Annotated in this window: 193 protein-coding genes and 1 tRNA gene (2 of these 194 only partly in view); 94 read left to right on the top strand and 100 right to left on the bottom strand. The window is 67.6% G+C overall.

Annotated features, from left to right (window positions below; genetic code table 11):
- The 3 genes in view from H6717_39305 to H6717_39295 are tightly spaced (at most 2 nt apart) and all read right to left on the bottom strand, a layout consistent with a single transcriptional unit that may run on beyond the window.
- Positions 1–739, bottom strand: partial view of a glycosyltransferase family 2 protein gene (locus tag H6717_39305; GenBank protein ID MCB9583152.1) — the 5' portion only. 362 nt of this gene lie to the left of the window's left edge; only the first 739 of its 1,101 coding nucleotides appear in the window; the start codon lies at positions 737–739; the stop codon falls past the left edge of the window.
- Positions 736–1,842 carry a glycosyltransferase gene (locus H6717_39300; protein MCB9583151.1) on the bottom strand — a complete coding sequence of 369 codons (1,107 nt, stop codon included), beginning with the start codon at positions 1,840–1,842 and terminating at the stop codon, positions 736–738. The genes H6717_39305 and H6717_39300 overlap by 4 nt, the downstream gene beginning before the upstream one ends.
- 2 nt (positions 1,843–1,844) lie before the next feature.
- A complete protein-coding gene (locus H6717_39295; protein MCB9583150.1) occupies positions 1,845–2,567 on the bottom strand; it encodes a sugar transferase in 723 nt (240 codons plus the stop codon).
- 55 nt (positions 2,568–2,622) lie between these two features.
- Between H6717_39295 and H6717_39290 the strand changes: the two genes are divergently transcribed.
- Positions 2,623–3,051 (top strand): ATP-binding protein, encoded by a 429-nt coding sequence (locus H6717_39290; protein MCB9583149.1) that lies wholly within the window; start codon positions 2,623–2,625, stop codon positions 3,049–3,051.
- Here H6717_39290 and H6717_39285 read toward each other — a convergent pair.
- From H6717_39285 to H6717_39275, 3 genes are all read right to left on the bottom strand, one after another.
- Positions 2,975–4,351: a glycosyltransferase gene (locus tag H6717_39285; protein MCB9583148.1), complete on the bottom strand. Its 1,377-nt coding sequence runs from the start codon at positions 4,349–4,351 to the stop codon at positions 2,975–2,977. The two genes, H6717_39290 and H6717_39285, sit on opposite strands and share 77 nt — an antisense overlap.
- Positions 4,352–4,354: 3 nt before the next feature.
- On the bottom strand, positions 4,355–6,502 hold the full coding sequence (locus tag H6717_39280; GenBank protein MCB9583147.1) for a heparinase II/III family protein: 2,148 nt from the start codon (positions 6,500–6,502) through the stop codon (positions 4,355–4,357).
- A gap of 68 nt (positions 6,503–6,570) precedes the next feature.
- Positions 6,571–7,971, bottom strand: coding sequence for an O-antigen ligase family protein (locus tag H6717_39275; GenBank protein ID MCB9583146.1), 1,401 nt, complete (start codon positions 7,969–7,971; stop codon positions 6,571–6,573).
- 39 nt (positions 7,972–8,010) lie between these two features.
- Here H6717_39275 and H6717_39270 point away from each other — a divergent pair, with 39 nt between their 5' ends.
- Both H6717_39270 and H6717_39265 read left to right on the top strand, forming a co-directional pair.
- The gene (locus H6717_39270; protein MCB9583145.1) at positions 8,011–8,607 is read left to right on the top strand and encodes a polysaccharide biosynthesis/export family protein; all 597 of its coding nucleotides are present in this window, start codon (positions 8,011–8,013) and stop codon (positions 8,605–8,607) included.
- 12 nt (positions 8,608–8,619) lie between these two features.
- Positions 8,620–10,056 (top strand): oligosaccharide flippase family protein, encoded by a 1,437-nt coding sequence (locus H6717_39265; protein MCB9583144.1) that lies wholly within the window; start codon positions 8,620–8,622, stop codon positions 10,054–10,056.
- 4 nt (positions 10,057–10,060) lie between these two features.
- On the opposite strand, the gene H6717_39260 is transcribed toward H6717_39265, so the two are convergent.
- Positions 10,061–10,930 carry an SUMF1/EgtB/PvdO family nonheme iron enzyme gene (locus H6717_39260; GenBank protein MCB9583143.1) on the bottom strand — a complete coding sequence of 290 codons (870 nt, stop codon included), beginning with the start codon at positions 10,928–10,930 and terminating at the stop codon, positions 10,061–10,063.
- Between the two features lie 177 nt (positions 10,931–11,107).
- Between H6717_39260 and H6717_39255 the strand changes: the two genes are divergently transcribed.
- Genes H6717_39255 through H6717_39210 form a run of 10 tightly spaced genes read left to right on the top strand, consistent with a single transcriptional unit; the run spans position 11,108 to position 21,795 of the window.
- Complete coding sequence (locus H6717_39255; GenBank protein ID MCB9583142.1) at positions 11,108–11,854, top strand: serine/threonine-protein phosphatase; 747 nt, start codon at positions 11,108–11,110, stop codon at positions 11,852–11,854.
- Positions 11,855–11,856: 2 nt separating this feature from the next.
- Positions 11,857–12,987, top strand: coding sequence for a glycosyltransferase (locus H6717_39250; GenBank protein ID MCB9583141.1), 1,131 nt, complete (start codon positions 11,857–11,859; stop codon positions 12,985–12,987).
- Positions 12,987–13,598 carry a polysaccharide deacetylase family protein gene (locus H6717_39245; protein ID MCB9583140.1) on the top strand — a complete coding sequence of 204 codons (612 nt, stop codon included), beginning with the start codon at positions 12,987–12,989 and terminating at the stop codon, positions 13,596–13,598. The genes H6717_39250 and H6717_39245 overlap by 1 nt, the downstream gene beginning before the upstream one ends.
- A complete protein-coding gene (locus H6717_39240) occupies positions 13,561–15,024 on the top strand; it encodes a DUF4091 domain-containing protein (protein ID MCB9583139.1) in 1,464 nt (487 codons plus the stop codon). Before H6717_39245 ends, H6717_39240 begins: the two co-directional genes overlap by 38 nt.
- Positions 15,014–15,955: a hypothetical protein gene (locus H6717_39235; GenBank protein MCB9583138.1), complete on the top strand. Its 942-nt coding sequence runs from the start codon at positions 15,014–15,016 to the stop codon at positions 15,953–15,955. Before H6717_39240 ends, H6717_39235 begins: the two co-directional genes overlap by 11 nt.
- Positions 15,952–17,379 carry a hypothetical protein gene (locus tag H6717_39230; protein MCB9583137.1) on the top strand — a complete coding sequence of 476 codons (1,428 nt, stop codon included), beginning with the start codon at positions 15,952–15,954 and terminating at the stop codon, positions 17,377–17,379. The genes H6717_39235 and H6717_39230 overlap by 4 nt, the downstream gene beginning before the upstream one ends.
- Positions 17,372–18,058, top strand: a complete 687-nt coding sequence (locus H6717_39225) for a CpsD/CapB family tyrosine-protein kinase (protein MCB9583136.1) — start codon at positions 17,372–17,374, stop codon at positions 18,056–18,058. Before H6717_39230 ends, H6717_39225 begins: the two co-directional genes overlap by 8 nt.
- A gap of 9 nt (positions 18,059–18,067) precedes the next feature.
- Positions 18,068–19,132, top strand: coding sequence for a hypothetical protein (locus H6717_39220; GenBank protein MCB9583135.1), 1,065 nt, complete (start codon positions 18,068–18,070; stop codon positions 19,130–19,132).
- On the top strand, positions 19,132–20,496 hold the full coding sequence (locus H6717_39215; GenBank protein MCB9583134.1) for a phenylacetate--CoA ligase family protein: 1,365 nt from the start codon (positions 19,132–19,134) through the stop codon (positions 20,494–20,496). Before H6717_39220 ends, H6717_39215 begins: the two co-directional genes overlap by 1 nt.
- Before the next feature lie 3 nt (positions 20,497–20,499).
- The gene (locus H6717_39210; GenBank protein MCB9583133.1) at positions 20,500–21,795 is read left to right on the top strand and encodes a hypothetical protein; all 1,296 of its coding nucleotides are present in this window, start codon (positions 20,500–20,502) and stop codon (positions 21,793–21,795) included.
- Here the strand turns inward: H6717_39210 and H6717_39205 are convergent.
- The gene (locus tag H6717_39205; GenBank protein ID MCB9583132.1) at positions 21,758–22,741 is read right to left on the bottom strand and encodes a polysaccharide deacetylase family protein; all 984 of its coding nucleotides are present in this window, start codon (positions 22,739–22,741) and stop codon (positions 21,758–21,760) included. The two genes, H6717_39210 and H6717_39205, sit on opposite strands and share 38 nt — an antisense overlap.
- An 86-nt stretch (positions 22,742–22,827) precedes the next feature.
- On the opposite strand from H6717_39205, the gene H6717_39200 reads away from it, so the two are divergent.
- From H6717_39200 to H6717_39190, 3 genes are all read left to right on the top strand, one after another.
- The gene (locus H6717_39200) at positions 22,828–23,139 is read left to right on the top strand and encodes an STAS domain-containing protein (protein ID MCB9583131.1); all 312 of its coding nucleotides are present in this window, start codon (positions 22,828–22,830) and stop codon (positions 23,137–23,139) included.
- 90 nt (positions 23,140–23,229) lie between these two features.
- Entirely contained in the window at positions 23,230–24,531 is a 1,302-nt protein-coding gene (locus H6717_39195) for a nucleotide sugar dehydrogenase (GenBank protein ID MCB9583130.1), read from the top strand.
- A 198-nt stretch (positions 24,532–24,729) separates the two neighbouring features.
- Positions 24,730–25,899: a hypothetical protein gene (locus tag H6717_39190; protein ID MCB9583129.1), complete on the top strand. Its 1,170-nt coding sequence runs from the start codon at positions 24,730–24,732 to the stop codon at positions 25,897–25,899.
- On the opposite strand, the gene H6717_39185 is transcribed toward H6717_39190, so the two are convergent.
- From H6717_39185 to H6717_39170, 4 genes are all read right to left on the bottom strand, one after another.
- Positions 25,883–26,500 (bottom strand): MarC family protein, encoded by a 618-nt coding sequence (locus H6717_39185; protein MCB9583128.1) that lies wholly within the window; start codon positions 26,498–26,500, stop codon positions 25,883–25,885. The genes H6717_39190 and H6717_39185 overlap by 17 nt on opposite strands.
- Positions 26,501–26,522: 22 nt before the next feature.
- Entirely contained in the window at positions 26,523–27,821 is a 1,299-nt protein-coding gene (locus H6717_39180; protein ID MCB9583127.1) for a hypothetical protein, read from the bottom strand.
- Between the two features lie 91 nt (positions 27,822–27,912).
- A complete protein-coding gene (locus H6717_39175) occupies positions 27,913–28,992 on the bottom strand; it encodes a GNAT family N-acetyltransferase (GenBank protein ID MCB9583126.1) in 1,080 nt (359 codons plus the stop codon).
- A gap of 1 nt (position 28,993) precedes the next feature.
- Positions 28,994–30,823: a GNAT family N-acetyltransferase gene (locus tag H6717_39170; GenBank protein MCB9583125.1), complete on the bottom strand. Its 1,830-nt coding sequence runs from the start codon at positions 30,821–30,823 to the stop codon at positions 28,994–28,996.
- Positions 30,824–30,976: 153 nt separating this feature from the next.
- On the opposite strand from H6717_39170, the gene H6717_39165 reads away from it, so the two are divergent.
- The 6 genes from H6717_39165 (at position 30,977) to H6717_39140 (ending at position 37,299) form a co-directional block, all read left to right on the top strand.
- The gene (locus H6717_39165; GenBank protein MCB9583124.1) at positions 30,977–32,779 is read left to right on the top strand and encodes an ATP-binding protein; all 1,803 of its coding nucleotides are present in this window, start codon (positions 30,977–30,979) and stop codon (positions 32,777–32,779) included.
- A gap of 64 nt (positions 32,780–32,843) precedes the next feature.
- Entirely contained in the window at positions 32,844–33,806 is a 963-nt protein-coding gene (locus H6717_39160; GenBank protein MCB9583123.1) for a hypothetical protein, read from the top strand.
- Positions 33,803–34,135: a c-type cytochrome gene (locus H6717_39155; GenBank protein MCB9583122.1), complete on the top strand. Its 333-nt coding sequence runs from the start codon at positions 33,803–33,805 to the stop codon at positions 34,133–34,135. Before H6717_39160 ends, H6717_39155 begins: the two co-directional genes overlap by 4 nt.
- A gap of 31 nt (positions 34,136–34,166) precedes the next feature.
- A complete protein-coding gene (locus H6717_39150) occupies positions 34,167–35,513 on the top strand; it encodes an NAD(P)/FAD-dependent oxidoreductase (GenBank protein ID MCB9583121.1) in 1,347 nt (448 codons plus the stop codon).
- A 57-nt stretch (positions 35,514–35,570) separates the two neighbouring features.
- The gene (locus tag H6717_39145; protein ID MCB9583120.1) at positions 35,571–36,494 is read left to right on the top strand and encodes an SDR family oxidoreductase; all 924 of its coding nucleotides are present in this window, start codon (positions 35,571–35,573) and stop codon (positions 36,492–36,494) included.
- 61 nt (positions 36,495–36,555) lie between these two features.
- On the top strand, positions 36,556–37,299 hold the full coding sequence (locus H6717_39140) for a hypothetical protein (protein MCB9583119.1): 744 nt from the start codon (positions 36,556–36,558) through the stop codon (positions 37,297–37,299).
- Positions 37,300–37,303: 4 nt separating this feature from the next.
- Here the strand turns inward: H6717_39140 and H6717_39135 are convergent, their stop codons facing one another.
- Genes H6717_39135 through H6717_39125 form a run of 3 tightly spaced genes read right to left on the bottom strand, consistent with a single transcriptional unit; the run spans position 37,304 to position 40,415 of the window.
- Entirely contained in the window at positions 37,304–38,995 is a 1,692-nt protein-coding gene (locus tag H6717_39135) for a hypothetical protein (GenBank protein ID MCB9583118.1), read from the bottom strand.
- Positions 38,980–39,678 carry a FadR family transcriptional regulator gene (locus tag H6717_39130; GenBank protein MCB9583117.1) on the bottom strand — a complete coding sequence of 233 codons (699 nt, stop codon included), beginning with the start codon at positions 39,676–39,678 and terminating at the stop codon, positions 38,980–38,982. Before H6717_39130 ends, H6717_39135 begins: the two co-directional genes overlap by 16 nt.
- 50 nt (positions 39,679–39,728) lie before the next feature.
- Positions 39,729–40,415 (bottom strand): hypothetical protein, encoded by a 687-nt coding sequence (locus tag H6717_39125; GenBank protein ID MCB9583116.1) that lies wholly within the window; start codon positions 40,413–40,415, stop codon positions 39,729–39,731.
- Between the two features lie 238 nt (positions 40,416–40,653).
- On the opposite strand from H6717_39125, the gene H6717_39120 reads away from it, so the two are divergent.
- Entirely contained in the window at positions 40,654–40,950 is a 297-nt protein-coding gene (locus H6717_39120; protein MCB9583115.1) for a hypothetical protein, read from the top strand.
- 43 nt (positions 40,951–40,993) lie between these two features.
- Here the strand turns inward: H6717_39120 and H6717_39115 are convergent, their stop codons facing one another.
- Together H6717_39115 and H6717_39110 are read right to left on the bottom strand one after the other, a co-directional pair.
- Entirely contained in the window at positions 40,994–42,061 is a 1,068-nt protein-coding gene (locus H6717_39115) for an amidohydrolase family protein (GenBank protein ID MCB9583114.1), read from the bottom strand.
- A 136-nt stretch (positions 42,062–42,197) separates the two neighbouring features.
- Positions 42,198–43,655: a LamG domain-containing protein gene (locus tag H6717_39110; protein MCB9583113.1), complete on the bottom strand. Its 1,458-nt coding sequence runs from the start codon at positions 43,653–43,655 to the stop codon at positions 42,198–42,200.
- Positions 43,656–44,032: 377 nt separating this feature from the next.
- Between H6717_39110 and H6717_39105 the strand changes: the two genes are divergently transcribed.
- The 3 genes from H6717_39105 (at position 44,033) to H6717_39095 (ending at position 46,588) form a co-directional block, all read left to right on the top strand.
- Positions 44,033–44,710 carry a hypothetical protein gene (locus H6717_39105; protein ID MCB9583112.1) on the top strand — a complete coding sequence of 226 codons (678 nt, stop codon included), beginning with the start codon at positions 44,033–44,035 and terminating at the stop codon, positions 44,708–44,710.
- 197 nt (positions 44,711–44,907) lie between these two features.
- A complete protein-coding gene (locus tag H6717_39100; protein ID MCB9583111.1) occupies positions 44,908–45,993 on the top strand; it encodes a hypothetical protein in 1,086 nt (361 codons plus the stop codon).
- 313 nt (positions 45,994–46,306) lie between these two features.
- On the top strand, positions 46,307–46,588 hold the full coding sequence (locus H6717_39095; protein ID MCB9583110.1) for a hypothetical protein: 282 nt from the start codon (positions 46,307–46,309) through the stop codon (positions 46,586–46,588).
- Between the two features lies 1 nt (position 46,589).
- Here the strand turns inward: H6717_39095 and H6717_39090 are convergent, their stop codons facing one another.
- Positions 46,590–47,270: a hypothetical protein gene (locus H6717_39090; protein ID MCB9583109.1), complete on the bottom strand. Its 681-nt coding sequence runs from the start codon at positions 47,268–47,270 to the stop codon at positions 46,590–46,592.
- Positions 47,271–47,381: 111 nt separating this feature from the next.
- Here H6717_39090 and H6717_39085 point away from each other — a divergent pair, with 111 nt between their 5' ends.
- Complete coding sequence (locus H6717_39085) at positions 47,382–48,218, top strand: hypothetical protein (GenBank protein MCB9583108.1); 837 nt, start codon at positions 47,382–47,384, stop codon at positions 48,216–48,218.
- Between the two features lies 1 nt (position 48,219).
- On the opposite strand, the gene H6717_39080 is transcribed toward H6717_39085, so the two are convergent.
- Together H6717_39080 and H6717_39075 are read right to left on the bottom strand one after the other, a co-directional pair.
- Positions 48,220–49,434, bottom strand: coding sequence for a VWA domain-containing protein (locus tag H6717_39080; GenBank protein MCB9583107.1), 1,215 nt, complete (start codon positions 49,432–49,434; stop codon positions 48,220–48,222).
- Between the two features lie 32 nt (positions 49,435–49,466).
- Positions 49,467–50,186, bottom strand: coding sequence for a hypothetical protein (locus H6717_39075; GenBank protein MCB9583106.1), 720 nt, complete (start codon positions 50,184–50,186; stop codon positions 49,467–49,469).
- A gap of 251 nt (positions 50,187–50,437) precedes the next feature.
- Here H6717_39075 and H6717_39070 point away from each other — a divergent pair, with 251 nt between their 5' ends.
- Positions 50,438–51,586, top strand: coding sequence for an endonuclease/exonuclease/phosphatase family protein (locus H6717_39070; protein MCB9583105.1), 1,149 nt, complete (start codon positions 50,438–50,440; stop codon positions 51,584–51,586).
- Positions 51,587–51,640: 54 nt separating this feature from the next.
- Entirely contained in the window at positions 51,641–52,078 is a 438-nt protein-coding gene (locus tag H6717_39065) for a hypothetical protein (protein ID MCB9583104.1), read from the top strand.
- 84 nt (positions 52,079–52,162) lie between these two features.
- On the opposite strand, the gene H6717_39060 is transcribed toward H6717_39065, so the two are convergent.
- Positions 52,163–53,407: a mandelate racemase/muconate lactonizing enzyme family protein gene (locus H6717_39060; protein ID MCB9583103.1), complete on the bottom strand. Its 1,245-nt coding sequence runs from the start codon at positions 53,405–53,407 to the stop codon at positions 52,163–52,165.
- Positions 53,408–53,509: 102 nt separating this feature from the next.
- Here H6717_39060 and H6717_39055 point away from each other — a divergent pair, with 102 nt between their 5' ends.
- Complete coding sequence (locus H6717_39055; GenBank protein MCB9583102.1) at positions 53,510–55,042, top strand: protein kinase; 1,533 nt, start codon at positions 53,510–53,512, stop codon at positions 55,040–55,042.
- Between the two features lie 30 nt (positions 55,043–55,072).
- Here the strand turns inward: H6717_39055 and H6717_39050 are convergent, their stop codons facing one another.
- Both H6717_39050 and H6717_39045 read right to left on the bottom strand, forming a co-directional pair.
- Positions 55,073–55,666 (bottom strand): hypothetical protein, encoded by a 594-nt coding sequence (locus tag H6717_39050; GenBank protein ID MCB9583101.1) that lies wholly within the window; start codon positions 55,664–55,666, stop codon positions 55,073–55,075.
- The gene (locus H6717_39045) at positions 55,645–56,454 is read right to left on the bottom strand and encodes a hypothetical protein (protein MCB9583100.1); all 810 of its coding nucleotides are present in this window, start codon (positions 56,452–56,454) and stop codon (positions 55,645–55,647) included. The genes H6717_39050 and H6717_39045 overlap by 22 nt, the downstream gene beginning before the upstream one ends.
- Positions 56,455–56,569: 115 nt before the next feature.
- On the opposite strand from H6717_39045, the gene H6717_39040 reads away from it, so the two are divergent.
- Positions 56,570–57,124 carry a hypothetical protein gene (locus tag H6717_39040; GenBank protein ID MCB9583099.1) on the top strand — a complete coding sequence of 185 codons (555 nt, stop codon included), beginning with the start codon at positions 56,570–56,572 and terminating at the stop codon, positions 57,122–57,124.
- On the opposite strand, the gene H6717_39035 is transcribed toward H6717_39040, so the two are convergent.
- Complete coding sequence (locus tag H6717_39035) at positions 57,105–57,749, bottom strand: NAD(P)-binding domain-containing protein (protein MCB9583098.1); 645 nt, start codon at positions 57,747–57,749, stop codon at positions 57,105–57,107. The genes H6717_39040 and H6717_39035 overlap by 20 nt on opposite strands.
- Before the next feature lie 100 nt (positions 57,750–57,849).
- Between H6717_39035 and H6717_39030 the strand changes: the two genes are divergently transcribed.
- The 3 genes from H6717_39030 to H6717_39020 are packed head-to-tail and all read left to right on the top strand — an operon-like array spanning position 57,850 to position 61,303.
- Positions 57,850–58,749, top strand: a complete 900-nt coding sequence (locus H6717_39030; GenBank protein MCB9583097.1) for a mechanosensitive ion channel — start codon at positions 57,850–57,852, stop codon at positions 58,747–58,749.
- A gap of 39 nt (positions 58,750–58,788) precedes the next feature.
- Complete coding sequence (locus H6717_39025) at positions 58,789–60,297, top strand: hypothetical protein (GenBank protein ID MCB9583096.1); 1,509 nt, start codon at positions 58,789–58,791, stop codon at positions 60,295–60,297.
- A gap of 1 nt (position 60,298) precedes the next feature.
- Positions 60,299–61,303: an acetylxylan esterase gene (locus H6717_39020; GenBank protein ID MCB9583095.1), complete on the top strand. Its 1,005-nt coding sequence runs from the start codon at positions 60,299–60,301 to the stop codon at positions 61,301–61,303.
- On the opposite strand, the gene H6717_39015 is transcribed toward H6717_39020, so the two are convergent.
- From H6717_39015 to H6717_39000, 4 genes are read right to left on the bottom strand one after another with little or no spacing between them, the layout of a single operon-like run.
- Positions 61,293–61,754, bottom strand: coding sequence for a hypothetical protein (locus tag H6717_39015; protein MCB9583094.1), 462 nt, complete (start codon positions 61,752–61,754; stop codon positions 61,293–61,295). The two genes, H6717_39020 and H6717_39015, sit on opposite strands and share 11 nt — an antisense overlap.
- Positions 61,751–63,508 (bottom strand): hypothetical protein, encoded by a 1,758-nt coding sequence (locus H6717_39010; GenBank protein ID MCB9583093.1) that lies wholly within the window; start codon positions 63,506–63,508, stop codon positions 61,751–61,753. Before H6717_39010 ends, H6717_39015 begins: the two co-directional genes overlap by 4 nt.
- Positions 63,509–63,555: 47 nt before the next feature.
- Positions 63,556–64,563: an inorganic phosphate transporter gene (locus H6717_39005; protein ID MCB9583092.1), complete on the bottom strand. Its 1,008-nt coding sequence runs from the start codon at positions 64,561–64,563 to the stop codon at positions 63,556–63,558.
- The gene (locus H6717_39000; GenBank protein ID MCB9583091.1) at positions 64,563–65,180 is read right to left on the bottom strand and encodes a DUF47 domain-containing protein; all 618 of its coding nucleotides are present in this window, start codon (positions 65,178–65,180) and stop codon (positions 64,563–64,565) included. The genes H6717_39005 and H6717_39000 overlap by 1 nt, the downstream gene beginning before the upstream one ends.
- A gap of 87 nt (positions 65,181–65,267) precedes the next feature.
- Here H6717_39000 and H6717_38995 point away from each other — a divergent pair, with 87 nt between their 5' ends.
- Together H6717_38995 and H6717_38990 are read left to right on the top strand one after the other, a co-directional pair.
- Entirely contained in the window at positions 65,268–66,017 is a 750-nt protein-coding gene (locus tag H6717_38995; protein ID MCB9583090.1) for a hypothetical protein, read from the top strand.
- A complete protein-coding gene (locus tag H6717_38990; GenBank protein MCB9583089.1) occupies positions 66,014–67,033 on the top strand; it encodes a 2-dehydropantoate 2-reductase in 1,020 nt (339 codons plus the stop codon). Before H6717_38995 ends, H6717_38990 begins: the two co-directional genes overlap by 4 nt.
- On the opposite strand, the gene H6717_38985 is transcribed toward H6717_38990, so the two are convergent.
- Positions 67,027–68,925, bottom strand: a complete 1,899-nt coding sequence (locus H6717_38985; protein MCB9583088.1) for an ABC-F family ATP-binding cassette domain-containing protein — start codon at positions 68,923–68,925, stop codon at positions 67,027–67,029. The two genes, H6717_38990 and H6717_38985, sit on opposite strands and share 7 nt — an antisense overlap.
- Positions 68,926–69,004: 79 nt before the next feature.
- Here H6717_38985 and H6717_38980 point away from each other — a divergent pair, with 79 nt between their 5' ends.
- Both H6717_38980 and H6717_38975 read left to right on the top strand, forming a co-directional pair.
- Entirely contained in the window at positions 69,005–70,279 is a 1,275-nt protein-coding gene (locus H6717_38980; GenBank protein ID MCB9583087.1) for an NAD(P)-binding protein, read from the top strand.
- 1 nt (position 70,280) lies between these two features.
- A complete protein-coding gene (locus H6717_38975) occupies positions 70,281–70,793 on the top strand; it encodes a hypothetical protein (protein MCB9583086.1) in 513 nt (170 codons plus the stop codon).
- Here the strand turns inward: H6717_38975 and H6717_38970 are convergent.
- The 5 genes from H6717_38970 to H6717_38950 all read right to left on the bottom strand — a co-directional run bounded on the left by H6717_38970 (position 70,790) and on the right by H6717_38950 (position 75,892).
- Entirely contained in the window at positions 70,790–71,017 is a 228-nt protein-coding gene (locus H6717_38970) for a hypothetical protein (protein MCB9583085.1), read from the bottom strand. The genes H6717_38975 and H6717_38970 overlap by 4 nt on opposite strands.
- A gap of 23 nt (positions 71,018–71,040) precedes the next feature.
- Complete coding sequence (locus H6717_38965) at positions 71,041–72,219, bottom strand: FIST C-terminal domain-containing protein (protein MCB9583084.1); 1,179 nt, start codon at positions 72,217–72,219, stop codon at positions 71,041–71,043.
- A gap of 70 nt (positions 72,220–72,289) precedes the next feature.
- Entirely contained in the window at positions 72,290–73,168 is an 879-nt protein-coding gene (locus tag H6717_38960; protein MCB9583083.1) for a hypothetical protein, read from the bottom strand.
- Between the two features lie 89 nt (positions 73,169–73,257).
- On the bottom strand, positions 73,258–74,517 hold the full coding sequence (locus tag H6717_38955) for a hypothetical protein (protein MCB9583082.1): 1,260 nt from the start codon (positions 74,515–74,517) through the stop codon (positions 73,258–73,260).
- Between the two features lie 133 nt (positions 74,518–74,650).
- Positions 74,651–75,892 (bottom strand): hypothetical protein, encoded by a 1,242-nt coding sequence (locus H6717_38950; GenBank protein MCB9583081.1) that lies wholly within the window; start codon positions 75,890–75,892, stop codon positions 74,651–74,653.
- 115 nt (positions 75,893–76,007) lie between these two features.
- Here H6717_38950 and H6717_38945 point away from each other — a divergent pair, with 115 nt between their 5' ends.
- The 4 genes from H6717_38945 (at position 76,008) to H6717_38930 (ending at position 79,067) form a co-directional block, all read left to right on the top strand.
- Positions 76,008–76,826 carry a hypothetical protein gene (locus H6717_38945; protein MCB9583080.1) on the top strand — a complete coding sequence of 273 codons (819 nt, stop codon included), beginning with the start codon at positions 76,008–76,010 and terminating at the stop codon, positions 76,824–76,826.
- An 80-nt stretch (positions 76,827–76,906) separates the two neighbouring features.
- Positions 76,907–77,596 (top strand): YceI family protein, encoded by a 690-nt coding sequence (locus H6717_38940; GenBank protein MCB9583079.1) that lies wholly within the window; start codon positions 76,907–76,909, stop codon positions 77,594–77,596.
- Positions 77,597–77,600: 4 nt separating this feature from the next.
- Positions 77,601–78,452 (top strand): hypothetical protein, encoded by an 852-nt coding sequence (locus H6717_38935; GenBank protein MCB9583078.1) that lies wholly within the window; start codon positions 77,601–77,603, stop codon positions 78,450–78,452.
- A gap of 6 nt (positions 78,453–78,458) precedes the next feature.
- Entirely contained in the window at positions 78,459–79,067 is a 609-nt protein-coding gene (locus H6717_38930; protein MCB9583077.1) for a hypothetical protein, read from the top strand.
- Positions 79,068–79,077: 10 nt separating this feature from the next.
- Here the strand turns inward: H6717_38930 and H6717_38925 are convergent, their stop codons facing one another.
- Both H6717_38925 and H6717_38920 read right to left on the bottom strand, forming a co-directional pair.
- A complete protein-coding gene (locus H6717_38925; GenBank protein ID MCB9583076.1) occupies positions 79,078–81,315 on the bottom strand; it encodes a protein kinase in 2,238 nt (745 codons plus the stop codon).
- A gap of 86 nt (positions 81,316–81,401) precedes the next feature.
- On the bottom strand, positions 81,402–82,808 hold the full coding sequence (locus tag H6717_38920; protein MCB9583075.1) for a TIGR02266 family protein: 1,407 nt from the start codon (positions 82,806–82,808) through the stop codon (positions 81,402–81,404).
- 129 nt (positions 82,809–82,937) lie between these two features.
- Between H6717_38920 and H6717_38915 the strand changes: the two genes are divergently transcribed.
- Positions 82,938–83,273 carry a PilZ domain-containing protein gene (locus H6717_38915; GenBank protein ID MCB9583074.1) on the top strand — a complete coding sequence of 112 codons (336 nt, stop codon included), beginning with the start codon at positions 82,938–82,940 and terminating at the stop codon, positions 83,271–83,273.
- On the opposite strand, the gene H6717_38910 is transcribed toward H6717_38915, so the two are convergent.
- Together H6717_38910 and gloB are read right to left on the bottom strand one after the other, a co-directional pair.
- A complete protein-coding gene (locus H6717_38910) occupies positions 83,264–84,274 on the bottom strand; it encodes an esterase (GenBank protein ID MCB9583073.1) in 1,011 nt (336 codons plus the stop codon). The two genes, H6717_38915 and H6717_38910, sit on opposite strands and share 10 nt — an antisense overlap.
- Positions 84,274–85,044 carry a hydroxyacylglutathione hydrolase gene (gloB, locus tag H6717_38905; protein ID MCB9583072.1) on the bottom strand — a complete coding sequence of 257 codons (771 nt, stop codon included), beginning with the start codon at positions 85,042–85,044 and terminating at the stop codon, positions 84,274–84,276. Before gloB ends, H6717_38910 begins: the two co-directional genes overlap by 1 nt.
- A 133-nt stretch (positions 85,045–85,177) precedes the next feature.
- On the opposite strand from gloB, the gene H6717_38900 reads away from it, so the two are divergent.
- Both H6717_38900 and H6717_38895 read left to right on the top strand, forming a co-directional pair.
- Positions 85,178–85,251 (top strand) — tRNA-Arg (locus tag H6717_38900).
- 485 nt (positions 85,252–85,736) lie between these two features.
- Positions 85,737–86,075 (top strand): hypothetical protein, encoded by a 339-nt coding sequence (locus H6717_38895; GenBank protein ID MCB9583071.1) that lies wholly within the window; start codon positions 85,737–85,739, stop codon positions 86,073–86,075.
- 378 nt (positions 86,076–86,453) lie between these two features.
- On the opposite strand, the gene H6717_38890 is transcribed toward H6717_38895, so the two are convergent.
- The 5 genes from H6717_38890 to H6717_38870 form a co-directional block, all read right to left on the bottom strand.
- Positions 86,454–86,669, bottom strand: coding sequence for an HTH domain-containing protein (locus tag H6717_38890; protein ID MCB9583070.1), 216 nt, complete (start codon positions 86,667–86,669; stop codon positions 86,454–86,456).
- Positions 86,670–86,991: 322 nt separating this feature from the next.
- Positions 86,992–87,627, bottom strand: a complete 636-nt coding sequence (locus H6717_38885) for a hypothetical protein (GenBank protein MCB9583069.1) — start codon at positions 87,625–87,627, stop codon at positions 86,992–86,994.
- Between the two features lie 87 nt (positions 87,628–87,714).
- Complete coding sequence (locus tag H6717_38880) at positions 87,715–89,067, bottom strand: hypothetical protein (protein MCB9583068.1); 1,353 nt, start codon at positions 89,065–89,067, stop codon at positions 87,715–87,717.
- A 4-nt stretch (positions 89,068–89,071) separates the two neighbouring features.
- Entirely contained in the window at positions 89,072–91,087 is a 2,016-nt protein-coding gene (locus tag H6717_38875) for a thioredoxin domain-containing protein (GenBank protein ID MCB9583067.1), read from the bottom strand.
- A gap of 14 nt (positions 91,088–91,101) precedes the next feature.
- Positions 91,102–93,042 (bottom strand): thioredoxin domain-containing protein, encoded by a 1,941-nt coding sequence (locus tag H6717_38870; GenBank protein ID MCB9583066.1) that lies wholly within the window; start codon positions 93,040–93,042, stop codon positions 91,102–91,104.
- Positions 93,043–93,753: 711 nt separating this feature from the next.
- Between H6717_38870 and H6717_38865 the strand changes: the two genes are divergently transcribed.
- The 3 genes from H6717_38865 to H6717_38855 all read left to right on the top strand — a co-directional run bounded on the left by H6717_38865 (position 93,754) and on the right by H6717_38855 (position 99,521).
- Positions 93,754–96,549, top strand: coding sequence for a serine/threonine protein kinase (locus tag H6717_38865; protein MCB9583065.1), 2,796 nt, complete (start codon positions 93,754–93,756; stop codon positions 96,547–96,549).
- Between the two features lie 98 nt (positions 96,550–96,647).
- The gene (locus H6717_38860) at positions 96,648–98,087 is read left to right on the top strand and encodes an MATE family efflux transporter (protein MCB9583064.1); all 1,440 of its coding nucleotides are present in this window, start codon (positions 96,648–96,650) and stop codon (positions 98,085–98,087) included.
- Positions 98,088–98,414: 327 nt separating this feature from the next.
- Positions 98,415–99,521 (top strand): hypothetical protein, encoded by a 1,107-nt coding sequence (locus tag H6717_38855; protein ID MCB9583063.1) that lies wholly within the window; start codon positions 98,415–98,417, stop codon positions 99,519–99,521.
- 4 nt (positions 99,522–99,525) lie between these two features.
- Here the strand turns inward: H6717_38855 and H6717_38850 are convergent, their stop codons facing one another.
- From H6717_38850 to H6717_38830, 5 genes are all read right to left on the bottom strand, one after another.
- Complete coding sequence (locus tag H6717_38850; protein MCB9583062.1) at positions 99,526–101,208, bottom strand: TRAP transporter large permease; 1,683 nt, start codon at positions 101,206–101,208, stop codon at positions 99,526–99,528.
- On the bottom strand, positions 101,208–102,632 hold the full coding sequence (locus tag H6717_38845; protein MCB9583061.1) for a TRAP transporter small permease subunit: 1,425 nt from the start codon (positions 102,630–102,632) through the stop codon (positions 101,208–101,210). The genes H6717_38850 and H6717_38845 overlap by 1 nt, the downstream gene beginning before the upstream one ends.
- A 129-nt stretch (positions 102,633–102,761) precedes the next feature.
- On the bottom strand, positions 102,762–103,745 hold the full coding sequence (gene dctP / locus H6717_38840; protein ID MCB9583060.1) for a TRAP transporter substrate-binding protein DctP: 984 nt from the start codon (positions 103,743–103,745) through the stop codon (positions 102,762–102,764).
- Between the two features lie 130 nt (positions 103,746–103,875).
- Positions 103,876–104,808 (bottom strand): hypothetical protein, encoded by a 933-nt coding sequence (locus H6717_38835; GenBank protein MCB9583059.1) that lies wholly within the window; start codon positions 104,806–104,808, stop codon positions 103,876–103,878.
- Positions 104,809–104,841: 33 nt separating this feature from the next.
- A complete protein-coding gene (locus tag H6717_38830) occupies positions 104,842–106,131 on the bottom strand; it encodes a HEAT repeat domain-containing protein (GenBank protein ID MCB9583058.1) in 1,290 nt (429 codons plus the stop codon).
- Between the two features lie 49 nt (positions 106,132–106,180).
- On the opposite strand from H6717_38830, the gene H6717_38825 reads away from it, so the two are divergent.
- The 4 genes from H6717_38825 (at position 106,181) to H6717_38810 (ending at position 114,163) form a co-directional block, all read left to right on the top strand.
- Positions 106,181–107,098 (top strand): hypothetical protein, encoded by a 918-nt coding sequence (locus H6717_38825; GenBank protein MCB9583057.1) that lies wholly within the window; start codon positions 106,181–106,183, stop codon positions 107,096–107,098.
- A gap of 88 nt (positions 107,099–107,186) precedes the next feature.
- The gene (locus tag H6717_38820) at positions 107,187–110,987 is read left to right on the top strand and encodes a protein kinase (GenBank protein ID MCB9583056.1); all 3,801 of its coding nucleotides are present in this window, start codon (positions 107,187–107,189) and stop codon (positions 110,985–110,987) included.
- Between the two features lie 3 nt (positions 110,988–110,990).
- Positions 110,991–111,962 (top strand): hypothetical protein, encoded by a 972-nt coding sequence (locus H6717_38815; GenBank protein MCB9583055.1) that lies wholly within the window; start codon positions 110,991–110,993, stop codon positions 111,960–111,962.
- A complete protein-coding gene (locus H6717_38810) occupies positions 111,959–114,163 on the top strand; it encodes an NAD(P)-binding protein (GenBank protein ID MCB9583054.1) in 2,205 nt (734 codons plus the stop codon). The genes H6717_38815 and H6717_38810 overlap by 4 nt, the downstream gene beginning before the upstream one ends.
- Positions 114,164–114,203: 40 nt before the next feature.
- Here the strand turns inward: H6717_38810 and H6717_38805 are convergent, their stop codons facing one another.
- The 6 genes from H6717_38805 to H6717_38780 all read right to left on the bottom strand — a co-directional run bounded on the left by H6717_38805 (position 114,204) and on the right by H6717_38780 (position 121,104).
- On the bottom strand, positions 114,204–115,871 hold the full coding sequence (locus H6717_38805) for a CTP synthase (protein ID MCB9583053.1): 1,668 nt from the start codon (positions 115,869–115,871) through the stop codon (positions 114,204–114,206).
- A 126-nt stretch (positions 115,872–115,997) separates the two neighbouring features.
- Positions 115,998–117,305 (bottom strand): M48 family metalloprotease, encoded by a 1,308-nt coding sequence (locus H6717_38800; protein ID MCB9583052.1) that lies wholly within the window; start codon positions 117,303–117,305, stop codon positions 115,998–116,000.
- On the bottom strand, positions 117,302–118,321 hold the full coding sequence (locus H6717_38795; protein MCB9583051.1) for a hypothetical protein: 1,020 nt from the start codon (positions 118,319–118,321) through the stop codon (positions 117,302–117,304). The genes H6717_38800 and H6717_38795 overlap by 4 nt, the downstream gene beginning before the upstream one ends.
- A gap of 47 nt (positions 118,322–118,368) precedes the next feature.
- On the bottom strand, positions 118,369–118,920 hold the full coding sequence (locus H6717_38790) for a hypothetical protein (GenBank protein MCB9583050.1): 552 nt from the start codon (positions 118,918–118,920) through the stop codon (positions 118,369–118,371).
- Positions 118,921–119,023: 103 nt separating this feature from the next.
- Positions 119,024–119,557 (bottom strand): hypothetical protein, encoded by a 534-nt coding sequence (locus H6717_38785; protein MCB9583049.1) that lies wholly within the window; start codon positions 119,555–119,557, stop codon positions 119,024–119,026.
- A gap of 62 nt (positions 119,558–119,619) precedes the next feature.
- Positions 119,620–121,104, bottom strand: a complete 1,485-nt coding sequence (locus H6717_38780) for an ABC transporter substrate-binding protein (protein ID MCB9583048.1) — start codon at positions 121,102–121,104, stop codon at positions 119,620–119,622.
- 91 nt (positions 121,105–121,195) lie between these two features.
- Here H6717_38780 and dacB point away from each other — a divergent pair, with 91 nt between their 5' ends.
- Positions 121,196–122,611 carry a D-alanyl-D-alanine carboxypeptidase/D-alanyl-D-alanine-endopeptidase gene (dacB, locus tag H6717_38775; protein ID MCB9583047.1) on the top strand — a complete coding sequence of 472 codons (1,416 nt, stop codon included), beginning with the start codon at positions 121,196–121,198 and terminating at the stop codon, positions 122,609–122,611.
- Position 122,612: 1 nt separating this feature from the next.
- On the opposite strand, the gene H6717_38770 is transcribed toward dacB, so the two are convergent.
- The 13 genes from H6717_38770 to H6717_38710 form a co-directional block, all read right to left on the bottom strand.
- A complete protein-coding gene (locus H6717_38770) occupies positions 122,613–123,269 on the bottom strand; it encodes a cytochrome C oxidase subunit IV family protein (GenBank protein MCB9583046.1) in 657 nt (218 codons plus the stop codon).
- Positions 123,270–123,279: 10 nt separating this feature from the next.
- Positions 123,280–124,278 carry a cytochrome c oxidase subunit 3 family protein gene (locus tag H6717_38765; GenBank protein MCB9583045.1) on the bottom strand — a complete coding sequence of 333 codons (999 nt, stop codon included), beginning with the start codon at positions 124,276–124,278 and terminating at the stop codon, positions 123,280–123,282.
- A gap of 74 nt (positions 124,279–124,352) precedes the next feature.
- Positions 124,353–126,035 carry a cytochrome c oxidase subunit I gene (gene ctaD / locus H6717_38760; GenBank protein MCB9583044.1) on the bottom strand — a complete coding sequence of 561 codons (1,683 nt, stop codon included), beginning with the start codon at positions 126,033–126,035 and terminating at the stop codon, positions 124,353–124,355.
- 10 nt (positions 126,036–126,045) lie between these two features.
- Complete coding sequence (gene coxB / locus H6717_38755; protein MCB9583043.1) at positions 126,046–126,936, bottom strand: cytochrome c oxidase subunit II; 891 nt, start codon at positions 126,934–126,936, stop codon at positions 126,046–126,048.
- A 98-nt stretch (positions 126,937–127,034) separates the two neighbouring features.
- Positions 127,035–127,907: an SCO family protein gene (locus H6717_38750; GenBank protein ID MCB9583042.1), complete on the bottom strand. Its 873-nt coding sequence runs from the start codon at positions 127,905–127,907 to the stop codon at positions 127,035–127,037.
- Complete coding sequence (locus tag H6717_38745; GenBank protein ID MCB9583041.1) at positions 127,907–128,497, bottom strand: hypothetical protein; 591 nt, start codon at positions 128,495–128,497, stop codon at positions 127,907–127,909. The genes H6717_38750 and H6717_38745 overlap by 1 nt, the downstream gene beginning before the upstream one ends.
- A 20-nt stretch (positions 128,498–128,517) precedes the next feature.
- Positions 128,518–129,792: a quinol:cytochrome C oxidoreductase gene (locus H6717_38740; GenBank protein MCB9583040.1), complete on the bottom strand. Its 1,275-nt coding sequence runs from the start codon at positions 129,790–129,792 to the stop codon at positions 128,518–128,520.
- An 11-nt stretch (positions 129,793–129,803) separates the two neighbouring features.
- Positions 129,804–131,048, bottom strand: a complete 1,245-nt coding sequence (locus H6717_38735) for a DUF3341 domain-containing protein (protein ID MCB9583039.1) — start codon at positions 131,046–131,048, stop codon at positions 129,804–129,806.
- A 14-nt stretch (positions 131,049–131,062) separates the two neighbouring features.
- Positions 131,063–132,436, bottom strand: a complete 1,374-nt coding sequence (gene nrfD / locus H6717_38730; protein MCB9583038.1) for a polysulfide reductase NrfD — start codon at positions 132,434–132,436, stop codon at positions 131,063–131,065.
- A gap of 3 nt (positions 132,437–132,439) precedes the next feature.
- On the bottom strand, positions 132,440–135,490 hold the full coding sequence (locus tag H6717_38725; GenBank protein ID MCB9583037.1) for a TAT-variant-translocated molybdopterin oxidoreductase: 3,051 nt from the start codon (positions 135,488–135,490) through the stop codon (positions 132,440–132,442).
- Positions 135,478–136,128, bottom strand: coding sequence for a cytochrome c3 family protein (locus H6717_38720; protein ID MCB9583036.1), 651 nt, complete (start codon positions 136,126–136,128; stop codon positions 135,478–135,480). The genes H6717_38725 and H6717_38720 overlap by 13 nt, the downstream gene beginning before the upstream one ends.
- A 633-nt stretch (positions 136,129–136,761) precedes the next feature.
- Positions 136,762–136,935, bottom strand: coding sequence for a CPXCG motif-containing cysteine-rich protein (locus H6717_38715; GenBank protein MCB9583035.1), 174 nt, complete (start codon positions 136,933–136,935; stop codon positions 136,762–136,764).
- A 117-nt stretch (positions 136,936–137,052) separates the two neighbouring features.
- Complete coding sequence (locus tag H6717_38710; protein ID MCB9583034.1) at positions 137,053–138,417, bottom strand: sigma-70 family RNA polymerase sigma factor; 1,365 nt, start codon at positions 138,415–138,417, stop codon at positions 137,053–137,055.
- Between the two features lie 903 nt (positions 138,418–139,320).
- Between H6717_38710 and H6717_38705 the strand changes: the two genes are divergently transcribed.
- The 4 genes from H6717_38705 to H6717_38690 all read left to right on the top strand — a co-directional run bounded on the left by H6717_38705 (position 139,321) and on the right by H6717_38690 (position 141,535).
- On the top strand, positions 139,321–140,445 hold the full coding sequence (locus H6717_38705; protein MCB9583033.1) for an ABC transporter ATP-binding protein: 1,125 nt from the start codon (positions 139,321–139,323) through the stop codon (positions 140,443–140,445).
- A gap of 67 nt (positions 140,446–140,512) precedes the next feature.
- Positions 140,513–140,737: a DUF2892 domain-containing protein gene (locus tag H6717_38700; GenBank protein MCB9583032.1), complete on the top strand. Its 225-nt coding sequence runs from the start codon at positions 140,513–140,515 to the stop codon at positions 140,735–140,737.
- Positions 140,737–141,276, top strand: coding sequence for a sigma-70 family RNA polymerase sigma factor (locus tag H6717_38695; GenBank protein ID MCB9583031.1), 540 nt, complete (start codon positions 140,737–140,739; stop codon positions 141,274–141,276). Before H6717_38700 ends, H6717_38695 begins: the two co-directional genes overlap by 1 nt.
- Positions 141,266–141,535, top strand: a complete 270-nt coding sequence (locus H6717_38690; protein ID MCB9583030.1) for a zf-HC2 domain-containing protein — start codon at positions 141,266–141,268, stop codon at positions 141,533–141,535. The genes H6717_38695 and H6717_38690 overlap by 11 nt, the downstream gene beginning before the upstream one ends.
- 56 nt (positions 141,536–141,591) lie before the next feature.
- On the opposite strand, the gene pheS is transcribed toward H6717_38690, so the two are convergent.
- From pheS to H6717_38665, 5 genes are all read right to left on the bottom strand, one after another.
- Entirely contained in the window at positions 141,592–142,668 is a 1,077-nt protein-coding gene (gene pheS, locus H6717_38685) for a phenylalanine--tRNA ligase subunit alpha (protein ID MCB9583029.1), read from the bottom strand.
- 9 nt (positions 142,669–142,677) lie between these two features.
- Positions 142,678–143,031, bottom strand: coding sequence for a 50S ribosomal protein L20 (gene rplT, locus H6717_38680; protein MCB9583028.1), 354 nt, complete (start codon positions 143,029–143,031; stop codon positions 142,678–142,680).
- An 18-nt stretch (positions 143,032–143,049) separates the two neighbouring features.
- Positions 143,050–143,247, bottom strand: coding sequence for a 50S ribosomal protein L35 (gene rpmI, locus H6717_38675; protein MCB9583027.1), 198 nt, complete (start codon positions 143,245–143,247; stop codon positions 143,050–143,052).
- 244 nt (positions 143,248–143,491) lie between these two features.
- Complete coding sequence (locus H6717_38670; protein MCB9583026.1) at positions 143,492–144,418, bottom strand: alpha/beta hydrolase; 927 nt, start codon at positions 144,416–144,418, stop codon at positions 143,492–143,494.
- A complete protein-coding gene (locus tag H6717_38665; GenBank protein ID MCB9583025.1) occupies positions 144,409–145,575 on the bottom strand; it encodes a hypothetical protein in 1,167 nt (388 codons plus the stop codon). The genes H6717_38670 and H6717_38665 overlap by 10 nt, the downstream gene beginning before the upstream one ends.
- Positions 145,576–145,664: 89 nt before the next feature.
- On the opposite strand from H6717_38665, the gene H6717_38660 reads away from it, so the two are divergent.
- A complete protein-coding gene (locus tag H6717_38660; protein MCB9583024.1) occupies positions 145,665–146,018 on the top strand; it encodes a hypothetical protein in 354 nt (117 codons plus the stop codon).
- A gap of 37 nt (positions 146,019–146,055) precedes the next feature.
- Here H6717_38660 and H6717_38655 read toward each other — a convergent pair whose 3' ends face one another.
- Together H6717_38655 and H6717_38650 are read right to left on the bottom strand one after the other, a co-directional pair.
- On the bottom strand, positions 146,056–147,450 hold the full coding sequence (locus H6717_38655) for a hypothetical protein (GenBank protein MCB9583023.1): 1,395 nt from the start codon (positions 147,448–147,450) through the stop codon (positions 146,056–146,058).
- Positions 147,450–148,253: a tetratricopeptide repeat protein gene (locus H6717_38650; GenBank protein ID MCB9583022.1), complete on the bottom strand. Its 804-nt coding sequence runs from the start codon at positions 148,251–148,253 to the stop codon at positions 147,450–147,452. The genes H6717_38655 and H6717_38650 overlap by 1 nt, the downstream gene beginning before the upstream one ends.
- A gap of 142 nt (positions 148,254–148,395) precedes the next feature.
- Here H6717_38650 and carB point away from each other — a divergent pair, with 142 nt between their 5' ends.
- Positions 148,396–151,749: a carbamoyl-phosphate synthase large subunit gene (gene carB, locus H6717_38645; GenBank protein MCB9583021.1), complete on the top strand. Its 3,354-nt coding sequence runs from the start codon at positions 148,396–148,398 to the stop codon at positions 151,747–151,749.
- 110 nt (positions 151,750–151,859) lie between these two features.
- Here carB and H6717_38640 read toward each other — a convergent pair whose 3' ends face one another.
- Together H6717_38640 and H6717_38635 are read right to left on the bottom strand one after the other, a co-directional pair.
- Positions 151,860–152,096, bottom strand: a complete 237-nt coding sequence (locus H6717_38640; protein MCB9583020.1) for a hypothetical protein — start codon at positions 152,094–152,096, stop codon at positions 151,860–151,862.
- Between the two features lie 309 nt (positions 152,097–152,405).
- A complete protein-coding gene (locus H6717_38635; GenBank protein ID MCB9583019.1) occupies positions 152,406–154,607 on the bottom strand; it encodes a Na-K-Cl cotransporter in 2,202 nt (733 codons plus the stop codon).
- 107 nt (positions 154,608–154,714) lie between these two features.
- Here H6717_38635 and H6717_38630 point away from each other — a divergent pair, with 107 nt between their 5' ends.
- From H6717_38630 to H6717_38610, 5 genes are read left to right on the top strand one after another with little or no spacing between them, the layout of a single operon-like run.
- A complete protein-coding gene (locus tag H6717_38630) occupies positions 154,715–155,197 on the top strand; it encodes a hypothetical protein (GenBank protein MCB9583018.1) in 483 nt (160 codons plus the stop codon).
- Positions 155,197–157,602: a transglycosylase SLT domain-containing protein gene (locus H6717_38625; protein MCB9583017.1), complete on the top strand. Its 2,406-nt coding sequence runs from the start codon at positions 155,197–155,199 to the stop codon at positions 157,600–157,602. The genes H6717_38630 and H6717_38625 overlap by 1 nt, the downstream gene beginning before the upstream one ends.
- A 39-nt stretch (positions 157,603–157,641) precedes the next feature.
- Positions 157,642–159,177: a serine/threonine protein kinase gene (locus H6717_38620; protein ID MCB9583016.1), complete on the top strand. Its 1,536-nt coding sequence runs from the start codon at positions 157,642–157,644 to the stop codon at positions 159,175–159,177.
- On the top strand, positions 159,177–161,813 hold the full coding sequence (locus H6717_38615; protein ID MCB9583015.1) for a VCBS repeat-containing protein: 2,637 nt from the start codon (positions 159,177–159,179) through the stop codon (positions 161,811–161,813). Before H6717_38620 ends, H6717_38615 begins: the two co-directional genes overlap by 1 nt.
- Positions 161,814–161,821: 8 nt before the next feature.
- Complete coding sequence (locus H6717_38610) at positions 161,822–163,033, top strand: PEGA domain-containing protein (GenBank protein ID MCB9583014.1); 1,212 nt, start codon at positions 161,822–161,824, stop codon at positions 163,031–163,033.
- Here H6717_38610 and H6717_38605 read toward each other — a convergent pair.
- Positions 163,030–163,746, bottom strand: a complete 717-nt coding sequence (locus H6717_38605; GenBank protein MCB9583013.1) for a hypothetical protein — start codon at positions 163,744–163,746, stop codon at positions 163,030–163,032. The two genes, H6717_38610 and H6717_38605, sit on opposite strands and share 4 nt — an antisense overlap.
- A gap of 116 nt (positions 163,747–163,862) precedes the next feature.
- Here H6717_38605 and H6717_38600 point away from each other — a divergent pair, with 116 nt between their 5' ends.
- A complete protein-coding gene (locus tag H6717_38600; GenBank protein ID MCB9583012.1) occupies positions 163,863–165,350 on the top strand; it encodes a hypothetical protein in 1,488 nt (495 codons plus the stop codon).
- 7 nt (positions 165,351–165,357) lie between these two features.
- Here the strand turns inward: H6717_38600 and H6717_38595 are convergent, their stop codons facing one another.
- The 4 genes from H6717_38595 to H6717_38580 all read right to left on the bottom strand — a co-directional run bounded on the left by H6717_38595 (position 165,358) and on the right by H6717_38580 (position 172,371).
- Positions 165,358–166,890, bottom strand: coding sequence for a DUF4178 domain-containing protein (locus H6717_38595; GenBank protein MCB9583011.1), 1,533 nt, complete (start codon positions 166,888–166,890; stop codon positions 165,358–165,360).
- Positions 166,891–166,894: 4 nt separating this feature from the next.
- Positions 166,895–168,790: a hypothetical protein gene (locus H6717_38590; protein MCB9583010.1), complete on the bottom strand. Its 1,896-nt coding sequence runs from the start codon at positions 168,788–168,790 to the stop codon at positions 166,895–166,897.
- A 177-nt stretch (positions 168,791–168,967) separates the two neighbouring features.
- Entirely contained in the window at positions 168,968–170,851 is a 1,884-nt protein-coding gene (locus H6717_38585) for a hypothetical protein (protein MCB9583009.1), read from the bottom strand.
- 71 nt (positions 170,852–170,922) lie between these two features.
- Positions 170,923–172,371 carry a protein kinase gene (locus H6717_38580; protein MCB9583008.1) on the bottom strand — a complete coding sequence of 483 codons (1,449 nt, stop codon included), beginning with the start codon at positions 172,369–172,371 and terminating at the stop codon, positions 170,923–170,925.
- Positions 172,372–172,777: 406 nt separating this feature from the next.
- On the opposite strand from H6717_38580, the gene H6717_38575 reads away from it, so the two are divergent.
- Both H6717_38575 and H6717_38570 read left to right on the top strand, forming a co-directional pair.
- Complete coding sequence (locus tag H6717_38575) at positions 172,778–173,452, top strand: OmpA family protein (protein MCB9583007.1); 675 nt, start codon at positions 172,778–172,780, stop codon at positions 173,450–173,452.
- Between the two features lie 119 nt (positions 173,453–173,571).
- On the top strand, positions 173,572–173,901 hold the full coding sequence (locus tag H6717_38570) for an AgmX/PglI C-terminal domain-containing protein (GenBank protein MCB9583006.1): 330 nt from the start codon (positions 173,572–173,574) through the stop codon (positions 173,899–173,901).
- 58 nt (positions 173,902–173,959) lie between these two features.
- On the opposite strand, the gene H6717_38565 is transcribed toward H6717_38570, so the two are convergent.
- Positions 173,960–174,376, bottom strand: a complete 417-nt coding sequence (locus tag H6717_38565) for a hypothetical protein (GenBank protein ID MCB9583005.1) — start codon at positions 174,374–174,376, stop codon at positions 173,960–173,962.
- A gap of 110 nt (positions 174,377–174,486) precedes the next feature.
- On the opposite strand from H6717_38565, the gene H6717_38560 reads away from it, so the two are divergent.
- Together H6717_38560 and H6717_38555 are read left to right on the top strand one after the other, a co-directional pair.
- Entirely contained in the window at positions 174,487–175,440 is a 954-nt protein-coding gene (locus H6717_38560; protein ID MCB9583004.1) for a hypothetical protein, read from the top strand.
- Positions 175,440–176,213, top strand: a complete 774-nt coding sequence (locus H6717_38555) for an SDR family oxidoreductase (protein MCB9583003.1) — start codon at positions 175,440–175,442, stop codon at positions 176,211–176,213. The genes H6717_38560 and H6717_38555 overlap by 1 nt, the downstream gene beginning before the upstream one ends.
- A 1-nt stretch (position 176,214) precedes the next feature.
- Here H6717_38555 and H6717_38550 read toward each other — a convergent pair whose 3' ends face one another.
- Entirely contained in the window at positions 176,215–176,802 is a 588-nt protein-coding gene (locus H6717_38550) for a TIGR00730 family Rossman fold protein (GenBank protein ID MCB9583002.1), read from the bottom strand.
- Positions 176,803–176,832: 30 nt separating this feature from the next.
- Here H6717_38550 and H6717_38545 point away from each other — a divergent pair, with 30 nt between their 5' ends.
- From H6717_38545 to H6717_38535, 3 genes are all read left to right on the top strand, one after another.
- A complete protein-coding gene (locus H6717_38545; protein MCB9583001.1) occupies positions 176,833–177,879 on the top strand; it encodes a hypothetical protein in 1,047 nt (348 codons plus the stop codon).
- Positions 177,880–177,912: 33 nt separating this feature from the next.
- Complete coding sequence (locus H6717_38540) at positions 177,913–179,166, top strand: protein kinase (protein MCB9583000.1); 1,254 nt, start codon at positions 177,913–177,915, stop codon at positions 179,164–179,166.
- A gap of 68 nt (positions 179,167–179,234) precedes the next feature.
- Positions 179,235–179,780, top strand: a complete 546-nt coding sequence (locus H6717_38535) for a DUF1232 domain-containing protein (protein ID MCB9582999.1) — start codon at positions 179,235–179,237, stop codon at positions 179,778–179,780.
- 189 nt (positions 179,781–179,969) lie between these two features.
- Here the strand turns inward: H6717_38535 and H6717_38530 are convergent, their stop codons facing one another.
- Positions 179,970–181,748 carry a protein kinase gene (locus H6717_38530; protein ID MCB9582998.1) on the bottom strand — a complete coding sequence of 593 codons (1,779 nt, stop codon included), beginning with the start codon at positions 181,746–181,748 and terminating at the stop codon, positions 179,970–179,972.
- 97 nt (positions 181,749–181,845) lie between these two features.
- The gene (locus H6717_38525) at positions 181,846–182,517 is read right to left on the bottom strand and encodes a hypothetical protein (GenBank protein MCB9582997.1); all 672 of its coding nucleotides are present in this window, start codon (positions 182,515–182,517) and stop codon (positions 181,846–181,848) included.
- A 132-nt stretch (positions 182,518–182,649) separates the two neighbouring features.
- On the opposite strand from H6717_38525, the gene H6717_38520 reads away from it, so the two are divergent.
- The 4 genes from H6717_38520 to cyoE all read left to right on the top strand — a co-directional run bounded on the left by H6717_38520 (position 182,650) and on the right by cyoE (position 186,424).
- A complete protein-coding gene (locus H6717_38520) occupies positions 182,650–183,714 on the top strand; it encodes a hypothetical protein (GenBank protein MCB9582996.1) in 1,065 nt (354 codons plus the stop codon).
- Between the two features lie 137 nt (positions 183,715–183,851).
- The gene (tatA, locus tag H6717_38515) at positions 183,852–184,190 is read left to right on the top strand and encodes a twin-arginine translocase TatA/TatE family subunit (GenBank protein MCB9582995.1); all 339 of its coding nucleotides are present in this window, start codon (positions 183,852–183,854) and stop codon (positions 184,188–184,190) included.
- Between the two features lie 3 nt (positions 184,191–184,193).
- The gene (locus H6717_38510) at positions 184,194–185,399 is read left to right on the top strand and encodes a pyridoxal phosphate-dependent aminotransferase (protein MCB9582994.1); all 1,206 of its coding nucleotides are present in this window, start codon (positions 184,194–184,196) and stop codon (positions 185,397–185,399) included.
- Positions 185,400–185,530: 131 nt separating this feature from the next.
- The gene (cyoE, locus tag H6717_38505) at positions 185,531–186,424 is read left to right on the top strand and encodes a protoheme IX farnesyltransferase (protein ID MCB9582993.1); all 894 of its coding nucleotides are present in this window, start codon (positions 185,531–185,533) and stop codon (positions 186,422–186,424) included.
- Between the two features lie 115 nt (positions 186,425–186,539).
- Here cyoE and H6717_38500 read toward each other — a convergent pair whose 3' ends face one another.
- From H6717_38500 to H6717_38485, 4 genes are all read right to left on the bottom strand, one after another.
- Positions 186,540–186,992 (bottom strand): response regulator, encoded by a 453-nt coding sequence (locus H6717_38500; GenBank protein MCB9582992.1) that lies wholly within the window; start codon positions 186,990–186,992, stop codon positions 186,540–186,542.
- A gap of 67 nt (positions 186,993–187,059) precedes the next feature.
- Positions 187,060–188,151, bottom strand: a complete 1,092-nt coding sequence (locus H6717_38495) for a hypothetical protein (GenBank protein ID MCB9582991.1) — start codon at positions 188,149–188,151, stop codon at positions 187,060–187,062.
- 37 nt (positions 188,152–188,188) lie between these two features.
- On the bottom strand, positions 188,189–189,898 hold the full coding sequence (locus tag H6717_38490; GenBank protein ID MCB9582990.1) for a hypothetical protein: 1,710 nt from the start codon (positions 189,896–189,898) through the stop codon (positions 188,189–188,191).
- Between the two features lie 137 nt (positions 189,899–190,035).
- Positions 190,036–190,881: an SDR family NAD(P)-dependent oxidoreductase gene (locus H6717_38485; GenBank protein MCB9582989.1), complete on the bottom strand. Its 846-nt coding sequence runs from the start codon at positions 190,879–190,881 to the stop codon at positions 190,036–190,038.
- 484 nt (positions 190,882–191,365) lie between these two features.
- Here H6717_38485 and H6717_38480 point away from each other — a divergent pair, with 484 nt between their 5' ends.
- From H6717_38480 to metG, 6 genes are all read left to right on the top strand, one after another.
- A complete protein-coding gene (locus H6717_38480; protein MCB9582988.1) occupies positions 191,366–192,358 on the top strand; it encodes a hypothetical protein in 993 nt (330 codons plus the stop codon).
- A gap of 95 nt (positions 192,359–192,453) precedes the next feature.
- Positions 192,454–192,939, top strand: a complete 486-nt coding sequence (locus H6717_38475) for an RNA polymerase sigma factor (GenBank protein MCB9582987.1) — start codon at positions 192,454–192,456, stop codon at positions 192,937–192,939.
- Complete coding sequence (locus H6717_38470; GenBank protein ID MCB9582986.1) at positions 192,936–193,649, top strand: hypothetical protein; 714 nt, start codon at positions 192,936–192,938, stop codon at positions 193,647–193,649. Before H6717_38475 ends, H6717_38470 begins: the two co-directional genes overlap by 4 nt.
- A gap of 43 nt (positions 193,650–193,692) precedes the next feature.
- Positions 193,693–194,616, top strand: a complete 924-nt coding sequence (locus tag H6717_38465; protein MCB9582985.1) for a hypothetical protein — start codon at positions 193,693–193,695, stop codon at positions 194,614–194,616.
- 17 nt (positions 194,617–194,633) lie between these two features.
- A complete protein-coding gene (locus tag H6717_38460; protein ID MCB9582984.1) occupies positions 194,634–196,001 on the top strand; it encodes a carboxypeptidase regulatory-like domain-containing protein in 1,368 nt (455 codons plus the stop codon).
- A gap of 44 nt (positions 196,002–196,045) precedes the next feature.
- Positions 196,046–198,076 (top strand): methionine--tRNA ligase, encoded by a 2,031-nt coding sequence (gene metG / locus H6717_38455; GenBank protein ID MCB9582983.1) that lies wholly within the window; start codon positions 196,046–196,048, stop codon positions 198,074–198,076.
- Between the two features lie 5 nt (positions 198,077–198,081).
- Here metG and H6717_38450 read toward each other — a convergent pair whose 3' ends face one another.
- The 4 genes from H6717_38450 to H6717_38435 all read right to left on the bottom strand — a co-directional run bounded on the left by H6717_38450 (position 198,082) and on the right by H6717_38435 (position 209,383).
- Positions 198,082–200,772 (bottom strand): AAA family ATPase, encoded by a 2,691-nt coding sequence (locus H6717_38450; protein ID MCB9582982.1) that lies wholly within the window; start codon positions 200,770–200,772, stop codon positions 198,082–198,084.
- A gap of 87 nt (positions 200,773–200,859) precedes the next feature.
- Complete coding sequence (locus H6717_38445) at positions 200,860–202,176, bottom strand: thymidine phosphorylase (protein MCB9582981.1); 1,317 nt, start codon at positions 202,174–202,176, stop codon at positions 200,860–200,862.
- Positions 202,177–202,229: 53 nt separating this feature from the next.
- The gene (locus H6717_38440) at positions 202,230–205,289 is read right to left on the bottom strand and encodes a hypothetical protein (GenBank protein MCB9582980.1); all 3,060 of its coding nucleotides are present in this window, start codon (positions 205,287–205,289) and stop codon (positions 202,230–202,232) included.
- A complete protein-coding gene (locus tag H6717_38435; GenBank protein MCB9582979.1) occupies positions 205,286–209,383 on the bottom strand; it encodes a hypothetical protein in 4,098 nt (1,365 codons plus the stop codon). The genes H6717_38440 and H6717_38435 overlap by 4 nt, the downstream gene beginning before the upstream one ends.
- 212 nt (positions 209,384–209,595) lie before the next feature.
- Here H6717_38435 and H6717_38430 point away from each other — a divergent pair, with 212 nt between their 5' ends.
- Positions 209,596–210,657: a transcriptional regulator gene (locus H6717_38430; GenBank protein MCB9582978.1), complete on the top strand. Its 1,062-nt coding sequence runs from the start codon at positions 209,596–209,598 to the stop codon at positions 210,655–210,657.
- Here the strand turns inward: H6717_38430 and H6717_38425 are convergent.
- Positions 210,654–211,298 (bottom strand): lytic transglycosylase domain-containing protein, encoded by a 645-nt coding sequence (locus H6717_38425; protein MCB9582977.1) that lies wholly within the window; start codon positions 211,296–211,298, stop codon positions 210,654–210,656. The two genes, H6717_38430 and H6717_38425, sit on opposite strands and share 4 nt — an antisense overlap.
- A gap of 704 nt (positions 211,299–212,002) precedes the next feature.
- On the opposite strand from H6717_38425, the gene H6717_38420 reads away from it, so the two are divergent.
- The gene (locus H6717_38420) at positions 212,003–212,332 is read left to right on the top strand and encodes a four helix bundle protein (protein ID MCB9582976.1); all 330 of its coding nucleotides are present in this window, start codon (positions 212,003–212,005) and stop codon (positions 212,330–212,332) included.
- Positions 212,333–213,095: 763 nt separating this feature from the next.
- On the top strand, positions 213,096–213,425 hold the full coding sequence (locus H6717_38415) for a four helix bundle protein (GenBank protein MCB9582975.1): 330 nt from the start codon (positions 213,096–213,098) through the stop codon (positions 213,423–213,425).
- 251 nt (positions 213,426–213,676) lie between these two features.
- On the opposite strand, the gene H6717_38410 is transcribed toward H6717_38415, so the two are convergent.
- From H6717_38410 to H6717_38395, 4 genes are all read right to left on the bottom strand, one after another.
- Positions 213,677–214,246 (bottom strand): hypothetical protein, encoded by a 570-nt coding sequence (locus tag H6717_38410; protein MCB9582974.1) that lies wholly within the window; start codon positions 214,244–214,246, stop codon positions 213,677–213,679.
- Between the two features lie 184 nt (positions 214,247–214,430).
- Positions 214,431–216,353, bottom strand: a complete 1,923-nt coding sequence (gene speA, locus H6717_38405; protein MCB9582973.1) for a biosynthetic arginine decarboxylase — start codon at positions 216,351–216,353, stop codon at positions 214,431–214,433.
- Between the two features lie 94 nt (positions 216,354–216,447).
- Entirely contained in the window at positions 216,448–217,419 is a 972-nt protein-coding gene (locus H6717_38400) for a CPBP family intramembrane metalloprotease (GenBank protein MCB9582972.1), read from the bottom strand.
- Between the two features lie 6 nt (positions 217,420–217,425).
- Positions 217,426–218,862, bottom strand: coding sequence for a glutamate--tRNA ligase (locus H6717_38395; protein MCB9582971.1), 1,437 nt, complete (start codon positions 218,860–218,862; stop codon positions 217,426–217,428).
- A 243-nt stretch (positions 218,863–219,105) separates the two neighbouring features.
- On the opposite strand from H6717_38395, the gene H6717_38390 reads away from it, so the two are divergent.
- Positions 219,106–219,444 (top strand): hypothetical protein, encoded by a 339-nt coding sequence (locus tag H6717_38390; GenBank protein ID MCB9582970.1) that lies wholly within the window; start codon positions 219,106–219,108, stop codon positions 219,442–219,444.
- Positions 219,445–219,483: 39 nt separating this feature from the next.
- On the opposite strand, the gene H6717_38385 is transcribed toward H6717_38390, so the two are convergent.
- Entirely contained in the window at positions 219,484–219,993 is a 510-nt protein-coding gene (locus H6717_38385) for a DUF2505 family protein (GenBank protein MCB9582969.1), read from the bottom strand.
- A gap of 118 nt (positions 219,994–220,111) precedes the next feature.
- On the opposite strand from H6717_38385, the gene H6717_38380 reads away from it, so the two are divergent.
- The gene (locus H6717_38380) at positions 220,112–220,855 is read left to right on the top strand and encodes a heme exporter protein CcmB (GenBank protein MCB9582968.1); all 744 of its coding nucleotides are present in this window, start codon (positions 220,112–220,114) and stop codon (positions 220,853–220,855) included.
- Positions 220,856–220,858: 3 nt separating this feature from the next.
- On the opposite strand, the gene H6717_38375 is transcribed toward H6717_38380, so the two are convergent.
- Positions 220,859–222,115 carry a (2Fe-2S)-binding protein gene (locus H6717_38375; protein ID MCB9582967.1) on the bottom strand — a complete coding sequence of 419 codons (1,257 nt, stop codon included), beginning with the start codon at positions 222,113–222,115 and terminating at the stop codon, positions 220,859–220,861.
- Positions 222,116–222,223: 108 nt separating this feature from the next.
- Between H6717_38375 and H6717_38370 the strand changes: the two genes are divergently transcribed.
- The 7 genes from H6717_38370 to H6717_38340 all read left to right on the top strand — a co-directional run.
- Positions 222,224–222,838: a hypothetical protein gene (locus H6717_38370; protein MCB9582966.1), complete on the top strand. Its 615-nt coding sequence runs from the start codon at positions 222,224–222,226 to the stop codon at positions 222,836–222,838.
- Positions 222,835–223,386 carry a nicotinate (nicotinamide) nucleotide adenylyltransferase gene (nadD, locus tag H6717_38365; GenBank protein MCB9582965.1) on the top strand — a complete coding sequence of 184 codons (552 nt, stop codon included), beginning with the start codon at positions 222,835–222,837 and terminating at the stop codon, positions 223,384–223,386. The genes H6717_38370 and nadD overlap by 4 nt, the downstream gene beginning before the upstream one ends.
- On the top strand, positions 223,383–224,243 hold the full coding sequence (locus tag H6717_38360) for a DUF2520 domain-containing protein (GenBank protein MCB9582964.1): 861 nt from the start codon (positions 223,383–223,385) through the stop codon (positions 224,241–224,243). Before nadD ends, H6717_38360 begins: the two co-directional genes overlap by 4 nt.
- A 55-nt stretch (positions 224,244–224,298) precedes the next feature.
- Complete coding sequence (locus tag H6717_38355) at positions 224,299–227,769, top strand: sigma 54-interacting transcriptional regulator (protein ID MCB9582963.1); 3,471 nt, start codon at positions 224,299–224,301, stop codon at positions 227,767–227,769.
- Positions 227,766–228,128, top strand: coding sequence for a hypothetical protein (locus tag H6717_38350; GenBank protein MCB9582962.1), 363 nt, complete (start codon positions 227,766–227,768; stop codon positions 228,126–228,128). The genes H6717_38355 and H6717_38350 overlap by 4 nt, the downstream gene beginning before the upstream one ends.
- Before the next feature lie 38 nt (positions 228,129–228,166).
- The gene (locus tag H6717_38345; protein MCB9582961.1) at positions 228,167–230,317 is read left to right on the top strand and encodes an ATP-binding protein; all 2,151 of its coding nucleotides are present in this window, start codon (positions 228,167–228,169) and stop codon (positions 230,315–230,317) included.
- Positions 230,318–230,505: 188 nt separating this feature from the next.
- A protein-coding gene (locus H6717_38340) for a DUF4388 domain-containing protein (GenBank protein MCB9582960.1) crosses the window boundary here: on the top strand, positions 230,506–230,686 show its 5' end (the start). Its footprint extends 794 nt past the window's final position; only the first 181 of its 975 coding nucleotides appear in the window; it begins with the start codon at positions 230,506–230,508; its stop codon lies beyond the right edge, outside the window.

Raw genomic sequence — 230,686 nt, 5'->3', positions numbered from 1 at the left:
CCTTGCGGGGGAACTCGCGTTCGTCGTCGGCGGCTTCGTCGTACGCGCGGGCGGTGTCCTCGAACACGATGCGCTTGCCGCCGAGGGCGATGCGAAGCGGAACGTACATGTCGTCCAGGATCACGTCCGCCGGTAGCACCGGGATCTCCGTGCGGCGCACGGCGTAGAGCGCGCCGCTCACGCCCACCATGCTGCCGAGCTTGCTCTCCGAGCTGCGGATGAAGCGCTCGTAGCGCCAGTACATGCCCGCCCCCGTGGCTCCCGCCAGCTCGAGGTTCCCGGAGACGCAGCCCACGCTGGGATCTGCCAGCTGCCGCACCAGCGCTCGCACGGCTCCGGGCGACAGAGGCTGTCGTACGTCCGTGAGCACCAATACGTCGCCCCAGGCCGCCTGCGCCAAGCGATTCACCGCGGTGGGTTTGCCCAGGCGGCGCGAGCTCTCGATCACCGTGACCAGCTCCGAGCGCCGGGCGACGCGCGCGCTGTCGTCCCGGGAGCCGTCGGAGTACACCAGCACTTGGAGCTTCTCTTTCGGGTATTCCAGCGCGTCGATGCTGGCGAGCTTGGCGGGCAGGTAGGCCGCGCCGTCGTGTACGGGAATGCACACGCTCACGGAGGGCTCGAATTCCGCCGGGGCGCTCGGCTTCGGCCACAGGCGTGCCAGGAGCGCCACCAAGAGCGGATAGCCGAGGTAGGTGTAGAGCACGAGGGCGAAGAGCAGGATGGCCAGGTACGTCATCGGGACAACGCTCCGGAGAGGGCGCCGGCTCGGGCGAGGCGGCGGCTGAGCACGCATTCGGAGCACAGGGCCAGGTAGCGCTGGGTCATGCGCTCGGCGTCGTGGCGCTCGTGGACGAGGGCACGCCCGGCTTTCGCCATGGCGCGAGCTTTTGGCGGGTCTTGTTGGAGCGCCGCGAGCCCCGTCGCGAAGCGGACGACATCCCCGGCGGGGACCAACAGCCCGGTACGGCCGTCGTGGATCAGATCGGAAACGCCGCCCACCTGCGTCGCGATCACGGGCAGCTCGCTGGCCAGCGCTTCGAGCAGCACCAGGGGCAACCCCTCGCTGTCGGAGGACAGCGCGAACACGTCGAAGGCCGCGAGCACGCGGGCCACGTCATCGCGTCGCCCGGTGAGCACGACGCGGGAACCGGCGGCGCGTTCGAGGTCCGGGCGGAGCGGTCCGTCACCCACCAGCACCAGGGTGGCGTCGAGCTCGCGCATGGCGTCGAGCAGCAGGCGCTGGTTCTTCTCCGGCGACAGACGCCCGACGCTGCCCACTACCCACGCGCGCGACGGAATGCCGAGCTCTCGACGCACGCTGTTTCGCGCTTCCGGGTCGCGGCCGAAGGGCGACACATCGATGCCATTTTCCACGACGAAGATGCGTGACGCGACGCCCTCGCCATGGCGCCGAGCGAGATCCGCGAGGGCCGGCGTGACGGCGACGAAGGCGTCCGCACGCCGCCCGGCGTGGCGCCGGAGCCAGCGCCGGCGCCCGGCGTCGGGATTCCGGCCGTGTTTGCTGTGCACCAGCGCCGCCCGGGCGAGGGAGGCGGCCGGCGCGCCGTACACCAACGCCTGTGGATTGTGAGTGTGGACCACGTCCGCGCCGTGCGCGACGCGGGCGATGCGAAGCGGCAAGGTGGGGTCGAGGCGCGCGCGCTTTGGAAGCACGTGCGTCACGACTCCGGCCCGCGCGAAGCGCTCTTCCAGGGGGCCGGGGGCGAAGGCGACTCCGACGACGCGATGACCGCGCAGGGCCTCACGTCGCGCGAGCTCGAGGGCAACCTGCTCCTGCCCGCCGAGACCGAAGGACGAGAGCACGTGGACCACGAACATGGCTAGCGCCCCAATCCCCGCAGCATGACCCAGGGCGTCTTGACGATGATGCCGAGCTCCATCGGCAGGTAGCTCGAGAGCCGCTCGAGGGACGCGACGTAGGCCACGTCGAACAAGAGCTTCATGCGCATGTCGTCGGCGAGAGCGCCCGCAGCCTGCGACAGATGCAGAGGATTCACCAGGGTGCTCTCGAAAGCCGCCACCTCACTGCTCGGCGGGGCGTGGCCGGCGTAGCCCAGATTCACCTGCGCGAAGCCGGTGATGCCCGGCTTGCAGTCGTGCAGGCGCTCCTCGAAGTAGGGAATGGCCAGGGCTAGGTTTTCGAGCAGCTCGGGTCGTTCCGGGCGTGGGCCGACCAGGCTCATTTCGCCCCGGAGCACGTGCCAGAGCTGGGGCAGCTCGTCGAGGCGGGTCTTGCGCAGGAGCTTGCCCAGGCGGGTGACGCGCGGGTCGTCTGCTTCCGCCAAGACCACGCCCGTGTCGCGCTCGGCGTCGACCCGCATGGTGCGGAACTTGAGCATGTCGAGCTCGCGGAACGTCAACCGGCCGTGCGCGTCTCGTGACCTCACCGCGATCACGCGGCGCTGTCGGTGGAACACGGGGCCGGGAGACTCGAGCACGATTGCGATGGCCACGAGAGGGAACAGCCAGGCGGAGAGCGCGAGGCCGGTGACGGCGAATCCGAGATCGATGCTGCGCTTGACGACTCTGACCGAAAGCGGAATCCTTCGTTCGTGACGAGCGAGCGTCACGTGCTGCGGATGGAAAGACAGCGTCGTCATGATTCGGCTCTCCGTACCGGGACAACTGCCGTATCGGGACTTGGTGCTGCGGGTGGTTGCCTCGAGCTGTAAGTTGTTCTGTTCCGCTCGGGAAAGAACGCAAGAAGCGAGCCACGACGACTTCACGTCTCAGGTCGTGTCCGCGGTGAGCGAGGTGTTCAACAACATCGCAATCCACGGCTACGCGGAGCGCACGTCGGGGAACGTCGAGATTGAGATCGAGATGGACGACGATGGCATCGTGCTGCGCTTGTCGGACACGGGCCAGAGCTTCGATCTGGGCGCGGTCCCCGCGCCTCGGCTGGACGAGTTGCCCGAGTCCCGCATGGGCCTCTACATCGTACGTTCGTTCATGGACGAGGTGAGCTACGTCCCGGCGAACGGTAGTGGTGCGCCCAACGTCTTGACGTTGTCCAAGCGCTACTGACGCGACCTGTGCGTGGTCGGGCTCGATTGCGGCAATTCTCGCGGGCGAGATCCATCACCTCGGCGAAGGCACGCGCTTGCCTGCGGCGGTCGAAGCGTTCCACGTCTATGGGCGCACTTTCCGTTTGCAGCGTGCCGTTTTCGTGAGCCACGAGTCGCTCGACGAGAAAGCGCGCGATGGCGCTCACGTCGTCAGGATGGATCACGTCGCCCACACGGTGCGCCTTCACGAGCTTCGCCAGCGCGCCCGTCGGGCACAACGCCAGGCACGGCTTCCGAAGCGCCATGGTCTCGAAGATCTTGGCAGGGTAGATACGCTCGGCGCCGGGTACGTCCGCCAGCAGGCACAGTGCCAGGTGGCAGCGGGCTTGCTCCATCACCGCCTCGGAGTGATCGACGTAGCCGGTGCGCACCACTCCCGGCACGCCGTCGAAGAACGGAGCCTCCGTGTCCACGATACGCCCCACGAAGCGCACCTCCAGCCGGGCGGCCAGCTCGGGATGCCGTGCATGGACCTGCCTCACTGCGGCGAGAAGGCCCGCGGCTCGGGTCAGTCGAAACACGGTGCCCACGTAGGTCACGACCAGACGATCGTCCGGTGGGGTTGGGAGCTCTTGGGGGAAGTCCGCTGGATCGTAGCCGTTCTCGATGGCGACGACGCGCTCGGGGCTCAGGAAGGAAAACCGCGCCAGGAGCCCGTCCCGGAACGCCGCCGTGGCCGTCGTGATCGCGTCTTGAGAGCGCAGCAGCAGTGATTCCAGCGCAGCGCTGGCGCTCCGGGACGCGCCCGCCATCTCGTAGATGCCGCCAGAGAGGGTCGTCCATTCGTCGCGGTAGTCCAGCACCACGGCTGCTCCGAAGTGGCGCGCTATCGGCGCCAGGGCGAACTGCGAGAATGGAGGCCCGCTCACCAGCACGACGTCGTCGTGGGCCGCGCGCAGGCGGCGCGCCAACGCGCGACTCGCGGCCGGTAGCCACAAGACCTGCGGGTCTGGAACCAGGAGCCGCTTGGCGATGCCGATGACGGCGCTCCGAGCGCTCCTTCGGCCGTCGGCCGCGGCGCTCCAGGCCCTCTGCTTGGCGGCGTAGCCCGGCTCCAGCGTGCGGGCGCGGATCACCTCGACGGCAGCTGGGATGTCGCTCGAGAGCGTTTCGTCGCGCAGTGGGACCGAGGCGTTGTCGACGCTGAGGATCGTGGGCGTCACGCCGGCGGAGGGAAGGTACTTCGCCAGCTTGAGCATGCGCTGTACCCCCGCGCCGCCGACAGGGGGGAATGCGTAGGAGACGATCACGACGCGCATGACTCACCGCCGGCAGGCGGGGATGGTCGCCCGTAAGGAGCCGGCGGGCGACGCGACGCGGCCCGCAGGATCGGGAGTGAGCCGAACGGACACGAAGCAGCTGGTCGGATCGACCTCGGGTTCCAGCCGGTAGCGACGCCCCGGCTCGAGGTCGAGGACGACAACGCTGCGCGCCGGGACGCCGAGCGCGGCGTGCCCCTTGCCCTCTGCGGAGGCGAACAGCACGGCGGTGCCGGCGGCCACGCCCCCTCGGAGCCCGGCGCTCGAAACGCGGGTTACGTTCGTCTTGGGGGCGCTGCGGGCGCCGGCGGAGAGGAACACGGTGAAGCCGCGCTCACGGCTGCCGATCGGGCTCTTTGCTTCGATGCGCCACATCGGACCCCAAGGATGATTCTGACGGTGGGGTCCTTCTCCGGACGCCGTGGGCTCTTTCGGGGCCGAGAGCATCGCGTTGGGGGGCTCGAGAAAGGCCATGTCGACCCGCGAGCCTCCCACGCTGGCGCTGGCCGCCGCGCGGCCCAGCGTAGGCCGGGTGGTCACGTGGGCGATCCAAGTGACGCCGTAGCCAGCACTGGCGAGCAGCGCGCGATCGTCGAGCACGAGCAGCCCTGGGCGAACGTACACGAACGTGCGTGTGAGACCTTCCACGGAGCGGGGGCAACCCTCGGCGGCGCACTTGGGCGCGTAGGCATCCGCGAGGTCCCCGACGGCCACGACCAGCGTTCCATCGTCGAAGAAGCGTGTGGTGCGCACGCCGCTGCCCCACACGCCTTGGTTCGGCGTGTAGTTCATGTGGTCCTCGTGGTCGTCGATCAGCAGCGTGTTGTGGTTGATGGTGGCCGAGCCTTCCGCGTCGCCGCCGTCCACCACCAGGCCATCGCTCCCGCGCCACAGCTCGAAATGACCCTGGTCCTTGTCCTGGTGATCCATGGCCAGGAACGGCCCAGCCTGAAAGGAAGTCCACACCGCGTCCGAAGAGAAGCGCGAGCGTGCGAAGGTCAGGCCCAGCCCGCGGAGGTGCAAGCTCGACGCCGCACCGACGCGAGGATCCCGCTCGGACGCGCGTGGATCCTCCACCAGCAGCCGCACCCAGGCGTGCTCGCGGGTGAGCGGCGGCAGCAGGTGCCGGACCATGTAGCGCGCTTCGGCGTCGGTGCCGGATGCCAAGAGCGCGCCGGAAAGGGCCAGCGGCGACGGGCGTGCGGGATGCTCGCCCCAGGTGCCGCCGTCGTAGACCGAGCGCCCGTCCGGCAAGAGGGCATGGCTGTGATGGCGAGCGAGGGTGCCGAGCCAGGGGAGAGCGGTTCGTAGATCGATGCCCGCGGCGGTCTGGAATGCCCGCACCACGAGGCCGATCTCCAGTCCCGTGTACTCGCCGTACTGAAAGCCCTCGGGCCAGCCGCCATCCGGCAAGCGCTCGCGAAACGCCGGCAGCACGTCGTGCTCGAGCTTCGTCCTGGCGCCTTCCAGCCAGCGATCTCCTTCCGGGGATTCTCCGCTGGCGGACAGACCCGAAAGCGCGAGCGCCGTGAGGTAGCCCCAGTAGTAGTTCGACAGGGCGTGGTCGCGCAGGTAGCCGTCACGCGCGTACCAGCCGAGCCACTGACCGAGTCGCGCGCGCGTTCGAGCGCGCAGTGCCGGCGTCATGCCGGGCGCGTCCCGCAGCCAGTCGTAGCCCAGCGCGGAGTACACGCCAAAGGTACGGATCCCGTACCCCGAGTCGTGGCGCACGACGGTCTCGCCGCCCCTTTCGTCTCCCACTGCGAAGCGGTCGTCGAGCAGCGCGTTCAAGTACGCGACGGCAGCGCGCCCGTAACGTGGGTCGCGCGTCGCGTGCCAGCACAGCGCGGTGCTGGCCAGGGCGTCGGCCCACTGAAAGCCCTGGTAGCCGGAGTCGAGATGCTCCGCCGTGGCCTCCTCGCACAGGGATGAGAGCACGCGCCAGGCAGGAGTCTTCGCCTCGGCCGCGGCGCGGAGGCGTGCGCGGGTGTCGCCGTCGAGGAGCAAGCGATAGGGGCCGCCCGGGGTGGCGCGCGCCGCGGGCAAGGGCGTCACGGCTTCTGGTGCCGTTTGCGCGTGGTCCACGCCGCAGCGCCGGCAAGAGGGCACCGCGGCGAGAGTCAACGCGAGCAACGTGACGGCGCTCCGCATGGCTCGGGTCCTTGCATTGGCCGTGCCGGCGTCGCGTGTCGTGCCCGCGGCGGACCGACATTCAAACGTCACGAGAGCACCAGGCGCGTGTACACGTAGACCACGGCGATGATCACGCCGTTGGCGGCAATCACGCCCAGGGCGTCGCGCATGCCGTAGCGCACGGCGAAGTCGGGCGCGTGGCGTCGGATGGCGGAAAACAGTGCGCCCGAAAGGCCCAGGTAGATCCAGAGCACGTAGTGATAAGCGAAGGAGAGGAAGAAGATGCCCACGCCCAGTCCGGCAAAGGTTGCGGTGATCGCCATGGCCCAGGGCCGCACGACGTCGCGGGCGTCTTCTCGGGACAGCGCGCTGTCGGGATCTTCGGACTTTCTCCAAGCGGAGATGGGGATCTTGAAGCCCATCCACACCAGGCTGGAGAACAAGAACATGCCGACGGGGCCGAGCTCCGCGAGGGTGAGCAGATAGGAGTTGTGTGCGGTCAAGTAGTGATAGCGACCGAACTGGCCGAGGCCGGCACCGAGCAGTGGAAATGAGCGCCAGATGGACAGCGCTTCGGCCCAGCAGTCCACGCGCTCCAGCATGGAAGAGTCCGCCTCGCTGCCGCTGCGGCCGCCCAGCAGCAAGAGCGGCGCGGCGAAGAGCGCGCTGAGCGCCACACCGCGCAGGCCGAAACGCCAGGCGAAGGGCACGGCCAAGACCGCCAAGAACACGATCTGACCGCCCCGCGAGCGGGACCAGACCGCGGCCAGGACCACCAACGCGAAGGTGAGCAGCAAGACCGCCTTGCGCGAGAATGAGCGGCGGCGGAGGCGTGATAGCGCGAAGGCGAGGGGCAGCCCGATGGCGCCCGCCAGCGCCAGCTCGTTGGGATCTTGCAGGATGCCGCGGAAACGGATGCGTCCACGGCCGACCGATGTCGTGCCCAGCCAACCGATGTGCTCGCACATGTACTCTGCCCCGGGCTCGGCTTCGCCCAGGTAACAGTCGTGGCTCACGGTGCAGGGGCGCCCATCGAAGCTGCCCGAGGTGGTGTCACCCACCACGCTCTCGTCGATTTGCACGCAGCCGGTGGGTTCAAGCTTCTGCTCCACGGCAACGGTGGAGACGAAGATCACCATCGCGAGCACCGTGCCCGCCACCACCTGGAGCGCGCGAAAACTCTGCACGGCGTGCGCCATGAGCAGATAGAGCGCCGCGCAAATTGCGAGCTCTCGCGCTTGAATCGGAAGCGACGATGCCTTCGTGATGCCGGACAGCAGACCCCAGCCCACGAACGCGAGCACCCAGGGCAAGAGCGGGGTGGAGCTGGGCTTCGTGTTCCCGAGCCTGAGATCGATCACGTAGCCGAAGACCGCGAGGCCGAGCAGCACGTGCAAAAGTGGCAACGTCTGCAGGGACGGCACGAGCTCTTGAGGCCGCGCGTAGATGGCGGTCAGCAGGAGCACGATGCCGGGGATGGCGAACATGACAGTGTCGACTTACCGTGGTCTTCGGAGCTCGATTCCATGAACTGGACGACGGGCTTTTTGTTGGCCACCGTGGTCGCTCTTTCGGCCTGTGCCGCCGAGCGGCCGATCGTGGACTATGCGCAGTTCGCCAAGGCGGATCCGAGGCTTCGGCCTTATCGCATCGGCGTGGCGGACAGCGTGCGGGTGACGGTGTGGAAGGATCCGAGCCTGTCCACCGAGGCTCCCGTGCGCCCGGACGGAACCCTCACCGTGCCGCTGATCGGTGACGTTGCGGCCGCGGGAAGGACCGCCGACGAGGTGCGCGAAGAGCTCACGCGACGGCTCTCCGCCTACGTGAAGGACGCCATCGTGACCGTCGCGGTGGTGGAGGTGAACAGCTATCGATTCACTGTGTCCGGCAACGTGGAGCGCCCCGGAATGTTCACGGAGCGTTCCTACGTGACGGTCAGCGAGGCCGTGGCGCTGGCGGGAGGGCCCAATCGCTTCGCCTCGCCGACCGACTTGGTGCTGATCCGACCCATCGTCGGACGTGAGCCCACGCGCATACCCATCGATCTGGAAGCGATCCTTTCCGGGGCGCATCCAGAGCAGAACCTCGTGGTGCTCAGCGGGGACACGGTGCTCGTGCCCTGACCCGGGGGAGCGGTGAGCCTCGTCAAGCAAACCGTCCGGGGCGCACTGTGGACGATCACGGCGGGCATGGGCTCGCGTGCCATCGGCCTCGTGGGCACGTTGGTGCTCACGCACTTCATTGCGCCCGCAGACTACGGTGAGGTGGCCGTGGCCGCGGTGCTGGTGCTCACGGCGAACCAGCTCTCCACCGTGGGGCTCGGTCAGTTCATCGTGTCGCGTCCGGACGCCGGGCGCGGCGCGGCGTTCCACGCCACGACCTATCACGTGTCGCTGGGCGCTCTGGCGCTCGCGCTCCTGTATCTGGCCGGCGGGCGGCTGGGCCCGGCCTTCGATGCGCCCACCATGGCGCGCTATCTGCCCGGGCTGCTGCTGGCGGCAGGGATGGATCGCGTCTCCTTCGTGCCGGAGCGGATCCTGGTGCGGGATCTGCGCTTCGGTACCGTGAGCGCGCTGCGCACCGGGGGAGATCTGGCGCACACCGCGGTGAGCGTGAGCCTCGCCGTCCTGGGCTGGGGCGCCGCGGCCATCGTAGCGGGCAACGTGGCGCGCTCGGCGGTGCGCCTGGTCGTGGCGTTGGTCGCCGTCGAACGCCGGGATTGGCTCTTGCCGTGCCGCCTCACCCTGCGACAGACACGGGAGCTCTTTTCTTTTGGCGTGCCCATCGCGGTAGCGGCGTTGAGCGCCTTCGCGGCGCGCCGTTGGGACAACCTGCTCGTGTCGCGCTTCTACGGCCCCGGGGTCACCGGCATGTACAACCTCGCCTACAACCTCGCGGACGTGCCCGCCATTCACGTGGGCGAGCAGATCGGGGACGTGCTGCTGCCCTCGTTCGCGCGCCTGCCTCAGCAGCGACGACCGCCGGCCCTGCTGCGCTCGCTCACGCTGTTGAGCCTGATCGTGTTCCCCTTGGCCGTGGGGCTCGGCGCGGTGGCGCCCACCTTGGTGGCCGTGGTGTTCGACGCGCGTTGGCAGCCCATAGCTCCCATGTTGGTGTTGCTCTCCGCCCTGAGCATCACGCGTCCCGTGGGCTGGACCATAGCCTCCTACCTGCAGGCGCGGCAGCGCCCGCGTGCCCTGATGTGGCTCGAGCTCGGCAAGCTCCTGGCGCTCCTGGGGCTGCTCGCCAGCGTCGGCCGCGTGAACACGCTGTGGGCCTGCGCCGCCGTGGGCATCGCCTACGGCGGCCACGCGGTAGCAGCGCTGTTGGTGGTGGAGCGCGTGGATGGCGTGCGCTTGCGCCGCTCCCTGGGCACGTTGATTCCAGCCCTCGGGGCCTGCGTTCCGATGGTCGTCGCCGTGTTCGTCGTGCGCGCGCTGGCCGGCGGCATCTTGGGCTTGGCGTTGGAGATCGGCGCGGGCGCGATGGGCTACGTCTCGAGCGCGCTGTGGCTGTCGCCAGCATCCAGCCGCGATCTGTGGGCGCGGCTCTCCGAAGCACTCCGAAAGTGAATCATCAGCGTGCACAGCGGAACCCGAGCGCGTTGCCCTGGTCGTAGGTGTCATACCAGTCTCGCGACGACGTCCGCTGCCACACGGGCTTGCTCTTGAAGCCGCCGCCGCGTCCCACGTAGCGAGTGCCCACGGTCGGGCCCTTGGGATCCACCGCGGGGGAGCTCTGGTAGTAGTCCGGCGCGTACCAGTCGTAGAGCATCTCCACCATGTTGCCGGCCATGTCGAGCGCACCGTAAGGGCTGGCACCCGCAGGATGGCTGGCCACCACCTGCGCCTTCTCGCCACAGCCCGACATGTTCACCTCCGTGCACGTCGGCTCCGTGTTGCCCCAGGGGTACTTGCGCCCATCCGTGCCGCGCGCGGCCTTCTCCCATTCGGCTTCCGTCGGTAGGCGTTTTCCGGCCCAGGCGCAGTACATCTTGGCTAGGTCCCAGGTCACGCAAGACGCGGGAAAGTCGCCGTTTTCGCAGTCCCACGCGCACATCGGCGCGTCGCACGCCCCGGCGGTCACGCAGGCCGCATATTGATCCTGGGTCACTTCGGTCTCGTCGATCTCGAAGGCGGCGAGGGTCACCGTGTGCATCGGCTTTTCGTCGTCGAGGCAGTCGCCGTCCACGACGGCGTTGCAGCCCATCACGAAGTCGCCGGCGGGGACGCTCACCATGTTGCCCGGGGCGGTGGAGCTCACGCACTCGAAGCCGCCGCCGTCGACGCCTGCGGCGCCGCCAGTGCCGGCCGAGCCTCCGCCGCCGATGCCGGCAGAGCCGCCGGTCGCGCCACCGGAGCCAGCCGCTTGGGCAGGGGGCGCCGCCTCCTCTCCGCATCCGACCGCGGCCAACAGCATCAACGAAACGGCGAGCCTGCGCATCATGGCGCTTCGGTCGAGCTGCAACGCACGTGCCACGCAACTTCGCTGTTCATCGGCGCGGATGGTGCAGCATATGCGCGCGCGACGCCGGCCGAACGTTCGCGACGAAGCGTCGCTCGCTGCGCATTAACGGCGCTCTGGAGCGCGCGTCACGAATTGGTTGCTCACTCTCGTCGTGGCATGGCGAATGCACCGATCCACCGCGTGAGCTGCAACTTGGACCCCCGCATCGCGCGCGCACCGTTGAACGTGAACGGGTTCCGCGTGGCCAGCGCGTTCTTGCCGTCGGCGGGCGCATCGGGGGACTTTTATGCCCTTACGGCACGGCGCCCCCGGCGACTCTCGGTGGTGATCGGGGACGCCTGCGGTCGCGGAGCGGAGGGCGCGTGCATGCTGCACGCACTGGTGCCGAAGCTGGCCCAGTTGCTGGGCTCCGTCGGGAGCCCGGCGCGAACGCTTTCGATCTTGAACGCTTGTGCCGCGCGCGTGCTACCCATCGATCGCTTCGTGACGGCCGCGGTGCTGGAGCTCGACGCGGAGCACCACTCGTTGACCATCGCCAACGCGGGACACGTTCCTGTGCTGGTGCGCAGCCTGGGGGGCACGGTCGCGTGTCTCGGTCGCGCTTCGGGTCCGCCCTTGGGCGTGGTGGCCAACGCGCTGTACCTGGACGAGACCACGCCGCTGCAGCGTGGCGACGTCGTGGTGCTGATGACCGACGGAGTGCTGGAAGCGATCGAGACGGACTTGGGTCGCATGCGGCGTTTCCGGCGGCTGCTTCAGGGAGCGCCGGAAGGTGCCGAGGGCGTGGAGCAGGGCCTGCTGGCAGCGCTCGACGCGGCGCCGCTGGAGGACGACGCTACGCTGCTCGCGATCGAGGTCACGGAAGCGTGTCAGGCCATCGCCCCATGGGTGGAAGCGAGCTGAGCATGCGCGTGCTGATCGTGACCAAGATCTTTCCGAACGCCGTGGAACCGGCGTCGTCACCGTTCAATCGGCAACAGTTCGCCGCCCTCGCGCGCCGCGCGGAGGTGGAGCTGTGGGCGACCATCCCCTGGTTCCCCGGCGCGCGGTTGCTCCGGCGTTGGTCGGCGGCGGGAAGGCTCGGCGAGGTTCCACGGCAGGAGCAAATCGACGAGCTCAGCGTGCGTCATCCGCGGGTGGTGTACTTGCCGAAGCTCGCCGCCGTGAACGGAGCGCTGTACGCCGCGTCGCTCACGCTGGACGCGCTGGCGCAGCGAGGACGCGTGGACGTGGTGCTGGGCTCTTGGGCGTATCCCGATGGCTACGCCGTCGTGCGCCTTGCCCGCCGGCTCGGCGCCCGCGCGGTGATCAAGGTGCACGGATCCGACCTCGACGTGCTGTCGCGAAGAGCCACGCTCCGCGGCCGCATTCGTCGCGCCCTCGCGGGTGCGGACCGCGTGGTTGCCGTCAGCGATGCCCTGGCCGCGAGCGCCCACGAGCTGGGTGCAGAGCAGGTGAGCGTCGTGCGCAACGGCGTCGACCACGCTCTTTTTCGTCCCACGCCACGGCCGTGCCGGCGGCGCGTCCTGTTCGTCGGCCGCGTGGAGCGGGACAAGGGCGTCCTGGATCTGATCCGTGCCGTTTCCCTCGCCGACGCCACGCTCTCGATCGTGGGCACGGGCTCGGCGGAGGCGAGAGCACGCGCGCTGGCCGCTCGGCTGGGGGCGAACGTGACCTTCGCCGGAGCGAGACCGCACACGGAGATCCCGGAGTGGCTCGCGCGCTCCGATGTGCTCGCCCTGCCGAGTCGGCACGAAGGCTGTCCCAACGTCGTGCTCGAGGCCCTGGCCTGTGGGCGTCCGGTGGTGGCCACTCGCGTGGGCGGCATTCCGGAGCTCGTCAGCTCCAAGATGCTCGGCGAGCTCGTGGCTCCGGACGCGCCGCGCTGCCTCGCGGATGCCCTCCGGTGCGTGCTCGAGCGTACTCACGATCCGTGGCAGCTGGCAGCGACCGCGAACGTTCCTTCCTGGGCACAGAGCGCCGCGCAGCTGTACGACGTGCTGGTCGAGGTCTTGGCACAGCGGGAGGCGGCCTGATGTCTCGGCTGCTCGGGCTCATCGCGCGCCATGCCATTCCCGATCGATTGTTGGTCTACCGCGGACCACGCCGCGGACGTCGCATCGCGCTCACCTTCGACGACGGTCCTACCACCCTCACTCGTCGCTACCTCGACGTGCTCGAGAAGCACGGCGCGAAGGGCACTTTCTTCGTCGTGGGCCGTCAATGCCTCGAGCATCGCGAGCTGCTGAGCGAGATGCTCGCGCGGGGGCACGAGCTCGGCAGCCACGGCTTCTCTCATCGCGCGTTTCCGTCGCTGAACGGAGAGCTCGAGGTCGAGCTCGGGCGCATGCGCGAGCTGGTGCCAAGTGCGAGCTTCGTGCGACCGCCCTTCGGCGCGCTGTCGCTGCGATCGCTGCTTCGCTGCGCGCGCATGGGGCACACCGTCGTCATGTGGTCGACGGACTCGGAGGACTGGCGGCAGCGGGACGCCGCGCAGGTGGACCGCGCCGTGGTTCCGCGGGGGGGCGACATCGTACTGCTCCACGAGGGGCAGGCGTGGACGTTAGCGGCGCTCGAACGAATCGTGTCTCGGCTTTCGGAGAACGGCTATGAGATGGTCACGGTGGGTCGGCTACTGGCTGGTTAGCGCCGGGCTCGGCTGCAGCTCGACGCCGGACATCCAGATCCTGGGTGAGTCCACCCGCCTGTCCCGAGCCGAGCCGTCGCCCCGAGTCTCGGCAGTGTTCGACGGACACGTCGTTCGTCTGGTCGCGGCGCGCGGCGAGACGCTCGGCCTCTCGGTGCGCACCACCGATGGTCGGCGGCGGAGCGTGCGCCTCGAGCTGCCGGGCGCTTCCGTGCAAGGGTTCGAGGTCAAGACGCTGTTGGTTCGCCGGGCGTCCACGAGCATGTACGGACCGTCCACGGGGGTGGGGGAGTACCCGGACCCGCTGGTACCGGTGGGCGAGGCCGTTTCCTCCACCGGGCTCGCCTACTTCGACGTGAACGTCGCTCGGGAAGCGAGCCCGGGGCGCCGTGAAGGCGCGCTGCACGTCGGAGAGCTCAGCCTGCCGGTGGTGCTCGACGTCGAGGCCGTGAGCGTGGACCTGAAGAGCAACCCGCTGGTGTGGGCCTTCTACCTGCCCAAGGAGATCGCGCGGGTGCATGGTCTGCCCGACGGAAACGGAGCCGACCTGGTGGACAAGGAGGCCGAGTACCACGAGCTCTTGCGCGAGCACGGGGTGCTGCTGGCATCCGACCTCGGCCCCGAGCGGTTTCCGGCGCGTCGACGCTTCGTTCGGCAGACGAAGTACTGGCCGGTCGCCGTGGATACTTCGTCGGATGCCGCGATTCGTCGCGACGTGCGCGCTTGGTTGGACGCTTTTCGTTCTCTGAGTGCCACGCCCTTCACCATTCCCGTGGACGAGCCCCGGTCGCTAGCCGAAAAACTCCGGGCGCGGCACATCGCCGACGTGATCGGGCAGGCCGGCGGTGGGGGACCGCGGCTCCTGCGCGGCGTGACGGACACGAACGACCCCGTGTACGGCGATTCCATCGACGTGTTCTTGTCGCCCAGGAACGTCTCCGGCGCGCGGATGTGGACCTACAACGGTCGCCCGCCTCAGGCGGGGAGCGTGATCCTGGATACGGACGGCGTGGCGCTCCGTACCTGGGGCTGGATCGCTTTCCGCTACCATGTGGAGCTCTGGTACCTGTGGGAGGCGCTCTACTACTCCGATCGCTACAACCACCGGGGGCCGACCGACGTGATGACGGACCCCGTCACGTTCTTCGACGGTGAGGACCTGGGTAACGGTGACGGCGTGCTCGTCTATCCCGGGCCGCTCCCGTCCCTCAGGCTGAAAGCGCTGCGCCGAGGGCTCACGGATCGTCTCCTGCTTACGAAGCTCGAGAGCTGCGGTGGCCCTGCACGAGCCATCGCTCGACGGCTCGTTCCGCGGGCGCTCGGGGAGGGCAGGGGGCGTCGGAGCTGGAGCACGGACGAACGCGTGTGGGAGCAGGCCCGCCGCGAAGTGTTGGCCGCGATCCGGGAGCACTGTCATGGCCGCTAGCTGGTTGGATCGCGAGCCGGGCGTCGCCGTGGCCCTCGAGCAGATGCGTCGCGTGCTCGAAGGAGGCATCAAGAGCGCGGGCGTCTCCCTGCTGCTGTCGGTCGCAGCCGGAGCGTTTGCGGTGGTGCTCGTCGTGCTCTTCGCCGCGGACTTCGCTCCCCGTTACGTGCTGCGGGTGGTCGAGATGGATCGCGATCCGGAGACGCTGGTCAATCCCAAGCGACAGCTGGGCGAATACGTACACACCGCCGTCTTCACCAGCAAGGCGCTGTTGCCCATCATCGAACGCAATGCGTTGTTCCCGTCCCTCGTGAAAACGAACCGACGCGCTGCGATCGAGGCGTTTCGAGAAGACATCGAGATCGAGGTGTACGAGAACTACTTCCTCGAGCAGCGGTCGGCACATGACGCACCGCGCTCGGCGCGGCTCGCCGTGCGCTTCCGCCACTCGAACCGTGGCGTGGCGCTGGCGGTGACGCGGGAGCTCGGCGAGCTGGTCGTGCGTCACGAGCAGAAGTCCCGGCAAGAGGTGGCAGACCGCGCGGCCCGCGACGCCGACGCCGTGCGCGATCGGGCGGAACGGAACCTGTCGCTGCGGCGTGCTCGCGTGGTCGAAAAGCAGCTCGAAGTCGAGCGGGGCGGCGATCCGCTGGCGGAGGTCGAGCTGGTCAGCTTGCTCGGGTCCTTGCCGGCTCGGGAGCGAGAGGTGGAGCGGGCGTCGCGCCGGGCGTCGCGCCTGGATCTGGCGGCTGCCCTGGAGCGTCACGGTGTCGGCGTCGGCTTCGAGGTCGTGGACGACGGCTCCATCCCACGCTCGGCGGAGCTAGGCGCTCGCAAGCGGGCACTCGTGTTCTTGGGGGCGCTCATCACCGCCCTCCCCTTCGCGGCGGCATTGGTCGGCGCGCATCGAGATCGAGGAGGTTCACCATGACGGACGGGACCGAGCTTCGAGAGCAGCTGCTGTCGGCGAGGGCGCTCGTGCGGCGTGCTTTCGCCTTCTGGCGCACCGCGCTCGTGGTGTTCCTGTTGGGGGAGATCATCGCGGTCGTCTATCTCCTGGTTCACCAACCCCAGTACCGGTCCGAAGCCGTGCTCCTGTACGGTGAGCGCGTTCACGCGCCGGACGAGGCTCCGCCTCAGCCGCGAACGCTGGCTGTCCGCATGCGCGAGCTGCTCACCAGCCGCCAGCAGCTGGCTTCCACCGTGGAGAGCTTCGACCTGTATGGGGACGTTCGCGCGAAATACGGCATGAGCGACGCCGTGGAGGAGCTCAAGCGGCACCTGGAGTTTCGTGCACCGGGAGGCGACACCTTCACGATCGCGTTCCGAGGTGATTCGCCCACTCAGGCCCGGGACGTGACCGCGCACCTCGCCGAGCGAGTCATCGAGCAGGACGCCGAGCTTCGCAAGCAGCAGGCATCGGCGACTCGCGACTTCCTGGCGGACGAGAAGAAGCGGGCCGACAAGCAGCTGAAGAGCGCGGAGCAGGATCTGGCCGCCTTCATGGCGGAGCACCCGCGGTTCGCCTTGGACGTGATGCCGCTCGCGACGGGAGCGGCGATTCGCGCCGCGATCTCCACGCCCGCCCCCGAGCCCGCGCAGCGGCGCCGCTACGTGCGCGTCCCGGCGCCCCAGAAGGAAGCGGAGCCGGCCCCGGCGGCGCCGCCGCCGGAACCCCCCCTGGCGGTGATCGAAGCGGCCCGTCAGCTCGCGCAGGACAAGGCCCTCGCGGCGGCCGCGGTGGCGGCGGCGCGCGAGGACCTGAACCAGAAACGAATGCGCTACACGGACGCGCATCCCGACGTGCGTGCGGCGCGCGAGTCGCTGGACCGCGCTCAGGGTCGTCTGGATGCGGTGCTGCGGCGCAAGCCCCCGCGCGCGCCGGCCGCGCCGGTACCCACGCCCGTCGAGGAGAAGCCGAAGAAGACGCGCTACGTCGAGGTCCCCGCCGCCGCGGCGCCCCCGCCCAGCTCCGAGCCCGCATCCGACGATCTGGTAGCCCAGGAGACGAATTGGTCGCGCTTGACGCGCTCCGTGACCGAAGCGCGCCAGCGTCTCGACCAGGTCGAGATCTCGTTGTTCCGCGCGGACATCAACGCCAGCTCCACCAGTGGCGAGCGAGCCGCCGTGGTCACGGTGGTCGATCCGGCGTTCCTGCCGCAGCGTCCGGTGCCTCCGGGGCCGCGCACCATCGTCGCCGCCTTCTTCGCCGTGTCCTTGGTCTTGGGGCTCGCCGTGGCGCTCGGCCGCGCCGTCCTGGACGACCACGTCGTGGACGCCCGGCGCGCGCGCCAGATTGCCGATGTGCTCGTCGAGGTGCCGCGGGCACCCAAGCCGAGGAGGGCCCATGCCTGACGCCGCCATCGTGGAGCTCCCGCGCAACGTCGTGCCGGAACCGGACGTGGTGCTCTACCGCGTGGATCTTCCCGACGTTCTCGACCAGCGCCTGGTGCTGCTCCGAGAGCCGACGTCGGCTCGGGCGAGGGCCTTTCGCCTGCTCCGACATCGCTTGCTCTCGAAGGGAGACCCGCGCGTCGTGCTGGTGACGAGCGCGCAGGCAGGCGAGGGAAAGACGACCTGCGCGATCAATCTCGCGCTCGCCATTGCGGAAGAAACCCCACACACCGCCCTGTACTTGGACGTCAACCTTCGCCGCCCTGCTCTCAGGGATCTGTTCGCCCTCGACGAAGTGCAAGGCATGCTGCAGGGGCTGGACCTACGGAGGTATCCCGTCGGTGCGCTGCGTCAGTCTCGCCTGAGGATTTGCGCTGCCGTGGGGGATCGGGCTCCTGACGCTCGGCTGGATCGCGGCATCTGGCCCCGCGCGATCGCGGACATCCGCGAAGCCTACGACTACGTGATCATCGACGGCCCCGCCGTGCTCGACACGGCCGACGCGAACGTGCTCGCCGCCAGCGCGGACGCGGTGCTCTTCGCGGCACGATCGGACACTTCCGAGCGCACCTCGCTACGCCAGGCGATTGACCAGCTGGCGCCCGCCCCAGTCGTCGGAATGGTGTTGCTGGACACATGAGGCGCGCCCATGTTGCTGATGGAAAAGCACCTCGAACGCTGGATCTTCGGCTACCTGCGTCAACGCCTGCAGCGCCTGCCCGCGCCGAAGCCCAGCCACGTGCTGTTCGCCCTGTGCGATCACTTCGAGCCGCTGTGGGGTGGGGCGGACCCCTCCGTGGGGCTTTGCCGAGTGAATGCCTGGCGCGAGCGGTATCCCGAGCTGGGGCGAGAGTTCCGGGACGTGGATGGGCGTCCGCCGCGGCACACGTTCTTCTTCCCCGCGGAGCAGTACTCCCCGGACTTGATGGCGCCGCTGGCGGAGCTCACCCGGCAAGGGCTGGCGGAGGTGGAGCTCCATTTGCACCATCGGGACGACGACGCGCCCCAGCTCGAACACACCATCGTCGAGGCGCTCACGCGCTATGCGTCGCACGGGCTCCTCTCGCGGGACGCCAACGGCGCCCTTCGCTATGCCTTCGTGCACGGGAACTGGTGCCTCGCCAACAGCGGGCCGTGGTGCGGGGTCGACTCGGAGCTCGACGTGCTGTGGCGGACCGGCTGCTTCGCCGACTTCACCTTCCCGTCCGCCCCCGACCCGAGTCAGCCGCCGATCGTCAACGAGATCTACTGGCCCCTCGGCGATCCGAAGCGAGCCCGCGGACACGAGCGGGGGGAGCCCGCTCGGGTGGGGCGCCGCCGCCGCGATCGCATTCTGCTGGTCGAAGGCCCGCTGGGCTTCGACCGCGGGGGGCGCTTCGGCGTGCGCATGGAGAACGGGGCGCTCTCCGAGCGGGATCCGCCCACCGAGCGACGTGCTCGGACTTGGCTGAGACAGGACGTTCACGTTCGCGGTCGTCCGGAGTGGGCCTTCGTGAAGGTCCACACCCATGGCGCGCCGGAGTCCCGAGCCCGAGCGCTCCTGGGTACCAGCGGGCGTGAGCTCCATCGAGCGCTCGCCGCGCTGGGCACCCGGCTTCACTACGTCACCGCTCGGGAGATGTACTGCATTGCCTGCGCCGCGATGGACGGTCACTCGGGTGATCCGGATCTCTACCGCGACTATCTGCTTCGCCCTCCCCCGGTGGTGTCGTGATGGACCGCTACGGTCTCGTGTTTCGCGAAGTCCTGTTTCCCGCGTGGGAGCGTGGGGTCCGACGCCGTCCGATCCTCGAGCTCGCCGAACGTCTGGCGCGGAGCCAGTGGTGGAGCGACGGCGAGCTGCGGTCCTTCCAGGGAAGCGAGCTTCGGAAGCTCCTCGAGCATGCGTTCCAGCACTCGCCTTACTACCGCAAGGTCATGCTCGCGGCCGACGTTCGTCCCCAAGACGTCAGCGGAGTCGACGCCTTGCCGTTGTTGCCGCTCCTCGACCGGCCGACGGCAGCCAGCTCCTTCCTCGAGCGCTTCTCGGACGCTCCACCGCGCGTGGAGATCCAGAAGATGACGAGCGGCAGCAGCGGCCGTCCCCTCGAGATCGCCTACGATCGAACGTCGGAGCACTGGCGGCAGGCCACCCGGCTCCGCGGCTATGCCTGGGCGGGCTACTTGCCCGGCGACAAGAGCTTGCACTTCTGGGGCAGCTTGGCGGCCTTGTTCGGCCAGCGGCCGCTCTCGCGCGTCAAGTCCGCTCTCGATCACGCGCTCAAGCGCGAGCATTTCATCGACTGTACCGATCGCTCGCCTCGGGCGTTGGAGGCCGTGGCTCGTGCCGTGGAGTCCCTGGGTCCCACGGTGATCGTCTGTTACGCGCAGGCGGGAGCCGCCCTTGCCCGCCATTGGCTCGCCTCGGGTCGTTCACGGCGAGATACCACCGTGATCTGCGGCGCGGAGCGCTTGTTCTCGGCCGATCGCGCAGCCATCGTGCAGGCCTTCGGTTCCGCCGTGTTCGAGACCTACGGCAGTCGTGAGGTGATGTTGATGGCGGCGGAGTGCGAAGCCCACGACGGCCTCCATGTATCCATGGAGAATCTGATCGTGGAGCTCGTGGTTCGGGGCGAGGGTCGACAACGCCCCGCGCGACCCGGCGAGGTCGGCGAAGTAGTGGTCACGGATCTGCACAACTTCGGTGCGCCGTTCATCCGCTATCTGACGGGTGACCTGGCGGTGAGAATGCCTCCGGGACGCTGCGGCTGCGGGCGAGGCCTCGAGCGGCTGTCGAGCATCGAAGGGCGAAAGACGGAGACACTGCACGACGGCGCTGGCCGCCCGGTGAGCGGCCTCTTCTTCAACGTCCTGTTCTCGGTGATGGCGGACCGAGTCCGACAGTTCCAGGTCGTTCAGCGCGCCGATAGGACGATCGACTTGTTCGTCGTTCCTGGTTTGATGCCCGCTGCGTCGGCCCAGGTGCGCGCGGCCTGTGAACGTTTCCTCCCGGGGATCCCGCTGCGGATTCACCAGTGTTCGAGCCTGTCTCCGGGCCCCGGGGGAAAGCTGTCGGTCGTGCGCGTGGAGGGAGCTTGAGCCGTGTCGTCGCGTTTGCTCGCTGCCGCCGTGCTGCTGTGGGCAGGGGTGGCGCATTCGGAGTCCGCGGTGCAGGGCACGGCGGACGTCGCCGTTGGCTACACCGACAACGTTCGTTCGTCGCCGAAGGAGCCGCCACCGGGAATTTCCGGGAAGGCAGGTGACTCGTTCTTGCTGCTCAGCCCCGGCGTTGGCTACGCCCAGTCGTCCGCGGGCGCGCTTCAGAGAGTCGGCTACACCCTGAGCTTCACGCTGTTCGCGCACCAGGACGAAGCAAACTCGGTTTCGCAGCGGGCCGACTACCGGGGGCTCTTCGACCTGTCTCCCAACGCGAGCCTGGTGCTCGGCGCGGCGGCGTCCCAAGCGCGGCCCTACTCGAGCACCACCTTGACGTCCGCGGGGCTGACGGAGCTCGGAGCTTGGGCTCCGGGCAGTAGCTCCATTGTCGTCGTGACGGCGGACGAGCTCTTGAGCATCGACCTGAGCCCGGAGCTCCGCGGATACCAGAGCGGCCACGCGGGGTTTGGCGCCCCGCTCTTTGGTGGTGATGGCCCGCGGACCTTCGAAGGGGGCGGCCTGCTCGGTGCCGAGCGCCTGTTTCGCGCCGACGCGATCGGTGCGGAGGCTGCTTCCAGCTACGCCGTCGCGACGCGCACGCTGCGCTCCGACGGCACGGCCGCCGGTACTCAGCGGCAGCTCATGGGCACCGGCGCCGGGATCTGGCGTCACGATTTCGGAACGGACTTCGCCTCGCGGTTGGAGCTCGGCGCGGGGAGGGTCCAGCGTCTCGAGAGTGGTCGTGGCTTTTGGTATCCGACGGGCTCGGCCCTGTTGGGTTTTGCCCGAGACGAAGCCAATGCCGAGGTTTCTTACGCGCACCGCGTGACGACCAACCTGTCCCTCGGTCAGTTCTCGATCGTGGACCAGGTCCAGGCCCGGGGCGGCGTGCCCATCGGCGCGTTCGCCCTGGAGGCCTCCGCCGGGGCAGAGCGAGGCCGTCTGATCGAGGAGGACGCCACCCGGGCCGCTCGGGTGGACCTGTGGCAGGCGGACGTCCAGCTCGCCTGGCAGGCGCTACCCGGCGTTAGCGTCGCGCTCCGCTACCAGCACATCGAGCAGCGTTCGGACGCCAGTGCTCCGCCGCTGCCCCTGAGCTTCGTCAAGAACACGATCCTGCTCCTGGCCGGCGTGCGCGTTCCTCCGGACGATCAGCTGCCGCGCCGCCCGCGAAGCCCTCGCCGCGTGGATCGCAGCGACGCCCTCAGCCCGCAAACGCCGGGTGCGCGAGCAGCGCCCTGAGCTCGGGTGCGGTGATGTCGGGGTCCAGACAAATGCGAGCTAGATCCAACGAGTGCGTCGTCTTCGGAAGCCAGTGCACTCCGGTGGAAAAGCCGAGGGTGTAGCCTGCGTCTCGCACGGCAGCGACGACGCTGGGGGAGCCGCTGATGGGGCGCCCAACGGGATACGAGACGACGCGCACGTCCGCGGAGAGCTCCCGTCGTAGATCGTCGCGCGAGCCGCGGAGCTCGTCGGCCAGCTCCTCCGCAGGAACGTTCTGCAAAATGCGATGCGTTCGCGTGTGCGAGCCGATCTGCATGCCGGCATCTCGGAGGGCGCGAACGTCGTCCCAGCTCATCACGAGCACATCTGCCCAGTGCCGTTCGTCCTGGGGGGTCCACGGCACCTCCCCGCGCTGGTACAGCTCGCGCAAGAATCGCGAGAAATCCAGAGCGGGGGTCGCCTTCACCACCGAAAGCAGCGTCCGGATCCCTCGCTCCCGTCCCTCCGTGAGGTCCAGCTCCAGGGGCTTTGGGTAGCTCATGCGGATGTGTTCGAGCGCCGTCTCGTGGAGCGCATAGGCGATGCGATCCCACCAGAACACGCGTCGCTCGGCGATGTCTCCCGTGACCACGAAAAAGGTCGCCGGGATTCCATGGCGCTCTAGCACTGGCAGAGCCTCGGTGATGCACTCCCGGTAGCCATCGTCGAAGGTCACCATGGCGGCGTGCGGCGGCACGTCGCCATCGAGGAGCTGGTCGCAAGAGATCACCTCGAAGTGCCGCGACAGCTCCGTCAGCTGCCAATCCAAGGCTTCCGGGGTGGCGTCGACCACCCCTTGGTCGAAGCGATCCAGCCCGCGACGGATGCGATGGTACGCCAGCACCGGCAGCCAACGGGCGTGGGCGAGAACGTGCTCGATGAGCCCCAGCCGATCCAGCACGCTCGCAAGGCGCCGACGCAACATGACATCCGTTGCATGTGCAAAGCACGTGCCCCTTGGGCGGCGTACGGGCTCGACGTTTGCATGAGCTTTGGCGGACCGGAGGCTCCATGAAGCACAGCGTGACCAACGAGGGAGACCACTTGAGCCTGCACGTGGCGGGGGAGCTGGACGCGCTCACATGTTCCGACTTGAGACCGACCCTGGACTCCATCGCGGAACAATCCGGCCGTAACGTCACCGTGGATCTTCAGGGATTGCGTTTGATCGACAGCTCTGGTGTCGGAGCGCTCGTTTCTCTCTACAAGCGAGTGCGAGCCAAGGGTGGGAACGTGGAGTTCGTGAACGTGGCCAATCAGCCGCTCGCGATCTTCAAGCTCCTGCGCTTGGACTTGGTGTTCGGTCTGGACGTCAGTCCCTGAGCGGCCGCGAGCGCAATTGTGGCGCGGCGCCCGCGTGCTCGCGAAGCCGTTTCGTGACCGAATCGCGCGCACAGCAAGGCAGAAATTCTCATGTCCAGCCTGCTCGACAAGATCGAATCGAAGAACGCTCACGTGGTCGTCCAAGGCATTGGCTACGTCGGTCTCCCGATGGTGGCCGAGCTGTCACGTGCGGGCTATCGCGTGACGGGGCTCGACCACGATGCACAGAAGGCACGCCTGCTGGAGGCGGGGCAGTCCTACATCCAGGACGTGCCCAGCGAGGACCTCGCGCCTCACGCCAAGGAAGGGAGGCTTCGCGGTACGACGGATCCCAAGGTGTTGCGGGAAGCCGACGCGGTGATCGTTTGCGTTCCCACTCCCCTGAACAAGACGAAGGACCCGGACATGCGGTTCATCGTCGAGGCCACGGAGGCCATCGCCGCCCACCAGCACGCCGGAATGCTGGTGGTCCTGGAGTCCACCACTTACCCGGGGACCACCACCGAGGTGATGGTCCCGAAGCTCACGGCCAATGGCTTCCGTCTGGGCAGGGACGTGTTCGTGGCGTTCTCCCCCGAGCGTGTGGACCCCGGAAACAGCGTGTACAAGACCAAGAACACGCCCAAGGTCATCGGCGGTGCGACGCCGGAGTGCAGCGCGATGGTACAGGCCCTGTACTCCAAGATCATCGACACGCTGGTTGTCGTCTCCAGCACGGAAGCGGCAGAAATGGTCAAGCTGCTCGAGAACACGTTCCGTGCCGTGAACATCGGCTTGGTCAACGAGATCGCCATCATGAGCCGCCGCCTCGGTATCGATCCCTTCGAGGTGATTCGCGCGGCGGCCAGCAAGCCCTTCGGCTACATGCCGTTCTATCCCGGGCCCGGCCTGGGCGGGCATTGCATTCCCATCGACCCCTTGTACCTGTCCTGGAAGCTCCGCGCCTTGAAGTACCAAGCGCGGTTCATCGAGCTGGCGGACAGCATCAACAGCGCGATGCCGGAGTACGTCGTGGAGCGGGTGGCTGCCGCGCTCAACGACCACGCAAAACCGCTTCGTGGCTCCAATGTTCTCGTCTACGGCATCGCCTACAAGAAGGACGTGAACGACGTCCGCGAGAGCCCGGCCTTCGACGTGATCGAGGGCCTGAAGGGGCGGGGCGCCAAGGTGTCGTACATGGATCCGCACGTACCGCAGGTCTCGGAGCACGGTCTGGTCATGACCAGCGTGGGCCCCAGCGCGAGCTTCGAGCCCTACGATGCCGTGGTCGTCGTGACGGACCACACGGGCCTTCCTCGCGAGCGGCTTCTGGCCGAAGCCAAGCTGGTAGTGGACACGCGCGATGCGCTCCACGGAGTGCCGGGGGACAGGAGTCGCGTCGTGGGCCTATGATGGCAGCGTGCGCAGCGCCGCCATCGTCTTCTTGCTCCCGGATTGTGCCGCCGCACCCGCTCGGCCAGCGGTTGCACCGCCGCGGGGGCTGCTGGCCCGTGAGGCGAGCCGGGACCCGTGGCATGCCGGCGACGGCGGCGATCGCTCTCTGGTGGACGCTGCGCGCGAAGCCGTGAACGAATGCAGGGCTTCGAATTGATGTTGACTCGGCGCGATACCCGTCGCGTTTCGATGCTCGGGCTGCTGCTCGTCGTGGGTTGCGCGGCGGCGGCACCACCAGCACGCTCTCCGCGGCCGGTGAGCACGCCCGTGGTGCAAGCCGTGCCGGAACCGGCGCTGGCCCCTCCGCCGCGGTCGGAAGCGGCGAATCGCTGCTTGCCGGACGGACCCCCGAAGCCCTTGCCGCGGGAGCCGGAGCACGACGTCGGGCTGTGCGTCGATCATCGCAAGACGGAGCGGGTCCTCCGGCCCAAGCTGGAAAAGAGGTACGACCGTCAAACCAAGGACGGCACCGTCGAGGTCAGCTTCGGTTGCGATCCGCTGACGGCGTCCATCGTGCGCATCGAGGTAGAAACGGGCTCCGGCCATGGCGGGTCGCTGCAGCTTTGGCAGCTGACGCGGAAGGACGACGAAGACCACTTCGACGTGCTCGCGGTGGCCAACGACACCTACTACGGAGCTCCCGCCAAGGTGGGGGATCAGCCGGGGATCTTCGTGGCGCGGGGGGCCATCTCCGTTCGCGATCTGGAGACGGTGCTCGCCGAGGTGCGCCCGCTGCTCACCACTCGGGTGCGAGAGCTCGAGCCCAAGGGTCTCGGTCTGGGCAAGGTCTCTTTCTCGTCGGCGGACTTCCACGCGCGTATCGCCCTCGAGGACGACTCCGGCCACGTCCTCGCGCGCTCGTACACCGGCTACCCCACCAGTAGCTCGCAGCAGCAGTACCTCGGCCTGAGGCTGGCCATGACCGAGCTCTCGCCCGTGCTGGAGCAGGTCGCGTTTCAACCGGAGCTGCCCAACGCGGAGCTTCGCTCCTGGTACGTGGTCACGGCTCGCCGGGCATGGCCCCGAGTCCAGGGGCAGTATGCGTGGTGGGTTCGTGAACGCCTGGTGGCCATGGCGGGGAAGGCGGGTGACCGCTCTCTCGTCCCGATGGTGGTGCAAGAGCTCAGGCGCGGGTTGAGGGAGATCGAAAAGGCCAAGGCGGAAGACAAGAAGTCCCTCGCCGATCGCTACCTGACGGAGCCGCTCGACGTGCTAGCGCGCATCACCGGTTGGGATCCTCGTCACCCGGAGGACGGCAGCGAACGAGCGCTGCCGGAGGCCGCCCGCGAGGCCGTGAGCGAATGCGACCTCAGCCCTTCATCGTAGACAGCCACGCTTCGATACCGCGAAAGATCATCTCGCAGGCGATGGTGCCGATTACCACCGCGGAGACGCGCCCGGTGAGCTCCGAGTAGCGCTCCACCAACTTGGAATCGCGAACGCGGACGCGATCCAAGGCGAGCTTGACCATGACCACCGTGAGCGCCGTGGCCGCCAGCGCGACGAGGATGGAGAGCACCGCGCGAGGCCACGGCAAACGGGAGCCGGCCAGCACGGCCGCGCTCACGGTGCCGGGACCGATCATGAACGGCATGGCGACCGAGCCGGCAATGTGGCCCGGGGACCCTCGGAGCGCGATCAGGGCGTCGCCGCCGGAGAGCATGAAGCGAAGCGCAATCGCCAGGAACAAGAGCCCTCCAAAGAGCTGGAACGCCGCAAAGCGCACCTGCAAGAGGTCCTGGAAAATACGATTGCCGACCAGCGCGAAGAGCACGAACACCGCGCCGCTGATGAGCGAGGCGCGGCCCATGATGCCGGCCACGGTCTTGGCATCCTGCTCTTCCAACACGCTGCCGAGATAGACGGACAGGGCGAACGGATTCAGGATCACCGTCAACAAGACGGCGGATTTGATGTCGTCTTCCACGGGTCTACCCCCATATCACGCATCAACGAAATCGCGCGACGATGCCCGGTGAACCGCTTCCCTGGAGTACGTTGCCACACGCGACCAAGCGCCCTTGGGAGTCCCAGTCGGCATCGAACAAAAATGTCCCGCCCCCCAGAGGTCGGCTCACGATTCCGCCTTTGCCGAATGCGGGATCGAGCTCGCCCTCGGGGGTGAAGCGGGCCCAGAGCGCGGTGGCGTCCTCCGCCAGACCGCGAAATCCCACGCCCACGATGCGCCCCGCGGGATCCGCGAGCAAATCGTAGAACTGATCCATGCCGTCCCGGGTGCTCAGGGCGTAGCCGTTCTTTCCGAAGGAGGTGTCCATCGAGCCATCCTTCCGCAGTCGGAACACCGCCGCCGGTCCCACGTCGGTGTTCACGCCCAAGAGCACGCGTCCCTCGGCGTCCACGCCCACCGCCCAAGCGCTGCCGACTCTGGGTCGCTCCACCACTGCCACGCCGTCGCGACCAAAGCTCGCGTCGGGTTTGCCGTTCGCGTCGAGGCGGATCACCAGACCCTGGTGCTCGGCCGTGAGATACCCAGCCGCTATCACGCCACCGTCGGGCGCCGGCACCGCGCGGGTCACGTAGGCGGTGCCCCCGGGGGAGGCCACCACGCCGATGCCGCCCTGGCCGAAGCTTGGCTCGAGGCTGCCGTCGCTTCGGAGCGCCACCGCCATGTTCTTGTCGGACGAGTGATGGCCGACGGCGATGATGGTTCCGTCCTTGCGCACCCACACACGGTTGAGCCGGTCATCGCTGCCGGCGTCGACCACCACCAGGCCGCTCCGGCCGAAGCTCGGGTCCAGCACGCCGTGGCGATCGAAGCGAGCCACCAGGCCGTTCACGCCCTTGGCGTAGAAATAGCCTACGGCCAGCAGCCGTCCCTTGGCATCCCGCGCGACGCCTTCGCCGAAGCCGCGGTACTTCCCGATGCGCAGAAAGCCGTGATCGCCGAAGCTCTCGTCCAGCGCTCCGTCCTTCGTGACTCGCGCCGCCGCCATGTCACTGCCGTCGGCGAAGCGTGCGTAGCCGACGACCACCATGGAGTCGTCGTCCAGGGCCACGATGCCCGAGAAGCGATGCTCTCCCGGGCCCCGTGCCACGCGCACCACGCCGCCCCGACCAAAGCTGTCGTCCAGGCGGCCTTCCAGACCGGGCCCTCGGGCTACGACGGCTTCTTCTTCGACGGCCGCTTCCGGCTCCGGTTCGGGCTCGGGCGCGCTCACCACCACCGGGGCCGGCGCCGGCCTCGGCTCGGGAGGCCGACCACACGACGCCACCAAAGCCGCGGCCACGAACCTCTGGTACCGCTTGGCCCGTGCTGTACTTGAATGCCGGTTCGGCGCGGAACCACGCGGTGCTCGCCCCACGCCGTCACGATAACAGCTAACGGCGTCGCGTGGCCCGCCACAGCGCGCGTGCGGCGTCCTCTACGGCGAAGCGCGCGAGATCGCGTTGGACTCGCGCCCAGCGGAGCACGACCTCGGAGTCCGCCAGACGGCGCTTGTAGTCTGCGCCACCGGCGAGCAGGTCGTAGCGCGCGTGGCCCTCCCGCGCCGCGTGCTCGATGGCCTTGACGTGGCACAGATACCCCGGTTTCACCCGCGGATCGGCGAACTGCGCGAGCCCACCTTGATAGAACAGCACGCGGCCATTGGCGACCAAGCCGTACAGGCAGCCCACGGTGGCGTCCGCCGCGCGTACCCGCAGCAGCTGGATCTCGCCGTGGCGAAGTCGCGATCGTATCAAGCGCCGATGGAAGCTCCGCACCCAGGGGTCGGCGAACGCGCCGTCCTCGCCGCGGGTCGTCCAACGCGCGGTGTGCAGCCCCACGAGCTCCTCGAAGACGTCGAGGGCCGCGGCTTCGTCCGCGGCGACCTCCGCGGTGATGGGGCCGAGGAGCTTTTCGGCGCGACGAACCTGACCGCGAGTGCTCGCGCCGAGCCAACCCAAAGATCCCGACGAGCGAACGCGGTCGAGATCCACGAATGGGGCGGGCACCTGGCGATCGACGCGCACGTGGCGACCTTCCAGACGTTCGCAAAGGCGGCTCCCGGGCATGCGCTCGGGGGCCAGGGCAGGCAAGAACAGCTCGTCGTGGTCCGGCGGCAGCTGGGCGAGCAGCTCGTTCAGAGTGATGCCCGCCTCGGCGGCGCCCAGCACCTCGTTGTGCTCCAGACACAAGTCGTCGAAGCGGGGCACGCCCGTTGCGTTCAAGAACAGCGCGCGCGTGACGATGGCTCCTCGGCGCAGCATCTTGCGTCGACCGAGGAAGCACGCGGCGGCGGGGGCGCCGTCGCGCTCGAGGAGCCACAGGCGGGGCCGCACCGCCGCCGGCAAACACGCGAGCCAACACTCCACGAAACCCCAGGTGCCGAAGAACGACGGCCGTGCCTTCTGTTCGAGGGTACGCCAGATGGCCTCGACGCGCGGCGAGGTCGCCTCGAGCAACCGAGCGCGGATCACATCATGCGCTCCCGTTGGGCTCCAGCGTCAGCCAGTCCTCGTGCCACACCAGGGCGCAGGATCGATCGCAGGGCCCGCGGGCGCCCAGGCTCTGGCCCGTACAGCGCGCATCTTCCAGGAGAAACACGCGGGCGCGGGGCGGAGTCCACTTGTCGTACTCGAAAACGCTGTCGAGGCGCTCGAGGATGCGCAGGCGCTTGCCGGCGAAGCGCGCCATTTCCGGCATGAAAGTCACGCCGTCGCGTCGCCCTTCCAGATCGAGCCCGCGCTGGATTTCCTCCAGGCTCCGCACCCGCGCGTGGGGCAGCGTGGACGCGCTCGGCGGCTCGCGGCGGGGTGCCTCGGCCGGCTCCAGCCAATCGTCGCGGTACATCATGGGGCAATGACGGCCGCAGCCTGTGGGCTCGGGGCCGGCGCCGGCGCAGGTGACGCCTTCCAGGAGCACCGTTCGCGAGACGGGGCGCATCCTGCCTTGATCGTCCCGCAGGCGGCGCACCTGCTGGGCCACGCGATACACCTGGCCGCAGGTGGGCCACTGGCTGGGACCAAAGGCCAGGCCGCGCAAGCGATCGGAAGCGTCCAACGTGCTCCGCACCCGCGCTTCGTCGAGCACTCGCACCCAACTGCCCGGAGCGAAGCGCGATGGCGCACCCAGCGGATCCCGTGGCGGCGGCGCGGGAGCGAACGCCCGCCGGATGCCGCTCTTGATTCCGAGACCCCGATCGACGCGACCGCGCACGCGTTCGGACGCTGTGTGCTCGCCGATGATGTCGTCGCGCTGACAGCCGTGGCGCAGCGGCGAGCGAAGATCGAGCTCCGCCGGCAGCCGCGGCTTGAGCTGCTCGTGGAGGGTCCAGGCGAGCAGGCCACGGGGCGAGCGCCGATACACGAGCACGCTCACTTGCTCGTGCGCGACATCGGTCCACTTCTTCTTCCAGTCGTCGGCACGGCCCACGAAGTCGAGCTGACGGAGGCCACGCTCCTCGGCGTCTTCAGCCACCTTCCACACCATCAGGTGGCCCGGGCTCACCGCCGCTTGGCTCGGGTCGTAGCCGATCTTGAGGGCGTACAGCGTGTGGTCGTCCTCCACCGAGAACAAGAGGGCGATGCGCCGACCGTTGGCGCGCAAGAACGACAGAGCGGCACGTCCCCGGCGTCCGAAAAGCCGGGTCACGGCCCCGTACAGGTGCGCGACCTCCGGATCCGTGGCGATACTGGTGCCGGCGGCGCCCTTCCAGGCCATGGCTTCCAGGGTCAGGGCCTCTTCCAGCTCGGAACGCGTGGGCGAGGTCAGACGCTCGAGCTCCACGCCGCCTGCCTTGCGGCCGCAGCGCTTGAGGTTCTGACGAAACTTGGGGCTGAGCCGCGCCTCGAAGTCGGAGAGCTCGAAGTAGGGATGGCGCGCCCCCGAGCGCAGGGCCACGCGGCAGCCCTCGGCTTCCGCGAGCGTCACCAATGTGGTGGCCAGCGCAGACTCTTTCGGGACGTTCTTGAGCACCATCACGTCCCAGCGTCCATCGCGGAGGATCGCACGCCAGATCGCCGAGAGCCCTTCGGCGCTGCCCCAGTAGTCGAAGCCGGGGGTCTGATCACTGCGCAGCCCTTCGAGCGTGCGATGGGACAACGACAGCGGCAGCGCGCCCACCAGACCGTTCTGTTCCCACGCTTGGGCCAAGAGCGCCTCGCCCTGGTGAGACAAGGGTCCGTTCAGAGCGAAGAACTCCGGAGTGAGGAATGGCGGAGCGTCGCGCGTGAGCGCACGCCAATCGCTCCATGCTGGGCTCCTACGGACACTGTCGAAGGGGACGACGCGGGCGTCGACGGAGGTCATGAGAGAGCGAGAGGCAAGGCGCATTCCGCACGGAAAACAGTGGTAACTTCGCCGAGATCCCGCACGTGCTGCGAGCGGACACCAGCGCCTCTGCACCCTTTGCGCTCTCGACGCGCTGGCATGCGTTGGGCTAGATCGTTTGCCCCCCCTGTCATGGCCAAACCGACGAAAGCTCTGGAAAAGAGCGCGCAGATCGAGCTCGAGCCGGCCGATCCGTTCGAGCTCATCCGCTGGTTGGCCCGCAGCCAGCCGGATCCGCGCAAGGCGGTGGCGGAGCTGGTGCAGAACTCGCTCGACGCGGGGGCGGAGAACATCACCCTGGAGCGCTCACGGATGGGCTCCGGCGTGGTGCTCAAGATTCGTGACGATGGGGAAGGTGTGTTGCCCAAGATGGCGCGCACGGAGGCGCTCCGTTACCTCGCCTCCAACATCGGTCACTCCCACAAGATGAGTCTGGATCCGGGGGAACGCGCGCGGCGCGTGGTGGCGGGCCAGTACGGCGTGGGCCTGCTCGGGTTCTGGTCCATCGGCCACCGCATGGAGATCCACTCTCGCGTGAGTGGCGGCAACATCGCCGTGCTGCGCATGCTCGAGGACTCTCCGGCGGCGGAGGTGGGCACCTATCCAGCGCCCAAGGGCACCTCCAAGACCTTCACCGAGGTGGTGATCAGCGAGGTGCACGCGACGGCCCGCCGGGTGCTTTCCGGCCGCCGGCTCGCGGCCTACCTGGCCACGGAGCTCCGCGGCCAATTGACCCGCAGCGGGGCCAACCTGGTGATCGAGGACCGCCTGGCGCGGGGGGACGGCCGCCACGTGCAGGTGGTTCCCCATCGCTTTACTGGAGAACGGCTGGAGCTTCCGACCGAGCTCGCGGTGCCGGGCTATCGCCCTGCCCGGGTCGAGCTGTATCTCACCCGCGGCGATGCCGGGGCCAGCATCGAGCTGTCCTGCGCGGGCACCCGGGTGGTGGACGACATCGCCACCCTCGACGTCTTGGGCTTGGATCAGTCGCCTTGGACCGGCTCCGAGCTCAGCGGCGTCATCGACTTCCCCGATTTCACCATCCCGCCCGGCACGCGTCGCGGCGTGGCGCCGAACGATGCAGCGCTCGCGTTCTTGGAGGCACTCGGCGGCATGACCCCGAAGGTGCTCGCCGAGCTCGCGCGGCTCGACACGCTGCACCGCGCCGAGCTGGACCGGCAGGTCGTCAAGGAGCTCCGCAACGCGCTGCGCGGTTTCGACGATCGCGTGCGAGATCTGTCGCTGCCGGAGATCGCCACTGACGAAGACGGCGAAGCAAGCGGCGAGACCGTGCCCCCCGGAATGCCGCTGGAGGAAGACGGCGGCGGTGACGCTTCGGAGTCCGAGCAGGAGCCGCCGGGGCCGCTCCACGCGGTGAGCGTACGACCGGCCTTTGCGCGGATCTCGCCGGGCGCCACCCGCAGCGTGCGCGCGCGCGCTCGCGACGAGGAAGGCCGGCCGATTCGACGCGCCAGCTTCGAGTGGCGCCTGCCCGACGCCGAGGACGCCGGCCTCAGCATCGAAACCCACGGTGCTCGCGCCGTGCTCACCGCCGACGAGGACGCTCCCATCGGCAAGCAGGTGGCGCTCATGGTGGTGGCCACCCTGGGCGACGAGACCGTGGCGGACATCGCTGCCGTGGAGATCGTGGAAGACAAGCACGAGGTGTACTCCAAGCTCGGTATTCCCGAACCCGTGTTGGTCAGCGCGCCGGCGGCTTCCTGGCGCAGCCGCCTCCGGGGCTTTGCCTGGGAGATCAACGAGGCGCACCCGGACTACATACGAGTGAAGGAACATGGCCGGCGCCGCTTGCGCTACCTGATCGCTCTGTTGGCCAAGGAGATCGTGATCGGCAGCTCCCGGCGGGACGACGTGGCGGAGCTGCTCGAGTCCATGGTGCAGGTCATCGCCCACGCCGAAAGCAACCTGCGCTGACCCTGCGACACTACGCCGCATTGTGCGAAGCGGCGTGTTGATCCAAACAGGGCGCCTCGCTTTCATGAGACGCTTCGCACAGTTCCTGGCCGCCATCGCCGTGGCGCTTTCGCCGGCGCTGGCTCGTGCCCAGGCCTGCTGCACCGCCACGGGAACCAGCGGATTCGGCGTGGTCGGTCGCTGTCACTTCGCGGTGCTCGCCGCTCAGCTGAGCTACGAGCGGGGACACGGGAGCTTCGACGCAAACGGTGACTATCACCCGCTATCCCACGCGGAGGTGGACGACGTGGTGCTGTCCCTGGCGGGCGGCATCCGCTTGGGAACGCCGAAGCTCCAGGTCTACGGCAGCATCCCGCTCCGGCTTCAGTACCGGGACTTGGAAGGCCTCTCCTCCGACAGCGCGGTGGGGCCGGGGGACGCTTCCCTCGCTCTCAGGGCGATGGCCTTGGAAGATCTGGTCACCGGCATCCAGTGGTCCGACGCGCGCTCGTTCCTACCCTTCGTCGAGCCCTACGTCGGCGGTCGGGCGCCGACCGGGAAGGGACCCACGGAGTCCGATCGGCCTTCGGGCGTGGACGCCACGGGGGACGGCACCTGGACCGCGTTCGCTGGCGTCTCCGTCACCAAGTTCGTGACGCTCTCGGACGCGGTGGTGCTCGACGGCTCCTACGGCTATCGCTTCGAGCACGACGTGAGCTCGCCTTCCGGCGGTTCTCGGCGCTACTCCCCCGGCAACGAGATCCGCGGGCGACTGGCCCTGGTGCACGTCGTCAATCTGTTCTGGTCCGGGAGCGTGTTCGCCAGCGCCATTGCGTCGACCAACGCGCGCCAAGACGGCAACACCATTCCCAACAGCGGCACCCGCCGAGTGCGCGTGGGCGCCAGTGTGCAGTACTACGTCGTCTACCCGTATTGGGAGGTGGGGGCGTCGGTGTCGGCGGACCCCCCGGTGAGCGGGTTGGGCAAGAACATTCCCTTCGCGGGCGCGAACGCGTCGTTGATGCTGCAGAGGAACTTCACGTGGTGAAGCGCGGCCTTTGCCTCGCGGCGCTGCTGTTCGCGGGCTGCCAAACGGTGACGTCCCCTCCGCCTTCGGATGCCGCGCTGGTGCGCGCGCGCTTGGCGGAGCCCGATGGCATGCGCGTGTTCGCGCTGCGCTGCGCTTCCTGTCACGGCGAGACCGGGAACGCGCCTGGAGCGCCGCCGGTGATGGGCCCGGGCACGCTCGCGCGCTTCGACCGTGTGGCAGATCTGCAAGCCTTTGTCGCCGAGCGCATGCCCCCGAACGATCCCGTTTCTGAAGACGACGCCCGCGCGGTGAGCCGGTATCTGGCCGCCATCGCGGGCCGGCATTGACGCCGCCCGTCGCGGTCACCATCAACCGTCGATGGACTATGACGTCGTCGTGTTGGGAGCGGGGAACGCGGGGTTCGGGGCTGCCGGCGTTGCGCGGGATGCAGGGTTGTCCGTAGCGGTGGTGGAGGAGCGCGACGTGGGCGGCACCTGTCCCCTCCGCGGCTGTGTTCCCAAGAAGGTATTGGTGGCGGCATCCGAGATTCTGGAAGCGATCGCGCGAGCCGAGCAGCACGGCATCTCCGTTTCCAGTGCGAAGCTCGATTGGTCCACGCTCATCGAGCGCAAGCGTTCGTTCGTAGAGGGTGTGCCGGAGCAGATGTCGGAATCCTTGGAGAGCCGGGGTATCGACGTCTTGCGGGGCTCGGCGCGCTTCGTGGCTAGGGACGCCGTGGAGGTCGGCGATCGGCGCGTGAGCGCAAAGGAGTTCGTGATCGCCACCGGCTCCGCGCCACGGCGTTTGAGCATCGCAGGCGCGGAGCACACCATCACCAGCGACGAGTTCTTGGAGCTGGAGGAGCAACCTGCTCGTGCGATCTTCATCGGGTCCGGCGTCATCGCACTGGAGTTCTCCCACGTGTTGGCTCGAGCCGGCTCCAGCGTCACCGTGTTGGAAGTCGCGCCCAAGGTGTTGGGCAACTTCGATCAGGAGCTGGTGGCAGATCTCCTCGCGGTGAGCGCCGAGCTCGGCATCGAGACCCACACGAGCGCCAAGATAGTGCGCATCGAAAAGCGGGATGCGGAGCTTTCCGTGGTAGCCGAGATCGACGGTCGCGAGCAGCGCTTCGCCGCAGATCTGGTGGTCAACGCCGCCGGTCGCGTGCCCAGCCTCGCATTCCTGAATCTGGAAGCTGCGGGTCTCTCCTTCGATGCTGGCCGCCCACGTCTCGAGCGCGGCATTCGCAGCGCCGACAACCCCCACGTGTGGTTCGCGGGCGACGCACTGCCGGCCACGCCGCAGCTGTCGCCGGTGGCAACCTGGGAGGGCCAGGCCGTGGGGCGGCACCTGGTCTCCGGCGGCTTGCCCACGGCCCTCGACTACCAGGCGATCCCGTCTTGCGTGTACACGATTCCCGCTCTCGCGAGCGTGGGTCACACGGAGGCCAGCGCGAAGGCGGCGGGCCTATCCGTAGAGGTGGCGGACAACGACATGAAGAGCTGGCGCTCCGCGCGTACCTATGCGGAACGGGCCGCGAGGTCCCGCGTCGTCACGACAAAAGCAGACGGAAGGATCATCGGCGCGTCGATCCTGGGCCACGGCGCCCAAGAGGTGATTCACTTGTTCGCCTTCGCTATCGCCCACGGCCTGGAAAAGAGTGAGCTGTCGTCGGCGGTGTATGCGTATCCTACGTTTTCGTCCGACGTTCGCTACATGCTTTGACGACGACGGCGCCGCTGGCGGAGGATGGTGTCGTATGAAACCCATGAGGAGAGGGACATGTCGCTGGTTGCACTGCTGAAGGGCAAAGGGCCGAGTGGCTTCGGCTATGGCTCCACCGCGGAGGAGGTCACCGAGGGCATCGATCTCGGCGGCCGCAACGTCCTGGTCACGGGCGCGAGCTCCGGCCTCGGCCTCGAGACGGTGCGGGTGCTGGCCCTGCGCGGCGCCCGGGTGATCGCCGTGGCGCGCAGCGAGGAGAAGGCGCGCGGCGCCATCGATGCGGCCCACGCCAGCGGTGCCCTGCCCGTGGCCTGCGAGCTGGCGGAGCCCGAGAGCGTGCTCTCCTGCGTGTCGGCGGTCGAGAAAGACGGCGTGCGCCTGGATGCCATCATCTGCAACGCCGGCATCATGGCGCTGCCGAAGCTCGAGAAGGTGCACGGCTACGAGAAACAGTTCTTCACCAATCACATCGGTCACTTCTTGCTCGTCACGCGCCTCTTGCCCCGCCTCGCGGAAACCGGAAGGGTGGTCATGCTGTCGAGCTCCGCGCATTCGGGGGCACCGCCGGAGGGCATCGCCTTCGACAATCTGCAGGGCGAGAAGAGCTACTCGCCGTGGGCCGCCTACGGTCAATCGAAGCTCGCCAACTTGCTCTTCGCCCGGGAGCTGTCGCGGCGCCTCTCCAGCGACAAGCAGACTGCGAACGCCGTGCACCCCGGGGTCATCAAGACCAACCTGGGTCGCAACATGCCGGCTCCCGCCCGCGCGGCGCTGGCCATCGCTTCGCCCTTGGTGCTCAAGAGCGAGGCGCAAGGCGCCGCCACCCAGTGCTACGTGGCGGTGCACCCGGACGCCGCCAGTATCACCGGCGAGTACTTCGCCGACTGCAACGTGAGCAGCTCCACACGGCAGGGCCGAGACATGGACCTGGCAGAGAGGCTCTGGGAGGAGTCCGAGCGGATCATAGAGCGGGTTTCCTGAGAGCTTGTCGGGGCGGCGCGAAGCCCGTCGCGCCGCGCGCTTCGGCTATCATGGCCGCCGCATGACGGACCCCCTCGCCGCTCTCCGCTCGGTCGAGGCCTTCGAGGATCTCGACGCCGACACCCGCGGCGCGCTCTACGCCCGCGTCGCGGCCGCTCTGGGATCCGATTTTCGCCCGATGTCCGACGGCGTCGTGCACGGCCCCTCCACGACGACCTTCGCCGTGATCCCCGGCGGCACGTTCGTGATGGGGCTCACGGACGACGACATTGCCCGGGCGTCGCGCTCCGTGCCCTGGGACGACGATTGGGCGTACTCGCTGTCCATCGAGGGACAGAGCGCGGTGCCGCCCACGGAGGTGTGCGTCGCTCCGTTCTTGCTCGAACGCGGCCCAGGCGTCGGCGCCACGCCCCGCGCCGAGGCCCTGGAACGCGCCGCGGGGCTCGGCTTCCGGCTGCCGTCGGAAGCGGAGCTCGAGTGGGTCATCCGCGACGGCGGCCAAGAAGCGCTGCACCTCGGCGCCCGCTCGCTGGGCGACGGCCGCTTCGAGTTCCGGCCCTCGCGCTTCGCTCTGGACGGCCTCTTCATTGCGCACTGGGCACAGGACGACTGGTTCCCGTCCCACGCCGGCGCCCCGCGCGACGGCAGCCCACGTCGCGGCGGCGACCCGCGGGGCGTGTGCCGCATTACCTTCCCACTGCCGGCCTTCTGCTGCGACGAAGACGTCACCGCGCTGTTCGCGGCGCTGCGCAGCCCCGGCACTGACGCCATGCCGGCCGTGGGGCGGCTGGCCCTGAGTCTCTGACGTCTCAGGGCACTGGGACGTCCGCCAGGGCGAACTCGATGCCGAAGCGGCGCGACGTGTAGCGCTTTTTCAAGCCGCGCTCGGCCGCGCGGCGCACGGCCGGATCGCCGCTGAGGGCGGCGCGGTAATCGCCGTTGGCGTCGGCGCGGCGCCCGCGAAGGTCGCGGGCGCGCGCTCGCCACAAGCGGAGCGACGCCTCGCGCTCGGGCACGGAGTGACCGAGCGCGAGGGCGGCGTCGAGGGACGCTTCCGCCGCCGCGGCGTCCTGGGCCGAGAGCGCGAGCAGCGCCGCGATGTAGTGATACAGCGGCTGCTCGGGCTGCAGCGCGACGGCGCGAGCCATGAGCTTCCGCGCCGCCCCGACATCCTGATGCGAAAAGTACGCGTCGTAGGCGTCGCGATAGGCGTGGAAGGCCTCGGCGCGCTCGGGGGACGCGATCTGACCGCCGGTGAGGGGAGCGCGCTCGGGAGCGGGGGCTTCGCCGTCCAGGCTGAAGGCGACGAACTCGTTGTTGGACGTGGGCGCGCGCCCGGTGGCGACGTAGAACATGCCGGCGCTGGGCTCGAACACCACGCTGGCTACCGTCATCAACTGGCTGATGGCTTCTTCGATGCGGCAGCTTTCGTCTCCGGGATCGCCGAGGATGCCGGCGATGGTGTCGGCGTCGATGCGACCGCGCTCGGCCTCCAGCCGCGCGTTGGCGCGGCGGTAGCGCGCGAGGTTGTTGCGCCAGTGCGAAGGGTACAGCTCGCGCTCGGTGCGGGCGAGCTCGCGATCCAGGTAGAAGTTGCTGTATCCGAAGGTGCCCGCGGACACCACGTGGGCAGCGCTCCTCGCGGGCGTGGTCTCGTAGCACAGCACGGCGCCCTCTTTGGCGGAGCCGATGACGTACGTCCAGCAACCGTTCTGGCGATCCGAGTCCAGGATGCGGCGGGCGTCGTCCAGGCTCTTGGCGTGGCGCATCACCTGATCGCCGGTGACCCCGATGGGCGTGCCGCCGAGCTGAAGCGCGGTGCTGGCCATGTGCTGATGCACCACCAACGTGATGCCCGAAGCGTTCATGGCGGTGATGCCGCCGAACAGGATGCCAGCGGCGCTCACGGACACGTACGGCTGCGCGCCGGTCGGTCGATGGAACACGATGGCCTGCTCCGTGTCCCAAGCGCCCACGCCCTGGTAGTCGAAGTTGCGACCGTGGAGGAAGCTCCCATCGCGCGTCGCGTCGCCCCAGGCCACGGCGCTGGTGCAGCCCATCAGCGGCACGCCGTGGTGGGGCGCGAGGCGCGGGCGGCGCAGGCGCAGCACCTGCTGCAGCACCCACAGGTAGCTCTCGGGCATGGTCACGGCGGCGAGCAACTGCTTGCGATCGAGACCGGCGCCGTCCGCCAGGCCGTCGAGGGCGCGGCGGGTGTGGGGCGGAAAGCCGCTCTGGATGCGACGGCCCACGGTCAGCGCCAGCGCCTTGGACAAGAGCTCGCCGAGCTTCGGACCCGCGCCGGCTGCCAGCATGCGCTCCACGTAGCGCTCGAAGTAGGGCACGGGGCCGGTGGCCATCGCGCTCTTCAGGGCGCTGCCGTGTTGGTAGCCGATCTCGTAGTCGTCTCCCGAGAGTCGGAGCACGTGAAATCCGGCGTGACGCTCGTACAGCGGTTGCTTCTTGGTGGCGGACTTTCCCGAGGTCACTTCTTGGAGCACGACGATTCTCCCTTCACGGATGCGATGAGCTCGTGATTGGCCCATTCGTGGAACTGCGCAGTGAGCGAGCGCGCGAGCTTTCGATCGCGGCGCCGCAAGGCATCGAGCAAGAGCGCGTAGGCGTTCACTTCCGCGGCGCGCGAGCGCACGCGGCCGAAGTGAGGCGCGAGCTGCTTCGTGATTTGCCGATGCCAGTTGGAGAGCATCACGAACAGACGGTTGTGGCTGGCCCGCGCCATCGCCAAGCCCAGCTCTTCAACGGCCTGGGCATCTCCGCGCGTGATGCCCTCGACGCAGGCCTCGATCTCCGCGAGCTCCGCGTCCGTGTGGCGTTCGGCGGCGAGCCCACACATTTCGGAATCGAGCAGGGCGCGGATCTCGAGCAGCTCCGCGAGCATCTCGGGATCGACTCGGTCCGCCGGGACCAGCATGGCCGTGATCACCTGCGGCGTGACGGAGCCGAGAGGATCGAGCACCTCGGTTCCCCGGCGGCGGCGCGGCTCCACCAGGCGATGTACCTCGAGGAGCTTCAGGGCCTCCCGCACCACGCTGCGATTGACCCCGTAGTGCTCCGCGAGATCCGCCTCCCGGGGTAGCAGATCACCGACGGCGAGCTCCCCGGCGACGATGCGTCGCATCAGGTCGTCCGCGATCTCGTCGGCCTTTCTCGCATGATCCAGCATGAAAGCTGCTGAATAATATGTCGGACTTATCGGCTGTCAAGGCCGAACCGTCACCCCCGCCCGCGCTTCGGCTTCGCCTGGGCGAAGGGCACCGGCGCCTTGTCGGCGTCGACGAGGGTCGAAAGGGCCCGGTCGGCGGAAGCCGGGATGATCTCGAACAGCGGTTGGAGCAAATCGTACAGATACGAATACGCGGCCAAGACGCGCCCAATCCGCCGGTCACCTTCCCCCGCGAGCTCGATGGCCGCGTCACAGGCTCGGGTCAGCTGGCGCAGGTAGACCAACGGGCCCACGGGCGTTCGCACATTGGGCGTGGTGGTCGCAAGGCGGTCCGCATGAAACAGCGTCGCGTTGGCCAGCTCCATGCAGCCATCGGCAATTTGCTCCAACACCCGGTCTTCCGTGGACAGTACGTCTTCGATCCAGAGCATTTCTGAAGCGGTCGACAAGTTGTCGGCCGCTTTGGCGAAGTGCCGGCCCGCACGGGGGCGCCAGTGTTCTTCGGCCGGGGGCGTCAGCTCCTGGTCGCAGAGGCGATCGAGAAGCGCCCACACCTTCTTGAAGTACGCCTCCCCGTTGGGCTGGGAGAGGCTCTCTTCCAGCATGGAAAGCTGCATGGAGCGCCGGGTGCTCACGCAACTCTCGGACAGCGGGCATTCGAGGCACTGACCGCTGCACCACGTGTGGGGCGAGCCCAGCACGCGAAGGGCAGCGCGTTCGGCGGCGGCGTTGTTCATGCCTCGGCGCCACAGCAAGCCCAATGCCAGCAAAGATCTGCGAGAAAGACCGCGCCCCGGGGTGGCGAAACGGGTCTTCGCCGGCGGCGGTCCGCCAGGTGCCAAGCGCAGGTGACGTTTTGGGGCCTCGCGCCGAGAGGTGCAGGTGGCGTTCTCTGAAGAATGGCCGTGGTTTGTCGGGAGTTTCGAGCTGGCACCGCTTTCGCAATGAGCAGCGAGCAACAGGAGGTCATTCCCAATGGTTCAAAAGCTCGTGCTCGTCGTCGGTCTGTTGGTTTCTGCTGCGCTCGTCGGTTGTGGAGCGGAGCCCGATCCCGCCCTCGACCAGGCCGTCGAGAGCACCCAAGATCAGCTCTCCCTGGCAGCGCCCACCACCACGCCGACCCGCACGCCCACCGACATCACCAGCAACGTGGGCGACAGCGAGAAGAAGTCGTGCACCTGCGGTGATCACCCGAAGCCCGGCTACAACTGCAACTCGTGCTTCATCCACAACGGCGCGTGCTGGTGCACGTACGGCATCAAGTCGCGCTAATGAGCTCGACGCGCGGGGGCTCTGCCCGGTGCATCCCCCGCCGTCAGCGCCGCGATCCCTCGAGATAGACTTCGACCGGCTCCGAGAGCACCGACGCATCGACGGTGGGATCCGAGGCAAGCACCAGAAGGCTCGCGACCTTGCCGGCCTCGATGCTACCCAGCCCCGAGAACCCCCAGTAGCCGGCAGGAACGCGCGTGGCGGCGGCGAGCACGGCGGCGCCGTCGAGGCCGGCGGCTTCCAGCGCGACGATCTCTGCCTTGCTGGCGCCGAGCACCGTGGTGTTGCCGAAGTCGGTGCCGTAGAGCACGGTGACACCCCGCGCGCGAAGGGCCGCGAGGTTCGCTTCTGCGGCGCTGCCCCCGAAGGCCGATAGCGTGCTGATCACCGCGCGCCCCTGCCAGGCCGCCAGCGTCTCCTCGGAGAGCGTCTCCGCGGGGGTGTGCGCCAGCACGTCAGCGCCAGCTTGGGCGGCGCGTAGCGCCTCCGCGTCGCTCAGCGCGTGGGTGGCGACCTTCATGCCCTTGGCGTGTGCCGCTCGAACGACCGCTTCCAAGGTGGCGTCGTCCAGCACCGGCGGTCCCGTCACCGGGAGCTTCACCACTCGCGCGCCGAGGGCGAACAGCTCGTTCACCGCCTGAGCTCCCGCGTCGGGGCCGGAAACCTCCTCGCCGTAGCCATCCTGGCCCCAGCTCTGGGTCGGATAGCCGCCGGGCGCCGTGATCATCGGGCCCGACGCCAGCACCTCGAGGGGCGCGTGGGAGCGAGCCAGGAAGCTCTTGGGGGATGCCAAGTCCACGACCGCGGCCACACCGCCAGTGGCCAGCTCCTCCGCGCGCGGCAGGACCGCCAGGTGAACGTGGCTGTCGATCAGGGCAGGAACCAGGAAGCGTCCGCTCTCGTCGATGCGCCGCGCGCTCGGGATCGACGCTGCGATCTTCACGATGCGGCCGCCGGAGATCTCGACGTCCCGTACGCCCACTCCGACCAGCGTCGCTCCGGCCAGGACGAAGCTCGCATCCGGGGGCGCGTGGGATTGTGCCGGCGCTTCCGAGCGGCACCCGAGGGCGAGGACCGGAAGGGCGGCGACGATCAGAAAACGACGGCTCACCCGTGGAGTACGAGCCAGCGCCGGCAGCGGATCTATCTCGGCTTGCGAGCCACCAAGCCCAAGATCGGCGGCGTGGCGGGGTCTTGCGACAGCGCGTGCCACGCCGCTTCGAAGCCTGGACGTCGCTTCGCCGGTGCTACGGGCAGCGGATCTCTTGGTACAGATCCAAGATCTCGCTGGCCGACAGCTCGCGACTGAAGATGCGAGCTTCGTCGATCATGCCGGTCAATCGATTGCTTCCGTTGGCAGCGGCGCCCAGCCGGAGCGGCAGGGTGTTGGTGGGGATCGGCGTGGAGGACGCTTTGCTGCCGGCTGGCACGCCGTTGATGTAGAGGGTCATCGTTCCGCTCGCCACGCTGAACGTGCCGGCAACGTGCGTCGGAACCCCCACCGGCAGCGACTCGGTGCTCACCAGGCTGGTCGAGCCCAGCAGCAATCGGAGCTTTCCGCCGCTGATGTCCAACAAGTAGCCGTTCGTACCGCCGGCCGCGATCTTGTCGATGATGCGTCCATTCGCCACGTCTTGCGTGACCCACGCCTCCAAAGTGACGGCAGAGGTCACGTCGAGGCTGGCGGAATCGGGAACTTCCACATAGCTCGTGCCATTCAGCTTGAACGCTTGACCCACCGTGCCGGAAGAGAAGGCGACCACTGCTCCAGCGGGCGCGCCATCGTTGGAACCGAAAGAGTCGTCGTAGTCGTACTCGCCGCTCCACCAAGCCACGCCACTCTTCTTGGCCAACCCAGCGAGGTAGAGCTTCTTGACCTCCGCACCGCTCAGCGCTGCATCGAACACGCGAATCTCGTCGAGCTCACCGTCGAAGCGGCTGTTGCCTTTCACGTCGCCGCCGATCCTGAAGGGATGGGCATTGGTCGGGATCGGTCCGGACGACGCCGTGACCCCAGACTCCGCTCCGTCGATGTAGACGCGCAAGTTGCTACCGTCATAGGTGCCCGCGACGTGCGTCCACTGATGGGCCACGAGATTGGCGCTACTCACAGCGGAGGCACTGCCTACGATCATCCGCAGCTTGCCGGCGTTCGTATCGAGCAGGTAGCCGTCCGTGCCGCCCGCCGCGACCTTGTCGATGATGCGACCACCGAGCACGTTCGGGTTGATCCAGCCCTCGAGGGTGACGGCTGTCGTGAAATCGAGGCTCGACGAATCCGCAACGTCGATGAAGGAGCCGCTGGCGCCCGAAAGAGAGAAGGCCGATCCGATCGGGGTGTTGGCCGTGAGCGCAGCGGCGCCGCCGTTGGTGCCTGGGTTCAAGCCCAGGGCGTCCAGAAACCCGTTCCCGCGCCACCAGCTGACGACGTGGGACAAGGGCTCGCCGGTGCATGGAGTGCCCGCGTCGGACGCGTCCGTCCCGCCGTCGAGCCCAGCGCTGCCGCCAGTTCCGCCCGCCCCGCTCGCGCCGGAGGTGCCGCCCGCTCCACTCGCGCCGGAACTTCCGCCCGCTCCGCTCGCGCCGTCCGTCGCGCCGGAGCCGCCGCTTGCACCCGATCCGCCGTTGCTCGATCCGCCGCTCGAGCACGCCGCGACGCTGACGGCCACGCAACCCAGAACCGCGGTGTACGAGAGGAGCTTCATTGCATCGCCCCCTGTGTTGCCGCCGCGGCGAGAGCCACTTCCCGTTTCATGATTGATGACATTCGAAGCCTCCGTGCCGTAGCCCCAACCAAGTTCCGTGCCGCGGGGAAATTGCCGAAAATTCCGGTCGGTTCCCCGGGCTGAGCGTGCGGGCGCACAGGGCCGCACGCTCGGCGCACAGGTCGCCTGGGGCGACAGCGCGCGCATGAACGAGGTGCCGGGGGGGAAAGCGTGGTCTTGCGGCGGACCGACATGGAACGGAGAGATGAGCTCGAGGGAGTGGCGAAGCGCCGCCGGCGAACCCCGGCTTCGCCACCGGCGTTGCGGGGGTTCGCGCGGGATTTTGCATTGGCATTCCGTGTGCTGTGGCGCCGGACATGGAAACCCATCCGCTCTTGGGTCCGCCCTACACCTGGTGCGACGACCAGTGCATTCCGTGTCCGCTGTCCGCCCACTGCCCCAAGCGCAAGCGCCTCGGGATGGTCGAGCTCCTGCGCGAGAGCCTCGACTACCCCGAAGGCAGCGAGTGGCTCGCCGAGGTGTGGCGCGTGTTCGAAGAGCTGTGTCCCGAAGACCGAATGCCGAAGGTGCTCGCCGAACGGGAAGCCGCCATGGGAGGCGAGTTCTGCAAAGCGGCGGACGCACTATCGGATGCCGCTTCCCGTGTGTGGGACCAAGCCATGAAAGAAGACGATCTGCCGTGGCAGATCCAGAGCTTGTGTCTGGCGTGTGAACGCTTTGTCGAAGCCGTGCGGCTGTACCTGAAGAACCTGGAGGACGCTGCGGCCGGGCGGGAGGCGGTGTGGGGTCCGGTGTTCCTTCTTGGTAGGCTGAACCGCGCCTGCGAGGACGCCGAGATGGACGCGCTGGCAACGGACGTCGACTTCGACGAGATCTGCAACGCTCGAGGAAGGCTCTCCAGCATGCTCAGAGGCTTGCGCGACACGATGCCGCCGGAGGTGCTCGATGCGCTCGCGGCGTTGCTCGCCGAAGCGCGCGCGCCGTCGCCCTTCCTGAGCCCCCGGCGCCGCCTCGCGGGGCCACGGAGGGTGTGACGAGTGCGACAGACCAACGCGTGACGTCTACTTCGGATCCTGATGGCGAGCAGCACCGACCTAGGTGGCGGTCACTCCATTTTCCTGCCGTTTCATGTGCCTGTTGGTCCGCCGCGGAACCACCATGGGGGCCGGCCCGCGGTGTTTCCGCGGCGGACCAACAGGATCTGGTATGAATGACCTCGGGTGGGTCACGCATGAGGCGAGTGGACGAGGCGTTGAGCTGGATGTTCCAGGGGGGCGATGGAGAGCTGCAGAGCAATCCGTTCAGGAAGTTCCCCGACCTTTCGCACTTGGAGATGCTCGAACGCGTGCTCTACGCGCTGCCGCACCGGGGTGACGATGGCGTTTTCCGAGACGCCGCGGAAACGGTCTTCTGCTGCGCCGCAAGCGAAGCGCGCGACCAGGTGCTTCCCCGCGTGCGGGACCTCATTGCAGACCGGACTCTGACGCTGGGCGCGCGCTCCTTGGCGTACCAGCTGTGGACGGACACCCACGGTGACAAGGGGTTGCCGCCGCTGCCGGCAGAAGAGCTCGAGAGCATCTTCAACGACTACTGCGCCAGCACTCCCTTGTCCACGCACGGCTCGATCAGGAGGACCTCTGAGTTTCACTGCGACTTCGCGATCGCGGACGGACCCGACCAGCGCTCTCTCGAGGCGAGCGAGGCCATTCGAGCGCTGTCCGGCACACCCTACGCGTTCGCCTACTACCTCGCGCTCCGCTACGACACCCCGTGGCGGCGTGAGACGGCGGATGCTCTTGCGCGAACCGGCTGCGTGACGACTACGTATCTGCTTCGCCTCGGTTTGGAACATGCCGCCGACCAGGGCGACGCCGTGGCCTGCGATCTCTACCGCCGCGCGATCGAAGACTGCGAGCGGCATGCGGGCGAGAGCGCCGAGGTCGAGTCGTGGTTTCGTCCCGCGAAGTTTTGGCTCAGCGCGCGCGATCCGCAACAGACCGCGTACCTGCTGGCGTGGATCCCCACCATGGATCCCGCGGGCACGCTGGTGATGGTGGGGGCAGGGCCGCAGGGGCTCGAGAACGGCTACTGCGAGCGCCGCGTGCCAGAGGCGTCCATACCCGAGCAGGAAGTCATGGATCGCCCCCTCACGCCGGCGGATCCTCGTGTGGTGCTCTCCGTGGTTCGGGAGGGCTTTGCCGCGTGGGCGCGTCGGCATCCACCAACGGAAACGTGGTGGATGCCGGACCCAGAGTTGGACGCCGCGGTGTTGCTCGAGCACGCGGCGGTGCAGACCATCGCCACGTTCGCGCGTTAGCCGCACCTGTCACTCGTGACAGGTGTCCACTGTGTGTGCGCTCTCCGGCGTACCGTTGAACGATTGCAGTGAGTGCACACGCCAAAACTACGATTCCTCCAATTCCTACACCCCGCGCGAATGAAATGAGACGCAACTCATGGTTGCCGCGTGCCGAGGTCGTGCCCTGTGCTAACAAACGGGCCGCACCACGCCGTGACTACGGGGGCATCAAAGAGGAAGCGGGCATCGACTCCCACCCAGGCGTCGTCCGCGGGGAATGGCTCTCGAACAGCGCACGTGTGTTTGGCCGCCGTCACCACGAGGGACCGCCATGGCTGACACATTCTATCGCTACCTCTTGCTTCTCCGTGCCATTCCCCGGGCTCCTCACCGAGTCGACACGCTCCGGCTGACCCGGCAGCTGCACGACGAGGGCATCCACGTTTCTCGCCGCACCGTGCAGCGGGACCTGGAGCGCTTGGCCCAGCACCTGCCGCTGGACTGCAACGACAAGACCAAGCCCTACGGCTGGGCCTGGATCACGCGCCTGCCCAACACCGGAGAAGCCCTGCGGGACGTCGTGGTTCGGGCGGCCGGCAGTCTGCGCCGCTGAGTCACGCGCCGCCGTCGGCGCCGACTGCGCCAGCATCCACCGCCGGGGCGCCGGCATCTGGGACGTCAGCGGTCGGCGGCCCTTTGGCTTCACGACGTCCCGGCAGCTGATCCGTCAGGATCACCTTCTTCGAGAACTCCGGCGTGCCGACGTTGCCGCCGTGGCAGTCCCTGCAGCGCAGGGCGGCGCCGTCCGAGCCTTGGAGGTCGTCCACCATGTGGGTGAGCATCCACTCCACCGCCCACTTCTGATCTCGCGGCGCGCCCAGGAACTTCGCCTTGCCGTCGTGACAGTCGTTGCACCAGAGCTTCGCCTTGCCGTTCTTCAGGGCCAGGCTCGGAATCAGGTCTCGCGCCATCCAGTTGGCGATGCGCTTCCGGTGCGTCATCGCCTGCTTGTCCCCCGGCACGTGGCAGTACTCGCACTTCACCCCGAGGAAGTGCGTGACGCCACCCATGATGGTGTACACCTCGCGCTGACAGCGCGCTCCGGCGGCGAGGCCCGTGTACTCGCGGATCAACGGCTGGGGCGGCGGTTTGCCGGGCTGCTGAGTGCAGTCGTCCGGCACGTCCTTCGCGCGCCGCGCGATGGGCTCGGCGGGTTCCGTCTCTGGTGCGCGCGTGGGTGCTCCGCCGCACGCGACGAGCAGCACGGAAAGGCAAAGCAGCCGCCAGGTGCGCATCCCGCGAACGATACCTGATGCACGGCGGCTCCGCCCAGGGCGCAGTTGCTACTCCGAGGCGCGTGGTCTAATTGAAAAGGGCTGAGAAACCTCTCGACATTGGGTGTTGCCATGAACCTCGAGCGCCTGCCTTTCACCGTCCTAGCCACACTGCTGGTCGCCGCCCCCCTCCACGCCCAAGAGGCCGAGGCCGAAGGGGAAGCCGAAGGCTCGGCTTCGGTCGGGTACGGCAGCGCCCAGCTGGAGTCGTCCACCGCGGAGGTGAGCGCGCCCCGGGATTTCGGCCGCGCTGGGGTCTTCGCCGTGGGTGTGGAGCGGCTGTTCGGCTTCGCCAAGACCAGCGGCAAGGTCACCATCGATGAAGGCACGGTGAAGACCGAGCGCGAGCTCGAGAACACCTCCTTCTATTTCCTGGGCGGGAACTCCCAGAGCGAGACCGACAGCTTCGCGGGCCCCTACGTCGTGCCGCGCTTGGGGCTCGACTACTTCGTCGTGGACCGTGTCAGCGTGGGCGCGGCGTTCACGTATGCCAGCGACTCCGGCAAGTTCGACGAGACCGTCAGTGGGCAGAACAACCGCAACCAGTATGACGTCTCCCAGACCTCGATCCTGATCGCGCCCCGCGCGGGCTACGCCTACATGTTCAGCGAGAGCGTCGGCATCTGGCCCCGCGCCGGCGTCAGCTACGTCACCATCAAGTCGGTGCAGGACGACGGACAGAACAAGGCGGAGAGCAGCCAGAACATGCTGGCCCTGGGCGTGGAGGCGCTGCTGGTGGTGCTGCCCGTGCCGCACGCCGGGTTCACCGTTGGGCCCACAGTGGACTTTCCCCTCGTCGGCTCCGGTAAGGAGCCCGTCGTGGTGAACGGTCAGGTGCAGTCGCGCGATCGCGACACCAACAAGTTCACCACGCTGGGGCTGCAGTTCGGCGCGCTGATGTGGTTCTGAGCTACCTCGGATCCGCCGGAACGAACACGCCGCAGGGGAAGTCGATGCTCACGCTGTGGTCGCCGGTCTTGATGGCCTGGCAGGCCGCACCGGTGAGCTCCACCTCGCTCGGCGGGTTGAGCTTCCAGCCGTCGGCGTCCTGATAGCCGAGGGGCTTGCCGTCCAGGAGCACCGTGCCCTTGCCGGCATCCGCCGGATCCACGGTGCCGTTGAGGGTGAAGGTGCAGGGCCGCACGCCGTAGATGATCTCCTCGAAGGCCTTCTTCAAAGCGTTCTGGTCGAGCGCCTGATAGTACGTCGCGTTCTTCGAGCCACCCACGGCCAGGCCCTGGCCCGCGTTGGCCATGTCCTGCAAGTGGCCGAGGCTCACCTGATCGCCCACGGAGATGATGTACGTGCGGATGTCCTTCTTGAACGCGTCCTGGGCGGCCTTGATGGCCTCCGGTTGTCCGTTCTGCGGGTTCGGCTCGGCGCAAGTATCGGGCTCGCCGTCCGTCGCCAACACGATGACCTTCGGCCCGGGCTCGGTGTAGGGCGCGAGGGTGGTCACGACCTTGTCGATGCTCTCTCCCGTGGGCGTGTCTCCCTCGGGGCCCGCGGGATCGTACACCGCCTTGATGGCGGCGTAATTTCCGAGCTTCATGCTCACCTCGGTCAACACCGGGCACTGCTTCCCGCCGGCGCTGCCGCCGTCGCTGGTGTACAGCGCGAGGCCGAAGCGGATCTCGTTCTCCAGGTTCTTCACGATGCCGGTGCTGGGGTCCATGAGCGCGTCGTGCACCACCTTCCAGCGACTCTGGCCGCCGAAGTTGTCGCTCATGCTGCCGGATTGGTCGATGAGCAGCACCACCGTGGGGGTCTGCTTCTCGAAGGTGACGTCCACCTTGATGCAGCCGTCGGCGGAGCTGCCGTCGCCGTTGCCCCCATCGGGAATGACGATGCCCGTCGTGCAGCGCCCGTTGTTGTCGCACTGTTTGCCGGCGCCGCACTGTCCGCCGCCCGGCGTGCAGTCCGCCGTGCACTTCTTGTCGGCGCCGCAGTACAGGCCCGCGGCGCAATCCGTAATCCCCGTGCAAGCGGCACCGCACTGATCCTTCAGCGCGCCATCACACGGGGAAACCAGGTTGTCCGGTTCTTCCCCGCCGCATGCCACGAACGGTGCCGAAAACAGCGCCATCGCGGCCGCCCATCGAATCAGGCTGCGAGCTCGTAGCATGAAGTGCCTCCTCGCTTCAGCGTAGCACGGCCTCACGGGAACAGCGGGCACTGGCCGTTCGGCCCCGCGGCCATGCACTTGTTCTGACAGCCGGGCTGACCACACGGATAGCAGCACTTCAGTCCCGCCTGACACTGGTTGTCGCTACTGCACACTTGCCCCACGCCGGCATCGCCCATGCACGAAGTGTCCCCCGTGGTGTCCATGCCAACGGCGTTGGCGCTGCACGTGTTGCAGTAGATCTTACCGTCACAGCCGCACACGCCGGGGCAGTCCGCCGTGCAGCCCTCGGGCTTCTTCTTGCACACGCCCTGGGCATCCGCGAAGCCGCAGCCGTCGGGCAAGTCGCACCATTCGTCCGCCGCGCAGGGAATGCCCGCGAGGCCTCCGCACACGGAGCCGGAGTCGTCGCAGTTGGGATCGGGGAACGCCTCCAAGTTCTGCCAGGTGCCGCCGGTGCACATCAGGATGTTGCAGAACTGGCAAGGATCCGTGCAGTTCTCGCCGCCGCAGCTCTGGCCCTCCACCGCGCAGGGCGCGCCTTCTTGCGCCGTGGCGCAGCCGCCCGCGTCCGCTCCCGCGCCGCCGCCCGTTCCCGCGCCGCCGCCCGTTCCCGCGCCGCCGCCCGTTCCCGCGCCGCCGCCGAGCCCCGCGTCACTGCCGGCCGTGCCGCCGCTGCCGTCCGAGCTGCTGCTCCCACCGCAGGCGGCGAGCAAGAGCGCCACCGCGATCATCGAGATGCGAGTCGTCATGACGCGCATCGCAGCAAGGTCCGTGCCGGTCGGGCGGACGACGTTTCCTGCCGCTCCGGCGGACATGGCCGCAGCTGTGCCACGGGGGGCCGACATTCGGATCACGTGGCGCGACGTCCGTCCCCTCGTTTCCGCGGCGAACCAACAAAGGCAGACGCAAGCTGCGCTCTTGGATCGTTTGGATGTCGGGGCGGCGCGATGCCCGTCAGGCTGCATTTTGTCGTCGCGGGGAGCGCGTGCATACTCCTCCGATGCGCGTCCATCCGTCCCTCCTGCTCTGGAGCGCCCTGCTGCTCGCACAGGCATGTGGCAGCTCGGACGACCCGGGCGGCGCAGGTGCGACCGGGGGCAGCGGCGGCACTGCGACCGGCGGCGTCGCGGGAACGGATGCATCGCTGGGCGGCAGCGCGGGGAGCGTCGCGGGAGCAGGGGGCGTCGCGGGAACGGATGCGTCGCTGGGCGGCAGCGCGGGGAGCGACGCGGGAGCGGGGGGCGTCGCGGGCACGGATGCGTCGACGGGCGGAGCTTCGGGCGCGTCGACGGGCGGCACCGGCGGCGTCGCGCCGAACCCGAACTTCGATTGCCCGACGCCGAACGACGCGGGCACCTTGGGCGATGCCGGCGTCGGGGTGCGCCTGCGCGTGGTGGCGGCCAATCTCACCAGCAGCAATTTCCAGGCCTACGAAGATCCCGGCATTCGCATTCTCCAAGGCCTCGCGCCGGACGTCGCGCTGGTCCAGGAGATGAACTACCTGCACGGCACCCTGCGCGACCTGGTGGACACCGCGTTCGACCCGAGCTTTTGCTTCTTTCGAGAGACCCAGGCCGGCGGCATTCCGAACGGCATCGTCAGCCGCTATCCGATCGTGGCTCACGGCGAATGGCCCGACACCAGCGTTCCGGATCGCGACTTCGCCTGGGCGCGCATCGATGTGCCCGGTGCCGTGGATTTGTGGGCGGTGAGCGTGCACCTGAAGACCACCAGCGCCGGAGTGCGGGCGTCGGAAGCGCAGGCCCTGATCGGCTTCGTGCAGTCGCAGGTGCCGGCGGGGGACTACCTGGTGATCGGCGGCGATCTCAACACGGACAGCACCGGAGAGAGCGCCCTCGGCGTGCTGTCGGCGCGGGTCGTGACGGGTGGTCCTCGTCCGGTGGATCAGAACGACAACGACGACACCAACCAGAACCGCAACAAGCCCTACGACTGGGTGCTGCCGAGCCCGGGCCTCTCGGCGCTAGAGGTGCCGGTGCAGCAGGGCGCGAGCAGCTATCCCTCGGGGTTGGTGTTCGACAGCCGCGTGTACACGCCACTGTCGGAAGTCACGCCGGTGCAAGTGGGAGATTCCGGCGCCGTCAGCATGCAGCACATGGCCGTGGTCAAAGACTTCCAGTTGCCTTGAACTGGCACAGCTTGGCAGCATTTTAGTGGCACGCGTAGTGCTACCTTTCGGGGAATGACCCAGCTCGCTCTTCTCGTGCTCGCGGCCGGCCTCGCCGTGGCGTGCAGCAGCTCGGAAGCTGGAGAGAGCGCCGGAAAGGATTCCGGATTGCCCACCAGCTTCGGGGACTGCAGCTCACCGCCCTGCCAGGTCGCGCTAGAGGCGTTCACCAGCGGTACGAAGCCGTACTGCTCCACCGACAAGCCGACCGTCGAGTGCTCATCGACGAACGACGTGCGCACGGCCACCTGCGGCGACGTGTTCGTGGTGCGCACCGTGTACGGCTTCCCTGGCGATTTCTACGAGTGCTTGTACGACACCACCTCGAACGCGCTGGTGGGCGCCAAGTGGTCGCCGGACAACCACCCCACGCAGATCGCCGGGAAACAGCTCCCCGACGGCTGCACGCCCACCCCCGTGTGCGCCGTCTCCCTCGACGCCGGCAGCGACTGACCGCGCGAGACGCGCCGGGCATCGCGCCGGACCAACAAACTCTCTTTCGAGATCTGTCTGATGTTGTCGGGGCGGCGCGGTACCTCACGCCGGCGGCCGCGCTTTACGGGCCTTGTCGATCTCCATCGACGCTTTCAGTCCGCGCGTCTTGAGCGAGAACCAGACGAGGCGCTTCTTGTCCATCACGAAGAAGCGCTCGCCGTGCTTGGCGAGGGCGCGAGGGTCGATCTCGAAGCCGAGGCCGGGCGTGCTGGGTACCGTCAGCTGACCGCGGTCGTGGGAGAACGGCTGGGTGAGGATGCCGTCGCGCGCCTCGGGCACCCAGCCGGGGGGATCCAGTGGATATTCGAGCTGCTTTTCCCCGGCGAAGCCGCTGACGGCCAGGAGCTGCAGGTTCACCGCGAAGCCGATGCCATTGGTCCAGGTGTGAGGCGTGTAGCCGAGGCCGTGCTGTCTGCAGAGCTTGGCGACCTCCAGTGTCTGCGCGATGCCGCCCGTGAAGATCGCGTCGGGTTGGAACACCGAGTAGCACTTCCGCTCGATCATCATGCGGAGCTCCGGGAGGCCGCCGGTGTGGAGCTCGCCCCCGCTGATGGGCACGCGGCTCACCCGCGTGAGGGCGGCTAGATCGTCGTAGGCGTCCATGGGCAAGGGTTCTTCCACCCAGGCGTAGCCGGCGTCGGCGCACACGTCCGAGAAACGCTGGGCGCGCTCCAGATCCCACAGCGGCGCGGGGCCGATGGCGGTCACCCGCCAAGCCTGGTTCACGTCCACTCCGAGCTTCATGCGGCCGCCGAGGGCCTTGGCGGTCTCCACCACCTGGCGCTCGTCCACGCGTGGGTCGAAGTCGTGGACCCGCAGCTTGAAGGCGCGGAAGCCCTCGGCGTAGCGCGCCTCGGCTTCGTCGATGCGAGCGCCCGGCTCGCGCACCTCGCCGCTGGAGGCATACAGCTCCACGGTGCACGGCTCGCCGCCGAGGAGCTTGCACACGGGCTGCCCTGCCAGCTTGCCCTTGATGTCCCAGAAGGCCGGCTCGATCCACCAGTTCTTCCAGCCGAGGTAGCCCATCTCCCGGAGCCGCTGCTGGACGAGAGAAATGTCCGTGGCCTCGGCGCCGAGCAGGTACGGCCCCACCAGCTCTCCGAGGCCCGCGCGTTCGCGGCCCATGGCAGGACCCGCGCTGAAGCCCTCGACGCCGTCGTCGGTGACGACCTTGATCAGGGTGAAGCGATTCTCGTTCTGCGGGAAGCCCGGGATCCACGAAGGCCGGAAGGTGGCAGGTAGGGGGATCGCGACATGGAACAGCTCGATGCGGGCGACGCTGGACATGGCGGCGATGCTACCGCATCCCGTGGCGCGACCGGATCGGGCTCATGACGTAAGGGTGAAGGGCTTGAGCGTCGCGGGTCCGTCTGCCACGCTCGGAGTGGATTGACCGGTCTATCGCACGACCTTGCGCCGGGAACGTTGCTCGGCCGCTACGAGATCCTCGCGCCCATCGCGGACGGCGGGATGGCGCGCGTGTGGGCCGCTCGGCTGACGGGCTCTCGCGGCTTCAAGAAGACCGTTGCCATCAAGACCCAGAGCCCCCTCGTCTCCGACGACGTGCGCTTCGAGGCCATGTTCTTGGACGAGGCGCGCATTGCGTCGCGGATTCGTCACGGCAACGTGGTGACGATCCTGGATCTGGGGGAGGAGCGCGAGCTGCTCTATCTGGTGATGGAGTACGTGGACGGTGAGCCGCTGCAGGTCCTGCGGCGCGCCGCGGCCCCCCGCGGCGGCATGCCCTTGCACCTGTCGCTGAAGATCGTCGCAGACATCGCTCGCGGGCTGCACGCGGCCCACGAGCTCAGCGCGGAAGATGGCACGCCCATCGGTTTGGTGCATCGCGACGTGTCGCCCCAGAACGTCCTCGTCTCCTACAGCGGCGCCGTGAAGGTGACGGACTTCGGCATCGCCAAGGCCGCGGGCCGCGTATCGCAGACGACGGACCGTACGCTCAAGGGCAAGCCGGCGTACATGGCGCCGGAGCAGCTCGATGGCGCTCAGGTCGACCGCCGTGCGGACGTCTTCGCCCTTGGCATCGTGCTGTATCAGCTCACTTGTGGCGTTCATCCGTTCCGCGGCGAGAACGACCTCGCGACGGTGAAGAACATCTTGTCCCAGCGGCCCGTACAGCGACCGCGGGACGTGAGCCCCGCCGTGGATGCTCGCCTGGAAGAGGTGATCCTGACCGCCATCGAGCGCGATCCGGCGCGGCGATTCCAGTCGGCGGCGGCGCTGGAGCAGGCGCTCGACGCGCTGTCTCGTCGTCCCGCCAAGGACGAAGAGCTGGGCGCGCTGATGGAGACGTTGCTCGGCGACAAGGGGCGAGAGCGCCGCCAGCAGCTGGAGCAGGCCATGGTGGAGGCGGACGTGCGGGCGCGACTATCGCCGCCCCGCTCGAGCGCGACGCCGGTGTCCACCAACGTGCCACCGCTTTCGGCGAGCGTGCCGGGAGATCGAACCAGTCAGCTCCCGAGCGCGCCTGGCTCCGACATCGGCACGCAGGTCGGGTACGCGTCGCACGCGCCGGAGCCTCACCCGCGGCGGCCCCTGGCCGCCTTCGCCGTTTTTGGCCTGGCATTGCTGCTCGGGGCGGGCGTCGGAGCCTGGGCGCTCACGCAGCGATCGACGCCGAACGCTCCCACCGCGCCGAGCGGAGCGCGCGCTCCCGAGGCGCCGCCCAAGGTCGTCGTCGCTCCGCTGCCCGCCGAGTCCGCCCCCGCGCCGCCCTCGGATTCCGAAGCGAGGGCGCCCCACGTCGTCGCCGTCGCGCCGCATCGCGCCGCCGTACCTGTGGCGCCCGCGCCGGCGCCGAGCCCTTCAGCGAGCGTCGCGCCGCCGCCGGTCAGCGCCGAGCACGCCAAGCCCAAGCCGCCGCCGAGCCGCCCTCCCGTTCCCGTGATGGAACCCGGGTTCTGAACGGGAGGTTCCGCGGCGGACCGACAAACATCAGCAGCTGTTGAGACAGCCGCTGCTTCCGTTGCAGGACTGACACGAGTACCAGTCGCAGGTGGTGGCGTTGCAGAACTGCCACTTGTCGGTGCCACAGCACTGGAAGTTGGTCCCGGATTCGTACAAGCACTTGGCGCCGCCCTTGAGCTGACATGCGCTCCAGGTGCAGTCGTTCTTGCAGACCTTTTCCTGGCACGGATCGCTGCAGCCGCCGGTGGTGGCGCCCGGCTCGCAGGCGCCTTGGCCGACGCATTGGTCGGGGCCCCAGGCGCCGCTCTGGTCGCAGGTCTGTTGCATCGTTCCGCACTTGGCGCAGGTGCCGGTGTCTTGCGTCTGTCCAGGGCTGCAGGCCGTGGTGCCGCCGCCGCCCGCGGCGCCGGCCATGCCCGCGATGCCGGCCATGCCGGCCATGCCGGCGACGCCGCTCTCGCCGCCCGCGCCGGAGCTACCGCCGGCGGAAGCCTCACTACCGGCGTCGATGTCGATGTCGTTGGTGGCAATGAAGGTGTCGTCGGAGCAACCCGCGGTGAGCACGACAAACAGGGCGAGGAGGTTCTTGTTCCACATGTTCAACACCCGCATCCGGAGCATGCCTGGCACGGAAACCACTGGCAGCTCGAGCTACAGAACTGCCACTTGCCGGCGGCGCAACATTGCCACGTCGTGCCTGCATTATAGTTGCACTGGCTGCCGCTCTTGAGCTGACAACTGCTCCAAGTGCAGTTCGACGTGCACACTTGCTGCGAGCAGCCGTCGCAGCTGCCGGCCTTGGTTTGGCCCGGCGTACAAACCCCCTGGCCGGAACAGGCGCTCCAGCCGCCCCAACTGCAGTTGTTTTGGCAGGTTCGGGACTGGGAGCCACAGGCACCGCAACCTTGGGTTTGCACCTGGCCGGGGGAGCACACCCCTCCCGAGCCGGAGCAGGCGCTCCACTGACCCCACGTGCAGTTCGACTGACAAGTGCGGGTTTGGGTCCCACCACAGCTGCCGCAGCCCTGGGACTCTTGATCGCCCGCGTTGCAGGTGCCTTGGTTCACGCAGATGGGCGTGCCCCAGACTCCCGCGGACGAGCAGGTCTGCTGGGACGTGCCGCACAAGAAGCAGGTGCCCAAGTTCTTGAGGTCGCCCGGCGTGCAGGCGCCCGTGGCCGCGTCCTGCTGACTGCCGGCGCTGCCACCGAGCCCCGGGAATCCCGAGGTGCCGCCGCCGTTGCCGCCCCAGGAGCCGTCCTCGATGATGACGGAGCTGTCACCGCCGGCGTCCTGGCCCCCCGTGCCGGGGTCAGGCCGGCCGTCCTCCACCTCGTCGGTGGCCACCGCGCAGGCGCCTGCGGCGAGCAGAGCGACACCCAGAGCGAGACTGCGGACAGGCCAAGCCACGTCGATATTCTACCGATATTTCGCCGGTTCCGCTCGTCCGGCGAAATAAGGGCGAAGGCTCCGGCGAAGAAATCAGCAGACCAGGCGCCACCTCGGCGGCCCGACGGAGGTTTCCATGACTCGCTTCGCCCCTTTCGCGCTCCTCGCCCTGACGACCGGCTGCTCGCCCGCGTCGCGTCACCTGTTCCACGGAGCCGGCGACGCCGTCTCCCGCATGCTGCTGCTGTTCGTGCTCGGCACCGTGCTGGTGGCGCTGGTCACGGCGCGGATGGAGAAGCTCGAGCTCGAGGTGGCGGCGCGCCCGATGCACAGCTTCGCCGTGGGCCTGGTAGGGATGCTGGTGACCGCGGCGGGCTTGGTGATCTTGTGCGTGACCGTCGTCGGCATTCCCGTGGCGGCGATCGCCGCCATGGTCCTGATCCTCGCCGGCTATTCCGGCGTGTGCGCGGTGTTGGTGACCGTCGGCGGAGCGTTGATCCGCCATCGCACCGACAACCCCTACCTACACCTGGCGCTCGGCTGCGTGCTGCTGCTGGTGGTCGGCGCGATCCCGTGGATCGGCGATGCACTGGTCCTGATCGTCGCGCTGACCGGCTTTGGCGCGGTGCTCAGCACGCGCTTCGCCGGGCTCCTGCCCATGGGCGTGAGCTTCAGCCGTGCAGCATCTTGAACGCGTGCGTCCAGCCGCCGCTCTTGGCGCCGTGGAGCACCCAAATCATGCACAGGGACTCCAGGTAGCGTGAGCTTTCGATGCCGCCCGCGTCCAGCGTTTCCCAGCCGAACTCCCCGAGCAGCGTGCTCACCTGCGCCTTGGCGCCGTCGTCGTTCCCCGCGATGAACATGGTGGGCGGGCCCCCGGGGAGCTTCGGCTGGAACATGAGGGAGTTGCCCACGCTGTTGAAGGCCTTGACCACCTTGGCCTCGGGTGCGAGGCGCTGCACCTGCTCGCCGCCGGAGTCCGTGTGGCCGAGGGCCAGCGTGGGCGGGAAGCCCTTGGACATGTCGAGTGGGTTGGTGGCGTCGATCAAGATCTTGCCGGCAAGGTTCTTCGGCCCGGCGGCTTCCAGCACCGCAGGGTTCGCGGCGCCCAGGGTGCACAGCACCACGAGCTCCGCCCATTCCGCCACACTTGCGAAGGTGCCGGTGGAAGCCTTGGCCCCCGCATCCTTTGCCCAGGACGAAGCCTTGTCGTTGCTCGCGCTGCGCGATCCCATCTTCACTTCGTGGCCCAGCGCGACAAAGCCATTGCCCAGCGCTCGACCCACGTCCCCGGTGCCCAGAATACCAACGCGCATCGTGACCTCCTCTTGGGTGCGGATTCATGTGGCAACGCTCCGGCGAGCGCAAGGGTGATTTGCCTGGTCAAGCTCGGCGAGTCGTGGAACGCCGAAGGGTATGGATGTCGTCAAGCATTGGCTCTTGGAACCCACCGTCGTGAAGATCCTCACCGCCGTCGTGGCCGTGATCGTCGTGCGAGTGGTGGCTGGTCTGGTGCTGCGGGGCTTGGTGCGGCGCATCAAGGACAACACGGGGCGCTATCACGCTCGCAAGCTGGTCATCTTCGCGAGCTACCTGGTGCTTGCGCTGGCGCTCACGGTGATTTTCTCGGATCGCCTCGGCAGTCTGACCGTTGCCTTCGGCGTGGCCGGCGCGGGGATCGCGTTCGCGTTGCAGGAGGTGATTGCCAGCGTTGCCGGCTGGGTCGCGGTGATGTTCGGAAACTTCTATCGCATCGGGGATCGCGTGCAGCTCGGCGGCATCAAAGGTGACGTAATAGACGTGGGGGTGCTCCGGACCACACTGATGGAGGTGGGCGAGTGGGTGCAGGGCGACCTGTACAACGGGCGCATCGTGCGGGTGGCGAACAGCTTCGTGTTCAAGGAGCCGGTGTTCAACTACACGGCGGACTTCCCGTTCTTGTGGGACGAGATAAGACTGCCGGTTCGTTACGGCAGCGACCACCGGGAAGCCCGCGCGCTGCTCGAGCGCATCGCCAAGGACCAGCTCTCGGAGTACGCCGCCGGCGCCAAGGAAACCTGGAAACACCTGGTGGGGCGCTACGCCATCGAGGACGCGCGGGTGGAGCCGATGGTGACGATGATCGCGAACGACAACTGGATCGAGCTGACGCTGCGCTACGCGGTAGACACCAAGCGTCGGCGAGCGACCAAGGACGAGCTGTTCATGGCCATTTTGGACGCGGTGAAGGCCACGGACGGAAGGGTGCAGTTGGCGTCGGCGACCTTCGAGCTGGTGGGCGCCCCGGCGCTGGAGGTTCGCCTTCCGGCGGCATGACCCTCGACGCGGGCGTCACGGCCTCGTAACGTAGTTGCCATGCGGAGGATGCTCTTGGGGTTGGGGGTGGCGCTCGTGCTCGTGGGCTGCGGCGGCGACGACGGGGACGGCGGCGCCCCCGCGACCGGTGGGGCCGATGCGGGGCTCGGAGGTTCGGCGGGCAGCAGCACCGGCGGCAGCGCGGGTGGCGGCGGGCAGAGTGGCAGTGGCGGGAGCGGCGGCGGGCAGGCCGGTAGCGGCGGACAAGCCGGCGCGGCGGGCAGCGGCGGCAGCGGTGGCGTGACACCCCCGCCCTACGACGTGAACGCGTCCAAGCGCCAGGGGTGTCAGTTCGGCTCGGGGCTTTTGACCACGGAAACGGTGGGACCCAACGTCCCCCATGGCGACGCGCTGCCCTTCGATCACGTGGTGGTCTTGATGCTCGAGAATCGCAGCTTCGATCACTACTTTTCGGAGCTGCCCAAAGCGGGCGTCACCGACGTGGACGTGGCCACGGACCAAGACTTCAACGTGGACCCCACGAATCAGCAGAAGATCTTCCGCTACCACGAGACGCGCTACTGCATCGAGGACACCAACCACGAGTGGGACGGGTCTCACGAGCAGTACGGCGACGGCAAGATGGACGGCTTCGTTGCCAGCAACAACCCCGGGGGCGCCCGCGCGATGGGCTACTACACGGAGCAGGACCTGCCCTTCTACTACTGGATGGCGAAGACCTTCTCCATCAGCGACCGCCATTTCTGCTCGCTGCTCGGTCCCACCTGGCCGAACCGCTTCTTCTTCTACGGGGCAACGGCCTGGGGCAACACCAAGACGGAAGAGATCAATCCCATCACCGCGGACACCTTCAAGACCGCGACGAAGATCACCGATCAGATGGTGAACGCCGGGAAGACCTGGAGGATCTATCGGGATGGCCTGGTGTCCTTCGCTACGGTGTGGGGCCTCACGACGGAGAACATCGGCGTGCCGCTCACCCAGCTCGCCACGGACGTCCAGAACGACACCCTGCCGGACCTGGTGATCATCGATCCGAATTTCACGGGTGCGGGCCAGAACGACGAGCATCCGCCCAGTAACATCCAGCTGGGCCAGAAGCTCACTTCCAACGTGTACGCCACCCTCACGTCGAACCCAGCCGTGTGGCAGAAGACCGTGTTCATCGTCACCTACGACGAGCACGGCGGCTACTACGATCACGTGCCTCCGCCGCCCGCCTGCCAGCCCGACAACCTGCTGCCGCCCACCGGCAAGTACGATCGCCTGGGCTTCCGGGTGCCGCTCCTGGTGGCGTCGCCGTACGTGAAGAAGGGCTACGTGAGCCACTTCGTGACGGATCTGACGAGCGTGACGCGATTCATCCAGAACCGCTTCGACCTGCCCAGCATGACGGTGCGAGACTCCAACGCCTGGCCGATGCTCGACATGTTCGACTTCGGCAATCCGCCGTTCGCGACCCCGCCCGGAGGCGCGCCGTCGGCGGATCCGGATCCCGCCGGCGTGCAGTGGTGCGCGAACAACCCGCCCGGTACCGGCAAGCCCTGAGGTGGATCGCTCGCCCTCCCGGGTGCACCGGGCGCTGATCGACGCCGCCGAGCGCCGGCTCCGCTTCCGCGCGGGTGACGTCTCGGCGTGGCAGCAGGAGCTCCGGGCGGAGCTCTCGCGTTCGACCGGGCTCTCCGCGATGCCGGCGCCCGGCCCGCTGCGTCCGGAGCTTCTGTGGCGCCGGGGTGGAGTGGAAAAGCTCTCGTTCTGGGCGGAGCCCCACGCCAACGTCCCCGCCTACCTGATGCTGCCCGAGGGCACGCCGCCGTTTCCGGTGATGATCTGCCTGCAAGGGCACTCGAGCGGGATGCACAACTCCGTGGCGCTGGACTTCGACGACGAGACGCGGAGCATCGAGGTGGAAGGCGGACGGGACTTCGCGCGGCAGTGCGTGGCCCACGGCTTCGCGGCGCTGTGCATCGAGCAGCGGGCCTTCGGCGAGCGGCGGGAAGCCGCGCAGGAGCGGGTGAACCTGTACAACCCCTGTCACGACGCGGCGATGCACGCGCTGGCCCTCGGCCGCACGCTGCTCGGGGAGCGGGTGTACGACGTGGCTCGCGCGCTGGATCTGATCGCGACGCGGCCCGAGCTCGACGCCGCACGCGTGGGCGTGATGGGCAACTCCGGCGGGGGGACCGTCGCGATTTGGGCGGCCGCGTTGCTCCCGCGCATCGCCTTCGCGATGCCGTCGTGCGCGCTGTGCAGCTTCCGGCATTCGCTCATGAGCGTGTACCACTGCACCGACAACTACGTGCCTGGGATCCTGAACCTGGCCGAGATGGCCGACGTCGCCGGGCTCATCGCGCCGCGGCCGCTCGTGGCCGTCACGGGAGCCGAGGACCCGTTGTTCCCGCTGGCGGGGGTGCGCGAGTGTTTCGACGAGGTCCGCGAGGTGTACCGCGCGCTGGGGGCGGAAGAGCGCGTGGAGCTGGTAGTGGGACCCGAAGGCCACCGCTTCTATCCAGAGCTCGGCTGGCCTCGGGCGGTGGCGCTCTTCACTCGCTGAGCTGCCCCGCGAGGCGGAGCGGATTTCTGGCGGGCAGGCCGCTGTCGGTGTCTTTGCCGCAGTAGGGCGTCAGGGAGCCCACGACGTAGGGGTTTTCGCCATCCCGCTCCAGCGCCAGCGCCAACGTGAGCGGCTCGCTGCCGCAGGGCCCGTCCGTCACGGCACTCACGGCGAAGAGCGCCGTGTACAGCGTGATGCCGGCTTCCGGGAAATGCTCCACTCGTCCCTTGCCGGAGATGCTCTCTCCGGCGGGCAAGACGCCCCAGCTGGCGTCTATCTTCAAGGTCGTTTCCACGGCATCGCCGCGCAGGGATAGCTGAACCTCCGCGCTGTTACGGATGTCCACGTCGAGCGTTCCCGAGAGCACCTTCGGCTTTTGCTGCGGCATGGACTCCTCGCCGTCGGAGCACGCCACCACCCCAAGGGCCACGACCAAAAGCAGCTTCTTCATCGCGTCACCTTCCGTACGGCGTTGATGCGTCGAGCCAAGTCCACGGCTTCTTGCGGGCTGCCTTCGAACACGTGGAACACCCAAGTTGGTGTGTCGTGGTCCGCCAGCGTCTGATCTGCGAAGGCGATGTCCCCGGAGTCTCGCGTGATCTTGGCCGCCAAGTGCACTCGAGACATGTCCTTGATCAGGAACAGATTGGGACCCAGGCTGATGAGCCCGATCGGAAGCGCGAGATAGAAGGCGTCGAAGGTGAAATCGCTGCGCTTGTAGCTGACCGGCGCCGTATCCGCCAAGGCGCGGGTGACTACGAACTCGTCCGTGAGCTCCCCCGGGAAGCTCACGGAAACCTCGTTGGTCAATCCCTCACCGAAGTGGACGCTGACGCGGTGGTGCCCTGCTGCAATTTGCTCCCAGCTCACGTCCGCGCTGCGATCGCCCGCCGTGACGCCGAGCTCGAAGGGAGCGCTGGTCGGTTCTCCGACCAAGGGGTCGTCGCTGGCGCCGGAGGTCATGGTCTCGGCGCCGGGATCGATGGTCACCGCCGTCGCCTTCATGGCGGCCTTGGCTTCGTTGATCACGCTGCGCGCGATCCGCAGGGCCTCGGTGGCGTGGGACAGTCCGTACTCGGTCTCGCCGCGGTACGGGTTGATGCCGCTGGCGTCCGTCACTTCCGAAAGGAACAGATAGCGCCAGGCGGAGTCGAGACGATTGCGGACGTCGATGCCGCTCACCTTCGCGGCGGTCTCGGCGGCCGCGAGCTCGCGGTGGGCGAGAGCGCCGAGGGAGCGCACGTGGTTGTCGCGCTCGCCCGGCCAGATCCCCTTGGCCCCCAGCCACTTGAACACGGCTGTCGTGCTCTTGGGCTGCCAGGTGCCGTCCAACAGCGGGGGCGGCGCCACGGGCGTGACTTGGCCCTTCACCGCCTCCACGTACTTGTCCACCGTCGTGATCTGGTAGCCCTGGGCTTCCAGCGCCAAGAGCTCGTCTTCCTTTTGCTTCACCACGTCCGGCTTGGTCTTGAACACGTCCGCCAAGTACGGGTTCAGGTCTCCGGTGGCGAACAGCTCGCCGTCGTCCATGAAGCTCCACTGAACCTCGACGTCCGTGGTGCTCACGCCCTTGCCGCCGGCGATCATGTAGCCGTCACCGAACTGGTACAGCGGCGCGGCGTCGAAGTCGCCGTGCTGAAAGCTGTACAGGTTCTTGGGCCACACCATGTTGCGATAGCCGACCTCCGCGAAGCGCTGAGCCATCGCTTCGCCGGACTGCCCTTCCTGGCAGAACACCGTGCGCGAGAGCGGAATGTCGTACTTGGCGAAGGTGGCTGCCGTCAGCGCCTGGGAGCGCTGCCAGTCTTCCTCCGGATAGCCGATGAAGAGCTGGTCCGAGTAGTGAAAGCTCACCACCTCGATCTGGCCGGACTTTGCCAGCTTGCGGAGCTTCTCCAGCACCGCGGGATGCCGCGCCGCGAGCACGTCCAAAAAGTACCCCTGGAGCTCGATGTCCGTGCCCCACGTCGGGTGCTTCTCGTACAGATCCAGCACCGGCGCGAAGCTCTGGGTGACGATCAGATCTTCGATCACGTCGTTGTCGAGATCGAGCGCCGGGTCCGGAAGGAAGGAGAAACCGACCAGACCACCGGCCACGTACTGGATGTTGAAGTGAAAGACGGAGAGGACGAACTTGTCCGCTCGCGCGTACGCCGGCGAAAGCAACAACGCCAACGCGGCGGCAAGGGCAGCGACGACTCGCATGACGCGAGTTTCCGAGACCGTTCGCGCCAGGTCAACGTCGCGCTGCGTCAGCGGTTCCCGGAGATTGTCCGTATGGCGATGTAGGCGACCACGGCGATCACTGCCGCAGCGGGAATGGTGAAGATCCATGCCCACACGATGCGCCCGGCGACGCCCCAGCGCACCGCGCTCAGCCTCCGTTCCGCGGTGCCGACCCCGACGATCGAGCCCGTGATGGTGTGGGTCGTCGAGACGGGGACTCCCAGGAATGTGGCCATCGCCAGGGTGATGGCGCCGGACGTTTCGGCGCAGAAGCCGCCGGGCGGCTTCAGTTTGGTGATCTTCATGCCCATCGTCTTCACGATGCGCCAACCGCCGGAAAGGGTGCCGAGGCCCATCGCGGCATGGCACAAGAGCACGACCCAGATCTGGGGCTCGGGGTGCTTCGTCGACTGCTGCAGACCGGCGGAGATCAGCAACAACGTGATGATTCCCATGGTCTTTTGAGCGTCGTTACCGCCGTGGCCCAGGGAGTACAGCGCCGCGGATAGCAGCTGTCCTCTCCGGAAGCCCTTGTCGACGCGTCCGGGCCGCATGTGACCGAACACCTTGCGCACGAGCTTGGTCAACGCGAACGCGATGATCATGCCGAGCGTGGGCGCAATCACGATGAAGGCGATGGTCTTGCCGAAGACCTTCGCGTCCAGCACCGAAAGCGAAGGCGAATGCGCGAGAGCAGCTCCGGCAAACGCCCCCATCAGCGCATGGGACGACGACGACGGCAGGCCCCACCACCACGTGATCAAGTTCCAGGAAATGGCGCCGAGCAGCGTGGCGAGGATCACGTTGTAGCTCACCGCGCTGAGCGCCACGCCCTTGGCGATCGAAGCGGAAACGTGGCTCGGGTACACCAAGAACGCGATGAAGTTGAAGGCCGCCGCCCACACCACCGCCGCACGCGGGGAAAGCACCCGAGTGGAGACAACGGTGGCGATGGAGTTCGCCGCGTCGTGAAATCCGTTGATGAAGTCGAAGATCAGCGCCACGGCGATGATCGCGACTAGATACGGCTCCATCAGGAATGCTCCAGCACGATTCCTTCGATGATGTTGGCGACGTCTTCCGCGCGATCCGTCGCCGTCTCCATGGATTCCAAGATATCCCGCCACTTCATCACTTCCAGCGGGTCTGCCCGTTCCTTGAACAGGCGGGCAATGCCCTTGCGGAAGATCCCGTCGGCTTCGTGCTCGTGTCGGTTGATGGATTGACACAGCTCCAGGAGCGGATCGGGGTCCTTGATGTTCTTGAGGCCGGCGACGGCCTTGGCGATGTCCGCGTTGCAGGCGGCGACGGATTCGAGCAGCTCCATCGCCTCCGGCCTGACTTCTCGGATTTCGTACAGTGCGATCTTGTCGCCGGCGGCATCCACGAAATCCAGGACGTCGTCCAAGCTGGTGATCAGCGCGTGGATCTCCTCGCGATCGAGGGGCGTGATCCAGGTCTGATGCAACGCTTGAACGACGTCGTGGGTCACCTTGTCCGCCTCGTGCTCCAAGCGCTTGATCCGCTCTGCGAGCTCGACCGCGCGGCTCGGCTCTCGGAGGGCATCCCCCAGCACTTTCGTAGCCTCGATGGTCTTGTCGGACAGCGAGATGAAGGCGTCCCAGAAAACCGCGTCCCGCGTCAGCGCCATGGATGGCTCCTTTCGGCTGCGCGGAGGAGAGCAGGGGACGGCGAGCGGGTCAAAGCATTTGCGCCAGGAATTTGTTATGGCTCGTGCGTGCGAACATTCGCCACGCTGGCGTTGCTTTCCGTCACGGGGCTGGGGTGCCGCGACAAGGCAGCACCACCGCCCCCGAGCACGGCAGCGCCTCTGGCCAGCAGCGCTACCACCGTGGAAGAGCTGACGGTGCGTCACAAGAGCGTGTCCAATCGGCACTACTTGCTGCTGTCACAGCGCTCTCCCTCGATGGAGCTTCGCCTGAAGCGGCCCAACCGTTTCGATCCCAAGCTGCTCTTGTGCGTTCCGGGCACCTACACGAGCCCCGAAGGGCAGGTGGAGGGCGCCGTCATCGAGAGCGGCAAGATCGTCCGCGACCAGGCCATGCCTTGGGAGGGTCTTCTGTCGGTCCGCCGCGGAACCCCCACGGTGAGCTGGCAGAAGCAGCGTCTCGGAAAAGAAGCGCTACAGCGCTTCGCCCAGGGGGGTGGCTCCCTGCTCCAGGGCCACCTACTGGTCGGGGAAGGGAAGCCACGGCCGCTCAAACCGAGCCCGCTCCTCGAGCGACGCGCGCTGTTTATCGGAGCCTCGGGCAGCTTCGCCGTGGTGGAGAGCGAAGGGCCCGTCGAGCTCGGGGTCTTCGCCCAGGATCTGGTCGCCCTGGGCGCCCGCGCGGCCATGAACCTGGACATGGGGCGCTGGAGCGAGGGATTTTACCGTGTGCGCAAGGGGAGTGAGCCGGTGACGCTGGGCAAGGACTTCCGCTCGACGGCCAAGCAGACGAACTGGCTCGTGTTGGTGGCGCAATGAAGATCGGCGTCATGGGAGCCGGGGCCATCGGCTGCTTCGTCGGAGGCAAGCTGATGACGGTGGGCGCAGACGTCACCTTCGTGGGACGCCCGCGCGTGCAGCAGGACCTTTCACACGGCCTCACTCTCACGGAGCTGCCGCGGCGTGGACGGGCCGTGCCGGAGCAGCGCTTGGAGACTCCGAAGGTCGAGACCCGCGTGGAGGCCTTGGCGGACGCGGACATGGTGCTCGTCGCCGTGAAGAGCGGGCAGACCTCCGACGTCGGGGCAGAGCTCGACGGCGTTCTTCCAGAACACACCTTGGTGGTGAGTCTGCAGAACGGTCTGCACAACGCCGACAAGCTGCGCGCGGTGATGCCCCGCCGCCAGGTCCTCGCCGCCATCGTCGGGTTCAACGTGGTGTGGCCGGCGGAGGCCACCCTGCGCCGCGCGACGTCCGGCCCATTGGTTTTCGAGAGCACCTCGGACGAGCGCCTCGCGACGTTGGTGCGGTTGCTCGAGAAAGCGGGGCTGGAAGTGGAGACCAGCGACGAGATCCGCCCGGTGCAGTGGTCCAAGCTGGTCATCAACCTCAACAACGCCATCAGCGCGCTGACCGACGTGCCCACCACGGAGTTGGTGTTCGAGGCCCGCTATCGGCGCATCCTCAAAGCGGTGATGGCCGAGGCCCTCGGCGTGCTGCGCGCGGCCGGCGTTCGGACCGCTCGCTTGGGGCCTTTGCCGCCGGCGCTTTTCCCCACGTTGCTCTCACTTCCGAGCTGGCTCCTCCGCCGCATGATGTCGATCCAGATGGACATCGATCCCGAGGCGCGGTCCTCCATGTGGGAAGATCTCGAGCGGCGCCGTCTCACGGAAGTCGACGAGCTCAACGGAGAGATCGTGAAGCTCGCAGAGGAGCGGGGTCTCCGTGCTCCGCTGAACGCGCGCATCGTCGAGCTCGTGCATCAGGCCGAACAGAAAGCTAGCGGCTCGCCCAAGCTCGGCGCCGATGAGCTCTGGGCTCGACTGAGTCACTGATCGCGCTTCGTCTCGAGCTCCTCCCAACGTGCCGTTAGCCGTTCCACCTCGACCCGGGCGGCGTCGAGCTCCGCGGTCAAACGAGCCGCATCTCCGCCGCCCGCCGCGTAGGTGTTGGGATCCGATAGCGCTTCGGACAGCTCCACCACTCGCGCTTCGGCCGCTTCGATGACTTCCATGATGCCATCGAGCTCCTTCGCTTCAGTGTGGGAGAGCCCTTTCTTCTTGCTCGTCGGGCGGCGCCGTTCGGCCTTGGCTTCCGCCTCTGCCGGCGCCTTCTTGTCGCGATTCGCTTCCTCTCGGAGGCGGCGGAAGGTCGTGTAGTTGCCGGGGTAGTGCACCACCTTGCCGTCCCCCTCGAAGGCCAAGATGGACGTCGCCACGCGGTCCAGGAAATAGCGATCGTGGGTCACGACCACGGCCGTGACGCCGGAGTCGATCAGCATGCCCTCCACGGCGGCCAGCGTCTCCACGTCGAGATCGTTGGTGGGCTCGTCCAGGATGACCAGGTTGGCGCTCTGGCGCAGCAGCCGGGCCAGAGCCACACGTGCGCGCTCCCCTCCGGAGAGCGACGCCACCGGCTGGCGCTGTTTCCCGGAGTCGAGACCGAAACGCTCCATGAAGGAGCGCGGCTCCACGACCTCGCCGGCGATCTCGATGCGGGATTGATCACCCACCACGTTCTCGAACACGGACTTGTCGTCTTCCAGGCCGCTTCGGCCTTGGTCGAAGTACGCCACGCGCGTGTTCTGCCCCAGCACGACCGAGCCCGCGGCCGGCTCGATCTCCCCGAGCAGGGTGCGGAGCAGCGTGGTCTTCCCGCTGCCGTTCGGCCCCAACACACCCACCCGCTCTCCCGCAGTGAGAAACAACGTGAGGCCGTTCACCAGGCGCTGCTCGCGCATGCGTACCTCGACGTCGCGGAGCTCCAGGATCGTCTTCCCGGCGCGCGATACCGACAGCTCGAAGCTCGGCGCGCGGTCCGTCTTCGGGCCCTGTACCGACAGCGCGGCTTCCGCGCGTTCGACGCGCGCCTTCTGCTTCGTGGTGCGCGCCTTGGGCTGGCGGCGGAGCCACTCGAGCTCTCGTCGCAGGAAGTTCTGCCGATTGGCTTCGGTGCGTGCAGCGTGCGCCAGGCGCTCCGCCTTCTGCTCGAGGTACATCTCGTACCCGCCGGCGTAGGCGTGGGCTTCGCCGCCTGCGACCTCCACGGTGCGTTGGGCCACGCGGTCGAGCAGATAGCGATCGTGGGTCACGAGCAGCACTGCGCCTGGGTGCTCGTTCACCAGATACTGCTCGAGCCACTCCACGGTGTCGGCATCCAGGTGGTTCGTGGGCTCGTCCAACACCGCGAGATCCGGTCGCGCCACGAGGATGGTCGCCAACGCCACGCGCCGCTGCTCGCCGCCGCTCAGTGTCGAGATGCGCGCGTCCGTGCGCCGAACGCCGAGATGGTCGAGCATGGAAGCGATACGGTGGCTCTGCTCGAAGCCACCCAGGCGCTCGACCTCGTCCGCCGCGGCCGCCTGCTCCCCGAGCAGGGCGTCCTGCTCGCCGTCTCCCCGAGCCAGCCGCTCGCTGAACTCGGCGTGCCGCTCGAGGGCATGCGTCCACGCGCCCAGGCCCTGCGCCACGGCTTCGGTGGCCGTCGGATCCCCGTCGAACCGGGGAACCTGAGACAAGTAACGCACCGTCGCTCCGCGGCGTCGGGTGACCGTCCCCGAGTCCGCCGTGTCCACGCCAGCGACGATCCGCGCGAGCGTCGTCTTGCCCGCGCCGTTCTTTCCGACCATGCCCACTCGCTCGCCCGTGGCGATGGTCAGGTCCGCCGAGCGCACCACGACGTGGGCTCCGAAGGCCTTGTGGATCGCTGCGACCGTGACGACGGGCATGGCGGCTGACTTTGACCCCAAGCCGCCCCCGAGGCCAAGAGCATTACGACCCAATCCAAGATGCCGTAAGGTTCGCCGGATGGACTCCGTGGAGACGCTGATCGTCGGTGCCGGTATCACCGGATTGGCCACCGCTGCCGAGCTATCCGACCACGACACCCTGATCCTGGAAGCCGACGCGCAGATCGGGGGCTACTGCAAGACGATCCAGAAGGCCGGCTTCACCTGGGACTATTCCGGGCACTTCTTCCATTTCAAGCACCCGGAGATCGAGAGCTGGCTGCGAGCGCGCATGGGCGACCAGAAGGTGCGCGTCGTGGAGAAGCGGTCCTTCATCTCCTATGCCGGTGCGCTCGTGGATTTTCCGTTTCAGAAGAACATCCATCAGCTGCCGAAGCAGGAGCTGATCGACTGTCTCCACGACCTCTACTTCGCGCGTGCGCCCGCAGACCTCACCGGAAGGCCACCGCCTCCGGCGCCCGGTAACTTCAAGGAGATGCTGTATGCGAGATTTGGTCGGTCCATCGCGGAAAAGTTCCTGATCCCGTACAACGAAAAGCTGTACGCCTGTGATCTCGGCACCCTCGACGAAGACGCCATGGGTCGCTTCTTCCCCCACGCGGATCTCACCGACGTGATCGCCAACATGAAGCGACCGGACAACTCGAGCTACAACTCCACCTTCACGTATCCCGAAGGCGGCGCCTTCGAGTACGTCAAGGCCATCGCCAGTGCCGTGCGGCTCGACGCCATCGCCCTTTCCGAGCCCCTGCTGTCGGTGGACGCCAAGGCGCGGGTGGCACGCACCCCGCGGCGGGAGATCCGCTATCGGCGACTGGTGTCCTCCGCGCCGCTGCCTCGCCTCCTAGCGCTCGCCGGCATCGAGCACGATGCCAGCGTTTTCGGATGGAACAAGGTGCTGGTGTTCAACCTGGGCTTCGACCGAAAGGGCTCGAAGGACGCCCACTGGATCTACTTTCCCGATCGCTCGCTCTCGTTCTACCGCGTCGGCTTCTACGACAACATCTTCGATTCGGATCGCATGAGCTTGTACGTGGAGCTCGGCTTCGACAAGGATGAGCAGCTGGATGCCGAAGCGTTGCTTCCCAAAGTGCTCGCAGATCTCGAGCGCGCCGGCGTGACGGCCGGCCATCGGCTCGTGGCGCACCACTCCGTGGTCATGGATCCCGCCTACGTACATGTCACCGGACGCTCGAACGCGCTGCGCGACGGGCTTCGCGACGAGCTGGCATCCATGGGCATCTACTCCATCGGCCGTTACGGCGGCTGGACCTACTGTTCCATCGAGGACAACATCGTGGAAGCGCGAGCCCTGGTGCGGTCCTTCGACTGACATGTTGCCGGAGCTGCTCCAAAAGGCTCCGCCGCGCAGCGGAGTGGAGTCCTTGCTTTCGGCCACCAAGGCGCGCGTGTACCAGACCGCGCGCATCGTGGTGGCGCTGTGCTTTGGGCCCTTCGCGCTGCTGGTGCTGATCGTGGCGGCGCAGGGAGCGTGGGGCGCCTTTCCGATGGCGGGACTCGGGATCCTGGCCGTGTCCGTTCTGATCGGCGGGCCGCTGCTCTGGTACGTGACCCAGGATCTCCGCTGGGCACGCAAGCTCCTGACGGACGGCGCTGTCGTGGAAGGCACGGTGGTGGAGACCGGCGCTCACCCGAGCGGGCAGCAAACCGTCACCGTGGAGTACGTGGTGGGCACCCAGCCCCGGCGGCTTCGATTCCGTGTGCCGATCTCCAAGGCCGAGCTGGTCGTCGTGTCGGAGCGCGGCGTCCCCGTCGTGCATGCCCCGGCGGATCCCGACGCTGCCGGCATCGTGTTGGATGGCGTCGGCCTGGTGACCACGCGTTAGCGCCGGCCCCAGCTCAGGATCGCGCGGGTCTTCACGAAGCGCGCCGTGATGCCGAGCAGGCCCGGGCTTTCCGCCAGGTGTTCCAAGATCTTCAAGGCATCCGCCACGGTCCAGCGATCCGCCGGAAGCGCGAGCGCTTCACAGGCGCGATCGACGGCCGCCTGGACCGGGGCCTCGCCGACCGCGCTCGCCAGCATTCCCACGAGCTCGTCTCGACGAACCATGGGACGGCTGGGGTGCACGCTCATCATGGCTCGGCGGGGAAAGCCAGCACCACCGTGGTGGTGTTGTGGAATCCGGAAAGGTCACCCTGCCCGAGAGCGATCTCGCCGTAGGTCTCGAAGCCGGCGAGGGGAACGCTTCCGAGCTCTTCCGACATCCCCCGCACGGCGGCGGAAAAGTCGTCTTGCAGGATCAGATTGCGACAAATGCAGTCGAACACAACGGCGCCGGCCACGGGGGCGCCGTCCAAGCTCTCGCGAGCGCGCCGGGCGGCCAGACGGGCGCTCCGGAGCTGTGCTTCCGCCGTGCTGCGGGTGATCACCAATTCGGCGCCCTGGTGAATGCCGCAGGCAAAGGAGAGCGAGCCGTCGTCGCCTCGCGACAGCGGCGCGCGGATGGTGTGCTCCCGCCCGGTGGCGAGCCCTGCCTCGTAGCGAAGTAAGTAGCCACCCACCGCGTCCGCCGGCAACGCTTCGGGGTCGATGCCATCCGCCAGCGCCGCCGCGCGGGTCTGCTCCACCCACACTTCCCACGCGGGTCGGTCGTCGATCTCGAACACCACGTTACCGTCCGCCTTCGTCACGCGTAGGGGAGCGGACAGCGGGGTGTGTCCGTGGCCCACACCGATCCCCAGGCGTTGCTTGCTGAACAGCACCGCCATCACCACCGCATCGCTCGCGGCCTGCGCGCCGAGCGCGACCTGAGTGGATGCCATCGCCAGATCGTCTCCGGCAGCTCCCCCCACCAGCGGGACGTTGGGACCGAGCTCCGTGGCGGCCAAAAGCGTCGCTTCCTCACCGCGTCCAGTGAGGGGATCGAGGAGCATCACCGCGGTGCGGTGTGGAAACCCCTCTACCGTCTCCGGCACTCCCGAAAGCGCTTGGCGCACTGCCGTTTCGGGAGAAGTGGACAGCCCGGTGCCGATGCCCGCGAAGACGCGAAGGTCACCCGAAACGGCGAGGCCAGAGAGGGCGCCCTTCGCGTCACCCTGCTCCGTCAGCTCCCCCGCGGTGGTGGCTCCCAGGCAGATCGCGTCGGGAAATCGTCGCGCCGTGGACTCCATCACCGCGGCCAGGGAGTGGACCGGGGAAGCAAACACCAGCACCAGGGCGGGTGCGGGATTGGACTGCAGCTTGTCGAGGTGACGCGGGACGGACTCCTGCGTCTCCCCGGGGGTCAGCGCGCTGAGCACGCAAAGTCCCATGGAACCTCCTCCGATCTGAGAAGTGAGTGGTCCCTGGAGCGCGAGTTTCTCACGCCGTGGGCGAATTCATTCAGGGTGCGTAGATGCGACCCGGTGCTCCGTTCAAACCGTCTTGGGTGTGACAGCTGTTGCAGTCCCCGGTGGGCACCGGAGCCTTCATGGCCCTTTCCTGGCCGTTGGCCATCACCTTTGCAGTGAACGGCGGGGCGAGCTGACCCTGAAACGCGTTGTACATGAAATTGCCGGCGCTGTTCGTGGTCATGGTCACGGTCTTGTTCTGCGAGTCCGTGACCTCCACGGTGATGTTGGGAGCGCCATTGCAGTCGTCCGGCTCTCGGGGCGAGGGGTACACCGTGCCGGCGATGAGCAGCGCGGGAACCTCGTTTCCAAAGCTCTTGCTGTGGCAGTCGATGCAGGCGACGCCAGGATGCATCTTTTGAGAGCCGTGGTTGCCCAGCAGCCACTGCGTCCCACTGGTGCACACCAGCGGGTACTGTGTGGTTCCGGCGTCGTCCGGAGTGGTGCCGCAGGTGCCCGGCGGCATTCCCGCGTTGATCCAGCTCTCGAGGGCGGCGATCTGCGGAGCGGGCAGCATGCCGGTGGGCGGCATGGGAGAAGCGGCGTCCTTCATCCGGGCCAGGGCGACCTGAGCCACGGTCGACCCCTTGTACGGGGCGGTGAGGTCCGCATAGCTGAGCATGGAGATGGGCACGCCCTGGAGCGGCGGGTTCGAGTGGCAGGTCACGCAGTAGTCGCTCATCAGCTGCGCCACGTCGCAGGGCAGGTCCCCCGCCACCGTGGTGTTGGTGCCCGCGCTACCCCCGCCCCCTCCACTGCCGTTGCCGCCGCCGGAGCCCGTGGCGCTGTTGCTGGAGGAGGAGCAGGCAGCCGCGACGGCCGCGCTGCCCAAGCAAAGAACGAGGAGCCACGAAGGAAAGCGCTTGATCATGTTTTCACCCGGTGAGTGTCCGTTCCGTCAGTACCGGAACGGCCCGTTAGCAGGCAGGCAAAAGGAGTCCTGCACTCCGCAAGAATCGCTCAGCGGGGGATGTTCTGAGTGGCGCAGCCGAAGAGCACGTTGATCTTGGCCGTGGTGACGGCGGTGATCTTGCTGCAGGTCGCCGGGCAGGCCTTCACGCTCGTGGGGAAGTTGTTGTCGTTGTAGTACCAGCCGCCCAAAGTCGGGTCGCAGGAGCTCGCGCCGTCCACGTGGTAGATGGTCTCCTGGGTGCCCTGGACCTGGTTGATGAACTCCACGTTCACCTTGGTCGGGTCCAGCTTCTGTCCGGCGGGTGGCGCCGGGATCTGCCACTCGCAGGTGAGCGGCTGCGCGCCTTGGATGATCTTGGTGGCGAGCTCGTTGAAGACGGTCTGGAACGTCTGGGCGCACAGGGCGGCGTTGGTGCAGTTGCAGATGTCCCCGTGGACGCCGCCGGTCTTGTTCACGATCGCCTTCCACACCTGGCCCACCGCGGCGGCATTCGGGCACTGGGTGAAGGAGTACACGGCAGAGAGCTTCCAGTTCGGCTGCCCGCCGTTCGACAGCATCGGATCCAAGTTGGTGAAGTCCTGGATGAACTTGTCGGGGTTGTTGTCGTAGGGGCCCGGATCTCCGGTGCCGCCGGAGCCGGTTCCGGTGCGGGAGTCGTCGTCCGTCACGACCACCACGTACTTGAGCGCGCCGGGGCGCAGCATCTGCTTGTACTCGGGAAAGCGTTCGACCAGCTGCCGGGCCGCGTCCACGCTGTCGATGAAGGCGTTTGGATGGTGGAAGAAATGCGGCAGGTTGGTGTCCGAGCCGTTGGGCGGACACTGCCCCGAGCCAAGCGGCCCTGGGACGCAGATGCCCGGTAGGATCAAGAACTGGTAGCCCGCCAGCATCACCACGTGCACGTCGATGCCGCTGGCGACGATCTGCTGGCTGAAGGCGTTGATGTTCTGCTGAACCGCGGCGGCTTCCTCGAGCATGCTGCCGGAAGTGTCCACGGCCCAGATGATGTCCGCGGGCTCGTACAGCTGCTTGGCTTCTTGGGTGAAGCTCTGGCACGCGGCGTCTCCGGGATCCGTGGTGCCTCCGGTCCCGCCGGTGCTGCCGGAATCCAGATCCAGCCCGCCACCTCCGCCGGTTGCGCCGCCCCCCGTGTTGCCGGTGTTGCCGGTGTTGCCGCTGCCGCTGCTGCCGCCGCCGCCGCTGCCGCCCTTCGGATCATCGCCACCACCGGCCGCGGAGCACGCAGCTGCGAGCCCGACGGCGAAGACGATGGAGCCCAGTGTCTTCAAGTGTGCCAAGGAATCCATGGTGCGCCGGAGAGCGCACCCGTGCAAGGCGTGCGCCAGCGCACCGCGCGATGAAATTCAGGGGTTTGCCGCAAAAATCCGCCGTGGTCGTCCCGCGCGTCCGGACACTGTCCGGCGAGTGTCCAGACGCGTCTCAGCCGGCACCGGCCGAGGCGCTGGCGGAGGCGCTCGCCTTCACGGACACGTTGATGCTCACCGCAGCGTCAGCCTGCGCCTTGAGCGACGCCGCGACGCAGGCGCCCGCCTTCAACGCCGCCGCGCCGCCACCGCTGACCACGGCCTTCGCCCCTTCCAAGGTGGCTTTCACCTGGCCGATGGCACGTTCGAGCTTGCCCTTGAGCCCCAGCGTCACTTTCAGGATCCCCGGGAGGTTCGCCTTGATGGCTGCCTTGAGCTTGGCTGCCGCTCCAGCGTCGGCCGCGCCGGCGATGCTCACCCGCGCCTGCGCCGGAACGCACTCCACCTTGGCGCTCAGCTGCGCATCGCAGCTCGCCTTGCAGTCGGCGCTCATCTTGGGCGGCTTCACCTCGCCGCTGCACTTCGGCTCTTCGAGCTCCACGCTGCAGCCGCCGGAGCACTCGCCGCTGCAGTCGGCCTTGCCCTTCATGGTGCACTGAGCGCTGCACTCTCCCTTGCAGGTGCCCGCGCAGCTGCCTTCGCCCGAGCCCTTGCACTTGCCGTCGCAAGTCCCGGAGCACTCGCCGCCGCTCATGGCCGCGCCGTCGCACTTGCCGTCACACTTGCCGTCGCACTTGCCGCTGAACGATGCCGAGCACTCGCCTTCGCAGGTGGCGCTGCAGCTCCCTTCGCAGGAAGCGCCAGCCTCCACCGTGCAGGAGCCCTTGCACTTGCCGCTGCACTTTCCGCTGATCTCTCCACCCTCGCAGGTGACCTTGGCCGAACCGGGTTCCACCTTGGCGTCGCACTTCGCGGCGCAGTCCGCCATGGCGTTCATGGATGCCGAGCACTTCGGCGGGATCACCTTCACCTGCAGCGTGCCCTTGGCCTTGGCTTTCACGTCGCCAAGGGCCTTCACCGCGGCCTGGCAGGCGGCTTCGGCCTTCTTGCCGGGGCCGTCTTCCTTGGGCTCGATGTCGTCGCTCGAGGCGCCAAGGTCTTTGGCCAGGTTGCCGCAGGCCGTCGCCACGTCTGCCTCGACCTCTGCCGCCAACCCTTGCAGCGCTGCGCCTGCTGCCAGCGCCGCCTTCACCTTGCCCTCCACTTCGCCCTTCAGGCCGAAGTTCGCGTCCATCGCCGCTTCCGCCGTGCTCGGGCAGTCCCCACCTCCGGGGAACTTCGACAGGGCTCCGCAATCCACCAGCGCGGGCACCAGCAACAACAGCAACGGAACACCCAAACGGAGGACGGTCTTCATCGTGGTTCCGAGAGTACCGACAGCCGCCGTTCCTCGCACCTTTTTCATCCAGGGGCATTTGGGGGTTTTCACGGCGCGGAACCTCGCGCCCGGCGCGATGGCGTAAGCTGGACGCATGGCACGAACGGCGCTGCTGCTCTTCGGGGTCGTCGCGCTCGCCTGCAGTCGGGAGCGCGCGCCGGACGCTCGCGTTACGGCGCCCCCCAGCGCCGCCCCTTCGACGCTCGCGGCGCCGCCCGCTTCGAGCCCCAAGGTTTCCCAGGTTGCCGCCGACGGCTGCAGCGGTCGCGAGCCGCACGACTGCGCCCGCACCAAAGGCTGCATCCTGGAGCAACCCACCTACAGCGCGCTCGAGTGTCGCCCTGCCGAGAACGACTGCGAGCGCGCGGTACGCCATGCGGATCTGATCGGCAGCGACGCCGACCCCGCCGTCACGGTGGCAGCGATTCACGCGGCCGAGGCAGCTTGTCGTGCAACGGCGGGGTGCGTCGTCACCAGTGGGCATTGCTCCTGCCCGTGCGCCCTGCTCGGTCACTGCGACTGCGCGTGCGGGGGTAGCTACCTGCGCCGCTGCACCACCGAAGCCGACAAGAGCGTCTTCGACGGACGGCCGCCCTCCGAAGGCCGGCCCGGCCCCCTCGGCGCCCTGGGCAGCGCACTGGTGAAGGTGCGCCGAGCCCGAGGACACTTCGTGGTGGACCCGCTACCCCCCGCCCAGTCGTTGGTCGGCAAGCGACGGCACGAGATCGAGGGCTACCTCGGCAGCGCCCATGTCTGCCGCGACACCACGACGGCACCGTGCACGGCCAAAGGGCAGGCGTTCTATTCCTTTTACCGGCCGCCACCAGGGGCACGGGGAGGGGGGCCGGAGCTGCTCCTGACCTACGACGACAAGGGTATGTGCCGAACAGCGGCGTTCGTTCACACGCGCTGAGCGTTGTTCAATCGAGCGCAACAGTCCGTTGCTCTTTCCGGTGGTTGTCGCGAGGGCTCCCCGGCGGAATGCAGTGAGCCATGAAGCTTTCGACGATTGCCACGGTTTTGGCCCTCTCAGTTGCGGTTTCGGCCTGCGACGACAAGAAGGAAACCCCCAAGAGCGAGCCGACGTCCGCTCAGGAGCCGGTGAAGAAGGCGGACACACCGCCGGCACCCACGGCGGCGCAAGAACCAGGTGCCGCGCCCAAGCTGGCGGATGCCAAGGGCAGCTACGAGCTCGACCCCGCTCACTCCACCATCGTGTTCTCGGCGAAGCATGCCGGCTTCTCTTGGACCTACGGCATGTTCACCAAGGTCACCGGCAAGATGAACCTGGCAGACGAGCCCGACAAGAGCTCGGTCGAGATCGAGGCGGACGCAGGGAGCGTGTTCACCGCCGTCAAGAAGCGGGACGACCACCTCAAGGGCGGCGACTTCTTGAACGCGACGCAGTTCCCGAAGATCACCTTCAAGAGCACGAAGATCGAGGCCGCCGGCGACGGCAAGTACAAGGTGACCGGCGATCTCACGCTCCATGGTGTGACCAAGCCCGTCACGGTGGAGATGACGCACGTGGGCGCCGGAGAGTTCCCCGTGGACAAGTCCTTCCGCACCGGCTTCGAGGGCAGCTTCACGATCAAGCGCTCGGACTTCGACATGAAGAACATGCTCGCCGCCGCCAGCGACGAGCTGCGCCTCACCGTCGCCGTCGAAGGCGTTCGGAAATAAGTCCGTGACCCCCGTGGCGCTCGCCTGGGTGGTGGCCCCGAGCATCGTAGCCTTCGTCCTGCTGCTCGGAGCCCGACCTCGGCGGGCGGGGGAGGGGAAGGCGCTGCCCCTCGCTCTGGCGCTGGCCTACGTCGTGGGTCACTTCGGACTGAGCGGCGTGGATTGGGCGCCCACGGACGTGACGCAGTGGATGCCGCACTTGGCCGCCGTGGGCCTCGTGTGGGCACTGCTCGCTCCCCGCGGGCGTTGGCTCGTCGCCATCGTGGCGTCGGCGGTCGCAGCCTGGATCGTCCTGCGACCGCTCGCCGCGCGCCTTTCGGCGTGGGAGCTGTCGGGCGCGCTCGTGCTCGCCGCTGCGGCCCTCGTCACCCTGAGCCAGGTGCTCCGCTTCGCCCTCGCGGGCCAACGCCCTGCCTCCGCCGCCTTCGCCGTCACTCTGGCGGGCAGCGTGATTGCCGCAGCGTGCGCGGCGTCGGGAACGTTGGTCGTCGGGGAGTTCGGCGGCATGGTCGCCGCGGCGTGCGGCGGCTTGGGCGTCGCCGCACTCTTGTCCCGACGCGCCATGCGGTTCGAGACCGTAGCCCCGGTGCTCGCGACTCTGCTGTGGGGCGTGATCGCGCTCACGTTCGTGTATGCAGAAATGCGCGGACCCGTGCTCGGCATTCTGTCGCTCGTGCCGCTGGCACTGGCGCTGCCGAAGGCCGCCCGGCTCCGCCGGCGGCTGCCGCTGCAGCTCGTGGGAACCGCGCTGCTCGGTGCTGTTGCACTCTGGCGCGCCTTGGTGCCCCTCACACCGAGCGTGGCTCCGGCCACCTCCAGCGACGAAGCATCCGACATCGACTACGGCTATCAGTAGCCGTCGATGGACAGCCGCCGCTCCGATGCGCATGCTGATGCCGTGCCTTGGGAGCTCCGGTTGGCCGCGGCAGGTGTGGTCTTCGCCCTCGCCGAGCAGGTCAACGCCTGGTTCTGGCGCAAGTACCCCGTGGGCGAGGTCGACGACGCTGCCAGCCTCGAGGAGAGGCAGCGGCACCTCCGGCGCCTCCAGCTCGGTAACGCGATGGCGAGCCTGCCCGGTCCGCTCTTGCGCGTCGTGCTCTTCGTTGGCGTCTGGTCGCTGCTTGCTTCGCATCGACCGGACGGCGCCTGGCTCGGCAACTTGGGCCAGCGCGCGCCGCTCACCGGTCTCGGCGTGGGGGTCCTGGTCGGTGTCGTCGGCCTGCTTCGTCTGAAGCAGAATCTCCGGCTGTGGCAGAGCCTTGCGCAGCGGGAGGCGTCCCCCGCGGCGGTACAGATGGCGCAACGGGCGGCACGCCGGGCCAAGAGCCTGTGGCTGCCGGTCTTCGTCGGCGTGCCGCTCCTGCTCGCGGTCGCGCCACAGGGCGTGGTGCTGTGGTACCTGCCAACGCAGATCGTCGCGTGGCTTGCGTGGGGGGCCGCGAGGTTCCGCGGCGGACCGACATCCAAATGAAAAGCGTGCGTCAGCCTTTGTCGCGCTTTTCGATGGCGCTGATGGCGTCGCTCAGGCGCTCGTCTTTTCGCAAGCACGGGTGGCAATCGTCGCGACCGCGGCGGCCGCAGCCGGCTTTGTTGTCGCGCCAGCCCGTGAGGAGCTTCAGCGTGCGAGCGTCTCCTACGTTCTTCGCGCGGAGCAAGAGCGCGTGCTGCTGCTCACAGCTCTTGGATTGTACCAGCGCGACCAGGATGTTCAGCTCGGGGGACGAGTTCTTCTGGAACTGCTCCGTGGTGAGCCACTTGGCGGCGCGCTGCTTCACGCTGGTGCGGATGCCGCTGGTGGTGGAGAGCTCGTAGATGATGTCGGCGCCCTTCGCGCCCATCGGCCCTTCCAACAGCTGAAATGCCGCCTCTCCGCCTTCCTTCGTTTGTGACAAGGCCCACAGGGCGCTGGCGATCTCGGGGTTCTTGTTGAGTGCCGGATCCAGGGCCAGGGCCTTGCTGACGGTCATGGCCGCGGAGGCGTGGCGCCGTTCGGCGATCTGCGCCTTCGTCAGCTCGACCAAGAGCTCGGCGTCCTTCGGAAACTTGGTCGCCAGTGTTGCCAGCGCGGCGGCACCCCCTTGACGCGCGCGGGCGAGCTCCGAATCGGAAGGGCGCGGCACGTCCGGCATCGGTGCGGCGGACGCACTCGCCGGCGGCGCGCTGGATGCGCTCGCCAGCGGAGCAGTGGAGGAGTGCCCCGCGGCCAGCGCCACCACCAACAGCACGGCGCCGAAGATGGCGCCCAGGGCGAGCACGACGGCGGCGATCAGGAATGCCGGGGTGGGGACGTCCTTCAGCGGCCGCCGCACGTTTGGCGGCAGCTTGTCACGGAGATCGTCAATGAAGTCGTAGATCTTCTCGAGCAGCTCCCGAGCGGGGCTCGCACTGGGCTTGTGGCGGAGGCTCGGCGCGCTCGCCATTTCGACCCGCGGGTGCGGTCCGCTACCGAGGGCGCTGGATGGCGGAGCTGCCAACCCTCCGACCAACGTTCCACCGCTGCTCGGCGCCATGGCGATGTCCGGCGAGCTGCCGGGGTAGGACGGAATCGAGGCTCGGGGGTCGGACGAATAGGACGGCATGGAGCCGCGAGGATCGGACGGCACCGAGGCTCGCGGATCGGAGCCCAACGCTTCGTCTGGAACCTCCCAGCTCTCGGAGCTGCCCAAGGGCGGCGCCGGAAGATTGGGCACGCTGATGTGCTCGGAGCTGGGGGATTCGAGATCGGGGATCGAGTGGAAGCTGGGGCTCGACACCGCATGGGACGCCACCGAGCCGCCGGGCATGGTGAATACGTGGCCACCGCGCGCCGGGGTGGGGCCCAGTAGTACGTCGAGGGCCTCGACCACGGCGGTAGCGGTCTGGATGCGATCCCCCGCTTCCTTCGCGAGCAGCTGCATCACGAAGTGCTCCACCTGCGGTGGGATGATCAGCCCCTGCGCGCGCTCCGCGAAGGACGGCGGCGCCTTGGAGAGCTGCTGCCCCAAGATGCCCACCGGGCTCTTGCTGCTGAAGGGGCGAACGCCCGCCAGCATTTCGTACACGATGATGCCCAAGGCGTAGAGATCGGCGCGGCCGTCCACCGGCTGACCCAGGGCCTGCTCCGGGGCCATGTACTCCGGCGTGCCGAACACCATCCCCACCTTGGTGATCGCCTTGCCGGTCGCGCCCGCTTCCCCGATGGGCACCTTGGCGATGCCGAAGTCCAACACCTTGGCGAAGTCGGGGTCGTTGCCCTTCTTCACCAACATCACGTTCTCGGGCTTCAGGTCGCGATGGACGATGTCCAGCGAGTGCGCGCTCGCGAGCGCCGACGCCACCTGACGGGCGATGTGAAGCGCGCGCTCCACTGCGAAGGGACCTTCGGCGATCTCGTCCCGCAAGTTCTTGCCCCGCACGAACTCGAGCACGAGGAACACGGAGCCGTCGGGCAGCTTGCCGAAGTCCGTGGCTGTCGCCACGTTGGGGTGGTCGATGTTGGCGGCGGCCATCGCCTCCCGCTCGAAGCGCGCCACCACGTCCGGCACCGTGGTGAGCTCCCGGTGCAGGATCTTGATCGCCAAGCGCTTGCGCATGAGCACGTGCTCGGCGGCGTACACCCTGCCCATGCCGCCCTCACCGAGCAGGGAGTCGATGCGGTAGCGGTCGGCGAGGACGGATCCCACCCGCGGATCGCTCGCGGCGTCATCGTCGCCGCGCTCGCTGCTCGGGGAGCCGGACATGGGCAGAGGATTCTAGTACGTCTGCCCCCTCGGCGTGACGCATCCCCGCGAAGGTGCGAAGAAAATCGCCCCTTCGCGGGCGCGTGTCAGTAAGGGTTGTCGCTCTCGCCGGTGGACGTGGGCGCCGGCTTGGGCGTGGGGGCCGGTGTAGGTGCGGCCGTGGGCTTGGGCGTCGGGGCCGGCTTGGGCGTGGGCGCGGGCTTGGGCGTCGGGGCCGGCTTCGGTGTGGGGGCCGGCTTCGGTGTGGGCGCGGGCTTGGGTGTGGGCGCCGGCTTCGGAGTCGGCGTTGCCGCCGGCTCCGGCGCGGATGCGCTGGGCTCGGCCGACGCTGCGGCGTCCGCCGCTTCCGTCGCGGCGTCTTCCTCCGCCGCCGGCGCGGCGGCTTCCGGCTCGGTGTTGGTGGGGGGAGGCTCCGCGGTTTGTGTCGGCGCACTGTCGATCACCGGCGGCGTCGGCTCCGGGGCCTTCTCCCGCGTCAACAGGAACGCGATGCCCGCCGCCGCGGCGACGCCGAGCAGCAGCGCGATCGCCTTGCCGCCAGAACCACCACCTTCCGAAGCCGAAGGTGCCTCGGAGGCGAGGGCGACCCTCGGCTCGGGCTTCTTCTCTTCCTTCTCGACGCGACCCGAGGCCGGAGCCGGCTCGGGCTTCTTCTCGGGCTCGGGTTTCTTCTCGGGCTCGGGCTTCTTCTCTTCCTTCGCCTCGGCGGCCGCCGGCTTCTCTTCCTTCTTCTCGGGCTCGGGCTTCTTCTCTTCTTTGGGCTCCGCGGGCTTGGCTTCGCCCACCTCTTCCATCGAGCCCCCGGCTTCCCGCAGCGCATCGGCCAGCAGCTCCGCGGCCTGCTTCATCACCGTGCGGTCCTCCGGCGGAGGCATGTCCTTCTCGGCGTCCGTTTCGGGGAAGAAACCGCCGCTTTCCTTCTCGGGCTCGGGCTTCTTCTCGGGCTCGGGCTCCTTCTGGGGTGGCTTCGACGAGGCCATCGCACCGAGGCCGATCATGGTGGCCTTGCGGATGGGGCCCTCGGCGGGCTTCTTCTCGGGCTCGGCCTTCTTCTCGGGCTCGGGCTCGGGCTTGGGCTCCGGCTCCGGCTTGGGCGCGGCCTTGACGGGAACGCTACCGGCTTCTCCTGCCTCGAAGGCGCTGGTGCCTTCTTTCCGCCCAGCCACCAACTGATCGATCACCTTGGTGGAATCGTCGTCGATCTTGATGAACTTCACGCCCATGCCGGCCGGGCGGTCCTCGCCGGACTCCGGTGGCTCGCGCTTCCACACCACGCGGCCGACGCCCTGCATCACCTTCTTGTCGTCGGCGATCTTCACCTCGAACTTGAGGAGCGTTCCGGGCGGGAAGGGGGACGGCGTCTTGATGAACATGCCGCCGCGGCTGACGTCGTGCGAGTGATGCTCGATGAACTCGTCGAGAGTGGCGCTCTTGTAGCGCACGGTCATCGTGAGCACCTTCGCCCGCGGGTCTTTTCGCGTATCCTGGGCCATGTTGGATAGGTCTCCAATGAGGGCGCGCCGAGGCAGCGCACCCGATGATGGGGAACTTATCGTAGCGGAGCCGCCGCTTGTACCCCAAGTAGTTGGAGCCTCCCCGTGGTAGCGTGGGACACGCAAAAAATGCCCCTTCACGAGCACTTCCGGGCGTTCGGACGCCGCCCCGTGAGCCTGCGGGCCACCCTGGAGGCGCCCACCGTCGGTTTCCGCGGGCAAGTGCACGTTTTGGATCTGGGCCTGGGCGGTGCACAGCTCGAGGTGCGCGCGCATCTGGCTGCCGGCTCGGCGGTGCGTCTCACGGTGGAAACGCCGAATCGGTGGGAGCCGGTGGTGCTCGTCGGGCACGTGGTCTGGAGCCATCGCGGCTCTCCGGCCCGCGCCGGCGTGCGCTTCGATCACGACTCCGGTGCCACGCTCCGGGCCCTGCTCGATCTGTTGGGCGACGAGAGCTACGGCTGAGGAATGGGCGGGGGCTCGCCGCGCAGCACGCGGTCGTGGAACAGCAGCATCTCGTATGCGCCCGGGCCGCGGTTGAACGGATAGTCGTGCGGTCCCGGTATCTCGACGAACTGATGCGCGATGCCGGCGTCCGTCCAGGCCTTCGAGATGGTGCGGGTCGCGCGCAGGAAGAAGTCACCGTCGCTGGTGAGCAGCCGCAGCTCGAGCTTTGGGTTTCTTGTCGTTGCGGCGCGGGCACGACGCGTCAGCTCCGGCGCATCCTCGGAATCGAAGGCGGCCTGTAGCGTCGCCACGTCACCAAACGCCTCGGGGCGTTCGAGCCCGGTCAGCAGCGACACGCGGCCCCCCAGGCTGACGCCATCGATGCCCGTCGCCTCCGGCTTGCCGATGGCGGGCGTCTCGCGCTTCACGCGCGGCAAGAGCTCTTCTACGAGCCAGGTGGCGAAGGGCGTGACGGCGCTGAAGGGCTTGTCCCCGGCCAGCACGTCGGGGGTGTACGGGCACACCACGATGAGCCCGTGATACGGCTCCTTCTCGAGGCTGGCGTTCAGCTTCGCGAGCCGCGCTTCGTCGACGATGTCGAGGAAGTCCTTCTTCGTCAGAGGCGGCTCGTGCAAGCGCTCGATGGCCTTGGGCAGCCAGTAGTCGTCGATCCAGCCGCGGGCGCCGCGGGCCGGACCCTTGAAGGCCTCGCCGCGACCATGCAGCGCCACGAGCACTGGAAAGCGCTGGGATTCGCGGCGTACCGGCAAGCTGATGACGACCTGGATCGGTCCCGTGGGCGTGGTGTCGTAGACCCACGTGAGCTCCTTGGCCGGCAGCAACGGGCCTGGATCCGCGCTGGCGCTGGGCGCGGCGGGGGCGCTGCCGCGGGGAGCGGCGGAGGGCGCTCGGGTGACGGATGGCCGCGCTGGGACGTCGGTCGTGGCGGCCGGCGGCGAATGGCCGCAGCCGTCGCAGGCGACCTGCAGCAGCGCGGCGAGCAAGATGGAGCGACGCATCAGAACGCGTCTTTGGCGGACCGCACGGCGGCGAGGACGTCCACGGGGGTGGCCGTCGCGTCGAGCTTCACGCTGTGCCGGATCTCGGCGCTGTCGCAGCGCATGAACGGATTGGTGAGACGCTCTTCGCCGATGGTGGAGGGCGTCGTGGGCTCTCCCCGGGCACGGAGGGCGGCGGCGCGCTCCGCTTTGGCCTTCACGTCGGCGTTGCTCGGCTCCACGTGGGCGGCGAAGCGCAGGTTGTTCTCGGTGTATTCGTGACCGAAGTACACGCGGGTCGCGTCGGGCAATGCGCCGAGCTTTTCGTTGAGGGACGCGTACATCATGGCCGGCGTGCCTTCGAACAAGCGACCGCAGCCCGCGGCGAACAGCGTGTCGCCGGTGAACACCGCGTCTTCCACCAGATAGGCGACCGCGCCGGTGGTGTGTCCCGGGATGTGCAGCGCTCGGAACGCGAGGCCCGCCGCTTCGAAGGTTTGCTCGTGCTCGAGGCGATGGGTCTGTCCCGGGATCCGGCCGCCGTCGGCGTCGGACGCGTGGCCGTACACCTCCAGATCGTCGAAGCGCGCACACAGCTCCTCGTTGCCCCCCACGTGGTCCCAGTGGTGGTGCGTGCTGAGGATCCCCACCAGCGTGAGCCCCGCCGCCTCGAGGGCCGCGATGACCGGGGCGGCCTCGCTCGGATCGACGACCAGGGCGCGATCGCTGCCGTCGGCGTGGATCAGGTAGGCGAAGTTGTCTCGCAGGCAGGAAATGGGCGTGATCTGCATCGCGCGCAGGGTACCTGAACGCTCTCGGACCGCCAGGCCCCGGTTCCCGCGGCGGTGGAGGCGAGCGCGGAGATGTTCGAGGCTTTCGCCCCTTCGCACGGAGCGAAAGCTGCGCTACACCTGCCGTCCCCTCGCGCCCGTAGCTCAGCTGGATAGAGCGACGGCCTCCGGAGCCGTAGGTCGCAGGTTCGAATCCTGCCGGGCGCGCTGAGTCACTATGCACACCGGGGGCGGACCGGTTCGCTTCGCCGGGCCTTCGGCCCGGCTCGCGGCCTTATTGGAGTCCAAGCGCGTCCTTGCAGCTCGGAGTGAGTCGCGGAGTGACACTGGGTCGCCGGCTCGAATCCTCTCGGGCGCGCTGAGTCACTATGCACACGGGGTCCGGACCGGTTCCCTGCGCGCGGCCCTTCGGGCCGTGCTCGGAGGCCTCCTGTGCGTCGTGGCGCGTCCCTGCAGCTCGAGGTGAGTCGAGGCGTGGCGCTGGGTCGCCGGTTCCCTGCGCGCGGCCCTTCGGGCCGTGCTCGGAGGCCTCCTGTGCGTCGTGGCGCGTCCCTGCAGCTCGAGGTGAGTCGAAAGGCGGCGCTGGGTCGCCGGCTCGCCGAGGAGGCGCGCTCGAACGGGGGGCGCAGCGCAAAGCAACGTTGCGGAGCAAAAAAGCGGTGGCCTCGGCGCGCCGCATGGCGGGAGGAATCATGACGCAAAGAACGGGTGTAGGGCTCGCGCTGGCCGCGCTGCTGGCGACGCTGCCGGGCTGTATGCATGGCTACAAGAGCGCACAGGAGCTGGAGAAGGACGAGCGCGGGCCTTCGGCGTGCGCCCAGTCCTGCGGCGAGCTCGGGATGGTGATGACGGCCTTCGTGCTGGTGGAGCACGGCACCTCGGGATGCGTTTGCAGCCCGAAAAACCCGCCGGCGCAGCTGGCAGGTTCCACCGCGGCGGCCGCAGCGGGGCACGTCGTGATTCAGGAGCAACAGCAGCAACAGCAGCAGCAGCAGCAACAACAGCAACAGCAGCAGCAGGGACTGCACTGAGTCGGGACGGCCGCCCTAACGTCCGGGGAGGGGAACCGACTCGGGGGCAAAGGTGCGGATTCGGCCCCTGTTCCCCCAGAGACATGGGTCCTGCGCCGGCGGACCGCGAATCGTGGTACGCTCCCGCCCTGCGACAGGGTCTGTCGCAGGGCGGCGGGCCGGAAATGTCGCCCTTCGGCGCGCGCAATTCTGCGCCGCGGTCCCACTCTCGGCGGACGCGAGATACACGACCGCGCTCCACGGGTCGTGGTACCGAGCAGCTGTGATTGGGCTTGGCCGCGTGGAGGGTAAGGCGAACGCGATGTCGCGGACGCGTCGGCGCGGATGGTTCCGCGCCGGACCAACAAACCCTCTCTGGATGTCGAAGCTAGGCGCCCACTAGGGAGCGACCTTCAGCCAGCGCACCGCCTCGCGCTGGCGCAAGCGCCAGCCGCGCTCGTCGCGCTCGATGGGAACACCCGCGCTGCGAAGCTCCGCGATGTCGCGTTGAACCGTGCGTATGGTTCGCCGCTTGTAGAGCTTTCGCATCTCGTTGGTGTTGACCCAGTCATCCTTCGCGGCCAGCCATCGGAGCAGGCCGAGAAGTCGTTGCACTTTCCGCCCCGCAACCCACGACTGACGCTTTGCCACGTCCACCTCCGTTAATGTCCGAGCACCACGGTAACACTTCGACGCTCACAAGGAAGCCCCAACAAACTCGAAATTCCCGGCTGGGGGACCGGGGGCGTTTTTCCAAGACCGCGTCCGGGCGCATCCTGCACGCTGCTCGGGTTCCGCGGCCGCTTCACGAGCCGAGGCCTGCCGACGGAGCCCCGGTTCGCCGCGAATTGCAGCAGAAATCAGGTGATATCGATCAGTCCGACGTCTCAGAGTGAGATCCCTTGGACCACGGCCGCGGTCACACCCTCAGGCCCTGTCAGCGCGCTGCGCGGGCGGCCGCCATCACCGAGGTAGGGCTCCCGCGACTGGCCCGTTCGGAGCGGGCTGCGTCGAACACGAAGCGTCCGCCGCCCGGTCGAGTGAACACGCCGGCAGCGTTGAAAGCGCCGGGCGAGTAGCTGGCCAAGGCAACGAAGTCCTGGTTGCCGTCCCCATCCACGTCCGGAAAGGCCACGGCCAAGAGCTTCACGGCGTGCCAGTCGGCTGCGTTCTTGTTGAGCAGGCTCTGGATGCGTTTGCCCTCGGCGTCGTAGACGTGGAACACGAGCTCCTTGCCGTTCGGCGACATGGTGGAAAGAACGCTGATATCGCCCAGGCCGGTGACCGCCAGGCCGAACGACTGCGATGGGATGGCCACATGTCCATGCATCGTCTGCTTCAGGCGGGACGCGATCTCGTCCGCCGTGAGCAGCTCCGGCTTGCCGCTCCGCTGAGGCTCGGTCGGGGCCGCGCGCTCGGGCTCGGCGGGGGACTCTGGGGCGGCGGCGGGCGTGGCCGCCGGCGGTGGCGTGGGCGTCGCGACCGGAGTTGGCGTCGGCGCAGGCGCTTCTTCCTTGCAAGCGAGCAGAGCGACAATCACGGGCAGACAGGCGAGCACGGCGGATTTTGGCATCGTGGGCACGCTATCACCGCCCCCCAAGCCGGGGGTATCGAACCCGTTCGAATGATTTCTCGAATTATGTTGGCCCGTCGCGAGGTCCTACCGGCACGACAGCGCACAGCGACGGCTCTTCTCGTCGCAGTCGGAGAGGAAACAGGGATTGTCGTCGCGTCCGAGCACCCGCGGTACACAGCTCTCTCCTTCCGCGTGTTGCGGCTGACAGGTGTGGCTCTTCGGGTCGCAGTACAGGCTCGCGAAGCAACTGTTGGGATGACACTCCACGGTGTTCGGCGCGCACCAAGCCGAGTCGCAGGGGTCCCCGGGGTGGCCCTTGGAGCGACAGGTGCGGCTCTCGCGCTGACAGATCATCGACTGGGGGCAGCCCGTGACGGTCGCGGCGGGATCGCACGTGCTGCCTAGATCGAGTATTGGCTCGCATCGCCCTGCCACGCTCACCCCGATACGATTGGCGCCGGTCGGGCTTCGGCCTTCCAGCACGAGACCGCGGCACACGAGGCCCTCGGCGCACGCGTCCAGCCACCGGCATTCACTGTCCTTCGAAAGGCGTCGTCGGCACTTGGGAGAGCGGGCGCCCCAGTCGCAGAACAGCCGCGGGTCGCAGATCTCGTCACTGCGCAGCGTGAAGCACTCGGAACCCTCCGGTTTCGGCCGGGAGCAGTGCCCCTTCTGCTCGGGGTAGCCGTACTCGACGCTCTCGTTCTCGGGCAAGTAGCCTTCGCAGAACAGCGCATCCTCGCAGTACAGATAGTGACCGCCGCACTCTTCACCGAGCTTGGCTCGAGGCCGGCAGCGTCCGTCCTCGCAGAAATCCGACTCCTGGCACACCTGGTTCGGGCCGCACTCGCCCCCCGTCGGGGAGCGCGCGATGCACCTTCCGTCGCACCCGGCAGCTGTGCTCGAGCAAAAACCGTCCACGCATTCGTCGAAGCGGCTGCAAGTTCCTCCGGGGGCCACCGTGGGCTCGAGCCACACCGGCGCGGGCACTCGGGAGCACCCCTCCGGCAAGCTCCACGGCCCGTAGCAGCTCGCCGAGAGCCAGGCGGAGACGCACGCTTTGCTGCGCGAGGCGTCGAAGCGAACCCGACCGTGGTCGAGGACGTCCCAGCTGAGCTTCGACGTCGTGCCCCACACCAACGTGAGGCGACTCCGCCCCAGTCCCTTCAGACACTCGGGGCGCTGGGACTCGCCGATGGTGCCGCAGCGAACGGCGCGATCGCAGATCTGCTTGGTGAGCAGGCGATTGACGTCGTCCGGGGACTTCGCTCGGCCCACCGCCGCGAGCAGCGTGCTCTCGCCGGCAGCGCCGGCGTCCGAGGGCACGGGCGTCACGGAGGCCACCGCGCTCGGCGGGCCGCTTTGCCGCCCGGGACACGCCACGAGGGTGACGAGGGGTCCGAGCGCGAGGGCGACGAGCCGAGCGCGGGAGCTCATCGCATCAAGGCTTCTTTTTGCCCTTCTTGATGTCGTCGAGAGCGAGGTTCACGACCTTCTTGAACGCTCCCAAGGGTTGCGCCCCGGACACGAAGTACCCGTTGATCACGAACGCCGGCGTGCCGTTGATTCCCGCGGTCTTGGCGATCGCTTCGTCTTTCTGGATTGCCGCGTCGTGGCGCCCGTCGTCGAGGGCCGCCCGGAACTTGGACATGTCGAGCCCGATCTGTTGCGCGTAGCCTTCGAGGGCCGCACGTTCCAGCCCGTCCGGCTGCTTCTGACCCGCGAACAGCAGGTCGTGCATCTTCCAGAACCCGGCGTTGCCCTTCTGGGCGAAGGCCTCCAAGGCCGCCGCCGCAGCGAGGCGCGCGTGAGTGTGGAACGGCAGCGGGAAGTTCCGCCACACCACGCGAACACGTCCGGGAAACGCCTTCTCGAGGCTCTCCACGGTGGGCACCGCGCGCTGGCAGAAGGGGCACTGAAAGTCCGAGAACATCTGGACCACGATGGGCGCGTTCGCCGGGCCTCGGCTCGGATTCGCCTTGCCGGGGGCCGGAACCGTCTTGGTTTCCGGCGGCGGCGGGCCCTTCGCGTCTTTCATCAAGGTCGCGTAGATGCGGGCCTTGGGCGTGCCCTTCTTCACCAGGTCCTCGGCCTTGGCGATCTCCTCGTCGATCAACTTCGCAAATCGCTCGATGGGCTGCGCGCCGCTCAGCCGGCGGCCGTTGATGAAGAAGTGAGGCACGCCGCGCGCCTCCAGGTCCGTCGCCAGATCCTGGTCCGCTTCGACGACTTTCTTGTGCGTCTCCTTGGCCAATACCTGCTTCACGCGGAAGCCATTGAGCTTGAGGCGCTTGGCGACGTCGAGCAGTTGCTCGTCCGTCATGGGCGTCTGCTCGGCGTAGAGCGCCTTGGCCGCGTCCCAGAATCCCTTGTCGCCGCGCTCCGTGCGCGCCTCGATGCTCACGAGCGCCGCCGGCAGGGCGCCTTTGTGGAAGGGCAGCGGGTTGTGCTTGAACACCAACCGCACCTTGCCCTTGTAGCGATCCATGACCTCGTCCACCGTGGACTGCACCCGACGGCAGAACGGGCACTCGAAGTCCGAGAACTCCACGATGGTGACCAGTGCCGTGGGCGGGCCCAAGACCGGGGACTTGTCGAGGGGCACCTTCCAGACGGTGGTGTCGTCTTCCCTGGGTGCGCTGGCGGCAGGCTTCGACTCCGCCGGGGGGACGTAGTTCTTCGCCACCCGCGTCGGGTAGATCTGCTCGGGAGAGACTCCCTGACCACGCAGCGCGCGCGCTGCCGCGCGCTCCTGGTCGATGAGCTCCTTGAACTTCTCGATCGGCTGGGCGCCGACCAGCGTGGCGCCGTTGATGCGAAACGCCGGCGTGCCGCTGGCGCCGATGGCCTGCGCCAGATCCATGTCGCGAGCGACCTTCTCTCGCGCGGCGGGCTGCCGCACGGTGCGGAACAGGCTCGCGCGATCCACGCCGACCTCCTCCGCCCACGCGATGAGGTTGTCGTCCGAGAGGTTTCTCTGACCTCGGAACAGAAGATCTGCGTAGGCGAAGAACGCCGGAGACCCGGCGACTTCGAACACCGCCTGGGATGCCACCGCCGCGGGCAATGCGTCTTGGTGGAAGGGCAGGGGGTTGTGCTTGAACACCACGCGCAGCGTGCCCGGACCATAATCCTGCTCGAGCTGCTTGATGGTGGGGTGCACCCGCGCACAGAACGGGCACTGGAAATCCTGAAAGGTGACCAGCGTGACCGGGGCGTTCGGATCGCCCCACACTGGATCGTCCGCGTTCACCGGCACCTGCTCGGAGCTGGGACCGGGATCTCCGCGCACGGCCATCGTGGGGCCAGCGCCTTCCGCGGTCTCGGCGCCGGGTTGCACGTTGACGTCGACGTCCGACGAGGCCTTGGGAGCAGCGGCGCCGGGGCGGGAGCCGGAGCCCCCGCCACAGGCCGCCAGAACCGTGGTCAGAGCGGCTGCGAGAGCCGCCCTGACCATGCGTTCCATCTTCACTACTTCGCTTCCTTCAACGCCCGCGTGATGGCCTTCTTGAAGGCACCGTACGGCTGGGCGCCGCTGATGAAGTAACCGTTGATCACGAAAGCGGGGGTGCCGCTCACGCCGGCCTTGTTGCCAATCGCAGCGTCCTTCTCCACCGCATCCTTGTGGGTGCGATTGTCGAGGGCCGCCTTGAACTTGGTCATGTCCAGGCCGATCTCCTGCGCCATCTTCTCGAGGTCCGGCCGCTTGATGTTCGGCTGCATCTCGAAAAGCTTCTCGTGGCACTTCCAGAAGCCGTCCTTGCCCTTCTGAGCCTGTGCCTCGCGGCAGGCTTCGGAGGCGAGGGGGGCGTCCTGGTGGAACGGCAGCGGAAGGTCGTGCCACACGAACTTCACCTTGGTGCCGAACTCATCCATGACCTGCTTGATCGTCGGCTCCACGCGCTTGCAGAACGGGCACTGGAAGTCCGACCACTCTTGGATGATGACCTTGGCATTCGCCGCGCCCTTCCAAGGAGCGTTGGCGTCCGGGGGCGGAACGTCCTTCTTCTCGGGGGGCGGGGGCTCTTTGCCCTCCTTCATGATCTCGTCGTACACCTTGGCGCGGGGCGTACCCTTGGCCACCAGGGCCTTGGCCTTGCCCATCTCTTCGTCGATCAGCTCCTTGAACTTCTCGAAGGGCTGAGCGCCGCTGAGCCGGCGTCCGTTGATGAAGAAGTGCGGGGTTCCACGGGCCTCGAGGTCCGCGCCCAGGTCGGCATCCGCCTCGATCTTGTCCATGTACTTCTCGCCGTCGATGGCGGCCTTGGCGCCGTCCCAGGGGACCCCGATCTTGTCGGCAACGGCCTTGAGATCTTCTTCCTCGAGCTTCGGCTGGCTCTCGAACAGCGCGTCGTGCGCGTCCCAGAAGCCCTTGTTGCCCTTGAGCTTCTGCGCATGGCGCGCCAGGATGGCGGCGGGCTTGGCTCGGGGGTGGAACGGAAGCGGATTGTCCTTCCACACCACGCGGACGTCGTCGCCATAGGTCTCGGTGATCTTCTTCATGGTGTCTTCCACGCGCTTGCAGAACGGGCACTGGAAGTCGGACCACTCGACGATCGTGACCAGGGCGTCCTTGCCGCCACGGACCGGGTCGTCGTTCATGACCGGCACCTTCCACACGGTGGTGTCCGGCGGCGGGGGCTTCTGCTCTTCGGCCTTGGGCTGCTCCGGCGCGGCCTGGGCGTTCTTCTTGGAAGCCGCCACGTAGACCTCGGCCTTGGGCGTGCCGGCGGCGACCATCTTCTGGGCCTCGGCCAGCTGCTGGTCGATGACCTCCTTGAACTTCTCGAAGGGCTGCGCGCCAACGAGAGTCACGCCGTTGATGCGGAACGCCGGCGTACCGTTGGCACCAAGCTTGTTACCCAGCGCCATGTCCTGATCGATCTTGGCGGAGTACTTCTTGGTCTTGATGGCGTCCTCGAACTTAGCGACGTCCACGCCGGACTGCTTCGCCCACTCCTTGAAGTTCGCCTCGGTCAGCGCGCGCTGGTTCGAGAACGCGAGCTTGTGGAACTTCCAGAAGGCGTCGTTGCCGCCGATGTTGAACACCGCCTCGGCGGCCTCGGCCGCGGGGCGAGCGTCCTTGTGGAAGGGCAGCGGCTGGTTCTTCCAGACGATGCGAACCTTCTCCTTGCCGTAGGTCTCCTTGATCTTGTCGATGGTCGGTTCCACGCGGCCGCAGAACGGACACTCGAAGTCGGAGAACTCCACGATGGTCACGAGAGCATCGGGGTTGCCCCACTGGGGGTCCTTGCCCGTCACCGGGACCGGCGACGCGCTGTGGTCGAGGGAGCCCGCCGACGCGCTCTCGGACGTGATGGACACGCCCTTGCTGCGATCGACTCCCCACATCAGGCCCATCCCTGCCAAGAAGCAGAGGAAGAAGCCCACTATGGCTGTTCCTTTGTTCATTTCCTTCTCCTGAACACGTTTCGAATCATCGAACGATGAAAGTCATTGCTGGCACCGAGCTCGGCGGCCCATCCAACGAGCGGCCTCGAGCCCGGCAGCGTGCCCGGTCGGATCCCCAGGGGCTTGCTCGTCAGGGACGAGCCCAAGGGTGATCCGTCACGTCTGTTAGCGAAGCCGCTATCCGCGAGGCGGGCGGAAGATCTCGGCGCCAAACCCAGGGCGGGTCGGAGCACGGACGACTTCGGGGGCAGCGATGCGATCGCCGCGCGAACGGAAGCTCCAAGCGAACGTCGCCGGGGGCGCCCGATCGAAAACTGGGGCTGCAGAGATTTGTTGGCTCGGCGCGGGAGCCGGCGCGTTGCCCAGCCCGTCACTCTTGTCGGTTTCGCAACCTCGCGCCTCGCCATTGTGCGACGGCACGAGCTGCAACGGCGCCGCGATGCTCTGGGCGTTCTCGTCGCACATGCCCGCGACGGCGGCGTGGGCGAAACGGGGGAAGCCGACCACGACCGCCAGGGCACACACGGCCAGCGCCAAGCGCAGGGCTCGCCGAAATAGCGCTCTCTGGGGACACGCGGTGGTCAAGTCGCCGGGGAGTCTACACCTCACCGTGGTTCGAACAACCCACACGCCCCGCGGATGATTCCCTGCACCGGAGATGGCCCGTGTCGTTTTCTTGGCCACCTTATCCTACATTGGCACCATGCCCCAATGGCGGACCCGAGGCAGAGCCGTAAGTCATCGAAATCCGGTGAAAAATCCACCGATGTCAGCGACGCGGAGCGACTGCCCCGGCCCTTCGGTCGCTTGATGCTGCTGCGGCAGCTGGCTCGTGGCGGCATGGGCGAGGTGTATCTCGCCAGCGCGGGCGGGATCGAAGGCGCCGAGCGGCCCTGCGTGGTCAAGATCATCCGCCGCGAGCACGCGGACGACAAATCCTTCTTGGCCCGCTTCCTGGACGAGGCGCGCATCCAGGCCCAGCTGCAGCATCCCGGTGTCGCGCAGATCCTGGAAGCCGCCAAGGACGAAGAGGGCAAGCCCTTCGTCGTGGTCGAGCACGTCGAGGGACGAAACCTCGGCGAGATCCGAAATCGCGCCCAACAGCTCGGAGCGCGGGTCGCGTGGCCCGAGGCGGTGGCCCTCGGTGTGGCGATGGCCGATGCCCTGGCGCACGTCCACGAGCGTACCGACGCGGCGGGCCGCCCGCTCGAGATCGTTCATCGGGACCTCAGCCCGCAGAACGTGATGGTGAGCTACGGCGGCGACATCAAGCTCATCGACTTCGGAACCGCGCGCGGCGAAAACCGCCGCTGTCACACCGTGGCGGGCATCGTCTTCGCCAAACCCGGCTACGTGGCCCCAGAGGTCGCCAACAACACGCCGGGCGGAGTACCAGCGGACATCTACGCCTTCGGGGTCATGCTCTGGGAGCTGCTCGCGGGCCGGCGCTTCTTGTCGGGAGACGCAGCGGAGCACTTGGCCGCAGTGGGCCAGGGGCGTCGCAGTCCGAGCCCGATCGCGCAGCTGGTGGACGGCCCCGGGGAGCTCGACTCCGTCATCGCCAAGCTCACCGCCACCAAGCTCGGCGAACGCTACGGCTCGGCGCGCGAAGCCCTGAACGACCTCGTCCAAGTGCTCAAGCGCGCCCCCAGCCTCGCGGACGGCGAGCGCAGCGTGAGGGCTCGCATCAGCCAGCTCATGAACCGTCTGTACCCTTCGGAGCCGGCCCGCACTCGCATCGAGTTTCAGAAGCTGGTGGCTCTCGCCCGAAAGCGGAAGCCACGGCTGGTGCTGCCGGTGCCGTCACCGACGCCGGCGCCCACCACCGGCGCGGAGGACTCGACGCTGTTGCCCGGTACCCGCTATCGACCCCTGCGTTCCATCGGCCGCGGGGCCATGGGCGAGGTGCACGAGGCGCTGCACGTGGATCTGGGCCGCACCGTCGCCCTCAAGCTGCTCGAGAACGACTCCGCCTCCGTGGCGGCCGCCGAGCGCCTGCGGGCGGAAGCCCGCACCATCGCCCGGCTCGAGCACGAGAATCTGGTCACCCTGCACGACTTCGGCTTCACCAGTGACGGCCGCCCGTTCTACGCGATGGAGCTCCTCACGGGAGAATCGCTGGATCGCTTCGTCGAGCGCGAGCGCACCATGCCGATCAAGCACGCGCTTCGCGTCGGCATCGAAGCCTGTCGCGCGCTGACCGTGGCGCATGCCGCCGGCGTCGTCCACCGGGACATCAAACCGGGGAACCTGTTCCAGACCAAGAATGGAACGGTGAAGCTCTTGGACTTCGGGGTGGCCAAGCAGAACAACACGATCGAGCAGGAGGGCGGCGGGCTCTCCCTCGTCGGCACCCTCGAATACATGGCTCCGGAGCAAGCGCGCGGCGAAGCCGGCGACGCCCGGAGCGACATCTATGCCCTCGGTGCGGTGCTCTACGAGCTCCTCACCGGCCGCCTGCCTCACGTCGCGTCGACGCCCATCGCGCTGATCGACGCCAAGAACAAGAACCCGGTCGAAGCGCCCAGCGTGCGAGCCAAACAGAGAGGACTTTCCAAGATGGTGGACAAGACGATTCTTCGCGCCCTCGACAAGGACCCGGACAAGCGATTCGAGAGCGCCGAAGAGATGCGGGCCGCCCTCGAAGCGGCGCTGCGCGAGCCCGAGATGCGACGGCGTCGCCGTCGTCGGTTCGGCTTCGCCGCCATTGGAGTCATCACCCTGGCCCTGGGCGCAGGTGTCGCCGTGGGTGCCACCAAGCCCGACGTGCGGGCGCGCGCTTTGGCATCGGTTCAACCCTTGGTGCAGAAGATCCAGTCGCTCCGCGGCCAGAAGTCCGAGGCCGTGGCGGCAGCCGTCGTGGCTCCGGCTCCGGAAGCGGCGCCGGCCGAGGAGCCCGTGCCGGCGGTCGACGAGGTCGAAGAGGCCGAGCCGGCCGCGGCCAACGAGACGGAAGACGAGGCGGCGCCCGCCGAGGAGGTTGCCGCCGCGGACGCCGACGAGGGCAGCACGGACGACGGCGAGGCTCAGGCGGACTCGGCGGAGTCGGCGGACCAGGCCGATGCACCCGAGCAGGCCGAGCCCGAGCAGAAGACGGCGGAGTTCGCCGCCGAGCCCGTCAGCGAGACGCCGGCGTCCGAGGAGATCGAGAGCAAGATCACCGAGGCGCAGGACATGATGAAGAACGGGCAGAAGGTGAAGGGCTTCAACCAGCTGCGCCGCCTCGGCAAGAACCACCGCAAGGACAAGCGCGTGCTCGAGGCTTGGTGCACGGCTGCCATCCAGATGAAGGGTTGGGGCGAGGCGTACCGCGTGGCTCGTCAGTGGGCTTCCGTCGACCGAAGCCCCGAAGCCCGCATTCAGCTGGCGCGCATGGAGCGCGCGGTAGGCAAGCGTGAGCACGCGATCCACACCCTCACGGCCCTGCTCCAAGAGCGCCCGGGGCACGAGGAAGCCCGCCACATGCTCCGCTCCTTGACCGGCGACGCCAAGGTCGCCCAGCGCTGACAGCAGGCCCAAACCGCGATTTTTTCGCGGTTTGGGCGACGGGGGCCTTTTGGCGCTTTCCCGATGCCGGGAAGTAGCCCATAAGAGCGGCCGCCGAGATGGCCTCCGTCCCCAAGACCTCCGGCGTCAACGTGGTCACCACGGGCTCGCCGTACGCGACCGTGCTCAAGCTCGCGGCGCCCACGGTGCTGGCGATGCTCACCCAGAGCGTCGTCAACGAAGTCGACATCGTCTTCTTCTCGTGGCTGCCCTGCCCGGAGTCGTCGAACGCCCAGGCCGCCCTGCTCCCGTCGCTCATCCTCTTGTGGATGTTCGGGGGCTCGCTGTCGGCCATCTCCGTCGGCACCCAGGCGATTTCCGCGCGGCGCTTCGCCCAGAAGAAGAACGCCGACGCCGGCGCCGTGTTGGTCAACTCGTGGTTCTTCTCGCTCACCGCGGGCATCGCCTTCACGGTCCTCGGCTACCTGTCGCTGCCCTACATCCTGAACGTGCTCATCCGCGTGCCGGAGGTGCGTGAGGCCGCCACGGCGTATCTGCACTGGCGTTTGCTCGGCATCGTCTCCATGGCGATGACGTTCTCGTTCAAGGCGTTCTTCGACGGCATCGGCAAGACGCACGTTCACATGGTGAGCGCCATCGTGATGAACGCGCTCAACATCGTGCTGTGTCTGATCTTCATCTTCGGTCGCTTCGGAGCGCCGCGGATGGGAATTGCCGGCGCGGGCATGGCGGGATTCATCTCCACCTGGGTGGGGCTCGTCATCATGGTGGCCTGGGCGGCGCTGTCGAAGTACCGCCAGCCGTTCTCGCCCTTCAAGCTGAAGTCGCTGGACAAAGGACTCACCCGCGACATCCTCAAGCTCTCGGTGCCCAGCGCCATCGCCACCATCGCGGTGATGAGCGGCTTCGCGCTGTTCGCGATGATCGTGAGCAAGCTGGACAGCATTTCCGGTGCTCAGGTCGTGCAAGCCGGCTGCCCCGGCGGGCGCGCGGAGGCGGTGAACAGCGCCGCCACTACGGTGATCGTGGGCGTGCTCAAGCTCACCTTCACCGCGTGCTTGGCCTTCGGCACTTCCACGGCCACCCTGGTGAGCCAATCTCTCGGCGAAGGCGACGGCGACAAGGCAGCGCGCTTCGGTTGGGTCAGCGTACGCCTCGGGGTCGCCATCTTTGGTGTGGTGGGCCTGCTCGAAGGCGTGGTGTTCACCCCGCAGATCCTCTCCTTCGTGAGCCACAGCCCCGCGGTGATCGAGGCGGCCCTGACGCCCATGCGAGTGATGGGCATCTGCACTCCGATCATCGCCGTCGGCATGATCCTGACGCAGGCGTTGTTCGGGGCGGGCAACACCCGCTACGTCATGCTGGTGGAGCTGGTGCTCCACTTCCTGTGCCTGGTACCCCTCGCCTGGATCTTGGGCATCACCATGGGCTTCGGACTGATCGGCATCTGGAGCGCCGCCGTGAGCTACGTGCTCTTGCTGTGTACCGCGATGGTGTGGAAGTTCGCCCGCGGGGATTGGAAGCACATCAAGATCTGATTGTCGGGACGGCGCGGAAACGACGCCCCGCGCGGTCCGTCCCTCGAGGCAACCCTGACGCCCCGCGCGGTTCGTCCCTCGAGGCAACCCTGACGCCCCGCGCGGCGCGACGGGCTTCGCGCCGTCCCGACAAAGAAAGACCGTTGCCTGGAGGTGGGTGGCGCGCCCACCTGCCGGCGGGCGCGGGGACGGACGGCGAGCTATACTTTTCGTTCGCCCGACACCTGGGCTCCGCGCGGTCGTCACCGAGGCGGTTCAGTCTGGGGGGCGACTCGCTTGAAGCCCTTGAGCCATTCCCTCCGCCCCCTGAGAACGCGCGCCTTCCGCGTGAGCTTGGCCGCGACCACGCTGGCGCTCGCCAGCTGCCTGGTGAGCGAACCGGCGCTCACCCCGGAGACTCCGGCGGCGGAGCGCATCCGGGCGGAGCCCGCGCGGCCGCACCCGGTGGTGGTGCTGGTGGCGCTCGACGGCGTGCGCTGGCAGGAGGTGTTCCTGGGCGTGGACCCCGCGCTCTCGCGGCGCTTCCGCCTACCGGCGAACGAAGTGGTGAGCGCCGAGGAGCTGATGCCGAACCTGCATCGCATCATCGACGACGAGGGCGCGGCGTTGGGAGCGCCAGGAGCGGGGGCACCGATGGTGGCCTCCGGACCCAACTTCGTATCTTTGCCGGGATACCTGGAGCTGTTCCGGGGTCGGCGCCACTCGCCGTGCACCAAGAACGACTGTCTTCCCACCGAGGATCTGACACTGGTGGACGAGGTCGCACAGCGCGCCGGAGGCTGGGCCACGGAGGTGAGCGTGATTGCGTCGTGGGCGGGGATCTCGAAGGCTGCGGCGCGCCATCCGGAGCGCTTGGTGGTGAGCACGGGGCGACACGGAGGGCCGACGCGCCACTTCCTGCGCTACGACACCACGGCCGCGCGGCTGTTGGATGCGGGAGCGCGTTCCAGCGCCTATCCCGGCCACGGTGACTACCGTCCGGATCGCTACACTTCGGCGATCGCGCTCCGCTACCTGGAGACGCAGACCCCGCGTTTCCTGTTCGTCGGCCTGGGGGACTCGGACGCCTACGCTCATCACGGCCTGTACCGTGACTACCTGACGGGGCTCAGGAACGCCGACGCGACCATCGGCGAAATCGATCGAGTGCTCTCCGAGCTACGGGCGCGGGGCTACCCGGCAACATTGCTGGTGACCGCCGATCACGGTCGCGGCAAGCGCTTCGCGGGTCACGGAGCCGTCGCGCCGGAGTCGGCGCGGGTGTGGCTGGTGGCGTCCGGTTCGGGCATCACTGCGCGACGCGAAGTGGCGGCCCCCAAGCTGCGCCGCCTGGCGGACGTGGCGCCGACGATTCGAAGCTTGATGCGTCTGCCGCCGGCGGAGCCAGCGGTGGATCAGGGAGAGGTGCTGAGCGAGCTCTTCGGACAGCGCTGAGCGGCTACTCATCCAGCATCTTGTCGAGCAAGTCGTCGTCGGTCCCGTCCTTCGACTTCTCTTTGGGCTCTTCTTCCTTCTTGGGCTCGTCAGCGCTGCCGCCCGCGCCGCCTTCGCCCATCATCTTGTCGAGCAAGTCGTCGTCGGTATCCCCGGAGCCCTTCTGCTCGCCGCCGGCACCGCCCTCGCCCATCATCTTGTCGAGCAAGTCGTCGTCACTCCCGGTGTCGTCTTCGGGCACGTCCGGCGCGGTGCCCGCTTGATCGATGGTGGCGCCCGCGCCCCACTTCTTCTTGTCGGCTTCGCTGCAGGGAAGGGGGTTATTGCGGTCCTCCTGGACGCACTCCATGAGCCACGCCTCGCGCGGTGGCTCGCCATATTTCTCGGCCTTGGCCCGGGCAGCTGCGATGTCCCCCTCAACCGCGATGGTGGAGAGCTTGGGGATCGTCATCAGCAGCACCAGACCGACGAGCAGGATGCCGATGAACGGCGGAGCGATCCGGTACAGCTGCAGCATCGGCCGGTTGAACCGGAAGCTGGTGACGAACAAGTTCTGCCCCAGCGGCGGGGAGAGATAGGCGATCTCCAAGTTCAGCAGGAACATCATCGCCAGATGGAACGGCGACAGGCCGAACTGGGCTGCGAAGGGGATGAGCAAGGGAACGGCGACCAAGATGGCGGAGAAGCCGTCCATGACCATGCCTTGGATGTACAAGAACACGTTCAGCGTGATCAGGAACTGCCAGCGCTCCTTCACGCCCATGCTGGTCACCCACTCGAAGAGCTTCTGGGGGATCTGCTCGCTGATGATGTAGTTGGTCAGCGCCATGGCCATGGCCATGATGAGCAGCACGGCACCCGCCAGCGCGATGGCGTTCTTCGCGATGCGGGGGAAGTCCTTCCAGGTCAGATCCTTGTAGATGTAGATCTCGATCAAGAGCACGTAGGCCGCGGCGAAGGCGGCGCTCTCGTCGATGTCCGTGAGGCCCGTGGCGAGCCCGCCCAAGATCAGGACGGGGATGCCGAGCTCCCACTTGATGTACCAAACGGAAGAGCCCATCTCCGCGAGCTTGGGCGCCGTGCGCGGGATCTTGGCTTTGACGCCGACGTATGCCGCGTGCGCTCCGAGCAGCGCGATGATCAACAAGCCAGGAAGGATGCCGGCTTTGAACGCCTTGGTGAAGTCGATGCCGGCAACCAGGGAGTAGACCAGGATGGGCAGCGAAGGCGGCAGCAAGAGGCCCAGCGAGCCGCCCGTCATGACCAGGCCCAGGGCGTAGTCCTGCGGGTAGCCGCGCTTGAGGAGAGCCGGGTACAAAAGCGCGCCGATGGCCACGATGGTGACGGCGCTGCCTCCGGTGAGAGTGGTGAAGAACGCGCTGGCGAAGATGCATACGATGGCCAGGCCGCCGGGCATCCAACCGAAGAACGCGTTCGAAGCACGCACGATGCGCTCCGGCGTCTTGGATTCCGCCATCGTGTAGCCGATGAACGTGAAGAGCGGGACGGTGACCAGGATGGGGGAACCGGCGAAGCGTTCGTCGAGCACGTCGGGCGCCAGAAAGCGCACGTGGTGCATGGCCTGATCCGGGTGGAGCAGCCAGGCGAGCTCCGTGGCCCCGGCCATCACGGCGAAGACCGGGGCGCCGATGAGGGCGAAGACGAGGACGAAGATCAGGATGATCATCAGGCCTGCTCCTCCTCGCCCTCGTGCTCGATCTCCTCAATCGATTCTTCGTGCTTGCGTTGGATGTCCGAACCCTCCACATGCGCCTCGGGATCCACCGAGCTGTGGCCCGAGATGGCCAGCAAGGACAAGAGCACGAAGCGAATGGCGATGATCAAGAGGCCGATGGGGAACACCAGGTTCGCCGCGTTGATCAGCTCACCCCGCGGCTCGCCACGCTCGGGCACCACCACGATCGGCGATCGTTTGATGTCCTCGCTCATCTTCAGCTGGTCGATCTTCTCGCGCCCGTAGCGCTCCACGAAGCCGGAGCTGTCCAGCCACTCGTTCCACTCCTTGCCACCCAGCCACTCGGCGTAGGGCTCTCCCTTCATCACGTGGGGCAGGGTGCGGAAATCGAGCCCGATCTGCTTGCGTGCGATGAACCAGTCTTCCCCGATGCCGTCGACGACCTTGCCCACCTTCTCTCCGGCGGTGGCGTCCGCGTTGGCTTCGAACTGTTCAATCGAGATGTAGTCGAAGAATCCCCACGAGGCGCTGGCACAGATCACCGCCGCGCCAAGCCAGCCGACGATGACCACGGGGAGGCGAGCCGTTGGTTTCAAGAACCGCGTGACCAGATCGATGGTGATGTGCTTGCCATTGGCCGTGGCCAGCGAGCCGCCCAACAGCGCCAAGAGCAGTGTGAGCCGCGTGCCCACGCCTCGAAGCCCCCCGAGCAGCGTCAGCGACGATGCCTGCTGGTACCAGTTCAGCAGGTTGCTGGACCACTGGACGCCGACGTTGCCCCAGGACTTCGCCAAGAGCATGCCCGCCAGGACCGCGATGACGGTGACGGGGCGCTGGATGCGTTTTGGCTTCTTGCGCACGGCGAGGAACGCCGCCAAGCCCAGCACGTTGGCGCCAAACAAGGCGCGGAAGACGATGCCAGCGTTGCTGCCGCTGTCGACCGGCGTGGAAAGCCCCTTGAGCGCGACCCACAGTGAGAGCACCACGATTTCGAGCAGCAGGACGACGGCGCACAGCCAGCCTTCCCACTTGGTCCACGCTGCGTCCAAGCGTGCCAGTGGACGGCCCCACGCAGCCGCCTTCCTATCGCTCGGCGGCGGGCTACCTGCGCCCCCCGGCGCCGCGGCTACGGGGCGGTCGTCGGTATCGTCCTTGTCTGTCCCTTTGCTGGCGTCGCCGTTCGCGTCGCCGTCGTCTCCACCGCCCTTCTCGTCCTTGGGGGTGTCGTCGTCCTTGGGCGTCTCGTCGTCGTCTTTGTCGGTGACGCCGTCGTCGCCGTGCTTGGCGGCCTCGTCCTCGGCGTCCTCGTCGCCGCCCTTGTCGGGGGCGTCGCTGGGGTCTGCCGCGTCGGTTTCGTCATCGCGCTCGGACGCATCCTCACGCTCGTCCTCATCCCTCTCGTCGTCTCGCACCATGCCGGATTACGGACGTTAGGCCGAATTGCCCCGTCTCGTCACGTTCCGCCCGAGCCTCGTCACAAAAAACTTCGGGCCGAACCCTTGTGGGGTCCGGCCCGAGGTCAGGTCAGCAGCTGCCGAGGTGCTCTAGCAGGCGCCGACCTTGGAGAGCGCCCCGCCGGGGATGGCGCCCTTGAGCCGCTCACAGGCCTTCTTGAAGACCCGCTTCCACTCCGCTTCTTCGGCCTTCGTGGTTTCGTGAACGGTCATCTTCTTCTTCAGGCGACCGAACGCCTTGTCGTCCGCCTTGCGGATCCGCTTGGTGAGTGCCTTCGCCGCAAGCTTGCCGGTATCCACGACGACAGCTCGCTGATCCGCCGGCATCTTGTCGAGCTCCTTCTTGCTCATCACCACCGCGCCGATCCCATAGTAGGTGGTGCCGGTCGTGATGTGATCGAGCAAAGGCGCCCACTGGAGTTGTTCCGCCGCGAGCGATGGCGTGTTCATCACGTTGATCGCCTTGGCGTTCAGCTTGCTGGTGAAGCCCACCACGCTGGAGGACACCGAGGTGATGCCGCCAATGGCCTCGTAGACCTTGGGGGCAATGATGTCTCCTGCAATGGCGCCAGGACGCTTGCCTTTGAGGTCTGCCGGGACTGCGATGGTGCTTCCCTTGCTCAGAACCTTGCCCTGGCCGATGTCGCCCCAGCCCAGGATCTCGAAGCCATCCTTGGCCGCTGCTTTGGACAGCTCGGGGCCGTACTTGTCACGAGCGCGGTCCAGATCCTTCCAGCTGGAGAACGCACCCGGCATCTGTAGCGCGAGGAAGCGCTTGTCGATCGCCGAAAGACCCACGGCGGTGAGAGCCGAACCCGCAATCTGACCGGACTTGATCTTGCCGACCACGGCGTCCTCCGGACCTCCGGTGCCGTTCCAGAGCCAGTCGACCTCGGTCTCGCCCTTGGTCTTTTGCTTGATCGCTTTCGCCCAGGTCTTGAACACGACGCCCCATGGACTCCGCGGGGGAGCCAGGGTCGCCATCTTCAGCGTGGTCTTGGCGTTAGCCATTCCCGCCGTGCCCATCACCACGAAAGCAGCGGCAACGAGTGCAGCGAAGAGCCTATGAAACATGTCAGAGCACCTCCTCAAGTTCTCGAACTCGATCCTCGGCGGCAGGCCGCCCGGCTCCCGTGAGACGGGGCGACCTCGCGAAGCGTTCAATCTTTGCGCAAAAAACGCGATGCGCCTGCTGAAAAAGCGTTCAGAGGCGGAAACCGCAGGCCTCCTGCCAGATCTTATTGCCCAGATAGCGCCGCGCCCTGCGCTTGGCGATGACGTTCTGGAGCCGCGCCTCGGGCATCAGATCCCCTGCGGCGAGGATGTCGTTCAGCGTCTTGACGTAGTTCTGCTTGTCACCCTTGAAGCAATAGTAGCGGATCGCCAGGTTCAGCTTCGTGGGGAGGAACTTGCCCCCGTTGATGGCGATGGCTTTGTCGAACTCTTCCTTGCTCTGGGGGAGCTCCGCCATGGCCGTGCGGGCGTGATAGGCGCCCAAGATGGTGTGGCCCATGCCGTTCTCGAGGGTGTCGTTGAGCTCGACCGATCGCTTGATCATCTCGATGCCCACGTAGAGCTCGCCAACGACTGCCGGGATTTCCGTGGAAGCCGCCACATGGCCCACCCACGCGTAGCCGACCCAGAGCAGGTCCTCTGCCTGCTCCTCGTCGGTGAAGTTGTCCACGAGCCACTTGCGCATCGTCTCTTGGTTGCGCTTGGCCTTGTCGAAGCCGTCGGCGTGGTGCGCCAGGAGCTCGAGGCCGTAGTGGATGGCGCGCTGGTAGCCGGCCCGTGCTCGCATCAAGTGGTATTGGGCCATGACGTCGTCGCCCGCTTCGTACGCCCGCTCGTAGTCGTCCTCGGTGAAGCCGTAGGAGACGCCCGCCCAGGCGCGGGTGAGCATGAACAGCGCGTCGGTGTTGTCCGGCGCCAGCTTGTGCATGCCTTCCAGCTGACCGATGCCCGCCTGCGCAATGCTACGAGCGATCTCGTAGTCGTGCAGGGTGTTGACGGCGGCGGAACCCTGCCGCGTGCCTTTGATCTGTCCGTCGAGCAGCGCCTTCTTGATGCAGCCGCTAGTGGTCGTCCCGAGCGCTGCGAGCAGCAGCGCAGTCGTCATCCCTCTCGCCCAATTCATCACGCCGCGACATAGCCGCCTCTCCGGCGAAATTCAACGCCTAGGACGGGTTTCAGCGGAGAGGACGCTGCAGGCCACTGCGGTTCGCACCACCGGATCGTCGTCCGCCAGCGCCGTGGCGGCCCGCGAGTAGTCACCCAGGCGTAGCAGGCCCACGGCCGCCACCGTCCGGTAGCGCGCGGTGGGCGCATCGAGCTGCGCCACCAGATCCGACTTGATGCTCGCGTCCGCGGCGGCGGCCAGGGCGGCGCGCGCCTGCACGCCGACGTCGTCCGTCTTCTTGGCCATGGGACGCAGGGCGATAATGGCCTTTTGGCGACCTTTCTTGGTGCCCGCCAGCTTGGCCAAGGCGATCACCGCGACCTCCTTGTTGCCGTCCTTGGCGGCATCCTGCAGGGCTTTCTGCACGTCAGGGTCGTCCGGCGATGCGAGCTGGATCGCGAGGCGGCGTTCGAGCTCGCTGCCCTCCTTGATGGCCCGCGCCAACACCTGCGTGCCCAGCTGGGCGACATCCCCGCCGCGACGCGTCAGAGCCGCCGCGGCGCTGACCTGCGTGACGCCCTGCTCCGTCTCCGCGATGCGAACCAGCTTCCGATCGCCGCCTTGGCGGTAGGTCGCCTCCATGCTCCAGGCATCGATCACGGTGACCCGCGTGGTCTCCTCCGCCCGGGCCCACAGGTCGTCGAGGGCAAGCGCGGCTTTCGGGCCGCCGATGGCTCCCACGGCGCGTACGGCCAAGCTTCGGCTCAAGGGGTCAGGATCCAGTCGCGCGGCCTCCAGCAGCGCATCGAGGTCGTCCGGCTGGCGTGCATCCACGGCAGCGGAGAGGGCGGCTCGCCGCACGCGCTCGTCGGGATCCTGGATCAACTGGCGACGAAGCGGACCGTCGCTGGGACGGGTAGCGGCCCGCGCGCCGACGGCGCGCCAAGCGCCGCTGGAAGCCGCCCCGTACTTCTTCACCTGTCGCGGCGCGTTCAGCTTGCCCAGCTCGAGTAGGATGAGCGTTGCCTCGGCGGCGGCGTCGTCACCCTTCTTCGCGCGGTCCGAAAGCACGGCGGAGAGGGGCGCCGCACAGGGGCGGACGGCGTGGAGCTTCTCGATCGCGGCTGCGCCCTTGGCCGACCGCACCTCCCGGCTCGCCACCGCCTGGGCCAGGTCCGCTACACGGCCGCGGTCCAGCTCGTCCCGCTCCTGAGCGCGCTTCACGTCGCGCTTGAGCGCTGCCAGATCGCCGTGTAGTGCCGTGTCCACCACGCCGCTGGTGGCGCAGCCCGAAGCCAGAGCCCCGAGCAGGCAGAGGGTCGAAAGTCCGAGAGCCTTCATGACGCTGCCGAGTACATAGCCCGGATCCCAGACGCCGTCATTTTCCCCGATGCAGACCGCAGTCCTCGTCAACACCAGCGCGCGCGCCCTGCGCCGCGACCGGGACCTGGTCGCGGCCATTCGCCTGGCGGCCTCCGGTCCGAGCCGGGTGTGGACGACGGAGAGCTTGAGCGAGCTCGCCGTCGCAGCTCGGCAAATCGTGGACTCCGGCGCGCGGCGGGTCGTGCTCTGCGGCGGAGACGGCACCCTGATGAACGGGGTCACGGCGCTTTCCGCCTGCGGCGCCCTACCCGAGGTGGTGGTGGCGCCCGGGGGCACGGTGGCTACCGTGGCTCGCAACTGGGGGCAGCGGGCCGGCCTCCTCGACACCGTTCGCCGGGCGACCCGTGACGTGCCGCCGCTCCGAACCCTGCAGAGTCCGACCCTACGCGTGGTCGGAGACGGCGAGCGTGTCGGGTTCATCTTCGGCACCGGGCTCGTGGCACGGTTCTTCGAGCGCTACTACGCGGCGGGGGCCGGGGGCTACGCCGCCGCGGCCCGTATCGTTGCGCGCATCTTCGTGGGTTCCTTCGTGACCGATGCCTACTCGCGCAGCGTGCTCGAGCCACTACCGTGTCGGATCACGGTCGACGATCGAACCCTCGAGCCCGACGCCTTCAGTCTCGTCGTCGCCTCGGTGGTCAAGGATCTCGGTCTCCACATGTGGGTCACGCACCGCGCGGGGGAGGATGCGGAGCGGCCGCACGTGGTTGCGTCGCCGCTCGCGACCCGAGCGCTCGGGCCCCAGGCGCCGCGCGTGCTCGTCGGAAAGCCGCTCAGCGGTGCGGGGAACTTCGACGGTCTGGTGCGCGAGCTGCTGCTCCGATTTCCGGGCCGGCCCGGACCCTGGGTGCTCGATGGCGACGTCTTCGTGTCGGAAGAAGTCCGTGTATCTGCCGGGCCTCGCCTGCGCGTCGCGGCATTTTGAGCCGCGACGGGGCTCGCGCCGGACCAACATCCCTCTCATCCTTTGGTGTGGGTGACAGCCCGCGAGAGCCATGGTTTTCTGAGGTGCCATGCCGACGAACGGACGTCGTTCGGAAGTCAGCTCGAGCGAGGACGTCACCGTTGCTCAAGAGTCCGAGCTGGCGCCCGAGGCGGAGGCCGATGTGCTTCCGGAACGGGTTGGGCCCTATCGGATCGTCGAGCAGATCGCTCGCGGCGGCATGGGGGTGGTGTACCGAGCGCGTGGCGAGGACGGCGGCGAGGTGGCGCTCAAGACCGTGCTGTCTTCGGATTCACAGCTCAGGGGCCGTCTGCGGCGCGAGGTTCGCGCGCTCCGGCGCCTCGACCACCCGGGCATCATCCGCGTGCTGGACGAAGGGCTGGACGAGGTCGCCCCCTGGTACGCGATGGAGCTGCTCAAGGGGTCGACTCTGCGCAATCGCCTCGATGCGGTGTGGGCGCGGCACTGGGACGAGACCAGTCATTGGACGACGTCGGCGGCGGTTCGCGCGGTGTCGACCGTCGTCGTGGGTGCCGGAGCCAAGCCGTTGGTGCAGCCGCCGGAGAGTCCCGCGCCGTTCGTGGAGGCGGGGGGCGCAGAGCTGCCCTACCTGTTGGATCTGGCCGCGCGCATCTCCGATGCGCTGGCATTCCTGCACGGGGAAGGCATCGTTCATCGCGATCTGAAGCCGAGCAACGTGCTGGTCCGGCTGGACGGCGCGCCGGTGGTGGCGGACTTCGGCTTGGTGGGTCAGTTCGCCGGCTCCGTCGGCCGCGAAACCTTGGAGGTGGACGAGGCCATCATCGGGAGCGTTCCTTACATGGCGCCAGAGCAGCTCCGTGGCGAGCTGGTGGATGCGCGCAGCGACCTCTACTCCCTCGGCTGCATGCTGTTCGAGTGCACCACCGGCCGGCTGCCATTTCGTGCACGGTCCATGGCGGAGCTTCGGCAAAAGCACCTGGACGAGCCGCCGCCGCCCCCTTCCAGCTTCGCGCGGGGGGTACCCGCCGAGCTCGAAGCGTTGATCCTAGCGTTGCTGGAAAAGCGCCCGCGGGATCGACTGGGACACGCGCGGGACGTCGCGGCGGTGCTCCGCAGTCTCGCCAGCGAGCTGGGGCACGAGGTCACGCCGCCGGTGGGGCCCGAGGCACGCGCCTATCTGTACCGGCCGGAGCTGTGCGGTCGCGAAGAGCTCGTCGAGCGTATCGAGAGCGAGCTGGTGGAAGTGCTCTTGGGCGCAGGCCGAGCGGTCTTTCTCGGCGGCGAAAGTGGCGTGGGCAAGACGCGCGTCGTGTTGGAGGCGGCGCGCCGAGCGTCGTCGGCGGGCTGCAGCGTCGTGCCCTCGGAGTGCGCGGCCATCGGCGCCGGACCGCGGGACGCCACTCGGGCGGCGCCGCTCAACGCCTTTCGGCCCCTGCTGCGTCATCTGGCGGATGGCGCGAGCGACGAGCTGGAAGAGCTCTTGCAGCGTTCGGGTCCGGTTCTCGCGCGCTACGAGCCCGTGCTCGGGTTGTTGTCAGCGGTGGCGTCTGCGCCGGCGCCGCGCGAGCTGGCTGCCGACGCCGAACGGCTGCGCGTGTTCACCGCCCTCGCCGACGTCCTCGCGACGCTCGGCAAGGACAGACCGCTGCTGCTGGTGATCGACGACCTGCAATGGGCGGACGATCTGTCCCTCGCGTTCATCGAGTGGCTCGGCCAGCACGCGCTGGGGCAAAGCCGCGTGCTGCTGTTGGGAACCTACCGCTCGGAGGAGATGGAGGACGCACTGGCCTCGGCGCTCTCGGCGCACCCCGACGCGAGCCTGCGCTTGGCGCGCCTGTCGGAGGGCAGCATCGAGCACATGGTGGCGGGAATGCTGGGCATTGCCCAGGCGCCCGAGCGTTTCGTGGCGTCCCTGGCGCGGGCTTCCGAAGGCAATCCGTTCTTCGTGGCCGAGTACCTGCGCGCGGCCATCATGGAGGGGCTGTTGTTCCAGGACGCGGGCGGTCGCTGGCAGCTGGAGAACGCCGAGCGCGTCTTGGAAGACGCCGTGGGCGTGCCACACAGCGTGCAGGAGCTCGCCCTGCGCCGGCTCGATCGGCTGAACGCCGCTGGGCGCCGCTTGGTGGAGCTGCTCAGCGTGGTGGGCCGGGAAGTGGAATGGCAGGACGCCCACGCACTGTGGACCGAGGGCGAGGAGCTTCTGGTGGATGCCGCGCGGGAGCTCTCGCGCCACCAGATCGTGAGTGAGGACGACGCCGGTCGCTTGTGCTTCGTCCACGACAAGCTGCGCGAGGTCGCGTATGCGCGCATCGACGCCAACGCGCGCCGAGCGCTCCACGGCGACGTCGGCGTCGCGCTGGAGCGGCGCGTTCACGCGCTCGCGGACAGCGCCGCCTGGTCGCCGATGCTTGCGCATCACTTCGAACGCGCGGGGGAGGTGGAAAAGGCGGTGGGCTACATGGAGCGCGCCGCCGTGGACGCCCTCAGGGCGGGTGCACCGCGCGCGGCGGTGACGCATCTGGAGCGCGCCCTGGGTCTGGCCTCGGAGGACGAAAACCGCGTGGCTCGCTGGCACCGCTTGCTGGGCGACGCCCACTACGTCCTGGGCGATCTGCCGACCTGCACCGAGCATTGCCTTTCGGCTCTGGAAGCGCTCGGCGAGCGCGCTCCGCGCTCCACCCGCGGGTGGCTGTCACTGCTGGCAGAGAACGGCGCCCGGCGCGCGCTGCGGCGGTCCGGGCAAAAGGCCGCGATGTCCGAGGGCGCGCTGGCGGCGCAGCGCATCGCCGAGCGCTACTACTTCACGAACGACGCCCTGCGCATCATCGCGGCGTCGCTTCTGGCAGTGAACCTCGCGGAGCAGGCGGGCATTGGGGTGCCGCGCGCGCACTACCAGCTCGGGATCGTGGCGGGCGTGACCGGGCTGCATCGCCTCGCGGAGCGCTACTTCCGCCACGGCGACCAGAGCGCGGAGCAGGCCGAGGACGACTACGGCCTGGTCATGGGTGCCTACACGCAGATCGCGTACTACTCGGGCGTAGCGCGCTGGGATCAGGTGGACCGCGTGGCGCGGCGCGCGCTGCCCGTGGCGGAGCGACTGGGCGATCGCCAAGAGCTGGACGTGTTGAACACGGTGATCGCGAATCGTCACACCCTCACCGGCGGCTTCCGGGAAAGCGCCGCGCAGTTCGCGGCCATCGAGGAGTCGGGGCGCTCCAGGGAGAACCCGGTGCACGAAGCGTGGGGCGCCTATGCACGGTCCGTTTCCCTGGTCGCTCTCGGGCGTCACGACGAAGCGGTCTCCGAGCTCACCCACGCCTTGGCGCTGCTGGACGGGCGCTCCGACGTGGCCAGCGAGATCATCAGCTACGGCACCTTGGCCTGGGCACGTTTCCGTCAGGGCCAGTGGCAGCTCGCGCGGAGCGCCGCGGACCAGGGCCGGGAGCGGATCACGTCGCGGATGCCGGCGGTGTACTCGACCTTGTTCGGCTATCACGGAGTGACCGAGACCTATCTGCGGCTGGGGGCGGCGGCGCATGGCACGGAGCGGAACGAGCTCCTCCGCAGCGGCAAGGAGTGTCTGTTCCGCCTTCGGCTGTTCGCCCAGCTGATGCCGATGGGACGCCCGGCGGCGGAGCTCTGCTCCGGGCTCTTGGCCCGGGCTCGAGGACGCTTGCGGGGCGCTCACCAGGCGTTTGCCCGCTCCGCGGAGGTCGCCCAGCGCCTCGCGATGCCGTACTACGAAGCGCGCGCGCTGGTGGAGAGCGCCGCGCTATTGCCCCGTTCCAGTCCCGAGCGCCGCCGCCTCGTCGACCGCGCCGTGCGGCTCACGGAGCCCATCGGATCCCGCGACGAAGTCTTCGCCGTCGTCCAGCTGAATCAGGAGTGAACATTGAGCGATCTACCCGAGTACGTCGTCCGCGGAGGTGCACAGACCTTCGCTCCGCCCATTCTCGCCAAGGGCACCCGTATGTCGACCTTCGCCCTGCGTGCCGACAGCGATGCCTTGGTGGCGCTGGTGAACAAGTACTTGAATGGTCCCGGGGCGGCACAGACCGACCTCCAGTTTTACCCCGTCGGTGACTACGTGTTCCTGGCCTACGCGCCCATGGATCACATCTCCGTGACGGATCCGGTGGACAGCCAAAAGGGGTGGATGAAGGAGACGGACGTCGCCTTCTGGATGCTGGTGGTGGGCGGCACCGAAGGTGCAAACGGCTTCGAGCCCAAGATGCTCGCCTGGTTCATGCCCTACGTGTGGGTGGACGTGCCCACGGCGATGACCACGGGGCGCGAGGTGTATGGATTCCCGAAGGAGCTCGCCTGGCTCACGCTGCCCAAGGACGACAGCGACCCGCTGGTGTTCGGGCTGGAAGCGATGGTGCTGCCGAAGTTCTCTCCCGATACGGAGATTGTGCGCCGTCCGCTGATCAGCGTGTCGCGGCAGGCGGACAGCGAGCCAGGGCTCGAAAAGGCATTCTCCGGTGCCGAAGCCGTGCTGGCGGAGGTGGTGCGGCTGCTGCACGGCAGCGCTGGGAAGGCGAAGGTCGGGGGCTTGGACTTCTGGCTGGATCTGCTCCGGGACCTCACTCACGAAGAGGTGCCCATGATCTTCCTGAAGGAGTTCCGGGACGCCGCCGAGCCCCACCGCGCCTGCTACCAACGGCTGATCCGCTCCGCCAGCGTGGTGAAGGCGTTCCACGGCGCCTACCCGCTGCTCGCCGACTACAAGGTCACGCTGCAGAATTACGACAGCCACCCGTTCTTGAAGGACTTCGGCTTCGCCAGCACCGAGCTCTCGAGCGCGCTTTCGTTCTACGTGAGCTTCGACTTCCTGCTCGAGCTGGGGACGGAAGTGAAATGAAGAAGATCGCCATCCTGGGGGGTGGCCTCGGCGCCATCACCGCGGCGTTCTGGCTCACGCAGAAGCCCGGCTGGGAGCAAGAGTACGAGCTCACCATCTACCAGCTCGGCTGGCGTCTGGGAGGCAAGGGCGCGAGCGGGCGCGACATGCGGGATGGCTTCGGCCGTCGCATCATGGAGCACGGTCTGCACATCTGGCTGGGTTTCTACGACAACGCCTTCATCACGCTGCGCGCTGCGATCGACGCATTGTCCGAGATGTCCCCGCCGCCGGTGAGCACCTTCACCAGTCTGGAGCAAGCCTTCACGCCCCAGAGCGTGGTCACCTTGGAGCAGCGCTATCAGGATCGGTGGGCGCCGTGGCCGCTGTTGTTCCCGCCGAACCTGGATCAGCCGGGCAAGGCCGAAGACAGCCTTCTCGGCGACTTGGTGGTCGAAGCGCTGGGCTGGCTGAAGGACTGGCACGACGAGTTCTACGGAGAAAGCTCGCCGATATCGGCGAGCAAGCACAGCGAGCACCCGGTGTACTCCGAGCTGGCCGAGCTCGACCGTGAGGTGACCGGCACGCCCCCGGCGCCCGAGGGGCATTCCCTCGTGTCTTGGAGCCACGCGCTCCTGGATCGATTGATCCAAGACGCGGAGGGAGATCTCGAGAAGGGCGGCGGCGTCATCGCACGGGCGCTGATCTACGCGGCGGACGTGGTGCGCGACGCAGTGAGCGATTCGCTTCCGGATCGACGCTTCTTCGTCGTGTTGGACCTGGGGCTCAGTGTCATCGCGGGCATTTTGCAGGACCAGCTCCTGAGCAAAGGCTTCGAATCCGCGGATGGCGACGACTTCAAGGAGTGGATCGCGAAGCATGGCGCGGAGCCGGTGACCGTGAGCTCCGCGCCGGTGGAGGTGATCTACGATCTGGTGTTCGGCTTCGACGACGGCGACGACCAGCGCTACGACTTCGCCGCCGGCACCTGTGCGCGGGGCCTCTTGCGCATGCTGTTCGGCTACCGCGGCAACCTGATGTTCAAGATGAACGCGGGCATGGGCGACACCATCTTCACGCCGCTGTGGGGCGTGCTGAAAGCGCGGGGCGTGCGCTTCGAGATGTTTCGACGCGTGACCGGCCTCGAGCTCGACGCCAGCGAGCCAAGTGCCATCGGTTCGATTCGCCTCGCTCACCAGGCCACGGTGAAGCCGGAGGTGGAAGCGACGGGAGGCTACTGGCCCTTCGTTTCCGTGCAGGGCATCGACTGCTGGCCGGATCGCCCGAGCTTCGAGCAGCTGGTGGAGGGCGAAAAGCTGCGGGAAGATCCCGAAAATCCCGGTCACCCGTACAACCTCGAGTCCTACTGGACCAGCTGGCCCGACGTCGGCGAGTCCGTCCTCGAGCGGGGCAAGCACTTCGATCACGTGCTGCTCGGGATTTCCATCGGTGCCTTGGGTGAGCTGTGCCAGCCGCTCATCGGGCAGAGCAAGGCGTGGCAAGCGATGGTCGAGGGCGTGCGCACCACACCGACGCAGAGCTCCCAGCTGTGGCTCACGGAAACCTCCGAGCAGCTGGGTTGGGTGATCCCCGAGTGGGTCGAGAAGGCCGCGGCGGATTGGAAGCAGCAGACGGGGCGCGAGCTCGGCATCAGCGGGCTCGTCGGTGCATACCAAGACCCATTCAACACCTGGGCCGACATGAGCCATCTGCTTCCGAAGGAAGACTGGACCGAGCCCAGGAGCATCGGTTACCTCGTCGGCCCGTTGAAGGCGCCTACGGCATGGCCGCCGAAGAGCGACCACGAGTTCCCTCGCCGCATGCACGCCCAGGTGGAGGGGGGGGCCCGCAGTTGGATCTCGGAGAACTCCGCGACGCTGCTTCCCAAGGGCGCGTCGGACTCCGACCGCACGGGGCTGGATCCGCGCTACCTGGTCGACCCGCGTCGGCAGAACGGTGCTGCTCGTTTCGCGGCCCAATACTACCGCGCCAACATCGACCCGACGGAGCGCTACGTGCTCAGCGTGAAGGGCAGCACCAAGCTCCGCATTCCAGGCGGCAAGTCCGGATTTTCGAACCTGACGCTGGCCGGCGACTGGACTTACAACCGCGTGCTGAATGCCGGCTGCGTGGAGGCCACCGTCGTGAGCGGGATGGAAGCCGCGCAGGCCATCTCGGGCTATCCCGAGCACATCGTGGGTGACTCCGACAGCAATCGCTGACGGCTTCCTTTGTTGGTCCGGCGCGAGCCCCGTCGCGCGCTCAGTTGACGGCGGTTTCCGTAGCCGTCGCTTCGTCCTGAGTGCGCGCGGTCTCTGCGATGGCGTCGCGTCGAGCCAGACCCGCCGCCACGAAGTGCGAGAACAGCGGGTGCGCCGACATCGGTCGGCTCTTGAACTCGGGATGGAACTGGCAGCCGACGAAGTACGGATGATCCGTCAGCTCCACGATCTCCACCAAGCGGTCGTCGGGGCTGGTCCCGGAAAGCACCAGGCCCGCGGCCGTTAGCGACTCCCGGTAGTCGTTGTTGAACTCGAAGCGATGGCGATGGCGTTCGCTGATGTCGCTCTTGCCGTAGATCGCCGCGGCGCGGCTGCCCGCCAGGAGCTTGCACGGATAGGCGCCGAGCCGCATGGTGCCGCCCTTGTCCTTCACGCCCCGCTGATCGGGCATCAGGTCGATCACCGGATGCGGCGGATCCTTCTGGAACTCGGTGGAGCTGGCGCCCTTGAGGTTGCACACGTCGCGGGCGTACTCGATCACCGCGAGCTGCATGCCCAGGCAGATGCCGAAGAAGGGCACGTTGTTCTCGCGGGCGTGGCGAATGGCGGCAATCTTGCCCTCCACGCCGCGATCCCCGAAGCCGCCGGGCACCAAGATCGCGTCCAGCCCGCTGAGCATGGCTTCGGCGCTGGAGCGTTCGATCTGCTCGGAGTCGATGTACTCGAGCTCCACGGCGACGTCGTTCGCGAGACCGCCGTGCACCAGGGACTCGTGCAACGATTTGTAGCTGTCCTTCAGGTGCACGTACTTGCCGACGACGCCGATTTTGACGGTGCCCTTGGCCGGCTTCTTGAACTTCTCGACGGTCCGCTTCCAGGCGGCGAGCTCCGGCTGCCGCGACCAGATGTTGAGCCTCTCGGCGATCTCGTCGTCCAGTCCCTCGGCGTGGAGCACCAGTGGCAGCTCGTAGATGCAACCGACGTCCACGGCGCTCACGACACTGTCCACCGGCACGTTGGAGAACAGTGCGATTTTCTCCTTCAGCCCGCGGGCAATGGGGCGATCGCAGCGGCAGATCAGGAGGTCCGGCTGAATGCCGATTTCCCGCATCTCGCGCACGGAGTGCTGGGTGGGCTTGGTCTTCAGCTCGCCGGCGGTGGCGATGTAGGGCACCAGCGTGACGTGAACGCTGATCGCGTTCTCCTTGCCGGCCTCCAGCTTCAGCTGGCGGATGGCCTCCAGGAACGGGAGTGACTCGATGTCGCCCACCGTTCCGCCGATCTCCACGATGGCGATGTCGGCGTCCGCGGTGGCGTCCCGGACACGGGCTTTGATTTCGTCCGTGATGTGGGGAATCACCTGCACCGTGGCGCCCAGATACTCGCCCCTCCGCTCCTTGCTGATCACCGCCTCGTAGATGCGACCGGTGGTGATGTTGGCCTGGCGCGAGAGCCGGCAGCTGGTGAAGCGCTCGTAGTGCCCCAGGTCCAGGTCCGTCTCGGCGCCGTCGTCCGTTACGAACACCTCGCCGTGCTGGTACGGGCTCATCGTGCCCGGGTCGACGTTGATGTAGGGGTCGAGCTTCATGTGCGTGACCTTCAGGCCACGCGCTTCCATGAGGGCGCCGATGGAGGCACTGGTCAGTCCCTTGCCGATCGAAGAGACGACACCTCCGGTGATGAACACGAACTTGGTTCGTCTATTCACCGCGGAGTGCCTCACGGAACCGCTGCCTATCACCTTTTCTCGCGGCGCGCACCTCTTTCGCGGACAAAGTCACGTTCCCGCGAAAAAGCTCGCGCTTCCGCGCGTCGGTTTTTCGACGTGATGGCGTCAGTGCGTGCGCGGCGGCCCCGCGCGCACGCACTTCACGAGCTTCCCCTTGGGAAGCACTGCCGAGGCGTCCACGCCGTTCAATCGCTCGAGTAGCGCGAGATCAGCGCCGCAATCAGCGCCGGCCAGGGTATTGGGCTGTGAAAAGCGCATCAGTGTGAGGCGTGGAAGGGACGGGGCGCGGTCTTTCGCGGGATCCCAGCGTCGTAGCCCGCTCATCAGCGCGCGGTGGGCGTCCGCGTCGGTTCCGCGGCTGGCCAACAACCAGCTGCTGCTGCCGAGCTCCAGCAGTGTGGCCCAGGATGGAGGGCCGGTCTTGTTGCTGAAGCGCCCGGTGATCGCGGTGAGACCGAAACGTTCGGTCACACTGAACGGCTGGTCGCGGAGGGCGTGGGCAACGGCGCTGGGATAGACCTCGTCCCGCCGGCCGGAAATGCGTAGGGCGAACACGGCCTGCGTGCCCGCCTTGTCGTGCGCCTCGGGCCGACCGTTCTCCAGAGTCCAGGTCCAGCCCCGCGGCAGCGCCAGGACCCAGCGGGAGCGGGGCAAGAGCAGGTTTCGACCATCGAGCGCGAAGGCGTCGCTCTGGGCGCCCACGACCACGCCTTCCAGCCGCCGCAGAAAGCGCGCTTCGCCGAGCTCGCCCCGGGGCGACAGCCCGCTGGCGACCACTCTGACCCGCGCCAGCCGCGTGGCGAGGGCGGGGTGCTCGGCGTCGTCACAGGCGGACTCGCCGCCGGCGCTGCGGTACAGGGCGACCAGCGTGGACAGCATGGCGTCTGGGCGATAGCCGGCTTGAGCCAGGGTGCGCACCGCCAGGGCGTCAGCCTGCCGCTCTTCGTCGCGCTCGAGCTCGAGATCCCAGCTGCGTTGCGAGGTGGGCTCGGCCAGCGACAGGAAGCTCCGCTCCGTATGCCCGGCGGTCACGTGCGCGATCTCGTGTCCCAGCACCGCCGCCAGCTCCGCCTCCGAGCCCAGGTGCACCAAGAGCCCGCGGGAGATCATCACCTGGCCGCCGATCATGGAGTTGGCAGCGGGCTCGTCGCTGTCCGTCACGCGAAAGCGCCACGGGATGTCGGTGCGGCCCGCGGCGCGCGCCATGCGCCAACCGACCCTCGTGACGTAGCGTTCCAGGGCGGGGTCGTCCACGCTGCCCACGGAGCTCGACAAGAGGCCCGCGAGCACCTGTCCCACGAGAGCGTGCGTTTCCGCCTCGGTGTGTGAGTCCGGTGTCCGTGGCGGCAACGGATCCCGCGCGGAGCTGCATGAAAGCGCCAAGAGCGCGGCGGCGACCAAGAACGGTCTCACGGCATCACCGCTTGGAGCTCGAGGTCCAGGCGCCGCGCTTCGGAATCCATGTTGCTCTCGACGTTCACGTTCTTGGCCTTGGCGCAGGCACGGACGCGATCCACGGCCTCCAAGAGGTCCAGGCGCTTGGCGACGTCCCCCCGCGACATGCGAAAGGCTCGCAGACATCGCTGCGTCGGCTCCGGCGGCAGTCCCGTCAGCTTCACGTCGCCCAGCCGGTAGACGGGCCCCTCGTGGACCTGGAAGGCGATGTCCACGGTGCCTTCGCTCGGGTGTCGCACCAGCTCGGGGCCGGTCACCCGGACCGAAAGCAGGCCACGGTCCAGGTAGGGCGTCTCCAGGCGATAGCGACGCTCCCGCAAGAGCTCCGGTCGAGGCGCCTTGCCGGCGTGGAACGCGTCGCCGTCGTCAGGTTCCAAGAGCGCGTGGCGAAGCGCGTCGTCCGACAGGGTCTCGTTGCCCTCGAACACGATCTCCCCGAGCACGAAGCGCGGCCCCGGGTGTACGTCGATGCAGACGTCCACGCTGCCATCGGCGCGCCGCCGCCCGCCGCTCCTCGCGCTGGCGTCGAGGTGGCCGTGGCGCCGCAGAGCCTCCGCGATGGCGCTCGCCTGTCGCGCCAGCTGGCTCGCGTCGTAGGGCTCTCCCCGGCTCGGGACGACTGGTGGCGGAGCCTCGCTACGCTCGAGGCCGCGAATCGAGAGCGAGTGGATCGGCGCGCGCTCCACCACCACGAAGGTCAGCACCACGCCGCCATCGACGGTGCGCACGTCAGCGCGGGCGTCGCTCAACACTTCCAGAGACATGAGGCGGCGGAGATCCGCCCGCACCACGATGGGATCGAGCGGCGTGTCCGCGTGGGACTGGAGCATGGCGGTGTATTGGGCTTCGGGAACGCGCTCCGCGCCCTCCAGTGACACGAACACGACCTTGCCGTGCGCTTCGTCGTCGAGCAGCGTCTCGCTCCAGGCGAGCTCGGGGGTGGGCAGCGGACGGCACTCCCAGGTCTCGGCCACGGACGCGTCGCGGGCGCGCGGCGTGCTACTGCACGCTGCGAGGACGATCAGAAGCGCAGCCGACGCTCGACCGGAATGTCGCGAAAGAGCTCGCGCAGCCATTTCTTCCTCGCGCTGTCTCCGGCGCTTTCGGTCGGATGATTCTGCAGCCAACGACCAAAGAGGCGCTGCTCGAGCACCATGGCGGTCAGCATGCGGTCGTACTCCTCCCGGGAGATGCGCGCGGCAGCGCAGGTCGCCTCGGGGCTCGGCCAATCCATCTGGTCCAAGAGGGTCTTGCGCTCCGCATCGCTCACCTGCTCACCGGCGCGCGCGCCGGCGGCTTCGACGAGCGCACGCTCGATCAGCGCCTCGTAGCTCTGACGTGCGAGCTTGCGGATTGACGCGTGGCGCTTCCGCGCGGGGGTGGCGGACAGGTCCGCGCTGCCCCAGCGCACTTGGGTGGCGAGCTCGGAAGCGAACACGACCACGCCGCCGACGACAGCGATGACCCGATCGATGGTCGCCCGGCGGGCGGAGGGGGGCGGCGTGAGCTCGGGCCGGGCCGCGGCCGGCGCGGCGAGGGTCGAGACGAGGGCGATGCACGCGAGGCGTCGCATGTGGAGAGCAAGAGCAAGGCATGTGCCGGCGCGCGAAACCGCATCGAACGCGCTTCGGCGAGCACCCCCGTTCACGCCCGTGGGTGTGCGTCTACGTCACTATTCAGAAAACGCCGACGATGCCCAGGCCCATCGCGTCCCGCCCAGCGGTGAAGGGCACGGGGCGAACGGAAAAGCTCTGCTCCCGCGGTGGCAGATGCAGCGGGGGCAGCGCCTTCTTCCGCGGGCCCGCGCTTTCGGCCTGGGTGGGCAGGAAGATGCCCTCCACCATCACGGCGACGCCGCCCGTCTGCCCCACCGCGTCCATGGTGGTGAGGATGGCGCGGAGCACCACGTTGAAGGCGCTGCAGCCCGGATCGTCGTCCGCGCACCCGGTCTTGCCGAGGGACATCCAAGGGCCGGCGACGGGAATGCGGAGCTCCTTGGCGCCAGGAGCGTCCGGCCACAGATAGGAAAAGCCGACGCCAGCACCGTACCAAGCGGCAGTGGCTCCCGCGCCTGCCAAGATCAAGCCGGTGCGCGCGGATTCCGGAGGGAAATCCGTGGGCGTGTAGCGCGTGGGGCGCGACGGCTCGTCCGCCCGCGCGGGGCTCGGGGCGAGCAGCGCGACGCCGAGGGCGGCGGCGGGAAGCAACATGGAACGGGTCATGGCCAGGGCCGGGACTCTGGTCGGGGCGGCGCGGAAAAGCAAGCCGGGCTCTACGGCAGCTTCGCGAGCCCGAGCCATCGACCCTCGGCGCTCATCTGGAATCCCTCTGCGCGCTGGCTGACGACGGCGATCTGGTCCTCGTGCCACAGGGGCACCACGGGCAGATCCCGCTGCATCAGGTGGGCGAGCTGGGCGTAGAGGCGCTTGCGGGTGGCGATGTCTCGAGTGGTTCCCGCGGCGTCGAGCAGCCGGCCCGCCTCGGGATTGCGATAGCGAGCGCGGTTCCGGCCTTCGCCGCCTTCGCCCGGGACACCCTTCGGATGAAAGAACCAACTGAGCAGGTGCGGCTCCGTCAGCTCCGGCATTTGCAGGGTGGCGATGTCATAGTCGCCGGCGTCGAGGCGCTCGAGCATGACTCCCAGATCCAGGCTCACCACGCGCACCGACAAGCCGGCGTCACCCAGCATTTGGGCAATGGCGCGGGCGATGGTGACGCGCGCGCGATCCGTGCTGGTGAGCAACGTGATGGGTGCAAGCCCGGAGAGCACTTTTCGTGCTGCCGCGGGATCGAAGCGCTCGGGGACCAGGCCGGGCGCGTGGGCCCAGTGACCTTCCGGGAAGATCCAGCTCGCGATCTGTCCGTGGCCCGCGAGCAGCGTGCGCACGATGGTCTCGCGATCGATGGCGTGCGCGATGGCATGGCGCACCTCGGGGCGATCGAAGGGCGCGCGATCGTTCTGGAGCAACAGATAGGTGACGTTCGCGCCGGGGCGTGAGGTGACGGCTAGCTCCGGTCGCCGTTCGAGAGCGGGCAGCAGCGCCGGACTGATGGCGTTGGGCGCCACGTCGCTGCGGCCCGCGAGCAAACGCAGCGCGCGCGCGTTTTCGTCGCGCACGGTGCGCACGCGCACGGCATGCCGCGGCGGGGGCATCACACCGGTGTCGGCGGGTTCGAGCAGCACTTCGCCGTCGCTCACGGTGGCAATGCGAAACGGGCCCAGGCCGTCGAGATCGCCGTTGGGCGACGGCGGCGCGTGGGCTTGATCGGCGCGCAGGATCGGAACCTCCAGATCGGTGAGCAGCGTGGCGCGGGGCTTGGCCAGCGTGATGCGCACCTCCCCCGGCGCCGATACCGTGCAGCTGCCGATCGCGCGCACCACCGCGCGGTGTGGGCTGCCGAGCTTCGGATCCGAGAGCGCCTCGAGGGTGGCGCAGACGTCGCTCGCGTGCAGGGGGCGACCGCTGTGGAATCGCAGATCTTTCCGCAGCGTTAAGAGGAGCGTGCGGTCGTCGGAGAACTCCCAGCGCGCGGCCACCAGCGGGATGGGCTCGAGGCTGTTTGCATCCAGGCCCACCAGCCCGGCGTGGACCAAGCGCGTGATCTTGATGTCGAGGGCGCGGGTCGAAAAGCGCGGGTCCAGGGTCGCCGCCTCGGTGGGCACCAGCACCTCGAGGGGGCGATCCGTTCGGGGCGCTTCGCCCCGGCAACCCGAAAGCGCGAGGCCGAAGAGCAAGAGCGCGAGGGCACGTCGCACGTCGAGGGTTTTACCCCAGCCGGGTCGATGTGCCATAAATCGACGTACCGTGCTCGGTTGGTTACGAATCCTCCGCACGGTCTCCGTCGTCGTGGCGCTCGTCCTCGTGCCCGCGCGCGCGGCGCTGGCGGAGGCCCCCAAGAGCTCCGCGACAAGCGCCGCCCTCGAGCAGGAGCTGACGGTGCTCGAAGCTTGGGTGCACGAACACGGCGGTCGTCTGTCCGCGAGCTTCGTACGCGTCGAGGACGGGCGCGTGTTGGCCCAGTCCGGCGCCGACCAGGCGTTGAACCCCGCGTCGAACGCCAAGCTCCTCACCGCCGGGGCTGTGCTCTCCGCGCTGGGGCCCAGCCATCAGTTCCACACCGGAGTGTATGGATCCATCGCTCGGGGGGAGGCGAGCACGCTGGTGCTTCGGGGCGATGGCGACCCATCGCTCAGTGCAGCGGATCTGGACGCGCTGGTGAGTGTCTTGCTGGGCAAAGGGCTGCGCAAGGTGGGAACCGTTCAGGTGGACCAGTCCCGCTTCGACGATCACTTCGTGCCGCCTGCCTTCGAGCAGCAGCCGAACGAGTGGGCGGCGTTCCGCGCTCCGGTGAGCGCCGTGGCCGTGGCCGAGAACGCGCTCACCGTATTCGTGGACGCCACCCGTGCCGGCCAGCCCGCCCGCGTGTGGGTGGAGCCGCCCGGCGCAGCGACCCTCAGTGGCACCGTGACCACCGCAGCGCGGGGCAAGGGGCAGGCCGTGCGCGTCAGCGTCAAGGCCGGCAGCGGCCCATTGCAGGTCGTCGTTGGGGGCCGCATTGCCGAGGGTCTTCCGATGATGGTGTCGAGACGCCGCGTGGACGACCCCAGGCGGCTCCCGGGGTACGTCTTCGTGGAGCTGCTCAAACGTCGCGGCGTCACCGTCAGCGGCGGCGTCGTCGAGGGCGGCGCGGCAGAGACCCACGCGCTGGCCCTGCACACGTCCGAGCCTCTCGCCGTGCTGCTCTTCGCGCTGGGTAAGAACAGTGACAACTTCGCTGCGGAGATGATGCTGAAGGCGCTCGGCGCGCATGCGAGCGGCGGCGTGGGGACGAGCGCCGCGGGCGCCAAAGCCGTTCAGGATTGGGTGTCGGGGCTCGGCGTTTCGCACTCCGGGCTGGTGATCAGGAATGGGTCGGGTCTGTTCGACGCCAATCGAGTGAGCGCGGGGACCTTGACCGGGGTGCTGCGCCACGCCTACCAGTCTCCCTCGCTGAAGGTCGACTACCTGGCGCAGCTCTCGATCGGAGGGGTGGACGGCACCCTACGGTCGCGTTTCCGAACGCACGCCAACGAGCGGAACGTGCGCGCCAAGACCGGAACGCTGGCGCGGGTCATCGCGCTGAGCGGCATGTTGCTGGCCCCGCCGGGTCACTCGCCGATCGCGTTCTCAGTGATCGTGGACGGTGTGCCTGGGCGCCACGCACAAACGCGAAAGCGCGTCGATCGCGCCGTGGAACGGGCGATCGACGCGCTTGGGAAGTGACTCACTGAGCCGTCGTGGCCTGAGTCGCTTCCGTCTTCTGGTCGATGAAGTGCTGGTACTCCTTGCGGTCCGTCAACGCCATCGACAGGAACAGGATCAAGAACAGCACCGAGGTGAGGAACACCACCAGGTTGAACTTCTTGTCCCACGCAAGGTGCATGAAGAACGTGACGACCAAGGAGGCCTTGGCGGTCGCGATCACCATGGCCACGACCAGGTTCCACTGACCGCCCATGTCGATGCTGGTGACGGCGGTGGTGGCAAACGTGAGCACCAACAGACACCCGAGGACGCCCAACAGCAACGGCACCGGCGTGACGTGAGCGAAGTCGTGGTGGCCTCGAGCTTCCAGCTCCGCCCCCGTGGGGTGAGCCTTGGGCTCGGCGGCTGCCTTGGGGGCAGTGGCGCCGCCTTCGGCTTCCTCGTCGTCGGTCTGGGAATCTTTGGACTCGTCGTCCTCGTCGTCGTCCTCGGACTCGTCGTCGTCTTCGGTCTCGTGATCTTCGGTCTCGTCCGTCTCGTCCTCGTTCGGCGGCGGCTCGGAGCTCGCCTTACGCTTGGCGTCCACGGTTTCCACGGCCGTGTGCACTTCTTCTTCGTCACCGGAATCCGGGCCGCTCTCCGGCGGATCCGAGTTCTTCGTCTCGTCGTCGGCCATCACGAATCCTTCAGTGGATGAGATAGAGCAGAGGGAAGAGGTAAATCCAGATCAGATCGACGAGGTGCCAATACAAGGCCGCATAGTCGATGGGGCCGAAGTACTTCTCGTTGAACACGCCGGTGCGCGCCCGGAACAACAGCCAGATCCAGATGCCGATACCGATCAGCACGTGCAAGCCGTGCAGGCCGGTCATGAAGAAGTAGATACCGAAGAACGTTGCCGTGTGCGGCGGCGGCTTCATCGTCGCTTCGTGGCTGACGGGGTTGACCATTCCCGTGTCCACCAGCGGGGCCAACTGTTCCCCCCGAAGGCTCGCGATGTACTCGCGCTCTTCCCTGCGCGGATCGGCCGAAGCTTCGTCCTTCTTGGCGTCCGCGGCCTTTCCCTCGGCCGCCTTCGCGTCCCCCGCCGGGGCCTTCGCCTGCTCCTTCTGGAGCTCTACGATGTGCTCCGCGGCTTCCGCGGCCTCGGGATGCTTCGACTTGAAGCGCGCCGTTTCCCACACCGGCTCTGCTGGGTGGAAGTGAGTGCCCGGCAAGAGCCCATCGTGGAACTTGTGCGCGTACTCCTCGTACTTGATGCCCATGAAGGTGCAGGCGCACAGGATGGTCACCACGATGTTCACGGTGAGGGCGGTTTTGTTGCGCAGTTGCGCGCTGCGCACGGCCCACGCGGCTGTGAGGCTGCTCACGAGCAGCACCACCGTATTCGTCGCCCCCATGGTGGTGTCGAGGAAGAAGTGTGCGTACTCGAACACCTCCGGGCGCTGCGCCCGATAGATGGTGTAGGCGCAGAACAGACCCGCGAAGAACAGGACCTCCGTTACCAGGAACAGCCAGATTCCGAGCTTGCCCGCCTCGAACTGATGTTCGGGCGTGTCGAAGTGGTGAGCGAGAAACGGATACTCACCGTGCTCGTGGTCGTGCTCGTCCTCCGGCACGTGCACGTCAGGCGGGGGCTTTTGCCCCTTTTGCCCTCGTACCGGTTCCGCTGAAGCTTCCGTCATTGATCTCGTCCGTTGGGCCGACACCTTTACCCGATGCCGACGATCCTGAGCAGGGGGTTATTGGGGAAGCGGCATCAAGCCGCGTCGCCCTCCTGTAGCTTCACGTAGCCGTTGATCTTCTCGTCGTACACGAGGTCCTCCATGTCGTAGGGGCCCTTCGTGACGGTCGGGGTGTGATGGAAGTTGTAGTAGGGGGGCGGCGAGGTGGTGGTCCACTCCAGCGTGGCCGCACCCCAGGGATTGGCCGGCGCATCCGCCTTCTTCTTCAAAGAAGAGAGCAGGTAGATCGCGGTCATCACGAAACCGAACCCCAAGATGTAGGCGCCGATCGTCGAGATCTGGTGCAGGCCTTGGAACTCCGGCAGGTAGTTGTAATACCGCCGCGGCATGCCGCGGGTGCCGAGGATGAACTGGGGGAAGAACGTGACGTTCAGACCCAGGAACACCAAGCCTGCCCCAATGCGACCGAGCTTCTCGTTGTACATGCGCCCGGTGATCTTCGGCCACCAATAGTGCAGCCCACCAAAGAAGGCCGTGATGGCGCCGCCCATCATCACGTAGTGGAAGTGCGCGACGACGAAGTAGGTGTCGTGCAGGTGCACGTCCACACTCATGACCGCGAGGAACACGCCAGTGACGCCGCCGATGGTGAACACCCACAGGAACGCGAGAGCGTAGAGCATCGGCGTGTCCAGGTGGATCTCACCTTTGTACATCGTCGCCAGCCAGTTGAAGACCTTGATGGCCGTGGGAATGGCGATCAAGAACGTGATGGCGCTGAAGATGGTGGACGCCAACGGGGACTGTCCCGAAGTGAACATGTGGTGGCCCCACACCAAGAAGCCCAGGACCGCAATGGCGACGCTGGACAGCGCAATGAAGCTGTAGCCGAAGATACGCTTGCGCGAGAAAGCCGAGATGACCTCGCTGATCACGCCGAACGCAGGCACGATCATGATGTAGACGGCGGGGTGCGAGTAGAACCAGAAGAAGTGCTGGAACAGCACTGGGTCGCCACCCAGGGCGGGGTCGAAGATGCCGATGCCGACGGCGCGCTCGATGATGAGCATGAGCAGCGTGATGCCGAGCACCGGCGTGGCCAGTACCTGAATCACCGCGGTGGCGTACAGTGCCCACAGAAACAGCGGCATGCGGAACCAGCTCATCCCCGGCGGCCGCAGCTTGTGGATGGTGACGATGAAGTTCAGGCCCGTGAAGATCGAGCTGAATCCGAGGATGAACGCCCCGAAGGTGGCCGGGATCACCGCCGTTTGCGTGGTCGTGGAGTAGGGCGTGTAGAAGGTCCACCCGGTGTCAGCGGCGCTGATGGCCATGCTGAGCACCAGGAACAGAGCGCCCAGCACCCACAGGTGGAAGCTCATCAGGTTCAAGCGCGGGAACGCCACGTCCTTGGCACCGAGCTGTATGGGCAGCACGAAGTTGCCCAACGCTGCGGGGATGCCGGGAATGATGACGAGAAACACCATCACCGCGCCGTGCAGCGTGAAGAACTGATTGTAGGTCTGCGCGTCCATGATGGTGCGACCGGGCGTGAGGAGCTCGGTGCGCACACCCAGGGCGAAGAACCCCCCGAGCAGGAAGGACGTGATGACCCCCACCAGGTACATCACGCCGATACGCTTGTGATCGAGCGTGAAGATCCAGGAAAGGACGCCCTTCTCGTGCGTCAGGTAGTTGTCGTCTTGGGTGGGGTGACTGGGCGCGAGGGCCTCGGCAGTCGTACTGGGGGACGCCATCGCCGTTCCTTTACTTGAGAGTCTTGATGTACTCGATGATGCTCGTGATTTCCTCATCCTTGAGCTGTCCGGCGAAGGTGGGCATCACCGGTGCAAACCCCGCCACGACCTTGGCGTGGGGCTCGAGGATGGATTCACGAATGTAGTTCTCGTCCACCTTGACGGTGCCCGAGGTGAGCGTCTCTTCTTTCCCCCAAATGCCCTTGAAGCTCGGTCCGATCTTCTTGGTGCCGTCGACCGAGTGGCAGGCGGTGCAGCCCTTCTTCTCGTAGAGCTTCTGGCCTGCTTCGGGGCCGACCTCGATCTTGGTGCAGTCGTCCAAGTACTTGTCGAAGCTTGCTTGGTCTTCGACGATGACCTTGCTGAGCATGTTGGAGTGGCCCTCGCCGCAGTACTCGGTGCACTCCAGAGGGAACTCGCCGGTGTTGGTGGCCTCGAACCACAGGTCCGTGTAGCGCCCAGGCACCGCGTCCATCTTGGTGCGAAAGTTTGGGATCCAGACGCTGTGCAGCACGTCGACGCTGGTGATCACCAGCCGTACCGGCTTTTTGACCGGAACGTGGAGCACGTTGTCGGAGCATCCGTTCTTGTGAGTGAAGCTCCAGGCCCACTTCTGACCTTGGACGTTCACCTCCATGGCGCCCTTGGGGGGCGTGCGCAGCTTCATGTAGTCGCGGAAGCCGTAGAAGAAGAACGCGACGAGGAAGAAGAGCGGCAGGACGGACCAGGTGATCTCCAGCGTCGTGTTGTGGTCCGAAGTGTTGACCACCCGCTGCTTGGACGTCCGCTTCTTCACGCGGAAGCGGACGACCATGTAGACCATGGCGGCGATGACGCCGATGGTGGCGACGACCGACACCCAGTAGAGGAAGAAGTAGAGCCAGTCGGTCTCCCCGGCCATGGTCGAGCCTTCGGCCGGCATCCAGAAGGAGTCGGACTTGGGGAACACCGGTTTCGTGGGCTCTAGCCACGAAAAGAGGGACAAAACAGTACTGATCATCATGTGTGCGAGCCCTGGAGACTGAGCCTCTTCTTCTTGGCTTCACGAGCCCACAGAAGGCTCAGGAAACCACCGAGAACCACGACGGCGATGGCGCCACCGAGGCGCATGATGTTGCGGGCCACCGGAGCGTAGCGCCCCTCGGTGGCGTCGTAGTGGAAACAATACAGAACCAGCTTGTCGATGGTCGTTCCGATCTTGCCTTCGGAAGCTTCCACCAAAGACAAGCGCAGCGTCTTGGGGTGGTACTCGATCCCGTACAAGTAGCGGGCGATCTTCCCGTTGGGGGCGGTCACGGTGATTGCCGCGGGGTGCACCCATTCGTCTCGCTTCTCGTTGTACGAGTAACGAAACCCGATCGCGTTCGCGAGGGCATGGACGTTGTTGGCCGACCCAGTGAGGAAGTGCCAGCCGTCTTCTGCCCCCGGGCGCCCGTACTGTTGCAGGTAGCGAGCTTTGGTCTTGCGCGCCCGCTCCGGGCCCTCTTTGGGATTGATGCTGACGGTGACGAGCCGATACTCCTTGCCCGCCGACCAGTCGACCTGCTTCATGGAGTCCACGACCCCGCTCAGCTGGAGGCTGCACAACATCGGACAGTCCGAGTAGTTCAGCGTGATGATGACAGGGACCTTGCCGTCGAAGTAGTCCCGCAGCGTCACGGGCTTGCCCTCTTCGTCGACGAATCCGAGGTCGAGCGGGATCGAATCTCCGAGATGCTCGTCCACACGCACACCGTCGAGGCGCTTGGGAAGCGGCTCCGTGCGAGTGACTCGCGGCTCCGCAGCACCCTCGGCGCGCGCGGGCATCGAGATGACCGCGATCAAGAGGGCTGCGAGCGAAGCCGCGAGGAGCGTCGGGATCCGTGCGTGCATCAGGGGGCAGGGGTTTCCGGAGCAGGGTCTGGGGCAGCACCGCCCGGCTCGGGGGTGGGCGCTTTCGGTGCTGGGGACTTCGGTGCCGGGGGCGCGTTGCTGCCGGCGGGGCCACCGGGACTGGGCGCTTCGGGCTTCGGAGCTTCTGGAGCTTCGGGGGCGGGGGTCGCTTCGGCGTCCGTTCCCGTCGCCGAGCCGTCCTCAGCCATAGCACCGCCGTCGCCCTCCGTCCCGCCGTCGGCCGATTCCGTCGCCGCGTCAGCGCCTGCGTCCGGCGGCGGAGGGGGCGCGGGCGTTGCGCTTTGCGGATCTTCCTGGAGGTTCTTGACCACCACACCCATGGCCTGGTCGATGGGCAGGCTGACTTGGCCCTTCTCTTTGTCCAGCCACGCGGCGGGAGCGGTCAGCTCCTGCTCCTGCGCTTGAATGTCAGTGGCGTAGGGACGCGGCTGCCCTTCTTCTGCCTCAGCATTGCTGTCCGTGCGCACCAAGGCGGTAAGGGCCAGGGCGGTGCCCGCCACGGCCAGGGCAAGCAGCGCGACCAGAGTGCCGATGGCACCTGCGTTGACGTTGTCGGATTCGGTCGACATCGGGATGCTCTCCGGGTGTCTCAGAAGTTCTCGAAGGCCAGGGACTTCGCGAGGCGCGGGTCCTTGACCGGGACGAGTCGGACCTTCTTGGCTTGGAATGCCGCCGAGGCGAGGAACAGCCCGAGCACCCCGACCAGTGCGGTGACGTCCAGCAGGGCGTCTCCGACCGGGATCGTCGGTTCATGCAGAGCGGGCTTCACCAGCCAGTAGATGTCCATGTAGTGGACCAGGAGGATCCACACCGCCCAGAAGCCCAGCGTCTTCTTGTTGCGCTTGATGTGGCGGGACAGAAGCCCGAAGAACGGCAGCACGAAGTTGCCCAGCAAGAGCGCCGTCGACACGTACTTCCATTCGCCGGCGAAGCGCATCTTGAACCAGAACGTTTCTTCCGGGATGTTGCCGTACCAGATCAGCATGAACTGGGAGAACGCGATGTACGCCCAGAAGATCGTGAAGGCGAACATCATCTTTCCCACGTCGTGGTAGTGCTCCACTGTCACGCTGCGCGTGAGCCGACCCCGCTTCTGGAGCCACATCAGCACCAGCGCCAACAGCGAGTGGAAGGACACCACGGCTCCGGCGAAGTAGTAGACGCCGAAGATGGTGGAGAACCACGTGGGCTCGAGCGACATCAGGAAGTCGAACGCCGCGAAGGTCAACGTCAGCGCGAACAGGATCATGCTGGGCGCACTGACGGCCTGCATACGCCCTACGAGCTCCGGCTTGCCGGTCTTGTCCTGCTCCAGGCTGCTCTTCAGCATGAAGCGGCTGAGCAAGAACCAGAAGCCGAAGTAGACGGCGCAGCGGGCCATGAAGAACCCGACGTTCAGGTACGGCGCCTTGTGGTGGAGCAGGTGGTCTGCGTGCACCTTCTCGTGATTCACCCAGATGTACAGGCTGTCGTTCCCCATCGCCATGGGGATGACGATCGGGAGCGCGAGGAGCAGCAGCACCACCACGTTCTGAGCCAGGAGCTCGCCCACGCGGCGGATGACAATGCTCCACTTGGCGTTGACCAGGTGCTGCAGGATCACCCACCACAGAGCACCGAGCCCCAGGCTCAGGACCCACATGTACGCGGTGAGATAGGAGAACAAGAACCGCTTGGTGTCTCCAGTGAACCCGAGGCCCAGGCACACCAACAAGGACACGGCTCCGACGCCGCCGCCGATCTTGAAGATCTTGTCGGCGGCATCACCGAGCTTGATGTTGTCTCCGAAGTCGTCTTCGGGCTGCGCCGGCTTCTTCTTCTTCGGCTCGTCGCCCTTCTTGGGCTTCTTGTCGTCGCTTGCCATCGAAGTCGTCCTCACTTCAGGGAGCCGCGTTCCGCCGCGGGTACGTCGGACACGGAAGCATCACGGCTCTTCTGCAGGGCTCTCAGGTACATCACGATCTTCCAGCGATCCTCCGGCGGGACCATGTGGCCATAGGGAGGCATGTTGCGGACGCCGTGGGTGATGGTGTTGAAGATCTGCCCCACCGGCATCACCTCCAGGTACTGCTGGTGGAAGTTTGTCGGCGGAATCCAGGTGCCTTCCGCGAGCTCGGTGGCGCGCTTGGCTACCGTGCCATCTCCGTTGCCACCGTGACCGTGACAGGGAGCGCAGTAGATGCCGAAGCGCTCTTTGCCCCGCTCCATGTTCTCCGGGGTCGCCTGGATCGAGGGCGGGAAGGTGCGCGCCCAGGCGCCATTCACCTTGCCGCGATACAGGTGGTCGTCTTCCTCCAACATGCCCACGGCAACGGTTTCCGGCGGTGGCAAGCGAGAGGCGCGCTCGTCCGGGAAGACGGGGTTTTCACGCTGCGCTTTGAACTTGAGCTGCCAGTCCATGTCGCCAATGGCGTGAACACGCGGCTTGTCGCTGCGGCTGGCCCGAGCCTTGGCGATGAACGCAAAGGGGAGAAACGCCGCGACCGCGAGGATCAACAGGCCGTAGACCAACCCGTTCGGCAGCTTGCTGGGGGTGACGCGGTCTTCCAGCACCTCGTCCAGCACCGCTGGATGCGTTTCCTCGAGCAGCTCGCGAGTCTCGACGTCGTCGAATCGAGTGTCCGCGGCCTGAACCACCAAGAAGAAGCGATCGTCCGTGACCTTCGCGAACCGCTCCTTGAGATCCAGCGGGTGGGCCGGCATCGGGAGGTTGTTCAGTGCCAGCATGCCGAAAAGCGCCGCGAAGGCACTGAGCAGCACCGTGAGCTCGAACATGATGGGAACGTTCGCCGGGATGCTCCAGAAGGGCTTGCCACTGATCAGGAACGGATAGTCGTGGGCGTTCGTCCACCACTGGAGCCAGATCGCCAGAGTCAGACCGGTGAGGCCGGCACCGAGGACGATCCAAGGCAGGATCGTCATCTTGATGCCCATGGCACCGTCGATGCCGTGGACCGGGAACGGCGTGTACGTGTCCCACTTCTCGAAGCCCGCGTCGCGTACCTTCTTGGCGGCTTCCTTCAGGGCGTGGGGCGTTTTGTACTCCGCCACCAGTCCGTAAAGCGGCGCATCGGTGCCGACGTCGTCGCTCTTCTTCGAGTGCTTGCTTTCGTCACTCATGGCTTTCCCCGCGCTCAGTGCTCGTCCCCGTGGGCGTGCGCCGCCGGGATGGCTGCTTTGACCTCCGCCATGGCCACCATCGGGAGGTAGCGGCAGAAGAGCAGGAACAAGGTGAAGAACAGGCCGAAGCTACCGGCCAAGGTCGCGAAGTCCCAGGCGCTGGGGACGAAGTACCCCCAGCTCGAGGGGAGGTAGTCGCGGGCCAGGGACGACACCACGATCACGAAGCGCTCGAACCACATGCCCACGTTCACGATGACGCCGACCGCGAGCGTGACCCACACGTTCGTGCGCGCCTTCTTGAACCAATGGATCTGCGGCGTGATGACGTTGCAGGTAACCATCGTCCAATACGCCCAGGAGTAGTTCCCCATGGTGCGGTTGATGAACGCGAAGCCTTCGTACTCGCCGCCGCCGTACCAGGCGATGAAGAACTCGATGCCGTAGGCGTATCCGACCATCGTGCCCGTCGCGAGGATGATCTTGTTCATCAGCTCGAGGTGCTTGATGGAGATGACGCGCTTGAGCCCGAAGAACTGCCGCGCGGGCACCGCCAAGGTGACCACCATCGCGAAGCCGCCGAAGATGGCGCCGGCGACGAAGTAGGGCGGGAAGATGGTCGTGTGCCAGCCCGGGAGCTGCGCGGTCGCGAAGTCGAAGGACACGACGCTGTGCACGCTGAGCACCAGCGGCGTGGCCAAGGCTGCCAGGATCAAGTAGGCCCGCTCGTAGCGGTGCCACTGGCGGCTGGAGCCGCGCCACCCCATGCTCAAGAGCCCGTAGATCACGCGGCGGATCGGGGAGGTGGAGCGATCCCGGAAGGTGGCCAGATCGGGAATCATGCCCATGTACCAGAACAGCAGTGACACCGTCGCGTAGGTGCCGACCGCGAACACGTCCCACTCCAGCGGGCTACGGAACTGCGGCCACATCTGCATCTGGTTGGGGATCGGGAACATCCAGTAGGGCAGCCAGGGGCGACCGACGTGGATGCCGGGGAAGATGCCGGCGCAGATCACCGCGAAGATGGTCATCGCTTCCGCGAAGCGGTTGATCGCCGTGCGCCAGGTCTGCCGGAGCAGGTAGAGAATGGCGCTGATCAGCGTTCCGGCGTGACCGATACCGACCCAGAAGACGAAGTTGACGATCGGGAAACCCCAGAAGACGGGGTTCATGTTTCCCCAGATGCCAACCCCGGTCCAAACCAGGTAGCCGATGCTGATGCCGAACATCGCCAGCATCGAGGTCGAGATCGCGAAGGCGATGTACCAAGCGCGGGGAGGCTTGGGGACCTCCGCGATGCGCGAGACGTTGTCCGTGACACGAGCGAAGTCGTTGTCGCCCTTGGGCGGGCTCGTGAACGGGTTGACGTCGCTGACGACGGCCATGACTCAGCTGAGCTCCGGGTTGGGGTTCTTGACGCGAGCCAGATAGCGGACGCGGGGGCGGTTGTTCAGCTCCTCGAGCAGACCGTAGGAACGCGGTCCGTTCTGGAGTTGGGCAACCTTGCTGCCCTTGTCGTTCAGGTCACCGAACACGATGGCTTCCGTGGGGCACGTCTGCTGACACGCCGTCTGGATGGTGCCGTCTTCGATGGGTTGCTTGGCGTTCTTGGCCTTGATCTTGGTGTTCTGGATGCGCTGCACGCAGAACGTGCACTTCTCCATCACACCGCGAGCGCGCAGGCTGACGTCCGGGTTGTAGACCATCCCCTTGACCCGGGCGCGGTCATCCTGGAATCCCTGGAACGGCGTCGCAGCCTGCTTGTCCAGGTGGTAGTTGAAGTAGTTGAAGCGCCGGACCTTGTAGGGGCAGTTGTTGGCGCAGTACCGCGTGCCGATGCAGCGGTTGTAGACCATGTCGTTGAGGCCTTCGTGGGAGTGCATGGTCGCGCCGACGGGGCACACCTGCTCGCAGGGGGCGTTCTCGCACTGCATGCAGGGCAGAGGCTGCCAGGCGATCTCCGCCTCTTCCGGCGTGCCGCGGTAATAGCGGTCCACCCGCAGCCAGAGCATCTCGCGACCCTTGACCACGTTCTCTTTACCTACCGTGGCGATGTTGTTCTCCGCCTGGCAGGCGGTGATGCACGCGCTGCACCCCATGCAGCGGGACAAGTCGATGCTCATCCCCCACTTGTGCCCTTCGTAGGACACGGGGCCCTGCCACAGATTGAGCAGCGGGGGGTGGTGCACCGCATGCTTGGCGAAGGTGGGCTCCTTCTCGTACTCCTCGAGGCGCGCTTCACGCACCAGCATGCCGAGACGCGAGTCCGCGCCCTCCCGACCGATCTGGTCGATGGCCCACACGTCTTGGGTGGTGGGCAGGCGCTCCAGCGTTGCCGTCGCCTTCACGTCCAGGCCGCCGCCGAAGTGCAGCGCTGCCGTGGTGCGGAGTTGATAGGTGTCGGCGCCAACGGGCTCCACGCCCGCCTTGTCGTCGCCGCCCACGGTGCCGGCCGCCTTGCGACCATAGCCCAGCGTGACGCGCACCGAGCCGGGCGCCTGTCCCGGCATCAACATCGCCGGGAGCGTGATGCTCTTGCCGCCGAAGGTGAGGGTGACGTGCTGACCATCGGTGATGCCCAGCGCCTTCGCGGTGCTGACGGCGAAGACCGCCGCGTTGCCCCAGCTGAGCTTGGTGAACGTCTCCGGCGCCTCTTGCATCCAGGCCAGGTTCGAGAAGCGGCCATCGAACAGCTTGGCGTCCGCCGCGAACAGGATTTCGAGCTGCCCGTTGCCCACTTCCAGGCCGCCCTGCTCGCGGTCGCTCAGGGCCACGGGAGCGATTTCCTTCAACTCCGGATTCGCGACGGCGACGGGCGGACCGGCCACTACCCCGTCGTGCACGGCTTTGCGCCATGCGCGGGGATCTCCGAGGGTCGACTTGTGGGTGTTCTTGACGATGTCGACACCCTTCTGTCGCTCGCTGCCGGTCACCAGCGCGAGCACCTCGATGACCGAGCGGCCACCGAACAGCGGCTCGATGAGCGGCTGTGCGATCGACACGGTTCCGTCCGGTGCCGTCACGTCCCCCCAGCTCTCCAGCCAGTGGGCCCGCGGCAGGTGCCACTCGACCATCCGCGAGGTCTCGTCTGGATAGAGGCTCAGGTGGATGCTCGTCTTGGCCTTGCCGAGGGCAGAGGCGAAACCGAGATCCGCGGGGGCGTCGTAGACCGGGTTGCCGCCGAGGATCAGCAGCGTGTCCACCTGGCCGCCGTTCAGCTCCCCGACCAGCGCCTTGAGCTGGTCCACGCGGCTCTGGGCCTCACCCTGGTCCTCCACGTACAGCACGGTGGCGCCGGCGTTGCCGAGCACGGAGTTGATGTGAGCCACGATGGCGTGGACCTCGGGGGGCTGATGCTCGCCCGCGACCACGACGCTCTTGCCCTTGGCGCCTGCGAGGTCCTTGGCGAGGACTTGCAGGAACTTGCTGACCTTGGCGTCGGCCAAGAAAGCCGCCTTGGGCGCGGACTGGGCACCGCTGCCGCCCGCGGCCTGCGTCACCGCGGCGTCCAGGGCCGCCGCGAAGGCCTTCACCAGCTCGGAGCGCAGCGGCAGCCGGTGATCGGCGATGCTGCCGACCTGCGTGAACGTGCTCTCCACCGCATAGATGCGGTTCATGTGCCCGTCCGGGTCACGACGGCCCATCAAGCCGCGCGCGTTCACCAAGCCGTTGGGATACACCTCGTCGATGAAGTCGGCGTCGAGAGCGACCACCACGTCCGCCCGACCGAAGTCGTACAGCACGCGGTGCGGCTTGCCGAACGCCAGGGCCGTTCCGCCGCGGGAGCCTTCGGCCAACGCCGCTTCCCACTCCACCCACTTGGCTTGCGGGAAGGCTTGCGTCAGCTCTTCCCGCAACGCTGCCACGCTGGGCGAAGAGGACGCCTCGGAAAGGATGCGTAGCCCCGCACCCTGCTTGCTCTTCAGCGCAGCGAACTGCGCTTTGGCGAAGTTCTCGAAGTCCGCCCAGGTCTTGGCCTGGTTCTTCTGCATCGGATGGCGGCTGCGATCAGGGTCGTACACCCCGAGCACCTGAGTTTGCTGCAGCACGCCCAGTGCACCCTTGTTCGCCGGGTGCGCCGGATTGCCTTCCAGCTTGATGGGGCGACCCTCGTACGACGTTGCAACGATGCCGACAGCGACGCCAGCGAGCTCCGTCGCGGTGGCGTAGCGTTCCGGCTCCCCCGGGATGCGGCCTTCAGGGCGCCGCGAGAGGGGCATGAGCTTGTCTTCCTGCCAGCGGCAGCCGGTGGCACCGGCCAGCGCCAAGGAGGCGCCCATGATCTGTAAGAATCGACGTCGGCCAGGAGAGCCGGGCGGCAACTCTTCGAGAGGGGTTGCGAACTCGCGCTCCACGTATTCGCGGAACTCCGGCGTGTCTTCCAGCTCCGCCAGGCTGCGCCAGTAGGTCGGCTTCTGACCCTGCTTCAGCGATGACATGTCGAGCAATCCGTGGGGGGGTTGATGTTGTTCTGCTCGCGCAGACGTTTGCCGTACTCGATGGGATCACCCGGCGGCTTCCAGTCCATGTTCGTGACTTCCTCGGGCGGCCGCAGGTTCTGCTCCGGAGCGCGATGGCAGTCGAGACACCAGCCCATGCTGAGCGTCTCGTGCTGGTAGACCTCTTCCATGCGGTCGATGCGACCGTGGCAACTGACGCAACCGATGCCGCGGGTCACGTGGGCGCTGTGATTGAAGTACACGTAGTCCGGTAGGTCGTGCACCTTCACCCAGGGGATGGGCTCGCCGGTCGCGTAGCTCTGGCGCACGAGCTCCAGCTTGGGGCTCTTCGCGCGCACCCGTTGGTGACAGTTCATGCACGTCTCGGTAGCGGGGATCGCCGCCATCGCCGCCTTGTCCACGGTGTTGTGGCAATAGCGGCAATCGATGGCGAGCTGGCCCGCGTGCAGTGCGTGACTGTACGGAACGGGTTGCTTCGGCTCGTAACCGACGTCGGTGGTCTTGGGCGAGAACCCGTACCAAACGAGGCCGATCACGTAGAGCGGCGCGATGCTCATGACGACGCCGGCGATCTGCCGGGTCTTGTTGGCCCATCGCGGAAAAACGAACAGCTTCATCGCTCGAAACCCGGCTCTGGCTGTGGCGCCGCGCTTGCGGCTCCGTCGTGGGTTGGTCGTTCCATGGCTTTGGTCATCGAGGCTAGGTACCCGCCGCTTGGGAGACCCGCGTCGTGGCGGGCTCGGAGCGGCTCAGGGCGCCCCCCGGCTACCACGTTCGTGCCCCGTTTGGCGACAACAGAGAGCGCCCAAATCGTGTGCCGGAACCTTACACATCGACCAGACCAGACTGGTCGCGGGCAAGTCCGAAGATGGAGCACGGGCCACGCTCGGATTCACTCGAGCGTTTGGCGTGGAGGAAGAGGGCAGAGTCACGGCTTCGGAGAGAAAATCGATCCGGCCCGCTGCTGCATGCGCGGTTCCCGAGATCCCGTGAGTGTGCGCGGTTCGTGACGAGCCGGCACGACTTCCCCCCTGCATGATCCCGGGAAAGTGCGCGCAGAAACGAGAGGCCCAGTCAGATTTCGCGCGCCGTTATGAGGTCAATCGGGACAAATGTAAAGCACAACCGTGCCGCGCATCTAACCGTTCAGAACTCCATCGGGATTTGACGCACCGAGGGCCGTGTTGCGAGGGGCGCGACGGGCGCGCGCCGGACCAACAAAAGCCACCGAGAAATTTTCCGACGAAGCGCTAACCCTCGCGCTGTGCGTGGACGCGATAGTCCCCCTCGGCTTCGTCGTAGTGCACGACGAACCGGATGGGTCGGCAGCAAACGGCGCAGTCCTCCACGTATTCTTGGTCGCCCCCGCCTCCGGGGTCCGGATAGGTGTCCACGGGCTCTCCGCAGTACGGGCAGGCAGTCACGGGTCCTAGCCTGCGAGGCCCAAGGGCGGACGGCAAGAGGCCCTTTGATGTGCAGGACAAAACACGAAGGGCCGACCTCCGTGAGGGCCGGCCCTTCGCTGCCTGCTCGCGCGCTCGTCAGAAGTCGCGCATCTGCTTGCGGATCTTGCCGATGGCCTGCTCCTGCAGCTGGCGGATCCGCTCTCGGGACAGGTTGTACTTGTCGCCGATCTCCTTGAGCGTGAGCTCGTCCTCGTTGTCGAGGCCGAAGCGCCACCGGATGATGCGCGATTCAATGGGGGTGAGGGTGCTGAGCAGGCGCTGGACCTCTTCCGCCCACTTCGAGTTCGCCAGCGAGTCGAACGGCGAGAGGTCGTTCTCCTCCACCAGGAAGTCGATGAAGCGTCGTCCGTCCTCGTCTCCCACCGGGCGATCGAGGGAGAACGGCGTGTCGGCATAGAGGTCCTTGACCTTGTCGAGCTTCTCCTTGGGCACGCCGGTTTCCTTCTCCAGCTCGTCCAAGGTGGGCTCTCGCCCGGTGCGGGCGATGATGGTCTGAGTGGCGCGGGACACGCGGTTGTAGGTGTCGAGCATGTGCACGGGAATGCGCACCGCGCGACCCTTGTCCGCGAGGGCGCGGCTGATGGCGTGACGGATCCACCACGAGGCGTAGGTGCTGAAGCGATAACCACGAGTGTGGTCGAAGCGCTCCACGGCCTTCATCAAACCGATGTTGCCTTCCTGGATCAGATCGATGAGCGGAAGCCGACCGCGGTTGTAGCGGCGGGCGATGCTCACCACCAGGCGCAGGTTCGCCTTCACGAAGCGGTTCTTCGCTTCGCGCTGGCGGCGGTCCGTCGCCTTCACGCGCTGGATGAAGCGCTTGTAGGCCGGCGTCTCGGGAACGACGCTGCGGTCGCTCTCGTCCGTGGGCGGATTGATCGCTTCACGTGCGACGCGATTGGCATTTGCCATCCAGATGCGATCCGAGTCGGGCAGGCGCACCTCACGGGCCAGTGCGGCGCACAACTCTTCCCACTTGCGCGTTTGCTGAGCCAGCAGCTTGGAGCGCTGCTTCTTGTACACCTTCAGCATCTTGCGCAGCTCTTCGCGCTGCCCGGCTTCAGGGCGGTCGTCTTCGCTGGTGGTGAGGATGTCTTGATCCAGCTGATCGATCACCAGCTGGGCGCACGGCTGGTACGACAGCAGCGCGACCCAGTGCTCCACCTCGGCGCGCTCCACTTCCTGAGCTGCAGCGAGCTCTTCGTCTGGGCCCATCACCTGATGGGTGGCCATGTCGCGGAAGTAGCGCGAGAGCATGGAGTCGTTGGTGGTGTCGGCGCTCTCGTTGGGGCGGGTTTCGTTGCTGGGCGCGGAGGCCGAGCGGATGACCGACTCGGGCGTGGTGCTCGGGCCGATCAGTGCGGGGCGGGTGCGCACTGCGGTCTGCTCGTCGGCGTCGTCGAGCAGGTCCTGGGCGGTCTGGGCATTCTTCTGGGCCATGGGATCTCGGTTGGGCGGCGGGGGGTCGGTCGCCGGACGCTTGCGTCCAGCAGGGGTCAACCGTGTTTCGGGCTCTTCAATTCCCCGGTGGCGGGTGCGGGGGGCGTGAGCTCGGTCGGCCTTGGACGCAGTTCGAGCGACTCGCTTGGACGACCGGGCGGGTTTGCGGGCGGGGGTGATACGTTTCTTTTTTGATTCCGTGGAGTTTTTGGCTGCAATGTCCATGCCGCTACGGGAGCTTCGGGAGGACCCGCGCCGAGTTCTGGTGCTTCGGCTCGAAAGGTTGTTCGCGCTCATCGGGTCCTCGCTACTGTGTGTGGGATGACGCTCCTCGTACGTGACGCACCGGCCGATCGATGGGTGGCAGATGAAAGCCGCGTGCCATTTGACGGATCTACGCTCCAGGAGGGGCCTGGGATCCAAAGAGCAGAAAATCGCGCGCCCTTTGGCTCCCGGTTCTCTGCTCGGGTGCTCCGCCGAATTCCAGGGGGACGCCGGTCTTTGGCGGCCCTTTCGCTGGGGGTGGCGGCATATGGCCTGGGCCATGGCGCACTGGCACTGGCCGCAGGCCTCATCGGTCGGGCCCTGGTGGGGACGGCCGATGTGGGCGGTTGGACGGTGGGCGAGGTTTCATATATCGGCCTCGCTGCAGCTCTCGTCAAGGCCGGGGCGGGGGTTTTCCTTGCATTTTCCGAAGCTAACGCTGCGCGAGGGGTCGGGCTTTCAGTGCGTCAAGGGGTGGTACGGCGGCTCCTTGGGAGCGGGGCGGAAAGTGCGGCGCCTCGGGTACTTGCGACCGTCGCGGTTCGCGTTCGTGAAATCGAAGGTGCAGTTGTGCACGGCGTCATCGCCGCGATTCGGTCCGTGGGCCAGCTCGTGCCACTGGCCCTAGCCCTGATCTTCGTGTCACCCCGCCTCGCACTTGGTGGTGTCGTGCTCTTGCTGCCCTTCGCCCTGGCGACCTCGGCTCTACGCCGCCGCTGGCGACGCTCCCACACCCGTGCCCAGGAGCTGGTGGAGGACCTCCACACCGGGGTGGACGAGCTGGTGAAGAACCTGGACCTGTTTCGCAGCTACGGTGCGGGGCAGCGCGTGGAGGAGTCCCTGCGACAGGCCGGGCTTTCTGCGCGCAGCGCCGAGGCTCGAGTGGAAGCGCTACGCGCCGCTTTGTCAGGAGGCAATGAAGTGCTCGGCGCGTTGGCGCTCGTCGGTGCCATCGCGGTGGCGCGAGCCCTGGAGCTACCGTTGGGAGATGGGACGTTGATCGCCTTCGCGGCAGTGTTCTTCATGGCTTATCGCCCGCTGCGGGACCTGGGGGACGCGAAGAGCTGGTTGGTGCGCGGTTCGGTGGCGCTGGAGGCGCTGGACGCGCTGGCACGCAAGACGGAGCGCGGTGCGTCGAAAGCCGTTCGTTTCGAGTCCCAGGCCCCCATCGAAGCGCGCGACCTCGGCGCCGCCGGGCGTGGACCGCGCACGAGTTTCGCAATCTCGGCGGGGCAGATGGTGTGCATCGTGGGGCCCACGGGCAGCGGAAAGACCACGTTGCTGCGGACCCTCTTGGGCCTCGAGCCTGCCGTTGGACAGCTGAAGCTCGGCGGTCAAGACCTCACCCACGCGGCCGTGGGTCCGGGCCATCGTCCCTTCGCTTGGGTCCCTCAAGAGGCGCCGTTGGTGACCGGGACGGTGCTCGACAACGCGGCCCTGTGCGGTGGGGACGCCGAGAGCAGTCGCGCCGCGCTCGAACAGATTGGCGCACAGCGGCTGCTGGAGCTCGCTGACGAAAGGGTGGGCCCTGGTGCGCGGCCCCTGTCGGGCGGGGAGTCGCGGCAGCTGTCCCTGGCCCGCGCACTGGCAACTGGGTTGCCAGTGCTGCTCTTGGACGAGCCCACGGCGGGGCTCGATCGGGAGGCGGGCGAGAAGGTGCTCGCGGCCATCGAAGGCCTCAAGGGGCGTCGCACCCTGGTGGTGGTGACCCACCGGCCGGAGGTGATGGCGCTCGCCGACCAGGTGGTCCGGCTACAGCCCTGAATCCTTTTCTGCCGAGCCGGACTCTACCGGGCATCTCCCCGTTGGCGTGGGGAGAAAGGAGTCCGTCATGTCGTCCAAGATCCTTCCTCAGAACGAGCACAACATCGAGCGCGTCGTCCGGGTGGTCCTCGGCTTGGTGCTCTTGAGCCTGGTGTTCGTGGGCCCGCACACGCTCTGGGGCCTCGTCGGCCTGGTGCCTCTGGCTACCGGGCTCATCGGAAGCTGTCCGCTGTACACTGTGTTCGGGTTCTCCACGTGCAGCAAGGAGCAGAAGTCGGCGATGCAGAGCTAGTGGCGCGTGTCGCGGCGGGTGATCGCGACAGCTTCACCCGTCTCGTCGTGCGCCACCAGGCCGCGCTCTTGCGCTATCTCCGCGCCGCCTTCGACAGCGAAGCCGACGCCGAAGATGCGCTGCAGCGCGCGTTCGTCTCCGTGTGGAAGTCTGCCGGAACATACGCGGGCCGCGCGTCGGTTCGAGCCTGGCTCTTCACCATCGCCCGCAACGCGGGGATGCGGGCGCGTCAGAAGGCGCGCGAAGAGCTCCTCGAGCCGGAGCCGCTGGCACGTCTCGGCGAGCGCGCCGGCTGGGGCAGCGAAACGCCCGAGGCGTTGATGGCGGCCCTCGAGCGGCGAGATGCGCTCGAACGAGGGCTCGACACGCTGCGCAGCGAGGAGCGAGAGATCTTACTGCTCCGGGACGTGGAGGGATTGAGCGGTGACGAGGCCGCCGAGGTGCTCGGCATTTCCCGCGCGGCCATGAAGAGTCGTCTGCACCGAGCGCGTCTCGGCTTCGCGGCGGCGATGAGGAAGGAGCTCGACGATGCCCAGTGAGAGAGTCGTTGCGGGGCTATCGTGCAGCGAAGTGCTGGCGCGGCTGTCCGACTACGTCGATGGCGATGTCTCCGCGGCAGAGAAGCGGCAGATCGACGCGCACCTCCAGGGGTGCGATCATTGCGAGCGTTTCGGGGGAGAATTCGCCGGCATGGTCACTGCCCTGAGGCGGAAGCTCGGAGCGGCTCCAGCCATCGAGTCGGCTGCCTCCGAGAGACTGCTGGAGAGGCTCGGAAGCGCGCTGGACGATGACGCGTAAGAGGCTGCTCCGGCGTTCTTGTTTTGTTGGCGCGGCGCGGAAACGGCCGCGCCCCATCAGAACTGCCCGAGAAACCGCGGGTCGTTCTCGAAGAACAGGCGGATGTCCGGGATGCCGTAGCGGAGCATTGCGACGCGCTCCACGCCCAGGCCGAAGGCGAAGCCGGTGTACTTCTCCGAGTCGATGCCGCAGTGCTCGAAGACCTCCGGGTGCACCATGCCGCAGCCGAGGATCTCGAGCCAGCCGGTGCTCTTGCACACGCGGCAAGTGGCGCGCGAGCCGTCGTCCGGGTTGCAGAACACGCAGCCGATGTCGAGCTCGGCGCCGGGCTCTACGAAGGGGAAGTAGCTCGGGCGGAAGCGTACCGGCGTGCCCTCGCCGTAGAGCCGCTCCGCGAAGGCCGTGAGCACGCCCTTCAGCTCCGCGAAGCTCACCTTCTCCGCGACCAGGAAGCCTTCGATCTGATGGAACATCGGCGAGTGGGTGACGTCGTCGTCCCGGCGATACACCGCGCCGCCGCTCACCACCGCCATGGGCGGCTTGCGCGTGCTCATCTCGCGCACCTGCACGTTGCTCGTGTGGGTGCGCAGGAGCACGCGGGCGTCGGGCTTTCCGCCGGCCACGTCCACCCAGAAGCTGTCTTGCATGTCCGTCGCCGGGTGGTCCGGTGGGAACGCGAGCTTCTCGAAGTTGTTGGTCTCGAGCTCGACCTCGGGACCCCAGGCCACCTCGAAGCCGAGAGAACGGAAGATGTCGAGGATCTCGTCCTTCACGCGGGTGAGCGGGTGCAGATGCCCGCGGCTCACCGGCACGCGACCGGGCAGCGTGAGATCGTGCGGCGCTGCGCTCAGATCCGCTTGGCGCTCCGCCTTCTTGAGCTCCCCGAGACGGACCTCGAAGGCGGCCTCCACCTCTTGCTTGACGGCGTTGACCTGCTCGCCAATCGCCCGCTTCTGGTCCCCCGGGACCTTGCCCATCTGGCGCAAGATCGCCGTGAGCTCCCCCTTCTTGCCGAGGAGCTCCGCCTTGGCGTTGCGCAGCTCGGGCTCGCTCGTTGCCGCGGCGAACGCTTCCTTGAAGCGATCCCCGAGGCGAGCGAGCCCTGCCTGGATCTCCTGCGCGGGGTCCGACACGACGCCGGGTTACTTGACGGACAGAGCGAGCTCGGTGAGCTGCTTGAAGGCCGCCATGTCGTTCACGGCCATGTCGGCGAGCACCTTGCGATCCAGATCGACGCCGCTCTTCTTGAGAGCGCCCATGAGCCGCGAGTAGGTGGTGCCGTTCTGCCGACAAGCGGCGTTGATGCGCACGATCCACAGCCGACGGAAGTCGCGCTTCTTGAGCTTGCGACCGACGTAGGCGTACTGCCAGCTCTTCCACAGAACGCGGATGGCTTGGCGATAGCGATTCTTGCGACCGCCCCAGAAGCCTTCGGTCTGCTTCAGGACGCGCTTGTGACGACGGTGTGCCTGCTGGCCTCGTTTTACGCGGGACATCTTGGTGTGCTCCTTCGATCAGCCGTAAGGCAGCATGATCTTGATGCGCTTCTCGAACTCGGGAGCGACCATGTCGTTGTCACGCAGGCGGCGGCGACGCTTGCGGCTCTTGCCGATCATGCAGTGCTGGTTGCCACCCTTGGGGCGGCGCACGCGACCGGTGCCGGTGAGCTTGAACCGCTTGGCAGCGGCTCGATTGGTTTTCATCTTGGGCATTTGAGACCACTCCGTTTGGGGGGAGGCGAGCCTCCCGCGCTTCCCGGCAGCGCCCACCGAAGAGCATCTTTGGCGGGGCCGAGCGAAGGCCGGGGGGAGGCGCTTTCTGTCAGATGGCCGGGGGGTCGTCAAGCTCCGGCGAGGGGGGCGAACGGCTGTGCAGTGCCGCCCTGGCGGGGCGGGAGGTTCCGCGGCGGACCGACATTCAAGAGAATGATGTTGGTTCAGCGCGGAAAGGGCCCGGTCAGCGCAAGAGCGCGGGCTGGCTGGGCATGGGCTGGCGGGGCCGGGCGGTGCGCAAAAACTCGCTCAAGACGCTCCCCACTCGCTCCGGATCCTCGAGCTGTGGGTAGTGGCCGAGGCCCTCGAGGCGCTCGAGGCGGGCTCCGGGGATTTCGCTCGCGAGGCGCTCGCCGATGGCCATCACGGCGACCGTGTCTTCGGGGCCCCACAGCACCAGAGCGGGGACGTCCAGCCGGGTGAGGGCGCCGACCCAGCGGTGCCAGAAGCGCGTGCGCTCGGCGACGTAGGAGATGGTCTGGGGCAAGCGCGCGAGGCCGTCCTTGTGATTCATCAGGCACCACATGTCGTCGAGCGCGGACTCCGGCAAGGAGCGGCTCACGATGCGGTGGATTTGAGCGCCGAACAGCTTGCGCGACGAGAGCTTCACGAAGGTGGACGCGAAGCGCGAGCGCAGGAGCTTTTGCGAAGGGGTGAGCTGGGCGAGCTCGATGTGCACGCTGCCGTTCATCAGCACCACGGCGTCCACCTCGAAGGGCAGGAGGCCGCGCTCGCGCAGGGCCAGGAGCTCGCTCGCCACGCTGGTGCCCATGTCGTGGGCGACGATCTGCGTGGTGTGGATGGCGAGGTGACGCAGCAACAGCGTGGTGATCTCCGCCTGCTCCACCAAGGAGTAGCTGTACTCCGTGGGTTTGTCGCTCAAGCCGAAGCCGGGTAGGTCGAAGGCGATCACGCGATGATCGCGCTCGAGCGCAGGCACGATCTGGTGGAAGTCGTGGGAGCTGGACGGAAAGCCGTGTAGCAAGAGCACCGGCGGCGCGTGGCGCGGTCCCGCGTCCACCACGAACAGCGAGCGGCCCGCGATGGTGAGGAAACGCCCGCGCGCACGCCAGGCGTGAACGGACTCGGTGAGGGAGGACGTCACTTGCACTGGACGATGTTGTCGCACTTTCCGATGGAAGAGTCGTCCTTCGGATAGTTCTGACAGCATTGCCCGGCGTTCACGCAGCAAGTTGCACTGTACAGGGAGCCCGAGCAGCCCGGCGGGGTGGTGGTGCTCTCCACGCAGTCTCCCCATTTGCCGGCGGAGGTGCACTTCTGCTTGCCCCAGTGGCAGTACTGCGGGTCGTCGCACCAGCGCTCGGAGCCAGGGGTGCACTGCTGGCAGTCGCGATCGGCGCAGTCCGTGGACTTGTCGCAGTCCTCGTCTTTGCCGTCGTTGCAGGCGGTTTCGCTGCTGGCACAGCCGCAGTTTCCCGGGGAGATACAGTCCGGATCGTCGCAGTCGACCTTGCCGTCACAGTCGTTGTCGACGTTGTCGCCGCACAGGATCTCGAGGAAGAATGGGAACTGCGGCGTGCAGCCGCTGACGGGTTTGCACGCGGTGGCGTTCACGCAGTCCGCATCCTTGCAATCCACCTGCTGGTCGCAGTCGTTGTCCTTGCCGTCCCCGCAGTCTTCCGTCGTGGCGCAGTTGCACACGCTGGCGCACTGCGGATCCTGACAGCCCTGCAGTCCGTTGCAGTCGTCGTCCTTGCCGCTGAAGCAATCCTCGAAGGTCGCCGTCGGCACGCACGGACCACCCGGATCCTCGCCGTCGCAGTCTTCGTCGATGCCGTTGCCGGGTACCTCGGGGCTGGGCAGCACCTCACCGACGCACTGGCCCCAGCTGTAGAACTCGCCGAAGGCCTCACAGGCTTGCTGGCCGTCTTTGCACGCGCCCTTGTTGCGTCGCTCCGCGGGGCCCGTCCAACACGCCTGGGTGGTGCCTTGATTGCAGCTGCAGCCTTCGTCCGCGAGGCCGTTGCCGTCGTCGTCCTGGCCGTTGCCGCAGATGTCGTTGGTAGCGACGCCGCCGCTGCCGGCGCTCGAGTCCGGTTGCTGGCCGCCGCCACCGGACGCACCGCCGCCGCCGGTGGCCGAGCTACCGCCTTGGCCCCCCACGGCGCTGCCAGCGCCACCGCCGACGTTGCCGACATTGCCGCTGCCACCGCTGCCGTCCGTCGCGTTGCCGCTCGCCGAGCACGCCACTCCCAGCGCGATCAGCGAGGCGAAGAAGACCCGCGCCCACCGAACCCGAACCGCCATGGGCGTAGGATCCCACTCCGGAGGGCAGGGGGCAACTGCTGTCCCTCGACAGCGCGTGGCGTGTCTCGTTACCTTGGGGGCGGGGACCCATGGCCAGCATCCTGCTGCTCAGCATGACCGAGGACGGAACGACGGCGCTCGCGGAGCTCGCCGCGGCGGGTCACCAGCTCGAGCACGTCGAGCCGCGTTATCCCGAGTGCCGTTCGCAGCTGGAAGGACGACGCTTCGATCTGGTGCTGGTGGACTCGCGCGAGTCGCCGTCCCACGGTCGCGCCACCGCCGGCTGGCTCGCGGCAGAGCCGCGCCTCCGCACCGTGCCCTTCGTGTTCCTGGACGTGTCGGACAAAGACGTACCCCGGGTGAAGAAGGAAGTGCCGCGGGCGCAGTTCGCCACCTGGTCGAGCGTCGTGGGCACCAGCTTGCGACTGATGGATCGCAAGTAGCATTTGGATGTCGGGGCGGCGCGGTGCCGTCGCGCCGCTATTTCACGTTGTCGTAGCAGACGCGAAACCGCTCGAGGCGCACGGACTGGCGCCCGCCCTGGGCCCCCGGCTCCACCCAGGCAACGGCGAAGTGCTCGGGATCCGCGACGGCGACCGCAGGCCAGTCGGGCCCCGCGGTGTTGGTGCCCACGACGGTGGTGGACAGCACGCGCTCGTCGAGCGGCTTGACGGCGCCACCGTCCGGCTCGGTGTCGACCTCCCGCAGCGTGAGACCCAACGCCGCGGTGTTGCCTCCCACGTCGACCGTCGGGATCGCGAGGATCTGGTAGAGGAGGGTCGGCTCGCTGGGACGTCGGTAGAACTGGGCGGCGACGTCGCGCGTGTCCGGTCGCACGGGCGAGGGGTCGCAGGCGGGGGAGGGGGGGCCGGCGCACAGGTTCGCGGTATCGCTGCAGCCGAAGGTGCCGAGCTCGGAGACGAACTGCTTGTTCGCGCCCTGCCGGGTCCAGCTGGCGAGCCAGGTGTTCTGGTATTCGATGAACGACGTCTGAGCGCTGACCCAGGCGCCGCCGCCCGCGCCGCACTCCGGGATGGTGCCCGGGGTCTTGTTGGGCAGTCCGGCGTGCAGCGTGTCCGACACCCAGAACAGCGCCGGCGTGGAGCCGATGCCCGCCGGCGCGACGATTTCCGCGGGCGGATCGACGGTGAGCTCGGTCAGCTCCGGCAGCGGACCGAGGGCGTGGAAGAAGATGCTGCCGGTGGGGCTGACCCAGGCGCCGTAGATCTTGTTGTCGGCGAGCTGCCAGGTGACCGGCATGCGCTCCGGGTGCCCCAGGCCGTAGTTGAAGGCGCTGTCGGTCTGTTCCGCCGCCTGCACCGCGAGGCTCGCATCCATGCGCGCGTGGTAGACCCGGCCCGGCTGACCGGGGTCCGGGAGCAGCGCTACGTAGGCGTGGACTTCCACGCCGCCGCTGGTGTCGACGACCAGCGCGGCGTTGCTCGCCGGGGGAAAGCTCAGCTGCGATGCGCTCTGCAGCGAGCCCACGGGAGTCCAAGTGTCCGTCTTGATGTCGAGCCAGTACAGAGGAACGTCGGGGGTTTGCAGCTCGTCTTCCGTGAAGGCGGCCACGTAGTAGCGGGCGCCGCTGGCGACCACGCTGACGCGATGAGCGACGGCGACATCCATGGTTCGCGGCTCGCCGTCTCGAACCACGACCCGCGCGTCGTTCACGCAGGTGTTGCTGGTGAGATCGCAGCGATCCTCCGTGCACGGGTTGTCGTCGTTGCATTCCGGATCGGCGGTGCAGGACTTGCCGCCGTCTGAGCCGGCGCTGCCCTCGCCGCCTTGCAGGTCGTCGAAGTCCAGCAAGAAGGCGCACGAGGTGGCGATCGGCGCCGAGGCCAGCGCCAGCACGGCAAACCAGCGTTTCATCAGAACTTCCAGGCCGCAGCGGCGGCGGCGCCCCGCGGCCCGAGGGCCACGTCGAAGTGCGGAACCCCGGCCGAGCTGGGGGGCTTCTCGGCCGTCGGCTTCTCGGTCAGCAGCAAGATCACGCCGACGCCCACTCCCACTGCCGCGACGCCCGTGAGCACCGTGCTCACCATGGCCAGGGACTTGCCGCTCGAGACGTCGCTCTCTTGGCAATGCGGATCGCACTCGTCCTTGGCGCTGTCGTACTCGCCCTTGGCCAAGATGCCGGTGAGCACCGCCCCGCCCGCGGCGAGGCCGCCGAGGCCCAAGGCTACGTACGGGATCGTACGATCCGGCTTGGCTGCGGGGGGCTCGCGCTCCGTGCCGTCGGCCTTCTCCGTCGTCTTCTTGGGCGGCGGCGGGGGTGGGGGCTCGGACTTCTTCGCGGCGTCTCGCTTCGCGATGTTCTTCTGGAGATTGGCGATGCGCACGCGCACGGTGTCCGCATGCTCGCCGTCGGGTTCCTTCCGGAGGTACTCCTCCAGAGCGTCCACCGCGAGCTGGAGCTGCCCCAGGCGTTCGTGGACCGTGGCCAGGTTCAGGAGGATCTCGGGGCGCTTGGACAGTTGGTACGATTTCTCGAACGCCTTGAGCGCGTTTTCGTAGTCGCTCTCCTGGAGGTACGCGACGCCGGACTCGAAGTGGCGATGCGCGAGCTCGTCCGCGTTGGGCTGAGCGCGCACCGGCGCGGAAAGTGTGGCGCACGCTGCCGCCACCATTGCCGCCGCTCCGAGTCGTCGCGCCCTCTGGACGCACCCCGTCATGGCCGATTCATACCACGGCGCGCCCCGCGCCGCGCGATCCCCCCGCCCTTCCGCGGGCTTTGGGCGCGGGCAGATTTGTCCGCGAGGCCGCGACCAGCGTGTGGTAGAGCGCGAGAGCCCATCCACTGGGCAGCACCGTGAGATGCCGAAGCGAGACGATATCAAGAAGATCCTGCTGGTCGGCTCCGGCCCCATCGTCATCGGTCAGGCGTGCGAGTTCGACTACTCGGGCACCCAAGGCGCCAAGGCGCTGATCGGGCTCGGCTACGACGTGGTCTTGGTCAACTCGAACCCGGCCACGATCATGACGGATCCGGAGCTCGTGCGACGAACCTACGTGGAGCCGCTGGAGCCCGACACGCTCACCGCCATCATCGAGCGGGAGCGGCCGGACGCGCTCTTGCCCACGCTCGGTGGTCAGACCGCGTTGAACCTGGCGCTCGACCTGCACGAACGAGGCGTGTTGTCCCAGAACGGCGTCCAGCTCTTGGGGGCGCAGATCGACGCCATCCGCAAGGCGGAAGATCGCCAGCTGTTCAAGGAGGCGATGGCGCGCGCCGGCCTCGAGTGCCCGCGCTCCATCCACGCCCATAGCGTGGACGAAGCCCGCGCCTTCGCCGAGGACACGGGCTATCCGTTGATCCTCCGGCCCAGCTTCACCCTGGGCGGCGCGGGCGGCGCCATCGTGTACCGGCCGGAAGATCTGCAGGCCAAGATCGAGTGGGCTCTCGCTCAATCGCCGACCCACCAGGTGTTGGTGGAAGAGAGCGTGCTCGGCTGGAAGGAGTACGAGCTGGAGGTCATTCGCGACGCGAAGGACAACTTCATCGTCGTGTGCTCCATCGAGAACGTGGATCCGATGGGCGTCCACACCGGGGATTCCATCACCGTCGCGCCCGCCATGACGCTCACGGACCGTGAGTATCAGCGGCTCAGGGACGCCGCGCGGACCGTGATGCACGAGATCGGCGTGGAGACCGGGGGCTCCAACGTGCAGTTCGCGGTGGACCCGAAGACCGGCCGCGTGCTGGTCATCGAGATGAACCCTCGCGTGTCGCGCTCCAGCGCGCTGGCGTCCAAGGCGACCGGCTACCCGATCGCGAAGATCGCCGCGAAGCTCGCCGTCGGCTTCACCCTGGACGAGCTCGAGAACGACATCACCAACACCAGCGCGGCCTTCGAGCCCACCATCGACTACGTGGTGGTGAAGTGGCCGCGCTTCGCCTTCGAGAAGTTTCCGGGGGCGGACCCTCGCCTCGGGACGCAGATGAAGAGCGTGGGTGAGGTGATGAGCATCGGGCGCACCTTCCCCGAAGCGCTGCAGAAGGCGGCGCGCTCCCTCGAGACGGGCAAGGACGGCGTCTCGTCGCTGGTGGGGCGGGTGGACTATCGCGCCCTGGGCGAGGAGTCCGACTCTTCCCGGGATCTGGTCTACGACGCGCCGCCGATGGCGCGTCCCCGCTCCACGCTGCCGCCGCCGGCCAACCGGGAGTTGGTGGAGATCTTGCGCCGCGCCGTGGGCGTACCCACGGCGGAGCGACTGTTCTACGTGGCGGACGCCATCCGGGCCGGGCTTTCCGTGGAAGAGCTCCACGACATCACCGGCATCGACCCTTGGTTCTTGCGGCAGCTGGGCCGCATCGTGGACCAAGAGAAGCTGATCGCGGCGGCGCCGAAGCTCGAGCGAGACTTGCTGTTCGAGAGCAAGCGGCTCGGGTTCTCCGACTCCCAGATCGCGCGCCTTCGGGGGGCGGAAGCGGAGGAGATCCGCAAGACGCGCAAAGAGCTCGGCCTGCGACCGGTGTACGGCCGCGTCGACACCTGCTCGGCGGAGTTCGTGGCCAAGACGCCGTACCTGTACTCCACCTACGAGACCCAGACCGAGAGCGCGGTCACCGATCGCAAGAAGGTGATCATCCTCGGCGGCGGACCCAATCGCATCGGGCAGGGCATCGAGTTCGACTACTGCTGCTGTCACGCCGTCTTTGCCCTGGAAGAGCTGGGTATCGAGACGGTGATGGTCAACTGCAATCCGGAGACCGTCTCCACCGACTACGACACGGCCGATCGCCTGTACTTCGAGCCGCTCACGTTGGAGGACGTGCTCGGCATCGTCGAGGAAGAAGCGAGCCTGGGCGAGGTGCTCGGCGTCATCGTGCAGTTCGGTGGTCAAACACCGCTCAAGCTCAGCGTGCCCCTGGAACGGGCCGGGGTGAAGCTGCTCGGCACCCCCGCGGACGCCATCGATCGCGCGGAGGATCGCGAGCGCTTCGACGCCTTGCTCAGCAAGCTCGGCCTGCAGCGCCCCAAGGCGGGCATCGCCAAGGGCGTTGAGGAAGCACGGGCCATCGCCAAGGACATCGGTTACCCCGTTCTGGTACGCCCTTCATACGTGCTCGGCGGGCGGGCCATGATGACCTGCTGGACCGAGGACGAGCTCAGCGCCTACGTCGGCGTGGCCATGGACGCCGCGCGAGACGAAGGCGGTTCCCAGACGCTGCTCATCGATCAGTTCTTGAAGAGCGCCATCGAGGTGGACGTCGACTGCGTTTCGGACGGCAAGCGCGCCATCATCGGCGGCGTGATGCAACACATCGAAGAAGCCGGCGTGCACTCCGGGGACTCCACCAGCGTGCTGCCGCCCCACACCCTCGACCCGCAGGTGGTCAGCACCATCGAGGCCCACGCGCGGGCCTTGGCGTTGGAGCTCGGCGTGGTGGGCTTGATGAACGTGCAGTTCGCCGTGAAGGACGGCGAGGTGTACGTGCTGGAGGTGAACCCGAGGGCCTCCCGCACCGTGCCGTTCGTGAGCAAAGCCACTGGGCGTCCGTTGGCCAAGCTGGCTGCCAAGGTGATGGTGGGTCGCACCTTGGACGAGCTGGGCGTCGCCGACGAACCGCTGCCCACTCACGTGGCGGTGAAGGAGAGCGTGTTTCCCTTCGCCAAGTTCCCGGGGGTGGACACCATTTTGGGCCCGGAGATGCGCTCCACCGGCGAGGTCATGGGTATCGCCACGAGCGTGGCGGTGGCGTTCGGCAAGAGCATGACGGCCAGCGGCTACGTGCTGCCGGAACGCGGCCACGCGTTCATCAGCGTGCAGGAAGACGACAAGCCCGCCGCCTGCCAGCTGGCGCGGCGCCTGCGGAACCTGGGCTTCTCCATCGTGGCCACCGGAGGAACCGCGGCGGCCATCGAGAGGGCGCGGATCCCGGTGCAGCGCATCAACAAGGTGCTGGAGGGCTCTCCTCACGTGGTGGACGCGGTCCGCGCGGGCACCATCCAGCTCGTGATCAACACCACGCAGGGCGCGAAGGCCATCCGGGACAGCTACTCCATTCGCCGCAGCACGCTTTTGGCGAACATCCCGTACTTCACGACCATGAGCGCCGGCCTCGCCGCCGTGGACGCCCTCGAAGTGCGGGAGCTCCTGGGCGGCGAGAGCCACGTGCGCAGCCTGCAGGAGTGGCACATGCGTTCGCGGCGCGCCGCCGAGTGAGCAGCGCCAGGAGCGCCAGCGCGCCGAACAGCGCCGCGCGGGAGCTGGGGTCGGGGGCGAGACGGCAGCCGCAGCCCGAGTCCAGTACAGCGACGGCTGCATGGCGGCGCTCAAGTTCCAGTAGGTGTTGCGGGCGCCCGCGTTGGGGCCGCGCAAGCGCTGCCTCCGCTCGAGAAGTCGTAGTCACCGAGCTCGGTGTACAGGTTCTCGAAGGGCGAGCCGCGGTGGTGATCGAGGCTCAGGGGCAGGCTGCCGCTGCCGCGGGAGAACACCGTGCCGTTGCTGCGATGGTCCACCGTGAGGCTGTGGCGCCAGCCGTTCTCGATGTCGAAGTCTTCCACCAGCACGTCGGCGGTCTGGCTGAAGTTCGAGCCGCAGGCCGAGGAAGCTCACGTTCCTCACGTTCGTCCGTGGTGCCGTCGCCCGCGGCGCCGAAGTCGCGTACGTTCGCCACCACCGCCGGAGACGGCGGGGGACCTCGCCGTCCTGGCTCGCCCTGAGCGCCCCACAGCCGGGACGTTTGCGCGCGCAGGCCGGCCGCGAGGAGCAGCACGCCCAAGAACGCAGCCGCAGCCGGCCGAGCCATGGCCCGATTGTGCATCTTCGAAGAGGGACTTTCACCCCGCGACGTTTCCGCGGCGGACCAACACCCAGATTCAAGAGGGCGGGTCGTCGAACAGCACCGGCTCGCCCTGGAAGCCGCGGGCGCTGTGGACCATCACCGTGGTGGGCAGGTGGGAGAGCAGCTCGTTCATGCGGTCGAAGAAGGGCTCGGCGGCCTGTCCGCGGTCCGGGAGGCGGATGCCGATGATGGCGAGGTCCACGTCGGCGCTCTCCGATTGCATGATGTCGCCGATGGAACGATCCCCGCGCACGATTACCCGAGGCGCGGCCGAGAGGCGCGCACCGGAGAGCACGCGTTCGATGGCGCCGTGGGTGGCGACGCGCTCTTCTTCCGTGGACACCACCGTGACCACGGTGACCTTTGCACGGCGCCAGTGGTCGTGGGCGGTGATCAGGTAGGCGAGCAGCAGCATGAGGCCGCCGTTGCCCTGCAGTCCGCCCCACCAGATCTGGATGTGCCGGTAGTTCCCGAAGCCGCGCTCCGGATTGTGGCGCACCAAGAGCAGCGAGCGGTCCAAGAGCGAGAGATCGTGGAGCATGTCGACGTAGGGCGGGACCCGCTCGGCCTTCTGCGGCCAGCCGAGCATCACGGTGTTGGCCTCGAATCCACCCACGCCGTAGGACTGCGCCACGCTCACGGCGCCTTGATAGATGTCGCTCACTACCTCCGCCCGGGAGAACACATTTTCGTACTTGCCGGCGACATGCTCGTCCATCTCGCCGAGCAGGCGCTTTCGCAGCGTGGCGTTGTCGTCCACGCTGCCCTTGAGCAGGTGGAAGTAGGTCACGATGCCTCGGTCTTGAACGATGGTGCTGCCCAGCTCGAGCAGGTGCGGTCGGCGTTCGATGCCGCCGCCCATGATCACGAGGTTCGGTCGCCAGTTCAGCGGATGGTATTCGATGCGTCGCAGGCGCAAGAGAGCGGTGCGCACGAGCGCCGACCAGATGCCGTGGCGGGCATCGCCGTAGGTGGTGTCGAAGACTCGGCGTTGCGTCCACACGAAGATGCCGCCGCAGATCACGAAGGCGCCGATCATCGCCGGCAGGTCGATGATGCTCATCACGTAGAAACAGCCGAGGGCGCCCGCCAGGCTCACCCAGGAGGGCACACGAAAGTCGGGGCGGAAGCTCGGGCTCGCGGCCCAACGTTCGAGCCCGCAGGCGAGGTTCGTGAAGCCGTAGGTGGCCAGGAAGAACATCGTGAGCAGGTTGGCGATGAGATCCAGGTTGCCGAGTAGGATGCCGACCTCCGCCAGTAGGAAGGTGGCGGCCATGCCCCAGCGCGGTTCGTTGTGTGGACCCGAGCCCCGCGAGAGCAAGCGGGGTGCGAGGCGATCCGCGGCCAGCGCCTGCACGGTGCGCGGCGCCGTGAGCAGACTGCCTACGGCACTCGACAAGGTGGCGCCCCACACTCCCGCGTAGATCATCGAGTCGAAGCGCGCGATGTGCCAAACGATGCGCTTGTTGGCGATGAGCTCCTCGCTGCTGGCGTTGTGGGCGAGCCAGAAGGGGAACGCCGCATAGATCACGAAGCCGGTGAGGATCGCGAGCAGCGTGCCGAGGGGCAAGGCACGCCGCGGATTCTTGAGATCGCCGGACATGCCGACGCCCGCCATGATTCCGGTGACGGCGGGGAAGAACACGGCGAACACCTTGCCGAAGGGCACGGCGCCATGGGGCGCGTGGAGGGCGACGGTCTCAGGAGGGTTCGGGGCGCTGCCGGAGAAGAACGAGACCAGGGACAGACCGATGGCCGCCATCACCAGGTACTGGCTCTTGATGGCGAGGTCGGCGCTCTTGGCCGACAGCACCGTGAGCAGGATGCAGACGATGCTTCCGGCGATGCGCGGCGAGAGCCCGGGCCACAGCTCGCCGAGGGATTCGACGAAGCCCACCACGTAGAAGCTGACGCTCAACGCCTGGCCCAAGAACAGCGGGATGCCGATGGCGGCCCCGGAGGGAGCGCCCAAGGAACGGCTGATGATGTTGTAGGCGCCCCCCGCCCCCACCGTGCGGTTCGTGGCGATGCTGGAAATGGAGAGGCCGGTGGCAATCGTTATCAGGTGGGAGACGCCCACGATGATCAGTGCCCCGACCAGGCCGGCGTTGCCGACCACCCAGCCGAAGCGCAGGTACATGATGACGCCGAGGATCGTGAGGATGCTGGGCGTGAAGACGCCGGCGAAGGCGCCGAAGCGGCCGGGGCGCTCTTGGCTTTGGGCGGAGGAGGTCACGGGATGGGCGGCGCGAGGTTAGCGGAAATTCAGGGAAAATACGCGAGGCAGGAAGGGCTGGGGCCGCGAAGTCGCCCAGCCGGAAAGCCTGCGTTAGGGTCAGGAACGTGAAGAACCGCTACCCCCTCGAGGCCCTCGTCTCGCTGCGCGAGCAGCGCGTGGACGAGCGTGCGCGGGAGGTGGCCGACCAGCGACAGCGCACGGATGCCGCCCAGGCGCGGGCGGAGCAGGCGCGCCGCCAGCGAGAAGCGGAGCAGGCGCGGGTCGGAGAAGCGGTGACGGCCGAGCGGGATCGGGTGGAGGACGGCGGAGCGCGGGTGGCGGATTTGGCTGCGGCGGCGCGCTTCGCGGCGCAGGGCGCCGCGCACATCGAGGCGCTCGGCCAGCGGGAGCAAGAGCTGTCGCAGGAGCTCCGCGAGGAGCAAGTCGAGGAAGAACGTCGTCGACGCGCCCTTGCTGGTGCCGACGCGGATGCCAAAGCGGTCGCCGAGCACCGACAACGCTGGCGCCAGGAACGAGCGGCGCAGATCGAAGCGCGTGAAGAAGACGACGCAGCGGACGTGTTCGGTGGCCGGCGAGGCAAGCGCTGATGCGACATCGCTTCCTGCTCCCGCTGGCATTGGTGGTGGCGTGCTCGGCCCAGCAAGCTCCGACGACCCACGGCTTGCCCACGCCGCTGGCCAAGGACGACAACGCCCCCGCGAAGAAGCCGCCCGCCCACGCCTCCGCGGCCAAGGTGGACATCGCCGACTTCGTGCCTCTCTTGGCGCAGCCGGAGCTGGAGAAGGCGGGCAAGATGCTGGGCGTCGGCAACGCTGCGGCGGCGGCGCGAGAGGTCGAGGCCGTGATGGCGAAGACGCCTCCGGTGCAGGCCGACGTGCCCCGCTGGCAGCTGCTCCTCGCGCGGCTGCGCGAAAAGGCCGGAGACGAACGCGGCGCCGCGGCGTCCTACGACCTGGCGGCGGCAGTCCCCTGGGCTCTTTCGGGCTACGCGCGGCTGGGCGCGGGAAGGACGCGGCTGCGCTCCGGCAGAGTGGAGCAGGCGCTGGCGGAGCTGTCGAAAGTGCCACTGGATCAGCCCCTCGCCGAAGAAGCACGGCTTCTGATCGCGGAGGCCGCGGTGAAGAGCGGCAAGGTGGATCTGGCGATCGACACCTGGCGAGATCACCTGCACGGTGCGCCGGAGCCGAGCGATCGCGTCAACGTTTCCTTGCGCCTCGCCGAGGCACTGCTCACCCGCGCCCAGGGCAAGAAGCCGAGCGCGACGGAAGCCGATGGCGACGTGGTGGAGGCGCTGAGCCTCGCTCGGCGCGTGAGCGCGGAGAACGCCGCCAGCAAGTCCATCACCCGGCGCGCCGACGCCATCGAGGCGCGCGCGATGGCCGCGCTGCCCAAAGCGCAGCGCGCACGCTTTGCAAAGCCGGGGCCGGAGGTGGAGCTCGCTCGCGTGAAGGCCTTGCTCGATGGTCGCGAGTACGAGTCTGCGGAGAAGGCCGCCGACGCCCTGCTTGCCGACCTGCCCAAGGCGGAGAAGTGGAACGCGGTGGGTTGCGAGGTCGGCATCCTGCGCGGCAAGGCGATCTCCGCACAGCGTGACACGGGGCGTGCGTCGCGCTCTCTGGACGGCGTGCTGGATCACTGCAAGAAGGATCCGGATCAGCGCGCCCGGGCGTTGTACCTGGCCGGCAAGTACCTGGCACGGGATGGGCGACACATGCAGGCCATCGCCCGTTACCGCCAGCTGGAGAAGGAGCTGCCCACGAATCGTCTGGCGGACGACGCGCGCATGCTTTCGGCGTTCAGCTACTTCGAGCTCGGAGTGGAGGCTCGCTTCACGGAGCTGCTCGGCAAGATGCCGGAGGACTACCCCGACGGCGACATGGTGCTCGACGGCGTGTTCCGACTGGCGCTGCGTCGCATCGAGAAGGGGGATTGGTCCGGCGCGGCGTCGGTGCTCGACCGGGCGGCCACGCTGGTGAGCGGGCGGGACAGCGCTCGGGGCACGGAGTTCTCGGGGCGGGAGCGGTACTTCCGAGCGCGGGCCTGGATCGAGACGGGGGAAGCGGACCGGGGCTACGCCGAGCTCGAGAACATCGTGCGGGAGCTGCCCCTCAGCTACTACATGCTGCACGCCTACTCACGGCTGGTTGAAAAGGACCCGTTCAAGGCGAAGCGCGTTCGGGAAGAGGCGGCCAAGAAGACCGCGGCGGAGCCGTTCACCTTCGAGCACCAACCGGAGTTCGACTCCGACGGCTTCCAGCGTGCTCTGGAGCTCTTGCGTCAAGGCGAGTTCGAGCTGGCGAAGCGCGAGATCCAAGCCCTGGACATCGCCAAGCCCGGGGCCGAGCCGGGCCTGTTGTGGGGTTTGGCGCTGTTGTACTCGCGCGCCGGTTCCGCGAAGGACGCGCACTCGGTGGCGCGAGGGCTGCTCACGGATTGGCTCGGGCACTGGCCGGCAGGAGATTGGGTCAAGGCTTGGGAGCTCGCGTTCCCGCGGCCCCATCAGGCGCTGGTCGCCAAGGAAGCAAAGAAGAACGGCATACCCGAGGCATTGATCTACGCCGTGATGCGAGAAGAGAGCGCCTTCGACCCGGACGCCGTCAGCCACGCGGACGCCCACGGCCTGATGCAGCTCATCGTGCCCACCGCCAAGATGCTGGCGAAGCCCGTGGGCTTGCCGTGGGATCCGGCGTCCTTGAAGCGACCCACCGTGAACATCGCCCTCGGCAGCCGTGGGCTCGGCCGCTTGACGGACCGCTTCAAGCAGAACCCGGTGCTCGCGATCCCCGGCTACAACGCGGGGCCGGGGCGCCCCCTGCGCTGGCTCCGAGAGCGGCCGCACATGGATTTCGACGTGTGGGTGGAGTCGATCCCCTACTCCGAGACGCGCCGCTACACCAAGCGGGTGCTGGCGAGCCGCGCGGCGTACGCCTACCTGTACGCGCCCGCGACGGCGGACGAAGCCATGGTGCTGCCGCTGGCACTGACGCCCTGACTCGCAGGCCGGCGTGTTGTACGCTTAGCCGGCTGTCGTATGTCCGTCTGCCCCCAGTGCCACAAGCAGTATCCCGAGGATCACACCAAGTGCCCCGAGGACGGGCAAACCTTGATCCCCGATGCCGCTGCCCAGGGGTTGGATCGCGACGTGCCCGCCGGCGAGATGGTGGGTGAGTATCGAATCGTTTCCAAGCTGGGGGAGGGCGGCTTTGGAACGGTTTATCGAGGCGAGCACCCCGTCATCGGCAAGGCCGTGGCCATCAAGGTGCTGTCCCGCCAGCTGTCGTCTTCGCCGGAAATGGTATCGCGTTTCATCGCGGAAGCGCGGGCGGCGAATCAGGTGCGCAGCCGCCACATCATCGACATCTTCGCCTTCGGTGCCCTGCCCGACGGTCGTCAGTACTTCGTGATGGAGCTACTCGACGGCAAGACGCTGGAAGATCACTTGCGCGAGCGAGGGCGTCTCAGCCCGAGCGAAACGGTGACCATCCTGCGTGGCGTGGCCCGAGCCCTCGACGCGGCTCACGCGGCGGGCATCGTGCACCGCGATCTGAAGCCGGAGAACGTGTTCCTCGTAGACGAGGAGGACGGCGTGGTGATCCCCAAGCTCCTCGACTTCGGCATCGCCAAGCTCATGGGGGACGCCACCGGCAGCCACAAGACGCGGACCGGCGTGCCCATGGGCACGCCGTATTACATGTCGCCGGAGCAGTGCCGAGGCGACAAGATCGACCACCACACGGACATCTACTCCCTGGGCGTCGTCAGCTATCAGCTGCTCACCGGCCAACTGCCGTTCGTGGCCGAGTCCTTCATGCAGGTGATGTTCAAGCACGTGAGCGGCATCGCCCAGAACCCGAGCACCCTCCCCGTGGGGCTGCCGCTGGAGCTGGACGGACCGGTGATGGCCATGCTTTCGAAGGTCCCGAGCGAGCGGCCGTCCTCCGCCGGGGCGGCGGTGGAAGCGCTGGCGGAGGCTGCCGCACGCGCCGGGTTCGAGCTCGGCGCCAGCCCGTCGGGGGTGCACGCGCCGATGACACCGTCGGGGGCGGTGCGCGAGGCGACGACGCTGTCCGCGGCAGAGACCCTCGCCATGCCGGACAGGCCCGGCGGCTCGCGGCGCGCGCTGCTGTTCGGCGGACTCGGGGTGGGGCTCTTGGCGGTCGTGGGCCTCGGCGCGTGGGGCTTGCAGCATCAGAAGCCAGCTCGGCAGGCGATGGCGCCGGAGCCCTCCGCTCTGGCCCCACCGGTCTCGAGCGCGAAACCCGTGGTGAAGCCGGTGCCGCCGGCCGCACCGAAGACCATCACCCTCACGGTGCAGTCCGTTCCCGAGCGCGTGGACGTGTTTCGCGATGACGAGAAGCTCGGCACCGTTCCCGACGACGTCATCGAGCTGCCTCGGGGTGATGCCGAAGTGACGCTCCGCCTGGAAGCGGAGGGCTACAAGCCGAGCACCATCACGGTGACGCCGTCGCAGAATGCCGTGGTTTCCGCAAAGCTCGCCAAGAAACCAGCCAGCAGACCCGTGGTGCCGTCCAAGCCGAAGGCGCCGAAGTCCGAATTGGAGTTCTGATGACGAAGCATTGGCTGCCCGCGCTCCTCCTGCTCGCGGGGTGCGCCAACCTGCCGGCCATCGATGCCGGCGTTTGTGGCAACGGCATTCTCGAGCCCGGGGAGGACTGCGACTCCTCGGACCCCTCGTGCCGCGCTTGCCGCATCGATTGTTCTCCGGATCAGAATGGCGAGCGCCGCGCGTGTCCAGACGGATGGGCCTGCGGCAGCGACGCGATCTGCCGGCAAGCCAGCGGGGATTTCGTCGCGCATCCGGCAACGTCCGAGTCCGGCCTCTTGGGAACCGCGGCGGACTTCGATGGCGACGGCCTCAGCGACGTCGTGACCCTGGAGCCCGGCGGCGTGTCCGTGCACTACTTCGATACCAGCGGGAGCCAAGCCTCCAGCGCGAACATCGCGGGGACGCCGTCCTGGCCTGCGGTCGGCTCCCTGACGGACGACGGGCGCGCGTCCCTCACGTTGACGCGAGGAGACATCTCCGTGCTGCGGGGCAAGGCGGACCGCACGCTGTCGCCCATCGCCTACGCGCCGTTTCCGGTGCAGGAGGGCCTCGAGGGCTACGTGATCATGAACGCCATGCCCGGCCTCGACTACCTGGGTGACGAGGTGCTCGGCATCCTGCGCACGGGTGACAGCGAGTCGGTGTGGGACGTGGTGGGGAACCAGAAGCTGTTCAATCTCCCGCCGTCGGCGGAGCCGGCGTTCCTGCCCATCCGGGCTGCGGATCTCGATCCCGCGTCCCCCTGCGACGAGCTGGTGATGGCGGTGAACGCCGCTTCCACAGTGGACGTGTACGAGACCTGTCGCAGCGTGGCGGCGGGCCAGTGGGAGTGGAACAAGAACGCCGTGCCGGCGGCGAAGATCTCCTTGCCCCTGGGGTTCACGGTGGCCTCCAGCACCCTCTTGGCCAAGGTGAACAGCGACGAAAAGCTCGACATCGTGGTCCGTGGCTTGAAGAACAAGGTGGCTGGCCTGTTCGTGAGCTACGGGGCGCTGGGCGCGAGCTTCGACTCCGATCCGGCGAACGCCGATGTCGTGGGCAACGACAAGTTCGCGCCGCTGTCGGTGTGGGGCGCCACGGCGGAATTACCCCTGGCGGTGGGGGATTTGAACGGCGACAAGAAGATCGACCTGGTGCTGCCCAAGACCGTGCTCGTGAGCGCCAGCGCCAGCGTCTACTGCGGCGCACTGGGCGTCGCCATCCCCGGCTACGAGTGCGTCGCGTACAACGACGGCGACCCCTGGTCCGAAGCCGCCATCGCCGACTTCAACGCCAACGGTATCGTCGATGTCATCGCGTTGCGAAAGAAGGCGCGCCACGTGGACTTCCTCAATGGCAACGGGAAGGAGCCCGGCGGGTTCAATCGCGTCGAGCTGCCGGTGGACGGCACCGCCACGGATCTGGCCGTCGGGGACTTCGACGGCGATCTGCTCCCAGACGCCGTTTTCAAGGTGGCCGGCAGCGCGGCGAACCCGGAAGACACCCTCGCCGTCGTGTACGGCAAGCCGCTGGCGATCCCGGACGCTCCGACGTCGGTGGCGCGGCTGCAGCACATCCAGCAGCTCGCCGTCGGCAACGTGGCGCCCTTCACGGGTGGGCTGTTCGACGGCGTGAACGACATCGGCGTGCTCTCGCAGTCGCTGGACGGCAAGAGCCAGAGCTCCGCCATCTTTTTCGGCCGTGCGGATCGCCAGCTTCAGTCTTCGTTCACGCTGTTTGCCAACAACGCGCCGGTATCCGCCACGCGTGCCTTCGTCGGAAGTTTCGACGACGACCCGCATCCAGACCTGGCGCTCGTGACGTCGCCCGTCGGCGACACCGATCCCAGTCAGAATCTGGTGCTGCTGCCGTCCACGGGGGAAGCCGCGCTGCAGCAGTCGATGGCGTCCGCCACGCCCTTCCCGTCCACGTTCGAGGCGTGCGGCGCACTGGCCACGGTGGTGGACCTCGATTCCGACGGCACTGACGAGATCGTGTTCTTCGGCTTGCGCTACGACGACGGAGCGACGGATCCGAGCGGCCTCGCCATCGCGCGCTCCGTGGCGGGGGCGTCCGGCCGGACCTTCGAGATCTCGCCGGTGGCGTCTCAGAGCGTGGGCCTCGTCGACCTGTGGGTGCTGGGCGCGCAGTGCTACCTGGGCGCGGATCCGGGCAGCGCCGGCTCTGGCCCGGGCGGGGACGACTTCCTGGCGCCGGGGGCCATCCAAGCGGTGGACTTCGACGGTGACGGCAAGTTCCCGGACGTCATGGTGCTGGGCCTGGTCCCGGACGCGGACGCGGACCTCGAGCCTCGCTTGGTGCTGTACAAGAACGAGGGGGGCGTCCTGGCGGAGAGTCCCGTGATCTTCGACGACCCCCTGGTGGACGGAGCGCCGTTGGTCGCCTTCTCCTTCGCCATCGCGAACCTGGATCGCGATCCGGAGCCCGAGGTTGCCGTGACGAGCGTCGATGGCCGCGTGTTCGTCATGGACATGGATCGCGACGCGGGCCAGCTGTCGGAGCCCAAGCTCGTCGCCGACGTAGGGGGTGCGCTCAGCTTGAGAGCGGGGGACTTCGACGGGGACGGAGTGGCGGATCTCGTCAGCTCTGGCCCTGCGGGGCTGTCTCTGTTGTCCGGGGTTCCGGTGCTCAAATGAAGAAGTGGATGATCTTCCTCACAGCCTTCACCCTCGCGGGCCACGCCGTAGCGGACGCCGAAAGCGACGCCCGCGCGTTTTTCAACATCGGCGCCAAGGCCTATCAAGGCGGCAAGTACGTGGACGCCGCGCACGCCTTCGAGGAAGCCTACAAGCGCTCTCCGCGTTCCGGTCTCCTGTTTTCCCTGGGTCAGGCCCATCGCATGCAGTTCTTCCAGGACAGCAATCCCGCGCGGCTCAAGGACTCCGTCCGCTACTATCGCGAGTACCTGCAGAAGGACCCCAACGGGCGCCGACGGGGGGAAGCCACCGAGGCGCTGGGCAAGCTCGTTCCGCTGCTGGAGCGGCTGGAGGCCGAAGGCGCCGCGGAAGCTGCTCCGCCGCCGCCGCCCAAGCCGCGGGTCATGATCTCTTCGCCCACTCCCAACGTGCGCATCAGCTTCGATGGGCGTCCGGTCGAAGGCAGCACCCTGGTGAAGGAGGTCACGGCCGGCAAGCACACGGTGCTCCTCACCGCGCCGGGCTTCGAGGACTACTCCCGGGAGATCGTGGTCAACGAGAACACTGGAGCTCCGCCCCTCGACGTGTCCCTGAAAGAGAAGCCGGCGCGGCTCGCGATTTCCGCTCCGAGTGGCGCGGAGATCGCCCTCGACGGCCGCTATCAGGGCGTGGCGCCCCTGCCGGCCTTGGAGGTCGTCGCCGGCAAGCACTTCGTCGCTGTCACTCTGAACGGCCACGAAGCCTTCACCAAGAGCGTGGACCTGAAGCGCGGCGAGCGGCGCACCCTGAGCGCGCGCATGGCGGCCACCGGTCAGCGCACCACGAGTTGGATCCTGATGGGCGTCGGAGCTTCGGGCATCGTGGCCGGCGGCGTGCTCGGTGCGCTCTCCATCCGCAAAGAGAACCAGGCTCAGGACATCGCGGATCAGGCCAAGGGCGCCGGCAATCTGACGCCGGTCCAGCTCGGCGAGTACAACGATCTGCGCGATCGTCGGGACAGCTACCGACTCGCCGCAGTGATCAGCGCCGGGGCCGGTGTGGCGGTGGGCGCCACGGGCTTGGTGTTGTACGCGTTCGACGAGCCCAAGGTTCAGGTTCCCGAGCTGGACGAAAAGTCGGCGCCTGCCCGCAAGCCGACGGTACCGGGCACCATGGAGATCTCCGCCACGCCGATGTGGGCGCCGGGCCTTGGCGGCGCTCAGCTCCTCGGCCGCTTCTAACCTCCTGGGCAGGTGAGCGTCAGGGAGCCGTCCGCGGCTGCCTCACACCAGTCGCCGCAGGGCTCGTTCGCGACGCAGCTGCAGCTCTGACACTGAGCGGGCAGAGGCTTGCAACCGTAGGAGTCGGGCTCTCCGCCCACGTCGGAGACGCCTCGCAGGCAGTACTCGCTGCCGAAAGCGCAAAACACGTCCCCGCAGGCGAAGGTGTCCATTGGTGGGGTGCAGCCGCCGTTCTTGTTCACGTCCGTGCCCCCGGCCATCGCGGCGCAGGCGTTCCCCGCGACGCTGCCGTCGCAGCTGCACACCGGGGCGTAGAGCAGGTCACAGCCCGTGGGCTTCGGCTTGCAGGTGCCGGCCATTCCCTGGCCGCAACGGTCGTCCGGGTAGTCGCAGTACTCGCCCGCGGCACACGGCACCGTGGGCGCGCACTGACCGGCGCTGCACACTCCGCTCGCTGGGAAGGCGGCTCCCGGTGGGCACACGGGCATCCCCGTCGCGTCGCACACTGGGCTCACCGGATTCCCCGCGCCGTCGCAGCACGGCACCAGGCTCTCGCAGCCGCCGGTGCCGCCGCTGCCTCCCGTCGTGGCCCCGCCGCCGCCGCCGGCCCCAGAGCCCCCGGCGCCGCCGGAACCATCCGTCTTGGCAGAACCACCGCAGGCCGAGGCGAGAGCGCCGAGCACGAACAACGTCAGGAAGGGACGGAGGGTCATCCAGCAGGCTGGTGCAAGCCACGTTCCACCCAAGCCCAAGCCGAATTCGCAGGCGGTGTGCCCGAGTGTGCCAATGTCGAAGCGACTTCGACGCATGCGATGCCCTATAGTCGTCGATGGTGAGCACGCCGGCGCAGCCTCCCAAGTACTCGGCCCTGTGGGACTTCTTCCTGGTGATCATGGCGCTGTCCGCCTGGCCGCTGCTGCTCCTGTTGCGGGGCCCGCTGGTGCGCGAGGCCGGAGGGATCGGCTGGAACTTCATCGCGTTCTGGCCTCTCGGGGCTGCGCTGACGCCGCTCTTGCTGCTCACCCTGGTGGACTTCGTGTCGCGCATCCGCCATCGCACCTTCACCGTCGTGGTCATCTCGGGGTCGCTCCTCGCCGTGCTGGCCCTGCTCACCGTGTGTCATCTGCCGGGCGTTCGTGAGTCACTGGTGCTGAGCGACTTGAAGAACGGCAGCGGCCTCGGTTTCGCCCACGACGACGTGAGCGAGCACGTGGAGGACGACACCATCATCGGCGCCGAAGTGCTGAAGGACGCCAAGCTCAACGCACGCCTGGTGAAGGAGCTCACGCCGAAGCTCGCCACCGACATCAGCGAGGCGGAGTGGGACGACGTCATGCTCCGCTCGGCGTGGCTCGCCGCGGCCTTTCGCGCACAGAAGCGCCCGCTCTCCGAGCTCTCGACGCTGCCCAACGGCGCTCGCGCGGTGATCGGGCTCTTGGGAGTGGAGGCCAAGCCGGAGCCGTCCCTGAGCTGGCTCGGCAAAGTGGTCTCCCTGTCTCCTGCTGGCAGTTTCAAATTGGGTTTGCTCGGCGCGGAAACCGCGCGGACGTTGGCTCACTCCGTCGCGGCATCCGCCAGTGCACTGCCCCAGTCGGACCTGGACGCCTTCGTCTATGTCGTCTGCGCACACCCGGAGCTGCTCTCCACGGCGGAGGTGGATCGTCTGCTCGAGGTGCAGAAACAGCGCGCGCCGCTGTCCACCGCGACCACGGACGCAGTGGTGGTCGGCACTCGTGCAGACCTGGATCGCGTGCTCGAGCTGCGTCGCGAGCTCGCTCGCCGCCTGGGCCAGCGCAGCACGCTGGGCGTCACGCTGGTGTGGGACGGCAAGACCGGCTTCGACGAGCTCACTTCGCCCACCCAGGAGATGGTGACCGACCTGTTTCAGAGCTCTGGCTACCAGGTGACGAGCGGCAAGGACGTCACCGTGCACGTCGCCTTTCGACGGGCGGACTTGAAGACTCGCTATCGCGACACGATCTTGCTCGGCTTCGATCTCAACGACGGGCGCGGCGCGCCGACCATGCCTACGGCCGCGGAGCTCACGGTGGCGGCGACCGCCACCGCCACGGCCACCACGACGGCGCCGACCAGCACCGCGCCCGGTGTCGCGACCGGGACGGCGCCGATCGGGACGCCGACCGTCGCGACGGCGGTGCCCGAGACGGCGACGGCGCCCGTGGCCCAGTTGCTCGACGCGCGCAAACCCGTGGAGCTGCCCACCTTGTTGGATGCGAAGCGGCGCGCCGCTTGGCTCTTCGCTGTGCCGCTCTACTTCTTCGACATCACGCCGAGCTCGCTGCGACCGAAGTCGTGAGCCGGGGTCACTTCCCGCCACTGTAGCTGGAAGAGCCGCCTCGGTAGCTCGAGCTGCCGCTGCTCGAGCTGCTGCCGGTGCTGCGGGACGGGAACACCCCGCTGTAGGACCGGGGATAGGAACGCGCGACCTCGCCGTAGCTGTTACCCACGTAGGGGCGGTCCGTGTTGCAGCCGCCGCAGGTGACCAGAGAGCAGCTCAGCAGCACGCCCAGGGTGAGGGTGCCGAGCAGCGTGGCGATCCGGAGACCACTGCGGGGCGGCGGTGGGGGCAGCGTGCGCCCCGTGTGGATCCCGAAGGCGTTCTTCAGCAGCGCCCAAGGAACCGGTGCCGAGTGGCTCCAGCGCACTTCTCCGGGGCCGGCTTCCCGGCTCAGGACGTCGCGACCGTGGATGAAGTCCATCACGCCGGTCGTCTCCCCGACCTCGCACTTCCAGTAGACCTCACCGAGCACGTAGTCCACGCGCGCGCTGTTCTGGTTGCGGACGCTGAAGGCCTTGCCCCCCCAGCGAACGCGTCCCGGCATGGCAGAGAGGTCCAGCTCGGATCCATTCACGGGCGTGACCCATGACCACTGGCCCTCGTCTTTCACCAGCCAACGGAATCCGATCGGCTGGCTGAAGAGCAGATACTCCTCCCAGGTGAATCGCTCTCCATCGAACTCGGTACTGCGGCGCATGTAGGCGATGCACACCCACTCCACGCCTTCGATGTTGCCTCGGGATCCGACGGGGATCTCCGGAGCGCGCATGGCGCGCTCTTGCTGGGCGACGACCTGCTGCAGCGCGATGTCGCTGACGGCGCCACAGTAGGGACAGCCGATGCGCTGAGAGCGTTCTCCGGCGAGCTTCGGGATGTCACCGCCGCACGCGGGGCAGCGAATGTCCTTGGTTTGAACCTTCTGGCTGCTGCGCTCCCCCAGCTGGGTGACGACCATGTCCGGCTCGGAGAACACGCGCCCGATGAACGCGGTCGGTGCCGCGCTGCCGTCGCCGTAGTCCAGGGTCGCAAAGCCGTTCTGGGGCGCGAACAAGTCGGCGTACTGCCGGCGGAAGCCCGGCGGAAACGCCTCCGGCAGCTCACCCTCGGCGCTGGTGATGGTACCGGTCTTGATCTCCGCGACGCGATAGCGCTCTGCGCCGAGCGCCACGTCCTGTTCCAGCTCGAGGGAAGCCCGAGCGGGGATGGGGACGCCGGGCGCTTCGCTGGAGACGATCCACTGCCCTTGGGCGTACGCGAGCCAACCCCACGCGGCGCCGTGGTCGAAGCTCACGTAGTACTCGTCCCAGGGACCTTGCCCGTGATCCAGCTGGACGCGGCCGAGTACCTCGAACGCGCGCCCGCCCAGCGTGCCGATGTCGCCGATGGCGATCAGCGATGGGGTGTTGGCGATGGCGGCGACTTTGCCCAGGTTCTCGAGGCCCCGGTCGCTGCGGACGACCGTTGCGTTGCAGAAAGGGCAAACCTTCGCGATGGACGCTCCGACCGAGAACTCGATCGGAGCGCCGCAGCTGGGGCACGTTCCCTGGGCTACCGCCATCGCGTCAGTTGCAGGTGCAGACGGCCTGCTTCTGAGCGATGGCCACGCAGTTGCCGCCCCAGGACGTCTCGCAGCAGCTCTTGTCTTGTGCGCACACCGCGCCGGAGCAGGTGGAGCAGCCCACGCCCTTCTGACCGCCGAGGGCCTCGCCGGTCACGCACTCGCTGTGGGAGCACGTGCCCGTGAAGCACTGGTTGCTGCACTCCACCAGCCCCGCGGCTTTTTCCACACACAGCGAGTCCCAGGTTCCATTCTCCGTGTTGCAGCAGAACGGATCCTGATCGCACACCACCTTGCTGCACGAAGAGCAAGCACGAGATAGTGCGGCTCCTTCGTCACAGGCGTCGTGGGGGCAGGGATCGTTCGAGGTGCCGCATCCGCCCGGGCATACGGCCGTCGCCGCTTTCACGCACAAGGCGTCCCAGCCCGACGAGCAGCAGTAGGGGTCCACGGTGCAGATCGCCGTCGAGCACAGCGAGCACGCGCTGAGCAGCGGGCCGCCTTCGGTGCAGGTGTCGTGATCGCACTTGCCCGTAGTGGAAGACCCCTGACTCCCGGCGCCGCAACCCTTCGTCGGATTGGAGCACGGGATGCACGCGCCGTAGCCTGCGGCCACGGGCTGGCACTGCATGTGGAGCTGGTGCTTTTCTCCCTTGCCGAACAGCTGGTCCATCAAGAACGCCGCGGCGATCTGTGCCAGTGGGTCGCCGGCGAACAGGTCGTTCACCACCGGGTCCAGATCGATGGGCTTGCAGTCTGCGTCCGTCTTGCAGGGCACGCACAGACCGCACTTCTTGTCGTCGATCAGATTGATGCTCGCGCACTTGGGCATGGGGTACGACAAGACGGCGTCGTTGAGCTTCACCTTCTTGATGCCCAGGTTCAGCTCGTCGGAACCGACCAGATCCTTGATCAGCTTGCCGACGTCGATGTCCGCCGTGACGCCCGCGCAGTTCCCGTCCGTGGAGCACAGATTCGTCGCGGAGTTGAAGGGCGCCGGAAGTGCCACGCCGCCGACGTCCTCGCACCCCTGCGCCGGCACGGTGCAGGTGCCGTGGGTACCGTTGTTGATGGGGTACTTGCAGGTCCACTTCTCCGTGGAGTTCGTGTTGCCGCAGCCGTAGCACTCGGCGTCCGTGGTGCAGTCGCCGCCCGCGGTGGGGCTGCCCTGCTGGCCGCAGGGCTTCACGCAGTTACCCTTCTCGCACTCGAGGCCGGCGCCGCACGGCTTCGTGTCGGAGCACTCCGCGCACTGATGTCCGTTGCACGCGTCGAGCTTCTTGCCGGCGGTCTCGCAAGCTCCGCACTCGGAATCCGTGGTGCAGGAGAGCGGGCACTTCTGCTCGCACTTGCCCTCCGCGCACTTGTCCGAGCCGAGACACGCGGACTTGTCCTGTTCCGTGCAGGCCTGACATTTGCCCGTGGTCGTGTCGCAGATCTGGTGCATCGGGTCGCAGGCCACGCAGTCCTTGTTGGCGCTGCAGGTGACGGTCGGCTCACCCTGGGCGTCCGTAGGGCAAGTGGCCTCTTCCGGTGCGCAGATACCGAACGACGTGCAGGTCTCGCCAGGGGCACAGCCGGTGTTCGCCGTCGGGTCACAAGCGACGCAGCGGTTCTCGTCGAGCTTGCACTTGTTGCGTCCATAGGTGCAGCCGTCGCACTCGCCGTCCGAGTGGCAGTTGTTCAACAGGCAGATGCCGCTGCCGTTGGCGGCGCTGCCGCCGTTGCCGCTCTGGCCACCGAGCCCGCCGCCGTCTCCGGAGCCGCCTCCGGAGCCGCTGTTGCCTCCGGTCAGCTTTGGGCCGCCGTCCCCGCCGCTGGCGCTGCAGCCGGGCTGGGCCATGACTACCGTGAACAGGGCCATCACGGCGGACAGAAGAACGCTTCGAGCTTTGGGCATTAAGGACAATGGGGCCTCCGAGACCTGGAGCATCAAGGATACCGAAACCCGGGCCGCCGCGCATGTCCGGGGTCACGTGACGGGTTTCGCGCCGGACCAACAACCAAACGAAACCCCGACAAAAGCGAAACGCGCCGCCCCTGGGGGACGGCGCGTCGCGCGGGCTCCGAAGGGAGCTCAGTTACAGCTGCAGGCCGACTGCTGCTTGGCCTCGTTCACGCACAGGGAGTCCCAGTCCGTGGTGCAGCAGTAGGAATCCGCCGCGCACACCGCGGTGGCACACGAGGAGCAGCTGTTCGTCAGCGGTCCGCCCGTGCTGCACTCCGAGTGCGCGCAGCCACCGCCGCTGCAGGCGCCGGAGCACTCCGTGGCCTGCTGGGCTTCGCTCACGCACACGCTGTCCCAGCTGCCGCTGGTGTCGTTGCAGCAGAAGGCGTCGCCGTCGCACACGGCCTTCACGCAGGCGCTGCACAGCGGTGACAGCGCGGTGCCCGTGGTGCACGGGTCGTGTCCGCAGCTCGAGCCGCCACCACCGCAGCCACCGGCGCAGTAGTCGTCCACCTCGCTCTTGCAGGTGCTGTCCCAGTTGGTCGTGCAGCAGAAAGCGTCGTTCTTGCAGACCTCGGCAGCGCAGGTGCCGCAGCTCGGATCCAGCGGCCCACCGGTGGTGCACACGTCGTGGTCACAAGTACCGCCACCGCCACTCGTGGTGCCGCCGCACGCCTTGGTCGGATTGGCGCAGGGGATGCACACGCCATAGCCCGCTGCGACCGGCAGGCACTGGAAGTGCAAGCTGTGGTCCTTGTTCTTGCCGTACAAGAGATCGACGAGCACCGCGCCGGCGATGGTCGCCAGCGGGTCGCCCTTGAACAGATCCGAGATCAGCGGGTCGAGCTCGATCTTGGAGCAGTCGCTGTCCTCACGACACGGCACGCACACGCCGCAGCTGATGCTGTCAGTCAGCTTGATGTCGGCGCAGGCCGGCATGTTGTACTGGATGTTGGCGTCCTGGATCTTGATCTTCTTGATCCCGACGTCGAGCTCCGGACCGCCGATGAGACCGCGGATGGCCTCGCCGACGTTGTACTGGATGCCGATACCCTTGCAGTCGTTGTCGTTGGAGCAGAGGTTCGTGACCTTGTCGTAGGGCTCGGGAAGCACTGCGCCCTGGCCCAGGTCGGAGCAGCCCGCCGCCTGCGGGGTGCACGTGCCATGAGTGCCGCCATTTATCGGGTATTTGCACTTCCAGGCAGGGCTCGTGCTGCCCTGGTCTCCGCAACCGCCGCAGTCCGCGTCCACCTTGCAGGCGCCGGAGGTGCTGCCGGGCAAACCGCAGGGCTTCACGCAGGTGCCCTTCTTGCATTCCATGCCCGCAGCGCAGGCGTAGGTGTCGGAACACTCGGCGCAGGCGTGGTTGAAGCAGGCGTGGGCCGGCTTGCCACCGCTGTCGCAGCGGCCGCAGTCGTTGTCCACCGTGCAAGAGTCAGGGCACTTGTGCGCGCACTTGTTGTCGACGCACACGTCCGTCTGCAAGCACTGGCTGGTGTTCGTGTCCGTGCAGGCCACGCACTTGCCGACGGTGGTGTCGCAGATGCGATGCATCGGATCGCAGGCATCGCAATCGCCGTTCTGAGTGCACGCGATGGTCGGCTCGCCGGTGCCATCCGTCGGGCAGTTCTTGCCGACCTCTACGCAGGTCCCGAAAGACGAGCACTCCTGGCCGGCCGGACAGCCTTCCGTCGGCTTGGCCGGATCGCAAGCGATGCAGCGATTGCTCGCTAGGTCGCACTTGTTGCGATTGAAGGAGCAGCCGTCGCATTCCGCGTCGGACTTACAGTTGTTGAGCAGGCACACGCCGGTGCCGTTGCCGGAGCCCCCGGCGCCGCCGAGCCCAGCGGTGTTGCCGCTGCCTCCGGTGCCGGAGTCGACTTTCCCCGCGCCACCGCCACTGGCGCCCTTGCTGCTGGCGTCACTGCCGCAGCCCGGGAGTCCCAGGGCCAAGGGCACACACAAGGCCGCCGCCGCGACCAGGACGTTTTTGATACTGATGCTTGAAGACACGATCGCCTCCCGGAAGAAACTTCCGCCCAGGATACCCGAAGGCGGGGCGCGTTCTCAAACCCCGAACGCGCTCATTTCAGCCGGTAGATCACTTCCGACCCCACGATGAGGTCGTGGGCGGCGCGCTTCTGGGGGTGGAATGCCGCCAGAGCGAGGCCCGCCGCGTACAGCAGGCTGAGCAGCGCGTTGCCGAGAAGCACCGCAAATACGAGACCTTTGAACGCGTCCACGTCGGACAGCTGGATCTGGTGCACCGCTACCTCGAGGCCTCCGCGGCCCTGGGTGATCAAAATCACGAGACCCACCAGGAACGGGAGCCACATGCTGGCCACGGTGCGGGCGGCGGAGCGGCCGAAGCCGAGTTTGCCGCCGTCCAGGCGTCGTACCTGGAGGTTCAGCAGGTATTTGCCGATGGTTTGTCCCCGCGTGGCGTGGACCACGGTGATGTACGCCAAGTGCAGCGCGAGCCCTGGGAGCCCCAGCAGGCCAATGACAGCCCCGGCCAGGGCGACGTCGATGCCGACGGCTGCGCCCCGGGCCCAGAAACCGCCGTGGCGAACGGCTTCCGGCGCAGCCGCCTGCAGCGCCGCGGTCAGCTCGTCGTAGCTGGCGTAGCGCTTGGCGGGGTCCTTCTCGAGCAGTCGATCGATGACCTTGGCCAAGCGCGCGGGCACGTTGGGCTTCACTTCCGCCAGCGGCTTGGGGCGCTCCGTCAGATGTCGGCTCACGACGGCCAGGGGCGTGGGACCGTCGAAGGGCGGGCGACCTGCCAGCAGGTGGTAGAAGGTCGAGCCCAGCGCGTACATGTCCGCGCGCTGATCCACGGCGTCCCCGCGCGCCTGCTCGGGCGCCATGTACAGCGGGCTGCCGACCACGGCGCCCTCTTGGGTGATCTTCGAGTCGGTGGTTCCTACCGGCTTGGCGACGCCGAAGTCGGCGATCTTCACGTCGCCGTTCTTGTCGAGCAGCAAATTGCTGGGCTTGATGTCGCGATGGATGATGCCGGCGTCGCGGGCATCTCCGAGGCCTCGTGCCACTTGCAGCATGAGCTGTCGCGCGCGCTCGGGCTCCAGTGTGCGGTCGTCTTCCAGCACCGCTTCCAGCGCGCCGCCTTCCACCAGCTCCATCGCGAAGAACAAGGACGCGGGCCGATCTCCCTGTGTGGGAGTTCTGCCGATGTAGTAGATGTGCGCGACGCGGGGAGAGTTGAGCCGGGCCTGGGCGCGCGCCTCTCGAATGAAGCGCTCGAACAGCTCGGGATCGTTGGCCAGCTCGTCCGGCAGCACCTTGATGGCGACGCGCCGGTCCAGCGAGCGATCGTGCCCGACATAGACCGCGCCCATGCCACCGCGGGCCAGCGGCTCGAGCACGTCGAAGTGGTCGAAGCGCGCGCCGACCCAGCGGCGGAGGGCCGCGTGGGCGCTGTCCCGGGAGGGGCGGGGACCACTCTCGGCCAGCACGGTGGTATCGAAGGCATCGGCGTCCCCGCTCATGGTCACCCGTCGTTCCAATGCTCTCACGGGTTGGACCGGAGCAAGCCACATGCCGTCGGATTTTCCCGCTCGGGCGCCCTTTGGCCCTCCCCGGAGTGTGATTTGTTCACGGCCGTGGGAGCCCCTTGCCACAGCGCGAGGGATCCTTCGCGGTGCTCCCGTCGTACAAAGCGGCAGGCCAGCCATTCTGTAATTGTCTTAGTCATTTCGGGTGATTGCGGGGTCGCGGCGAATGTCCGCGGGGTATTCCCCGTCCAATCAGGCGCGCACGAGGATGGGCTTGCTTATGCGCCTGCGGGTTGACCCGCACCCAACGCTGGTGGCAAACCGGGGCCCCGATGAAGGGGGGCCTCAAAAGCCCTTGGACGTGCATCCGAAACCGATGCCAGGGAGTTCCCAGATGACCGCACCGCACTTGCTCAGGATCCGGAAGTTGACCCTGTCGATCGGAGGCGTCGCCGCCGTCGTCGCTTTCATGTCCGGCTGCGCCGGCACGAAGGTGTTCGAAGGGCAGACAGCGTTCTCCGTGATGGGCACACCGCCCGCACCACCCGCGCCGCCGCCGCCGCCTCCGCCAAAGAAGGACGAGCCGCCGCCGCGCGTCGAGGTTCGCGAGAACAAGATCGAAATTCACGAGAAGATCCAGTTCGAATACAACAAGGCGACCATCAAGCCGGAGTCCTTCAGCTTGCTCGACGAGATCACGGATGTGATCAAGAAGAACCCGCACATCAAGAAGATCCAGATCGAGGGGCACGCCAGCTCGGAAGGCAACGCCGCCTACAACAAGGCGCTGTCGGATCGTCGCGCCAAGAGCGTGATGAAGTACCTCGTGGATCACGGCATCGAGGCTGCACGCCTCACCGCCAAGGGCTTCGGTTCCGAAAAGCCGATCGCCACGAACGACACCGAAGAGGGTCGCGAGCAGAACCGCCGCGTCGAGTTCAACATCTTGGAGCAAGACGTGACGCAGAAGAAGGTCCAGGTCGATCCGAACACCGGCAAGGAGAAGGTTCTCAGCACCACCTCCAAGGCGGTGAGCGACGACATGAAGCCCAAGGCCGGCCAGCCCGGAAAGCTCTCGAACCCGAAGGCCGGGAACAAGTGAGCCGCTCGCGCGGAAATTCAGCAGGAGATTCGACGATGAAGAAGGTGTTTGTTTCCACCGTCCTGTTCACCGTGCTCGCCGCCGCCACCGGCTGCTCCTTCGCGGCACGCTCCCCCGAGATGTACCGCGACGACACTGCCAAGCTGCTCGACAGCAAGGCACCGGAGATCAAGGCCTGCTACGACCAGCAGCTCCAAGGCAACCAGACTGCAGCGGGTAGCGTGCGCGTGCAGTTCATGGTGCAGAAGGACACCGGTCAGGTCGCTGACGTGAAGGTCGATCCGGCCGGCACGACGGCCCCGCCAGAGGTCGCCGACTGCGTGGTGCAGAACATCAGCGGACTGCAGCTGACGCCGCCGGATCAGAACGACGGCCAAGCGACGTTCACGTGGGACTTCGTGGTGGAGCCCGCAGCGGCACCCCCCGCGGAGCCTGCGCCCGAGAGCTGATCGCGACGCAGCGCAACGACAAGGCGGTGGGCTTCGTGCTCACCGCCTTTCGTCCATTTCAGTCGATGCTCGCCGCGAAGGTGTCACGCAGGCGTTCTTCCATCGTCATGACGGAGCCGCCGGCGATGCCGATCCGGAGCGAGATGGTGGTGTCGTCCCCCCACGGCCACCACAGGCCATAGGCGATGACGCCGCCGGCGGGAGCGGTGCTCAATATGAGCTGGTCGGGTCGTACGCCGCCGGTGCGCTCGGCGAGCTGCTGCACCACCGCTGGGGCCGAGGTGAGGGTTCGGTGGTTCCACTGATGCGGAAACGCCAGGGAAGTCGCGGCGCGCGCCTCCCCCAAAAGGTCGGTGCCAAAGGCGGAGGCCACGCAGGAAAAGCGGGTGTCCCAGCTCCAGCCCCGCTTGGGCCACGCAGTGCGGAAGCGGCCGAGAGCGTCGAAGAGCTCCTGGGCGGAGCTGCGAGAACTCATGGGGTACGAAGTTAGCGGACTTTGGGGGTCGTGGCCTAGGTGATAAGCTCCCTCCACTTCACGTGGGCTCCCGCCGACTCAAAAGGCGACTGTCGCTTGCCGTCCTGCTCGTGGCCTCCAGCTGGGGCGCGCCGCTTTGGGCCCAGTCCGAGGACGATCTGGCCCGGGCCCGGCAAATGTATGGGCAAGGGCTCACTCAGGAGGCGGCCGGCGATTGGGCAGGCGCTTTGAGCGCTTTCCAGTCCGTGGCCCGCATCAAGATGACTCCGCAGGTCCGCTTCCACATCGCGCGCTGCAAGGAGAACTTGGGTCGCTTGAACGAGGCCCTCGGGGGATATCGCTTGGCGGAGTACGAGGCGGGACAAGCCGGCGACAAGGACGAGCTCTTGATTGAGATCCAGAAGGCTCGCGAGGCCCTCGAGAAGCGGGTCCCAAAGCTGGTGATCGAACGAGGGGAGGGAGCCGAGGCGATCAAGATCGAGCTCGATGGCGTGGTGCTCGGGCAGTCGCAAATCGGGCGTGAGGTGAACGTCGATCCTGGGCCTCACGTGGTGGCGGGCGTGCTCCCCGGCGGCAAGCGCTTCGAGCGCACGGTGGAAGTGACGGAGGGGAAGAGCGAGACGCTCCGTCTCGACGTCCCGGAGGGGCTGACTGCCAGCGAGCCGGCGCCGAACCCTGGAGCCGGCTCCAAGCCCACCGAAACCGCGACCACGAGCCCGAAGCCCGAGACCGGCGGCTCTTCCGCCCTGCCCTGGGTGATCGGCGGCGTGGGAGTGGCCAGCTTGGCGGCCTCCGGCGTGTTCTACCTGATGAAGAACAACGCAGAGGACGAGTTGGACAAGGGCTGTCTTGGCCGCGTGTGTCCGGACACCCTCTCGAGCACTCAGGACAAGGGCAAGACCTACGCGACCCTCACCGGCGTGACCCTGGGCGTAGGTGTCGTCGGCGTTGGCGTTGCCACGGTGATGCTGCTGTCCAGTGGTAGCTCCTCGCCGCCTGAGCGCGCTCCGGAGGTTTCCCTCGGCATCGGCCCGAAGAGCGTGACCCTCGGCGGACGCTTCTGATGCCGCTGACCGACAAGGCCGTCGTCGTCACCGGCGCCGGCAGCGGCATCGGTCGCGCCAGCGCTTTTCGATTTGCCCGTGCTGGCGCGCGCCTGGTGCTGCTCGACATCGATGGCGATGGCCTCTCCCGCACGGCCCATGAGCTGTCGAGCCCGGTGGTCGAGGTGGAGGGGGACGCCGCCGACGAGACGACCGTGGGCCGCGCGATCGAGGAGTGCGTGCGGGCGTACGGTCGGCTCGACGGCTACTTTGCGAACGCCGGCATCGTGGGCTCCATGGCCAAGGTGACGGAGCTGTCCGTGGGGGATTTCGAGCGCGTGCTGCGGGTGAACTTGCTGGGGGCGTTCCTCGGCATCAAGCACGCGGCGGGACGCATGAAGAGCGGAGGCTCCATCGTGTGCACGGCGTCCGTCGCGGCGCTCCGCTCGGGCGCGGGGCCGGCCCCCTACAGCGCCAGCAAGGCGGCCATCGTCAACCTGGTGTGCACCAGCGCTGCGCAGCTCTCGGGGACTGGCATTCGCGTGAACGCCATTTGCCCGGGCCTGGTGGAAACGGAGATGACCCGCCCCGTCTTCGAGCTCGCTCGCGCCAAGAAGACGGAGCACAAGATCGGGCAGCTCAACCCGTTGGGGCGCGCCGCGGGGGCGGAAGAGATAGCGGAAGTCGCGCTGTTCCTGTTGAGCGACGCAGCCAGCTACGTCGACGGACAGGCGATCGTCGTGGACGGAGGACTCTCCGCGAGCCTGCCCTTCGTGCCGGGCAAGATGTGGTGATTCAGATCTGCGACGCGTCGCTGAGCCAGCGCGGCTCGGCGTGAGGCGCAGGCGCGGCGAGCAGATCGAGGAGATTGTCGGGGTCTTCGGCCGCGCGCAGCAGGCGCCCCTGCTCTGGCTTGATGAAGCCGTCACGGATGGCCCGCGCCAGGAACACGAACAGCGGGGCGTAGTAGCCCGCCACGTTCAGGATGCCGATGGGTTTGTCGTGCAAGCCCAGCTGCGCAAACGTCGTGATCTCGAACAACTCGTCCAGCGTGCCGAAGCCACCAGGCAGGGCCACGAACGCTTCTCCCAGCTCGAGCATGCGCGCTTTGCGCTCGTGCATGCTGCTCACCACGATCAGCTCGGAGAGGCCATGATGCGCGATCTCCTTTTGCTTCAACGCCTCGGGAATTACCCCGATGACACTGCCTCCCGCGGCGAGGGCTGCGTCAGCCACGGCCCCCATCAGACCTACACTGGCGCCACCATAGACCAGGGTCAGGCCGCGCTCCGCCGTTCGCTTGCCGAAGTCCGCCGCCGCGGCGAGGTAATCGCCGCTGGCGGCACTCGCGCCCGTGAACACCGTGATGGAGCGAGGAGCCATGGGCTCATGCTATCCTGCCGCACGGGATTCATGGCTTGGCTCCGTCGTGTGCTGTGCGCTGCGGCAGTTTTCTCGCAGGTCGCTTGCAGTCTGCCCACGGAGGGCACGGGCGCGAGCACCGCTGACGTGGACGGCGGGACCACCGGCGGGTCGGGTGGCGGCCAGGCGGGCGGGGGCTCGGGCGGCACCGGCGCCACGGGGGGCGTTGGCGGAACCACCACCCACTGCGCAGCCCCCATGAGCTGCATCCCCAGTCCACCAAGCGGCTGGGTGGGCTACGTCCGAATGCGTGGTGAGGGCTATCCACCCGCGGACGTCATGGGCCCCGTGTGCCCGGACGAGTCTACTCCGGAACGCTACTACAGCGGACTGGCTGGGCCTGCCCAGTGCGCTCCGTGTTCCTGTTCCAACCAGAAGGGCGGGAAGTGCGGAACCGCCCCGCTGTTCTGCTCCAAGTCGAGCACCGATTGCTCGGGCGCGCAGGACGCGACCGGGGACGTCGATGGCTGCGGCATCACCAATGGGCACAGCGGGCTCTCCACGCTGTCGTGCTTCATCGGTACCATCCCCGTCGTTTCCGCCGGAACGTGTGATCCTTCGCCGGCGGATTTCTCCAACAAGGATCCGTGGACCGGCGTCAACGACGTGTGCGTGGTCGTCGGCACGGACGGCTGCGGTGAAAACGAGCGCTGCATTCCCCCCGGCTCCGGCGAGTACGCCGGGTACGTCTGCATCCAGTCCCCGGGCGACGTGGAGTGCCCTCCGGATTGGGGTGCCCGAACCCTGGTGTACAAGAGCGTTCAGGACGATCGCAACTGCAGCCAGTGCGTGTGCACGCCGGATGCCGCGAACTGCGTGGACGCGAAGTACGAGATCCACGACTGGCTCGGCTGTCTCACTGGCGGCAAGACCGTGAGCTCCAGCACGTGCGTCGATCTGTCTTCCACGGTCAACGCGGGCTGGTACGCCGAGCGGACGCAGGATCCATTCGCGACCGGCACCTGCACCCCTTCCGGTGGCCAGCCAACCGGCGGCATCTCGGGCCAGGGCGCGATCACGTTCTGCTGTCGCAATTGACGGCGCGCCTGCTCCGAGGCTACGAGAGAACCGGTGCTGGACTTCGAGGAGCCGGAAGAGCTGCTCGGCGCCGTGCTCGATCAGCGCTGGCGCCTGTCCCGGGTTCTCGGCCATGGGGGGCTCGCGGTGGTGTATCAAGCGGAGTCGCTCGAAGGTGGACCGGACTGTGCGGTCAAGATCCTACGCGGTGAGTTCGAGGATCGACCGGAGATCGTCGAGCGTTTTCTGAGCGAGCTCCGCGCCAGCGCCCGCGTGGACCACCCCGGCATCGCGCGGGTCTTCGAAGCCGTGCGGGCGGCGGATGGCACGCCCTACTTGGTGATGGAGCTGCTCGAGGGCAAGCCGCTCTCCTGGCGCATGAACCGCGGGCGTCTGCCGGTGGAGCAAGCCGCGGCGATTGCCGAGAACATGTTGGACGCTCTCGCGGCAGCTCATGCGGGCGGCGTGGTGCATCGCGATCTGAAGCCGGGGAACGTGTTTCTCCTGGGGGACGCGATGAACGGCGCTACCGTCAAGATCCTCGACTTCGGTATCGCGTTGGTGATCGACGCCGCAGGCGGCATGCAGCGCAAGACGCGCACGGGGATGCTGCTCGGCACGCCGGGCTACATGAGTCCGGAGCAGATCCGGAGCATCAAGACCACCGACCCGCGCGCGGATCTGTGGTCCGTCGGCATCATCTTGTACGAGATGCTCTCGGGGCGGCCCGCGTTCTTCGCGGACAACGAGTTCGAGCGCATCACCAAGGTGCTGAACAGCGACCCGACGCCGATCGACCAAGTCGCACCGCAGTACGCGCATTGGGTTCCGTTCTTCCAGCGCGCGCTGGCGCGCAGCGCCGAGATGCGGTTCCAGACCGCTCGGGAGATGGCCATTGCCGTGCGCAGCGTGGCCCGCGGGGCTGGAATGCCCCAGCCTGGCGCTTCGATGCCGCCCCAAGGCTCCGTACCGCCGCAGGCTTCGGCGCCCTACGGCTCGGTACCGCCCGAGACGTACGGTTCCGCGCCGCAGTCACCCATGCCCTACGGCTCCGCGCCCCCGCCGTCGCCGGCCCCGTACGACTCCATGCCACCGCAGGGCTCCAGCCCCTATCGCTTTGGCACCAGCGACACGGCGGTCTCGCCCGGCTCGCAAGCAGCGCCGGCACCGGGCAGCGGAGAGCCGTTCGTGGAAGTCGTCAGCGCCCCGCGAGGTCGCTTCCGCGTGCCCTTGGTGGTCGCCATCCTGCTGGCTCTCGTGACGGGACTCGTGGGATTCGCCCTGGGCCTGCTCGTGGCGCGCATGTGAAATCCTCGCTCGGCGGTTTCCCGATGGCCGCCCGGATGCTATGAGCCGCGTCGGAGGATCTTGGGGAGATGAACGACCTCGACACGCGTTGTTTGGAAGCGTTTCCTGGCTGGCTGTCCACACTGGGGGAGGACGCCCGCGCCCTGGCCGAGTTGGTCGAAAGCGAGACGGGGACCGAAGGCGCCCGCCGCCAACTGGTGCAGGCGCTCAACTACCTGTTCAAGTCCTTGGACCTGATCCCCGATGGCATCGAGGATCTGGGCTTCGTGGATGACGCTTTCGTGTTTCGCACCGCGACGGCCGAGGCCGCCAAGCTGGACCAGGAGCTCGCCGGCAGTGACGCCACGGTGAAGCGCCTGACGGAGGATGCCGCTTTGATCCGCGAGTTCCTGGCGGACGACGCCCCGCGTCTGGAGACGCACGTTGCCGGGCTGGGCTCCAGCAGTGCCCGCGGCCGCACCGCGGACGACGTGCTCGGAGACGCCGAAGTGCGCGCCACCTTCGTGCGCGAAGTGAAGAGCTGGGCGGACGCCTATCAGGCGCCGACCTTCACCCGCGATCCCAAGACGCTGGTGAAGCTCCGCTCGTTCCTCACGGCAAAGCTCCCGAAGTAAGGGCCCGTCCTCTCGCTGCGGCGAGCGCCCTCGTCGCTGCGATCCTCGAGCTACTTCAGTAGCCCTCAGCGCTCGCGGGCGCCCGCCTTGCTTCGGTCTCGGCAGTCTCGCGACGCAGTCATTTCCAAACGGCCCTGACTTCGGGGTCCTCTGGATGTTGGTGCGGCGCGAGCCCCGTCGCGCCGCGGCTCACCCGGCAACGGCGCGGGAAACCGCGGTGCTGCGCCCGGCGCTCTGGTTCGCGTCCTGCTCGTCCTGCGAGTTGAGCTCAGCCATCAGGTCGCGGCACTCCGGGCGGTTCTTGAGCTGATCCATCAGCACGCGGGAAGAGTCGTGGAAGACCTTCTCGAACTTCAGACCTTCGCGAGCGCGGGCCGCCACCTTCTCGCGGCCGGCCGAGAGATCCTCTTCCAGCGCTTCGGCGTAGCGCGCCAGTTGAGCCCGAAGCTCCTCGATCTGTCGCCGCAGGTCCCGGGCAGTCGCCTCGCGACCAGCACGCCGCGCCTCCCGCGTTTGTAGCCACTGGCGCTTGGCTTCCACCATCGCCACGGCGGCGCCGGCGGCTTCGAAGATGGCGCGCGTGCCCTGACCGGCGCGATCCGCCTGGTCCGCGAGAGCCACGCGCTCCTTGGCGGTCTGCTGAGCGCTTGTCAGCTCCCGCCGCGCGCTCTCCTCTTCTTCGCCATAGGCCGCGGCGTCACGCAGGGCGCGCGACTCCTCTTGCGCCAGCTCCTCCACCTTGCGGCCGATCTCGGCGCGCAGCGCTCGACCTCGGCGCTCCAGCGCCTCGAGCTTGCGCGTGTGGCTCGCGATCTCGCCCTCCAAGCCGTTGGCCTTGGCGGCCACGTCCCACAGCGCCGTGAGCGCAGCGGAAGCTTCCGGGGGCGCGTTCCCCGAGGGGAACGCCCGCGCCAGCATGCGCGCGAACAGTCCCGCCCGGGCCGCCCACTCGGTGACCCCCAGCGACTTCGGCGGCGGGGGGGGCGGGGGCGCCACGGGAGCGGCCTCGCCGCCCTCCTTGTCCCAAGAAACGCTGGGCAGCGAGCGCTGCAACGCCTTGAGCTCTTCCAGCACGTGGTGGCCGTCCCGATAGCGCTTGCGCGGATCCTTCTCGAGCAGGCGCAGCACGATGCGCTCCGCTACCGGGCTCACGTCCTTGCGGATGCTGTTGGGCCGCGGCGCCGGGGCGCTGCGCTGCATTTCCAGCAGCGTGTCGCGGTCGCTGGCCCGGAACGGGAGCTGCCCCGTGAGCATCTCGAAGAAGAGCACGCCCAGCGCGTACAGGTCCGATTGCGGTCCGGCTTGCTCGCCCCGGGCTTGCTCCGGAGACATGTACTCCGGCGTGCCGAACACCGCCCCCTTGGGCGCCAGCCGCGGGTCGTGAGCCAGGGCGGCGAGGCCGAAGTCGAGGATCTTCACGAAGTCTTTTCGCCCGCCGCGAGCGGTGAGCAGGATGTTGTCGCTCTTGAGATCGCGATGCACCACGCCCAGGTCGTGGGCGCGCGAGAGCGCCGCGCCCATCTGTTCCAGGATGTCCACGGCCCGATGCAACGGCATCGGGCCGCGCGCCAGCTCGGAAGACAGGGGCGTACCGATCAGGTACTCCATCACCAAGTACAGTTCGCCCTCGTCCGTCTCGCCGATGTCGTGGATGTCGATGATGTGAGCGTGGTCCACGCGATTGGCGGCGCGTGCCTCGCGCAGCATCCACGCCCGGAGATGCGTTTCTCCGCGCAGGTCCGGGCGGATGAGCTTCACCGCCACTACGCGATCGATGAGCACGTGGCGGGCGCGATACACGATGCCCATGCCACCTTCGCCGATGCGCGCTTCCAAGCGGTAGCGGCCAGCGATGACTTTGCCTAGGGACGGGTCGTCGGAGCCACGAGTGCGCGAAGACTTGTGAGGCGCTGCTTGTGCCATGAAGTTCTTGGGGGCGCCGTCGAACGGAGCGCCGTAGCGAGGCATGTTACGGCAAGCGCTGGCCGGGACAAAGCCCGAGACAGGCCCATCACCGCATTTTCCCAGCGGTTTTTCTGCCCGCCGCGTCGAACGACGCTTCGACTCAGAAGACGAAGTTGAAGACCGGTACGCGCACCTCGGTCTTCTGAGAGACGCCGTACTGGAAGAGGTCTTTCTTCGAGTACATGTCTCGAATTTCCACCGCCGGCAGGCTCAGAGTGAGACTGCCCTGTCCCATGCCCACCAGCGCCGGGGGGGCTGCGCCGTAGTGCAGGGTCGCGGGTGCGGAGTAGTGACGCGCCAGCTTCTTCGACGGCTTCTTCCGAGGCGTCGCTTTGGCGCCGGCGGCCGGAGCCGGGGTTGCCGAGGGCGGCTCCGCGGCAGGCTCCGCCGAAGGCCCCGTGTCTTCCGTGTAGTTGGCTGGAGGCTCGTAAGCGGAAGCGCTGAGCACCGCGACGGTGGTCGGGATCACCAATGCCATCCCGCCGGTCAGCAGGTACATCGACACCTTGGTGTCGGCGCTGTCTTCGATGAAGAAGCCGCCCACGCCGCCGGCGATGCCACCCGCTACTCCGCCGAGGGCATAGGCCCACCAGGGCTTCACCTTCAAGGCCGCTTCCGTGAGCATCACGGCCTCGCCGCCCAGTAGGGCTCCGCCGGTGATCCCCTTACCAGTCGGGGACGCCTCCGCCTGGTCTTCGGCGGCCAAAGCGGTGCGCGGCAGGGTGGCCAAGGTCGTCGCGGCGAGCGCGAGTACGAGCGAGAGCTTTCGCATCATTCCTCCCAGAGGGGTGTCCTCGGGGTTCTGTTGACCCGGGACCCAAGAACATTCGGCAGCATAACAGAGCGAGGCCGCTCGGGAAGGGCGCGATGGGAGGTTCCGCGGCGCCCCGACAAAATCATGGAAATGTTCGAAAAGTTTCTGTTTTCCACGCGGCTCCGGAGGCTCATCATGGCCCCCTGTGGCATGAAGGCCCTGTCTCGAAGAGCCCTGAAAGGTGCGCTCTGGGCCGCTGGCGTGGTGCTGGTGGTGGCCTCTGGCGCTGGGTTGGTCCGGCTGTTGCCGTGGCTTCTCGCCCCCGACGTTCCGCTGGAGGTGTCGTGGCCCTTCGCCCGTGCCCTGGCGGCAGCGGCTACCGAGACCGCTTACTTGATCGGCGTGCCGCTGGGCTTCGCCTTCGGCATGGCGCGCGCGACGGAAGCAGGAGAAGCCCGAGCGCTGTTCGCCGTGGGGGCCTCTCCGGCGCGGTTGATGCTCGGCCTGATCCCCGTTGGCGTCGCGCTCACGCTGACGTTCCTGGCGGCGGCCTTTGCTTGGGACAGCGGTGCCGATCGTCCGGGCGTGTTCGCCGGAGAGCTCATCACCCAAGCGCGGGGAGGCTGCGTGGGCGCGGAGCGTCCGAAGAGCATCGTGGTGCCCCTCGTGGGGGTCACGTGGTTGTGTTTCCCCGGGCGCGCGCCCCGAGTGAGCGGTCCGTTGCCCGGCAGCGGGGGTCGAGCCTGGTTCTCGGCGACCCGCCTCACGCCCAGTGAGGATCTGCGGGCGGTGGATCTCGAAGGTCTCACCCTCGCTGCAAAGCGCGGCATCATGGTCAGCGTGCATGCCAAGATCGGCCACGTCACGGGGCTGCCGCCCTGGGGTCGCAGCGCCAAGCTCTCGCCGCCCTTGCGTGCAGCTTGGGTGGGGGCAACGACCCTGCTCTCGAGCCTGTGGGTGGCGTGGGCGATGCTCCGCTTCGGTTTTCGAAGTCGGGCCGTCGCGCTGATCGTGGGGGGAGCGCCGAGCCTCTGCGCGCTCGCCGCGCTCTCGCGCTTCGAGCAGAGCGACTTGCCCCGGGCGGCAGTGGCGGTAGTTCCCGCGGCGGCCCTCGCTGCGCTGGGGCTGGCGGTGCTCACGCTGCGAATCGCTGCAAATCAATGGCGAAAGCGCCGTCGCGGGGCGCCGTTGCTCGGCTACAGCCGGCGATGTTAGAGCGCGTCACGGGTTCTTTCTGGCGCACACCGCCATCTGCAGCGCCGGCGCTCGTCGAAATACCTCCTCGCAGGCGGCCCCCAGCGCCTCGAGATGCGCTCTAGGAACGATCACGAACTTCCGGTAAGGAGATTTCCATGGCCGTCGGCCCCTGGCAGATCATCATCATCGCCCTCATCGTGCTGCTGCTCTTCGGTGCTAGCCGCCTTTCGGAGATCGGCAAGGGTTTGGGCGAAGGCATCCGGAACTTCAAGAAGGGCATCTCCGACGAGGGAGATGACGACGACGACGAGGACGACGAGCTCGAAGAACGGCGTCCCCCGAAGAAGCTCAAGGGCAAGAACAAGGCCCGGGCGGAGGTCCGCGAGCGTCCCAAAGCCAAGGTCAAGGCCAAGGCCAAGAAGAAGAAGGTCGCTGAGGCAGAGTTCGAAGACGTCGACGACGAAGACGACGACGAAGACGACGAGCGGGGCTGAGCGATGCCCACGACCCTTGCCCAGCGCCTCGCGCGCGTCGCCCCCAGTGCGACGCTGGCCATGACCGCCCGCGCCGCCGAGCTCAAGGCCGAAGGGCGCAAGATCTACACCTTCGGTGTAGGGGAACCGGACTTCGAGACCCCCGAGCATATCCGGGAAGCCGCTGCCCGTGCTCTCGGCAGCTCCTCCCACTACACACCGGTTACGGGTACGCCGCAGCTCAAAGAAGCCATCGTCCAGGCCACCGCGCGGGACCGCGGTTGGACCCCCAAGCTCGAGAGCATCAGCGTATCCGTGGGCGCCAAGCACGCGCTGTTCAACTTGGCCATGGTGCTGTGCGAGCCCGGGGACGAAGTGGTCATCCCCACGCCGTATTGGGTCAGCTATCCAGAGCAATGGAAGCTGTTCGGCGGGACGCCGCGCTTCGTCACCACTCGGGTGGAAGACGGCTGGCTGATGTCCCCCGACGCCCTGCGCGCGGCGATCAGCGACAAGACCAAAGCCATCATTCTGTGCAGTCCGTCGAATCCCACCGGCGGCGCCTATTCCCGAACGGACCTCGAGGGGCTGGCAGAGGTCCTGCGCACCACGGACGCCTACGTCATCGTCGACGAGATCTACGGCGACCTGGTCTACGACGGCTTCGAGCACGTCTCCTTGGCTGCCGTGGCGCCGGACTTGATGGACCGCCTGATCGTCATCGATGGCGTCAGCAAGAGCTACGCGATGACGGGCTGGCGCATTGGTTGGAGCATCGCGCCGCCGGTGGTGGCCAAGGCATTGGCCAAGGTGCAGGGCCAATCCACCACCAATCCCACCGCGGTGGCGCAGGTGGCCGCGCAAGCGGCACTGCTCGGTCCGCGGGAGCCCGTGCTGCGCATGCGCGACGCCTTCGCCGCGCGCCGCAGCAAGATGGTGGAAGGTCTGGCGAGCATTCCGGGCATTCGCTGCAGCATGCCGCGGGGAGCGTTCTACGCGTTTCCCGACGTGACCGGCCTGTACGGAATCCAGCATGGAGGCAAGGCGCTGGAAACCGACGTGGACGTGGCATTGTGGCAGCTGGACGTGTGCGGCATTGCCGCGGTGGCTGGAACGCCGTTCGGCGCACCAGGACACATTCGCTTCACTTACGCCTCTGCGGAGAGCGTGATCGACGAAGCGCTGGCTGCCCTGCGCTCCGCAGTAGCGAGCGCCCAGCGCGCGACTTGATCTCCTGCGGACGCTGCAAAATTACGGCTTCTCGAGATCTCTGGCGTGACGGGCAGCCTTGAACTATAGACCTGCCGTCGCTGTCCGGTGCTCCGGTGTCTCGCCGTGTCCGGTTCAGCGCACTCTCAGGCATGAGTAGCACCGCACAAACGGCGACGACCGCCCGCGACCCGAAGAGCGTCGCGCTCGCGCTCGTCCAGCTCACCAAACCCGGCATCACGCGCATGGTGCTGATCACCACCGCAGCGGGAGCCGTGGTCACGCCGGTGTCGCTGCACCTGCCCAAGTTGCTGGTGGCGCTGTTCGGGACCACCCTGGTGGTGGGCTCCGCCAACGCCCTCAACATGTACCTCGAGCGGGACGTGGACGGCGCCATGGAGCGCACCGCCGGTCGCCCCTTGCCCAGTGGTCGCTTGGCTCCTGAGACGGCCCTCTGGTTCGGCATCGCGCTCGGGGTCGTGGGGCTCTTTCTGCTCACCTTCCTGGTGAATCTGGCGACCGGGATCCTCGGCGCCGTGGCGCTGGTCAGCTACGCCCTGGTGTACACACCGCTCAAGCGGGTCACGCCCTATGCCCTGCACGTGGGCACCATTCCGGGCGCCATCCCGCCGCTCATCGGTTGGGCCGCGGTCACGGGCTCGCTGTCGTTGGGGGCGCTGCCGCTGTTCGCGATCCTGCTGGTGTGGCAGCTGCCGCACTTCCTCGCCATCTCCCTGTTCCGTCAGGCGGACTACGAGCGCGCGGGCCTGTGCGTGTACTCCTCCGTGTATGGCGAAGCTGCCACGCGCCGCGCCATCGTGAGCTATTCGATCTTGCTCGCCGCCGTGAGCGTCGCGCCTCCGCTGCTTGGAGTGGGCGGCCTTTGGTACACCGTGTTCGCCGCCATCTTGGGTGCGAGCTTCGTCACCGTCGCGCTCCTGGGCCTCAGAGGGAACGCGGGCGTGCGCTGGGCGCGCACCGTGTTCTACGCCTCGCTGCCGTACCTGGTGCTGATCAGCGGCGCCCTCGTCGTTGCCGCCCTGTGAGTGGCCGCGCCTGCTCGCGTGAGCAGGACGTTTTTGGGACGGCCCTCGCTCGAGAGTCGTGGCCGCGCCGCCCCGACAAGATCTTCAGCCAGAAGCTTGTCGCTGCGCCGCGGAATCAGCGCGTACGACGGAATCCGCTCTGCAGTCGCGGCTCGCTGTCGCGGCTCGACACGGGGTCGCCGTTGGCCGCCAGCGCTTGCTCGTTGACCTCGACGACTGCAGTCTCCATCGCCTTCACCAGCGCGTGAAGGCCGGCCTCCTTGGCGACGAAAGTCCCGAGCTCGGAGGCCGCGAGCCGGATATCTTGATCCTGAGTACCGCTGAAGAAGACCACGACGTTGGTGGTGCCGCGCTCGAGGAGCTGTCGAGCAACGTCCACGCCGTTGCCGTCGGGCAGATCCACGTCCATCAGCACGCAATCGAAGGTGCGCACGTCCGCCAGCGCGTGCCGGCAGGTGCCGGCGACGGCGATCAGCTCGTGTCCGCGGTGGGACAGGTAGCGTTCCGCAGCGCGGCACACGGTGGGGTCGTCTTCGACCAGCAAAACGCGGAGCGGAGTCTGAACCAACCCGCGAATGTTACCAATTCGAGGCAAGAATGCACGGGGGATGGGTTCAGCCCATGATTCCGAAAGGTTACTGCGGCGTGGTGGAAGGGGCGCTCGAACCTTCGGCGCCCTCCTTGGGCTCGACTTTGGGCTCGACTCGCGCGAGCGGACCCGCCAGCGCCGCGAGGCACAAGCCGAGGGCCAAGATGGGGATGTCCGTGGCGCTTCGGGCAAGCAGCGCGAGGCCGAGGGCGGTGCACGCCACGTTGCCGCGAGAACGTGACGCGAGGGCGGTCGCAGCCCCCACCAGCTCGAGCAGCTCGACCACGGAGCGGAGCATCTCGGGGCCGAAGGGGCGCGGGTGGCGCGTCAGCTCTCCCACGGCCCGGGACGCCAGCACCGTCCAAGGCCCTGCGTCGTAGCTCTTTCCGGCGGCCGCCATGAGTCCCACGGCGACGGCGACGAAGACCGCAATCCCGAGGAAGACCGCCAGGCGGCGCACGTTCTTCGCGCTGAGCCACGCCATGCCGATCAGCCAAGCGCCGAGCTCCAGCACCATGGCGATGGTGGCCAGCGTGCGCGCGACGTCGAACAGCGAAGCCAGCGCTTCTTGACTGGCGCGCAGTGCGAGCAGCCGGGCACTGGCGTTGACCACGGAAGCGATGCCGGCGAGGCCCAACACCATGCCGAGGCCACGGGTCTTTTCCGACATCAACGTGGGGACCGAGGCGGTCAGCGCGATGATAGCCGTGAGGACGCTGAGCACGAGGGCCAGCAAGATGGGGAGCGGTCGGGTGGCGGCGGCCATCGCCGTGGTGATCACAGCGGCGACGAAGGGCGAGATGCCCACGCGGTAGCCGATGCTCAGCCGACTGTCCTTCAGCGTTTCGATCAAGAGGCCGAAGGCGAGCAAGCAACCGGCGACGACGCCCACCTGACTCAGGATCGCGCCGATGCGATCCGTGGTGATGATGGTGCGTTCGATGCCTGCTCGCCATCCGGGTAGGGCGGGGGAGAGCACGTGGGCGACGACGGTGCTGAGCCACAGCACGATGGCCACGGCAGGCAGCCACCAGCTGTCGGGGGCACGCTCGAGCCGCGGGCGTAGCGCCGCCGGCCGCTCGCCGCGGGTTTCGCCCTCTTCAGCTGGTGACGGTTCGGTAGTGGACGAGCTCGTCACGCAATTCTCCGCCGACGTCCGGCACGTTGATTCGGCTTTACCTCAGCGCTGCGTGCTTTTCCAGAGCAGGACGCTGAGCCTTGCCATGGCGCTGGTCGGAGGGCGGCGGGCCTTCCTTCGGATCGTAGGGCTCCTTCGGGGGGTTGACCTCCGGAGGCGCCGTCTTCGGCTTGACCTTCAGGATGTAGGGGCGCGCGAAGTAGGTCGAGCACGCGTAGTACGGGTTCCGGTAGAACTCCCAGTGAAAGTAGACGTTGCCGTCCGGCGACACGATTTCCCGTGGCGGCGCGCCATAGGGCGAACCGCGTTGTACGGACTCGAGAGCGGCGATGTCGAAGGCGGTGACGCCGCTGGTGCGGGTCACGCCCATGCGCACGACGCGGCCGTCGTCTTGGCTGAGCACGATCTCCAGATGTGTCTTGATGTCCGGCCGATTCATCGGGTGGTTGGCCGGTAGGCTGTCGAGGGAGGCCAAGAACGAGTCCGCGAAGATGGGGTGCAGACGATTGTGGATGGCGTTCAGGTAGCTCGCGAAGGGCACGCGCGCGGTGTTGAGCGCGGTCTGGTTCCCTGGCTGCACGCTGGGCACGTAGTTCTCGATCGCGCTCCGCCAGCGCTCGATGCCTTGCGACTTCCAGGAGCCGCGGTGCTTGCTGCGTCGCCGTTCACCGTCCAGCTTGCGCTCCATCGCCAGTCGATCTTGCCCGATGGCCTTGACCGCTGCGCGCGGGCTCAGGCTCAACCGAATGCCGTTCTTGGTAGTGCCCATCGCTCCGAAGCCAAGCAGCCGATCGTCCTGGTACTTGGCAGGGGGGAGGCGCTTCTTCTTCCTGCGCTTCTTCTGCGCCTTGACCTCGCGCCGAGCTTCCCGAGGGGACGAGACGGAATAGGCGCCGCTCTCTCCGGCGAGCGTATCCGGGCGGGCCTCGCTGCCCTTGCTGGCGACTTTCTCGCTCTGCGCGGGCTCGGGCCGGGTGGCCGCGGGTTTGGGAGCGGGCTTGGGGGCGCCCGCCGCTTGGGCGGGCTCTTGGGCCGCTTTCCCAACGTCCGCTGGGGGGGCAGGGTCAGGTGCGCGGTCCTTCTCTCCCTCGTGGTCGTCGGATTGCGCGACGCGAGCCTCGTCCGAGTCCCCAGGATCGTTGGTGGGGCCGGTGTGGTTGCCGCCCGGCGTGGGGTTCTTGTCGTTCTGATCGGTGGAGGTGATGCGGGCCTGGGTCTGCTTCTTGACGTGATTGGCTTGGTCGCCGATGAACTCCGCGTTGGGATTGTCCTTCTGATTCGGATCGTCCACGTGTTGAACGACGGCGATCCGCTTCTTGGGATCCATCTTGGGGAGCTCCGGCGGGGTCTTTGCTTCTGCCGCCTCCGCCTTCTTCGCTACCTCGGGCTTGGGCTTCTCCGGCTCGGGCTTGGGCTTCTCCGGCTCGGGCTCCTTCTTCTTTTCCTTCTCCTTCTCGGGGAGAGCGATCTCTTCAGGGTCGTCCGCCGGGTCGGTGGGATCCTCGGGGGCGTCCGCCTTGGGCGTGGGGTCGTCCTTCGGCTCGCTGGGCTTGTCCTCGATCAAGGTGACTTCGGTGCTGCCGGTTGCCGCCTGGACCGAGAGCTGCACGCTGCGCGCGAACCGCTGGATGTCGAGGGTCTCCTCGATCATTCGCGACACCCGCGTCGCGCCCCCGCCCCAGGCGAGGTGGGCGAGCACGGCCGTCGCGATCCAGAGAAACAACGGGATGTTGGATTCGCGCGGCATGATCAGAGCGCTGAGAGACGCTGCCCGGAAAAGCTAACACCCGGCCCCTGCCCCAGCAATTGTGCGGCCCCAGGGCCAGGAGCGGCAAAATCCGTGGAAAGGTCGCATTTTCCGACGAAGGTGGATTCCCCCGCTGACTACAGCTTGTCGATCGACTCCCAGTGTTCGGCGATCTCCTCCGCAGTCCACACGCCGCCATCGCCTTCCTTGAACTTGCCGGGGCTTTCCACCACTCGAAACACGCTCATCTTTCCGCCCGCGACACTCAACACCAAACCACTGCGATCGCCGCACAGGTCGCTGGCGAAGAACAGGTGGGCGGGAGCCACGTGGTCCGCCGTCAGCGTGTCCACCTTCTGAAACATCGGAAGATCCTCGGTCATGCGCGTCTTGGCGATGGGCGCGACGGCGTTGACGGTGATGCCGTAGCGCTGAAGCTCGATGGAGCCGGTGCGGGTCAGACCGTAGATCCCTGCCTTTGCCGCGGCGTAGTTCGCCTGACCGAAGTTTCCGAGCATGCCCGATACGCTGGTGGTGTTGACGATGCGGCCGCCCGCGCCCTGTTCTTTCATCTGGCGGGCAGCGGCCTGCATGCACAGGAACGTGCCCTTCAAGTGCACGTCCACAACGGCATCCCACATCTCGTCGTCCATCTTGAGCAGGGTCTTGTCCCGTAGGATCCCGGCGTTGTTCACCAGGACGTCGAGGCGGCCGTAGCGTTCCACGGCGGTCTGCACCAGCCCTTCGGCGCCTTCGCGGGACGCCACGGAGTGCGTGCTGGCGCTGGCCGTGCCGCCGCCCTGCACGATTTCCGCGACCACGCGCCCGGCGGCGGTTTCGTCCCCACCGCTGCCGTCCCGCGGGCCGCCCACGTCGTTGACGATCACCCGTGCGCCCTGTTTCGCGAACAGCAGCGCGGTCGCGCGTCCGATCCCACCTGCCGCGCCCGTCACGATCGCGACCTTGCCGTCCAGTGCTCCCATGTTCTCTTCGACCTTTCTCGAGCGCTTCGTTCCGCGATGTGGGGCGTCCGTCAAGCGCCGGTCGGACACCGCGCCGGAAAGCAGCCAATCGAGCGCCAGCCCCACCGCGGCACCGACGGCGGAGCCGGCGGCGTCCCAGGCCAGATCTCGCTCGCTGGCGTCGCCGCGTCCCGTGGCGTCGAGCATTTCCTTGCCGAGACCCGCGCTGAACGCCAGCCCGGCGCCGAGCAGGAACCGTGAGTCGCGCCGCTCCGTCTGGGTAGCGACCACGCCGTAGCCTCCCAGTCCGAGCCCCACGGACACTCCGAAGTGCAGGGCCTTGTCACGTCCGAACCAGGGGTCCGACTGGGCTCGCGCGGGAGACGTCCACGCAAGCAGAGTCAGGAGTGCGAGCAACGTCCGGCTCTCGAGCATGTGCGGTGCGCAGTGTCTCACGAATCGCTTTGGGGTTGCTCGACGCGCTGCGTGGGCAGACAGTGCCGCCATGTGGCTTCGCCGAGCGGCGGCAGGTGCAGTGCTTCTGGCGTCCGCGGGCGCGCACGCCCAGGATGAAACGCCGGTGACCGCCGCCATCGAGTGGCACCGTGAGGCGGGAGCCGAAGAGTGCATGGACGCCACGGCCATCCGTCGAGAGGTGGATCGGCGTCTTGGTCGACGTGCGGTGGCGCCGCGGGAGCGCGCAGACCTGGTGGTGGACGGTACGTTGAGCGCTGGAGCCGACGGCTTTCGAGCGCGGCTGGTGCTGCAGAGGCCGGACGGCAGAGCGCTCGGAGTTCGGGAGCTGTCGACCAAGGCCGATCACTGCTCCGCCCTCGACGAGTCCCTGGCTCTGGTCGTCGCACTGATGGTGGACGTGCCGCGGTCCGAGATCCCTCCCGCGCCGGCAACGCCGCCGCCCGTGGCGCGTCCTCGAGGCGTGGTGATCCCCGCCGAGACCTTCGCGCCGCGGCGGCCGTGGCACTTCGGGGCAAGTGCCCTCGGCGCCTTTACCCTCGGGCTCGAGCCCAAGGGGGTGTTCGGAGCGCGCGCGTTGCTGTGGCTCGAGCCGCCGGCCTTCGCTCGCTTCGAGGTCGAGGCTTCGACCTACGCCAGCGCTCGGGCGGACGCCGAGCGTAGCGGGGCCGGGACCGACTTTCGAGCTTCGACCCTGGGCCTGTTCGTGTGTCCTCTGGCTTTTGGCGGAGCTCGCCTGTGCGCGGGACAGGTCGTGGCTCAGGTGGACGCCGAGGGCTTTGGCTTCGACCAGAGCTATCAGCAGGCGCGGTTGGCCGCCGCCGTCGGGGTACGGGCCCGCTATCAGGTGTCTCTGCTGGGGCCACTGGTGCTTTCTGCGGGCCTGGGGGCTGATGGCTACGTGTTCCGGGACCGCTTCTTCTACACGCGCTCGGATGGCGTCGAAGCCGAGCTTTTTCGCGCATCTCCGGTGGTTGGCTCCGCGGAGCTCGGCTTCGGGCTAAGCTTTCCATCGGAGCCCTGAGCTCCGGTGACGGTAATAACGTGAGCGTAGGCCACCCACTCATCGATGACGGCCCGGCGGCCCGTGAAGACACATCCTGCCCGGACGTACCCGACCTGCGGAAGATATTCGATGACTACTCGGCCTTCGTCTGGCGCACCTTGCGCCACCTCGGGGTCCGCGAAGCGGACGTCCCGGACGTGTGCCAAGAGGTCTTCATCACCGTTCACCGGCGCATCGACTCCTTCGAGGGGCGCTCGGCGCTGCGCACCTGGCTGTACGGGATTTGCCTCAGAACCGCGTCGGATCATCGACGCCGAGCCCACGTGCGCCGCGAGGTGGCCGTGGAGCAGGTTCCTCGAGAGCAGATCGACGCCGAGCAGCCACAGGCCGTGGATCGCCAGCGGGCCCGGCGGCGGCTCCTCGAGCTGTTGGAGCAGCTGGACGAGGACAAGCGTGCGGTCTTCGTTCTGTACGAGATCGAGGAGCTGGGCATGAAGGAAGTGGCCGAGATCGTGGGCTGCCCCCTTCAAACGGCGTATTCGCGCCTCCACGCCGCGCGCAAGCAGCTGGCCGAGGCGATGACGGAGCACCGCCCATGAAGGACCCGACGCGCTGGGCGGATGGTGGTGACGCGCCGGGAGACCTCGCTGCTCTGCTGAAGGGCGCGCGAGACGACGTGCCCACGCAAGAGGAGCTGAAGGCGGTCGCCGCTGCGCTGGGGCCGGCTCTCGGTGGAAGCGCGGGTTCTGGTGCCGGTGCGACTGGTACGAGCGGTGCGGCGGCCGGAGCGACGGGCGCCGTGTCCGGCCCCATCGTGGTGCTGGGCGTCGTGGCGGCGTGCGCACTTGCCGGCGGCGGGCTGTACGCGCTGGTGAAGAGCTCGGCGCCGGAGTTCAGCCACGCGCCGACGCCAACGACGCCGATTGTCGTGCCGGCGGCGCCGAGCGTTTCCGCGCCGAGCCAACCCCAGGAGCCGGAGACCACTGCGGAGGAGCCGTCTGCCAGTGCTGCGCCGGAGCCCGTGAAGCCCGCACCCACCGCCAGCAAGGGACCGAGCGAGGCAGAGTTGCTCCGACGCGCTCAGCAATTGGTGCAGACGAATCCTGCGCAGGCGTTGGCGCTGACGCGAGAGCATCAGCGAAGGTTTCCGAACGGCGCGCTCTCCCAGGAGCGCGAGGTCATCGCCATCGAGGCGCTGAAGAAGCTCGGAAACGAGAAGGCGGCCAAGGAGAAAGCGGGTGAGTTCGAGAAGAGCTACCCCGGCTCCGCCCACATCCCCAAGGTGGAGACGCTCAAGCCGTCGCCGTGATAATCGCTCGCGGCTCTGGCCACGAACCTTTCCAGGGATGTCGATGAAGCTCGGAATCTGCAGCCTTTTCGTGCTGTTCGTCGCCGTGGCCTGTGGCGACGACGTGGAAATGGGCAAGGACTCGAGCGGCGGTGCGGCCGGAGCGGGCGCCACGGCCAGCGGTGGGACTGCGGGAGCGGACGCCGCCGTGGGGGGCAACGCCGGCAGCGGAGGGACGGGAGCGCTGCCCACCACCACCGCCGCCTGTCAGGGTCACATCTACGAGTGCGGCGATCTGGTCGACAACGACAACGATGGGCTCATCGACTCGCAGGACCCCGACTGCCTGGGCCCCTGCGACGACACGGAAGGTTCGTACTTCGGAGGCATTCCAGGTCAGAACAACTCGCCGTGTCGGCAAGATTGCTACTTCGACCAGGACACGGGCGCAGGCAACGACGATTGCTACTGGAACCACCAGTGCGATCCATTGAGCGTGGCGCCGGACTACCCGCCGAGCAGCGACGACAAGTGCGCCTACGATCAGAACGCGAACACCTCCGGAACGAGCAAATCGTGTGACGAGCTGTTTCAAGCGCAGTCTTCCGCCTGCGACGACTACTGCACGCCGCTGACGCCCAACGGCTGCGACTGTTTCGGCTGCTGCGAGCTGCCGGCGGGCAGCGGCAAGTTCGCTTGGCTGGGCTCCACGGTGAACGGCGTGGGGAGCTGCGATCGCGATCACGTCGACGATCCGGCGTTGTGCAAGCCGTGCACGCCGGTACCCTCGTGCTTCAACGACTGCGGCAAGTGCGAGCTGTGCGTCGGCAAGGACACGCTGCCGAGCGACTGCACGAACCAGCCCGAAGACGCAGGCACCACGGACCAGTGCCCGAGCGGTGTGACGCCCTGCGGGCGGCCGGGGCAGGCGGCATGTCCCGTCGACCAGTACTGCATCACCGGCTGCTGCAGAGTCGTGCCGAAGTGAGGAACAAGGAGAACACGATGCGCCTCTTGGCCAAGCTAATCGCGTTGCTGACGGTGTCTCTGGCGGTGGGCTGTGGCAGCGACGACGAGCCGAAGGAACAGCCCAAGGCATGCGACCCGGTGGCGCAAACCGGATGCGATACTGGCCAAGTGTGCGAGCTCGGGCCGGGTCAGGGGCCGGCGTGTTACGCGCCGGTGAGCATCCAAGGGAAGGTCTTCGACGCCTACGATGCCTCACCGGTGGAAGGTGCGCACGTGGTGGCCCGCGACCCGAACGACGCGGTCATCTCCAGCGTGGCGATCTCGGACAAGGACGGCAACTACGACCTTCGCGTGCCCGCTCCCCGGGACGCGAACGGCAAGCCCGTGAGCACGAGCTACACGTTGCGCGCCGACGCTTCCGGATATTTGACGTTCCCCAAGGCGCCGCGCATTGCGTTGCCCGTGGACATCTCGACCGCCAGCGGAGACCCCCTGGTCGTGAAGTCCGTGGCCACGGACATCGGTTTGGTCCCGTTGGAGAACGCTGCGGGTCTCGGCAGCATCAGCGGCAAGGTGCTGGCCAAAAACCCGGGCGGCACGCTGGTGGTCGCGGGCGGCGTGACCGGCACCGCCGACACGGAGGGCGACTACACCGTGTTCAACGTGCCGGCGGGCAGCGTGGAGGTCAGGGGCTACTTGGCCGGCGTGAACCTCGAGACCAAGTCCGCGGACGTGAAAGCGGGGGAGACGACGGGAGACGTGGATCTCGGAGTGCTCTCGGATTCCACCGCCACGGTGAGCGGCAAGGTGGAGATCGTGAACGCTCCGGGCGGCGCCGATACCTCCGTGATCCTGGTGGTCGAAGATACCTTCGTGGAGAACGCGGCCCGGGGTGAGGCGCCGGCCGGGCTTCGGGCGGAGCACGTCAGCGGGGATTTCAGCATTCCGGGCGTGCCCGACGGGAAGTACGTGGTGCTCGCGGCGTTCGAGAACGATGGCCTGGTGCGCGATCCGGACACCAGCATCGGTGGCACGGAGATCGTTCACATCACCGTGGCGGGCGACAGCGTTCCCATCGCCCAAGGCTTCAAGGTGACCGGCGCGCTGGCCGTGTACTCGCCGGACGGAGGCGACACCGTGAGCGGCATGCCCACCTTCAGCTTCGAGGACGACTCCAGCGAAGACAGCTACACCGTGCAGGTGTTCGACGTGCTCGGCAACGAGGTGTGGAAGAAGGAAGGCTTCGTCGGGCCCAAGGGCAACAAGCCCGTGGACGTTCCTTTCGATGGTGACCTCGCTAGCTTCGAGAGCGGGAAGTTCTATCAGTTCCGCGCGACGAGCATCAAAGATGGCGTCCCCATCTCGGCAACGGAAGACCTGAAGGGCGTGTTCGTCTATCAGTGAATCGCCTTCCACTGGGGCCGGGGCTGATTTAGGTTCTCGGCCTCATGACTCGCCGGATCCTGGTCACCGCCGCGCTGCCGTACGCCAACGGGCACATCCACCTCGGTCACTTGGTGGAGTACATCCAGACCGACATCTGGGTGCGGTTCCAGCGCCTGCGGGGCCATCGCGCCCTGTACATCTGCGCCGACGACACCCACGGCACCGCCATCATGATGCGCGCGCGGCAGGAAGGGCGGGCACCGGAGCAGATCATCGAGGACATGAGCGCGGCGCACCAGCGGGACTTTGCCGGCTTCTCGATTCAGTTCGACAACTACGGCAGCACCCACTCGGCGGAGAACCGCGCCTTGTGCGGACGGATCTGGCAGGCGCTCCGGGACCAAGGCCTGGTCGTGGAGCGGGACGTGACCCAGCTCTTCGATCCCAAGGAGGGAACGTTCCTCGCCGACCGCTTCGTGAAGGGCACCTGCCCCAAGTGCAAGAGCCCGGATCAATATGGGGACAGCTGCGACAAGTGCGGCGCCACCTACTCCGCCGCCGACCTCATCGACCCCGTGAGCACCTTGAGCGGGGCGCGACCGGAGCTCCGGACGGCGAAGCACCTGTTCGTTCAGATCGAGGCCCTGCACCCCTTCTTGGAGGAGTGGACGCAAGGTGGAGAGCATCTCCAGCCAGAGATCGCGAACTACCTCAAGGGGCACTTCTTGGCGGAGGCGCTTCGGGACTGGGACGTCTCACGACCGGCGCCCTACTTCGGCTTCGAGATTCCGGATTCTCCCGGCAACTACTGGTACGTGTGGTTCGACGCGCCCATCGGCTACATTGCGAGCAGCCAGCAGTGGTGCGATCGGAACGGAGAGAAGCTCGAGGACTGGTGGCAATCGAGCGAGTGTGAGGTGCGCCACTTCATCGGCAAGGACATCACCTACTTTCACACGCTGTTCTGGCCGGCCATGTTGAAGACGGCGGGCCTCAGCCTGCCTTCTCGCGTTCACGTTCACGGCTTTCTGACGGTGAACGGCGAGAAGATGAGCAAGTCGAAGGGCACCTTCGTGATGGCGTCCACCTATCTGGAGCATCTGGACCCGGCATACTTGCGCTACTTCTACGCCAGCAAACTGGGCCCGCGGCCGGACGATCTGGACCTGAACCTGGAAGAGTTCGTCAGCAAGGTGAACTCGGACTTGGTCGGCAAGGTCGTGAACTTGGCGAGCCGGAGCGCGCGCTTCGTCGAGAAGGTGGGCCTCGCGCAGCAATATCCCGAAGACGGCGGCCTGTTCGCGGCGGCTGCAGCCGCGGGCGACGAGATCGCCCAGGCGTACGAGGCGTGCGACACGGCCAAGGCCATGCGCCTGGTGATGGCGCTGGCGGATCGCGCCAACGAGTACGTGGATCAGATGCAGCCCTGGACCTTGAAGAAGGATCCGGCCAAGGCTCAGGAGGTACAGGCGGTCTGCACCGTGATCCTGAACCTCTATCGTCAGCTGGTGATCTACCTCAGCCCCGTGCTGCCAAACCTGGCGGAGGGAACGGCGGAACTTTTGAACGCCAAGGCCGAGCGATGGGAAGACGCCAAGACGCCGCTTCTGGGGTCGCCGGTCAGCGCGTTTTCGCACTTGATGCAGCGGGTGGATCCCAAGAAGCTCCAGGCCGTGATCGACGCCAGCGTGGACGCCAGCCAGGACGTGGCCCGCGCCAAGGCGGACGATGACGGCTCGGCGCTGGAGGCCGAGCCGCTCTCGCCCGAGTGCACGATCGACGACTTCGGCAAGGTGGATCTGCGGGTTGCCCGCGTGGTCGCAGCGGAGCAAGTGCCGGAGGCGCGCAAGCTCTTGAAGCTCACCGTGAGCCTCGGTGGTGGCGTGACGCGCACGGTGTTCGCCGGCATCAAGGCCGCCTACGAGCCCGACGCGCTGGTGGGTCGGCTCGTGGTGGTGGTCGCGAACCTCGCGCCCCGCAAGATGAAGTTCGGCGTGAGCGAAGGCATGGTGGTGGCGGCCGGGCCCGGCGGTAGCGACGTGTTCGTGCTGTCACCGGACGACGGCGCGAAGCCCGGGCAGCGCGTGCACTGAGCCTGTCAGCCGATCACGATCTCGGCTGACGGGTCCAGCAGATAGCCGCCGTCTCGCGTGAGGAGCACGTCTCCGAGGCCCAGCTTGCGTAGGGTCGCGACGGCGACGTGCACGCGATGCACTGCTGCCTCCACTCGAGCGCGCTCTCCCGGCCAGCCGGCGCTGAACAGGTCGTTCACGGTGCTGTTCGCCCCCGGGCTCTTCATGCGCTGGTCCACCAGCGCCCACAGCACCCGCCGCAGGTTCTGGCGCCGTGAGATGTCGTGGGCGCTGCCGTCCGGCGCGACGAACCTGTATGCATCATGGTCCACCCGGAGCGTGCGGCGGGCGCTCCCGAGGGCCAGCTTCAAGAGCGCCCGCGCTAGTCGGAGCTCGTCCGGGGGCGGGGGATCTTCTTCCGGGATCGCGCGGGCCTCGGCGCACAAGCGCGTCGCCTCGGTGTCGTCGCCGCGGGCGCGGGCGGCGGCGACCTGCACCCGAAGCCCGTAGGTGTCCACCACCTCCGCGTCGCGGCTTCGCCCGCTTTCCGCAACGAGCTCCCGCGCATTGGTCAAACACTTCTCGGCCGCCGAGGTCTGGCCGGCTCCCGCCAGCGCGGCGGCTCGCGCCGCGAGATAGAGCGCTTGGTGCCGCGCGTCGCCGACGGTCTTCAGGAGCTCCGTTGCACGCTCCAGACTCTGGGCGGCGTTCGCGTCCTGGCCCTCCAGGAGCGCGACGTGACCCAGGTAGCCGAGGGCCATGCCCTCCCAATGCAAGATGCCGACGTCGCGGGCGACCTCCAGCGCTTGCTCGCAGAAGCCTCGGGCCCGCGGCGCGTCTCCCTCTTCCATCGCGATCCAGCCGAGCTGCGCCAGCACTGCGGATTCGAGGCGTCGTTCCCGCACCTCGCGTACGATGTCCAAGGCGGCTTCGTAGCGTTCGCGTCCATCCTCGAGCTGGGCCCACTCCACGTGGCGTAGCCCCAGATTGATCAGCGCGGCGGCCTCGTCGCGCCGAGCGCCGCTCTCGCGAAACGCTTCCAACGCTGCTTCGAACTCGCGGTGAGCTTCTTCGAGTCGCGCGAGCCTTCCGAGGAGGATCCCGTGCTCCGTGTGTACGATGCCGTGGGTCCTGCGATCGTCCACGTGCTCCAGCGTGGCGAAGGCGAGCTCGAAAGCGCGCACCGCCTCGGCGTCCTCGCGTTGCCACGCCAGCGCCACGCCCACGCGCGCCGCGCACTGTGCGCGAATCTCCGGGGCTTCCCCCTCCGCCGTGAGGGCGATGGCGGTTTGATAGTCGGGGATGCCGTCTCCGGCGGCGCCCAAGAAGCTCTTGGCCCAGCCGCTGCAGCCGAGCACCTTGGCGTACAGCGCGACCGGCGGAGGCGACTTCTCGCACAGCGACAGCACGCCGCCGAGGCGCTCGACGTGGGGGCTCAAGGGACCTCGGACCGCGTACATCGGGTGCAGGCTCACGATGGCCCGTGCCGCCGTCGTGCTGTCCTCCGCGGCGAGCGCGCGCTCCAGTACGGCGAGGAGGTCACCCGAGACGAGCGCGAGGCGATCGAGGGCGCGGACGTCTCCCCGCGCGAGCGCCGCGTTCTCCAGCTCCGGCCCCAACGTCAAGAAGTGCCTCGTGTGCCGTGCGAGCGTCGCTTCCCGGTCGGCTCGCTCGCTGAGCTTCTCCTCGGCGTAATCGCGAATGCTCATCAGCAGCACGAAGCGCTTCTCGTCCGCCGAGCTCGATGTGCTGCGGACCAGGGAGTGGTCCAGCAGGGACTGCAGCACCTGTACCGGCCACAGCGCGCCACCGGGGGCGCCGTCGCCGAGGCTGACGACGGCCCGCACCGCGTCCAGATCGAAGGAGCCTCGGAACACGGAGAGCTGGGCCAACGCCGAGCGTTGCCACTCTTCGAGCAGCTCCCAGGACCAATCGATGGCACCCCGCAGCGTGGCCTGTCGCGGCGTGAGCCGCGCTCCGGGGCGCGCGACCAGCGTTTCGAAGCGCGACGCCAAGAGCTCCAACAGCTGCGCCGGGGACAACAGACCCACGCGAGCGGCGCACAGCTCGATGGCCAGCGGGATGCCATCCAGCCGGCGTACCAGCTCCGCCACGGCGGCCGCGCGTTCGTCGTCCAGCTCGAAGCCGGCATCCGCGAGCTTGGCGCGGTCGGCGAACAGCTCTGCAGCCTCCGCCTCCAAGACCTCGCTCGCGCGCCGGGCCTCGGGGGCCGGCACGGACAGCGGATCGAGCTCGAAGCGCTGCTCCTCCGCCAGCGCCAGGGGAGCCCGCGAGGTGGACAGCACCCGAAGGTCGGGCGCATCCGCCAGCCAGCGCTTCACCGTGGAGCGGGCGGGCTCGACGACCTGTTCCAGGTTGTCGAGCACCAGGAAAACTCGGCCGCGACTGCCGAGGGCGCGGCTGAGCACCGCCGCGGGATCACCCCGCGCCGCGGTGAGCGGCACGTCCAGGGCCTGAGCCACCGTGGCGCACAGCTCGCTTTCGCTGCGCGCAGCGCTGAGATCACAGAACCACGTCTGCAGGTGGCTGCGGGCCACTTCGTCGCTCGCCGCGAAGCGACGCGCGAGCCGCGTCTTGCCCGTGCCCGAGGTCCCGACGACCGTCACCAACCGCGCATCGTCCGCGAACAGCCGTGCGAGCTCCGCGAGCTCTCGCTGGCGTCCGATGAAGCGCGTGTGTTCGTCGGCTCGGATCATCTAGGTCGAAGTGCGACCATAGCAGGCCATGGTTTTGTTGGCCCGGCGCGGGCACACCGCGCCGCTTCCGCGGCGCACCGACAAAATCTATCTCGTGATCCGCTCGATCAAGAGCGGTGCGCTCTTGGGCGGGCGCTTGCCGATCCCGAAGGCGCGGCGCACGCGCTCCGAGACCGGCCCGAGGCCCGTCTTGTTCTGGACGTGGAGATAGGCGAGGGGGTCCCCGCGCTTGACGCGAGCGCCGACCTTCTGAGCCAGCTCGATCCCCACGGCAGGATCGATGGCCTGATCTGCGCGTAGCCGTCCGGCGCCCATCTCCACCGCGGTGAGACCGAGCTCGAGGGCATCTTGCGAGACGACGTAGCCGGAAGCGGTGCTGTCCACGACAATGCGATGCTTCGCTTTGGGCAAGCGCGAAGGATCGTGCACGGCGCGAGCGTCGCCCCCCTGGGCGGAGACCATGTCCGCGAAGCGCTTCAGCCCCGCGCGGCTGTCGATGGCGGCCTGGAGCTTCTTTCGTGCATCCGACGCATTCTTGGCGGCGCGGCCGACGAGCAGCATCTCGGCGCCCAGCGCCAGCGTGAGCTCCCGCGTGTCTTCGGGGCCTTCGCCCAGGAGCACTTCGATGGCTTCGCGTGTTTCCAGCGCGTTGCCGATGGTGAGGCCGATGGGCGCGGACATGTCCGTCAGCACGGCGACCACCTTCTTCTTGGCGCGGGTACCCACGCGCACCATGGCGCGGGCCAACTCTCGCGCCGAGGCGAGATCCTTCATGAAGGCGCCCCGACCGACCTTCACGTCGAGGACCAGGCCGTCGATGCCCTCGGCCAGCTTCTTGCTGAGGATGCTGGCCACGATGAAGGGGATGAACTCCACCGTGCCCGTCACGTCGCGCAGCGCATAGATGCGGCGATCTGCCGGGGCCAAGTGGGCGGTCTGGCCGATCATCGCCACCCCCACTTCACGCACCTGCTTCTCGAAGCGCTTCACGTTCAAGTCCACGCTGTAGCCCGGGATGGCTTCGAGCTTGTCCAAGGTGCCGCCGGTGTGACCCAGACCGCGCCCGGAGATCATCGGCACGGCGACGCCGCAGGCGGCCACCAGCGGCGCGAGGCACAGGCTGATCTTGTCACCCACTCCGCCGGTGGAGTGCTTGTCCACCTTGGTACGCTTCACGCTCGCGAGCTTCAACACGTCGCCCGAGTGCAGCATGGCGTCGGTGAGGGCGGCGGTCTCGTGGTCGTTCATGCCTCGCAGGAACGCCGCCATCAGAAACGCGCTCATCTGGTAGTCGGCGACGTCGCCCTTCACGAACGCACGAATCAGGCCGCGGACTTCTTGGGGGCTGAGAGAGCCGCCGTCGCGTTTCCTGATGATGAGCTCGACCGGATTGACCCTGTCCATGGCGACGGAGCATAGCGGCTCCGTCGCGCGAAAGGCCAAAACCCGACGGGCCCTCAGCTCGGATTCTGGTCGAAGCAGCAGCGGTAGCCGACGTCGAACAGCTTGTACTGCGCATCCACCGTGAAGAAGGTGAAGTCGCAGCTGGCGCCATCTTCCGCCTGGGTGTTGAAGGCGCCACCCATGAGGGTGAAGAGACAGGTGCTGTTGGAGGCCGACTGGTTGCAGCCGTTGGGGCTGATGGGCGGCGGGTTGTAGGTGATTTCCCGCAGGTTGCCCATGATGTCCCGGATGTTGTTCTGGGCGGCGCTGTTGCTCTGCAGACCGCTCCAGTCCGCCCAGCAGTTGGCCAGGGCGCCGGACGCCGTGGGCAAGAGCCCATCCGTGATGCCGTTGCTCGCGTTCCCGTCGAAGTCGAAGGGTCCGATGTTGCACACGCGCGTTGCCGTTCCCGTGTAGGTGCCCGGCTGGTTGCAGGCGCCGGTGCGCGGGTTGTAGCCGTACTTGCAGTTCGCCGTCGCGTGGCACGCGGTCTGCCAGTCCGCGGTGGTGCACAGCCGGCCGCCGCGAGCAGCGCAGGTCTGCGCGGCTTCCACCGGCGTCACGTTGAACCAGGGCACCACGCCCGCCACGGAGCACGACTGCGTTTGATCCAGCGGTACGCCCGTGGGTGCCGATGTGTGGTAGCCGTTGCCGCTGCCCGGGTCCACGTTGGTGGCGCCCGGTCGGCTGGCCTCGTACTGGTAGACCCAGAGGTTCGAAGCCAGGCGAGTGACGGCGGGCTTGACCCAGTACGTCGTGTTGGTGCCCTTCGCCTGATAGGACTCGTCCACCACGCCGTCGCAGTCGTTGTCGACGTTGTCGCACAGCTCGGCGGATACCTTGCTGTTGTCCTTTACGGCGTTGCACGCCGTGGAGCTCGCGGTGGCGCACTGGTAGGTACCCACGCCCTTGCACGCGCCATGGCCCGGCGGCGGCAGACCGTCGTCGCTGGCGCAGGGCTGGCCCACGTAGCCCTGGTTCAAGACCGGGGGCTTGAAGTTCTCGTCAACGGCGCCGTTGCAGTTGTTGTCCTTGCTGTCGCAAGTGTCCACGGTGGCCGTGCAGTAGTCCGGCTTGGTGCCGGTGCAGTACCCACTCGGGAACGTGCAGTTCCAGCTGCCGGAGGTGCACGCCACGTTCACGCCGCTGGTGCAGCCGCTGTCCGTGGCCGCGGGGGAGACGCCGCACACCTGCACCGGGCTCGGCTTGTTGGTGATGTTCTCGTCCACCTGGCAGTTGCAGTTGTCGTCGATGCCGTTGCACTGCTCGTTGGCGGAGACGAAGCTGCAGAACTTCTCGCAGTCGTTGTTGTTGCCGTCGCAGTTGATGAAGTTCGCCTCACAACCGGTGCGGACGCAGGCGCCGCTCTGGCACGCCCACACGCCGTGGCCGTTGGGCGACAGCTGGGTGCAGTCGTTGCCACAGGAGCCGCAGTTCTTCACGTCGTTCTGCAGATCCGGCTGACCGTTGAGCACGCCGTCGCAGTTGGAGTCCTCGCCGCACTTGTCGCTGGTGGAGGTGGGGCCGATGGATCCGATGCAGCTCTTCACGCCGCCCACACAGGAGAGCGTGCCCTTCTTGCACGGCTGGGACACGCCCGGCGGGGGCGGGGTGGGGACGTTACAGTCGCCCATCGCGTCGCCCGGCGGGGTGGCGCACACCTTGTCGGAGGGGCCGCTGCGGGGCAGGCACAGCTTGCCGCCGCTGCACTGCGAGTCCTGGGTGCAGCTCTGCGGGGTACCGCTCCCGATCACGCCGTCGATCACGCCGTCGCAGTCGTCGTCTTGGCCGTTGCAGATGTCAGTGGTCGGGTCCACCTTGCCCACGCACACCAGCGCGCCGCTCTGGCATTGCTCCGTGCCCGTCTGGCAGTTGCCCACGGAGACGCCGCAGGTTCCGCCCTCGTCGATGGGGCTGTCGTCCGGCGTGCCGTCGCAGTCGTCGTCGATGTTGTTGCACGTCTCTTGGACGTCGCCGGGCTTGAGCACCTGGTTGCCGGTGGGGGCGTCGCACACGCCGTTGCGAACGCCCGTGGGCGGCAGGTTCGGATTGGTGCTGTTGATGGTGTTGGAATCGGGGTCACAACAGGTGATCTGACCGCCGATGCACTTCTTCAGCCCCTGGTGGGCGGAAGAGATGCACAGGCCCTGGGTGCCGCCGAAGCAGCTGTCGCCCACGTCCGGGTCCTGGGTTTCGAGATCCGAGTCGGCGTTGTCGATCTTGCCATCGCAGTCGTTGTCGATGCCGTCACAGATCTCCGGACCGGGGGTGGCGACGGGGCACTTGTACTCGCAGCCGTCGTCCGGGGACTTGTTGTTGTCGTAGTAGCCCGCGTCGCACTGGGCAATTTCGCACTTGGTGTTCGCGGTGGTGCACTGGGTGCCCGTCGGTGCGCTGGTGGTGCACTTCGGCGTGCCGTTGGGAACCACGCACTTGAGACCGCACTTGCCGCAGTTTTCCGTGTCGTCGCAGGTGTTCAGGTCTTCGTCGACGGTGCCGTCGCAGTCGTCATCCTTGCCGCAGCCGTCCACCCCGCCCGGGTCGGTGGTGTTGGTGCCGTTGGGGTTCCAGGGGCAGTTGTATTCGCAGCCGTCCTTGGGGTCCCCATTGATCTCGTACCAATCTTGCTCGCACTTTTCGTACTTGCAGGTGCCGGGGGTCTTGCCGTCCAACTTGGCCGGCGGAACGCAGGTGGGGTTGATGACGTGGGGCGGCGCTGCGCAGTTGTTGTCGCAAGTGCCGCAAGTCTGGGTGCTGGTGAAGTCGGCGTTCTCGTCGACCTTGCCGTTGCAGTCGTTGTCCAGCCCGTCGCAGATCTCGACGCCATTGTTGGTGGTCTTGCAGCCGCCGCCATCTCCGCCATCGACGTTGATGACGTTGCCGGTGCCGCCGTCGCCGCCGGCGTCGATGAGCCCGCCGTTGCCACCGCCGCCGTCGAAGTTGCTGCCGCTGGTGCCGCCTCCGCCGTCCTGATCACCGCAGTCGTCGAAGCAGAAGCTCGACGTGGTGCAGCCCGAGGCGCCGACCAGTCCCAGCAACGCACTGGACAAGAGAGCAAACGCCAGACGCTTCATTTCGAAGCTCCTTCGCTGGCCTTGGTGTGCCGCCTTCTGCGGCGTCTCAAGGCCATGGCGGAGAGCGCGACGCCGACCAGAGCGATGGGTGCGGCCGGAACGCGCCGCTCGGAACCGGAGGTACGGCAAGCACAGCCGCCACCACCCGTGGCCAAGCCCCACACGCCCTGCGGCTCTTCGTTCGTCGGCTTGGTGGTGCCGCCGCCAGTGCCGCCGGTGCCGGTGGAGCCGCCCGCACCGCCGTCCTTGCCACCGGTCCCGCCGCTGCCACCGCCGCCGGTGCCGCTGCTGCCACCGGTGCCTGCTTCCGGCGCCCAATCGCACTCGCCTTCGGCGCACACCTGGCCGCTCGGGCAAACCACGCCCTCGCAGGGGTCGTTGCCGCACTGGCCCGTCGTCGGGTCACAGTAGGCGCCGTTCGAGCAAGGCAGCCCACCTTCGGTCACGCACTTGCTGGGACCGCAGGAGAAGCCACCGTCGCCATCGGGTTGGCACACCTCGCCGTTGGCGCAGTCCGTGCCGCAACCGGTGTCCGTGCACTGGCCCTCCACGCACTCCTGACCCGCGCTGCAGGTCACGCCCGCGCAGCTACCCACGCAACGCGGTTCATCGAAGGTGGCGTTGGGTTTGCACACTTCGCCCGCCTGGCACGTGTTCGGGTCGCAGGGGTCGTCGACGCACACCCCGCCGTTGCACAGCTTGCCGGGATCGCAGCCGAAGAAGTAGCAATTGCCCACCGGCTGGCAGGTGCCTGCTGCGGCGCCCTGCTTGGCGCACTCTTGGCCGGTCGGGCAGGTAATGCCGTCGCACGGGTCCTTGCAGCTGTTGCCCTTGCACACGCACAGGGGCACGCCGCCGCCCGGACCGCACAAGACCTCACCGGTGCTCGAGTCCTTCACCGTCTTGGTGGAGCAGTCTCCGCAGTTGTCGCTGACGCAGAAGTTGCCGGCAGTCTGAGTCGTGCCGCTCTTGTTGACGGTCTTGCAGTCGCTGCCTGTGGGGCAGGGGAACTCGCCGGAGCCGCAGGGGCTCGCGCACTGGCACAATCCCGCCTGCACCTCCACACACGTCTTGCCCGGGCTGCACAGGTTCTGCGCGGCACCGCCATCGATGGTGGCCTCGTCGTCGATCTTGCCGTTGCAGTCGTTGTCGAGGCAGTCACACGCTTCGGGTTGCGGCCCCACGCCGCCGGTGCACACGAACTTGCCCTTGTCACACGAGAGCTTGCCCTTCTTGCACTCGCCCTCGTCGGTGCCGCAGGCGTCGCCGATCTTCTGGTTGGGATCCAACGGATTGGTGGTTCCGTCGATGCCATCCGGCGCCGGGCCGGGCTCGTCGATCAGCCCGTCGCAGTCGTTGTCCTTGCCATCGCACACCTCCGGCTGGGGACCTTGGCCGCCCACGCAGACGGGCACCGTGGGATTGTTCGGGTCGCACTGATTCACGCCAGGGCTGCATTCGCCCTTGGTGCGATCCCCGGGGTACAGGTTGGTGTCGTAGGTCGGCGTGCAAGAACCACCGATGGGCAGGCCATTGTCGATGGTGCCATCGCAGTCGTTGTCCTTGCCGTCGCAGATCTCCGGCGTCCCTCCCTTGCCATTGCACTTGATGACGCCGTTGTCACAGATGTTCACGCCGGTGGTGCACTCGCCCACGTTGATTCCGCAGGAGTCTCCGATCGGGGAGCCCAGGCCGTCGTCCTTGGTGCCGTTGCAGTTGTTGTCCACGCCGTCGCACACCTCGGGGGTGGGCAGCTTGCCGCCTTGGCACTTCCAGCCGTTGGCGCCATCGCACACCAGCGAGCCCGTCTGGCAGGGCGTGCTCAGGCTGCCCACGCCGTTGCAGGTCGCCCCCGCGGGCGGGCACCAGTGCAGGTTCTGGTGCTGGCAGCAGTTGCCGCTGTTCTGCCAGCAGCCGGGGGTGCTCGGCTGATCCGTCAGCGGCGCGTTGTCCGCCGTGCCGTCGCAGTTGTCGTCGAGGCCGTTGCAGGTTTCCGGCTGTGGCTGCACGCCGCCCTGGCACACCAGCACGCCACCGACGCAAGCGGTGGTGCCCTTCTGGCACTGGCCGGTGGAGGTACCGCACACGTTGCCCACGCCGGGAACGTTGTCGTCCACCACCCCGTTGCAGTCGTTGTCGATGCCGTCGCAGACCTCGGGCGTGGGGCCCACCCAGCCGCTGCAGGTACCGTTGCAGGGCTTGAGGCCCTTGAGGCACTGGCTGTTGGGGTGGGCGGCGTCCTGGTACACGAGGCCGGGCTGGCCGGGGATCTCGCACTCCGTGGGGGCGATGCCTTCGTCCACGGTGCCGTTGCAGTTGTTGTCCTGGCCGTCGCAGATTTCCGCCTGCGGGGAGTTGTTGCAGGTGCCGAAACCCTTGGGCACGCCGCTACCGACGCAGCCACCCACCGGGACGCTCACGCCCTTGCTCAGGCACACGCGCTTGCCGGCGCAGTTGGTCGGCGGTGAGAATCCGCAGTCGATGTCCGCCACCCCGTTGTCCGCCACGCCGTCGCAGTCGTTGTCGCAACCGTCGCAGATCTCGGCGCTGGGCTGGCAGTTGTTCGGGCAGGCGCTGTAGGGCACGCCGCTGCCGCTCGAGTTGTCGATGATGGCGTCGCAGTCGTCGTCCTGGCCGTTGCAAGTCTCGGCCTGGGGGCAGTGAGCGGGGCTGCCGCACTTGTTGAAGCCTTCGTCGGTGCTGCCGTTACAGTTGTTGTCGCTGTTGTCGCACAGCTCCTTCGGGTCGTAGCAGAGCCAGTTCTGCGGCTGGGTCTGTTGCGTGGCGGTGGTGCAAGGCAAGAGCGTCAAGTCACCGGTCGGATTGCCGGGAGTGATCGAGCCCTGGTAGTTGTTCAGACAGGTGGTGCGCTGAGTCTGGTTGCTCCAAGCGCAGCACTGGCCAGACGGCTTGATGTTGCAGTAGTGCTTGTAGCCTTCGTCCGTGCAGCCGTTGCAGTTGTTGTCGGTGTTGTCACAGGTCTCCGGCTTGATGGCGCTGGAGATGATGTTCGACAGGGCCTGGGACAGCTGCGCTTCGTTCGCCGTGGAGTAAGCGCTGCCCGTTCCGCCGCAGCTGGCGATGTGCCCGGCCGCGACCAAGTCCGCACCGGCGAACGCGATGACGTGGGTGCGGACCTTGAAGTTTTGCCCACCGAAGGTGATGCCCTGCGTGTAGAGGCGGTCGGCCTCGTAAGTCGCCAGTCGCTCCCCGGAATTGTTCAGGTAGGAGCCGAAGCCAGCGCGGCAGCCGCCCGCGATAGGCGTGGGATTGACGCCCGAATCGCAGGTCTCGTCGCCGTCCGTGATCAGGATGATGTTCAGCGAACGGCAGGAGCGCTCGCCCTGCGCCAGCGTTCCGATCGGGCTCGCCAGCGTGGTGGAGGACCACTTGTCGGTATAGGTCCCGGAGAAGTAGCGATGCATGTCGAACAAGACGCCGCCGAGGGGCGTGTTCGAGTTGGCACCGAGCTCACCGTTCCAGGTTCCGTTGCCGTTGTTGACGCCGTTGTTGGTTCCGCAGGAGTTGTCGGCCATCTGCAGGATGGTTCCGACGTTGGTCGGGTCTTGCGGCAGCGACCAATAGTGATCTTGCAGCATGGGGACCACGACGTGACCGCCGGAGTGCACGTTCTGGGAGAGCGTCGGCTCGTTCAGCCAAGGTCCGCAGAAGTTGTTGGTCCCCGGCGCGTAGACGGCGCTGCAGGTACCGCTGCTCGGGCAGTCGTTGGGGTTCGCTGCGCCGGTGCATTCGTTGCGCCAAGCAAAGGTGGCGAGGCCGAAGTTCACCTCGCCCGCGAAAGCCTGCACGGTGTTCTTGAGCGCACAGCGTCCATGGCCGATGCGATTGTTGGGGTATCCGCAAGAGTTGGTGGTCGACACCGTGCTGGTCATCGAGCCCGACGTGTCGAAGGCGATCATGAAGTAGGGCTTCGACGGAGACGGCCAGTCCTTGGGGTCTTGCGACAAGCACGCCGGAGGCTCCTGAGCGCGGGCGATGCTGGGCGCGAGGGCCGCGCTGACGGCAACACCCACGAGCAGTACTGCCGTAGCTTTGGAGGCAAGACGGAAGACCTTTTGGCGATTTCGGCTCATGTCACGCTCGGTCCGCTGTGTCCGCTGAGGCAGACGTTCGTGCCGTGTGCGCCGCATCCCCGCGGCGACGCCCGACACAAGAAGGGGATCATTGTCGAAGGTACACCCCTCCATCCGGGGTCTCAAGACTCACGAAGCGGAGAAAAGACCTACCTTGTCGCACACGTAGGGCGGGTGTCGACGCGCGGCCCGCGATCTAGGAGGCTCGACCCATGAAGAAGGTCGGACGGCCGAGCGGACGCTTCACCCAGCACCGACGCCTCGACATGCTCCAAGAGCTCTTGGCGCGGCACCCGCGTGGCCTCTCGCTTTACGATCTCGCGGATTCCTTGGACGTGAGCCCGCGCACGCTGCGTCGCTACCTCAAGGAGATCGAACGCGAGTACAACCTCGAGAGCAAGGCCGTGCGGGGCGGCGGGCCGCTGCTCTGGCGCATCCGGGCCAGTGAGCTCCCCCGCAAGGTGGAGCTCCGACGTACGCAGGCGTACGCCATTCTGGCCGCGCGGCGGCTGTTCGAGCCGATGCGAGGGTCGGCCTTGTTCGACGAGATCGATCTCGCCATCACCAAGCTCCTCGCCTTCGCCCAGCGACCGGGTCGCGGCCCGAACGCCGGCCTCGCGGACGCCCGGCTCGAGGACCGCTTCTTGTACCTGCCCCACGCTCCCAAGAACTACCGCGAGAAGACCGACGAGCTCGACGACCTGTTCCAGGCCGTGTCGGACCTCCGACCCCTGACGCTTTCCTACCGCAGCGCGGGCAAGGCCAGTGAGGAGCGCATCACCATCCACCCCTACGCCATGGTGCTGCACCGAGACTCCATCTACTGCGTGGCCCAACACGTCGACAAGGGCGACATCCGCACGTTCCTCCTCGACCGCATGCGCGACACCGAATGCTCCTATACCCAGCGCTTCGAGCTGCCCGAGAGCTTCGACGTGGAGGACTACTTTCAGGGCGAATTCGGCATCTGGAAGGGCCGCGAAAAGCACAAGGTCGTGATCGATTTCGACGCCCGCGCGGTGGAGTACGTGCGCATGCGCAAGGTCCACGCCACGCAGAAACTCTCCGGTATCGCCGGGGGCGGAGTGCGTTTGACCATGACCGTGGGCAACCTCAATCCGGTCACCAGCTGGGTGCTCGAGTGGGGCGCCCGCGCCCGCGTGGTGTCACCGCCGGAGCTCGTGGAACGCGTGAAGGGCGAGCTCGCCGGAGCGCTCGCCGGCTACGACAAGAGCCCCGCCAAGAAGAAGACCAGCAAGAAGCGCCGCCCTTAGCGCGCGCCGTACATCGCCGTGACCGTGCGGTAGTGACGATAGTAGGCGAGCACCTTGGCCACGTACTGCCGCGTTTCTTCGTAGGGCGGAATGCCGCCGTAGCGAATCACGGCGTTTTCACCGGCGTTGTATGCGGCGATGGTGAGCTCCAGATCGCCGTTGAACATGTTGGCCAGCACGCGCAGGTAGCGCACGCCGCCAAAGATGTTCTGCCGTGGGTCGAAGGAGTCCGTCACCATCATGCGCTCGGCGGTCTCCGGCACCAGCTGCATCAAGCCATGGGCGTTCGCGTGGGACACTGCGCGCGGGTCGTAGTCGCTCTCCACCTTGATCACCGCGCGCACCAGCTCTTCCGGGATTTGATACAGGGTGGCGGCGTGGCGAATGTGGACGTCGTAGCGGGTGAAGCGCTCCGGCGAGCTGTCCGACGGCATCACCGCGCTCACCTTCGGGCGATCCTTCGCCACCAGCTTCCCGCCCTTGGATGGGGAGTTCGTGAACGAGATCACGCCGTCCTTGTCCACCGTCTTGTAGATGTCCGCGCGGCCGGAGGTGGCCAGCGTCAGAGTGGCCGCCGCAAAGGTCGTGGCCAGACGGCGGGACCAGCGGGAGACGGAGGGAGACCAGCGGAGCGGGTTCATCGGTGACACGCAAATCGTAGCCAGGGCGAAGGCCCCGCGTCCAGGAAACGCCGCTCTCTGGGACCGCATTCCAAAGATTTTTCAAGGGCTTGTCGGGGCGCCGCGGAAACACCGCGAAAAGCTGGACGTCGCGGAAACGCCCAGCGTCGCGGCTGCGGAGAGCGGATGCGGACGCGGACGCGGATGCGGAGGCGGATGCGGATGCGGATGCGGAGGCGGAGGCGGCTGCGGAGAGCGGATGCGGGAGCGGAGGCGGAGAGCGGCTGCGGAGAGCGGCTGCGGAGAGCGGCTGCGGGGAGCGGATGGGGGGAGCGGATGCGGGCGCGGGCGCGGACGCGGCTGCGAACGCGGACACGGAGCCCGGACGCGGCTGCGGATGCGGAGAGCGGATGCGGCTGCGGCGGCTGCGGGTGCGGAGAGCGGATGCGGCGGCTGCGGCTGCGGCTGCGGAGAGCGGAGACTGGAGGCGGCGAGCTGCGAAAGGGTGCGTGTGCGACGGACGTGCGGGGGTGAGGAAGCGCGAGGATGAAGCTTCTGTTCTGCTGCGGGGCTTCTGATCGTACCGGCGTGCTCGGCCGCCTCCAGGGGCATGCCCGCGCGCTGCGCGCGCGGCGCCTGCGGCGCCCTGGACCCGGCCTGCGCGCGCCTGGGGCGGGGGTGGGTGCCCCTCGCAGGGTGCGAGCGGGAGAACACGGGAGTGCGTGATGCTCAGAATCTACTCGGACATGCTCGATTGGATCGAAACGTTGGCGGAGCTCATCGAGCGCATCGAAAAGCACGATCCAGATCTCGCGCGGCAGCTTCGCCGAGCGTCGCGGTCGGTCGTCTTGAACACCGCAGAAGGAATGGACGCGCGCGGCAGGAACAAGAGCGCCAAGTACACCATCGCGCTCAGCGAGATGCGCGAGAGCTACGCGGCGCTGGAGGTCAGTGTCAGGCTTCGCTACATCCCGCCACTTCCAGCCGCCATCGAAGATCGCTCGCAGAAGATCATCGGCACCTTGTACCGGCTGGCGCATTCTCGAGCGCGCTGAAGGACCAGATGAAGGGCGCAGCGTGTGTTGCGCCCTTCACCTGGACGGCTGCGGCTGCGGCTGCGGTGAGCGGGGGCGGCTGCGGCTGCGGCTGCGGTGAGCGGAGTGCGGGATGCGGGCGCGGACGCGGGCGCGGATGCGGGCGCGGATGCGGGCGCGGATGCGGACGCGGAGAGCGGATGCGGACGCGGACGCGGACGCGGATGCGGAGAGCGGATGCGGATGCGGAGAGCGGATGCGGACGCGGACGCGGATGCGGAGAGCGGATGCGGATGCGGAGAGCGGATGCGGAGAGCGGATGCGGAGAGCGGATGCGGAGAGCGGATGCGGAGAGCGGATGCGGAGAGCGGATGCGGATGCGGAGAGCGGATGCGGATGCGGAGAGCGGATGCGGATGCGGCGGGCGCGGAGAGCGGAGAGCGGATGCGGCTGCGGCGGGCGCGGAGAGCGGATGCGGCTGCGGCGGGCGCGGAGAGCGGATGCGGCTGCGGCGGCGGCGGCGGCTGCGGAGAGCGGAGACTGGAGGCGGCGAGCTGCGAAAGGGTGCGTGTGCGACGGACGTGCGGGGGTGAGGAAGCGCGAGGATGAAGCTTCTGTTCTGCTGCGGGGCTTCTGATCGTACCGGCGTGCTCGGCCGCCTCCAGGGGCATGCCCGCGCGCTGCGCGCGCGGCGCCTGCGGCGCCCTGGACCCGGCCTGCGCGCGCCTGGGGCGGGGGCGGGTGCCCCTCGCAGGGTGCGAGCGGGAGAACACGGGAGTGCGTGATGCTCAGAATCTACTCGGACATGCTCGATTGGATAGAAGACCTGGCGGAGCCCATCACTCGGGTCGAAAAACACGATCCAGATCTCGCGCGGCAACTTCGCCGAGCGTCGCGGTCGGTCGTCTTGAACACCGCAGAAGGAATGGATGCGCGCGGCAGGAACAAGAGCGCCAAGTACACCATTGCGCTCAGCGAGATGCGCGAGAGCTGCGCGGCGCTGGAGGTCAGTGTCAGGCTTCGCTACATCCCGCCACTTCCAGCCGCCATCGAAGATCGCTCGCAGAAGATCATCGGCACCTTGTACCGGCTGGCGCATTCTCGAGCGCGCTGAAGGACCAGATGAAGGGCGCAGCGTGTGTTGCGCCCTTCACCTGGACGGCTGCGGCTGCGGCTGCGGTGAGCGGGGGCGGCTGCGGCTGCGGCTGCGGTGAGCGGAGTGCGGGATGCGGGCGCGGATGCGGGCGCGGATGCGGGCGCGGATGCGGGCGCGGATGCGGGCGCGGATGCGGGCGCGGATGCGGGCGCGGGTGCGAACCGCGGATGCGAACGCGGGTGCGGGCGGTAGGTAGGCGCGGGACGGGCTCAGAACGCCGCGCCGCCGCGGGAGACGACGCCGCGCGCTTGCAGCAGGTACACGTGGTACTGGCTGCTCAGGATGTTGGCGGAGAAGGGATCCGCGCTGGCGCTCATGCGTGAGCTCCACTCGCTCTGGATGCGCTCGAAGCGCGCCGGATCGAGACCGAACTGCGCGTAGGCGCTGGGGCCGGCGGCTTCGGCGCTGGCCACGATGTAGGCCAGGCGATCCAGGGTCACGCCGTCCACCGGGTCGAGCACGTTCATCGGGAACGCGTAGCTCTTCGCCGCCATGTCCTTGATCTGTACCTCGAGACCCACGCGCGCCGCGCCGAAGGCGAAGTCCGGGTTGTTCTTGTGGCGCATGGCGAAGGCGCCGCGGACCTCGTCCCAGTGGTCCTCGTTCTTCAGCCCGTAGCGGGCGTAGGTGGCCTTCAGGGCCTCGGGGCTCTCGCGCTCCGCCTGATCGATCTCGTGGCTGGCTCGATAGTAGCCGTCGACGTCGTCCGGGTTCAGCGCCGCAAAGTTGGGCTTCTTCTCGCCGCCAATGCCAAAAATCGAAAGAATCGTGTCGAGCATGGTTCGTCCTCCGGGCCGGCGACGGTGCCGAGCCATGCCCAATATTCGCTCACGGGGCGCCAGAGCTTCTTCAGCGGCGGCTGAGCAGAAGCTCAAGATTTCCTTCGCCGGGCGGCGCGACGGCACCGCGGCGGACCGACAACCTGAAGACGAAGAGGCCCGGGCTGGGAGCGGGGGTGAGCCGCTATTCCGTGAGGTACGTGTAGCTGCGCAGCGCGGATTCGTAGTGCTGCATGAGGGTGCGCATCTGCTCCGTCGTGAGGCGTCCGCTGGCCACGGCGCGCTCGGCCTGGCGGCGCACTGCCTCCACCATGTGATCGGGGATGTACTCCACGTAGCGCAGCACCTCTTCGATGCTGTCGCCCTTGATCACGTGGCGGAGCTCGTAGCCTTCATCCGTGACGCTCACGTGGATGGCGTTGGTGTCGCCGAACAAGTTGTGGAGGTCTCCGAGGATCTCTTGGTAGGCGCCGTTCAGGAACATGGCCAGGTAGTACGGCTCGCCACGGCGGAACTCGTGCACCTCGAGGACCTTCTTGTCCTCTTCCACGTCGATGAAGCGGTCGATCATGCCGTCGCTGTCGCAGGTGAGATCCGCGAGGCGTGCGGTGACGTCCGGCTCTTCCTCGAGCCGGTGGATGGGCATGATCGGGAACAGCTGATCGATGGCCCAGATGTCCGGCGCGGACTGGAACAGACTGAAGTTGCAGTAGTAGATGGAGGAAAGCGTCTGCTCCAGGTGCCAGAGCTCTTCCGGCACGAACTTGAGCCGCCGCAAGCGTTCCTGGATCTTCTCGCAGCAGGCCCAGAACAGGCGCTCCGCTTGGGCGCGCTCCCGGAGGCCCAAGTAGCCGTACTTGAAGAGGTTCTGCGCTTCTTCCTTGCCCTGGGACGCGTCGTGGAAGCTCTCCTGGACGTTCTTGGCGCTGATGCCCTTGTACGTCTCGTACATGTCCTTGAGCAGCCGGTGGGCTTCCGCTGTGGGCTCCACCGGCTCGCCGAAGCGCACCTCGCTGGAGCCAACCACCTCGAACACGAGCACGGAGTGGTGAGCGGCCACCGCGCGGCCGCTCTCGCTGACGAGCGTGGGGGGGGCCACGTTGGCCTTGGTGCACGCTGCCTGGACGTGAGAGACGATGTCCGCGGCGTACTCGCCGAGGGTGTAGTTCTTGGACGCGTGGAAGTCCGTCTTGGAGCCGTCGTAGTCGATGGCGAGGCCGCCGCCGACGTCCAAGTAGCCCATCTCGCAGCCCATCTTGGCGAGCTCCACGTAGATGTTGGCGGCTTCCTGGATGGCGTTCTTGATCGGGATGATGCTCGAGATCTGACTGCCGATGTGAAAGTGCAGGAGCTTCAGGGAATCGAGCATGTCCTTCTCGGCCAGCCGATCCACGAGCTCCACCACCTCCGAGGTGGTGAGACCGAACTTGGCGCGGTCCCCCGCGGAGTCCGCCCAGCGGCCCACGCCCTTGGCCGTGAGCTTGGCGCGCACACCGAGCACCGGGCGGATGCCGAGCTTTTCCGACGCGCGGAGCACGACGTCGAGCTCGTCCGCGCGTTCCATCACCACGATCACCGTCTTGTCGAACTTCTGCGCGACGAGGGCGGTTTCGATGTAGCTCAGGTCCTTGTAGCCGTTGCAGATGATGAGGCCGCCCACGTCCTGCATGGTGGCCAGCGCGATGAGCAGCTCCGGCTTGGACCCGGCTTCCAGCCCGTACTGCCAGGGCCGGCCGGCTTCCACGATGGTCTCCACCAGGTGGCGCTGCTGGTTCACCTTGACCGGGAACACGCCACGGTAGCTCGCCGGATACTCGTGCTCGCGGATGGCTTGCTGGAAGCACTCGTTCAAGCGACGGATGCGGTGTGCGACGATGTCGGAGAAGCGGATCAGGACCGGGAGATCGATGCCGCGCTCCTTCACGCCCTGAGTGAGCTCGTGCAGATCGATGCTCGCGTTACGATCCGGATCCGGCGTGACGACCATCCGGCCACGTTCGTTGACCGAGAAGTAGGGCACGCCCCAGCCGTTCACCTGGTAGAGCGCTGCGCTCTTCGCTGGCGTCCAGCCGCCGCTGTCGCTTCCGTTGTCGCTCGAGTCGTTCAATCCAATCCTCCACCGGGCTTCTGCCGCGGCGCTCCATTACCCCGCGTCGGGCGAAGATTGTGCAACAAAGTGGTGGCAGGCAAACCCCCAGGGGCTAGCCGGGCGCCCAGAAGTGAACTGGGAGTGCGCCGCGCTTCCACAGAGCCAGGAAATCCATCAAGAACGCCACGGTGATGTGGACCAGGAAGCCGGAGTAGATGCTGCGGGTGCGCATGGCCAGGGAGCCCAGGACGATGCCGGCGACGATGGCGCCGTTCGCCTCCAGGTAGGGCTTGCCGTAGTGGATCATGCAGTAGGGCACGGCCATGGCGAAGATGGCCCCGGCGCCCATGCTCTTGCGCAATGCCCCGACGATCCAACCGCGGAAGAACATTTCCAGCGACAGGAACTGCAGCCAGTAGATGCCTTCCCAGATCAGGAAGTCGAACCAGCTGCGGGAGCTCGCCTTGTAAAACGGGTAGTAGTTGCCGAAGTCCGGCTGAGAGGCGACCAGCAGCATGGCGGGCAACACCACCGCCAAGCACAGCCCGTAGATCCATAGGTGGCTGAAGAAGCCGCGCACCCGGTAGCCCATGTCGAGCAGGCTGTCCTTCGGGAACAGCAGCTTCCAAAGAGGCAGCGGCACCAGCACGTAGCCGATCACGCGGGTCGCCACCCACCAGCAGTAGCCGTAGTACTCGTCGTACTTGTGGAGCTTCACCCAGCTGGCGCCACCCCGCTCCAGCTCCTGCAGCCAGGGTCGGATCAGCTGGTCGTAGAACTGCCGCCCGCCGTAGTACTCCTGCAAGGTGAGCACCACCGCGACGATCACCATGCAGGCGGCAGGCCGCAGATCCATCACGTCTTTGGCTTCTTGCTCGGCGCGGTAGGCGGCGGCTTCGTGGTTCAGCTGTCGCCAGGTGTCCTTGAAGAACCAGTAGATGACGGGGGCGATGGCCGCCAAGATGGGGATCGGTAGCAGCGCCTTGATCGGCGGGTAGCCGAGCAAGGAGTCGAACCACGAGACCACGTGCAGCCGGGTCAGCGGCAGCGTCAGGTTTTCGGGAGCCGCGATCAGCGGGTGCATCGCTTCTCAGCCGGCCTTGGCGATTTCCGCGGCCTTCGACAGGCGCGCCAGGCTCTTGGCCTTGCCCAACACCACCATCACGTCGAACAGCGGCGGGCTCGCGGTGCGACCGGTGAGCGCGACCCGCGCCGGCTGCGCCACTTCCTTCATCTTGAGCCCACGGCTCTCGACCAGCTCGCGGAGCGCGGACTCCAGCTTCTCCGCTTCCCAGGGCTCCACGCTCTGATACAGCGCGGCGAGCGCCTCGAGCTGCGGCGCTGACGCCGGGGTCAAGAACTTGGTCTTCGCCGCGGCGTCGAGCTCGGGCGGCTCGCGGAAGTAGTAGTCGACGGCGTTGGCCGCATCCACCAGCGTGCGGGCGCGCTCGCGCACCGTGCCGATGGCGGCGCGGAGCTGGTCATCCGCAGCTCGGTCGATGCCGCGGGCCGTGAGGAACGGCTTCACCCACGCCGCATACTCGTCCACCGTGGTGAGCTCGGGATCCTTGAGGTGCTCGAAGGCGACGTCGGCAAATTTCTTCTCGTCGAACTTGCCGTCGCTCTTGTTCACGCGCTCCCAAGTGAACAGCTGAATCAGCTCGTCCCGGCTGAAGATCTCCTGATCTCCGTGGGACCAACCGAAGCGAACCAGGTAGTTCAAGACGCCCATCGGCGTGTAGCCGCGGTCGCGATAGTCCTGCACGCCGACGGAAGCATTGCGCTTGCTGAGCTTGTCCCCCTTGGGCGAGAGCATCATGGGCAAGTGGGCGAAATCCGGCGGATCCCAGCCAAATGCCTGGTACAGCAGCACCTGCTGCGGCGTGTTGCCGATGTGATCCCGACCCCGCGCCACCAACGTGATGCCCATCTCGTGGTCGTCGACCACCGCGGCCAAGTTGTAGAGCGGGAAGCCGTCGGTGCGCACGATGACGAAGTCCTGCTGCACCTCGTTGGGCGTGCTCACCTCGCCGAACACCTTGTCGACGAAGCGCGTGACGCCGCTGTCCGGTGACTTGAAGCGCACCACGTGGGGCAGGTCCGGCGAGTCCTTGCGATTGCGACAGGTGCCGGGGTAGACGAACTGCGCCTTCGGGTCTTTCGCCTTGAGCTCCGCGCGGGCCCGGTCGAGCTCTTCCTTCGTGCAGTAGCAGCGGTAGGCGTGCCCGCGCTCAATCAAGCGCTCCACTGCCGCGCGGTACAGATCCTTGCGCTCGCTTTGGAAGTACGGGCCGCGGTCGCCTCCCACCTCCGGCCCCTCGTCCCAGTCGAGGCCGAGCCAGCGCATGGAGTCGAGGATGGCGCGAACGCTCTCGATGCTCGAACGGTCCTGGTCGGTGTCCTCGATACGCAGGATGAACTGGCCGCCTTGGCTTCGCGCCCACAGCCAGTTGAAGAGCGCCGTGCGCGCGCCTCCAATGTGCAGATAGCCGCTGGGTGACGGAGCGAAGCGCACGCGCGGAGACATGAGGGCCGCGCGTTAGCATTTGGTGCGCTGCGAGTCATCCGGCGCTCCAGGGTGGTTCCGCGCCGGGCCGACAAAAACCAAAAAGCCGGGGAAAAGCCCTGCCTAGCTCGTAGAAATGGTGCTACAAACCATTGGTTTCATTGGTTTTTTGGTCCGGCGCGAGACCCGTGTTGCGCGGCCGGCCCACCATTGCTAAAAGGCCCGCCCCCGTCGCTGCCTGCTTGGGCAGCACAGGAGACGACGATGAAGAAGACTCCCCTGGCCGTGGTCAAGGAGCGGTTCGAGAGCAAGGAAAAGCTCGTCGAAGCCGTTCAGAATCTCGCAACCGAAGAGCTGTGGCTCGACCGCGTGAACGACGACAAGGGTCTCGCTCGCGTCTCCAACGAGAAGCTCCTCCGCCTGCACGACGTGCTGTCCACCGTGAAGAAGGACTTCGGCAGCCGCGACAAGCTCATCGGCTCCATCCTCGAGCTGGAGAAGCGCACCAAGGACGAGGGCTACAAGACCCGTCTTCAGCGCTACCCCACTCCGCGGCTGCTCGATCTTCATCGAGCCGTCTCGCGTCGCACGAAGAAGAACTGAAGCCAGCGGGGCGAAAGCGCCCCGCTGCTCCGTGCGAGCTCAGAGGCCCTTCTCGGCCACGAACTTGTTCGTGAACTCGGCGGCTTTGGCGTAGCTGGTCTGCATGTCGCCGATGATCTGCTTCTCTAGCAGACCGCCGATGCCGAAGATCTTCGCGTTCACGCTGCACTCGAACACGCGCTTGAGCTTACCGTCGCCCTCCGGCTTCGTGTACATCTTGCCCGTGATGTTGATCTTGTCCGCCAACTTGTTGGGCGTGATCTTGATCGAGTACTTTCGCGTCGCCTTGTCGTAGACGCCTTCTTCTTCGTACCCCAGACCATCACCGATCAGCTTCTTGACCGGGCCCGGCATGGGACCGAGCTTGGGCACCACGTTGACGGTGCGGCGGACTTCCTTGTCCCCGTCCTCGGACTTGGTCACCTCGTAGTGAGGAAACTCCAGCGCTTCCTTGAACATGCGCTGGTTGTATTCCTCGTCGAAGAAGATCTTGTCCCAGAAGGTGTCTTCACTGCAGTTGTAGGTGTGCTCGATGACTACGTCGGCCATGGCGCGGCAGGGTAGTCGAGGCCCGCGCGGCGCGCGACCTCAGAGTGCCCAGCGCCCGGCTCGAGAGCCGCTCTTGCGATGGCGTGAGCTCGGGGCTTGGCGCATAATCGCCGCCCTCATGGTCGACGATCCCGCCGCCGAAGCGCCCTTGGTCCGTGGCAAGGACCGGACGCCGCCCCGCCCACCCGGGTGGTGGACGCAGGCTACGGTGATCTTGGGGAAGGACCTCCGCATCGAGGTGCAGAGCGGAGAGGTGGTGACCACCAGCGCGTTCTTTGCGGCGTTGGTGGTGGTGATCGCGTCGTTCTCGCTGTTCGGCGGCCCCACCTCCAAGCGCTTGGTGGCCTCCGCCGTGATCTGGCTCAGCATCGCCTTCGCCGCGGTGTTGAGCTTGGCGCGCGCCTGGCAGCGCGAACGCGAGGAAGGCGCGCTGACGGGGCTCTTGGTATCGCCGGTGTCGCGCAGCGCGATCTTCGCGGGCAAGGCGGTGGGTCTGCTCTCGTTCTTGGCGGTGGTGGAGATCGTGGTGGTGCCGCTCACGGCGCTGCTCTTTTCCGTGGATCTCTTGAAGTACTCCGCCGGGCTCATCGCCATCATCGCGGTGGCGACGCCGGGGATCGCCGCTACGGGAACGCTGTTCGGCGCGATGACGGTGCGCACACGCGCGCGGGATCTGCTGCTCGCCATCGTGCTGTTTCCGCTGCTCGCGCCCACGCTGCTCACCGCGGTGGCGGCGACGCGGGAGCTGTTCGGCGGCGCGCCGTTTTCCGAGCTCGGGGACTACTTCAAGCTGATGGGCGTGTTCGACGTGGTGTTCGTCAGTGGTGGGCTGACGCTGTTCGGCACGCTGGTCGAGAGCTGAGACTCAGCTGAGGGAGCGCTGGACGGCGGCCGCGACGCGTGCCGCGTCCGCCACGCGTCCGGGCCCGAGCACGCTTCCGGCAGCCCAGGTCTCCGGCGCCACCTGACCGTCCGCGCTGGCGCGCGGACAGTAGCCGCGGGGCGGCGAGAACGGCGCTTCGGCGCCCGCTTGAACGGCGAGCTCGAAGGCCGGCGCGCCGGGGCCGTCGACGAGCACTGCGTCGGCATCGAGCTTGTGCTTCTTGGGGCCGTCGCGCACCACAACACCGCTCACGCGGGAGTCTCCGTTGACGGCGATGACGTTCTCGGGCGCCACCCGGGAGATGTCGATGACTCCTCGAGCCGCGTTGGCAAAGGCATCGGCGTAGCGGCCGTTGCCGATCAGCACCACCTTGCGTCCCGCGGCGATGCCGCCATTCCAGAGCCACAGGGCGGCGCGGGCGGACAGGGTGCCAGGGATGTCGTTGCCTTCGTAGGCCAGCGCGACGTCGTGCTCCCCCGGCGCGAGCACCACGCGCTTGGCGCGGGCCAGGGTGGCGCCCCGTTCGTCGATCAACAGTGCCCACAGGCCCGGTCCCGCTTCCGGCTCTCGCGATAGCGCGATGGCCGTCGTACGGGGCGCGAGCTCCGCGCCCGCGGCTCGGGCGGCGCCGATTCGCTCGGCCACGCGCTCGGGGGCCAGCGCGCCGAGGGCGCCACCGAGGTGGGGACCATCGTCGACCAGCAACGTTTGCAGACCAGCGAGCTCGCCGGCAACCGCGAGGCCCGTGTTGCCCCCGCCCACGATCAGCACGTCGACGTCTCGACGGCGCGCGGCAGGAGTCTCGAGATCCGCGTCGGGCATGCGTCCGAGACCGGCGATGCGACGCGCGAACTTTTGCACCACGGTGGAGACGCCGGCCACGCCGGCCAGCAGGCGATGGTGATCCATGCCGCGGGGGAACAAGAAGTCCGTCGCCCGCAAAACGTCCAAGCTGCGCGAGCCGAGCACGTTTTGGGTGTCGACCTGCTCGCCCCCCTGTACCGGGTGCAGGCAGGTCATGACGTTGGGGTCGCCGTTCACCCGCGCGAGGCAGCCCTCGCACGCTCCCCGCAGGCAATAGGGGCCCCGCGGTCGATGCAGCTTCGGGCTTCGGGTGAGGAGCACGCGATCGGCGCCGATCAGCGTCCAGGCCAGCGGCTCCCCGCGTTCGGCCACCACCACGTCCCCGTCGTGCACCACCTCGACGGGGTTTTGGGGAGGCTCACGGCGGTAGGCCATGGCCACCGCATACCCGCGCTGCCGGCGGCCTGGCCAATGCTTTCGTCATGGCCGGCCGCGGCGCGTTGGACCTTGCGGAAAAACCAAGTAGCTTGGCAGCCATACGCCATGCGATTGGGGCTCCTCGGACCGGCCAACGGACAGGGCGAAGCGCTCGAGCGGGCCGCGCGCTTCCTGCATCAGGAGCTGGCCGTTCAGCGGGCGGTGTACCTGGGGACGGACAGCGCTCTGGACGAGCTGGTGCGCCGTTGGGCCGAGAGCCTGGTGGGGGCGGATCCCGCGGATCACGCGCTGTGGAATCGGGCGGCGGAGAGCTGCGTCGGAGCGACGCCCCACGAGATCGACGCGTTCCTCGTCGCCGAGCGCGAACGCCGCTCGCTCTCGATCTTCGAATCACTTCCGGGTGACGGCACCCGGCTCTTGGAGCTGCTCGGCGGTCGCGTGGTGGTCATGATCCACGACAAGGCGGATCTGGACGAGGACGACATCGCTTCGGCGAACGTCTTGGTCTACGGCAAGAGCGGCGAGCCGTTGGTGAAACAAGTCGGCTCCCGTTGGTTCCTGTCACCCGGAAGCCTGGACCACTTCGGCATGATGGTGCTCGAGGATCTGGATGACGGCATCCACCTGGCGCTGTTCGACAACATGGGACGCGAGATCCGACGCGAGCGCTTCATCGCGGGCAGCGGGCCACGCCTCAGCATGCGGAGCCCCGAGTCGTGACGCGAGTGGCGTTCTATGGCGGCAGCTTCAACCCACCGCACGTCGCCCACGTGCTCGCGTGTGCTTACTTGCTGAGCGCGATGGACGTGGATCGCGTGCTCGTGGTTCCGGTGTTCCGCCACGCGTTCGAAAAACCCCTGGCGCCCTTCGAGCACCGCGTGGAGATGTGTCGCCGCGCGGTGGCTTGGCTGCCGGGGGTCGAGGTGAGCTCGGTGGAGTCCGAGCTCGAGACGCCGAGCCTCACGCTGCGGACTCTGGAGCATCTTCGCGCCCGGCATCCGGACTGGTCCTTACGCCTGGTGGTGGGCTCGGACGTGCTGTTCGAAGCGCGAAAATGGCACGCTTTCGAGCGGATTTGCCAGATTGCGCCGCCTCTGGTGCTGGGGCGAGTGGGCTACCCCCACGCGGACGCACCGGTCGCCGTGTTGCCGGAGGTGTCGTCCACGCGCATTCGAGAGCTGGTCGCTTCGGAGAGCGAAAAGGAGCTCGCTCACCTGCTGCCGCGTTCGGTGCTCGCCTACGTGCTTGAGCAGGGCTTGTATCGATGAACGTCACCATCTTGGGTGCCGGCAAGGTGGGGCGCGGACTTTCGCGGGGACTCGCGTCGACGCCGCACCGCGTGCAGTTGATCGCGCTCGGTCGCGGTGTGCGCGCTCCCATTCGAGATGCGCTGTTGGTGCTCGCCGTACGCGACGGCGACCTGCAGCGCGTCGCGCGAGAGCTTGCTCCCTGGGTGTCACGCCGCACCGCCGTGGTGCACGTGGCCGGAGCGATGGGCACCGAGGTGCTGGCGCCTCTGCGCCGATGCGCGGCGGGTGTCGGTCAGGCGCATCCCATGTTGAGCTTCGCATCGCGGAAGACGAGCCCGAGCTTCGCGGGTGCATTGCTGCTCGTGAGCGGAGACGAGGTTGCCGTACGGCGAGCGAGCACGCTGGGGCGCGCGCTGGGCATGCGGCCGCAGCGGTGGCGCGTGAAGCGCGCGCTCTATCACGCGGCGGGGGGCATCGTCGCCAACGGCGGTGTGGCGCTCGCCGCCGCCGGAGCAGAGCTGTTGGCGGCGGCGGGAGTGCCGCGGGACGAGGCGGCGCGGGTGTTGGCCCCCTTGCTCCGGAGCGTGGCCGACAACCTGGAAGTAGTGGGGCTGCCGGAGGCGCTGAGCGGCCCGATCCGTCGGGGCGACGCGGCGACCGTGGCTCGACACCTCGCGGCGCTCCAAAAGAGCGCGCCGGCGCTTCTGGGTCTGTATTGTGAGTCCGCGAAATTACAGCTTATTTTGGCAAAAGCCTTGGGGGATGCGGCACCTGAGGCGCTGCGCAGCGTGGCAGCCGTGCTGGATTCGGGTGGGGCATCCAACCCCGGTGTAAGTTTCCCCACCCGAAAATCGCGAAAACCGCAGAAAAAATAGGAGTTCGCGCGTTGCCGAGGCCCCCCGCCGAGGTTAGCGTTAGAGGGTCTTGGCGGTGCCTTCCCTCAGCTCTGTCGCATCGGAGCTTCGTCCTTCGTTTCAGGTGCTCGACGACGTCGTGCGCCTGGTCAGCAGCCACGGCGTGCTCGCGGTGCGCGTGCCGGAGGTGGCCATCGCGCTGGCCGCCGCACGGCACGTGGAGCGGCGCGCGCAAGCCGTCGGTCGAAACGTGTTCAGAGCTGCGCAGCTGAGCGAGAGCCCCTGGCGGGACGTCGCTTCGCGACTCGGAATTCGCGCTCACGCAGACGACGCTGCCGAGGTGGGACGCCTGCTCGCCGTGCGCGCGTCGGCGGAGCACGCCGTGTTGATCGCTCCCCTTCGTGCTCGTGACGCTTGGGGTCAGGCCGTAGTCCGCGCCTGCGCGGAGCATCTCGATGGCGCGTTGCTCGTCGTGTTGGTCATGCCCGACGCAGAGCTCGAGCTCCGCACTGCCAGTTGGTTCGAGCTCGAGGCAGAGCTGGACGACGTCAGTGCAGCGCGTTGGTGGGAAGCCGTTGCCGCCCTCGGGCGCGCGCGTCACGGCAGTCGGCTCGCCGAGCTCGACGGTTGGCATGCGGCGGCGCAGGTGCTCAAGCCGCAGCCGTGGGTATTTCCCGAATCCGCGGCGGCGCGACAGTTGGCGCAGGCGTTGGTGCTCGCTGCTCGGCCGTGGCCGGAGCCGGCGCTTTCTCGCCTGGGGGATCGCGACGCGGTCCAAGAGCTCGAAGCGCTGGGTCTGCTCGAGTCACGGGACGGCTTGGTGGAGATCGTGGAGCTCGAGGCGCCCGCGCCCAGCGCTGCGGACTCCCACGTCGCGGCGGCGCTGGTTGAGGTTTTTCCCGAGGATCCTTGGGCTCACGCTCGAAGTGGCGAGCTGCTGACGCGCTCGGGTCAGGTGCAAGCCGGCCAGGCCGCGTTGCGCCGGGCGTTGGCCTTGGCCGGGGACGCTACCAGTCGTGCGAGCTTGTGGCAGCGCTATCGCAGCGCGATCGAGTCCCTGAGCGCCTCGCCGTCCGCGCTCTTGCTCGCCGGTGCGGAGTTGGCGCTGGATCTGGGAGACGTGGACGTCGCCTTGGATTGGGCCAAGGCCGCCTCTACCGGGGAACCCTCCTTCCGCGCAGCCTTCGTGCTCGGTCGCGCCAGCTTGGCGCGAGGCGATCTGGTGAGCGCGGACGCGGCGCTGGCTCGTGCTCGTGATCTGGCGCAGGACAGCGAGCGGCAAGAGGCCATCGTTCAAATCGGAGAGGTGCGCTACGCCCGCGGCGATCTCGCGGAGGCGGAACGCTTGGCGCAAGAAGTGCTGAGGGCGGCGCAGGATGGCCGGGTGCGTTTGGGGGCGCGCAACCTGCTCGGCAAGATGCTCTTGGCCCGAGGCGATTGGAGCCGCGCTGACGAGCACTTCGCGGAGGACGTTTGCGACGCCATCGCCCTCGGCTTGTCCACGGAGGAGCTCCGGGCCCGCGTCAATCGCGCCATTGCTCTGCTGTCGCGCGGGAGCTCGGACGAAGCCCACTCGATGTTGGATGCCGTACTGCGTGACGGCGAAGAGCGGGGCGAGTCGCGCGCGGTGGCATTTGCTCTCTCGAACCTCGCGGTGCTGGCGATCGAGCGACACGACTACGCCGACGCCCTCGGACTTCTCGAGCGCACCACGCTAGTTCACCGCCGCTTGGGAGACCGTCTGAACTTCGCCCGCGACATCACCAACGTCGTGGAGCTCCGGCTGCGCCTCGGTCTGGTGGAACAGGCGGAGCAGGCATTGCGCTTCGGCCGTCAGTCTCTGGGCGCGGGTGCTCCGGCGTCCCGACTCACGGAGCTGTCGCTGGCCGCCGCTCGTGTGCACCTGGAGAAGGGTCGCACTCTCGAGGCGGAGCGCGACGTACGCGCCGCCCTGCGAACCGCCGCCCACGCGAGCGACGGCGACAAGGTTGGCGAGTGCCATCGTCTGGCGGCGCGCATCGCCTTGGAAGACGGCGTCGTGGCCCGCGCCGAAGCGGAAGCCGCTCGCGCGATGGAAATCGCCGCGTCCCCCTACGACCGCGCGGAAGCAACGTTGCTCACGGCTCACGTGGCGCGCGCTGCCGGTCGCGGTGGAGAAGAGCCCGCCCGAGCGGCCGTGGTCATCGCCCGAGAGGCCGGGGACGAAGAGCTCGCTCGAGAAGCCCACGTGCTGGCCGCGGAGATCGCCTTCGGCGAGGGAGACGTGGACGCGGCGCGCGCTCACATCTCCCAGGCCCGGGCCCTTCGCGACGAGGTCGCCGCCGCGCTGCCATCGGATCTCCGCGATGCCTATCTGGCACGCCGGGACGTGATGCGCGTGGCGCGCCTCGAGCGCCTGGCTCATACGGACGCGGACGATGTCGCGCCGCCAAGCGAAGGTCCCGTGTCGGCCTCGCGCCCACGAGCCAACAAGTCGGGTCCCCGCTACGTCGGGCGTCACCCAGCGGTTCGGGCGCTGCTCGACTCCGCGGCTCGCGTGGCTCCCACGGACAACACCGTGTTGCTGCTCGGCGAGAGCGGGACCGGCAAGGAGCTGGTGGCCGAGCTGATCCACCAGCAGAGCGCGCGCGCGGCCGGGCCCATGGTCAAGGTGAACTGCGCCGCTTTGGTGGAGTCGCTGCTCCTCAGCGAGCTGTTCGGCCACGAGAAGGGCGCGTTCACCGGCGCCGGCGCTCGGCGTCGTGGCCGCTTCGAGCGAGCGGACGGCGGCACTCTGTTCCTGGACGAGATCGGAGACATCTCGCCCCGCACCCAGGTCGCCCTGCTCCGCGTGCTCGAGGAGCGCACCATCGAGCGCGTGGGTGGCAGCTCGCCGATCCCCGTGGACGTTCGCATCGTGTGCGCCACCAATCGGGATTTGCGGTCGATGGTGGAGCGCGGCGAGTTCCGCGAAGACTTGTTCTACCGCTTGAGCGGGATTGCGCTGGCAGTTCCGGCGCTTCGAGATCGCGTCTCGGATCTGCCGCAGCTCACCGAGGCGTTGCTGGAGCGCATCGCGCGGGAGCGCAAGGAAGAGCCCAAGCAGATGTCGAGGGAGTCGCTCGAGCTACTGGCCCGGCATCGCTGGCCGGGCAACGTCCGTGAGCTGGAAAACGCCCTTCGCGCGGCCTCGCTCTTCGCCGTGGGGGACGTGATTCAGGTCTCGGACCTGGTGGAGCACGTGGAAGCGCTACGACGAGTCCCCACCGAGCCGGTGGTGTTGGACACGCGGCGCGCGACGCTCCCCCCACCTTCCCCGTCTGCCCCGGCCGACGTCTCCCCCGTGGTGGAGGAGCCGGTGACCGGCGCAGCGTATCGAGAGATCCGGGACGGCGTCAGCCTGTCGGACCTCAAGCGCAACATCGAGCGCGAGTGCATCGCACGCGCGCTGGCGGAGACCTCGGGGAACATCACCCGCGCGGCGAGCATTCTCGGAATGAAACGCCCGCGTTTGAGCCAGCTCGTGAAACAGTACGGACTGTTGGAGACTTTGGAGGACGTGTCGTGAAGCGGTTCAGCCTCCTCGCCCTCGCGGCGTTGGTTTTGTCCTCGGTACTGGGATGTGCCATGGACGTTCGAGACTCGGGGGACCTCGGCGAGCAGGGCTACGAGCTCGACGTTCAGGCGGCTCAGGAGCAGCCCCAGGACACGCCGAGCCAGCCTGGGGATCCGGTCAATCCTCGGACCCCGCCAAATGGCGGCCCAACGCCCTATCCCTGGGCCGGCCACGCCGCGGAGCCGAACGATCCCAAGGATCCCACCCCGTATCCCTGGACGTGGGGAGCGACGGACGACCCGACCAATCCCGCTGGTGACGTGGAGAACGCCACCAAGGACACCACCGGGACCACGAACACCACCCACTGAATCGCCGGCCCGGCGGTTGTCGGCTACCCTGGTGACCCGTGGATCTGCGTACGCGGACAAGTCTGTTCTGCGGTGCGCTGGCTCTCGCGATCGCGGTTTCCATCCTGCTTCGCGGTGGCCGGCGCCGAGCCCATCTCTACTTCGCGGCTTTCGCCGCGGACATTGGCCTCTGGTACATCGCACAGTGGCTGTACCACTTCGTCCGCGCGGACGTCTGGGTACGGTTCACCGCCATTCTCGCGGTGCTGCTCCCGCAGTTCGCCCTGAACCTGTTCGAGGTCATCGTTCCCCGCCTCGAGCGCCGCTCCACGCTGGTGCGCGTGGCGGGCGTACTCATGATTCCGATGCTGCTGTTGGTGCTCTCGCCGCAGCACGACCACCCGCTCGCGCGTGGCGCCGTGGTCTTCTACGTGTTCAGCCTGCTGTCCGCGGGCCTGTGGTCGCTCGCCAAGCGGGGTGAGCGTAGTCGCTCGCGTGCGACCCAACGTCGCGTGCGTTTCCTGGTGCTGATCGGCGCCCTCGCCGCCGCCTTCACCCTGGCGGACTTCCTGTGGTTCATCGGCGCGCCGCTGCCCCCGGTGGGCGCCGTGCTCAGCATCGTGTTCCTGTTCGTGCTGGCAGAGTCGATGATCCGCGAGCGGCTGGTGGATCTGTACGACATCCTCGGCCAGCTGCTGGTCTCCACGCTGCTCGCGTTCTGCCTGGCGGGCATCTTCTACGTGTTCGTGGATCTGGTGGGTGGGTTCTCCACCATGTACCTGAACGCGATCCTCGCTTCGATCGTGATCCTGGTGCTGTTCGAGCCGCTTCGGGACAAGGTCGAGCGCTACATTCACCGCGTCTTCTTCCTGGAACGCGTGGATCTCGAGCGCGCCGTATCGAATGCGCGACGAGAGCTGGTGCACGTGCTGCAGGTGGGAGAGATGATGCAGATCGTGCTGGCCGAGCTCGAGCTTTCGCGCCGTGCCACCGGTGCAGCGCTCTACCTGCGGGACCCGGTGGGTACGGATTTCGAGCTGGGCCTCTCCTTTGGACCGGCAGCACCTGCTCGCATCGATGGTGCCATTGCGCGTCCGCTCCTGGAGCGACTGCACACCGCCCCTTCGCTCTTGATGGAAGAACACCTCCGCAACGTGGCGGAGGCGCGCCGCGGGGAGCGGGGACCGGAGCTGGACGCCGACGAGCGCTTGCTGGCCGCCGCGGAGCTCTTGGGTCCGCTGCGGGACGGCGTGTGCTTGGCCATTCGTGGCGAGAACAAGGCATTGGTGGGACTGCTCATGGTGGTGGACGATCGCGTCAGCGACGCTTTCTCGCCGGACGACGTCACGCTGCTCGAAGCCCTGGCCGTGCAGATCGGCGTGGTGATCGAGAACTCTCGGCAGTATCGCCGCATGCAGGAGCGGGACCGCCTCGCAGCACTGGGCCAGATGGCGGCGGGTCTCGCGCACGAGGTCAAGAATCCGCTCGGAGCAATCAAGGGTGCCGCACAGCTCTTGGCCGAGCCTCAGGACGGACCGCTCGATCCTCACGCGGAGGAGTTTCTCGGGATCATCCTCGAGGAGGTCGATCGTCTCGATCGCGTCGTGGGTTCCGTTCTCGACTACGCCCGACCATCCAAAGGCAATCCCGGAGCGGTGGACGTGAACGCAGTGGTACGGCGAACGCTCCAGGTGCTGTCGTCCCAAGGGCGCTCCGTAGAGCACTCCATCCGCACGGATCTCGACGAGCTCTTGCCTCCGGTGCGTGCGGATGCCGAACAGCTGCGGCAGGTCTTGATCAATCTGGTCCAGAACGCCTGGGAGGCAGGAGCCCAGAACGTGTCCGTCACCACCTCCATGCGTCAGGGGGGACCCGGCGACAAGGAGGGGCCCACCAGCGACTGGGTGGAGATCGCCGTTCGCGACGACGGCCCGGGCATCCCGCCCGCGGTCCTCGACAACCTGTTCGTTCCCTTCTTCACCACCAAGGACAAGGGAACCGGTCTGGGCCTGGCCATCAGCCAACGCATGGTCGAGGAGATGGGGGGCCGGATCGACGCCTCCTCCCGAGCGGTGGGCGGCGCCGTCTTCTCCATCGTGCTGCCCGCCGAGAGCTCCGGCCGGACCTCGATGGCGTCCCTGCGAGATGTCATGGGGGAGGGGAGCCGCCCGAGCGGCCCGGCGCCCGATCCCGAGGTCGAGCCAGCCTGACGAAAGGCCCAGAAAAGCGGCCCGAAATGCCCCTGACCCGGGCTCCCGCGGGCAGGGCTGGCAGAGTGCACTCAAGGCTCCCCCTTTGCTTGACCGTATCTATGCGTAGGCCCTATCTTTTTGCTTCGAAGCCTGTACGAGACGCGCCTCGTCCGACGGGCGTTCCTGGTGGGCTCGAACGCTAGCTAATGCCCGACAGACTCGCGCCGAATCCATCCGGTCCGCAGGCAGGGTCCCCGCGCAAGGGGCTGGCGCTGAGGTTCATTTCCGGCAAGTACCAAGGTGGGGAGTTTCCCATCGAGGAAGGCCGTCAGATCATCATCGGCCGCTCCAGCGATCTCGACATGGTGCTGGTGGAGGAGATGGTCT

The organism is Polyangiaceae bacterium (assembly GCA_020633235.1).
In the GTDB taxonomy this organism is placed as follows: Bacteria; Myxococcota_A; Polyangia; order Polyangiales; family Polyangiaceae; genus JACKEA01.
Note: the sequence above shows the minus strand (reverse complement) of the source record. Positions and strands in the feature narration are given on the sequence as shown.

What these genes read in the sequence shown, in the direction of transcription:
- H6717_39300 (MCB9583151.1), bottom strand. Translation starts at nt 1,842, where the DNA reads ATGTTCGTGGTCCACGTGCTCTCGTCCTTCGGTCTCGGCGGGCAGGAG.
- H6717_39290 (MCB9583149.1), top strand. Translation starts at nt 2,623, where the DNA reads ATGATTCGGCTCTCCGTACCGGGACAACTGCCGTATCGGGACTTGGTG.
- H6717_39285 (MCB9583148.1), bottom strand. Translation starts at nt 4,351, where the DNA reads ATGCGCGTCGTGATCGTCTCCTACGCATTCCCCCCTGTCGGCGGCGCG.
- H6717_39280 (MCB9583147.1), bottom strand. Translation starts at nt 6,502, where the DNA reads ATGCGGAGCGCCGTCACGTTGCTCGCGTTGACTCTCGCCGCGGTGCCC.
- H6717_39275 (MCB9583146.1), bottom strand. Translation starts at nt 7,971, where the DNA reads ATGTTCGCCATCCCCGGCATCGTGCTCCTGCTGACCGCCATCTACGCG.
- H6717_39270 (MCB9583145.1), top strand. Translation starts at nt 8,011, where the DNA reads ATGAACTGGACGACGGGCTTTTTGTTGGCCACCGTGGTCGCTCTTTCG.
- H6717_39260 (MCB9583143.1), bottom strand. Translation starts at nt 10,930, where the DNA reads ATGATGCGCAGGCTCGCCGTTTCGTTGATGCTGTTGGCCGCGGTCGGA.
- H6717_39255 (MCB9583142.1), top strand. Translation starts at nt 11,108, where the DNA reads ATGGCGAATGCACCGATCCACCGCGTGAGCTGCAACTTGGACCCCCGC.
- H6717_39250 (MCB9583141.1), top strand. Translation starts at nt 11,857, where the DNA reads ATGCGCGTGCTGATCGTGACCAAGATCTTTCCGAACGCCGTGGAACCG.
- H6717_39245 (MCB9583140.1), top strand. Translation starts at nt 12,987, where the DNA reads ATGTCTCGGCTGCTCGGGCTCATCGCGCGCCATGCCATTCCCGATCGA.
- H6717_39240 (MCB9583139.1), top strand. Translation starts at nt 13,561, where the DNA reads ATGAGATGGTCACGGTGGGTCGGCTACTGGCTGGTTAGCGCCGGGCTC.
- H6717_39235 (MCB9583138.1), top strand. Translation starts at nt 15,014, where the DNA reads ATGGCCGCTAGCTGGTTGGATCGCGAGCCGGGCGTCGCCGTGGCCCTC.
- H6717_39230 (MCB9583137.1), top strand. Translation starts at nt 15,952, where the DNA reads ATGACGGACGGGACCGAGCTTCGAGAGCAGCTGCTGTCGGCGAGGGCG.
- H6717_39225 (MCB9583136.1), top strand. Translation starts at nt 17,372, where the DNA reads ATGCCTGACGCCGCCATCGTGGAGCTCCCGCGCAACGTCGTGCCGGAA.
- H6717_39220 (MCB9583135.1), top strand. Translation starts at nt 18,068, where the DNA reads ATGTTGCTGATGGAAAAGCACCTCGAACGCTGGATCTTCGGCTACCTG.
- H6717_39215 (MCB9583134.1), top strand. Translation starts at nt 19,132, where the DNA reads ATGGACCGCTACGGTCTCGTGTTTCGCGAAGTCCTGTTTCCCGCGTGG.
- H6717_39205 (MCB9583132.1), bottom strand. Translation starts at nt 22,741, where the DNA reads ATGTTGCGTCGGCGCCTTGCGAGCGTGCTGGATCGGCTGGGGCTCATC.
- H6717_39200 (MCB9583131.1), top strand. Translation starts at nt 22,828, where the DNA reads ATGAAGCACAGCGTGACCAACGAGGGAGACCACTTGAGCCTGCACGTG.
- H6717_39195 (MCB9583130.1), top strand. Translation starts at nt 23,230, where the DNA reads ATGTCCAGCCTGCTCGACAAGATCGAATCGAAGAACGCTCACGTGGTC.
- H6717_39190 (MCB9583129.1), top strand. Translation starts at nt 24,730, where the DNA reads ATGTTGACTCGGCGCGATACCCGTCGCGTTTCGATGCTCGGGCTGCTG.
- H6717_39170 (MCB9583125.1), bottom strand. Translation starts at nt 30,823, where the DNA reads ATGACCTCCGTCGACGCCCGCGTCGTCCCCTTCGACAGTGTCCGTAGG.
- H6717_39165 (MCB9583124.1), top strand. Translation starts at nt 30,977, where the DNA reads ATGGCCAAACCGACGAAAGCTCTGGAAAAGAGCGCGCAGATCGAGCTC.
- H6717_39160 (MCB9583123.1), top strand. Translation starts at nt 32,844, where the DNA reads ATGAGACGCTTCGCACAGTTCCTGGCCGCCATCGCCGTGGCGCTTTCG.
- H6717_39150 (MCB9583121.1), top strand. Translation starts at nt 34,167, where the DNA reads ATGGACTATGACGTCGTCGTGTTGGGAGCGGGGAACGCGGGGTTCGGG.
- H6717_39145 (MCB9583120.1), top strand. Translation starts at nt 35,571, where the DNA reads ATGTCGCTGGTTGCACTGCTGAAGGGCAAAGGGCCGAGTGGCTTCGGC.
- H6717_39140 (MCB9583119.1), top strand. Translation starts at nt 36,556, where the DNA reads ATGACGGACCCCCTCGCCGCTCTCCGCTCGGTCGAGGCCTTCGAGGAT.
- H6717_39130 (MCB9583117.1), bottom strand. Translation starts at nt 39,678, where the DNA reads ATGCTGGATCATGCGAGAAAGGCCGACGAGATCGCGGACGACCTGATG.
- H6717_39125 (MCB9583116.1), bottom strand. Translation starts at nt 40,415, where the DNA reads ATGAACAACGCCGCCGCCGAACGCGCTGCCCTTCGCGTGCTGGGCTCG.
- H6717_39120 (MCB9583115.1), top strand. Translation starts at nt 40,654, where the DNA reads ATGGTTCAAAAGCTCGTGCTCGTCGTCGGTCTGTTGGTTTCTGCTGCG.
- H6717_39110 (MCB9583113.1), bottom strand. Translation starts at nt 43,655, where the DNA reads ATGAAGCTCCTCTCGTACACCGCGGTTCTGGGTTGCGTGGCCGTCAGC.
- H6717_39105 (MCB9583112.1), top strand. Translation starts at nt 44,033, where the DNA reads ATGGAAACCCATCCGCTCTTGGGTCCGCCCTACACCTGGTGCGACGAC.
- H6717_39100 (MCB9583111.1), top strand. Translation starts at nt 44,908, where the DNA reads ATGAGGCGAGTGGACGAGGCGTTGAGCTGGATGTTCCAGGGGGGCGAT.
- H6717_39095 (MCB9583110.1), top strand. Translation starts at nt 46,307, where the DNA reads ATGGCTGACACATTCTATCGCTACCTCTTGCTTCTCCGTGCCATTCCC.
- H6717_39090 (MCB9583109.1), bottom strand. Translation starts at nt 47,270, where the DNA reads ATGCGCACCTGGCGGCTGCTTTGCCTTTCCGTGCTGCTCGTCGCGTGC.
- H6717_39085 (MCB9583108.1), top strand. Translation starts at nt 47,382, where the DNA reads ATGAACCTCGAGCGCCTGCCTTTCACCGTCCTAGCCACACTGCTGGTC.
- H6717_39080 (MCB9583107.1), bottom strand. Translation starts at nt 49,434, where the DNA reads ATGCTACGAGCTCGCAGCCTGATTCGATGGGCGGCCGCGATGGCGCTG.
- H6717_39075 (MCB9583106.1), bottom strand. Translation starts at nt 50,186, where the DNA reads ATGACGACTCGCATCTCGATGATCGCGGTGGCGCTCTTGCTCGCCGCC.
- H6717_39070 (MCB9583105.1), top strand. Translation starts at nt 50,438, where the DNA reads ATGCGCGTCCATCCGTCCCTCCTGCTCTGGAGCGCCCTGCTGCTCGCA.
- H6717_39065 (MCB9583104.1), top strand. Translation starts at nt 51,641, where the DNA reads ATGACCCAGCTCGCTCTTCTCGTGCTCGCGGCCGGCCTCGCCGTGGCG.
- H6717_39060 (MCB9583103.1), bottom strand. Translation starts at nt 53,407, where the DNA reads ATGTCCAGCGTCGCCCGCATCGAGCTGTTCCATGTCGCGATCCCCCTA.
- H6717_39050 (MCB9583101.1), bottom strand. Translation starts at nt 55,666, where the DNA reads ATGCTCCGGATGCGGGTGTTGAACATGTGGAACAAGAACCTCCTCGCC.
- H6717_39040 (MCB9583099.1), top strand. Translation starts at nt 56,570, where the DNA reads ATGACTCGCTTCGCCCCTTTCGCGCTCCTCGCCCTGACGACCGGCTGC.
- H6717_39035 (MCB9583098.1), bottom strand. Translation starts at nt 57,749, where the DNA reads ATGCGCGTTGGTATTCTGGGCACCGGGGACGTGGGTCGAGCGCTGGGC.
- H6717_39030 (MCB9583097.1), top strand. Translation starts at nt 57,850, where the DNA reads ATGGATGTCGTCAAGCATTGGCTCTTGGAACCCACCGTCGTGAAGATC.
- H6717_39025 (MCB9583096.1), top strand. Translation starts at nt 58,789, where the DNA reads ATGCGGAGGATGCTCTTGGGGTTGGGGGTGGCGCTCGTGCTCGTGGGC.
- H6717_39015 (MCB9583094.1), bottom strand. Translation starts at nt 61,754, where the DNA reads ATGAAGAAGCTGCTTTTGGTCGTGGCCCTTGGGGTGGTGGCGTGCTCC.
- H6717_39010 (MCB9583093.1), bottom strand. Translation starts at nt 63,508, where the DNA reads ATGCGAGTCGTCGCTGCCCTTGCCGCCGCGTTGGCGTTGTTGCTTTCG.
- H6717_39005 (MCB9583092.1), bottom strand. Translation starts at nt 64,563, where the DNA reads ATGGAGCCGTATCTAGTCGCGATCATCGCCGTGGCGCTGATCTTCGAC.
- H6717_39000 (MCB9583091.1), bottom strand. Translation starts at nt 65,180, where the DNA reads ATGGCGCTGACGCGGGACGCGGTTTTCTGGGACGCCTTCATCTCGCTG.
- H6717_38990 (MCB9583089.1), top strand. Translation starts at nt 66,014, where the DNA reads ATGAAGATCGGCGTCATGGGAGCCGGGGCCATCGGCTGCTTCGTCGGA.
- H6717_38985 (MCB9583088.1), bottom strand. Translation starts at nt 68,925, where the DNA reads ATGCCCGTCGTCACGGTCGCAGCGATCCACAAGGCCTTCGGAGCCCAC.
- H6717_38980 (MCB9583087.1), top strand. Translation starts at nt 69,005, where the DNA reads ATGGACTCCGTGGAGACGCTGATCGTCGGTGCCGGTATCACCGGATTG.
- H6717_38975 (MCB9583086.1), top strand. Translation starts at nt 70,281, where the DNA reads ATGTTGCCGGAGCTGCTCCAAAAGGCTCCGCCGCGCAGCGGAGTGGAG.
- H6717_38970 (MCB9583085.1), bottom strand. Translation starts at nt 71,017, where the DNA reads ATGGTTCGTCGAGACGAGCTCGTGGGAATGCTGGCGAGCGCGGTCGGC.
- H6717_38965 (MCB9583084.1), bottom strand. Translation starts at nt 72,219, where the DNA reads ATGGGACTTTGCGTGCTCAGCGCGCTGACCCCCGGGGAGACGCAGGAG.
- H6717_38960 (MCB9583083.1), bottom strand. Translation starts at nt 73,168, where the DNA reads ATGATCAAGCGCTTTCCTTCGTGGCTCCTCGTTCTTTGCTTGGGCAGC.
- H6717_38955 (MCB9583082.1), bottom strand. Translation starts at nt 74,517, where the DNA reads ATGGATTCCTTGGCACACTTGAAGACACTGGGCTCCATCGTCTTCGCC.
- H6717_38950 (MCB9583081.1), bottom strand. Translation starts at nt 75,892, where the DNA reads ATGAAGACCGTCCTCCGTTTGGGTGTTCCGTTGCTGTTGTTGCTGGTG.
- H6717_38945 (MCB9583080.1), top strand. Translation starts at nt 76,008, where the DNA reads ATGGCACGAACGGCGCTGCTGCTCTTCGGGGTCGTCGCGCTCGCCTGC.
- H6717_38940 (MCB9583079.1), top strand. Translation starts at nt 76,907, where the DNA reads ATGAAGCTTTCGACGATTGCCACGGTTTTGGCCCTCTCAGTTGCGGTT.
- H6717_38930 (MCB9583077.1), top strand. Translation starts at nt 78,459, where the DNA reads ATGGACAGCCGCCGCTCCGATGCGCATGCTGATGCCGTGCCTTGGGAG.
- H6717_38925 (MCB9583076.1), bottom strand. Translation starts at nt 81,315, where the DNA reads ATGTCCGGCTCCCCGAGCAGCGAGCGCGGCGACGATGACGCCGCGAGC.
- H6717_38920 (MCB9583075.1), bottom strand. Translation starts at nt 82,808, where the DNA reads ATGGCCCAGGATACGCGAAAAGACCCGCGGGCGAAGGTGCTCACGATG.
- H6717_38915 (MCB9583074.1), top strand. Translation starts at nt 82,938, where the DNA reads ATGCCCCTTCACGAGCACTTCCGGGCGTTCGGACGCCGCCCCGTGAGC.
- H6717_38910 (MCB9583073.1), bottom strand. Translation starts at nt 84,274, where the DNA reads ATGCGTCGCTCCATCTTGCTCGCCGCGCTGCTGCAGGTCGCCTGCGAC.
- gloB (MCB9583072.1), bottom strand. Translation starts at nt 85,044, where the DNA reads ATGCAGATCACGCCCATTTCCTGCCTGCGAGACAACTTCGCCTACCTG.
- H6717_38895 (MCB9583071.1), top strand. Translation starts at nt 85,737, where the DNA reads ATGACGCAAAGAACGGGTGTAGGGCTCGCGCTGGCCGCGCTGCTGGCG.
- H6717_38885 (MCB9583069.1), bottom strand. Translation starts at nt 87,627, where the DNA reads ATGCCAAAATCCGCCGTGCTCGCCTGTCTGCCCGTGATTGTCGCTCTG.
- H6717_38880 (MCB9583068.1), bottom strand. Translation starts at nt 89,067, where the DNA reads ATGAGCTCCCGCGCTCGGCTCGTCGCCCTCGCGCTCGGACCCCTCGTC.
- H6717_38875 (MCB9583067.1), bottom strand. Translation starts at nt 91,087, where the DNA reads ATGGTCAGGGCGGCTCTCGCAGCCGCTCTGACCACGGTTCTGGCGGCC.
- H6717_38870 (MCB9583066.1), bottom strand. Translation starts at nt 93,042, where the DNA reads ATGAACAAAGGAACAGCCATAGTGGGCTTCTTCCTCTGCTTCTTGGCA.
- H6717_38865 (MCB9583065.1), top strand. Translation starts at nt 93,754, where the DNA reads ATGGCGGACCCGAGGCAGAGCCGTAAGTCATCGAAATCCGGTGAAAAA.
- H6717_38860 (MCB9583064.1), top strand. Translation starts at nt 96,648, where the DNA reads ATGGCCTCCGTCCCCAAGACCTCCGGCGTCAACGTGGTCACCACGGGC.
- H6717_38850 (MCB9583062.1), bottom strand. Translation starts at nt 101,208, where the DNA reads ATGATCATCCTGATCTTCGTCCTCGTCTTCGCCCTCATCGGCGCCCCG.
- H6717_38845 (MCB9583061.1), bottom strand. Translation starts at nt 102,632, where the DNA reads ATGGTGCGAGACGACGAGAGGGATGAGGACGAGCGTGAGGATGCGTCC.
- dctP (MCB9583060.1), bottom strand. Translation starts at nt 103,745, where the DNA reads ATGTTTCATAGGCTCTTCGCTGCACTCGTTGCCGCTGCTTTCGTGGTG.
- H6717_38835 (MCB9583059.1), bottom strand. Translation starts at nt 104,808, where the DNA reads ATGAATTGGGCGAGAGGGATGACGACTGCGCTGCTGCTCGCAGCGCTC.
- H6717_38830 (MCB9583058.1), bottom strand. Translation starts at nt 106,131, where the DNA reads ATGAAGGCTCTCGGACTTTCGACCCTCTGCCTGCTCGGGGCTCTGGCT.
- H6717_38825 (MCB9583057.1), top strand. Translation starts at nt 106,181, where the DNA reads ATGCAGACCGCAGTCCTCGTCAACACCAGCGCGCGCGCCCTGCGCCGC.
- H6717_38820 (MCB9583056.1), top strand. Translation starts at nt 107,187, where the DNA reads ATGCCGACGAACGGACGTCGTTCGGAAGTCAGCTCGAGCGAGGACGTC.
- H6717_38810 (MCB9583054.1), top strand. Translation starts at nt 111,959, where the DNA reads ATGAAGAAGATCGCCATCCTGGGGGGTGGCCTCGGCGCCATCACCGCG.
- H6717_38790 (MCB9583050.1), bottom strand. Translation starts at nt 118,920, where the DNA reads ATGCGACGCCTCGCGTGCATCGCCCTCGTCTCGACCCTCGCCGCGCCG.
- H6717_38785 (MCB9583049.1), bottom strand. Translation starts at nt 119,557, where the DNA reads ATGTTGCTTCCCGCCGCCGCCCTCGGCGTCGCGCTGCTCGCCCCGAGC.
- H6717_38770 (MCB9583046.1), bottom strand. Translation starts at nt 123,269, where the DNA reads ATGGCCGACGACGAGACGAAGAACTCGGATCCGCCGGAGAGCGGCCCG.
- H6717_38765 (MCB9583045.1), bottom strand. Translation starts at nt 124,278, where the DNA reads ATGACGGAAGCTTCAGCGGAACCGGTACGAGGGCAAAAGGGGCAAAAG.
- ctaD (MCB9583044.1), bottom strand. Translation starts at nt 126,035, where the DNA reads ATGGCGTCCCCCAGTACGACTGCCGAGGCCCTCGCGCCCAGTCACCCC.
- coxB (MCB9583043.1), bottom strand. Translation starts at nt 126,936, where the DNA reads ATGGCCGGGGAGACCGACTGGCTCTACTTCTTCCTCTACTGGGTGTCG.
- H6717_38750 (MCB9583042.1), bottom strand. Translation starts at nt 127,907, where the DNA reads ATGCACGCACGGATCCCGACGCTCCTCGCGGCTTCGCTCGCAGCCCTC.
- H6717_38745 (MCB9583041.1), bottom strand. Translation starts at nt 128,497, where the DNA reads ATGTCGACCGAATCCGACAACGTCAACGCAGGTGCCATCGGCACTCTG.
- H6717_38740 (MCB9583040.1), bottom strand. Translation starts at nt 129,792, where the DNA reads ATGGCAAGCGACGACAAGAAGCCCAAGAAGGGCGACGAGCCGAAGAAG.
- H6717_38735 (MCB9583039.1), bottom strand. Translation starts at nt 131,048, where the DNA reads ATGAGTGACGAAAGCAAGCACTCGAAGAAGAGCGACGACGTCGGCACC.
- nrfD (MCB9583038.1), bottom strand. Translation starts at nt 132,436, where the DNA reads ATGGCCGTCGTCAGCGACGTCAACCCGTTCACGAGCCCGCCCAAGGGC.
- H6717_38725 (MCB9583037.1), bottom strand. Translation starts at nt 135,490, where the DNA reads ATGTCATCGCTGAAGCAGGGTCAGAAGCCGACCTACTGGCGCAGCCTG.
- H6717_38720 (MCB9583036.1), bottom strand. Translation starts at nt 136,128, where the DNA reads ATGAAGCTGTTCGTTTTTCCGCGATGGGCCAACAAGACCCGGCAGATC.
- H6717_38710 (MCB9583034.1), bottom strand. Translation starts at nt 138,417, where the DNA reads ATGGCCCAGAAGAATGCCCAGACCGCCCAGGACCTGCTCGACGACGCC.
- H6717_38700 (MCB9583032.1), top strand. Translation starts at nt 140,513, where the DNA reads ATGTCGTCCAAGATCCTTCCTCAGAACGAGCACAACATCGAGCGCGTC.
- H6717_38690 (MCB9583030.1), top strand. Translation starts at nt 141,266, where the DNA reads ATGCCCAGTGAGAGAGTCGTTGCGGGGCTATCGTGCAGCGAAGTGCTG.
- rplT (MCB9583028.1), bottom strand. Translation starts at nt 143,031, where the DNA reads ATGTCCCGCGTAAAACGAGGCCAGCAGGCACACCGTCGTCACAAGCGC.
- rpmI (MCB9583027.1), bottom strand. Translation starts at nt 143,247, where the DNA reads ATGCCCAAGATGAAAACCAATCGAGCCGCTGCCAAGCGGTTCAAGCTC.
- H6717_38665 (MCB9583025.1), bottom strand. Translation starts at nt 145,575, where the DNA reads ATGGCGGTTCGGGTTCGGTGGGCGCGGGTCTTCTTCGCCTCGCTGATC.
- H6717_38660 (MCB9583024.1), top strand. Translation starts at nt 145,665, where the DNA reads ATGGCCAGCATCCTGCTGCTCAGCATGACCGAGGACGGAACGACGGCG.
- H6717_38655 (MCB9583023.1), bottom strand. Translation starts at nt 147,450, where the DNA reads ATGAAACGCTGGTTTGCCGTGCTGGCGCTGGCCTCGGCGCCGATCGCC.
- H6717_38650 (MCB9583022.1), bottom strand. Translation starts at nt 148,253, where the DNA reads ATGACGGGGTGCGTCCAGAGGGCGCGACGACTCGGAGCGGCGGCAATG.
- carB (MCB9583021.1), top strand. Translation starts at nt 148,396, where the DNA reads ATGCCGAAGCGAGACGATATCAAGAAGATCCTGCTGGTCGGCTCCGGC.
- H6717_38625 (MCB9583017.1), top strand. Translation starts at nt 155,197, where the DNA reads ATGCGACATCGCTTCCTGCTCCCGCTGGCATTGGTGGTGGCGTGCTCG.
- H6717_38620 (MCB9583016.1), top strand. Translation starts at nt 157,642, where the DNA reads ATGTCCGTCTGCCCCCAGTGCCACAAGCAGTATCCCGAGGATCACACC.
- H6717_38615 (MCB9583015.1), top strand. Translation starts at nt 159,177, where the DNA reads ATGACGAAGCATTGGCTGCCCGCGCTCCTCCTGCTCGCGGGGTGCGCC.
- H6717_38610 (MCB9583014.1), top strand. Translation starts at nt 161,822, where the DNA reads ATGATCTTCCTCACAGCCTTCACCCTCGCGGGCCACGCCGTAGCGGAC.
- H6717_38605 (MCB9583013.1), bottom strand. Translation starts at nt 163,746, where the DNA reads ATGACCCTCCGTCCCTTCCTGACGTTGTTCGTGCTCGGCGCTCTCGCC.
- H6717_38600 (MCB9583012.1), top strand. Translation starts at nt 163,863, where the DNA reads ATGGTGAGCACGCCGGCGCAGCCTCCCAAGTACTCGGCCCTGTGGGAC.
- H6717_38595 (MCB9583011.1), bottom strand. Translation starts at nt 166,890, where the DNA reads ATGGCGGTAGCCCAGGGAACGTGCCCCAGCTGCGGCGCTCCGATCGAG.
- H6717_38590 (MCB9583010.1), bottom strand. Translation starts at nt 168,790, where the DNA reads ATGCCCAAAGCTCGAAGCGTTCTTCTGTCCGCCGTGATGGCCCTGTTC.
- H6717_38570 (MCB9583006.1), top strand. Translation starts at nt 173,572, where the DNA reads ATGTACCGCGACGACACTGCCAAGCTGCTCGACAGCAAGGCACCGGAG.
- H6717_38565 (MCB9583005.1), bottom strand. Translation starts at nt 174,376, where the DNA reads ATGAGTTCTCGCAGCTCCGCCCAGGAGCTCTTCGACGCTCTCGGCCGC.
- H6717_38555 (MCB9583003.1), top strand. Translation starts at nt 175,440, where the DNA reads ATGCCGCTGACCGACAAGGCCGTCGTCGTCACCGGCGCCGGCAGCGGC.
- H6717_38550 (MCB9583002.1), bottom strand. Translation starts at nt 176,802, where the DNA reads ATGGCTCCTCGCTCCATCACGGTGTTCACGGGCGCGAGTGCCGCCAGC.
- H6717_38545 (MCB9583001.1), top strand. Translation starts at nt 176,833, where the DNA reads ATGGCTTGGCTCCGTCGTGTGCTGTGCGCTGCGGCAGTTTTCTCGCAG.
- H6717_38535 (MCB9582999.1), top strand. Translation starts at nt 179,235, where the DNA reads ATGAACGACCTCGACACGCGTTGTTTGGAAGCGTTTCCTGGCTGGCTG.
- H6717_38530 (MCB9582998.1), bottom strand. Translation starts at nt 181,748, where the DNA reads ATGCCTCGCTACGGCGCTCCGTTCGACGGCGCCCCCAAGAACTTCATG.
- H6717_38525 (MCB9582997.1), bottom strand. Translation starts at nt 182,517, where the DNA reads ATGCGAAAGCTCTCGCTCGTACTCGCGCTCGCCGCGACGACCTTGGCC.
- H6717_38520 (MCB9582996.1), top strand. Translation starts at nt 182,650, where the DNA reads ATGTTCGAAAAGTTTCTGTTTTCCACGCGGCTCCGGAGGCTCATCATG.
- tatA (MCB9582995.1), top strand. Translation starts at nt 183,852, where the DNA reads ATGGCCGTCGGCCCCTGGCAGATCATCATCATCGCCCTCATCGTGCTG.
- H6717_38510 (MCB9582994.1), top strand. Translation starts at nt 184,194, where the DNA reads ATGCCCACGACCCTTGCCCAGCGCCTCGCGCGCGTCGCCCCCAGTGCG.
- cyoE (MCB9582993.1), top strand. Translation starts at nt 185,531, where the DNA reads ATGAGTAGCACCGCACAAACGGCGACGACCGCCCGCGACCCGAAGAGC.
- H6717_38490 (MCB9582990.1), bottom strand. Translation starts at nt 189,898, where the DNA reads ATGCCGCGCGAATCCAACATCCCGTTGTTTCTCTGGATCGCGACGGCC.
- H6717_38485 (MCB9582989.1), bottom strand. Translation starts at nt 190,881, where the DNA reads ATGGGAGCACTGGACGGCAAGGTCGCGATCGTGACGGGCGCGGCAGGT.
- H6717_38480 (MCB9582988.1), top strand. Translation starts at nt 191,366, where the DNA reads ATGTGGCTTCGCCGAGCGGCGGCAGGTGCAGTGCTTCTGGCGTCCGCG.
- H6717_38470 (MCB9582986.1), top strand. Translation starts at nt 192,936, where the DNA reads ATGAAGGACCCGACGCGCTGGGCGGATGGTGGTGACGCGCCGGGAGAC.
- H6717_38465 (MCB9582985.1), top strand. Translation starts at nt 193,693, where the DNA reads ATGAAGCTCGGAATCTGCAGCCTTTTCGTGCTGTTCGTCGCCGTGGCC.
- H6717_38460 (MCB9582984.1), top strand. Translation starts at nt 194,634, where the DNA reads ATGCGCCTCTTGGCCAAGCTAATCGCGTTGCTGACGGTGTCTCTGGCG.
- metG (MCB9582983.1), top strand. Translation starts at nt 196,046, where the DNA reads ATGACTCGCCGGATCCTGGTCACCGCCGCGCTGCCGTACGCCAACGGG.
- H6717_38450 (MCB9582982.1), bottom strand. Translation starts at nt 200,772, where the DNA reads ATGATCCGAGCCGACGAACACACGCGCTTCATCGGACGCCAGCGAGAG.
- H6717_38445 (MCB9582981.1), bottom strand. Translation starts at nt 202,176, where the DNA reads ATGGACAGGGTCAATCCGGTCGAGCTCATCATCAGGAAACGCGACGGC.
- H6717_38440 (MCB9582980.1), bottom strand. Translation starts at nt 205,289, where the DNA reads ATGAAGCGTCTGGCGTTTGCTCTCTTGTCCAGTGCGTTGCTGGGACTG.
- H6717_38435 (MCB9582979.1), bottom strand. Translation starts at nt 209,383, where the DNA reads ATGAGCCGAAATCGCCAAAAGGTCTTCCGTCTTGCCTCCAAAGCTACG.
- H6717_38430 (MCB9582978.1), top strand. Translation starts at nt 209,596, where the DNA reads ATGAAGAAGGTCGGACGGCCGAGCGGACGCTTCACCCAGCACCGACGC.
- H6717_38425 (MCB9582977.1), bottom strand. Translation starts at nt 211,298, where the DNA reads ATGAACCCGCTCCGCTGGTCTCCCTCCGTCTCCCGCTGGTCCCGCCGT.
- H6717_38420 (MCB9582976.1), top strand. Translation starts at nt 212,003, where the DNA reads ATGCTCAGAATCTACTCGGACATGCTCGATTGGATCGAAACGTTGGCG.
- H6717_38415 (MCB9582975.1), top strand. Translation starts at nt 213,096, where the DNA reads ATGCTCAGAATCTACTCGGACATGCTCGATTGGATAGAAGACCTGGCG.
- H6717_38410 (MCB9582974.1), bottom strand. Translation starts at nt 214,246, where the DNA reads ATGCTCGACACGATTCTTTCGATTTTTGGCATTGGCGGCGAGAAGAAG.
- H6717_38400 (MCB9582972.1), bottom strand. Translation starts at nt 217,419, where the DNA reads ATGCACCCGCTGATCGCGGCTCCCGAAAACCTGACGCTGCCGCTGACC.
- H6717_38395 (MCB9582971.1), bottom strand. Translation starts at nt 218,862, where the DNA reads ATGTCTCCGCGCGTGCGCTTCGCTCCGTCACCCAGCGGCTATCTGCAC.
- H6717_38390 (MCB9582970.1), top strand. Translation starts at nt 219,106, where the DNA reads ATGAAGAAGACTCCCCTGGCCGTGGTCAAGGAGCGGTTCGAGAGCAAG.
- H6717_38385 (MCB9582969.1), bottom strand. Translation starts at nt 219,993, where the DNA reads ATGGCCGACGTAGTCATCGAGCACACCTACAACTGCAGTGAAGACACC.
- H6717_38380 (MCB9582968.1), top strand. Translation starts at nt 220,112, where the DNA reads ATGGTCGACGATCCCGCCGCCGAAGCGCCCTTGGTCCGTGGCAAGGAC.
- H6717_38375 (MCB9582967.1), bottom strand. Translation starts at nt 222,115, where the DNA reads ATGGCCTACCGCCGTGAGCCTCCCCAAAACCCCGTCGAGGTGGTGCAC.
- H6717_38370 (MCB9582966.1), top strand. Translation starts at nt 222,224, where the DNA reads ATGCGATTGGGGCTCCTCGGACCGGCCAACGGACAGGGCGAAGCGCTC.
- H6717_38360 (MCB9582964.1), top strand. Translation starts at nt 223,383, where the DNA reads ATGAACGTCACCATCTTGGGTGCCGGCAAGGTGGGGCGCGGACTTTCG.